The sequence below is a fragment of the Methylocystis sp. sgz306128 genome (assembly GCF_056032725.1).
In genome coordinates this window covers 115,344-345,157 of the sequence record NZ_JBVYWO010000004.1, presented here as the reverse complement: position 1 = coordinate 345,157, position 229,814 = coordinate 115,344, and the positions used below count along the sequence as shown (strand labels likewise).

Below are 229,814 nucleotides of genomic sequence, written 5' to 3'. Positions count from 1 at the left end.
ATTCCTACGTTGACCAGTCCCGCATCACCGGCGAATCCATGCCTGCAGAAAAGATCAGCGGCGAGAAGGTTTATGCCGGTTCCATCAACCAGATGGGGACATTGGAAATCAAGGTGCAGCAGGTTGGCCGGGATACAAGTTATGGCCGGATCATAGAGGCCGTGGAAGCGGCCGAGCAGACGCGGGCTCCGGTGCAGAAACTGGCGGATCAGCTGGCGGGCTATCTGGTTTATGTCGCCTTTGCCGGAGCCGCGATCACCTATCTGCTGACTTATAATATCCGCGATACAATCTCGGTTGTCATCGTTGCCGGAGCCTGCGGCATCGCTGCCGGTACGCCGCTGGCCATTCTGGGCGGCATCGGAAGGGCGGCCAAGCTCGGCGCCATCATCAAGGGCGGCATTCACCTTGAAATGCTTGGCCGGGTCGATACGATCATTCTCGACAAGACCGGCACTTTGACCTTCGGCGAACCTGCGGTGCAGATGGTGCATGCTGCAAACGGGGTTTCGGACGAAGTCTTGCTGGGCTTCGCCGCCGCCGCAGAACTTCACTCTGAGCATCCTCTGGCCCGCGCGGTTGTGACCGAGGCGCGCCGCCGCGGTATCGTGATCTCTGAACCTGGCAGCTTCAACTATAAAATGGGCAGGGGCATAACCGCGCTTGTCGATGGCCGCACTGTGCTCGTGGGCAATCGCAAATTATTGAGTGAAGCCGGCATAGCTGTGCCCCAGCGCCGGGCGGACGCCATCGGGTCCGATATTGTCGTCGCGGCTGACGGCGTGTTTGCCGGAGAAATATTCGTGGCCGACACGATCCGGCCCGAGGCGCATATAGCAATGCAGAAATTGCGTAATCTGGGCGTAAGGACATTGCTCCTGACCGGAGATGTCCGTCAGGTGGCGGAACGCGTTGCCGGAGATCTCGATATTGCCGAGTTTGAAGCCGAAATGCTGCCGGAACAGAAGCTGGCACGGGTACGCCAGCTTGTTGCCGACAAACACATTGTTGCCATGGTGGGCGACGGGGTGAACGATGCGCCCGCACTGACTGCAGCTAACATCGGCGTGGCCATGGGGTCCGGCACCGATATTGCCAAGGAAAGCGCCGACATCGTTCTGATCGGCAACGATCTTTTCAAATTGGTCGAGACCTTGCGGATAGCGCGTCAGACGCGCGGGATCATATGGCAGAATTTTGCCGGAACTCTGGCCGTCGACGCTCTCGGCATGGTGCTGGCGGCCTTTGGATTTCTGAGCCCGTTGCTCGCAGCTTTCATCCATGTCGGATCGGAATTGCTCTTTCTGTCGAATTCCGCCCGGCTGCTCGCCATGAATGGTGATTTTGAATCAACACATCAGGGCGCACGCGGAAGGCTGGAGCGCACGAAGGCGGCTGAGATTGCCGCAGGCAAGGCGCCCGTCAGGCCGGAGTGATCACTCCGGCATCCGAAATTGAAATCTGGCGATCATGCATCGCCACAAAATGTTTGCGGTCCAGGCGATAAGCAGGAGGTGTCTGATAAGACATCTCGCGCGCGACGATCAGGCCGAGCAGCAAAATTGCATCAGGCTCATGCAGAAGCAGAGCGGCAGGTGCCTTGCCGCGATAGACAAGTTCAAGCAGGACGGCAGCGGCGGAAGACGAGCCGATGGTGCCGGGAAGACATAATACGCGACCGTCGATGAAAAGCCCGTGGTCAGGGTGCCGCACATCAGTGATCATGCCTGTCTGCGGATGGACGCCGCCCCAGAAGCTGATCGGCGCGTGCAGGGCAAGCCCCGAACCGCTTGCCTCGCCGCCGGGGATCAATATTTCTGCTTGCATGTGCGTGCTCATGCGGTGCTCAGCTCAAAGTGTGGTGCGCCGGCGACCGCGCTGTTGACGCATTCGCCAAGGGAACCGTAAATCACGCCATAGCCGGTATTGCCGGGCGTATAATGGGCAAATTTTCCCGAATTGGTCATGAGCACCCCGTTTTTGCGGTCCGGCAGAATGGGTGTCACGACGACACATGTATCGACAACGATAACCACGCCCAGCGCCTCCAGCTTGTTACGGCGGTTGCCAGACTCCAGTTCCCTGAGAACGTGCCGACCGGTGCAGGCATAGAGCGGCACGGCAAGTTTACGATTGTCGATCAGCGATTCCAGACGGTCAAATTCCGCGAGCGAAAGATGGGGGCTGCCGATAGCGACGGCATCGATGCTGCGGGCCTGCAGCGCAGTTGAAAGCCGCGCGCGGGCATCGGCGATCATGCTGTCTGAAACATGAATGATTTCATCTGCTTTCTGGCCTTGCAAAGCCATGTCCAAGCTGGAGGCTTCCGGCGTGACGCCCGCAATGTGAAACAGGCCGACGGCCCCCGTCGAGGCTGCGGCGGCGCCAAAAGCCTTGAGAGCATCTTCTCCCGGGTGCTGCCCGACACCGGTCATCACGCCGATGCTGTTGCCGACCATCCTGCCAAAGAGCGAACCCATGATCGGCCAGGCAACCTCGGAACGAACGAAGCCCGGCGAAAGACCGGATACATCGACAACGACCGTGGCTCGGCGGCTTTCCGGTCTGTGAAGGCCGTAATTGGGCGCTCGGCCGGTGATGGCGCAGGCAATATCCAGAAAATCGCCATAACGGTTTGTTCTGGCGCCGAGAACCGAATTGCAGAAAACGACAGCATTGGATTCACCCCAGGCCACATCAGTGCCGGGGGCAGGGCGGTGACCAGCCTGGTAGGGCGCGCAGGTCCAGCTCTGTTCGCAGCCCAATTTCCTGTAGGCGCTCATCATCCGGCGCGCCATTTCGCGTTCATGCGCCGGAAGCCGATTTTGCGAACAACCCATCAGATCTATGGTGCCGACATTCAGCGTCGACCTGACCTTTACAGCGGCATTGGCATCAACCAGACGCTCCGCAAAAAGCGTTCCCGAATCGCCGTGATACAGCGCCCCATCAATGTGAGCAGATTCTATAGGAATGAGATTGGGTGCGCCCATGAGCCGCGCAGTTTCCGCGACAACACGCATGGCAATAGCGGTGCCTTCCCCGGATGCGCCTTGCGCCATGGCGCGTTCTTCTTCAGAGAGCAACAATGTCTGATCCGGGGCTTGTTAAATGAGCCTCTCCCACGACAGTAAGAAGAACCAATCCCGCGCGCAAGCCATACCGGCAGCCCTTCCTGATCGGGACAGGAAGGTTCCGGCAATTGCTGCCTCAAAGGGCAGGCGAAGCCCTGTGCGACATCACGCGCGGGGATAAGGATATTCTGGATGCCATGGTTATGGCAGCGAGTGTGAGAACATAAACAACAACCTGCATGATGGACGGCTGATCCGAGTAACCTATCAGGGCATGGAGAATGCGCCCAAATATGCTCGTGTCAGACAAAATGGCCGAACTGTTCCATGCGGTTTCGGAAAGGAAGGAAATGATCCCAGCCTGCTGAAACATGGATATGCTCTGAGCTGCCAGACCAGCAGCCACGAAGGTGATCAACGCCGTTGTCACACGGAACAGATGCCGCGGCGGTATAACCACCAGACCGTAAAATGTGAGCGTCGAGAGAACACCGCCAGCCAGAAGCCCCAGCAATGCTCCGCCAACCAATGTCCCGGAACCGGAGCCGTCGGTGGCGAACAGCCCATAGAGGAATATCGCAACTTCCGAACCTTCCCGCATCAGGGCTACGGCCACAACAATGGCGAGGGCGGCGATCGACCGCGAGCCACTTTTGACATCTTGCCCGATCTGACGCATCTCGCTGGCCATCTGCTTGCCGTGGCTCGCCATCCAGACGTTATGCCAGGCCAGCATGATGACAGCCAGAGCAAGAATGGAACCGTTGAACAGTTCCTGCCCGTTTCCTTCGAGCGCACTCGAGATCCATTGCGCGAATATGGCGACCAATGAGGCGCCGAAAATTCCGGCGCCAATCCCGGACGATATCCAAAGACGGGATTTCGGCACCCCGCGCGTGACCGCGAGAATGATGCCGACGATCAGCCCGGCTTCAATGACTTCCCGAAAAACAATGATGAAAGAACCAAGCATATTATCAACTTTCAATCGGGCTCGCGCCGTCATTCAATCATTTACTGGACCACAAGCACTTCTTTGGCGACATCCTCGTGATATTCATCCACGCAGCTGTGTGTCCCGGCCTTGAGGGCGCGCAGGTTTACGCTGATTTTACCCGACGGCGGAACGATCTTTTCGATTCGCAAGGTCTTGCATTCGAATTCTGCCGGGGAAGCATCCTTGTTGACGATCTCAAGGATAACATTCTCATTGGCGGGAATTGTTGTCTGAGCCGGGCTGAACTGATGGTCTTTCAGTTCGATGGTTATTGTTTTAGTTTCTGCTGCCAGAGCGGCAGGGGCCACCATAAGCAGGGCAGCGATAACAACCGGTATGGGTGTCAAAATGCTCCTGCCCAAGGTCCTGAAAGAAAGATATTTCATAATTTCTCCGCTAACTGGCGGGTTCAAGGCCCGCAGCCACTTCTGTCAATTACCGCAACAAAAAAGCCGTAGCAAGAAATATTGAACCGATTAAAATAATTCTAAATTAGCCGCAAATCAGAAAACGCAGCATAATCATTCATTTGAACGATTCTAAAGTACAGATATTTTGCGAGCAAAAGGCTTTTAATACCGAGAAAATACGTTAAATACTTTAAAGTTTTTCAATTTATATTCAAATTATACATAAAATTATACAAACAAAGACCGCTGCTTGTGTTTGAATTTCGGCTTTGCACCCCGGATTGATTTCGCCGTCATCACGAGGTAACATCACAGTGTCGTGATTAATCGGCCCTTTACCATTGGAGTGCATTCTACATGACAACAGGCGATGGATCTGCCCAGCATCTGGCGAGCCGGAAAAGTATCAATAAGACAGGCTTAAAAGGGCATTGGTTCATGAGCGATTGTTGTGTAACGGGTTGGCGTGCGTTTCAATGATGGTTCGTATCTCTCAAATCAAGGGCATTGATGCCCGCTTCGGTTCGCTGGCCTGCATTGGCATTTTAGGTTTATTTGCCGCTGGCTGCTCTCAGGATCAACGTCATTTTGCTGCTGCGGGAAACAAGTTCCCGCAAAGCATTTACGGCCCGGCCAGTCCGCGCGTCGTGGCTGATGGCGAGCCTGTGCCCAAAGGAGGCGGGACCTATCTGGTTGGAAAGCCTTATACTGTAGCAGGGCATACTTACTATCCTTCAGAAAAGCCGAGTTATACCGCCGTAGGGCTTGCGTCGTGGTATGGTTCGGACTTCCACGGGCGCAAAACCGCCAACGGGGAAGTGTTTGATTCGGATTCAATATCTGCAGCGCACCCGACAATGCCCTTGCCGAGCTATGCGCGTGTAACGAACTTGCGCAATCATCGCTCGATCATCGTCCGCGTGAATGATCGCGGTCCTTATCACGGCCATCGTCTGATGGACGTATCAGAAAAGGTCGCCGATGCCCTTGGCTTCCAGCGTATTGGCACAGCTACGGTCAAGGTGGAATATGTCGGGCGGGCAAGTCTGGCTGGTTCCGATGATCGCATGCTCCTCGCATCTCTGCGCACCGATGGACTGCCGGCAACCTTAGGTTCACCATCGTCTGAGCCTGTGATGGTTGCGGAAAATCAGCCTGAGAAGTTGCAGAAACTGGCAGCGCTTGAACCTGCCGCTGAGCAGCAGGCCGAGAGTCAGGCCGCTGCCGAGGCAGCGCCGTTGGTCACCACTGTTGCGCAACCTGCCTTAGCGCCACGGCCTCCATCACGGCCGTTTGATCTTGGTGCTGTGCGAAATGTGATTGCACCACCCGCGCCGCCACCGGCTCCAGTGTTCAGAACCGCAGCAATCGCGACTCCGGCCACCCGCGCCGTTGCTGCGCCTCGAAATGTTCCTTTGCCGCCGGTTTTTGACCACGGTCGTCTGACGGCTCTGTATTATACCGACGAGCTGCCGCCTATCGCGAAATTCGAGAAAAACGGTCCCTTCCGCAAGTTCCAGCCCTGAAATGCTATTTTTCTGACGGCGGCTCTGCAGAACAGATGCGTCGCCGATCAGTGAGCAGGGGCACTCAGGCCTTGGCGGGGTGAACTCGAATTGTTAATGTCATTTCTGACATAGATTCTTCGAGGGCGGGGTCAGTTGAAGATTTTTGCCACTTTTCTGAAGACCAATCTTACGGCTTTGTCCGTAATTTTTTTGTTTCTTGTCCCCGCTTTTGGACAGACCTTTCAATCAGTGGCGCCAACAGCAATTCTCGTCGATTACGACTCTGGCGCAGTGCTCTATGAAAAGGCCGCTGATACTCTGGTTCAACCCGGATCGACCGCAAAATTAATGACGGCCGCGCTGGTTTTTCGCGAGTTGGCGGAAGGCCGGCTTAAGCTTGAAGACACACTGCCCATATCAGAAAACGCATGGCGAAAAGGCGGAGGTCCCTCAGGCGGCGCAAGCATGTTCGCGGTTCTTCATAGCCATGTAAGTGTTGACGATCTTCTGCAAGGCCTGCTCGTGCAGGCAGGCAATGATGCGGCGATTGCGCTGGCAGAGGGTATTGCCGGTTCGGAAGACGCTTTTGCGACCTTGATGACAAGGCGCGCACGCCAGATCGGCATGGAAAAATCAACCTTCAGCAATTCATCAGGTAAGGACGAACCGGATCAACGGGTCACGGCGCGCGAGATGGCGCTGCTGGCTATGCATGTCATTCGGGTCTACCCGCAATACTATCATTATTTCAGCGAGAAAGATTTTACCTGGAACAAGATCCGCCAGACTAACCGAAACCCGTTGCTGCAGATGGACATGGGGGCTGATGGGCTTTTGACCGGAGACACCAAAGACGGCGGCTATGTGTTCATTGGCTCGGCAGTGCAGAACGGGCAACGGCTTATCATCTTCATCGGCGGCCTGAGTTCGATGAATGCGCGCGCAGAAGAAGCGCGCCGGTTGCTTAACTGGGGGTTCAGGAGCTTCGAGCCAAAGGTCTTGTTCAAGGCACAAGACATCGTCGGAACAGCCAAGGTTTTTGGCGGGGCAAAAGGCGATGTTGATCTTAAAACAGCCAGTGATGTGCGGATTCTGGTGCCGCGCACCAGTGGCGACAGAATAAGCGGAAAAATTGTTTATAAGGGACCACTGGTTGCGCCAGTTCAGCCAGAGCAGGAAATTGGCTCCCTGCAACTCTATCGGGGCGCCAAGCTTGTTTCCGAGACGCCCTTATTGACAGCGGAACCTGTCGCAGTTGGCACCATGTCGCAACGCGCGCTGGATTCCGGTCTCGAATTAATTCTGGATATATTTCGTCAATTGATCCAGAAAGGCAAAGGATCAGGCAGCGGATAGACCAGTGACAGGGCGTTTTATCACTTTTGAGGGCGGGGAGGGGACGGGCAAGTCAACCCAGATCAAGCTCCTCGGTCAAAATCTGCGGCGTATCGGCATCAGTGTCATGGAAACGCGCGAACCGGGAGGTTCGGCCGGAGCAGAAGCTGTGCGGCAGGTCATTCTTTCCGGTGCAGCCAAGCATCTGGGGCCATTCACCGAAACACTTTTGTTTTGTGCCGCACGCATCGACCATATCGAACAAAGGATAAAACCTGCGTTGGAAAGCGGCCAGTGGGTCTTATGTGATCGCTTTTCCGATTCTACCCGCGCCTATCAGGGCGTCATGGGTCAGGTGGAACCCAGCGTTATTCAGGCATTGGAGCGGGTAACCCTGCACGGCATCTATCCGTCTTTGACGATCGTACTTGACCTCCCTGCGGAGATGGGGCTGGAACGAGCCGGGCTGCGTCGGGGAAATGTTTCCGCCGCGGACCGGTTCGAGGCCGAGGATCTCGATTTTCATCGCGCCCTGCGCAAAGCCTTTCTGGACATTGCCAATGCCGAGCCGCAACGCTGCATCGTTGTGAGTGGCGATGGCGATCCCCAGGTCATAGCGGAGGAAATCTGGTCGGGCGTGCGCGCCCGGTTTGGACTGCCGGAAGATGGAGGCCGCTGATGGCGCGCGTGAGCGATGAAAATGTGCCGGAGAGCGATGCCACGTCCGACGCGCCCCATCCGCGCATGTCCATGCAGTTGTATGGCCATGCTGAGGCCGAACGCGAATTGCTGGATGCCTACAGATCCGACAAATTGCATCATGCCTGGATCATCGGCGGAGAAAAGGGTATCGGCAAGGCAACTCTTGCCTGGCGGTTTGCAAAATTCATTCTGAGCAACCCCGAAAACTCCAGCCGCGCCATTCAGGCCGCCAGAACATTGGCTGTCGCGCCGGATAATCCCGCCGTTCAGCGCATACAGGCATTGGGTCACGGAGATGTCCATGTCTTGCGGCGCGAATGGAACGAAAAGACTAAAAAGCATTACACCGAAATCCGCGCGGAAGACGTACGCGCCGCCGTGCATCTCTTCCAGCAGGCGGCTTCAGAAGGCGGCTATCGCATTGTCATCCTCGACAGCGCTGAAGATCTTAATACCGCCGGGGCCAACAGCCTGCTCAAGATGATCGAGGAGCCGCCGTCCAAATCACTGTTCCTGATCGTGGCGCACAGACCAAATCAAATTCTGCCCACGATACGATCCCGTTGCCGCAAATTGCTGCTGCGCGGTCTGACAGCCGGGGAATGCGTCGCCGCATTGAAAGAATTTTGCGCCACTGTACCGGACGAACAGCTCGAGTCGGCGGCTCGGCTGGCAGGCGGATCGGTGGCGCGCGCGCTAAAACTGCTAAATGCCGACAGCCTCGGTTTTTATCAGCAATTGCATCGGAGTCTTTCGGCGCTTCCCGACGTGAAATGGCGCGATATCCATGCACTGGCCGATGCAATCGCCGGGCGCGCCAATGACGAAACTTTTGAAACCAGTCTGGAAATCATTCAGGACTGGCTCGAGTCACGGCTCGTGCCCGGCGGCAGCAGCGCGCTCTGGCCCTGGGCGGATGTGTGGGCCTCGATCGAAGCGCAAATCCGCGAAACGGAGAGTTACAATCTGGATCGCCGGCCGCTTTTCCTCAACATATTTTCCGAACTGGCAAAAGCTGCACGCATCGCTTGACGAATGGCGTCGGATCGCGGCAAAACCAGCCAGCAATCAACCGGATATTTCATCATGGCGCAGCGCCCAAGCTTTTATCTGACCACGGCCATTCCCTACGCGAATGGTGCTCCGCATATCGGACATGCTTATGAGCGCATTGTCTCGGATGCGATCCAGCGGTTTAAGCGGCTGGACGGATATGAAACCTTGTTTGTCACGGGCATGGACGAACATGGATTAAAAATGCAGCAGACTGCCCAACGCGAGGGGTTGACGCCGCAGGCTTTAGCCGACCGCACTGCCGAGCAATTCGCGAGAATGGGCGAGATGCTCAATGCGCCAACCGACGACATCGTGCGCACAACACAAGCGCGCCATAAAAAGGCGTCTCAGGCGATATGGGAGCGAATGGAAGCCAACGGCGATATTTATCTCGCCAAATATTCTGGCTTTTATTCTGTACGCGACGAAGCCTATTTCGATGAAGGCGAGTTGACCACGCATGCCGACGGCAAAAAATTCGCGCCGACCGGCTCGCCGGTCGAGTGGGTTGAAGAGGAGAGTTACTTTTTTCGTCTCTCAGCCTATGCGGAACGGCTGCTTGCGCATTACGAGGCGCATCCGGAGTTTGTCACGCCGGATCATTATCGCAATGAAATTGTCGCCTTCGTCAAACGCGGGTTAAAAGACCTCTCGATCAGCCGCACAACATTCGACTGGGGCGTGCCGGTTCCAAAGGATCCGAAACACGTGATGTATGTCTGGGTGGATGCCCTGACGAATTACATCACCGCAACCGGATTTGCAGATGGAAATCCGCGCAATCATTTCTGGCCGGCGGATGTTCATGTCATCGGTAAGGACATTACGCGATTCCATGCGATTTATTGGCCTGCATTCCTGATGTCGGCGCAATTGCCTGTGCCCAGGCAGATCGTCGTCCATGGCTTTTTGTTCAACAAGGGCGAGAAAATGTCGAAATCCGTCGGCAATGTCATCGACCCGTTCACGCTGGCGGCGCATTACGGCGTCGATCAGATGCGCTATTTCTTTTTGCGCGAGGTTTCCCTCGGGCAGGACGGCAATTATTCTCACGAGGCCATCGTTGCGCGCATCAACGCCGATCTCGCCAATGATCTCGGCAATCTTGCGCAGAGATCGCTGTCGATGATCGCCAAGAACTGCGGCGGCAAGATGCCCGCCTGCGGCGCGCTGACACCTGCCGATCAGCAAATTCTTGATCTGGCGGATGCTCTGCCCGGCAAGGCCCGGCTGCTGATGCAGGAGTTCGCGCTTCACCTTATCCTTGCGGAAATATGGCAGGTCGTTGCTGAGGCGAACCGCTATTTTGCCGGCGAGGAGCCCTGGCGTCTGAGCAAAACAGATCCGGCGCGCCGGGACACCGTGCTTTATGTCACGGCAGAAGTACTGCGCAATATTGCATTGATGGCCCAGCCTTTCATTCCCGCGTCGGCAGGCAAGCTGCTCGATCTGCTTGGAGTGCCGGAAGCAGAGCGACAGTTTGATCGGGCAGGGGCGGCCGGGCGGTGCGTCAGCGGCCAGGAATTACCCGCGCCGAGCGGCATATTTCCGCGCTATGTTGAAGAAGTCGTGGCTTGAAATGCTGATTGACAGTCATTGCCATCTCGATTTCCCGGATTTTGCCGATACGGCTGCCGTGCTGGAACGGGCGCGGACGGCTGGCGTCGGACGCGTAATCACCATTTCGACCGAGGTTCGACATTACGATATCTATCGCACTCTGGCTGAAGCGCATGAAAACGTCTTCTTCACCATAGGCACCCATCCCAATCATGTGAACGAGGAGCCAGATGCTGCTGTTGAGCAGCTGGTTGCGCTGGCATCTCACCCCAAATGCGTCGGAGTTGGCGAGGCGGGGCTCGATTATCATTATGACAAAGCCCCGCGTGATCTCGCCGCCACCGTGCTGCGCAGGCACATCACGGCAGCGCGCATAACGCGGTTGCCGCTTGTCATTCATTCTCGCGATGCTGACGAAGATATGGCGGCTATACTCGAGGACGAGATGGGGAAGGGGGCTTTCCCTGCCCTTTTGCATTGCTTCACTTCCTCAAGGGCTCTGGCCGAAACCGGCCTTCGTCTGGGGCTGTATGTTTCCTTTTCAGGCGTGCTGACATTCAAAAATTCAACGGATTTGCGGGACATCGCCCGCGATGTGCCTCTCGATCGTCTGCTCGTTGAAACGGATGCGCCCTATCTCGCGCCGACGCCGTATCGCGGCAAGCGCAACGAACCGGCCTATGTCGTGGAAACGGCGAGAGTTCTGGCGCAGGTGAAGGATGTCAGCTTTGACAGGATTGTTGAGGTCACGACGTCTAATGTATTAAGATTATTCAATAAAATCGAATCTTTCGAGGCGCGCAAATCATGACCACGCGCTTCACAATCTTAGGCTGCGGCTCATCTGGCGGTGTGCCGCGCATCGGCAAGGATGGTTGGGGCGCCTGCGATCCAGCCGAGCCGAAAAACCGGCGGCGGCGCTGCTCAATGTTGGTTCAAAAAATTACCGGAGATTCAACAACCTCCGTGCTGGTGGACATGGCGCCGGATCTGCGTGCGCAATTGCTGGATGTAGCGCTTGAAGCGCTCGACGGCATATTGCTGACGCATCCGCATGCGGATCATATCCATGGCATTGATGATGTGCGGCCTCTGGTGCAGCATATGCGCCGCCGCGTCGATGTGCATATGGACGATGCTACATCGCGCATCGTAACCAACGCTTTTTCCTATATTTTTCGAACTCCTGCCGGCAGCCTTTATCCGCCCTTGCTGAATGAAAAGCGCATAAAGCCCGGAGAATATTGCGAAATTGACGGAGATGGCGGAGTTGTTTCGGCCATGCCGTTTACCGTCAATCACGGCGAGATCGACGCTTTGGGTTTTCGTTTCCACAACGTGGCCTATCTGCCGGACGTAAAGACCATTCCGGATGAAAGCGTGCCGTATCTCGAAAATCTCGATCTGTGGATCATCGATGCCTTACGTTATGCGCCGCATCCGTCGCATTTCAATTTTGACGACGCAATGCATTGGATCGAGCGCATGAAGCCGCGGCGGGCCATATTGACCAATTTGCATACGGATCTCGACTATAAGGCCTTGCGCAGAATTCTGCCCGATCATGTTGCGCCAGCCTATGATGGAATGGTGATCGAAGTCGATTGACGCCTAAAGCCAGCTACTGCGAACCACCGACATTGCAGGCCAGCTCTGTAGCCGTTTCGTAAAGACCTTGTTTGCCGCAGCCTGCATGATCCGGTCATTTTAGTTCCATAATATATCTTATGCGAATTTCATACACACATTCCCCGTCTGTTTGGCGAGGAATTGCTGGGGCGGCTTTGAAAATTGTCAAGTTCTGGCCAAGGAATGGGCTAGCCATGAACCCCTGATGCCTGCTATATGTAGGCTGCACATTTGGGTATGTGCCAGCGGCGACGGCGAATGGGTCGAATTTGGTGAGTGGAGATTTGAAGGCATCATGAGCAAGGGAAAAGAATTTCGCGGTCAGCGTAAGCGTGGTTTTGATGATGATGGGCCGATGCCCTTCGATATGCCACCAGCTTTCGGATCGCGCCCGGCGCGTCCCGCGAGTTTTGGACAGGACTCTGTTTCATCCGGCCCGCCCGTCGACGCAACCGTAAAATGGTTCAAAGCTGACAAGGGTTTTGGTTTCGTTGAGCTTGGCAATGGTCAGGGCGACGCGTTCCTTCACATTGGCGCGCTGCAGTCTGCTGGCCATGAAGCCGTGCCCTCGGGCGCCAAGCTGCGTGTTCAGGTTGGCCAGGGCGCCAAGGGCCTGCAGGTGACAAAGGTTCTGGAAGTAGATCTTTCGACCGCAACACCTGAGCGTCCCCGCTCCTTTGGCGACCGGCCGTCGTTTGGCGGCGGTGATCGCGGCGGCTTTGGTGGTGGCGGACGCCCGCAACGGCACGTGCCGGATGCATCGAGCGCCGTTGAAGTCCAAGGAACGGTCAAATGGTTTGACGAAGCCAAGGGTTTTGGTTTTGTTGCCAATAATGCCGGCGGAAAGGACGTTTTCGTCCATATTTCCACATTGGGCGCTGCCGGGCTTCGTTCCCTCGCAGAAGGTCAGGCTGTGACCATGAAGGTTGTCGACACCCCTAAGGGTCGTGAGGCACTTTCCATTTCCGCTGACTGATCAAAAGCACCCATAATGTTTCAGGCCGGGGCCAAGCTCCGGCCTTTTTTATTGGAGCGATTATGAAGCCCTCCTCCGACATTCAGCGCCTTCTCGAAATCATGCGTGCATTGCGCACTCCGGTAACTGGGTGCCCCTGGGATCTTCAGCAAAATTTCGCTTCCATTGCGCCCTATGCGATTGAGGAAGCCTATGAGGTCGTTGATGCCATCGAGCGAAACGACATGCTCGATCTGCGCGATGAACTTGGAGATCTCCTGTTACAGGTGGTTTTTCACGCGCAAATGGCACAGGAAGAAGGTTTGTTCGATTTTGGCGACGTGGTTCATGCAATTTGCGCAAAAATGATCCGCCGTCACCCGCATGTCTTCGAAGCACAAACGGTCGCTTCCACCGAGAGTGTCAAGCAGAACTGGTCTGCGATCAAGGCTGTTGAAAAGCAGCAGCGGGCTGCTGAACGCGCTGCTGCCGGCCTGTCGAACGAGAAAGCACTCTCCGTGCTCGACGGCGTGCCCGTTGCCCTGCCCGGTTTAACGCGCGCCGTGAAATTGCAGGAACTGGCCGGCAAGGTTGGCTTTGACTGGAACGATCCGCGCGCGGTGCTCGCAAAAATTCGCGAGGAATTGGATGAAGTGGAAGATGCGCTGACGCGTGAGGCAAATGACGAACTGGCCGGCGAACTGGGCGACGTGCTGTTTGCTGTGGCCAATCTGGGCCGCCATCTCAAAGTGGACCCAGAAAGCGCGCTTCGATTGACCAATCAAAAGTTCCTCAGCCGGTTTCATTTCATCGAGACCGAACTTAAGGCTCAGGGACGATCCATCGATGGCGCCAGCCTCGATGAGATGGAAGATCTCTGGAACAAAGCCAAACGCCAAAAATAAAACCGGGGCAGTGTCCCTGCCCCGGCATTTATCCTGTCTGATCAGTGCCGCCAGTTATTGCGGCAGCTTATCGTCGATGCCCTGCACATACCAGTTCATGCTGAGGATATCGCTGTCTTTAAGGACTTCACCAGCCTTGGCGGCAACTGTGCCGTCCTGCTTGACGATCGGACCCTGGAACGGATTAAGCTTTCCGGAAGCAATGTCGGCCTGAGTGGCTTCAGCCATCTTCTTCACGTCATCAGGCATATTGGTATAGGGCGCCATGACGACAAAATTTTCCTTCATGCCGCCCCACGTATCTTCCGACTTCCAGGTACCGTTCAGGACGGCCTTGGCCCGGGCGATATAGTATGGGCCCCAATTATCCTCGATAGCAGTCAGTTGGCCTTTTGGCGCGTATTTGATCATGTCAGATGCCTGACCAAAGGCATACTTGCCGGCCTTTTCAGCTTCCTGCAACGGAGCCGGGCTATCGGTGTGCTGCGTGATGATATCTGCGCCCTGCGCCAGCAGCGCTTTTGCGGCATCGGCTTCCTTGCCCGGATCAAACCATGTATTCGCCCAGACAATCTTGATCTTCACATTCGGATTGACCGATTTTGCGCCCAGATAAAAGGCGTTGATGCCTGACACAACTTCCGGAATCGGGAAGGACGCGACATAGCCGATGACGTTCGACTTGGTCATTTTTCCGGCAATCTGCCCAATGACATAGCGGCCTTCATGGAACTTTGCCGAATAGGTGGCCAGATTGGCGGCACGCTTATATCCGGTATTATGTTCGAATTTCACATTTGGATATTTCTTTGCAACTTTCAGCGTCGGCTCCATGAAGCCGAACGAGCAGGTGAAAATCAGCTTGTTGCCGGCGCGTGCCAATTGTTCGATGGCGCGCTCGGAATCAGCTTCCGGAACATTTTCGATATAGGTGGTTTCAACCTGATCGCCGAGGGCTTTTTGCAGCGCCTGCCGACCCAGTTCGTGCTGATACGTAAAGCCATGATCGCCTATCGGGCCGACATAGACAAAGCCGACCTTCAATTTTTCCGCGGCCAGCGCCGCGCTGGACAGGCCCGCTGCAAATGCAACGGCCGTGGCCAATTTCGCAAGTTTAAACATTCGTTCTCCCTCCAGATCTGCGCGACAAAATCAGGCATTCATTCAGCCCTGAAATCTTCAACCATGCGTCGCCCAAGGCTAAAGTATGCGAAGCAATTCTCATTCCGCAAGAGCGTCCCGCCAAAGCCATTCAGCGGTCCGCGATAAAAGATGTCCCCAGAGCTGCGGGGGCCGCCGCGCCGCGCCTGTCCCGGATCGAAAGAATGACCAGAGCGGCAATGGTGGCCAGATAGGGCAGCGAAGAGAGCACCTGCCCCGGCAACCCTACCCCCAAGGCTTGCAAATGCAATTCCAGCATGGTTGCGCCGCCAAACAGCAACGCGCCCCAGACAACCCGCCAAGGCTTCCAGGACGCAAAAACCACCAGAGCCAGCGCAATCCATCCCCGTCCGGCCGTCATCCCCGGCGACCAGAACGGCGTATCCGCCAAAGGCAGAAAGGCACCCGCCAGCCCCGCGCATCCACCGCCAAAAACTATGGCGAGAATACGGATCCGCCGTACAGGCACACCCAGCGCATGGGCCGAACCGTGGCTCTCGCCCACGGCCCGCAGGGTCAGGCCCGCCCGCGTGCGGAAGACGAACCAGTTGACCGCAATAACCAGCAGAATGGCGCTGTAAACAAAGGCATCCTCGCCAAACACCAGCTTGCCTACGAGCGGCAGATCGGAAAGTCCCGGAATATGCAGCGTGGGTGCGCTGTCACGCTTTTGTCCGACATACGCCGCACCGATAAGACTGGACAGCCCTCCCCCCAGAATAGTGAGCGCCAGCCCTGTCGCCACCTGATTAGTGGCCAATCCGATGGCAAGAAATGCAAAGACGAGCGAGAGGATCATGCCTGCCGCAATTCCCGCAAGCGCACCCAGAAGTGTTGAGTCAGTGCTGAAAGCAACCGCGAAACCAACCGCAGCGCCCACAAGCATCATGCCTTCAACGCCAAGGTTCAGGACACCAGCCTTTTCCGTCACCAGTTCACCTATGCCAGCGATGAGAAGCGGCGTCGCCGAACTGACGATTGTGATAAGAACAAGCTCGATCAGATGCATATTCATAACCGCCTCCCAAGCCTGAACCGGAGCGAATAGCGTGTTGAAACATCAGCCGCCAGAACGCACATCAGCAAAATACCCTGAAATACCCGCGTGAGATCCTGCGGAATATGCATCGTGACCTGAGCAAATTCTCCGCCGATATAGGTCAGCGCCAGAACCAGCCCCGCGATCAAAATGCCGAACGGCGAGAGTCGGCCCAGAAAGGCGACAATAATGGCTGTGAAGCCATAGCCGGGGGAAATCGACGGCTGCAACTGACCGATCTGGCCCGAAACCTCAACGATGCCCGCCAGACCTGCCAAGCCGCCGGAGATCGCAAAGACCGCATAGGTCAATTGACGATCGCTGAATCCGGAAAAAAGCGCCGCCTTTGGCGCGCTGCCAACAAGCCGCACGCGATAGCCAAAAATTGTCCGTGCAAAGATGAATGCGGCAATCACCACCGTGAGCAGGGCGAGAATCGCACCAAAGTGCAGCCGGCCGGAACTGAACAGCAACGGCAGAGTGGCTTCAGGATCGAACTGGACAGATTGCGGAAAATTATAGCCCTTCGGGTCGCGCCACGGGCCGCGCACCAGATAATCCAAAATGAGCTGCGCGACATAGACCAGCATCAGGCTTGTCAGAATTTCGGAAACGCCAAGACGCACCCGCAGAAAGGCTGGAATCATGGCATAGATCATGCCGCCAAGCGCCCCCACGATCATCATCGCCGGCAATATCCACCAGGAACCGAAAGTACCCTGCCCGGCGCCGCCATTGGTGAGAATGCCAATCCCGCCACCCAGTGTGCCGCCGATGATGAACTGGCCCTCCGCACCAATGTTCCAGATATTCGCCCGATAGCAGAACGACAGGCCGATCGCGATCAGCACAAGCGGCGTCGCCTTCACGCCCAATTCCTGCAGATCGGTGGAATTGGTCAAAGGCGAGAGAAAATAGACATCGAACGCTTCAAGGGGCGACTTTCCCAGCACAAAGACCGCGATTCCGCCAAGAATGAGAGCAAAAATCAGCGCCACGATGGGAGAAATGATTTCGCGAAGCCGCGAGACGGACTGCCTTGGTTCCAGATCAATGTGCATGTGCAGCCGCTCCCGAATTCTCGCCATGCGCCAAGGGTGAATGTGCGGCCATCAGCAGCCCAATTTCCTCGCGGCTTGTTTCTCTTGCGTCACATGGCTGCGACAGATGCCCATGATTGAGAACAGCCAGCCTGTCGGATATTTCGAACAGTTCATCCAGATCCTGACTGATCACGATGACTGCAGCCCCTTTCCCGGCAAGATCGATCAGAGCTTGACGGATGGCGGCAGCTGCAGCGGCATCGACGCCCCATGTCGGCTGATTGACGACAAGAATATCGGGCTGCAGCCAAATTTCCCTGCCAACCACAAATTTCTGCAAATTGCCGCCCGAGAGCGTCCGCGCCGCCGGATCCGGCCCAGATTTTCGTACGTCAAAGGATTTGATCACTTCCGCCGATATGTTTCTGGCCCGATCAGGCTGCAAAAGGCCGTGCTGGACCACCTGCCCGAGTGCATGATGCGTCAGGATGACATTATCGGAGAGAGAAAAATCCGGCGCGGCAGCATGGCCATTGCGCTCTTCCGGCACGAAGGCCGCATTCATCCTGCGCCGTTCCGTGACGCCAGACTGGCCACAGGCCTGCCCATCAATTTCGATCGCGTCATTTCGACCGGCCAATGTCTCCCCCGAAAGCGCCGCGAACAACTCGGATTGGCCATTGCCAGCGATACCTGCAATACCAAGCACTTCCCCGGCGCGCACCTCCAGACGAATATCCTTCAGATCCGTGCCATGAAGTTCGGGCGAATCCAGTGAAAGACCTGCAAGCTTGATGCGGACCGGGCCGATCCTGCGATCCGTCGGCGGACGTATATCGGCGATATGCGTTCCCACCATCAGATTTGCCATGGACCGGGCACTTTCAGCCCGCGGATTGCATGTGCCGACCACCTTGCCAAGACGCAGGATAGTTGCCCTGTCGCAAAGACGCTTCACCTCATCCAGCTTATGCGAAATGTAAAGCAGCGCCCTGCCCTCGGATTTCAGTTGTTCAAGCGTAACAAAGAGCTGATCTGCTTCCTGAGGCGTGAGAACGGATGTCGGTTCATCAAGAATCAGCAATTTCGGATTCTGCAACAGACAGCGCACGATTTCGATGCGTTGACGTTCGCCCGCCGAAAGGCTCCAAACCGGACGATCAGCTTCAAGCTCAATTCCATATTTTTTGGAAACGCCCGCGATCATGTCCGGCACATCGGTCAGCTTGACCGAACGCGGCAGCACCAGCGCAATATTGTCTGAGACACTCAGGTTGTCGAACAGCGAAAAATGCTGAAACACCATGCCTATGCCGAGACTGCGGGCCTGTTCGGGATTATCGAGAGAGATCGGTTTTCCGTCCCAGTAGATATGCCCACTTGTCGGAGTCAGCAAACCATAAAGTATTTTCACCAATGTGGACTTGCCGGCGCCATTCTCTCCCAGCAGAGCATGGACTTCACCCGAATGAAGTTCGAGGTTGATAGTGTCATTTGCTGTGAAAGAACCAAACTTTTTGGTGATATTCTCAACGCGTATCAATGCGTGCGACGATTTGCCCAAGTGGTTCTGGTCGATGGTAATGTCCGTCATGTCATCGCGCCCCCGCCATACTGCCGGATTTTGATCTTATCCTGCTCTTTTCTAGGCGCTACACTAAATCTTATGCAAGCAGGCCAAACATTCCGCCCGCCGGGCGGAATGTTTTTCAACCAAAAAATGAAAATGACTAGGGCAACAATACGGTGGAAGCGGTCGTCAAGCGGCTCTCAAGCGCCTGATGGGCCGCTGCCGCGTCCTGCAAGGCAAAGCGCGAATGCACATCGATAGCGATCACGCCGCTTTCAATGGCTGAAATGACCGCGCCTGCGCAGCGCTCCAGACTCTCGCGGGTCGCAGTGTAGGTGTTGAGCGTCGGGCGGGTCATGTACAAGGAACCCTTCTGCGACAAGATCAGAGGGCTGAACGCCTCAATGGGCCCGGAGGCATTGCCGTAAGTCACAAACAATCCCAGCGGACGAATGCAATCAAGCGACGCAGGGAAAGTTGCCCGGCCGATGCCGTCATAAACGACATCACATTTCTTGCCATTCGTGATCTCGATAACGCGGCTGACGAAATCTTCCTCATTATACAGGATGACGTCTTTCGCCCCGGCCTCAAGCGCCATCTGCGCCTTCTCACGGGAGCCGACAGTGCCGATCACATGCGCACCCAAGGCCTTGCCCCACCTGCAGAGCAGCTGTCCAACGCCACCGGCTGCCGCATGCACGAGGATGGTGTCGCCCGCTTTGACCTTGTAGGTGTCATGGAGCAGGTAATAGGCCGTCATGCCCTTGAGCATCATGGCAGCGCCCGTCTCGTACGAAATGGACTTTGGAATTTTTATCAGATGCTTTGGGTCTATGTTTCGCACCTCGCTATATGCGCCGAGCGGCGCAACATAGGCGACACGGTCGCCCGTCTGGAAGCCTTTGACCTCGCTGCCGACATCGATGATCTCGCCTGCGCCTTCATTGCCCGGAGTGAACGGAAATTGCGGCGCCGGATAAACACCGTTGCGAAAATAAACGTCGATAAAATTGATCCCTATCGCATGATGCCTGACGCGCACCTCATGCGGCTGCAAGGGCATAAGTTCGGCATCTTCCCAGCGCATAACCTCCGGACCGCCGGTTTCATAGATCTTTATGGCTTTCATGGTGCTTCCCCGATTTAAATCTTCGATCCGATAGTGGCTTTCACCAGCCAGAAGTAGACTGGATATGGCAGCATGCGGAGAAATTTCAAAGTCCAGGACAGGCGTCGCGGAAATGTAATTTCGAATCCGCCTTTTGCAAAACCATCGCAGATGCGGATGGCCGCCTCGTCGAGTTCCACAAGAAACGGCATCGGAAAGTCATTCTTGTCGGTCAGCGGCGTCCGCACGAAACCGGGATTGACCACTTGTAACGTGATACCGTGGCGATCCAGCGAAAACTTCAGGCTTTCACACATGTTGATCAGCGCGGCCTTCGTCGCCCCATAGGCAATGGCGCGCGGCAGGCCGACATAACCGGCGACAGAGGCATTAACCGCGAGTTGTCCCCGTCCGCGGGCCTTCATCATCGGCAAGAGATGTTCAAGGCAATTGACGGTGCCATCAATATTGATGCTGAACGTCTCCCGAAACCCCTGTCCGCCGAAAGCATCCACATTGTCAGGCATGTACGTGCCGACATTGAGAAATGCGAGATTGATCGGACCGTGCTCCGCTTCTATCGAGCGCACCAATTCGCCCATACCGGCCCTGTCGGTAACATCGCCGCAAGCGGGTATAATGCGGCCAGCAAATTTTCCGGCCTCGGCAGACAATTCATCCAGCAGGCTCTGCCGCCGCGCTGTTGCCACCACGCTGAAGCCGCGCCGTGCAAGTTCAAGGGCTACCGCTCTGCCAATTCCGGTGCTGGCGCCAGTCACCCAGGCCAACCCGTCCTGTGGTCTTGCCCGATAAGCGCTCATGGCTTAGCGCTTCCGGTAGCCACCGGCAGATCAGGCCGCGATCCCCATTCGGCCCAGGATCCATCATATATGCCGGCAACATGACGCCCCGTTTCTTCGATGGCCAGAGCCAATATGGCCGCGCTGACGCCAGAACCGCAGGACGTGACGATGGGCTTTGCAAGATCGACACCCGATGCTGCAAATGCCTGCTCGATTTCCGCTCTGGGTTTAAGTTGACCGTTTTCAACAATCTGCCCGAACGGGAGGTTGAAACTTCCCGGAATATGCCCTGAGCGAACGCCCGGCCTCGGCTCCGGCGCCTCTCCGCGAAAACGATCAGCCGGACGCGCGTCCACGATCTGCGCGCTGCCTTCATTAAGTATCCGCCGGATATCGTCCACCCGGGCAATGGCACCGTGGTCAAGACGGGGGGTGAAGCTGCGATGTTTGTGGACCGCGGGTCCCGACTGGGTAGCGCGGCCCTCGGCCAGCCATTTAGGTAATCCGCCCGCCAGAATCTTGACGTCTCTGGCGCCGAATGTTCGCAGCATCCACCACACGCGCGGCGCGGAAAACAGTCCGCTCTGATCATAGACGATGAATTGCATGCCATCACCCAACCCGAGCTTGCCCATGGCTTCGGCAAATTGCACCGGTTGCGGCATCATATGCGGCAATCCCGTCGATAGATCCGCAATTTCATCGATATTGAAAAACACAGCACCCGGAATATGTGCTGCGAGATATTCCGCCTTCGCATCGCGCTTGAGCGGCGGCAAATGCCATGAACCGTCTATGATCGCTATGTCAGGTGCGCCAAGATGGGCTTCCAGCCACTCGGTTGAGACAAAATTTTCCGGAGCCGGACGCTGTGCCATTTGGATGATCTCCCCGATATCTGGACCTGCATATCAATCACATTGCGGCAGTTAACCGGTGATCTCTTGCTTTTACTGTTTCTACCACGACTCGGATTTAAGAAAACATCTCGAAAATTGCAAAAATTCGATCGTTTTCAGACAAAGGTTCGTCACAACATTGAATTAGGATGCAGGAAATATCCACCGAGGTTTTGTAGATGAGCCCGCCGCAGACCGATCATTCGCAAGGAACTGCAGTTGCTGGCCTGTTTCTTCTTACACTCGTTGCCGCTATCGCCGCATTCGTTATCCGCTTTGGGTGAGCCGGATCCGGATACGGCGATTTTGCTTGCCCTTCTTTTCAATGTCGGTGATTTCCGCCCGGCCTATTTCCGCAGTTCCGGCGACATGGGTTCCTCCGCAGGGCTGAAGATCGAGTCCGACGATTTCCACCAGACGCACCTTGCCCGTTCCCATTGGCGGCTTGACCGACATGGTCTTGACCAGTCCCGGATTGGCCAATAATTCTTCGTCCGATATCCAGCGCGTACGCACCTGCGCGTTAGTGGCGATCAGCGCATTGAGTTTGTCGGTTATCTCCTGCTTGTCCAGCCCGGCTTCAGGGATATCGAAATCAAGCCGCCCCTCATCCTCTGAGACAGCGCCGCCAGTCACGGGATAAGGCAATACGGCAGTGAGAAGATGTAACGCCGTGTGTGCGCGCATGCGGGCATAGCGTCTGGCCCAGTCGATCGCGATATGCACCTCGTCGCCGGGGATGAGTTTTGCTTCCGCATGTTCGGTCATGTGCCAGATCGCTTGCCGGTCGGCGGAATATTGCGTGTTCTGAACCGTCAGCACATCTCCGGACATCGTTGTGATTGAGCCGCTGTCGCCGGGCTGCCCCCCGCCCTGCGCGTAGAAAATGGTTCTGTCGAGCACAACAGCACCATTGCCTTCAATTGCGACCACGCGGGCTTTCACCTCTCGCATGTAGGCATCTTCGATGAACAGCTTTGTTGTCACGCGAACACGTCCCGATGATCTGCGGGCTGGCGCTCAAGCCAGCCCGGCACCGGCAATTGCTTGGAACGCAGGAAAGCCGGATTAAACAGCTTGGACGCATAGCGCATGCCGCCATCGCACAGAATTGTTACGATTGTATGGCCCGGCCCCAGCTTTTTGGCGAGGTGAATTGCGCCAGCGACGTTAATGCCGGATGAGCCGCCGAGCAGCAACCCTTCATGTTCCGCCAGATCGAAGACGATGCTCACGGCTTCCTGATCGTTGATCTGAAAGGCGGCATCGGGGCGGAATCCCGACAAATTTTCCGTAATACGCCCCTGACCTATGCCTTCTGTGATCGAAGACCCCTCAGCTTTCAGCACGCCTTGCGTGTAAAAGCTGTAAAGTGCGGCACCCATCGGATCAGCAAGGCCGATCTGAATTTCCGCGTTGAAGGATTTGAGCGACATGCCAACGCCTGCAAGCGTGCCTCCCGAGCCTACGGCGCAGATGAAACCGTCAACCTTGCCCTCGGTTTGCGTCCATATTTCCGGCCCGGTGGTGTCGATATGGGCCTGACGATTCGCCACATTGTCGAATTGATTGGCCCAGACAGCGCCTTTCGGATCGGTCCTAGCCAGTTTCTCAGCCAGACGCCCGGAAAATTTAACGTAATTGTTCGGATTGGCATAAGGAACAGCCGGCACCTCGATGAGTTCAGCGCCCTGCGTGCGGATGAGATCCTTCTTTTCCTGCGCCTGTGTATCAGGAATGACAATGACAGCGCGAAACCCCATGGCTCTGGCCACCATTGCGAGCCCTATGCCGGTGTTCCCAGCTGTGCCCTCGACAATCGTGCCGCCCGGACGCAATTCACCGGTCTTGATGGCATGCTGGATGATGCCCAGAGCAGCCCTGTCCTTGACCGAGCCACCGGGGTTCATGAATTCTGCTTTGCCCAGAATGGTGCAGCCAGTGAGCTCGGAAGCCGCGCGGAGTTTGATCAGCGGCGTATTGCCGATGGCTTCAATGACGGTTTTTGCATAAGTCATCATCAATCCTCTGTCTGAGCCAAGATTAATGACTCAGGCACCTGCCGACAAGCAAGCTTTTTAATTCTATAATTTTGATAGAAAGATTTTGTGCAAAGGTGAGACGATTTTTGTTGCACTGCGATTGCCAAAGCAGTGAAATGCTAGTGTTCCCAGTGAGTCCCGCCCATGCCCAATTCCCGTCCCGCCGCTGAATCCGGCGATCATGATTCATTTGTGCCGCAGAGCTTTTCCGTTCTGCGCAAGGGTTACTCGATAAACGCCTTAAAAGCCGACTTTTCTGCCGGTCTCACCGTCGCTATCGTCGCGCTGCCTTTATCGATGGCCATAGCCATAGCCTCCGGCGCGCAGCCGGTGCAAGGTCTGATCACGGCGGTGGTCGGCGGATTGATTATTTCCCTGTTCGGCGGCAGCCGATATCAGATCGGCGGACCGGCCGGTGCATTTATCGTGCTGGTGGCCAGCACCATTGCCACGGTCGGATTTGGCGGATTTCTGACGGCGACCATGATCGCAGGCCTGACTTTGCTAGTCATCGGCGTTTTGCGATTGGGCAGTCTCATCAAATTCATTCCTCACTCCGTTATCGTCGGATTTTCCGCCGGCATTGCCGTTATCATCGGCGCGAGCCAACTGAAAGACTTTTTCGGGTTGAATATCGCCCATGAACCGGGGCCATTTTTTGAGAAACTTTCTGCCTTGTGGGGCGTCAGAAATACGCTGTCGTTCAGCGCCTCGGCTCTGGCCATTTTCTCGGTGGTGCTGATCGCCATGCTGAGAAAATATCGCCCTCATTGGCCTGCCTTTCTCATCGTCGTGGTGATAACAGGACTGGGCGCACTGGTGCTGCATCTGCCCGTCGATACGATCGGAACACGTTTCGGCGGCATTCCCTCGTCATTACCAGCGCCGCAATGGCCGGATCTGCGCTGGCACACGATCACCACGGTATTTCCGGCCGGGCTGACCATTGCCCTGCTGGGCGGCATCGAATCCCTGCTCTCCGCCGTCGTTGCTGACGCCATGGCCGGAACGCGGCACAGACCCAATGCTGAAATTGTCGCGCAGGGCCTGGCAAATATCGGTGCAGCCATGTTTGGCGGCATTTGCGCCACCGGCACCATTGCCCGCACAGCCACGAATATCCGCGCCCACGCAGTGACACCGCTCGCTGGCGTATATCACAGCATATTCGTGCTTTTGTTCATTCTTATCGCCGCACCGCTCGCAAGCTACATTCCGCTTCCCTCGCTCGCTGCCATTCTTATGATTGTGGTCTGGAACATGGCGGATCGCCATGAATTTGTGAAAATATTGCGTCACGACTGGCAGGATTCGCTGGTGTTGCTCGCGACATTTCTCCTGACAGTCTTCATCGATCTTCCCACCGGTATTGGTGCGGGAACCCTGCTGGGCGCGATCATATTCATGTATCGGTCGGCGCAGAATACACATGTCAACACAAACGAGTTGACCGATACCGCGCCGGCCATTGCCTTGCAGGGAACCCTGTTCACCGGAACCGCCGCAGAAATTCATGAAGCGCTCGCCAGAATCGAGCCGCCCGGACCGCATCTTGTCGTCAGAATGGAGCACGTGTTGTTCGTCGATGCCAGCATCAACCCCGTGCTGACAACATTCATGTTGCGGATGAAGCGCCTCGGCACGTCAATCAGCTTCGCAAATGCGCCGCCCGCCATAGCCCACACATTGCAGCGCAATGGGCTGCCTGCCGAGCTATTTGTGGGATGATGGCGGAATCGAATAAGTGCCGACTGCATGCGCGACGAGAGTTTCGCTGCTTTCGGCATATATGTGCGCGTCGCCGATGGCCAACCGCTTGCCGAGCTTGAGCAAAGTGCAATCGGCCACGATCGGCTCGGGACCCGGCTTGTTCAGAAAATTGATCGTCATATTGGTGGTGACGGCAAGACCGACAGGGCCGATATGCGCCAGAATGGCTATGTAAACGCCGACATCGGCCAAGGTGAACATGGTCGGCCCGGAAATTGTGCCGCCGGGACGCAGGCTGCTGGCGCGGAAAGGCGCCCGCACACGGCATCTGCCCGCTGAAACCGAGAGGATTTCAACGTCCGCGGGATTCTGTAGGTCGCCGCTGCCTTGAGGGCCGGCATAGCGGATCTGAGGAAAGGCCTCATGAAGAAATGCGAGCAATTCTTCAATGTTCATAACAGGTGAAAAAGTCTGCACGTCCTATTCCACGGTCACTGATTTGGCGAGGTTGCGTGGCTGATCCACGTCCTTGCCCATAAATACAGCCGTATAATAAGCCAGCATCTGCACCGGCACAGCATAGACGATAGGCGCAAAATCCGCAGGCATGTCCGGCAGAACGAAACTGGCCTCAAGTGTCAGCCCGGATTCGATAACCCCGCGCTGGTCGCCAATGAAAATAATCCGCCCTCCGCGCGCAGCAACCTCCTGCATGTTGGATACAGTCTTTTCGAAAACGGCATCATGCGGCGCGATGACGATAACCGGCATCGTCTCGTCGATAAGTGCGATGGGGCCGTGCTTGAGTTCACCTGCCGGATAGCCCTCAGCGTGGATATAGGACAATTCCTTGAGCTTGAGCGCGCCCTCCAGCGCCAAAGGATAGGACGTGCCCCGACCCAGATAAAGCACATCATGGGATTTTGCGAGATGATGGGAAATCTGCTGCAGGCTTTGCTCGCGTTTGATCGCCTCAGCCATAAGCCCCGGCACAGCCATCAGGCGCGAGACAAGTTCGCGCTCCTTTGTCTCGTCGATATGGCCGCGCATTTTGCCAAAGGCCAGAGCCAGACAGGCGAGCACCGTAAGCTGGCAGGTGAAAGCCTTGGTCGAGGCGACGCCGATCTCGGGACCGGCCAGTGTCGGCGCGACCAGATCGCTTTCCCGGGCGATAGTTGACGAGGCAACATTGACCACCGAAAGAACGTGCTGGTCCTGTGCCTTGGCGTAACGCAGACCGGCCAGCGTATCCGCCGTCTCGCCGGACTGGGAAATGACGATCATCAGGCCACCCGCCTCCATCGGCGCTTCGCGGTAGCGAAACTCGGAGGCTACATCGATCTCGACATTGATGCGGGCGTAGCGCTCCAGCCAATATTTGGCGACGAGGCCCGCATAGCTTGCAGTGCCGCAGGCACAAATAGTGATCCGCGACACTTTGCGTATGTCGAAGGGAAGGTCAAACGGCAGCCGGATGGAGCCATCGGCCATATCCAGATAATGTGCCAGTGTGCGGCCGACGACTTCCGGCTGCTCGTGGATCTCCTTGGCCATAAAGTGCCGGTAATTGCCTTTGTCGATCATGAAGGCGCCGGCCTGAGACCGCTGCTTGGCGCGATTGACGCGGCGATTGGCGGAATCGCGAAATTCTGCGGAAGTGCGGGTGAGAATCACCCAGTCCCCGTCTTCGAGATAGGTGATCTGATCGGTGAAGGGTGCCAGCGCAAGGGCATCCGACCCGAGATACATCTCGCCGTCGCCATATCCAACGGCCAGAGGCGCGCCCTGCCGGGCTCCGATAAGCAGGTCATCCTCGCCTTCAAACAGAAAACCCAGCGCGAAAGCACCACGCAGGCGGGTCAGAGTTTCCGCCACCGCGTCGACCGGGCCTTTACCCCGCCTGATCGCATCGCTCACAAGATGTGCGACCACTTCCGTATCGGTTTCTGTAGTGAAGACGAAACCCTTGCCTGCGAGTTCTTCCCGCAATTCACGAAAATTCTCGATAATGCCATTATGCACAACCGCGACATGCTCATTGGCATGGGGATGCGCGTTCGCTTCAGTCGGTTTGCCGTGGGTAGCCCAGCGCGTATGGCCTATGCCGGAATGGCCAAGCAGCGGTTCGGCATTCAGGCGACCTTCAAGATTTTTCAGCTTGCCCTGCGCCCGGCAGCGATGAATATGCCCTGCCTCGAGCGTGGCAACACCGGCCGAGTCATATCCTCGATATTCAAGCCGCTTGAGCGCTTCCACAAGTTGGGGAGCAACCGCTTCATGGCCGAGAATGCCAACAATTCCACACATGATATTTCCTGCTGAACGAGCCTTGAGCGAATTTAATGTTTATTTCGATTTTTTTGAGGCCCTGAATTCGGTGGCCCAGCCGGCCTTCTCGACCTGACGACCTCGCCCGAGGGCCAGAGCATTGGGCGGGACATCTGCCGTGATTACGGAACCAGAACCGACATAGGCTCCTTCGCCAATGGAAACTGGCGCCACCAGCGCGGAATTTGATCCGATGAAGGCCTGCGCGCCGATGATTGTCCTGAACTTAGAAAAACCGTCATAATTACACGTGATTGTTCCTGCGCCTATATTGGCCTTCGCACCGATCTCCGCGTCGCCAATATAGCTCAGATGATTAACTTTCGCGCCCTCGGCAATCAGCGCAGCCTTGGTCTCGACGAAATTACCGATTTTGGCGCCAGCACCAATGCGGCTTCCGGGGCGAATTCTTGCAAACGGGCCGATATGCGCGCCCGACGCGATTTCCGCGCCCTCGATATGCGAATTCGCGTGAACCGTGACGCCTTCGCTGATTTTTACGCCTCTGCCAAAAAAGACGTTGGGCTCCAGAAGCACGTCGCGGGCAAGCTCCGTGTCATGGGCAAAATAAACCGTTTCGGGCGCCAGCATCGTCACCCCTTCCAGCATCCATTTTTGCCGCGCGCGATCTTGATATAAACGCTCGGCAATCGCCAATTGGCTGCGATCATTAACCCCCATAACTTCGCGTTCATCGGCGATGACAACCTGAGCGCTCAGGCCCTGTTCCGCTGCGAGAGCCACCGCATCGGTAAGGTAAAATTCCTGCTGTGCATTGGCGTTGGAAATCGTCTGGAGGATGCCCAGAATTTTGTCGCCCGCAAATCCCATCCAGCCGGCATTGCACAGGCGGACGTCACGTTCGGCCAAAGTGGCATCCTTGTGCTCGCGTATGGCAACGAGCCTGTCGTCCTGCATGATCAGCCGGCCATAGCCGGTCGGATCAGCGGCGACAAATCCCAGCACAGTGAGATCAGAACCATTGGTGAGCACGTCGGCCATTCGTCCCAATGTCGCTCCTGTCACGAGCGGCGTATCGCCAAAGGCGATGAAAACCTCGTCATAATTGCCAGAAAGAAGCGGAGCCGCGCATAAAGCTGCATGTGCCGTGCCCAGACGCTGGGTCTGTGTGAAAACAGATACATTGGCTGAATGCGTCCTGACGACCGCCTCAACATCCGGCCTGCCGGGGCCAATGACGACCGCTATATCGCAATCTGCCTCGCGGGCCGTGTCCATGACATGAAGCACCAGTGCGCGCGCGCCGATTTCATGCAGCACTTTCGGCTGCGAGGAACGCATCCGCGTTCCCTCTCCGGCGGCCAGAATAACAGCCAGCCGCCGACGCGGGTTCTGGGGCGATGAGGAATTGGGCATTTCTGTCTGATCTGTCTTTGTGTGGGATGAGAACTATGCTGCAAACTGACATCCACTTAAACCAGTGGCAACCTTTGCACCATGAAAACCCCGCATTCAACCGCAATAATTTGCATGAGCGCCGAAAAAACGTCGCGCAATTTTGGTGCATTGCGCTATAGAAAGGGTGGGAGTGGAATCTGTCATAATTGATAAGAATGACACGATCGACACAATTTTATTCAGATCCCGAGGCAGTTGCACCCTATGTTTCATCGCCGTGATTTTCTCAGACTTGGGTTGATGACAGGAGCAGGCTTCGCCAGTGCTCTGACCAACCTGTCAGCCATGGCTGACGAGGCGCCGGCGGCGCCGGCCGCATTTGACGATAATTACGTGCTCAACATTGCACGCAATCTGGCGAAATCACCTTACAAGGCACCTGATTCATCCCTTCCATCACCGTTTTCGGCGCTCACTTACGATCAGTACGTGGATATTCGCGCAAAGCCCGGCGGCCAGATATGGATTAATGAAAATCTCGGCTTTGCCATAGAACCGCTGCATCGGGGCTTTATCTTCAACACGCCGATGGACCTGAACCTCGTCAACGGGGACATGATCACGCGGGTCGGCTATGACATGGGCCGTTTTGATTTCGGCAAACTCAAGGTTGGCGGCGATATCAAGGATATCGGCTATTCCGGTTTCCGTATTCTGGAGGCGCGCAATGGCACCTTCGATGAACGCGCCATATTTCAGGGTGCGAGCTTTTTCCGGGCTCTGGCGCGCGATCAGAACCAGGGCGTGATGGCGCGCGCACTGGCGATCCGGACAGCCGATCCGCGCGGCGAGGAATTTCCGATTATCCGCGCAGTCTGGATCGAGCGCCCTTCCGCGGCCACACATGCACTTGTGATCCATGCCCTGCTCGATTCCGAAAGTGTCGCCGGCGCTTACCGCTTCACGCTCCGCACAAGCGACGCGACAATCATCGATACTGAATCGGTGCTTATCCCGCGCGTGGCTATCAACCATGTCGGTATCGCCGCCATGCAGGCTACATCCTTTTTTTCGCCGCTCGATAGGCGCAAGGTCGACGATATCCGGCCCGCAGTTTACGAGGTGACAGGGCTGCGCATGCTGACCGGCAAGGATGAATGGCTCTGGCGGCCGGTCTCAAACCGACAAACCCTGCAAGGATCTGCTTTCGTCGATGAAAATCCCAATGGATTCGGTTTGCTGCAGCGGGATCGCGATCCGGCGACATTTGAAGATGATGACCAGCACTGGGAGCGCCGGCCCTCGCTCTGGATCGAGCCAATCGGCGACTGGGGTGCCGGACAATTCGAATTGATCGAAATTCCGAGCGAGTCTGAAATCAATCAGAACATCAACGCCTATTGGCGTCCCAAGGAAGGCCTGAAACAGGCGGTCGAAACGCGTTATTCCTACCGGCAGTTCTGGTGCTGGTCACCGCCGCTCAAACCGCCCCTGGCCATCGCCACACAGGCGCGCAGCGGCAAGGTCACACTTGGCGGCAAAACGCGTTACCGCATTTTGGTCGATTTTACTGGCGATAATCTTGAAAACCTGCCCCGCGAAGCCAATGTCAAAGCATCGGTGACACTCACAGGAGCAGAATTGCTCTCATCCCGGGTTGTTGCGGGGAAAACGCCCAAAACAATGCGGGTGCTGTTCGATTTTCAGCCAAACAGCGATAATCTTGTCGAAATCCGTCTCATTCTCCAATCCGGAAGTCAGGCATTAAGCGAAACATGGTTGTACCGTTGGACAATCTGAAACAAGCTCACCGCGAGGCGGAACCACGCCTGAACGACAGCGCCGCCTTGCGCCACGCGCCGATCACGCAGGTTGACAGTTCAGGCTTTGCCCCTGCCATGCCGGATGAAGCGCATCTCGATATGCCTGTGCAGTCGCTTACGCATTTCGACGCCAGAACCGAGCGCCGCAAATGGGCCGCGCCGGAGCTGGCCTACCGTCCAGTGCTTGAGAGGCTGGTTGTGTTCGGCGGCGGGCTGGCGTTGACGGCCTATGGCGCCTACCAGATGTATATGGTCGTCGATGTGGGCGGCGTCAGCCTGCTCAAATGGCTGCTCCTGATTCTTTTTGTGGCGAACTTTTCCTGGATCGCCCTCGCCTTCACCAGTTCGATCATAGGCTTTCTATGGCTGGCACTGCGCCAGCCAAAAATGCGTGATCTACCCAAGACACTGAGCCGGCGTACGGCAATAGTGATGCCGATCTATAATGAAGCCCCGAGCCGGGTGTTTGGCGCGGTTCAGGCTATTGCGGAGGACGTGGCCCGGACTGGTCTCGGCGCGCATTTCGATTATTTTTTTCTGTCCGACACGACAAATCCGGATGTCTGGATCGCGGAGGAGCAGGCTTTTCTGGCAATACGGGCGCGGCTGGGCAATGACTATCGGATCTACTACCGCCACCGGCCCAAAAACACGGCGCGCAAGGCCGGCAACATTGCCGATTTCGTGACGCGTTGGGGCGGGCATTACGACCACATGGTCGTGCTGGATGCCGACAGCCTGATGACCGGCCATTCCGTTGTATCGCTGGCGGCGGCCATGGAGGCCGACCCCGACGCCGGAATCATACAGACATTGCCGCTGATCATTAACCGCAACACATTGTTTGCCCGGCAGCAGCAGTTCGCGGCGCGCATTTATGGGCCGGTGATTGCCGCCGGTCTCTCGGCATGGATGGGGCGCGACGGAAACTACTGGGGCCATAATGCAATCATCCGCACCAAGGCTTTTGCCGCGCATTGCGGATTGCCTGATCTCAACGGCAAGCCCCCGTTCGGCGGCCACATCCTGAGCCATGATTTTGTCGAAGCAGCCTTGATCCGCCGTGCGGGCTATGCGGTCTATATGTTGCCGGTGCTCGGCGGCTCATACGAGGAAAGTCCGCCCTCGCTCATCGATCTGTCGGCGCGCGACCGGCGCTGGTGTCAGGGCAACCTGCAACATATCCGCGTCCTCCCCGCCAAAGGCCTGCATCTGGCGACACGGCAGCATTTTGCCACCGGGATCATGTCTTATCTGGCCTCTCCGCTCTGGATGGCGCAACTCCTGATCGGTCTGGTGCTGGTTTTGCAGACCCGGTACATCCGTCCCGAATATTTCACCGATCAGTTCACATTGTTTCCCGCTTGGCCGCGCTTTGACGCGCAACGGTCGCTGAGCCTGTTTGAACTCACGCTGGCTATCCTGCTGGCTCCCAAATTTCTCGGACTGCTGATCAGCCTGTTTCAGAGAGATACGCGCCGCGCCGCTGGCGGCGCCCTGCTGCTGCTGATCTCGACATTATTTGAGATTATTCTCTCGGCTTTGCTTGCGCCGATCATGATGCTGGTTCAGTCTGGCTCGGTGATGCAGATTCTGTTCGGGCGCGATACGGGCTGGAACCCGCAGCGACGCGATGACGGTTCGATTCCGATGAAAGATATCGTCCGGCGCCATCGCAGCCATGTGGTGCTCGGGATAATCAGCCTCATGGGCGGATTGTTGATATCGCCGTCGCTGGTCGCATGGATGTCTCCAACCATAGCCGGACTGATTCTGGCCATCTTCCTGTCATGGGCGAGCGGGCAGCTCTCCATAGGTCTGTGGCTGAAAAAGCTGAACCTGCTCAAAACACCCGAGGAAGCCGATGTGCCGCCCATCGCAATCCGGGCAAACGAACTGGCCCATGAAATGGCGGCAATGAATTTTGACGAAGCCGATGGATTGCGCGCTTTGCATGATTCTCCCAAATTGCAGGCTGCGCATCAGGCTTTTCTTCCTGTTGCCAAGCGACGTCAGCGCGGCCAGATTGAACCGGATCGCGCCATGGCCGAAGCCAAGCTCACGGATGCCAATTCGCTTGAAGAGGCCATTGCCTGGCTCAAGCCGAAGGAGCGCATGGTGTTGCTGCATGATCGTGCACTCATCGCGCTGCTCGTCAGCCTGCCCAGCGTCGCGAAATGACCTTGGTCAGGAAATTTGCAGAAAAATGACACTTATCACTTGGCAAAAAACGGAGAGCTTGCTATAGGCGGCACACATTGATGAGCGAGGCGATTTGCCCAAGCGGTTTTTAGTTTGCTCCATCATTCCTCGATAGCTCAGTTGGTAGAGCGTTCGACTGTTAATCGAATGGTCGCAGGTTCGAGTCCTGCTCGAGGAGCCAGTTTCAAAAGCCTGATATCTCACGATATCAGGCTTTTTTCATCCGACCGCCTCTCCGCTGCGTAAGCAATGTATGATATCGACCTCTCAAACATCTATCGCCTTGGTGTGGTTCCGCAATGATATGCGGCTGGCCGATAATCCAGCGCTTCATGCCGCTGTTCAGTCCGGTCTTCCGGTCTGTTGCATCTACATCGACGAGACTGAGAGCAATCTCCGGCCTCTTGGCGGCGCTGCGCGCTGGTGGCTTCATCATTCGCTGAATGCACTGGATGCGAATCTGCGCAAGGCTGGCGGCAGGCTGCAGGTTTTCCGCGGAAGTGCCCGCGATGTCATGCAGAATATCGCCGAAAACTGCCCGGTCAGGGAAGTGCATTGGTGCCGCCGCTACGATCAAACGGGCCGGGAATTGGATGCCGCCCTCAAGGCTGAACTGAAGCACGCAGGCATAGTTGCGCAAAGCCATAACGGCCACCTCTTGTTCGAGCCTTGGGACATAAAGGCAAAGGGCGGCGGGTTCTTTAAAGTGTTCACGCCCTTCTGGCGGGCTGCATTGGCTGGGCCGGAGCCCGCGCCGCCCCTCCCCGCGCCCTCCAGCATCCAACCCGGCCCTGAGCTCCCCGGCGTCACAAGGATCAAGGATCTGGCCTTGCTGCCAACGCAGCCGGACTGGGCCAGCGCATTTGCCACAAGCTGGGAACCGGGCGAAGCGGGCGCGCGCAGCCGGCTCGATGATTTTCTGGCGCGCGGCATTCATGGCTATGGCGAAAATCGCAATCGTCCGGATATGGCCGGAACGTCGCGACTTTCCCCACATCTGCGCTTCGGCGAAATATCGCCGCGGCAGATATTCCACGCCGCGCAGATGACACGAGATTCGGGTCAGGCGCAGTCGGGAGACGTGAACAAATTCCTCAGCGAACTCGGCTGGCGCGAATTTTCCTATAATCTGCTCTTTCACTTCCCTGACTTGCCCTCGCGCAATTTTCAGCCGCGTTTCGATGATTTTCCCTGGGGCGAGCCGGAGCTGGAACTGATCAGGGCCTGGCAAAAAGGCAAGACCGGCTATCCCGTTGTCGATGCGGGCATGCGTGAACTGTGGCAGACTGGATATATGCATAACCGCGTTCGCATGATCGCCGCATCCTTTTTGATCAAACATCTGATGGTTCACTGGCGCGTGGGCGAAGCCTGGTTCTGGGATACGCTCCTGGATGCCGACATCGCCAATAATGCAGCGAGCTGGCAATGGGTTGCCGGTTCCGGCGCCGATGCGGCACCGTATTTCCGCATATTCAACCCGATCCTGCAGGGCGCAAAATTCGATCCCAATGGCGACTATATCCGCAGCTTCGTGCCGGAACTCCGGCATCTCGACACAAAATTCATCCATTCGCCCTGGACGGCGCCCGCTTCCACCCTCGCCCGAGCCGGCGTGACGCTTGGAAAAACCTATCCGCATCCCGTGGTGGATCATGACAAAGCAAGGGACCGTGCACTGGCCGCATTTCAAAATCTGAAAAACACAGCGATATCGGGTGAAACTATTTGACGGCGGGCAACGTATCTTGATCGTCAGGAGGACGACTTCATGAGAATAGCAGTGATTGGCACCGGAATAAGCGGCAATATAGCCGCATATGAATTGACAAAAGCCGGTGTCGATATTGTCGTCTATGAGAAGGCGGGGCGCATCGGCGGCCATTCGGCTACGCAGACAATTCAGTATGATGGCGTCGAAATGCACGTCGATACTGGCTTTATCGTCTACAACGAGCTCAACTACCCGCATTTCACCCGCCTGATGCGGGAACTGGATGTTCCGACTCATGAATCGGACATGAGCTTCGCCCTTTCAGCCAGACAGGGCCGGTTTGAATGGTGCGGACAAGAAGCCGGATGGCTCACGGTGCTGAATGGCTTATTCGCCCAGCGCAGCAACCTGTTTTCCCTGTCTTATCTCAGGATGTTGCTCGAAATCCTGAAATTTCAGCGGCAGGCCCGGGCAGATCTCGCGGCAGATCAGATCGGAACAGCGACGTTGGGAGAATATCTTGCTGCCCGCGGCTTCTCAGCCCGCCTGCGCGATGATTATATCATCCCCATGGGGGCTGCTATCTGGTCGATGTCCCCGCGCGCGATGATGAATTTTCCGGCGCAGTCCTTCTTCGCCTTTTTTGAGAATCACCGGCTATTGCAATGGAACCGGCCGACATGGCGAACCGTGACCGGCGGCAGCATCCGCTATGTCCTTGCCCTGACCCGATCCTTCCGTGACAAAATCAGGCGCAACAGCGGCGTGGCGTCGATCGAGAGCCTCTCGGGCGAAATACGCGTTACAGATACTCTGGGCAGAGCCGAATCATTCGATGGCGTGGTGATTGCCACGCATGCACCTGAAGCACTGGCCATGCTGAAAGACGCAACGCCTCTGGAGCGCGAACTGCTGGGCGCCGTGACCACAGCACCCAATGACGTCTATCTCCACCGTGACAGTTCGTTCATGCCGAAACGCAAAGCCGCATGGGCCTCCTGGAATTTTTTGCGGCAGGACGATGAAAACGCGCCAATCACGCTCACTTACTGGATGAACAGACTGCAGAAGCTTGATCCGGAGCGGCCGGTGTTCGTGACGCTTAATCCGCCTGTGCCGCCCCGCCCGGAACTGACGTTCTCGCATGAGGTTTTCTTTCATCCTCAGATGACCAGAACAGCAATAGCCGCACAGCAGCGGCTGCCGGAAATTCAAGGTAACCGCAAAATATGGTTCTGCGGCGCATGGACGGCTTACGGGTTTCATGAAGATGGCGTAAAGTCAGGCTTGGATGCGGCCCGGCAGATTATCGCCCTGCGGGATGGTGAAAACAGGACGCTGGAATATGAAGCAGCGCAATGACAATGGATAAGAGTTCGCCGAGCAACCCGGCTCCCGCCGGCGCTGCTCTCTATGTCGGAAAAGTGATGCACGCGCGGCTTAAGCCTGTGCAGCACAGGTTTCAATATCGCGTTTTCTCGCTGCTTATTGACCTCGACAAGTTGGACCGGGTGAAAAAGCTGAGCACGATCTTCTCTATCGGCGCATTCAACCTGTTCAGCTTTTATCCCTCGGATCACGGCAACAAAAAATCGGATAATCTGCGCGCCTATGTGGACGGGCTTTTTTCTGCGCATAAACTCTCGCCGCCTCAACACGTCTTTCTGCTATGCTATCCGCGCATTCTTGGCTTTGTGTTCAATCCGCTTTCGGTTTATTTTTGCTATGACAGCGACTTCAGAATTTCGGCATTGATTTACGAAGTGCGCAACACTTTCGGACAGCGGCACACCTATTTTGCGCCCGTCAAAGCCAGCGAATTTTGCGTCTCCGATGTCAGGCAGGAGCGCGACAAGCTGTTTTATGTCTCGCCTTTCATGGATATGGATTTGCGGTATAAGTTTCATATCCGCCCGCCGCAGGACGAAGTGCTTCTGCGCATCATGGAACATGATGCAACCGGCCCCATGCTTGCCGCCATTTTTCACGGAGAACGCCGGCCATTTTCGACCGGAACGTTCATGGATCTGTTTTTCCGGCTGCCGCTGCATAATTTTAAAATCATAGGCGGCATTCATTGGGAGGCGCTCAGGCTCTGGCTTAAAGGCATGAGGATCAGGCCCCGCCCCGCCGCGCCGCTTCCGGTGAGCACGGATGGATTGCAGAAAATAATTCCGGATATAATCTCAAAGCATTGAGGGGCATTCCGATGAATACGAATAACGAAACCATTATTGTTACCCAAGAGAATTTAAGCGTCGTTACGCAAGGCATGCCGTTTGGGCTGAAGCAGGCCTTCGGCTTTGCCGTCAGACTTCGCGCAGGAACGCTCTGGCTTGAATTGCCGGATGGCGGCAAATATGCCTTTCGCGGCGCCGAAGAGGGCCCGGAAGCATCCATGATCATTCATGATGTGGCCTTCGCCAGCCGCATGGCGCGCGAGGGGGAAATCGGCATTGCAGAAGCCTTTCTCCAGAATGAATGGGACACGCCCGATCTCACGCAGTTTTTGTTGTTGTTCTGCGCCAATGTCGATGCTGTACAGACGATGCTCGATGGCAAACCCTTCGCGCGGCTGGCTCAGCGGCTCTATCATTGGTTCCACCGGAATTCGAAAGCCGGATCACGCCGCAACATCATGGCCCATTACGATCTTGGCAATCAGTTCTACCGCCAGTGGCTCGATGAAACGATGACCTATTCTTCGGCCCTGTTCAAAAACCAGCATCAAAGCCTGGCCGAGGCGCAGATACATAAATATGCCGCACTGGCGGAGGAATTACGCCTTGCGCCTGATCATCATGTGCTTGAAATTGGTTGCGGCTGGGGCGGCTTTGCAGAATTTGCGGCCAAGGAGCGCGGTTGCCGGATCACCGGCATCACCATTTCTCCAGCCCAGCACGAATTTGCCCGCGAGCGCATTTTCAAGGCAGGACTGAATGAAAAAGTTGACATCAAGCTGCAGGATTATCGTGACGAAAAAGGCCTTTACGACCGAATAGCCTCGATAGAAATGTTTGAGGCGGTTGGCGCGGAATATTGGCCAGTTTATTTCCGTCAGTTGCGTGAGCGCATGAAGGCTGGTGGTCGCGCAGGTCTGCAGATCATTACGATTCAGGACCGGCTGTGGACGGGCTATAAGCGCGAACTGGATTTCATCCGTAAATATATATTTCCGGGCGGAATGCTGCCTACTCCGAAAATTTTGTCCGAACTGGCACAGAAACACGGCCTTTCTCAGACCGGAGAGCGCGTTTTCGGCGTGGATTACGCGCGCACATTGCAGGAATGGCGGAAGAAATTCAGGGCTGTCTGGCCGGGTTTGATGCCTCTTGGCTTCGACGAGCGGTTCCGGCGGATGTGGGAATATTATTTTGCCTATTGCGAAGCTGGATTTCTTGCCGGAAACATCGACGTAAGGCAGATAGTGTATCAGAAATAGCGCCCTTTATCAGAGGGAGTGCTTGTTGGCAGAGTATCCGGGTTCGGAAGAATCTCTAAAAAGCAGCATTCTGCCAGTTCAGATTGGGTTTGTTCTGCAACCGCTCTATTCTTGATGCGGCAAAATTGCTAATCTCCCGCCCGCACAGACCGGAGCAGGCGCGTAAGGCGCATTCCGACAAAGATATTTTCAGGGAGATTGCATGCTTACTTCGGATTTTGAAGTCCTGGATCAACGATTCGAGGCACTCATATTTGGCAATGTTCACGTTGAGAAATTGTGGACCGGCGCACGCTGGGCCGAAGGTCCCGCCTATTTTCCGGCTGGCAAATACCTAATCTTCTCCGACATTCCGAACAACAGAACCATCCGCTTTGACGAGACGGATAGCTCCGTTTCGATATTCCAGAGTCCTGCAAACAATCAGAACGGCCATACGGTTGATCAGCAGGGGCGCCTGATCGCCTGCGAACATCAGGGGCGCTGCGTTTCCCGAATCGAGCATGACGGCCAGCGTACGGTGCTGGTGAGCCATTATCAGGGCAAACGCCTCAATTCTCCCAACGATGTCGTGGTCAAATCCGACGGAACAATCTGGTTCACCGATCCCACATACGGAATCGACTCCCATTATGAAGGAGATGCCGCGCCTTCCGAACTGGAAGGCTCATATGTCTATCGCTTCGATCCGGCATCGCAGGAACTCACCGCTGTCGCCACTGATTTCGTCAAGCCGAATGGCCTTGCCTTTTCTCCGGACGAAAAGCTGCTTTATGTCGCCGATACGGGTTTCAGCCATGTCAAGAATGGACCCCGGCATATCCGGGTTCTGGATGTCGGGGCGGATGGTCGGAGCGTTTCAGGAACAAAGATATTTGCCCAATGCGGTGTCGGATGCTTTGACGGATTTCGCCTTGATACGAAGGGAAATCTCTGGACCTCCGCCGGCGACGGCGTGCATTGTTATGCACCTGACGGCATACTGATCGGCAAGATCAAGATCCCCGAGGTGGTTGCCAATCTGACCTTTGGCGGCATAAAAAGAAACCGCATCTACATTTGCGGCACGACTTCACTCTACAGCGTTTACGTCAATGCGCATGGCGCAACCTGGCCCAAATGAGCCGAAACCGCCTCAATTTTGTCATGTGTCCCTGATGGCTTGCGCGTATCAAGGTCCTGAAGCGGCGAGATACGGATGACGAGACTCCGGCCAATTCATATAGGGTCAGCAATGCTGGCCCTGATTGTCCTGTTCGCAGGCTTAATGTTCTGGCAGATTTCGGATCTGCGGGGCCTGCGCGGGCAATTCCGGCAACAGTTATTTGAAAATTCTGGCTTCATTCCAGCAAACCAGAGCGATGACCTTGTAATCAATACACGCCTGTTTCCCTGGCCGGATGTCGCCGTCACGCATTTATCCGGCAGTATTCCTGCTCTCAAATTAACGATTGAAAACATCGACATATCGGCGTCGCTTCGATTTTTGCCTTTGCTTGCCGGGCGTATCGAATTTTCGAATTTCACCGTCCAGAACGGCGAGTTGCGCTCGGGCGGAATTAAGGCGGATCTGCTCGAAAATTTACACGATATCCTCATGCGATCTGTTGCCGGCGTGAAATTGAATAATGTCGTCTGGCATATTGACCGCGCGGGCAAGCCGCCACTCCTGCTGGAGCACCTCAACGCGGAAATTGCCGCGAGGGCTTCTACGCGTCTGATCATGTCGGGCCTGTTTACGACATCCGGACAAAACGGCTCGATTGCTCTGAATCTGGACTATAGCCAGCCAGCTGTCAGCGGCGTAAACCTGACATTGGCGCTGGCTGACAACAAATTTGAATTCGACGGCAGTTTTTCTGCCGGTGCATCTTCTGCGTCGGGGGTTATGTCGCTCAGGTTGAACCATCCTGATGCTGTATTTGAATACCTGCCACAGCAATATCGCATCAGCAATGAAATAACGTCCATAGCACTGCACGGACAACTGGATCTGCAAAAGGATCGGGCCTCGCTGGAAAATCTTTCCGGGTCAATCAATGGCAAGACAGTGGATGGAACCATCGCCTATCAGGCGGAACCACGTCCGCTCGTTTCCGCGACGCTTGCAGTGGAAGCCATTGACCTGTCATCGGCGTGGTTGGCGCAATTCAAGCGCCGTCTGGCGGATCAGGTCAAGGCGACGGCAGAAGGAACCTATCTTACACGCATCCAGAGCAATATAGACCTACGCGCCTCATTCGGACGATTTAATTTCGACGGCGTAAAGACAGATAATGTGGCATTTTCCTTTCGCACCAAGCCCGACATGATGGAATTTTCGGTAGACGATGCGAAGCTCGGCAATGGAGCCGTCCGCGGTCAGACAACATACACGCGCCAGGGCAACGATATAAACGTGTCGCATCAATATTGGATGGATCACATAGATTTACGGGAACTCGATCCGATTCTGCCTGTCGGCATTAGCCACCCCAGCGGAATACTAACCGGCACCTGGTCGCTGTCAGCCTTGCTTGATCAGCAGAACGCCCCTTCGCAATGGTCTGGAGATGCCCAGTTGAACATTCTGGCGGGAAGTTTCAATCCGGCAGATATGGCGCAACTCTTCCATAAGCCCGCCACAGGAAGAGCCGCTCTCCTGCTCAATCGTCGTTTCTCGCTCGATGAAATGACTTCGTCACTTCAGCTGACGAATGGCACATTAACATTCAAGGCGCTTTCTTTTACAGCCCCGCAATGCAATGGCAGAGCAACAGGCTCGATCCAACTCACCGACGGCCGCATCGACCTGCACGGCAATTGTTCAAATCCCGCTCAAGCCAGCACACAAACTGCAGCACCGGGTGACGATCGCCCCGGCGATTTCACTATTCAAGGCACCTGGCCGAAAATCACAATCAACTGAAAGTTCGGGCCGCAATCGAAAGACGGCGAATTTCAATTTTCGGGCATTTATCCATGACGACCGAAAGACCTCTTGCCCGCGCGCGCGCCGCCGCCGGCTCATTGATCACGCCAATCTGCATCCAGATCGTCTTCGGCGGAAGGGGCAGCGCCAATGCAGCGTCAACAACATCCGCCGCCGCCTGCGAATTTCTGAATATATCAACCATATCAATGTTTTCAGGAATATCTTGCAACGAACGATATAACGGAATTCCGTCAATGCTGGTTCCTGGCAAGCCCGGATTCACGGCGAACACCCGATATCCATGCCGGGACAAAAAATGCATGACCTCGTTTGATGGCCGCTGCGGATTATCCGAGGCGCCCACCAGTGCGATCGTGCGGGTGTTAACCAGAATTTTGCGAAGAAATTCGTCTGTGTCCTGCGCTTGATCCATGTTGCTACTTCACCTTGGTTAATCCGTTACGCCCCAGCCGGTACCGTACATCCGTCATGCGGATCACTTCGGCACTATCATGACTGACATAAATCATGGGCAGTTGCTTAATACGCTGCGCCTGCTCAATATAGCTCAGGGTCTCTTCCTTTTGTTCCGGATCGACATTGGCAAGCGGCTCATCGAGCAACAGCAGGATCGGATCGGACAGGATAGCTCGCGCCAGCGCGACCCGCTGCCGTTCCCCGCCCGATAACGCCCGCACGTCACGCTGGAGAATCCGACCAAGCCCCAGCGCCTTCACGACAGCGTCGTATTGCTCGGGGCGTCTCTTCCATCTGAGCCATGCGGCAAACTGCAAATTGCCCGCCACGTCGAGATGCGGAAAAAGCCGCGCATCCTGAAAGGCATAACCGATTCGACGCGCGTGCGGCGGCTTGACCAGACCGTTAGCAGAATTCTGTAGCAGAATACCGCCCACCTCAAGATAGCCACGCGACGGCACCAGACCGGCAATCATGTTCAGCAGCGTGGTCTTACCCTCACCCGACGCCCCGACAAGACCGACAGCCCAGGCTTCGGTCGACAGAGTACAATTCATAGGGACGGGTTCGCTGGCCGAGAGCTCGAATTTTATCGTCATGGCGCGCGCCCTCTCCGGCCCAGAATCTCTGAAAAGGCCACAGCCGCAACGGCCAGAACGAGCGAAATGACGAGCAGGCGATATGCGGCAGGCTCGCCTCCGGGAATTTGCAGCTGCGTGTAGATTGCCAGCGACAATGTTTGCGTTTCACCGGGTATATTCGCGACAAAGGCGATCGTCGCCCCAAATTCACCAAGTGACTTAGCCAGTCCGAGCACGATCGCCGCCAGAATGCCGGGCATGGCCAACGGCAGCGTTATGAACAGAAACACCTGCAACCTTGTGGCCCCGAGCGTCGCAGCGGCCTGTTCCAATCTGGTGTCAATCGTCTCGAAAGACAGGCGGATGGAGCGCACCATCAGCGGAAAACTCATCACGGCCGCGGCAAGGGCGGCACCAGTCCAGCGGAAGGCGAGATGAATGCCGAGATAATCGCCCAGAAATTTTCCTATGACCCCGTGCGCACCAAATCCAAGCAAGAGCAAGTAGCCGGTTACCACGGGCGGAAGGACGAGCGGCAATACGATAATGATATTGAGCAGCGACCGGCCCAGAAATTTCTTGCGCGCCAAGGCATAGGCAACCAATCCTGCAACCGGCAAAGCTCCCGCAGTGGCCAGCGAAGCGACCTGAAGACTGAGCCATAGCGCTTCCCGCTCTGCTTGCGAAAGCTGAAATATTTGCCAGTTCATGCGGGCATCCACAAGCGCTCGGCGGAATTTCTATAGTCCGGCACCACAACACTCACCGATAACCGCTTCCATCCCGGCCATGCTCCGTCAATTGCAGTGATTTTCTCATGCATCGCAAGCCAGATCCGGCATAAACACTACAGTCCGCGCAGGACGCCATACGGCACATCTCATCAGAACGCCGCGCAGTTACCTTGCCCAACCGCAACCATGACAGCAAGAGCAAAGTTGGGCAGCGTGGCAATTTATGATTTCCAGCTCAAAGGCAGACATTGCCAACAGCGACACTCGCACATAAGCCAGAATACGTCTAATATGGCCGAATGCGCTGGTATTTCGCTGCACTTTGTCTGGCATTTCTGGTCAGCGGCTGTCAGAAAGCCATGGACCCGGATCACGCGCGCATGTGCCGCATTATACTGCCGGCAATAGAGCCTCCCGGAGCGGATATCCGCATTTACAAACAGATTTCGGGTTCATCCAATTCTGCCTCGCGCGACGAAATCATGCTTTTTTACGCGGCGGGCGCTGCCCCCTCGCCTTCCCTGCATGTTGCGCGCTGCACATTTGACGCAAACCGTTCAGGCAGCAGCATCGACCAATTGATAGCCTTTTCAAAGGACGCGCGACCATATTCCGACCTAAAGCTCTTTCTGCTCAAGCGCTTCTGGCTGGCCACACTTGACGCCTCTGTTGCCGACCCACAGCCCATTGCCAATGCCGACGCAGTGCCGCACACCAGTCTGGCGATCGCCTATTTTGCGCAACACAGCTTCAACGGCCTGCCGCTCATGGCCATTTATGGACTGCTGGCGGCGGCATATTCCCTGATTTTTGGTCTAGTGGGTCGCATCAATCTCGCTTTTGGCGAGATCGCCGCCATTGGTGGTTATGCGGCATTTTACGGGGCGTTCCTGCTGCTGGCTTCCGGCCCGGGTTGGCTCATGTTTTCGGCTGTGATCCTTGCCATTTATGCTGCGGCCTTCCACGGACACGTGATTGGTCGCATTGTTTTTCTGCCAACCAGCCGCTCAACCGGCCAGCAGGCGCTTGTTGCAACATTGGGTCTCGCCGTTTTCCTGCAGGAATACCTGCGGCTGACGCAGGGCGATTCGCTTCATTGGATCAAGCCAATTTTCGGCGAACCAATTGCCTTGTTGCGCGCGGGCGCATTTGTCACCACCACGACGCCCATGGCTTTGCTTGTCACCCTGGCAGCAGCGACAACGGCCGTGGCGCTGCTCGCATTCATGCGGCACAGCCATTTTGGCCGCAATTGGCGGGCCTATTCTGATGATCCGCTGGCTGCGCAGATGTTTGGCATCAGCCCCGTGCTGATTTTTGGCCAGACATTCATTCTCGCCTGCAGCATTGCAGGAATGGCTGGTGCAATCATGAGTTTGTTTTACGGCGGGTTCGGCTATGCATCCGCCACTTCGCTCGGGTTGAAAGCACTTATCGCCGCGATATTTGGCGGGATTGGGTCGCTGCCCGGAGCATTTCTGGGTGGTATTTTCATTGGCGAGATTGACGTATTGTGGTCAGCATATTTTTCAAACATTTACCGCGATCTTGTCTCCTATATAATCCTGACAATAATTCTTATCTTCCGACCGGGTGGACTACTGGGTTTTCCGATGATCGATCCCCGCCGCGTATAAAGGACAATCATAATGGAGTCGTCGCAGTTAAGCCGCCAGAATGCCGCGGGTGCCGGATGGTCCATGCCGACCAACCGGCTGGAAGGCGTACGCATGCGCCGCATATTTGCTTATGCCATTGACGGATTATGCATTTCGATATTGTCGATGGCAGTTTTCCTGTTGGTGTTCATGGCTGGAATTCTGACTCAAGGCGCCACTTGGCGCCTGATCCCGATCATTGTTCCGGCAACGGCCTTCGCCTATAATGGCCTGACGATCTCGGGGCCAAGCTGCGCAACCTGGGGAATGCGATTCATGGATCTGCGTATGGTACGCCAAGCGGAGTTTGGACAACCAACATTTCTTGTTGCGGCAAGCCACGCGCTGTTATTCTATGTTTTTTCTTATACGCTTTCACCGCTGATTTTGTTGGTTTCGCTGTTTTCATCGCAGAAGAGATGTCTTCACGACATGATTCTGGGTGTGCGAATTGAACGAAGATAACGAAAATCCGCGGCAAGTTTCTGCGGGTTGATATTTGCCAGAGGGTAAATCTTGAGCAAGGAAATGCGGGACGGGCCACAGTTTTATATGACATCCCCGACGCCATGCCCCTACCTGCCGGGACGGGAAGAGCGCAAGGTCTTCACGCACCTTGTGGGGTTTCGGGCAAGAGCGCTCAATGATGCCCTCACCCAGTCAGGATTTCGTCGCTCGCAAACAATCGCCTATCGTCCGGCTTGCGAGGGATGCCGCGCCTGTGTTTCGGTGCGCGTTCTGGTAGATGAATTTGTTCCCAGCCGCAGCTTTCGCCGCATTTTGACACAGAATGCCGAAATGCGGGTAGAAGCCCGTCCAGCTCAGGCTACGAGCGAACAATATGATCTGTTTTCCCGCTATGTGCAGTCCAGGCACAAAGATGGCGGCATGGCGGACATGGGTCTTGTCGAATATGCCACCATGCTTGAGGATACTCATATCGACACAAGAGCGATTGAGTACCGCAATTCGGCCGGTGTGCTCTCCGGCATGGTGATCACTGATGTGCTCAGCGATGGCCTTTCAATGGTCTATTCTTTTTATGATATTGAACAGGAGCACAGGTCGCTGGGCTCGTTCATGATTCTCGATCATATTCTGCGCACCAGACGGCTTGGCCTGCCCTATCTCTATCTCGGCTATTGGGTCGAGGGTTCAGACAAGATGGATTACAAGGCCCGCTTTCGCCCGCAGGAACGCTTGTATGGCGGCGAGTGGCAAAGGTTCTCCACTCCAGTTGCTGCAACGACATAAGCATGCCCTAAAATAAAAAACCCCGGCGAACCGGGGTTTTTCGTATCGTCTGTCGCAGATCAGAAAGCACGACGGATGGTGAAGCGAGCGCGCCAATCCGAATAGGTCTTGTCGGTGCCATCAAGCTTCATCTGGGTGTAAACCACTTCCGGGCCCATCTTGAAGCCAGCAACCGGTGTCCACACCGTGTTGGCGCCGACCAGCCAGAGCTTGGCATTGTCAGCATTGCCTGCTTCCGGGCCATCATAGTTCATGTAGGACGCGAACACCAGAGAGTTGAATTCAGCCGACCAATTGTGCTGCAGAGCACCAACCAGCGACCAGGTCTTGGCAAGGTCTATCTTGCCGCTGCCAACATTGTAAACAGCTTCCGCAGTCGGAACCTTCTGTACTCCGCCAGTCGCATCCTTATCATAGATGTCGGCAATGCCTGCACCGTAGTTGACAGGGTTGGTATAGCCGGTTGCGCCCTTGGCAACAGTGCCCTGGAACCAGAATGCGTCCTTTGCAGCCAGCATCGGCAGGTTCAGCTTCACGCCGGCCATGAAGGCATAGCCATCGGCGTTGACGTCATGGGTGCCATCATAAACATGATGATAAGCGCCAGCCAACTGCGCCTGACCCCAGCTCTGGTCAACCTTGAAAGCGCCGACAACATCCGGAACCTTCTGGCCGCCATAAGCGATATTTGATTCGCCATTCAGGCCGTAGCTCGAACCGGCAGAACCATTGGCCAGACCGCCGACATTGCGGTCAGAACCGTCTTCAGCCGAAATTGTAGCGGTGAAGCCGCTGCCGAACGAAGCGGTGTAGGCCAGCTTATTGACGGGCTGATAGGAAGCGAAGGACGAGCCGATGATTTCCGGTGCGAGACCATAGAAATCAAACGTCGAAAAATCGCGACCAGCAGTGATGCCGGCAAACTTGATGTATGCCTGCTGGATCACGGCTACTGTGCTGCTGCCCGTGTCCTGAGTGAACCGATAGTTGATGAATGTCTGCAGGTCACCATAGGAGGTCTTGGTGCGTGCATCGAGAGAAGTGTACGCGCGGGCTCGGAAACTGAGCTCATTCTTGGTGCGGGCGGTGGAACCCGAGTTCGTGGGACGTATTGTCTCTTCAGCACGCAGTTCGCCACCGATCTTGAGGCAGGTGTCGGTGCCCGGGATGTAGAAGAAGCCGGCGCCGAACGCGTCACACACTTTCACATATTGAGCCGGAGCCGCCTTCTTGGAAGGCAGATCGGCAGCATTGGCTCCACCGACAACCATGAGACCGGCTGCGCTGGCGGAAAGAAGAATAGCTAGATTTTTCATTTGTGCCCCTTCGGCAATATGACTGCATGTCTACTGCCTATGAAATCAACAAGAATGTGCTGAAAGTTTCATCATTGATGGAAACCCGTTCAGCACACGAGGACTATGCAGCGAGGCACTCCGTCAGGTCAACAGCTTGAAACTAATTTACGAATGAAAATGACATTCTTTACCGTATTGTTGCTTTTTAATCACACTTACGCGCCTGACACTTAAGTATGAAGCTTTTATGACATAGAATAATAAGATTGTTTAACTTACATATTTCCTAAAAATACTTAAAAATAATCATATACATGATGATCAAAAATGAAAATTAGAAAAATCTAATAATATAAATCTCAAATGTATGATTTATCTATATTTATAGACATAAAAATCGAATTTAAGGATTAAATCCGCCGCGAAAATCGGCGAGTTTATATTCGAAATACGACCAAAGTCGAATTCGTTATTTTTTTCAGTTATTTGAATTGACGAGAACAGTCATGCCCCGGTCGCGACGGCGCCGGACAACAGGCGAAAATTTCGCCGCTAGCCTTCGAATTTATTATTTTTCGGGAAGCCCTTGGGTGGCAAGCGACCCGTCTCACCGCGATTACCGATCCAATCCTTCAGATCGTTCTGCGAGACTGTCCAGGTGCGGCCCGAACTGTCGAGCCAGGTCAGGCCGTCGCTCAGCCCGAATGTTTTCACATCGGAAAGAGAGCCATCCCGGTATTTTTGCAGGCGCACGCCCTTGCCCCGCGCCATTTCAGGAAGCTGCTGCAAGGGAAATACGAGAAGCTTGCGATTCTCCCCGATAACCGCGACATGATCTCCAGTCACTGGTTGCATCTGGACCGCGACGGCCGGAGCTTCAACGGAAAGCAAGGCCTTGCCCTTGCGCGTATTGGCGATCATCTCATCCTGATTGACCACAAAACCGCGCGCGTCGCTGCTGGCCACGAGCATTTTTCCGCCGGGCATGAACGGCCGGACAACGGAAATTTCCGAATTTTCGTCAAGGTCCGCCATCAGACGGATCGGCTCGCCCTGACTGCGCCCGCCCGGCAATTTCGCGGCTTCGAGGGTGAATATCTTGCCGTTGGTGGCGAGAACCAGAATTTTGGCGGTCGTTTCAGTAAAGAAGGATGATTTAAGAGAATCATCGCCTTTGAACTGCAGGCTGGAAAGATCGGCGACATGCCCTTTGAGCGCGCGAATCCATCCCTTCTGCGACACAACCACGGTCAGCGGCTCGCGCTCGATCAGCATTTCGGCGGTATCGGATATCTGCACATCCGGCGCCGAGGCAAAGGACGTCCGGCGCTTGCCGATTTTGGTTTCGCCGCTGTATTTCTTGCGCACATCGCGAATCTGCCAGGCAATGGCTTTCCACTGAGCCGGTTCACTGCCGAGCAATTGTTCGATCTCGGTCTTCTCCTTGGTCAGTTCATCAAACTCGCGCTTGATTTCCATTTCCTCAAGGCGGCGCAGCGAGCGCAGTCTGGTGTCGAGAACATAATTGGCCTGATTGTCGGAGAGGGTAAATGTCGATTTCAACATTTCCTTCGGCTCATCTTCCTCCCGGATGATGCGGATAACTTCATCGAGATTCAAAAAGACAATGAGCATGCCCGCCAGTAGTTCGAGGCGGCGCTCGATCTCCGCCAGACGATAGCGCGAACGGCGCAACAACACCGCGCGCCGGTGATCGAGCCATTGCTGCAAGGCCTCATGCAGGCTGAGCACGCGCGGAACCACGCCATCAACCAGCACGTTCATGTTCATCGAAATGCGGCTTTCCAGCTCCGTGAGGCGGAAAAGCGATTCCATCAGCACCACGGGATCGACAGTGCGGGCACGCGGCTCAAGGACGATGCGGATGTCATCGGTCGATTCATCCCGCACATCGGCCAGAAGCGGCACTTTCTTGTCGTTCAGCAGATCGGCAATTTTTTCGATCAACCGCGACTTTTGCACGAGATACGGAATTTCGGTGACGACAATCACCCAGTTTCCGCGCGAAGTTTCTTCCTTATTCCAGCGGGCGCGCGTACGAAAGCCGCCCCGGCCGGTGCGGTAGGTTTCGGCGATGACCTCGCGGCTCTCGATGACTATCCCGCCGGTAGGAAAATCCGGGCCTTGAACAAAAGTCAGCAGCGCGTCGGTTTCTGCCTGCGGATTATTGATGAGATAAAGCGCCGCGTCGCATAATTCCGCAACATTATGCGGCGGTATGGATGTCGCCATGCCGACGGCGATTCCCTGAGAGCCGTTGGCAAGAAGATTTGGAAAGGCCGCGGGCAACACAACGGGTTCTGTCGTATCGGCGGCATAATTGTCGCGAAAATCAACAGCGTCCTCGTCAAGCCCTTCCAGCAGCAACCGAGCGACATCGGTCATGCGCGCTTCGGTGTAGCGGTAGGCGGCTGCGCTGTCGCCGTCGATATTGCCGAAGTTCCCCTGCCCGTCCACAAGCGGATAACGCGACGAAAAATCCTGTGCCAGACGCACCAAGGCATCATAAATTGCCTGATCCCCATGCGGATGGAACGCACCCATCACGTCGCCGACAATTTTTGCGGATTTCTTGAACGGAGCGGCAGGATCGAGCCGCAAGAGATTCATTCCATATAAAATACGGCGATGCACCGGCTTCAGGCCGTCGCGGGCATCCGGCAGGGCGCGATGCATGATGGTCGAGAGTGCATAGGCAAGATAGCGCTCTTCCAGCGCATCACGCAGAGGGATGATTTCAGTTTCGCCCTTGGGCGCCGGCGGATCGATAGTCTTGACCATATCAACGATCTAGCCGAGGCCGCGAGCCAGTGCAAGCTGATCCAAGGGTTAACCGCGTAATGTCAATGTCTGAGCCTTGGCCAAATTATCAAATGCCATCAACTGCCGGATCAGCGCCGGCATGTCCTTCAGATTGACCTGATTGGGGCCGTCAGAAAACGCATTTGCCGGATCGTCGTGCGTTTCAATGAATACACCTGCAACGCCGACGGCGACAGCCGCGCGCGCCAGAACGGCGACAAACTCCCGCTGCCCACCGGAGGACGTGCCCTGCCCGCCCGGTTGCTGGACTGAATGTGTCGCGTCGAAGATCACCGGCGCGCCGGTTTTCTGCGCCATGATCGGCAGGGCGCGCATATCGGAAACGAGCGTGTTATATCCGAAGGAGACTCCGCGCTCGGTGACGAGCACATTCGCATTGCCGGCCCCTGTCACTTTATCGACGACATTGACCATGTCCCACGGCGCCAGAAACTGCCCTTTCTTGATGTTTACGGTGCGTCCCGTCTGGGCAGCAGCAACGAGCAGGTCTGTTTGCCGGCACAAAAAAGCTGGAATTTGCAGCATATCGACAACCTCAGCCACCAGCGCGCATTGTTCACGCTCGTGAATATCGGTGACGACAGGAAGGCCGAACTTCTCCTTGATTTCAGCAAAAACCGGCAAGGCCTCCTTCAGGCCCACGCCGCGCCTGCCGCTCGCCGAAGTCCGGTTGGCCTTGTCGAACGAAGATTTATAAACCAGACCGATGCCAAGCTGTGCGGTGATTTCGGACAGCGCCGCCGCCATTTCCAGTGCGTGCGCCCTGCTCTCCATGGCACAGGGACCAGCAATGAGCGAGAGCGGCAGAGCATTGCCAAATCTGACCATGCGCGCGCCCTGTCCAACCGTTACAATCTCGTTCGCATTCATTGCTCAGCCTCACAAAACTTTTGCTCAGAGCAATATCCGCTTACCTTGCGCGCTGGCAAGCGGAAAGGCGGAGATCAGACCGAGAGATGTTTGCGCACCTCATGTTCAGACATATCGGCTTTCAGTCCAGAGAGCACGACGCGCCCCCGGTCCATGACGGCATAGGCATCGCAAAGATCGCGGGCAAATTCGAAATATTGCTCGACGAGCACAATCGCCATATCGCCGCGCTGCCGGAGATAGTCGATCGCACGCGCGATGTCCTTGATAATGGATGGCTGTATACCTTCCGTGGGCTCATCCAGAATGAGAAGCTGTGGCCGGGTCACGAGGGCGCGGGCGATCGCCAATTGCTGTTGCTGGCCGCCCGAGAGATCTCCGGCACGACGATGCAGCATCTCGGCCAGAACGGGAAACAGGCTGAAAATGTCGTCCTCAACAACCCGCTGGCTCTTTCTAAGCGGCGCAAAGCCGGTTTCAAGATTTTCCCGCACATTGAGCAGCGGAAAGACTTCCCGGCCCTGCGGCACATAGGCCAGACCGCGGCGGGCCCTTTGGTGCGGTTCCAGATGCGCGATGTTTTCACCTTTCCATGTGATCGCGCCCGAAGCAATCCGCTGATGGCCGATAAGTGCCCGCATCAGCGACGTTTTGCCCACACCGTTCCGGCCAAGCACAGCTGTAACCTTGCCGATTTCCGCACGGAGGCTGACCTCGCGCAACGCCTGTGACGCGCCATAGAAGAGATTGATATGTTCGACCTGCAGCATTTTATCGTCCAAGGTAAACTTCAATAACGCGGGGGTCGCTGCTCACCATAGCCAAAGGGCCCTCAGCCAGAACCGCGCCTTCATGCAGAACCGTGACGCGCACATCGAGCGCGCGGACAAAATTCATGTCATGCTCGACAACAACGACCGAATGATCCCGGGCGATATCACGCAGCAGATCGGCGGTGGCTTCAGTCTCCGCATCCGTCATCCCGGCGACGGGCTCGTCCACCAGCAGCAGCTTGGGATCCTGCGCCAACAGCATGCCAATCTCGAGCCATTGCTTCTGGCCATGCGATAAATCTCCTGCAAGACGCTGGCGCTGACCTGTCATCCGGATGGTTTCGAGAATGGAATCCCCCCGCGCAACAGAGTTTTTCGCTGATTTGCCCAGCAACGTGGCAAACGGGCCGCGCCTGTCACGCAAGCTCAGCAGAATATTATCCTGCACCGAAAGACTCTCGAAGACCGTGGGCTTCTGAAACTTTCTGCCTATGCCCAACTCGGCTATATCGGCCTCATCCAGCTTGGTCAGGTCATGTTGCCCATCGAAAAAGACTTCGCCGGCGTCGGGGCGCGTCTTGCCGGTGATGACATCCATCATCGTTGTTTTGCCTGCGCCGTTGGGGCCGATAATCGCGCGCATTTCGCCGGGCGCGAGATCAAGCGACAATCCGCGCAAAGCCTTGTACCCATCAAAGGAGACGCTCACGCCGTCGAGATAGAGCATTGAGCGCGCCAGTCTGGTATTGGTCATGGCTTCACTCCCGCTGTCTTTAATATTTTCAACCTGTTGGACCGCAACTGACCCCAGAGTCCGATCACGCCTTTGGGCAGGAACAGGGTAACTCCGACAAACAGCAGGCCAAGCGCGAACAGCCAGTATTCAGGCAGGCTGCCCGTAAAAAATGTCTTGGCGAAATTGACCAGAACAGCGCCCAGCGCCGCGCCCACAAGCGTGCCTCGCCCGCCTGTTGCGACCCAGATAACCGCTTCGATGGAATTTGCGGGTGCAAATTCGCTCGGATTGATTATGCCGACCTGCGGCACATAAAGCGCGCCCGCAAGACCAGCCATCATCGCCGAAATCACGAAAATGCACAGCTTGTAATGCTCGACTTTGAAGCCCGTGAAGCGCACTCGCGATTCCGCATCGCGGATGGCGACAAGCACCTTGCCAAACTTTGACGTAACGATGGCCCTTGCCAGAAGAAAGCTTCCTGCAAGCGCCAGCGCAGACAGTGAAAACAGCGCCGCCCGCGTCGGGTCGGCCTGGATGTTGAAGCCAAGAATATCCTTGAAATCCGTCAGGCCATTATTGCCGCCAAAGCCCATGTCGTTGCGGAAAAAAGCCAGCAACAGCGCATAGGTCATAGCCTGCGTGATAATGGACAGATAGACTCCGTTGACCCGGGAGCGGAACGCAAACCAGCCGAAGATAAAGGCCAGCAAACCCGGTATCAGCAAGACCATCAGCATGGCGTAGGAAAAGGACGAAAAGCCCCACCAGGTGAAAGGCAGCGTTTTCCAGTTGAGAAACACCATGAAATCGGGCAGGTCCGGATTGGCATAAACGCCGCGCGTGCCGATCTGGCGCATCAGATACATGCCCATGGCATAGCCGCCAAGCGCAAAAAAGGCGCCGTGTCCCAGAGAAAGGATGCCGCAATAGCCCCAGACCAGATCAAGTGCCAGAGCCAGCAACGCATAGCAAAGATACTTACCCAGCAGGGCGACAAGATAGGTGGGCACATGCAAGGCCGAACCATCTGCAAGCACGAGATTGAGCAAAGGCACAATAACTGCCGCGGCAAGCAGCACCAGCACGAAAGCGACGCTGCGCCGGTCAAGAAATGTGAATTGATTTTTCATTCAGGCCTCCACCGCCCGGCCCTTCAGCGCAAACAGGCCGCGCGGACGCTTTTGAATGAACAGGATGATGAAGACGAGCATGACAATCTTGCCAAGCACAGCCCCCGCGACCGGCTCAAGCAGCTTGTTGGCGATGCCGAGGCCAAATGCTGCGACCAGCGTACCCCAGAGATTGCCGACGCCGCCAAATACCACGACAAGAAATGAATCGATTATGTAGCTTTGTCCCAGATTGGGCGAAACATTGTCGAGCTGCGACAGGGCTACCCCGGCCATGCCGGCAATGCCTGAACCCAGCCCGAAGGCGAGCGCATCGACCCGGGAAGTGGCGATGCCCATGGCGGCGGCCATGCGACGGTTTTGCGTTACGGCCCTCACATGCAGGCCAAAGGGCGTGAACCGCAACACCGCAAGCAGGGCCGCAAAAACCGCAATCGCAAAGACGATGATCCACATTCTTCCTGCGGTAATGGTCAGGCTTCCTAGATCAAGTGAACCGGCCATCCAATGCGGCGCGGCAACCTCGCGGTTATTTGCACCAAAAATTGAACGGACAGCCTGTTGCAGAACGAGCGAAAGCCCCCATGTGGCGAGAAGTGTCTCCAGCGGCCGCCCATAAAGAAAGCGGATGATCGACCGCTCGATCATAATACCAACTGCACCGGTGAACAGAAAGGCCAGAGGCAGCGCAATCGCCAGCGACCATTCAAACAGACCCGGCGCATGGCCACGAAGCCATTCCTGCACCGCAAAGGTCGTATAGGCCCCAAGCATGACCATCTCGCCATGCGCCATATTGATAATACCCATGACGCCAAAAGTTATTGCAAGGCCGATTGCGGCCAGCAGCAGCACGGACCCGAGCGACATCCCGTAAATAATATTTTGAACATTGCTCCACAATAACAGAGTGTTATTGATGGAATTCAATGCACTTTGTGCGGCGGCTCTGACCTTACCTTCCGAAGAATTGACCACCTGCGTCAACAGATTGACCGCATCCTGATCTCCACGTGCCGACACCACATCAATGGCCTTCAGGCGTTCGAGAGTGTCCTTCTCACCAACGAGAACAAGAGCGGCCCGCGCCTCGTTCATCGAGCGGCGGATGCGCGGGTCTGTCTCTTTGGCAAGCGCTGCGTCGAGGCTAGCGAGCGCCGCATAGTCTCGTGTTTTGAAAATCGCCTCGGATGCCTGCAGGCGGCGCGCCGGATCATCGGCTTGTAATGTCAGGGCCCCGTGCGCCGCGTCTATCGCGCTGCGTACCATATTGTTCAGGCGAACCTTCTTGAGCCCCGGCGGGACATCAGCGACATACTCACCCGTTCTGGCAATATGAAATTTGCCGCCCTTGTCTTTGAAAAAGATCGTCCGATCCGGCGCATACAGCAGTCTGCCGTCGCCAAGCGCCTCCAGAATCTGATCCGCGTCCGGCAAGCCAGACCCCGGCAAAGCTGAGACCCCGGCAACAGTCTCCGGGAATTTATCGGCCGCAAACCGTTCGAGCAAACCGTCGGCCGGATCAGCGCGGACAGGTCCGATCAGACATAAAAACAGGACAGCCGAAAGGCTGACAAAGAAAGAGCTAATGCGCGAGTTCATGATCATCCGCCGGTAGTTGGGGAGGCAGTTCACTGCCTCCCCTTTCAAATGCGTTGCGTTCAGACCTTGCCGCCGCACTTTCCGGTCACGACGTTGAAATTGCCGCAATTGAGCGGCTTACGCCAATCGGAGATGAGATCCTTTGAACCCGGCAAATAGTCGGACCATTCGTCGCCAGCCACTTCGCCCGGCGATTGCCAGACCACATTGAACTGGCCATTGCCTTGAATTTCGCCCACGAACACCGGCTTCGTGATGTGGTGGTTCGGCATCATGGTGGCGTAACCGCCGGTCAGATTGGGAACGGTGACACCGATTGCGGCATCGAGCACGGCATCTGTATCGGTTGTTCCGGCCTTTTCTACCGCCTTGACCCAGATGTTGAAGCCAATGTAATGGGCCTCCATCGGATCATTCGTGGTGCGCTTGTCGTTCTTGATGAACTTGTGCCACTTGGCGATAAAATCTTTGTTGGCAGGCGTATCGATCGATTCAAAATAATTCCAGGCGGCGAGATGGCCGACGAGCGGCTTGGTATCGAGGCCGGCGAGTTCTTCCTCGCCAACGGAGAATGCGACAACCGGAATGTCCGTCGCCTTGATGCCCTGATTGCCAAGTTCCTTATAGAAAGGCACATTGGCATCGCCATTGATCGTCGAAACCACGGCCGTCTTTTTGCCCGACGAGCCAAACTTCTTGATGTCCGACACAATTGTCTGCCAGTCGGACTGGCCAAACGGCGTATAGTTGATCATGATATCTTCTTCCTTGACGCCCTTGGCTTTCAGATAGGCTTCAAGAATCTTGTTGGTGGTGCGCGGATAGACATAGTCTGTGCCGGCAAGCACCCACCGCTTCACGGCGCCGCCATCCTCGCTCATCAGATAGTCGACAGCGGGAATGGCCTGCTGGTTTGGCGCGGCGCCCGTATAGAAGACATTACGCTGCGACTCCTCGCCTTCATATTGAACCGGATAAAACAGAATGGAGTTGAGCTCCTCATACACCGGAAGCACAGACTTGCGCGAAACCGAGGTCCAGCAGCCGAACGTGACAACAGTCTTGTCCTTAGAAATCAACTCGCGCGCCTTTTCGGCAAACAGCGGCCAGTTCGATGCCGGATCAACAACCACGGGCTCAAGCTTCTTGCCCAATAAGCCGCCCTTCTTGTTCTGCTCCTCGATCAGCATGAGCATTACGTCTTTGAGGGTTGTTTCGGAAATGGCCATGGTGCCCGAAAGCGAGTGCAGAATGCCAACCTTGATTGTGTCGTTGGCGGCAAAAACCTTTGATGAAATGCCGCTTGCTGCCGTGCCTATCAAGGCGCCGGAAGCTGCCAGAAAATTGCGACGCGAGAGAACCATGTGACGACCCACCATTATTGGATGCGCGACTTGGCGCATCAGTTGAAGCTGTGTCCAGGAGGACAAACCCAACAAAGCAAGTCACGTGCCATTAAGGGGAAATCGTCTTAAGTTATTGATTTATTATCATTTAAATTTTTGAATTATATATTTCGAAATGTTGGTGCAATTTGTGCCTAAAAATAGCGCAGTTGATTTGCCGAATTGATCAATACTTCGCCATATCCTGATAAAAACTATGTTTTTCTGATCGTCCGCTTCAGTGTCTCATACCTGGATTCTGTGCAATTAAAGGGCGCAGCGCGAAAGTTGCATTAAATTTCGTTAATTTTGCACTGCGACATAAATTGACCAAAAACATATCCGAGAATTTGCGGGTCTCTATATTGGAATCCTTTTTATGGCTCAGAACCTCCACTCGTCACCAACCGCCTATAGCGGCCTCACGCGGGCGCTTCACTGGCTAACAGCCCTTGCGGTGCTGCTGGCGTTTATTTCGGGTGAAGGCGGCAGCGTGCAACGAGTTTTTGCCGACCAGAATCGCAGCGCTCTGATTCTCCATGAAACTCTCGGCATGGCGGTTTTTACGCTTACGCTGCTTCGTCTCTTGTGGCGGACGTTTGATCGGCAGCCACAGGCTGTGCCTATGCCGCGGTGGATGACGCTCGCAGCCCAGTTAACGCATTATGGACTATATGCGCTTTTGCTCGGCGTCCCAGTTTCGGCGATAATTGGCAGCGGTCTGACCGGCCATGGCGTCTTCATTTTTCTGGCGGGCGAATTTGCCTTGTCGCTGCCCGAAATGATGAACCTTGGTCGATGGACGCTTGAAATACATACCCTGCTTGGCGATGCCATAATGTGGCTGGCAGGGATTCATGCCGCAGCGGCCTTGTTCCACCATTACGTACTTGCGGACGATGTCCTGCGTTCCATGCTTCCGGAACAGGCGATGGCGCTCCTGAACCGGCTGGATAACCGGTTTCGCAGGCTCATCACGAACCAATAGACTGCAGCCTGCCTCCGAAAAATTGGCGCGTCCTGCTCCGGACTCAATGACTTTAAAGCGGAATTTTTGCCTTGCCTTCGAGGACGTACGCCGATGACGTGTGTCTCAATTTATGAAAACGCGCCCAATTTTTTTACCCTGCCGGATATCAGGCGAATGGCATTCCAAAATTTATGGCTCAGTTGTGAAATATATTAATTACACTGAAGTATTTAAATCGGCGTGTAATTAATAGTTAATTAACCTGATTAAGCAGAAATTTTAAATAATTTGAATATTGCGCATTCCCAATTCATGCGGATTGAAATTTTTCGAATTTTGCGCTACAGTTTGACCAATATTTGATCAGACATTTCTTTCCGTAATTGGGGGCTTTCATGAAAATGAATTTTTCAGCGCACAAAGTGTCGGTTTCTGCCGTGATAGCTGCATCGCTTTCGCTTGCTGGTGTTGCGGGTGCGTCGGCTATGGAATCGAGAGGACATCAGAATGAATTGGTGCCCCCGAATTTTAATCTGGTTCCGAACGGAAAAGGACGCGGCGTTATTGACCCCACCGGCAAGTCGGCACGGGATGCCAAGACTTTCTCGCAAACATCGACTAATGGCATCAATTATCACGGCGGCCCGGTGATGCTGGATACAGCCGCAGGTGCACCCAACGTTTATTATATCTGGTATGGAGACACCACCAGCGGAACCAACGGAAACAACAATCCCGTCACATGGAACTCCAATACCGCGACGACAATTCTCCCAACTTTCGCCAGTGAGATGGGTAACAATACGCCCTACTTTAAGATAAACGCCACCTATTATTACGCCAATTCATCAGGGACAAAAACCTACCTCAGCGGCAGCGCAAATCTGAAAGGCCAGGCGCAGAGCGCCGATTACTCCAAATTCGGCAATTCACTCACCGATGCCAATGTTCAGCAGATCGTGGCTGACGCTATCAATGCCAAACAAGTTCCGAATGACACCAATGGCGTGTACTTCGTGCTGACCGCCAAGGGCGTCAACGAAACATCCGGCTTCTGCACCTCTTATTGTGGCTGGCACACGCATGGCCTGCTTAACGGCTATGACATCAAATATTCCTTTGTCGGTAATCCGGACATGTGTCCCTCGGCCTGCGAAGCACAGACCAACAGTCCCAACGGCAATTCAGGCGCGGACGGAATGGCCAGCATCATCGCGCATGAATTGAGCGAGGCTGTTACCGATCCGGATCTGAATGCCTGGTACGACAAGCGCGGCTATGAAAACGCTGATAAATGTGCCTGGAATTTCGGCACGACATCGAAAACCTCGGGTGGCGCGCTTTATAATGTCACGTGGTCGAACAACATCTATCTCATTCAGCAGAACTGGAAGAATGCAAACGGCGGTTCTTGTGCTCTGCAATAAGGTGTGAGCGTTATTTCCGCAGCCATATTTAAGTCCGATTGCGGGTGCTGAATTTGACAATGAAGATAAGCATGTCTGTGCGATTGATGGCTTCCCTGGCATTGGCAATAGCAATTCCAGCTTTTGCCAATGCACAATCGGTGCGCAGCAACGTTCCCGTCATTACCCGCCTCGTTCAGGAATATTCCGATTATGAGGTGCGGTTGTCGCAAGCAATCGGACAAAAGGACAAGGCGGAAATCGACAAACTGGTTGCCGATAATTTTGAAATGCGCACACCCGGACATACCGGCGACCCTGTGCCGCGAGCGGCCTGGCTTGCACAATCGATCAGGAACCCCGCCCCATTTGTCTCAATCAGCGACATGGCGGTGCATGATCTTGATACGGTTCGCATTGTCAGTTTCACGCTCACCACGTCCAGCGATAAACGCCGCGGGCAAAATTACATGATCGTGGATGTCTGGAGCCAGAAGGATGGGCACCCGATACTCGTCGTGCGCTATGCCGCCGCCAGCAGTACGGCAACCGCGCCTATTCCGGGAGAAGCAGAGCAACCTGTTATCAATAAAAAATATTGATATTACAGAGCATTGTCTCGGAAACGAAACGGCTGATTGCTTCAACCGGGTTTCATTGCCTTTGAATGCGCAGGTTGGATGGCAAGCACGATCAGCGCGACAACGCAGACAACAATTCCGGCATAAAATGTAAATCTGTGTCCTAGTTGATCCCAAAGCAACCCGGCCAGCAGGCTGGCAAAAAGCATAGAAACGCCGCTGACAAGATTGAATACGCCAAAGGCCGTACCCCGCAGGTCGGCCGGCGCGACATCGGCCACCATGGTCGCCAACAGGCCCTGCGTCATGCCCATGTGCACGCCCCATATGGCCACACCGATCAAAATGACGCTCCAATGCCGCTCTGAGGCCAGAACCGCATCTGCCAGAATAAGAACGCCAAGACCCAGCGCCAGCAGCCTGCGATGACTGAACTGATCCGCAAGCTTGCCAAACGGATAGGCCGTCAGCGCATAGATCACGTTCATTGCGACCATAACCAACGGAACCCAGGCGATTGGAATACCGCTCTGCTGCGCGCGCAGGACCAGAAACGCCTCGCTGAAACGCGCCAGTGTAAATATTGCCCCGATGGCAACGACCCACCAGTAGGATGCGTTCAGCCGCGCCAGATTTTCCCGGCGGATCGGGTTTTGCCGCTTTTCATTATGAAGACGCTGCGGTTCTTTGGCGCCAAAAGCCAGCAGCGCCACGGATATCAACCCGGGGATAACGGCAAACCAGAAAACGGCCCGAAAATTGTCGGCAAATATCAACATCAGGATCACCGCGAGAATTGGGCCAAGGAAGGACCCCACCGTGTCGAGCGATTGCCTTAGTCCGAAGGCCGCACCGCGCAATTTTGGCGGCACCATGTCAGCGATCCATGCATCGCGCGGTGCGCCGCGGATGCCTTTGCCTATCCTGTCGACGATTCGCGCGGTGAAAATGAGTGATATTCCCGGCGCCAGAGCAAAAAGCGGCTTGGACAAAGCACCCAGCGCATAGCCAAAAACAGCAAGAGACTTTCGTTGCCCGAGGTAATCACTCAGAGCGCCAGAAAAAATCTTGACGATCAGCGCGGTAGATTCGGCCACTCCCTCGATCAGTCCGACCTCAAGACCGCTGGCACCCAGAACGCCGATCATGAACATCGGCAGCAGGCTATGGATCGTTTCTGAAGAAATATCCATGAACAGGCTTACCAGTCCCAGCACCCACACGCCGGATGGAATCTGCTTGAGCGTTGAATAGCGCGGCTTGGACTGCATGAGAACATCTGACTACGGAATGTACCGACATTCAAGTGAGCAGGCTTGACCGCTGCGGGTTCCGTCATCAGTTTAAAGCCGCTCTCCACCGGCTTTCCACGTTCGGCCCCGAAACTGGCACCTGCCTGCAATTCCAGCGGCATACCGGCAGCGCTGGACAAGCAACAAGAGCTAAATCATTGAAAACCGTACATTTTTGAACGATTTGGAACAGCTGCGAAAGGGAGAGTGGTGGCCAGAGCTGGAATCGAACCAGCGACACTGCGATTTTCAGTCGCATGCTCTACCAACTGAGCTATCTGGCCAACGCCGCGAAGCGAAGTTGCCGCTTTATAGAAAGCGAATTCGGTCTTGTCTACCCCATTTGTGCAAGATCGATGACACGAAATTGCACTTCTTCACGCCCGCCCCAATGATTCAGAGAAAGGCTGCCGGCAAGCGCCAGAGGCATGGAGGTTTTAGCCGTCGAAAGCGCTTCTCCCAGGGCCGTATCGACGGCGCGGAAGGCAATGGCCTTGACGATGGCACCATCTGCGGCGCGGGCGCGCAGGCGAAGATGTCCTGTTCCAACCCGCGCGACATCGATGATTCGCATATCGGGCAATACGAAGACAGGTTCAGGACTGGCCGAGCCAAAAGGCCCGGCCCGCTCGATCTGCCGGAGCAAATCCACATGAACCGCACGTGCGTGCAGCACGCCATCGATCGAAAGATGGTTTTGGGCCCGCGACTGCGCAACGGCATGAGCCAGATTTTCAGACATGAACGCACGGAACTCGTCGAGCTTGCTGCGCTGCAGGGTAATGCCGGCAGCCATGGCATGCCCCCCGCCCTTAAGCGCCAGTCCTTTTTCAACGGCGAGCCGTACCGCAACGCCGAGATCAACCCCGGCAATCGAGCGTCCTGAACCCGTGCCGGTTTCCCCGGTCCAGCTTATAGAGAACGCGGGCAGGCCGAATTTTTCCTTGAGCCGCGCTGCGACAAGACCCATGACGCCGGGATGCCAGCCCTCATCACTGACAACGACAACGGCGCTGGAGGGCGCCAGCCGCTCCAGATGCAGCATCGCCTGCACTTCTGCTTCTTCGAGCGCAGCCGCCTCGATGGCCTGGCGTTCCCGGTTGAGGTGATCCAGCTGGCTGGCGAGCGCGAGAGCCTCTTCATCCCGCTGGCTCGTGAGCAGCCGGACGCCCATTGCCGCATCGCCGATCCGCCCGCCGGCATTTATGCGCGGCCCCAACAAAAAGCCAAGGTGATAGGGCGTGGGCGGACCATCAAGCCGCGCAACATCCATAAGGGCGCGCAGCCCATGCCGCGCCCTGCCCCGCATGACGGCCAGACCCTTGGCGACAAAGGCCCGGTTAAGACCAACGAGCGGCACCACATCGGCGACCGTGGCAAGCGCCACAAGATCAAGCGCCGCAAGCAGATCCGGCTCCTCATGCGACGCCCAGAAATCCCGTTGGCGCAAAGCGCGCGTCACGGCGACAAGGGCCATATATGTGACGCCCGCCGCGCACAGATAGCCCAGACCGGAAATATCATCCTGCCGGTTTGGGTTTACGAGAGCCGCAATGGACGGAAGATGTTCGGGAGCCTGATGATGATCGATAACCAGCACATCCAGCCCCAGACCCGCCGCTACCGCGAAAGGCTCAAAACTTGTCGTGCCGCAATCGACGCAAACGAGAAGGCTCGCACCGGCCTTGGCCAAGGCCTTCACTGCTTCAACATTCGGCCCGTAGCCCTCGAATATGCGATCCGGAATGTGAATGATTGTGGTGCAGCCCAGCGCGTCAAGATATTGCGCCATCAGCGCCGCGGAACATGCGCCATCGACATCATAATCGCCGAAGATAGCCACGGTCTCGCGCCGGATAACCGCTGCTGCAATGCGATCAGCCAGTTTGCCCATGTCGACCAGACCATCGGGATCCGGCATGAGGCGCCGCAGGGTCGGATCGAGGAAACTTGCTGCATCCGCCGCCTGAATGCCGCGCGACGCGATTATCCGCGCAACGATTTCAGGAATATCGGTCGATTGAGCAATCGCCAGCGCTTGTGCATCCTGCATTGGCGAGAGCCGGCTGCGCCAGATCTTTCCCCGGGCGGATGATCCGAATCGTACAGACAGATCAGAATGGTCAGCCAACACGCGCTCCGTTACCCGGGCTGGTTAATGTGAACCAGCCCGTTTGCTGTTCCGACAACATATGGATCAGACAGCGCCATGAAGCCGCCATCAATCGAGCCGGAATTTGCCCATTTCACGATGCTCAGCCCGGATGCGGCGCACAGTGCCTGTCAAAGAGCGATAAATCACTGTTTCGGTTTCAATCACGTCACGATGGAAGCGAACGCCATCGATAAGCGCACCGTCCGTAACGCCGGTGGCGGCTACAACAACATCACCGCTCGCAAGTTCCTTCATATCGTATTTTTTTCTGGGGTCTTGTATCCCCATCGATGCTGCCCGCTCGATTTTGGCCTGCGTATCGAGGATCAGGCGTCCCTGCATCTGGCCGCCAACACAGCGCAGCGCCCCGGCTGCCAGCACACCCTCCGGCGCGCCGCCGCTGCCCAGATAAAGGTCTATTCCCGTCTTTTCCGCCTGCGTCGTGAAAATAATTCCAGCCACATCGCCGTCCGTAATCAGACGAATAGAGGCCCCGGCCTTGCGGCAAGCCTCGATAAGGTCGTGATGGCGCGGACGATCCAGCACCAGCACCGTAATTTCACTTGGTTTTACGCCCTTGGCCTTGGCCAGGGAACGAATGTTTTCCTCGGGCGTCCAATCGAGATCCACTGTGCCAGCAGGATAGCCTGGGCCGATGGCGATTTTATCCATATACACGTCCGGCGCATTCAGCAGCGAGCCCGCTTGCGCCATAGCCATGACAGCGATCGAACCCGGCATGTCCTTGGCGCACAGTGTCGTGCCCTCCAGCGGATCGACAGCGATATCAACCCGTGGACCAGTTTTCGTGCCAACCTTCTCGCCAATGAACAGCATTGGCGCTTCGTCGCGCTCGCCCTCGCCGATCACGATCGTGCCGTCAATCGGCAGGCGGTTAAGCTCGCGGCGCATGGCATCCACTGCGGCCTGATCGGCAGCTTTCTCATTGCCGCGTCCGCGCAGCCGTGCGGCCGAGACCGCCGCGCGCTCCGTCACGCGTACAAGTTCGAGAGTGAGGATACGTTCGATTATATCCTGCTGTTTGATGACAAGATCGGTCATGGGCCTTGATTTCCTCCTAAGTGCGCCAATCACTCGCGCTCGATACGGATGACTTGCGGTAGTTGAGCGATTGTATTGTCTTTGACAACTTGTTCCAGTGCCTCACGCACCGTTGTTTCAGTTGTAGCATAAGTTATCAACACCACCGGCACGGCCGCGCCCGGCTTGCTGGCCTGAGCCAGCGAAGTTGAGCGCTTCTGCATGATGCTTTCCAAGGATATCCCACGCTCAGCCATGCGCGTCGCGATGGAAGCGACGGCGCCCGGCCTGTCATGCACCATCAGCCGTATATAATAGCCGCCCTCGTGGCGCTGCATCGGTATGCGCTCAACCACGGACAATTCGCCTGTCGGCAACCCGAAGGGCGCCGAACGGATGCCACGGGCAATATCGGCGATATCCGCCACAACGGCAGAGGCCGTCGCCAGACCACCGGCCCCCGGGCCGACCAGCGTCAGCTCTTTCACAGCGTCAGCATCGATGGTCACGGCATTGAGCACGCCCATCACCTGTGCGATCGGCGAAGATTTCGGCACCATCGTCGGATGAACGCGCTGTTCGATGCCGTTTTCAGTGCGCTGGGCAACGCCGAGCAATTTGATGCGGAAACCGAGCTCATCGGCGGAACGCAAGTCTTCCAGCGTGATCGATTGGATGCCCTCGATATGAACCGCTTCGGCATCTATCGCCGTGCCGAAGGCCAGCGAGGTCAGGATCGCAAGCTTATGCGCCGTGTCGAAGCCACCGATATCAAAGGTGGGGTCGGCCTCTGCATAGCCAAGGCGCTGCGCCTCGGCCAGGCAATCGTCAAACGAGAGTCCCTCCTGCTCCATCTTGGACAGGATATAATTGCAGGTCCCGTTGAGAATGCCGTAAACGCGCTGGATCGAATTGCCCGCAAGCCCTTCGCGTAATGTCTTCACAACGGGAATGCCGCCTGCGACGGAAGCCTCGAATGAAAGCGCCACTTTGTGCGCTTCAGCCAGATGCGCGAGGGCCATGCCGTGCTTGGCCAACAGTGCCTTGTTGGCTGTGACCACGCTTTTGCTGCATGTGAGAGCCGCTTCCACTGCCGCGCGCGCCGGCCCCTCATCGCCGCCGATCAACTCAACGAAGAGATCAATATCATTGGCGCAGGCAAGCTGCACCGGATCGTCAAACCAACGCATATTGTCCAGTGCGACACCGCGGTCACGCTGCCTGTTGCGCGCGCTTACGGCGGTGACAACAATTTCGCGTCCTGTGAGCTTGGTCAGGGCCGTCGACTGATTGCGAAGCAACTGAATGACGGACGCGCCTACGGTGCCGAGGCCTGCAATGCCAACGCGAAGCGGTGAGGACATGAGAAAAACCTGAGTTGATGAAGTAAATCGCCGGGGAACCGACGCGTTGCTTGTGCCTGATTTCGATGATCCAATCAAGAAATGCGATAGATGAATTTCATCAAAAAGCGCTAGATTTGCGAATTAACGAGGATTCGCATGACCCGGACTTTTCTTATTGACACGGATACGGCGTCTGATGACGCAGTGGCTCTAATCATGGCGCTTCAGGCGCGGGATGTGCGGGTTGCGGCTATTACAGCCGTGGCCGGCAACGTTTCGGTGAAACAGGCCGCCCGCAACGCGCTATACACCGCGCAAATCTGCGGCTCGGATGTGCCTGTGTTCATTGGCGCCGAAAAGCCGCTGTTGCGCAGCCATAGCGACGCGTCTTGGTTTCACGGACAGGACGGCATGGGAAATATGAACTATCCTGTTCCGGCCAGACATGCCGAATCGATGCATGCGGTAGATGCCATTATCGAACATGCCGAAAACTGCTCCGAGCTGGAAATCGTGACCTTGGGCCCGCTGACCAATATCGCGCTGGCCTTGGCGCGCTCGCCCGCGATGGCGCACAAGGTCAAGCGCTGCATAGTCATGGGCGGCAACCCCTGTTGTGTCGGCAATGTCACGCCTGCCGCCGAATATAATATCTGGGTCGATCCCGAGGCAGCGCGCATGGTGTTTCGTTCGGGCATGCCCGTTGAAATGATCGGCTGGCACGTGAGCCGGGATGACGCCGTATTCGACGAAACCTATATTCAGGCTGCGCTGGAGCTTGGCACGGAGCGCGCCCGCTTCGCCGTTGAATGCAACCGCATTGCCCGCAGTGCATTCAGAACTCAGACAGGACAAGACGGCATATCCCTGCCCGATCCGACGGCCATGGCTGTTGCTCTCGATAAATCCATCGGCACGCGATGGAGCCTGCACGCCGTCGACGTGGAGACGCAGAGCGAACTTACTCGCGGCATGACCGTTGTGGATCAGCTCGGCGTGAGCGCGGACGACAACAATCGCGACATCTGGCGCGACCAGCCGCATCGCGCCGACATTTGCTGGGAGATCGACACGCGGGCCTTTAAAAAAATGGTCATGAATTCCTTGGGTTAGAGACTTTCCTAAACCCATTTGCGCAACACTATACAAAGTTGCGCAGTGTTGGGACAATTGTCCCATGCCTTAGAGTCCGGCAAACGTCCTTCTCCCCATTGCAGCAGGGAGAAGGACGTTCAAATAAATTGCAAGTGTTCGGACGGCTTATCCGATCATATTATGCAATTTTTCATCGGCGCTGTCGAAGAAGCGTCGGATGCCGCGCGCGGCCTGGCGAATCCGCTGTTCATTTTCCACCAGCGCCAGACGCACGTAATTATCGCCATGTTCGCCAAAACCGATGCCCGGGGCGACCGCCACATCGGCCTTTTCGATCAGCAACTTGGAAAATTCAAGACTGCCGAGATGCTGGAACTTGGGCGGAACCGGAACCCAGGCAAACATCGAGGCAACCGGCGAAGGGATTTCCCAACCCGCCTGAGCGAAGCTTTCAACCATGACATCGCGGCGCTTCTTGTAGGTCTGGCGCATTTCCTCGATGCAGGCGTCAGGGCCATTCAGCGCGGCCGTGGCCGCAACCTGAATGGGCGTATAGGCACCATAATCAAGATAGGATTTGACCCGGGCCAGCGCCGCCAGCAGGCGCTCGTTGCCAACTGCAAAACCCATACGCCAGCCAGCCATGGAGAAGGTCTTCGACATGGACGTGAATTCCACGCAGACGTCCATCGCCCCCGGCACCTGCAGGACAGACGGCGGCGGATTATTGTCGAAATACACTTCCGAATAAGCAAGGTCCGACAAGATGAACACTTCATGCTTGCGGGCAAACGCCACCAGATCGCGATAGAAATCCAGCGAAGCCACCATGGCGGTGGGATTTGAAGGATAGCACACCACAACGGCGATCGGCTTCGGAATCGAATGCATCAGAGCGCGTTCGAGCGCCGGGAAATAATCCGGTGTCGGTTCTGCCGGAACAGAACGGATGACTCCGCCGGCCATGAGAAAGCCGAAGGCGTGAATCGGGTATGAGGGATTGGGGACCAGTACGACATCGCCCGGCGCCGTTATGGCCTGCGCCATATTGGCGAAGCCTTCCTTCGAACCCAGAGTGGCGATCACCTGCGTATCGGGATTGAGCTTGACGCCAAATCGCCGGTCATAATATGCCGCCTGCGCGCGCCTCAGGCCCGGAATGCCCTTGGATGACGAATAGCGGTCGGTACGCGGCTTGTTGACGGTCTCAATCAGCTTGTCCTTGACGTGCTTCGGCGCGTCAAGATCAGGATTGCCCATGCCGAGGTCGACAATATCCGCGCCCGCCGCGCGCGCCTTGGCCTTGAGGCGATTGACCTGCTCAAAGACATAGGGGGGAAGGCGGCGAACATTGTGAAAGTCGGTCATGAGATTACTCTGCACACTCAAAGTTAGAGTTTAAGGGTTTGGCCTTGTCATGTGACAAGCCAGGCAGGTTCTATCACCTGCGCAAGAACCGAAGCAAAGATTAATTTTGATCGGGAGTAGTTTCAGGCACGGCCAAGGGCTTTTTCTTCGGCAGCTTTTTCTTCGGCGGCTGTTTCGCGCCTGCAACTGGCTGCGCTTTGCCCGGGCCGGCCTGTGCTGCAGCCTTTTGCAGGGCCTGATCATCCGCCGCAGCCTCTGCGGGCGTGCGCACCGGCGTCTTACGCTCGACAGGCTCAAAGCCGACCGGGATATAATCGAGCTTGGCAGGATCGGGGCGCGAGGCTTTGACAAAGTCCTTGGCTTCAGGCGCCGGCGGTACGAGGCCCGCACTGGTCACAAAGGATTGAACCGGGTCGGAACCAGAAGCGCATCCCGAAAGCGCGACGGCGACAGCCAGAAATCCACGGCGAAAGTGTCCGGCGAATTGGCTCATGGCAGAGAACTCATACCTTTCAGAGAAACGTGATATTATCAGTCAGTCTTACAGTCTTATTTTCGATTGTCCAACCTCGTCATTATTATCAATCGAAGCTGATTTTCAAAAAATTGCTGCTACAATCGGCAACAGACGATAATGCTGAGGTTTGCGGAGGGAATGCATGGCGCGCGAGAAGTCCAGAACGACCGGACCCGGGCCAAAATCCGAAAAAGCCGCGCCCGGCACCGTCCGCGCGCGTGAAAAATCCCCGAAGGCCGCCAAGGCCAGGAAGCCCGCGGCCTCCAAGGTCTCTGCATTGCCCGATGAACCGAAGGTGGCTCCCCAGCACGCCGCATCGCAGGCCCGGCCAGACAATACCGCTCAGGGCGGCCCGACACCCATGCCGAATTTTGAACAGATGGCGCAGAACATGGCGCGCCTCGTCGACGAAACAGGCAAGGTCTTCGCCGCATACAGCAAGGGCGGACAGACGACCGGCAGCCCTGTCTCCACCGAATTGACGGATGCCGTAAAAACGCTGGGTACCGTCGCCGAACGCTGGATGAGCGATCCGCAAAAGGCCGCCATGGCGCAAACCGCGCTATCCACCCAGTTCATCGATCTTTGGCAACAGACGATGAAACGGCTCGTCGGCGAGCAGGCCAAGCCGGTTGTCGAGATCGACCCGTCCGACAAGCGCTACAGCGACCCCGAGTGGCGGGCCAATCCCTTCTTTGACTTCCTGCGTCAGGCGCATTCAGTGGCAACCAACTGGGCCAATTATCTGGTTCAGGATGCCGAGGGGCTTGATCCGCACACCCGTGCCAAGGCCAATTTCTATGTCCGGCAATTGGGCGCGGCGCTGGCGCCTTCGAATTTTCTCTTCACCAACCCGGAATTGTTGCGCACGACGCTGTCGCAGGATGGCGAGAATCTCGTGCGCGGCATGCAGATGCTCGCCGAAGATATTGAAGCCGGCAAGGGACAGCTCAAAATCCGGCAGAGCGATCCGTCCAAGTTTCAGGTTGGGATCAATCTCGCAAATACCCCGGGCAAGGTGGTTTTTCGCAACGACCTGATTGAACTGCTGCAATATAGCCCCTCAACGGAAACAGTCATCAAACGGCCGCTGCTGATCGTGCCGCCATGGATCAACAAATTCTACGTACTCGACCTCAATCCCGAAAAATCCTTCATTCGCTGGGCAGTGGCCCAAGGGCTGAGCGTCTTCGTGATTTCGTGGGTCAACCCGGATGAGCGTCAGGCGCAAAAATCCTTCGAAGCCTATATGCGCGAAGGTATATTTGCCGCGTTGGATGCGATCCACACGCAGACAGGTGAACGGCAGGTCACGGCCATCGGCTATTGCGTTGGCGGAACGCTTCTGTCTGCGACATTAGCCTATATGGCCGCAACCGGGGACGACCGTATCAACAGCGCCACGCTCCTGACGACGCAGGTTGATTTCACCGACCCCGGCGATCTGAAAGTCTTTGTCGACGAGGAACAGGTGCGCGCCACCGAGGAGCGCATGTCGAAGACAGGCTACCTCGAAGGCTCAAGCATGGCCAATGCGTTCAATATGCTGCGCCCCAACGACCTGATCTGGTCTTATGTCGTGAAAAATTACATGAAGGGTGAACCACCCGCGCCATTTGACCTGCTTTACTGGAATTCGGACTCTACCCGCATGCCGGCCGCGAACCATTCGTTCTATCTGCGGCATTGCTATCTCAACAATGACCTTGTCAACAAGCGGATGCCGCTGGGCGGAATCATGCTGGACCTCTCCAAAGTCAAGATCCCGGTCTATAATCTCGCCGCGCGCGAGGACCATATCGCGCCTGCGCCGTCCGTATTCAGAGGGGCGCAGTTTTTTGGCGGAGAAATGCGCTATGTGCTGGCCGGATCCGGGCATATCGCCGGGGTTGTGAACCCGCCCTACAAAACCAAATATCAATATTGGCTTGGCCCGAGGCCCACGGGCGAATATGAGGCCTGGCTCAAACAGGCCGAGGAGCATCCCGGTTCATGGTGGGTCGATTGGATAAAATGGATCGAAGCACAGGCGCCTGAGCGGGTACCAGCGCGCGATCCGGCATCCGGGCCGCTCGAGCCTCTGGAAGATGCCCCCGGCTCTTATGTGAAAGCCCGCGTTTAGACAGCCAAGCCGGTTCAGATCGAAGTTTTCAACATTCATGGCGTCAAAAAAGCTGGCATGGGCTTGCCAAGCCCGGCTCTTCTGGCGCAATTTCAGCACTTCAGATTTCTGGAATGCTAGCATTTAATAATTGGGAGAAGATTCATGAAGCTGGTGCGTTACGGTAAACCGGGTAAGGAAAAGCCGGGCCTGATCGACAAGGAAGGTCGCCTGCGCGACCTGAGCGAGATCATCAAGGATGTGAGCGCAGAGGCTCTCTCACCCAAAAGTCTGGCAAAGCTGGCAAAACTGAAAGAGAAAAACCTGCCATTGGTGTCCGGCAAGCCGCGTCTTGGCGCCTGCGTCGGCAAGGTCGGGAATTTTATTGCTGTTGGCCTCAATTATGCAGATCACGCCGCCGAAACGGGAGCGCCCATTCCCAGCGAACCTATTCTTTTCAATAAGGCGCCAAGCTGCATCGCAGGCCCCAATGATGCTCTGGTCATACCTAAAAACTCAAAGAAGACCGATTGGGAGGTCGAGCTTGCCGTGGTTATCGGTTCGCGCTGCTCCTATGTTTCGGAAGATGAAGCGCTTGATTATGTCGCCGGATTAGCCCTGTGCCACGATGTATCGGAACGTGAGTTCCAGACGGAGCGCGGCGGCCAGTGGATGAAGGGCAAAGGCTGCCCAACGTTTGGACCGCTGGGGCCATGGCTGGTGACTCTGGACGAAATCCCCGACATTCAGAACCTCGACATGTTCCTTGACGTGAATGGCGAGCGGATGCAGAGCGGCAATACGAAAACAATGATCTTCAGCGTGAAGACCCTTGTTTCCTATATCTCGCAGTTCATGATTCTGGAGCCGGGTGACGTCATCACCACAGGTACGCCGCCGGGCGTGGGCCTTGGCATGAAGCCGCCGCGCTTCCTTAAGCCGGGCGACACCGTTTCACTGGGCATCGAAGGTTTGGGCCGTCAGGCACAGCACGTCGTAGCCTATAGCGAAAATTGATCGCTGCGGCTGGAAGAAGGCATTAAGCCGGACGGCATAATCCTTTGACGCAGTCAGGAAGATCTGGATAAGGGCTTGTCCGCTGAGACAAATCCTTATCCGGAGCTGCCCGCGTATTGACGCGCGCGGATAGTCATCTGACGGACAGGGGTATGCGACAGCTTGCCGATACTAATCCGAGACGAAACGAGAGCGCTCAATTTTTCTTGCCATCTGCGGGCAGGACGAAAACCTGCCCTGGATAGATCAATTGCGGATCGCGTATCTGTTTGGTATTGGCCTCATAGATTTCAGTGTAGCGGATGCCGCGGCCATAGACCTTACGGCTGATGCGCCAGAGGCTGTCTCCGCGTGAGACAGAAGCCGTCTCAAGCTGCTTGACCACGGCATCGGCCGAGGAACTACCCGCCGCCTGCCCGGCTTGTGGAGCAGCGGCTGTACCGGATGCAGCAGCCTGATTCGCCCCAGACGATTCGCCCGCAAGCGTCGCGGCAGCGCCGGGCGCTTCAGGATAATCAAACGCAACTTCAGCGCGCGAAACCACATCGCCTTTTTCGTTCAATGCATCCGCCCGGACAAGGTATTTGCCCGGCTTCATGCCCTTGGCAACGTGAAGCGACCAATGGCCATCTGCTGCTGTCACGGCTTTTGCCACCAATGTGCCGCTCAGATAGACTTGCACGGTTTGTCCGGTTCCCGCCAGCCCGGACGCAAAAAGAGCGCCCCCTTCGCCCGCCTCCACGGTGCGGATCGTTACCGGCGCAAGCCCGGGCACCGCGCTCGTGGATGGCAGCGGCTTTGAGGCAGGCGCCGCGTCAGACAGCAATTTTGTGGGCTCACCCGGCGCTGTCAGCGCTACAATCACTTCGTCCTTTTTATTTTGCGGAATGACGACTGTCACATTCTGTGTGGAGAGAACGAAACTTCCATCCGCCGCGCGGGACTGCAGTGACAGCAAATGCGATCCCGGGGCCAGATCCTTGGGCAGAATAACAAATTGTCCGGTAGCATCCGCCGTAATATGGCTGATCGCGTTTCCGGAATCGAGAAGGTCGATTTCAGCGTTGGGCCCTGCCCGGCCGGCAACCAGCGTTGAACCATCCGGCTCAACGCGCGCGACATCAAAAGAGGGAACGATAGCCGCTGCGGCCGGCGCCTCGGCTTTTGCGCTTGGCGCGGAGACGGGAGCAGGGGGTTCCTGCGCGGGCGTGACCGGGGCCGGTGAAACGCTCTTGGACTGCTGCTCGCCTACGGGGGCTTTGGCAGCCTCTTTTTGCCATGCATACCAGCCGCCACCGATGGCCAAAACGGCAGCAACAGCCGCCAGCATACGGCCGCTATTTGATGGCGGCTTCTGGTTGTTATTTGTTTCGTTGGTCATGACACGTCCCCTCACCTGTCACAGCACCTATAACTTATGACAGTGTCTATAAGGCATAAAATTATTTTTGATTCTTGACCACAGCTCTGCAGATAGGCAAAACGAAACAATGCATGAAATTGTCCGCCCCTCTCCCATTCGTTCCATCTGTGTCTATTGCGGCTCAAGCACGGGCAATGACCCGGCTTACGTGGCCTGCGCCGCTGAACTGGGCCGCAGCATGGCCAGATCCGGCATAAGCCTCGTCTATGGCGGCGGAACAAACGGCCTGATGGGTACCGTCGCGCGCGCCGTGCTTGATCACGGCGGCTTTGTCACGGGCATCATTCCGGAATTCTTGATTCGCAAGGAATCCATGATGGACGACGCGCAGGAGCTGCTGGTCGTCGAGGACATGCATACACGCAAGAGGCTGATGTTCGAAAAGGCCGACGCCTTCGTCGCTCTTCCGGGCGGCATTGGTACGCTGGAGGAACTGGTCGAGCAGATGACATGGGTTCAACTGGACAGGCATGTGAAGCCGGTTTTGCTCGCCAACATCAACCAGTTCTGGACACCATTGCTTGATCTGCTGGCCCACATGCGCAGTGCCAATTTCATTCGCGCCAATGCAGAAGTAAAATATCTTGTTGCCCAGACAACCGATGAGATACTTCCGATGCTGCATGAGACGGCCCGGCGGGAAACTGAAAAAGCCAGGCTGCACGCTTCGCTCAATCCGGCGCTTTAAGTACCCGGAAGCAACAATCATCATTCTGCCGACCGACAATAGGGCTTCGCAACATGCGAAATCTTGGTTAGACTCCGTCTGGTCAAGCTCTCGTTGGCCAGTCGGAGGAGAAATGGGAATGAATAAACAAGCAAGACTGCTAGGTGCATGCGTGGTCGGCATGTTTGCAATCTCGGCATTTGCGGCGCCTTTGGCGTACGCCGCGGGCGAAAGCACCCCAGCCAAACCAAAGGCAATGGCCAAACCCGCCAAAAAAATGAAGCAGCCGGCCAGCGTCCTTGTTAAAATAACAAATTCCCGGTCCGTTGCGCTCGATGAGCTGGAAATCAGCATTGCCGGGACAATGGACAGCGCCGGCCAACTGACCGCGCCGCTCGAACCGGGCAAGAGCGTGAGCCTGAAAATCGATACAAAGAAGAGCTGCTCCTTCGATGTGCATGGCACCTTTGCCGACGATTCCGAGACCGATGCGTCCGCCATGGATCTGTGCAAGGATCCGAAAATCACTCTGAAGGACTGATCAGTCTTCAACAGGCAATTGGCCGGACGCCTTTCGGCCAATTGCGCCTGCCCGGCTTTTCGGCTCTATTGCAATGCAGCAATCCATAGAGGGCCGGATATGAAACTTCCTCGTCGTTTTTTTGAGCCGCTTGCCATAGGCGCGCCGCAGCCCTTGCGCGCTCTGCCCATCAAACTGGAGCGGATGATTCATTTTGTGCCGCCACACAATGAAAAGGTGCGCGCCAAATTGCCTGATCTTCTCGGTCAGGTCGATGTCATACTCGGCAATCTGGAGGATGCGATCCCGGTTGAATCGAAGGTCGCGGCGCGCCGGGGCTTCATTGAAATGGGCAGATCGCTTGATTTTGGCAAGACAGGTTTGTGGGTACGGATCAACGCGCTCAATTCACCCTGGATGCTGGACGATGTTCTGGAAATTGTGCGCGAGATCGGTAACAAGGTTGATGTGATCATGGTGCCCAAGGTTGAAGGCCCCTGGGACATCCATTACCTCGATCAACTCCTGGCACAATTGGAGGCCAGACATCACGTGTCCCGGCCAATTCTAATTCATGCCATTCTGGAGACGGCCGAAGGCGTCAAGAACGTCGATGATATCGCAGCGGCATCTCCGCGCATGCATGGCATGAGCCTTGGCCCCGCCGATCTTGCCGCCTCGCGCGCCATGAAGACCACCCGCGTCGGCGGCGGCCATCCCGAATACAAGGTTCTGGCCGATGCAACCGGCGCGGATAAAGACCGCGCGACGTTTCAGCAGGATTTATGGCACTATACCGTCGCGAGAATGGTAGACTCCTGTGCATCCAATGGAATCAAGGCTTTTTACGGCCCGTTTGGAGATTTCTCCGATCCGGCTGCTTGTGAAGTGCAGTTTCGCAACGCGTTTTTGCTGGGCTGCTCCGGCGCGTGGACCCTGCACCCCACCCAGATTGAAATCGCGAAGAGAGTGTTCTCTCCCGATGTAGACGAAGTGCTTTTCGCCAAGCGCATTCTGGAGGCCATGCCGGATGGCTCGGGAGCCGTGATGATCGATGGCAAGATGCAGGATGACGCCACCTGGAAGCAGGCCAAGGTGATCGTTGATCTCGCCCGCCAGATAGCCTCTCAGGATGCAATCCTGTCAAAAGCCTATCAATTCGGCTGAAAGCGGGCATCGGCCCGCGTCGTCATTGCACTTTCGCAACAAAAAAGCCGCAAACTCAGAGTTTGCGGCTTTTTTCGATGAATATAGCGGATCAGGGCTTGGGCGCAGCCGGCGGCGCAGCGCTGTTCTGGTTTTCAAGTTCCTGACGCTGCTTCTTGGCGCGTTCCTCAAGCTGGCGCTGCAATTCTTCCTGCTGCTGCTGGAGCTTCTTGGGATCGATAGCCGGGCCGTCGAAGGCCTTGGCGAAACCGGCAACCGGCACCACGAAGGTCACGTCGTTACCAACCTGATTGCGGACGGTAACGTTCAGATTGGTGGCCTTCTTCAAGGCGGCAAGAACATCACCGGTCATTTCAGATTCAGCAAAGCAACCGTTCGGGAAGCAGATCGCGAAGGACCCTTCGCGCGGCTGGCCTTGATCAATCGTGTAGCGGAAGCCCGGCTTGAGCATGAGCGCCACAGGCAGCAGCATACGCAGGATGCGCTTGTCATCACCCTTCACGTCATAAACCGCAAGCGCCAGCACCGGCGCCTGATTGTTGCCCTGACCGAAGTCGCGTGTGGTGTAGCAGATTTCCTTGCCGCTTGTGTTGTCCTTGCCGCAGACCTTGGTCCAGTCAGCCTGCGAGGCCTGCAACTGCACCTTGGAATCAGCCGGCGCAGCGGCAGGCTTGGCTTCAGCTGCGGGTTTCGGCTCAGCCGCTGGCTTTTGCTTTGTCTGTGCCAGAGCGGCGCCACCGCTGACGAAAGCACCAGCGAGGATTACGGCTATGCCGAAGCGTTTGAAGTCGAACAACATTTGAATTCCTTTCGACAGGCGGTCGCGTCGGACCGAACCAGATGCAACTGTCTATCCCGCGACATTAAGGCAATAACTTGACTGCCACGCTCATACCCTGTCTGCAGGCGGCTTTCCAGCGCGTTCTACAGCTTTTCTCGCTTTTTTACGCGGTGCAGGCGAATCTGTCACAGAATTGCCGACAACCGGACGTGACGATGAAAGAGGAGATGCCTAAACTCGGCCAATGAATATTCATTCGATTCGCTTCCTGACACTTGCCGCAGCCATGATCCTGCCTCTGATGGCCTTCGGCACCGGCCATGCCCAGCAGACCGCATTGGCCATGCATGGCGAGGCTGCCTATTCCGGTGTGCAACCCCTTTCCTATGCCAATCCCGACGCCCCGAAGGGCGGAAAGCTTGAACTGGGCATGATCGGCACGTTCGACAGTCTTAACCCGTTTAATCTGAAGGCTGGCTCGACCGCACAGGGCTTGCTCGGCGATGTGTTCCAGACGCTGATGATGCGCTCGCTGGATGAGCCGTTCACATTATATGGGCTGGTCGCAGAAACCTACGCCACGGACGACGCGCGCAGCTTCATCTCGTTTCATCTGAACCCGAAGGCCCGTTTTTCCGACGGCGTGCCTCTCACCACTGCCGATGTGCTGTTCAGCTTCGACCTTCTCAAAAAGCAGGGACGACCGCCGCAGCGCACGGCCTACGCGCAGGTCAAGGCTGTTCAGGTTCTCTCGCCCTATAATATCCGTTTCGACCTGAGCGGCGTCAACGACAGGGAGATGCCGCTGACCTTGGCGCTGATGCCAATCCTGCCCAAGCATGCAACAGATGTCGCGCATTTTTCCGATGCCAGCCTGAAAATTCCGATCGGCTCCGGCCCCTACAAGATCACAGCCCTTACGCCCGGCAGCGAACTGACCTTGCAGCGTAACCCGGACTATTGGGCCAAGGACCTACCCATTTCGCAAGGTCTCTATAATTTCGATACGATCCACATCACGTACATGCGCGATGCAAATGCAGTGTTTGAATCGTTCAAAGCCGGTCTTGTGGATTTTCGGGTGGAAACGGATGCCGCGCGCTGGCAGGAGGCCTATGATTTTCCGGCTGTCCGAAACGGCTCGATCCTGCGCAAATCCCTGCCCATCGGCTTGCCAAAGGGCATGGACGGCTTTGCCTTCAACACGCGCCGCGCTTTCTTCGCCGATAAAAGGGTCCGCGAGGCCCTCGGCTTGATGTTTGACTTTGAATGGATCAATTCGAAGCTCTACGGCGGCGCTTACCGCAGATCAGCCTCTTTCTTTGACGATTCCCCGCTCTCAGCGCATGGGCACCCGGCCAGCCCCGGCGAAATCGCCTTGCTCAAGCCCTATCTAAAAGATATTCCCGCCGATATATTGGCGGGAAAATGGACACCGCCCGCCTCCGACGGCACAGGCCATGACCGGGCGGAGGCTAAATCCGCGCTCGCACTGCTGGCGCAGGCCGGCTACCGGCTGGACGGAGACAAGCTTCTGGATGCATCGGGCCAACCCTTCTCTTTTGAAATTATGGTGGAAAGCCGTGAAAAAGAGCGCCTTGCCCTGCTCTACGCGGAGAGTCTGCGCCGCATCGGCATCGAGGTCCGGGTGCGCTATGTCGATGAGGTGCAATATCAGCGCCGACGCCAGCACTTTGACTTTGACATGATGATCGGCTCATGGCCGGCAACACCCTCTCCGGGCAATGAGCAGCGCGGACGCTGGAGTTCCGCGGCTGCAAAGGCAGAAGGTTCGTTTAACCTGACTGGCGCTCATTCCCCGGCACTCGATGCCATGATCGAGGCCATTGTCGATGCACATTCGCAATCCGAATTCACCGATGCGGTCAGGGCATTTGACCGGTTGCTGCTTTCGGGTTTTTATATCGTACCCCTGTTTTACAAGCCGGATCAGTGGATAGCCTACTCATCGCATCTCGGAATGCCAGCACACGTTCCCTTGTTTGGCATAACGCCTGATCCCACAACCTCACTTGCGACCTGGTGGAGCAACAATCCATGATGACCATCGATATTATTTCCGACGTTGTATGCCCTTGGTGTTTTGTCGGGCAAAAACAGATGGGCGCCGCCCTGCGCCAAAGACCCGATCTCGCAGTCGAGGTGCGTTTCCGGCCCTTTCAGCTCGATCCGAGCATTCCGCCCGGCGGCATGGATCGCACGGACTATATGATCAGCAAGTTCGGCTCACTGGAGCGCATACAGGACGCGCATAAACGTCTTGAGGAACTTGGCGCAACACTCGGAATAAATTTCGCTTTTTCAGATATTAAGCGCGCAGTCAATACCTTGGACGCACACCGGCTGATCCGCTGGTCATGGGTAGCGGGAACGCAGGCTGCGGTCAATGAACGGCTCATGTCACTCTATTTCGAGCACGGCGCCGATATCAGCGACCGCGATATTCTGCTGGACGTAGCCGAACAAAACGGACTCGAACGCGACATTGTTGCCAAGCTGCTCGACGATGGCGAAGATATCGAGGCTGTGCAGGCGGAAATACGGCAGGCCCAGGAAATTGGCATCAATGGCGTACCGTTTTTTATCCTTGCTGGCAAATACGGACTCTCCGGAGCGCAACCTGTTGAAATCATGCTGCAAGCACTCGACAAGGCGGCAGAGGGTTAGAGCCTGTTCCTTTTCAGAGCGAACATCAACGTTCCCCGGGAGCGCGGCGAATTTGCTATCCGTCCGCCGCGCACTCCAGTCCCTGCCCTCTGCACCAACTTATGAAAGCAGGGGCAGGAGGAATCAGGGGCGATGTCAGGCGGCCTTCTTCTCTGCAAGCCCCACAAGGGCGCGCAAAATAAGCTGCGTCCCCTCCAGCCGCTGATCCGCTTCGTCAAAGTCGCGGATGAAGACAATGCGCATGTCTGGCCGCACCTTGGCCGATGAGCCCTGCTGGGCGATATAGCGAACCAGACCGTTCGGATTTGCGAAGGCATTGTCGCGGAAGGAAACGATAACGCCCTTGGGGCCTGCGTCCACCTTGTCCACATTGGCGCGGCGGGCCAGAGCCTTGATCGACACCAGCTTGAGCAACTGCTGCACCTCAGGCGGCATCGGCCCGAAGCGATCGATGAACTCAGCTGCCATCGTGGCAAGATCCTCGTCCGTATCAATGGTCGAGAGACGGCGGTAAAGGCTCAGGCGCAGTGAAAGGTCCTGGATGTAATGTTCGGGGATCGTCACCGGCGTGCCGATTGTGATCGACGGCGACCATGCCTCCTCGACCGGTTCCTGTATGCCGGCCTTCAGTGCGGCCACCGCATCTTCCAGCATTTGCTGGTAAAGCTCGAACCCGACTTCCTTGATATGTCCGGACTGTTCGTCGCCCAGCAGATTGCCCGCGCCGCGGATATCAAGATCATGCGTCGCCAGCTGGAAGCCCGCGCCCAGCGTATCGAGCGACTGAAGCACCTTGAGACGCTTTTCGGCCTGAACCGTAAGGCGCTTCTCAGGAAGCGTGAACAAGGCATAGGCGCGCGTCTTGGATCTGCCGACACGCCCGCGCAGCTGATAGAGCTGACCAAGACCGAACATGTCGGCGCGATGCACGATCAGCGTATTGGCTCTGGGAATGTCCAGCCCCGATTCAATGATCGTGGTGGAAAGGAGAATGTCATATTGTCCCTCATAAAAGGCCGACATCTTGTCTTCCAGTTCGGTCGCCGACATCTGGCCATGCGCCACGACAAACTTTGCCTCCGGCACATTCTTGCGCAGGAATGCCGCCGCCTCGTCGAGGTCTTCGATTCGCGGGCAGACGTAAAAGCTCTGGCCACCGCGATACCGCTCACGCAGCAAGGCCTCGCGCACGATAAGCGCATCGAAGGGGGTCACGAACGAGCGCACCGCAAGCCTGTCGACCGGCGGCGTGGCAATGATCGACAATTCACGCACACCGGAAAGGGCCAGTTGCAGCGTGCGCGGAATCGGAGTCGCGGACAAGGTCAGCACATGCACCTCGGCGCGCAGGTCTTTGAGCCGCTCCTTGTGCGATACGCCGAAATGCTGCTCCTCGTCGATAATGACGAGCCCGAGATCCTTGAAGCTGATATTTTTGCCCAGCAGCGCGTGGGTGCCAACAACGATATCCACCTGACCGTCGGCCAACCCCTGCCGCGTGGCCTTGAGTTCGCCCGCGCTCACCATGCGGGAGGCCTGTGCCACCCGGACGGGCAGTCCGGAAAAGCGCTCCGTGAAGTTCCTGTAGTGCTGACGCGCGAGCAGTGTCGTCGGCACGATCACCGCGACCTGTTTGCCGTTGATGGCAGCGGTAAAGGCTGCCCGCAGCGCCACTTCGGTCTTGCCAAAGCCGACATCGCCGCAAACCAGCCGATCCATGGGCCGTCCGGACGCCATATCATCCAGTACGGCGTCAATGGCGTTCTGCTGATCTTCGGTTTCATCATAGGCAAAACGGGCGCAGAATTCATCATAGGCGCCTTCCGGCGGGATAAGGCGCGGCGCCTGCCGCAGCATGCGCTCGGCGGCAATCTTGATCAGGCCATGCGCAATCTCGCGGATGCGCTTTTTCATCCGCGCCTTGCGCACCTGCCAGCCCGTGCTGCCGAGGCGGTCAAGCTGCACATCCATGTCCTCGCCGCCATAGCGCGAGAGCAATTCAAGATTTTCAACCGGCAGGAAAAGCTTGGTGTCGCCGGCATAATGAATTTCAAGGCAATCGTGCGGTACGCCGCCTGCCTCAATATTCTTGAGACCGATAAAACGGCCGATGCCGTGATCGACATGTACGACGAGATCGCCCTCGCTCAGCGCAGCGACTTCCTTGAGGAAATTGGCAGGCTTCTTCTGCTTCTTGCGCTGGCGCACCAGTCGGTCACCAAGAATATCCTGCTCGCCGATAACAATGAGATCGTCGGTCTCGAACCCGCTTTCCACCCCCAGCACCGCAAGCGAAACTTCATTTCGAGGGTAAGTCAGCGCATGAGCATATGTCGATATCGGATTGATTTTCTTGAGACCATGGTCAGCCAGAACAGTGGCAAGCCGGTCGCGGGAACCATCGGACCACCCGGCGATGATCACGCGCTTGCCCGCTTTCTGGCTGGCCTGCACGTGGCTGATCACCGCTTCAAAGACATTGACATCCGGTGTTGTCCGCTCGGGCGCAAAGGAGCGGCCAATCCTGCCGCCACAATCGACAAATGTCCCCTGTTCCTCCATGGCCTTGATGTTTTCGGAAAGCGACAACCGCGCGATCATGTCCTTATCAGGCTGGGCAAATGGCAAAACATGCGCCGTGGCCCGCAATTGCAGCCGGTCATGCCATTCTGCTGGCGCAAAATAGAGTCTGTTGGCGGGCAAGGGCTTATAGCCAGCCTGCGCCGGATCAGCGTCGAATGCCTGCTGCCGATTGTCGTAATGATCGCTGATCGTTGCGAAGCGGGTTTGGATGACTTCGTCCACGCGGTCATCCAGCACCAGCGGCGCATCGCCGATATAATCGAGCAGGCTGTCCAGCCCTTCATGGAACAGGGGCAGCCAGTGCTCCATGCCCGGATAGCGCCGGCCCTCGCTTACGGCTTCATAAAGCTGATCCGCGCGCGTGACGCCGCCGAAAGTGGCAAGGTAATTCTGCCTGAACCGACGGATCGAATCCGATGTGAGCTGGACTTCGCTCATCGGCACCAGATCGAGGCTTGTCAGCTGGCCGCTGGAGCGCTGGGTTTCAATATCGAAGGTGCGGATCGTGTCGAGCATATCGCCGAAGAAGTCGAGACGCACCGGCAGGGGCATGCCAGCCGGGAAAAGATCGAGAATGCCGCCGCGCAGCGCATATTCACCCGGTTCATTGACACTGGATGCGCGCAGGAAGCCGTTGGTTTCCAGCCATTTGATCAAGGCATCGACATCGACTGAATTGCCGACCGCCGCTGAAAAGCTCTCCCGGGCCACCCACTTGAACGGCGGCAGGCGCTGCAATATGGCATTCACCGTCGTGGACAATACGCGCGGACGTTCAAGTGCCGAGCGCGTTCGGGCAAGGCGCGAGAGCACCGTCATGCGTTTCGCGGCAATGGCGGCATTGGGCGAAACGCGATCGTAGGGCTGGCAGTCCCAGGCTGGAAAATCGAGCACCTCGATCTGCGGATCGGCAAAATTCAGCGCCTCGGCAAAGCTGCGTGCCCGCTGTCCGTCCCGCGCGACATGAACCAGCACGACGGAACGCGTTTCTGCCTTCCGGGCGAGGCGTTTGACCACATCGGCCAGAACGAGGGCGTCCATTCCCTCAGGCAGGCTGGAGAGGTGAACCGAGCCGCCATTTTCAAGTATCTGTGCCGCGCGCATGGAAGCAGACATAAACCGCCTTTTAAATATTCAGGGGACCGAGATGCGTGTGAAAGGCCTTGATGGCGCGGTAAACCGGCGTATCGAAATGTTGCGGCACCTGCGCCTCGCCGGTCAGCCACATGAATATGTCCCTGTCGGGTTCCTCCATCAGGCTTTCGAGATCGTCGAGTTCACTCTCGCTGAGCCGGGATATCTGCTCATCGGCAAATTGACCAAAAATCAGATCCATCTCGCGCATGCCCCTGTGCCAGGCGCGGTAGAGCACCCTGCGACGACGCGCATCAAGCATGGAAGAAACGGGCTGCGACATGGTGGAACCTCGGGAGTGAAGACGTGCTGTTCTATAACTTGCTTCGTCGTGCATGTCAGGAACACTTGCCAAACTTCTCGCTGAAAGCCAATAAGAAACGATGCGCCCTTCGTTGCTCAATCCGCTTTTTGCCGATGTGACTTTGCTGCCCGGCGTCGGGCCGAAGATGGCCCCGCTATTTCAGCGCCTGCTTGTGGGCGACGATCGCCCGGCGCGCCTGCTCGATCTGCTTTTTCACCTGCCCTATTCGGCCATTGACCGCCGGGCCCGGCCAAAAATCCGCGAGGCCGTCCCCGATCAGGTTGTTACGCTTGCCGTGACGGTGACAGAACACCGCCCGCCGCAATCCAGATATGGCAAAGGCCCTTACCGTGTCATCGCTGAGGACGAAACCGGCGACGTCATGCTGGTCTTTTTCATGAACAATCCGGCCTGGATCGAACGCGCTCTTCCCATCGGCCAGAAGCGATGGATCTCCGGCAAACTGGAAATGTGGGACGGTCATTTGCAGATGGTGCACCCCGACCGCATCCTCGATGAACAGGGACTGGCCAGACTGCCGCCGGTTGAACCGGTTTACGGCCTGACCGAAGGCCTGTTTCCGCGCGTTCTCGCCAAGGCAGTCGAAGGCGCGCTGACCCGATTGCCGGAACTGCCCGAATGGCACGATACAGCGCTTATGCAGCAGCGCGGCTGGCCAGGCTTCGGCGCAGCTCTGCGTCAGATCCATACGCCGCAAAGCCCGCAGGATATCGAACCAGGCTCTGCCGCGCGCCAGCGGCTGGCCTATGACGAGCTTCTGGCCACCCAGCTTGCCCTGCGGCTCGTGCGCGGACGCATGAAGGCGGCCAAGGGGCGCGCGAGCATTTCCGAAGGGCAGATCGCGGCACGCATCCTTGCAAGGCTGCCCTACGACCTTACGCAGGCACAGCAGCAGGCGCTGGCTGAAATCTACAAGGATCTGACAGCCGAACAGAGAATGCTGCGCCTGCTGCAGGGAGATGTCGGCTCCGGCAAGACCATTGTCGGGCTGCTGGCTATGGCGCATGTTGTGGAGGCCGGTCATCAGGCTGCGCTCATGGCGCCCACAGAAATTCTCGCACGCCAGCATTATGCCAGACTGGCACCTCTGGCCGAAGCGGCGGGATTACGCATTTGCCTGCTCACCGGCCGCGACAAAGGCGCCGAACGCAACGCCAAGATCGACGCCATCGCCAGCGGCGCCGCACAGATTGTCATCGGCACGCATGCCTTGTTTCAGGAATCGGTTGTTTTTGCCGATCTGGCGCTCGCAGTGGTAGATGAGCAGCACAGGTTCGGCGTCCATCAGCGCCTTGCCCTGAGTGAGAAGGGGAATGCCGTGGATATCCTCGTCATGACGGCAACGCCAATTCCGCGGACGCTGGTTCTGACTTATTTCGGCGACATGGATGTCTCCAACTTACGAGAAAAGCCGCCAGACCGACAGCCGATCTTGACCCGCGCCCTGCCGCTGGACCGGCTCAACGAAGTGGTGCAGGCACTGGATCGAGCGCTTCACACAGGTTCGCGCGCTTATTGGGTTTGTCCGCTGGTGGAAGAGAGCGAGACGCTGGACGTCGCTGCAGCGGAGGATCGATTCGCGTCACTTAAGCAATGGTTTGGCGGCAACGTCGGTCTTGTGCATGGCAAAATGCCGGCACGCGCCAAGGATGAGGCCATGAACGCGTTCCAGCGCGGCGACACCAGAATTCTGGTTGCCACAACGGTGATCGAGGTGGGAGTCGATGTGCCAGAAGCCAATATCATGGTCATAGAACACGCTGAACGCTTTGGCCTCGCGCAATTGCACCAATTACGCGGGCGTGTCGGGCGCGGCAGCGGACAATCGTCCTGCCTGCTGCTCTATAAGGCGCCGCTCAGCGAAACAGCGACCGCACGGCTGGATATCCTGCGCCAGAGCGAAGACGGCTTTCGCATTGCAGAAGAAGATCTGCGCCTTCGCGGCGAAGGCGAAATTCTCGGCACACGTCAGTCCGGAACGCCGGGCTTCAAGCTCGCGCAACTCGATGTTCATGGCAATCTGCTGCAAATGGCGCGCGACGATGCCGCGCTTATCCTGCAAAAGGACCCGGAACTGCACAGCCCCCGCGGACAGGCGCTGCGCCACCTGCTCTACTTGTTTGAACGGGATGAGGCCATCAAGCTACTACGCGCGGGATGAGCCGAGCGCCCGCGCCGCCCGCCACAGCGCCCATTGCTTGCGCCATTGCGGCGGCACATTGATCTGCCGCGCGGGATCGCGATTGGCTCTGACGGCTTTCAGATTGACCTCTATCAGGCTCAGCGGCAGAAAGGCTGCAGCAACTTTCGCCGGAAGGGCAGCAATGGCCGCCTGCGCTTTATGCAGATGCCCTATCGCCAACGCACCCAATTCATCAAGCACAGGCCGGAGCATGGATTCTGCGGGCGCTTCTATCAGTCTGTCACGGTCCAGATTATGGCGAGCCAACACATCCAGCGGGATAAAACATTGCCCTCTTGCGATATGAAGAGGCAACGCCAGCATCAATCCACTGAGACCATAGGCCACCCCGGCATGGCCGCTGGCCTCGCTGACCCGCCCTGCATCCGCGCCAAGAACCAGAGCGGCCATCTGAAACAGGACAGAACTCGTTTCACCGAAATAGCCTTCAAGATCGTTCAGGCTCGGCATCGGATCGTCGTAAAGATCAAAAACCCGCGCATCGATCAGATTTAACAATCCCTGCAGCGGGAGATTAAATTTGTTGACCGTGTCCAGCACTGCGGCAGCCACCGGATTGGCCTGCATCTCTCCATGGCCGCCGCTTGTCAGGATGTCCCGCCAATATTGCAGGCGTATCTCTCCTGTCAGAGCCTCGTGGACGGATTCGCGAATTCGCGCCACTTCCAGACTGAATGCATAAATTGCGATGATATGACGACGCATGTCCGGCACGACAAACAGGCAGGCCAGCCACCTGTCTTTGTCCAGCGCGCGAAGCTGGCTCTCACAATATTGATAGGCTTCGTCAATGTTCATCAGGAGACGGCAATCAGTGCTGCGGCAACCTTCCGGTTCTCGGCCAGCAGGATGTTATAGGTGCGCGCCGCAGCGCCGGTCTGCATGGCCTCGATCCGGATGCCGATCTCGCGCAGACGCATCTTCAGCAGTTCAGGCGCAAAGCGCATGTCCGCCCCGACACCAAGAAGAAGCAACTCCACCTCACCCTTCGGTTCAGCGAAAAGAAGTCCGAGACTTGCCGGTGTGATCTCTGCAAAAGACGATACGGGCCAGGACGAAATTCCCGATGGCAGCGCCAGAATCGATCCTCTATGCGACATATCGGCGAAGCGGAACCCGCCCCCGCCATAGGCATCGATAAGATGGCGTCCGGGTACGAAGCCATCGTATTTTCGGGTGGTGCTCAAGCCCCCGCCTTTGCCTCGCGCGCTTCGCCGGCAACATGTTCCGTGCGCACGCCCAGATAGATCAGGATCGGCGTACAGATGAAGATCGACGAATATGTTCCGACAAAGATACCCCACATCATCGCCAGCGAGAACGAGCGGATCACCTCGCCGCCAAACAACACCAGTGCGAGCAGCGCAAGAAAGACCGTCGTCGCCGTCATGATGGTACGCGGCAGAACGGCGTTGATCGAAAGATCGATCATCTCGGCAATGCCCAGCTTTTTGTATTTGCGCATCATTTCCCGGATACGGTCAAGCACGACGACAGCCTCGTTGAGCGAATATCCGACGATGGTCAGAATAGCGGCAATCGAGGTGGTGTTGAATTCAAGGTGCGTCACCGAAAAAAAGCCGACCGTCAGCAACAGGTCATGCATGGTCGCAATCACCGCGCCAACCGCAAACTGCCATTCAAACCGGAACCAGAGATACATGAGCACCGCGATGATCGAAATCACCACGCCGAGCGTACCGGATTGAACCAATTCTCCGGAGACACGGGGACCGACGGTCTCGACACGGCGGAAGTCATAGCCATCACCAATGGCGGATTTCAGCCGCCCAACCGCCGATTGCAAAGCCTCGGACCCGCCCGGCTGGACACCAAGACGCATCGAGACATCACCGGAATTGCCAAAGCCCTGAACTTCAATTGCGCCGATTTTCAGCTTTTCGCCCAGACCACGCAAGAGCGCCAGATCTGCATTGCCGGTTTTGGCCCGCATTTCAATCAGAATGCCGCCGGAAAAGTCGATGCCGAAATTCATGCCCACCGAAAGAAACATGACGATCGACACAATCGAAAGCACCGCCGAAAACGGATAGGAAAAGCGCCGAAAGCGCATGAACCCAAATTTGGTGTTTTCCGGTGCGAGGCGAAGGAGCTTCATGGACAACCTTAAATCGGCAATTTGGTGGGACGGCGATAGCGATACCACAAGGCAATCATCATTCGCGTCATGGTTACGGCTGTCACGATAGACGTGAGAATGCCAAGTCCGAGCGATACGGCAAAGCCGCGAACCGGGCCAGAGCCAAAAAGATAGAGAATCAATGCGGCCACGAACATCGTCACGTTCGAGTCGACAATCGTACCAAACGCACGCGTGAAACCTGCATCGAGCGACGCGATGATCGAACGGCCCATGTGATTCTCTTCGCGGATGCGCTCGTAAATAAGCACGTTGGCATCCACGGCCATGCCGATTGTGAGCACAATGCCGGCGATACCCGGCAAGGTCAGAGTCGCGCCAAGCATCACCATCGAGGCAAAGATCAGCAGGATATGCACGCCAAGAGCAATATTGGCAAAGATGCCAAACGTGCCATAAGTGATCAACATGTAGCTCAGAACCAGAGCCGCGCCGACATAAGCAGCTTTCTTGCCAGCATCAATCGAATCCTGACCAAGGCCGGGCCCGACGGTGCGTTCTTCGACAATCGTCAATTTGGCCGGCAGTGCACCGGCGCGCAGCAGAACAGCGAGGTTGTTCGCCGATTCCAGCGTGTAATTGCCCGTAATCTGGCCTTTACCGCCGGGGATAGGACTATTGATAACCGGCGCTGAAATAACCTTGTTGTCGAGCACGATAGCAAATACACGGCCGACATTTTCGGCGGTAGCCTGCGCAAATCGCTGGCCGCCGCGAATGTTGAAGGTGAAATTGATGTCTGGGCGGCCACTCTGCGGATCGATACCGGCCTGAGCATCGGTCAGATCTTCACCCTGCACGATCACACGCTTTTCGACAGGCAACAGACCCGGTTGATCGGTTTGCGGAAGATTCTCAACTTCAGATGGATCGGCGCCCGGAGCTGCGGCAAACCGGAATTCGAGCTTGGCGGTCGTACCCAGAATTTCCTTAAGCTTGGTCGTATCCTGCAAGCCCGGCACTTCGACGAGGATACGATCCGACCCCTGCTGCTGGATATTCGGTTCAGTGGTGCCGAGCTGGTCGACGCGCCGGCGCAAAACTTCTATCGATTGGGTGATGGCGCGATGAATCTTGTCCGCCACGCCGGCATCCGTCACCGTGAGAACAACCTGCCCATCATCCTTTGCCGATACATCAAGCGAACGTCCGGCAATATTTCCGGTCAGCGTGTTGCCCAGCACCTGACTCAACGCCTGAAGCTTCGGCAGAACCTTTTCGCGCTCCGCCGCATTGGGAATGCGCACTGTAACGCCCTTGGTTTGCAGACCTATGCCGCCGGAAATGGCAATCTTCTCTTCACGCAGAATGCGCCGTACATCGTCTCGCAGGATTTCCACTTGCGTGCGAAGAACCGATGCGCTGTCCACTTCGAGCAGCACATGCGCGCCGCCCTGCAGGTCAAGCCCTAGCACGATGGACCGATACGGCACCCATGATGGCATGTAGGTGGCGACATGATCCCGTGTTTCCTTGGGAAGCAGGCTCGGCACGATGATCAGAAACGCCAGAAGCGTGCCAAGCAGGATGGAAACAACTTTCCAGGGGGCAAAACGAAGCATGGTTGGTCAGTCTTTGGCGCTGGCGGATTTGCTGCGGACTTCGGATATCATCTGACGGAGCACGCGGACCTTCACATTCGCAGCAATTTCCACTTCGAGTTCAGCCGCGTCATTATCCTTCGTCACTTTTCCGATCAGGCCGCCCGTGGTGACGATTGTGTCGCCGCGGCTCACCTTGGCCAGCATTTCAGCCTGCTCGCGGGCCCGCTTCTGCTGAGGCCGCAACAAGAGGAAATAGAATATGACCAGAACCACACCAAAGGGAGCGATCTGCACAAGAATATCATTCATGTTGCTGGCCGCTCCGGCAGCCTGTGCGTAAGCAGGAGTAATAAACATCTGACCTCCACAGGGAACAGGCCTCCTGCTCCCTTTTCAAATTTGCCGGACTATAACCGGCAATGCGTCGAAAGCAATGGTTTGAAGCCGATCGCCGCTATATTTTCGCAGCGAGCAGATCTTTGACAAAACCGGCAACGCCCGCTTCCTGACGGGCGCGTTTTAGCCGCTCGGCACGCAAGATGGCAAGCACGTCTGCATAGGCGCTTTGCAGATCGTGGTTCACAATCACGTAATCATAGCTCGTCCAGCGCTGTATTTCGTTCCGTGCATTGGCCAGCCGTTTGGCGATGACCTCAGGCGAATCCTCGTTGCGGCGCTCCAGACGCAGTTTCAGTTCAGCCATCGAGGGCGGCAGGATGAACACCGTAACCACATCGGCTCCGGCTTTGGCGCGAACCTGCTGCGTGCCCTGATAGTCGATATCAAAGAGCATATCCCTTCCCTGCCCCAGCACGGCCTCCACGGGCGGACGCGGCGTGCCATAGAAATTGCCATGCACTTCGGCAGATTCGAGCAGGTCTCCATCCTTGCGCATCCGCTCAAAATCCCGCGGACTGATGAAGTGATAATGAATGCCGTCAACCTCGCTGGAACGGCGCGGCCGGGTTGTCACGGAAACCGAAAGGGTAAGATCTGTCGATTTATCCTGCAGCAACATCCGGGTGAGAGTGGTTTTGCCCGCGCCCGATGGAGAAGACAGAATGAGCATCAGGCCACGTCTGCCGATGAATGAGGGTTTTCCGGGATCGGTCATCACCTACTCTATATTTTGCACTTGTTCACGAAATTGTTCGACTTCTGTCTTGAGATCAAGCCCGATCGCCGTCAAGGATGCATCGTTCGATTTCGCACATAATGTGTTCACTTCGCGCGATATTTCCTGTGCAAGAAAGTCAAGGCGCCGGCCGATTGCGCCGCCTGCGCGCAACAAGGTGCGCGCGGCGTCAAAATGCGCATTGAGACGATCCAGTTCCTCGCGGATGTCCGCCTTAGCCGCAATCAACACCGCTTCCTGGTGAAGCCGGGCCGGATCAAGACCCGTCTGGCCCATGAGGGCTGCGACATTTGCCTCGATTTGTCGTCTGATGGCTTCGGGCTTGCGGCCCGGAACTTTGTCCGCAGCAATCGCCAGCGCCGACATAGCCTCTATGCGCCGCTCGAGAATACGCGAAAGCGCCTCTCCTTCTGCGGCCCGCATTTCCCTGAGCGAGGTCAAGGCCGTTTCGAGCAGCGACAAAACTGCAGGCTGCTCGGATTCGATCGATGGATCGAACGGCTCAACGGTCTCGATTATGCCCTTTATGGCCAGAATGCCGTCGAGAGACGCCGGACGAAGGTTCGCATTCAGCGGAATTTTCCCCACCAGCCGAAGAACTTCATCCAGCAAAGCCTCGTTGATGCGCACACCCGAAGCCAGGCCGGAACGTTGCGCCGCAAGATTGGCATAGATGGTTCCCCGCGTCAGATGGCGCGCGATAACATTCCGCACAGCTTGTTCCAGAGCATCAAACCCGGGCGGAAGCCGGATGCGAATGTCGAGCCCCTTGGCGTTTACGGATTTGATTTCCCAGGCGATTTGAAAAGTCGTTCCGGCTCCGCTGGCGCGCGCGAAGCCCGTCATACTATGCGTTGACATGAGCGATCCGGATTCTAGTTCAGTTTTGGGACGGATTTTGGCGAGTTGAGATCATAATCCTTGAGGCGCAAGGGATCGAGCGCAGTGCCCTCGGAAGCATCCAGAACACGATATTTGATGATGCCGTTCGCGGATTGATCGTCCTTGGCCGTATTGATCGCTCCGCCAGATTCGGTACCTGTCACAGGCGTCCGGGCAGAGCGAGCTTCCATTCCGTCTTCGACGACCGGACGGCCCAGACCGCCAAAAGCATTACTGTTCTGACCTTTCTCCCGCAGACTGGCGGCAAGCCGCGCTCTGGCCTGACGCACCAGTTCGTCATCTTGCGCGTCTGCAACCAGAATTACCTTGGCACCCATGTCATTCAAGCCCTGTGGGCTTGGTTTGCCCTGCGGCAGGACCAGATCGGGCGCGACCTTGTCCTTCATATCGTTTTCAATCTGCCGCCAGCGCGCCACATTTTTCAGGTGCTGTTCGAGCGTTTCCGAGAACACGTGCCCGCCGCTGCCATCTGCGACAAAATAAAGTTCCTTGGTGCGCGAAGGATTGGCAACAGCCTCAAGCGAGGCCCGTCCCGGATTACCTATCGGCCCCGGCGGCAAGCCGTCGACGAGATAGGTGTTATAGGGAGTCGGCTTTTCCAGTTCGGATTTGAGAATGGGATGCCCAAGCGTCCCCTTGCCCCCGACAAGACCGTAGACAATCGTCGGGTCCGATTGAAGACGCATATGTTTTTGCAAACGGTTGATGTAGACACCGGCGATGCGCGCCCGTTCGTCAGCCTTGGCGGTCTCCTTCTCGACAATGGACGCCAGCGTGACCATTTCGTACGGCGTTTTCAGCGGAAGATCGCTTGCGCGCTTGGCCCAGACTTCCGCGACAACCTTCTTTTCCGCCTCCTCCATGTGACGCAGGATCATCGCGCGCGACGATCCTTTCGAAAAGCGGTACGTATCGGGAAAAATCGCGCCTTCGGGCGGGACGTCCTTGATGTCGCCCGACAAGAGGTCGTTCTCACGCAGCCTTTCAACAGCCTGTTCGCTCGTCCAGCCCTCGGGGACCGTGAGATTATGCAGGATGACCCGGCCATTGGCCAGAGTGTCGATCACATCCTGCAGGCTGGCATATTGCTTGAACAGATATTCACCGGCCTTCAGCGTCTTTGTGTTTTGATTTTCCAACCGCATCCCGATCGTGAACATCAGCCCGTTGCTTACGACACCTTCATTGACCAGCTGATCAACGATCTGCGCACCATCGCTTCCAGGCGCAACAACAACCGCCTTATCTTCGGCGAGCGGCCCCGGCGAGCGCAGAGCGCGAATAAATTCGCCGTAGCCGAACATGGCGAAGGCCATCAGCACCAGACAAAACGATAAAAATCCGCTGGTTGTGCTCAGAATCCCGCCGCGACGTTTTTTCTTGCGAGGCGGCGGCGGGGGCGGAGCAGCTTCAGGCTGCAGCGCCTCGGACGGGCTTTTGGCGCCGTCGGAACGGCCAAAAAACGACCGGCGCACGGGCTCAGCCGGTTTAGGCTCCTCGGGAGCAGGCGTAACTTCTGGTGACTCGATTTCCGCCATTAACCCATCGCTTTGAATGACTGCAGCGAGTCGTATCTACCAAAAAACCTGAGCCTTTACCATAACAACCGTCACGGCCAATCCGCTTTGACCGCAACACATACTTTAAGTCGAATGTCAGGAAGTCGATTTTAACCGTATGATTTCAATACCGACACTGCCGGGACGCAGGTCAAGCTTTTCCACTGCGACGCGAACGCGCCGCGCGCGCCCGTGACGGAGCACGAAGGCCGCAACCCTTTCAGCCATCTGCTCGACAAAATGCACATGCCCCTCCGCTGCAATGGCCTGAATACCATCGGTGATATAATCATAGGAGAAAACATCGCGGATATCGTTGGGGACATGATCAATGCGCGAAATATCCACATCGACATTGAACTGCACGCGCTGCGGCTTCAGATACTCGTGCTCATAGATTCCGATCATCATGCTGATGACAAAATCCCGCACGATGATCTTGTCTGTTGTTGGCTCTGCCCAGTCTCTTTCCACGCATTATCTCCTGCATATTCGCCACAGCCATATGATCTCGGCTACGAAACATCCAGCCAAAACCGACATTTGCTGACGATCAATGCAATATCTGGCTTAAAAACAATTGAGTACGTTCATGCTGAGGATGGGCAAAAAATTGTTCTGGCCGGTTCATTTCGACAATCTCGCCGCGATCCATGAAGACAACGCGATCCGCCACCTGACGGGCAAAACCCATTTCATGCGTGACGCAGAGCATGGTCATGCCCTCCTCGGCCAGAGACACCATCGTATCCAGCACCTCCTTGACCATTTCCGGATCAAGTGCCGATGTCGGCTCGTCAAAAAGCATGATCTTGGGGTTCATGCATAAGGCGCGCGCGATCGCCACACGCTGCTGCTGGCCTCCTGACAATTGGCCGGGATATTTGAGCGCCTGCTCCGGAATTTTGACCCGGTTGAGATAGTGCATGGCAATCTCTTCCGCATCCTTGCGCGGCATTTTACGGACCCAGATGGGAGCCAGAGTACAGTTCTCCAAGATGCTCAGATGAGGAAAGAGGTTGAAATGCTGGAAAACCATGCCAACTTCACGCCGGATTTCATCCACCCGTCTGACATCATTGGTCAGTTCGATGCCATCGACCACGATCCGGCCCTGCTGATGTTCCTCAAGCCGGTTGACGCAGCGGATCATGGTTGATTTGCCGGAACCGGAGGGACCGCAGATTACGATCTTCTCGCCGCGCGCCACCTGAAGATTAATGTCCCGCAGAACATGAAATTTGCCGTACCATTTGTGCATATTGACGATCTCGATCGCAAGACCGCCCTGTGCCTGTGTTGGATTGCCGTCTGGTTTCATGTTGCCAAAGCCCGGTCAGTGTGATTTTCCGGCTGCCAGCTTACGCTCCATATAAAGCGAATAGCGCGACATGCCGAAACAAAAGACGAAATAGAAGAAAGCCGCGAACAGGTAGCCCGTTGTCGAGATAAACGGTCCCGTCCACACAGGATCCTTGATCTGAGAATCAACAGTTGCCAGAAAATCAAAAATGCCGACAACAGCGACGAGCGTGGTATCCTTGAACAAGCCGATGAAATTATTGACGATGCCGGGAATCACCAGCGTCAGGGACTGAGGCAGGATAACCAGCCGCATCATCTGCCAATAGCCAAGGCCAAGCGCCTGCGCGCCTTCATATTGCCCGCGAGGAATAGCCTGAAGGCCGCCCCGCACCTCCTCCGCCATATAGGCTGCCGAAAACAGGGCTGTACCGATCAGAACCCGCAACAGATGGTCAAACGCATTGGCATAATTCGGATCCGGCATGAACAAAGGCAGCAAAAACTGCGCCATGAACAAAATAGTGATGAATGGCACGCCGCGCACGAATTCGATAAAGATCACGCTCATCAGTCTTACGGCAGGCATTGCGGATCGCCGTCCCAGCGCAAGGATCACGCCAAGCGGCAGCGAAAAAACGATACCGACGAGTGAGACGATCAGACTGACAAATATGCCGCCCCAGGAATTCGTGCCGATCACGGGAAGGCCAGTACCCAAGCCACCGTGCAGCAAGATAAATGCCGCAACCGGGAAAATGAGGAAAAAGATCAGGGCTGCAAGCGTCTTGCGCGGCAGGCCGGGCCAGAGCATCCAGCCAATGAGGACAGCGCCCAGCAGAACCGAGACATTCACCCGCCAGCGCTCGGCTTCAGGATAAAATCCGTAGGTAAAGAAGGGCATTTTCTGCGCGACGAAAGCCCAGCAAGCTCCCGCCTCACTGGCGCGGCACGGCGCTCCATCGGTTGCATTCCAGACAGAATCATAGGTCAGAAAGGCGAAAAGGGGCGGCAGAAACCTGAAAAGCACCCAAGCCACAAGCAATGTCAGCAGCGTGGAGATGACATCGGAGAAAAGATTGGCGCGTAGCCACGCCACCGCACCTTGCGAATAACTGGGGGGCTCCAGTTCGGGACTATGGTGCGTGCGCAAGAAAACGTGCTGCATTTCACTCATTCAACGCTCCACCAAGGCCTTGCGGCGATTGTAGACGTTCATCATAACCGACGTTGTCAGCGATATGATCAGATACACCGCCATGGTGATCACCACGCATTGCACCGCGGCGCCGGTCTGATTGAGAACCGTACCCATGAACACCTGCGCCAGTTCGGGATAGCCGATGAAAATGGCCAGAGTCGAATTTTTGACCAGATTCAGATATTGGCTGGTCAATGGCGGAATAATCACACGCATCGCCTGCGGAATAATGATCATTTTCAGGGTTTGCGAACGATTGAGCCCCAGTGCGAAAGCCGCCTCGCTCTGCCCCCGAACCACTGAAAGTATACCGGCGCGGACAATTTCGGCGATGAAAGCCGCTGTATAAACGACCAGTCCGCCCAGAAGGGCGACGAATTCCGGATAAAGCTGCAATCCACCGGCAAAATTGAACCCCTTGAGCACCGGCATCTGCAGCGATATTGGTCGTCCGGCGGCAAAATAAGCGATGAGCGGCAGAGCAAGAACAAGAACGAGATTCAATCTGAATACAGGAAAATCCAGCCCCGTCCGCGCCTTGCGGCGCCGCGCCCATATATAGACCCCAGTGGCCAGAAGCAGCGCCAGAAGCACCGACAACGCCACAAAAACCGCACCATCATGGAGAACGGGATTTGGGACGATCAAGCCGCGGTTGCTCAGAAACATACCGTCAAGGACATTGATCGATTGCCGGGGACCCGGCAGAGACTTCAGAACGGCATTATACCAGAATAAAAGTTGCAGCAGCAGCGGCGTATTGCGGAATATCTCGATATAGCCCGCCGCGAGTCTGGCTACAATCCAGTTATGGGACAGACGCGCCACGCCGATGATAAATCCAAGAATAGTCGTCAGAACTATGCCGAGACCACCGACAATCAACGTATTCAGCAGACCAACCAGAAACGCCCTGCCGTAGGAATTAACGGCGGAATAAGCAATGACGGATTGCGTGATATCAAAACCCGCCGAATTGTTCCAGAAGCCGAGAGTCGTCGGAATGCCATGCGCGCGCATGTTCGAAATGGTGTTGAGCACGGCGCTGTAGGCCAGAAACCCTGCTGCAACAACCAGAACGGCCTGAACGAACAAGCCCCGGTAAACGGGATTGTTCCAGACAGCAACGCGCGCACCTTCGCCAGACCTCACTGTTGTCCCTTTCGGTTCAAATCAACAATTCGGAAGAAGGGCCGCGCGCAAGAGCGCGCGGCAAACGCGATCAGCGCACGGGCGGAGCGTATTGAATGCCGCCCTTGTTCCACAAGGCATTCAGGCCACGCTTGATCTTGAGCGGCGAGCCGGCGCCGACATTGCGATCAAACACTTCGCCATAATTGCCGACAAGCTTGATGATGCGGTAAGCCCAGTCCGTTGTGGCGCCGATATCCTCGCCAAATTTACCCTCGACGCCCAGCAGGCGGCGCACTTCGGGGTTATCCGATTTCATCTTCTCGTCGACATTCTTTGAATCGACACCCAGTTCCTCCGCGTCCAGCATGGCAAAATTCGTCCATTTTACCAACGAGGCCCACTGATCGTCGCCGCGGCGCACAGCCGGGCCAAGCGGCTCTTTCGAGATGATTTCCGGCAGAATGATGTGTTCATCAGGAGCCGACAATTTCAGACGATCGGCAGAAAGACCGGAGGCGTCAGTTGTGTAGACATCGCAGCGGCCGGAGTCGTAAGCCTTGACGGTTTCATCGTCAGTGGCAAAGACCACGCCCTCATATTTCATCTTGTTGGTGCGGAAATAATCCGCAAGGTTCAGTTCGGTGGTGGTGCCCTGCTGAACGCAGATGGACGCGCCATTCAATTCAAGCGCCGAAGCGACGTTGAGCTTCTTGCGAACCATGAAGCCCTGACCATCATAATAATTGACGCCGACAAAGGTGATGCCCAGCGATGTGTCGCGCTGCATCGTCCACGTGGAGTTACGGAACAGCACGTCAATTTCGCCCGATTGCAGCGCGGTAAAACGATCCTTGGAACTCAGCGGAACAAATTTTACTTTCGTAGGGTCATTGAATATTACGGCCGCGACAGCGCGGCATCCATCAACGTCCAGACCCGTCCAGTTGCCCTTGTCGTCCGGCTGGCTGAAACCCGGCAATCCCTGGCTGACGCCGCAGATCAGCATTCCGCGCTGTTTCACCTGATCCAGAGTTCCTGCTTGCGCCGTTGCCGCAACAAGAGCGAAACCTGTTGCTGCAGCAAGATAAGTGAAGGCCCTTTTCATTTCGTTCTCCCGTTTACAGCCGATATCCGACAAAAGCGAAGCGAAATCGCTTATTCCGGCGTCCATAACAAAGTGTTTCTCTGGCAGCGTCAAGTTGCCAATTGCCAAAATGGCAGGCATTCGCCGAAAATGTAAAAGCGCTTGCTTTCCAATCGCAGCGCGGATTACCTGCTTTGCGGGCAAATGCATTGGGATGGTTAGCAATAATGACGAAGATCAACGAAAAGACAGGCAAAAATCTTAAGGGCAGAACCAAACTTGTCTATGCCGGACGTAATCCGGCGGAACAATTCGGCTTTGTGAATACGCCGATCTATCGCGGCTCCACCGTGCTTGCCGATTCCATGGACCAACTTGAGACCTATTCGGCGCGCTTTACCTATGGAACCAAGGGTACGCCGACAACCGAAGCGCTTGAGCGAAGCTGGACAGAGCTTTGCGGGGCATCGGGAACCGTGCTTGCCCCCTCAGGCCTGGCTGCCGTCGCGCTGGCTCTGCTGGCCGTTGTAAAATCCGGAGACCATATTCTGGTCACCGACAGCGTCTATCGTCCGACCCGCCACTTTTGCGCGACTGTGCTCAAGCGCATGGGCGTCGAGACAAGCTATTACGATCCGCTGATCGGCGCGGGCATCAAAGACCTGATCCGCCCGAACACCAGCGTCATCTTCACTGAGGCCCCCGGCTCCCAGAGTTTCGAAATGCAGGATATACCGGCCATTGCGGAAATCGGACATGCGCATGGTGCCTGCATCATCATGGACAACACATGGGCGACGCCGATCTTCTTTCCCCCGCACGAGCGCGGCGTGGACCTCGCCATCGAAGCCGGTACGAAATATCTCGGCGGCCATTCCGATCTGCTGCTTGGCCTCGTCTCCGCCAATGAAAAATACTGGCCGTCGCTGCGCCAGACATTCGATGCCTTTGCCATGTGCGCCGGGCCGGAGGATGTGTTTCTGGCTCTTCGTGGCCTGCGCACAATGGACCTTCGCCTGCGCGAGGCCGAACGTCAGGGTCTGGCCATGGCTAAATGGTTTCAGACACGGCCGGAAGTGCTGAAGGTGCTTCACCCTGCCCTGCCCGATTGCCCCGGTCACGACATCTGGAAGCGCGATTTTCTCGGCTCGTCGGGCCTTTTTTCAATCATACTCAAGCCATGCTCCAAAAAAGCCGTCGCCGCCATGCTGGACGGGCTCGAGCTGTTCGGCATGGGCTATTCGTGGGGCGGGTTCGAAAGTCTCGTCATTCCATTTGATTGCAGCACCTATCGCACAGCAACCCGTTGGAACCCCGGCGGCCCGGCTCTCCGCTTCCAGATCGGGCTGGAAGATGTCGAGGATTTGCAGGCCGATCTTGACGAAGGGTTCAGGCGCCTGCGCGAAGCGGAATAAGAGCGGCCTAAACCAGCCGGCTCTGTACCATTGCCGCGCCGATGAAGGATGCAAACAATGGATGCGGCTCGAAAGGACGAGATTTCAGTTCCGGGTGATATTGCACACCAATGAACCAGGGATGATCCACAATCTCAACCGTTTCTGGCAGCAGTCCGTCGGGCGAAAGCCCGGCGAATTTCATGCCCTTGGCTTCAAGTCCGGCCCTGTAGGCCATATTGACCTCATAGCGGTGACGGTGACGTTCATAAATCTCTGTTTCGCCATAGATCGACGCAATTTTCGAACCTTCCTCCAGCGCGGCGCGAAACGCACCCAGACGCATCGTGCCGCCCAGATTACCGCCAGCAGCGCGCTGCTCCAGCTGATTCCCGTTCAGCCATTCCGTCATCAGCCCGACCACAGGCTCCTCACAGGGGCCGAATTCGGTTGAATTGGCCTTCTCGATGCCGGAGAGCGAGCGAACCGCCTCGATCACGGCCATCTGCATGCCGAAACAAATGCCAAAATAAGGCACCTTGCGTTCACGCGCGAATCTGGCCGCCTGTATCTTGCCCTCTGCGCCGCGATGGCCGAAGCCGCCCGGCACGAGAATGCCATGCACATGTTCGAGGTAGGGGGCGGGGTCCTGACCTTCGAACAGGTCGCTTTCTATCCAGTCGAGATTGACCTTCACTCTGTTGGCGATGCCGCCGTGAGCCAGCGCTTCAATCAGGGATTTATAGGCATCCTTCAGGCCGGTATATTTACCAACCACGGCGATCGTGACCTCGCCCTCAGGATTATGAATGGCCTGCGAAACGCTTTGCCAGCGTGTCATGATCGGCTTGGGCGCCGGCTCAATGCCGAAAGCGGCCAGAACCTCGCGGTCCAAGCCGGCAGCATGATAGGCCTGAGGCACATCATAAATGGTGCCAACGTCGCGGGCCTCGATGACGGCGCTCTCACGCACGTTGCAAAACAGGGCCAGCTTGCGGCGCTCCTCGCGCGGAATTTCACGGTCGGAACGGCACAGCAGAATATCCGGCTGAATGCCGATGGAACGCAATTCCTTGACGGAATGCTGCGTCGGTTTGGTCTTGAGTTCCCCGGCGCTGGGAATATACGGCAGCAATGTCAGGTGGACATAGACAGCATGGCCGCGCGGCAAATCATTGCCAAGTTGGCGGATCGCCTCGAAGAAAGGCAATGCCTCGATATCGCCGACCGTGCCGCCAATCTCGGTGAGAACAAAATCAACATTATCATTGCCCGCCAGCACGAAATCCTTGATCTCGTTGGTGACATGCGGAATGACCTGCACGGTCGCGCCGAGATAATCGCCGCGCCGCTCCTTGGTGATGATGTCCTGATAGATCCGCCCGGTGGTGATGTTGTCCTGCTTTGTCGCCGGACAGCCTGTGAACCGCTCATAATGGCCGAGATCGAGATCGGTTTCGGCGCCATCGTCCGTAACAAACACTTCGCCGTGCTGATAGGGGCTCATCGTGCCGGGGTCGACATTAAGATAGGGGTCAAGCTTACGCAGGCGGACCGTATATCCCCTTGCCTGCAACAATGCGCCAAGAGCCGCAGACGCAAGCCCCTTGCCAAGTGAAGACACCACGCCGCCAGTTATGAAAATGTATCGCGCCATGGGATTATACTTTTATCCTGATTTGATTGATTCGTGCAACAAATCGCAAAATTATGCACAGCCGGGTGAGACCCGGCCGTGTGCTCAAATGTGATGTGCAGGTTCAGTTCGACTTAGGCGCTTCAGGCGCAACGGGAGTTGCGGGCGCGGCAGGCGCCTTCTGTTCCTGCTCCTTGAGCGTCTTGCCCAGATCGAAGCCGCCGTTCTGCGGCACGGTCTTGTCGGCATTGGCCGGCGCGCCCGTCGTTGTCTGCACCCGGTCAAGAATGGATTTTCCTGCGTGGCCCATGCTGGCCAGCACAGTCAGGCTGATCGAGGTGATGAAGAACAATGTCGCCAGAATGGCCGTGGCTTTTGTCAGGGCGTTGGCCTGCGCGCGCCCGGTCATGAAGCCGCCGCCGCCGCTCGAGCCCAGTGCGCCGCCTTCCGAGCGTTGCAGAAGGACCACGCCCACGAGTGCGACGACAATCAGAAGGTGCACGACAATTAGAACAGATAACATTTTGGATCCTGATCAAGGCCTGTCCGCCACGGGTATTTTCCGCGGCGCATATTTGCTGCGCGTCATACAAGATAAGTTTCTGCTTGACTAGAGCCTTACCGATAAGCAGCCACAATTCCGAGGAAATCGGAGGCCACGAGGCTCGCTCCGCCCACAAGCGCCCCGTTCACATCGGCCACGCCAAGCAGATCCTTTGCATTGGATGGCTTGACCGAACCGCCATAGAGAATGCGGATCGCCGCGCCCGCTTCGCCAAACTGCGTACGTAATTTCTGGCGGATGAAATGGTGAACTTCGGCAACATCGGCCAATGTCGGCGTCAGCCCGGTTCCGATAGCCCATACAGGCTCATAGGCAATCACAATCCGCGCGGCGGAGCCCGGCGGGATCGAGCCGTCAAGCTGCGCCCCGACAACAGCGAGTGTTTTTCCAGCTTCGCGCTCGGCGCGCGTTTCGCCAACGCAGATGATCGCTGTGAGCCCCGCCAGCATGGCGGCGCTGGCCTTGGCCTGCACCAGTTCGTTGCTTTCATGATGGTCGGCGCGGCGTTCGGAATGACCGACAATGACAGCCGTTGCGCCGCTGTCAGCCAGCATTTCAGCAGAGATATCGCCGGTATGGGCCCCTGCGGCCTTAGTGTGGCAGTCCTGCGCGCCGATGGCCACCGGCGTATCTTTTGCGGTCTGGCTGGCCGATTGAATGAGCGTGGCCGGCGGGCAGATCATGACATCGACCTTGCCCTGCAGTGCGGCGTCCATGCCCTGCGCAATCAGACGAAGCTGCTCAAGGCTGGATGTGAGCCCGTTCATTTTCCAATTGCCAGCCACCAGCGGACGGATCATCGCTCTTCTCCCGAAAGATTTTATGCCTGCCCGATAGCAGACTTTTGTCCGCAAGCAAAGAAATTGCGCGCCCTGCCTCTGCTTTGATGATGAGTGCGTTGCGCCAAGCCCATTGCATCCCTATAGTGCGCCGCGCTCGCAACCTTGAAACATGGATGAAGTGAATGCTCGACTCAATGCGAACCCTGACCAACAATGTCGTTGGCCGGATCCTGCTTTCCATTGTGATGGGCTTCATCATCCTCAGTTTCGGCATATGGGGCATAGCCGATATTTTCCGCGGATTCGGTCAGGGCAACCTGGCCTCGGTCGGCGGAACCGAAATTTCCATCAACGCTTATCGCTCCGCCTATGAGCGGGAATTGCAGCAGGCCCAGCAGCAGGCGCGCCGCGTGATCTCGCCCGACGAGGCCCGCCGCGCCGGTCTTGACCGCATCGCCCTCAGCCAGCTCGTTTCGGATGAAGCCTTGCGCCAGAAGGCCAAAGCTCTCGGCCTTGGCATGTCCGATGACGCTGTCGCCAGCATGATCGCCAATGCGCCGGAATTCAAATCGCCGTCGGGCCAGTTCGACAAGCAGAAGTTTCTCGCCGCTCTGCGCAATGCCGGATATTCCGAAGCGACTTTCGTGACCGAACAGAAGGCCCTGTCCCTGCGCCGGGAAATTCTTGATTCGCTTGTCGGCAGCGTCAAGGCGCCGGATATTCTGCTGGAAATGTATAATCAATACGCAGCAGAGAAGCGCGACGTGGATTATATCACCCTCACGGCTGCGAACGCAGGCACCATAGCCCCGCCGGATCAGGCCACCTTGCAGAGCTATTTCGACAGCCGCAAGGAAGAATTCCGCGCGCCGGAATACCGCAATATCGCCATGCTGCGCGTGACCCCCGCCACAGCGGCAAAGCCGCAGGATGTCAGCGACGCGGATGTCGCCGCCATGTATGAAAAGGTCAAGGCGACCCGCTTTACCACGCCCGAAACCCGCGATCTGCAGCAGATGACCTTCCCTGACGAAAAGCAGGCCTCGGACGCGCTGGCCCGGATCAAGGCTGGAATGAGCTTTGAGGCGCTCGCCAGCGAACGCAAGCTATCCGTCGCGGATATCGATCTCGGCACAAAGACCAAAGCGCAGTTGTTCGACAAGGACGTCGCCGCCGCAGGCTTTGCCCTGCCCGCCAATGGCGTCAGCGAGCCGGTGAAAACGCCCTTCGGCTTCGCCCTCATCCACGCGGCGGCCATTCATCCGGAAGCTGTCAAACCCCTGTCGGAAGTCAGCGACGAATTGCGCGGCGAAATCGCCCGTGAGCGCGCCAAATCTGCCGTGCAGGATCTGCATGACAAGATCGAGGATCAGCGTGCCTCCGGCAAGGCGCTGGGCGATGCCGCCAAGAGCGTCGGGCTCTCTGTCGAGAAAATTGACGGCATTGATGCCACCGGCCTTGATCGCAGCGGCAAGCCCGTTCTCGATATTCCGGAAGCCTTGCAGCTGATGAAGGCTGTCTTTGCCTCGGACGTTGGCGTCGATAACGACACGGTGCCAACGCGCGACGGCGGATATATCTGGTTCGAGATCCAGAAAATCGACCCCGCGCATGACCGCACGCTCGACGAGGTCAAGGACAAGGTGGTCAAGGCCTGGACGGACGAAGAAATCACCAAAAAGCTGTCGGAAATGGCCGCCGCCGATGTCAAGCGGCTGAAGGACGGCACGAGCCTCGCCGCAATCGCCGCCGATCTGGGCAATCTGCCGGTTAAATCCGCGAAGAATGTCCAGCGCACCGGCAAATCCGAACTGCCGGAAAACTTTGTCGTGCAGGTTTTCGATCAGCCGGCCAATGGCGAAGGCTCCGTCGGGCTGGCATCGGGCGAGCGCGCCATTTTCAAGATCACCGCCAGCGTGGTGCCCGCGCTCGACAAGACCAGCCCCGAGATGAAAGCCGTGGCCAGCCGCATTTCGGCCAGCCTCAGGGACGACATCATCAGCGAATATCTGACCAAGCTGCAGTCGGACCTCGGCGTTCAAATCAATCAGCAGGCCTTCAAACAGGTCACGGGCCAGAACTGAACCTGAACATGTCCAATATTTCTCCCGACTTCCCCGCCCTAGAAGCCGTTTACAATCAGGGAAAGCCGCAGGTTCTCACCGTGCGGCTGGTGGCTGATCTGGAAACGCCGGTATCGGCCTTTCTCAAGCTGGCGCGTGGCCGCAAAGGCAATATCTTCCTGCTGGAATCGGTGGAGGGCGGCGCGATACGTGGCCGCTATTCGATGATCGGGCTCGACCCCGACATCATCTGGCGCTGTTCGGGTCAGAGGTCGGAGATCAACCGCGCCGCCGAAACGGACCCGGCGCATTTTGAACCCTGCAGCGGCACGCCGCTCGACGCGCTGCGCGCCCTGCTGGCCGAATCCGCCATTGACCTGCCCGAGCACCTGCCGCCCATGGCGGCGGGCGTGTTCGGCTATCTGGGCTATGACATGGTGCGCCACATGGAGCGCCTGTCGCCAGCCAAGCCGGACCCGATCGGCGTGCCGGACGCCATCATGATACGTCCCACAATGATGGTCATTTTCGATGCCGTGAAGGACGAGATGACGCTGGTGACGCCCGTTCGCCCCAGCGCAGGCGTTACGGCCCGGATGGCCTTCGAGGCCGCCGCGGAGCGCCTGAACCGGATCATCGACCGGCTTGAGGGGCCGCTGGAACATGATGCCGCCCTGCCCGATCCGTTGCTGACGGCCAAGGCGCCGGTGTCGAACACATCCGAAGCCGAGTTTCACGCCATGGTCGACAGGGCCAAGGCCTATATCCGCGCCGGAGATATTTTTCAGGTTGTGCTTTCGCAGCGTTTCAGCGCGCCTTTCGAACTTCCGGCCTTCTCGCTTTACCGGGCGCTGCGCCGCGTCAACCCCTCGCCCTTCCTGTGTTATCTCGACTTCGCCGGGTTTCAGATTGTCACCTCCTCGCCGGAAATTCTGGTGCGCGTGCGCGACGGCAAGGTGACGATCCGCCCGATCGCAGGCACCCGCCCGCGCGGCGCAACCGCGCAGGACGATGCCGCCCTTGCCGCCGATCTGCTGGCTGATCCGAAGGAATGCGCCGAACATCTGATGCTGCTCGATCTTGGCCGCAACGATGTGGGCCGCGTCTCGAAAATCGGCACGGTCAAGGTCACCGACCGCTTCTTCATCGAGAATTACAGCCATGTGATGCATATCGTCTCCAATGTCGAAGGCGATCTCGACCCGCGCCACGATAATGTCGCTGCCCTGAGCGCCGGGTTCCCGGCTGGCACGGTGTCCGGCGCGCCCAAGGTGCGCGCCATGCAGATCATCGATGAGCTGGAAAAGGACAAACGCGGCATTTACGCGGGCTGCATCGGCTATTTCGGCGCCGATGGCGACATGGACACCTGCATCGTGCTGCGCACATCCGTCGTCAAGGATGGGGTGATGCATGTGCAGGCCGGGGCCGGCATTGTCTATGACAGCGTTCCGGCCAGCGAGGCGGCGGAATGCGTCAACAAGGCCAAGGCTCTGTTCCGGGCGGCGGAGGAAGCGGTGCGCTTTGCCAGCCGCAGCCGCAGAGGGCAGTAAACCGCCGCGGAACAAGAAAAGCACTTGCGAAAATGCGCAGGTGCTGATAGCCAACGCCTCAGGAATGCCGGCGTAGCACAGCGGTAGTGCAGCGGTTTTGTAAACCGAAGGTCGGGAGTTCAATCCTCTCCGCCGGCACCATTCTTTTCAATAGTTTAAAGCCTGTTTCGCTGAGGCTGCGCCGCTTTTGCCCGCGCCTCATGCGCAAGTGTGCGCATTCTTGCCGCCCCGGCTATTCCGGCGGATCAGCCCGCCTGCCCTTTGGCCGCGACTTTTTCGGTCTGGCGCTGGCAAGTGCTGTCAGGGGCGCGACAAGCTTTTCATAAAGACCGAAGAGATGCTCCACCCTCTCGCGGTCTGAACTGAAGGGCGCAGCGCGATAAAGCCTGTCCACGGCGGCATCCAGCGCCCGGTGGGCTTTGCGCAGGTCCGGCGGCATCACATCGGGGTCATAGAGGTCGGCCAATGTTGCGCCCGGATGCGCGGAGCGCGCCTCCAGCACAGACTGCGCCAGAGCGCGGATTTTGCCCTTCGCCTTTTCATCGGCCTCCGGCCATGGAAAGGGATTGTAGCAAATGCCGACGGAATACATGTAATCGCTTTTCATGCGGCCGGTGACAGTCCGCACCCATGCCATATGCATCTGGCTTGTCAGAATACCGAAATGCCAGAGATCGGCGTTTGGCAAAATTCGTAATTTTTGATTTGCAATAATTTCCGGCGGCAGCCAACCGAGAGGGATATAATTTCTGCGCTCAGAACTCGTGTTTGGTATCACAAGGAATGGCGTTGTTGGTCTTTCATCAACGCCTAATTGGGTTGGAAAATCGGCCATTCGCTTTGTGCTCGGGCGGTCACTGTTTTTTCTGTAGTTTCGCACTGCCCTGATACGTTCTGTGACATTAGGAAGCGTTCGCAACTCTTCCGGGGTCACATCTCTCAAATATAAAATCCAACGATAAAATCCGTTGATATATTCGTCACCACCAATATATTTTCGAAAAAGCGCTTCTGAATTAGCCTCCTTTCTTGAGAAGGCAATTTTTTCATCAGTCGTGAATGTCAAAATTCCATTGTCGATCATCTGAACACCTGTCTTGAGAGTAGGTGCGTTCGATAATGGATTGTTGCATTCTTCAACCACCAAATGCCGGTTGCCCAGTCCGCCCGCGTCAAACAAATAGGGCGAAAGCGCCGCATGGCGGCTTTCCACCGGCTCGCCATTGATGTCGTCATAAGAAAACAGCCGTTTTTCCTTCGGCTCATCGTCGCTGCGGCATAGGCCGATGATCACCACATGCACATGGGCCTTGCCGCGCGCATCCGAGCCCCATGCGAAGGTGCGGTGCGCAAAGGCAATTTCCAGCTTGAAGCGGTCAAACAGCAGCGGCCAGAGCTGCGCCACCTGCTCGCCCTGCGTGATGGAATTGGTGGACACAAAGCCGATACGGGTTCTAACGCCATCATGCGCGGGCCTGACCACATCTGCCCCGAGGGCCGGATCATCCCCGTGCGTGACACGGGGAACCGCCATGACGGAAGGGGTCGTGACGGCAGAAGCGGCATTGACATAGGCCCCCGCTTTCAGAAACCACGCGGTGACATAATCGAGCGATCCGCCGCGCAAATTGCCGACAATGCGCGCCATTTGCTTGCGCTGGCCGGGCGTTTGAAAGCTCTGGCCGATAAACGGCGGATTGCCAAGAATATAGCTGCATTGTTCCGGTGGCAGAACCGAGGTCCAGTCCAGTTCCAGCGCATCGGCATGGTGAATATGCGGCGATTTTTTCAGCGGAATTCGGGCAAAGGCTTCGCCAAACTCAAGGCTCAGGCGGTTGTTCATGATGTGATCCATCATCCACAAAGCCACCTCGGCGATACGCGCCGGAAATTCGCCAATCTCAATGCCGTAGAACTGGTTCACATCGATTTTCGAAAGGCTGGCAACATCCAGAACGCGCTGGCCGGAGGGATAAAGCTCTTTCAGAAGCTCGATTTCGAGCGTCCGCAATTCGCGGTAGGTGATGATGAGAAAATTGCCGCAGCCGCAGGCGGGGTCAAAAAAGGTGAGGCTTGCCATTTTCTCATGAAGGGCGCGCAGGGCCTGCGCTTTTGCGGTGCCGCGTCTGGCTGTGGCCGCGTTCAGTTCTGCCCTCAGATCATCCAGAAACAAAGGCTGAATGACCTTCATGACATTCTTCTCGGTGGTATAATGCGCGCCTGCCGCGCGGCGCTCCTTGGCGTTCATCACGCTCTGAAAGAGCGAGCCGAAAATGGCGGGCGAAATGGCGTCCCATGAAAAATTGCAGGCCTCAAGCAACAAGCCGCGCATGGCGCTGTCAAAATCGGGAATCGGCAGCCGCTCTTTGAACAGGTCGCCATTAATATAGGGAAATTTGGCGAGGTCTTCATCCAGCGTTTTCTGGCGCTGGTTGTAGGGCGTGTTCAGCACGTCAGACAATTTGGACAGCCAGAGGCCGGTGTCCGCGCCGTCCAAAGAGGTGCGGTTTGTGATAAGATCAAGAAAAGCATCGCGCTCAAAAATGCCGGTGTCATCGGCAAACAGGCAAAACACCAGACGCACCAGCAGGCGCTCCAGATCATCGCCGCCATATCCGGAAGCCTTCAGCGCATCATGCAGCCGCCCCATGAGGACAGAAGCTTCGATATTGACGGGGTCCTGATCCCGGAATGTGCGCTTCTGCACACCAAGAATGAAGCCGTAATGCTCGATATTGCGATGCAATTCCGGAAGAGTGAAGCGAATCTCGGTTCCTTCATCCAGGTCCAGCAATTCAAAATTCTGGAAATCCGAAACCTGAACATAGCGGGGAAGCTCCCAATCCTTCAGGCCGGGGAAATATTCCAGCGCCTGACTTTTGGCCTTGATGAGGGAGCGCCCCGCGCTCTTGTGCTCAACCAGCAACATGCCTTTCCAGAACAGGTCAATGAAACCCTGTTTATTGCCCAGCTTTTTGACCGGCTCCTCAAAGCTGGCAACCTTCCGGCGCTGGACGCCAAACACATCGAAAAAGTCATTGTAGAAACTCTGCGTTTCGCCTTTCTCATAAGTGGCACCTGCCCAATCATCCGAAAATCTGGAGGCGCGGGCGCGGATCTCATTCCAGCTTAAATGCATACAGGGTCACCATATCAAGGCATATATCAGGATTTATACTGATTCTGTATCAATTATGACCCAAATATTATTGCGTAAAAACTGGCAGAGAGCACTTTTATATTATTTTATACTTCATTATTATTGAAAATCCGGCAAGCATTGGTCGGGCAGCGGACGGGCTGGCAGGACCGGCCCCGCGTAATGCGCACCTTGGCGCAGCCATGCCGTCAGGCCCCGCCGACCAGCGCAGCAAAAAGGCGGATTGCTGGCCCGGACATGCGTCTGGCAAAAATGAACTTGCAGGCGGCCCATGTACTGGAATCGGCTCTCCAACGCAGCCAATGCGCGTTTCGCAACGAATATTGCGCAAATTTTGCGCTTGGACGGCACTTTACGCGCGCAAATTATATTCAGATCCGCTTAATTTGCGAAATCTGGTGATTGACAGGTCCGGCATAATCTGGAATATATGAAGAAATGACAGCGCTAACATGATCCACAACAGTGTGGATTAAAGCCGGATTTTCCACTCGGGACGATCACTCGCCACGAGCGGAAATTCAATAATAACGCGCGCCCCGGTTGAAGTCTCAGGTCTAGGGTGAACAGTACATGTCTTTATCAGAAAGCCGCGCCAAACCATCGTCCGCAGCCCCGGAGAGCAACGTCTCTTCCCGTCTGAGGCAGGTGCTCAAAATCCGGGAGCTGAATGTATTTCTGGCGCTTATCGCCGTCAGCGTGCTCATCAGCCTTTCGACGCCCTACTTCCTCACAACCAACAATCTGATGGGCGTGTTCCGCTCCTTCTCGATGACGGCCATCATGAGCATCGGCATGGTGATGGTGATCATCACCGGCGGCATTGACCTTTCGGTAGGCTCGGCCCTCGGCCTGTCCTCGCTCATTACCGCGCTTGGCTTCAGCTATGGCCTGCCGACATCGGTGTGCATCGCCAGCGGCCTTGGCGTCGGGCTGGTTTTCGGTCTTTTCAACGGCCTGCTGATCACGGGCATCGGACTGCCGCCTTTCATCGCAACGCTGGGAACGCTTAGCATCGGGCGCGGCCTAATGTATATGATCACCCACGGCGTGCCGCAGACGCCCGATACGCCGGACAGCTTCGCCTATCTCGGGCAGGGCTATGTCGGCATTGTGCCTGTCCCAGTTGTCATCATGATGATCATGGCGGTGATCTTCTCCGTCATCATGACCAAGACCCGCTTCGGCCGGCATATCTATGCCACCGGCGGCAACGAAACCGCCGCGCGCTTGAGCGGCGTCAATACAAAGCGGGTCAAACTCATCGTATATATCACCTCCAGCCTCATTGCCTCGCTGGCGGGTGTCATCAGCTTCTCCCGGTATCTCTCTGCTGAACCGGCCTCCGGCTTCGGCGCGGAACTGGATGTTATCGCCGCGGCTGCTATCGGCGGCGCGAGCTTGTCGGGAGGGATCGGTAGTGTCGGCGGCGCCGTCATTGGTGCGGCTTTGGCCGGCATTATCGCAAATGGTGTGGTTCTCATGAACATCGACACCTACGCACAGCAAGCCATCACCGGCGCAGTGATTTTGATCGCTGTCGGGCTGGACGTGCTGCGCAACAGTAGCAGAGGAGGCCGGTCGTAGTCGTCGCTCATATGGTTCGAAATTAGAAATCTGGAAACGATTAAGCAAGGAAGGTTATAAAATGTCGTCATTTCATCGTTCACTCCGCATTGCAATGTTAGCGCTGCCCATGCTGGCCGCCGGCCACGCCATGGCTAAGGACGCCAAGGACATTGTGGTTGCCGTTATCCCCAAGGTTGCAGTCCCCTTCTTCGACGATTGCAACACCGGCGCAGCCGGAGCAGCCAAGGCCCTCGGCGTTCAGTATCAGTGGGTTGTGCCGCAGAACACCCAGGGCTCCACCCAGGTCAAGATCATCGAAGACCTCATCGCCAAGAAGGTGGACGGCATCGCGATTTCGGTCAACGAGCCCAAGTCGGTTGAAGGCGTGATCAAGCAGGCCACCAAGGCCGGCATCAAGGTTCTGACCTTCGACAGCGACAGCGCCAAGAGCGGCCGCAGCATGTATATCGGCACCATCAACAAGGCCGCCGGCGAGACCATGGGCGAGTCCATGGCCAAGGCTATCGGCGGCAAGGGTGAAGTTGCCGTTGTCACCGGCCAGCTCGGTGCATCCAACCTGAACGAGCGTATCGCTGGTATCAAGGAAGCCCTGAAGAAGTATCCGGACATCAAGATCGTCGCCACCGAAGGCACCGAGGACGACCTTGCCAAGGCCGTCTCCGTGGACGAGGCTCTGTTCCGCGCACATCCGAACCTCGCCGGCATCTTCGGCGTCAGCCAGGTTGGCGGCCCGTCGGTTGCCAAGGTGATGGACACCAAGGAATTCGCCGACCGCAAGGGCAAGGTCAAGGTTTTCGCCTTTGACGATCTGCCGGACACCATCAAGGGCGTGAAGGAAGGCTTCATCCAGGGCATCATGGTGCAGCGTCCCGTCACCATGGGCAAGCTGGCTGTTGAGCATCTGGTCGCCCAGATCAACGGCACCGAGAAGGACCCGAAGGATATCGACACCGGCGTGACCGTGGTTGATGCCTCGAACCTCGGCAGCTACACCAAGTAAGCCTGAAGCATCATCAGCCGGGCGGATCTCCGGAGCCGCCCGGCCTCGCACGACAGCCAGCAATATTGGAACCGGCCATGCCTTTTCTTGAAATGCAGAATATCTCGAAGACTTACCCCGGCGTGAAGGCGCTGGACAAGGTGAGCCTCGTTTTGCGGCAGGGAGAAGTGCACGCTATCGCCGGAGAAAATGGCGCCGGCAAGAGCACGCTCATGAAGATCATGACCGGCGTCACCAAAGCTGACCCCGGCGGCGTGATCAAGGTGGAGGGCGTCCCCACAATCATCCGCGATCCGTCGCATGCCCGCGAGCTTGGCATCAACATCATCCATCAGGAACTTTCGTTGGTGGATAATCTGACGGTTGCTGAAAACATTTTTCTGGCCCGCGAGCCTGTTGGCATTGGCGGCTTCATCGCTTCAAAGAAGATGAATGACGACGCCCGCAAGGCGCTTGACGAACTTGAAATCGACATCGATCCGCGCACGCTCGTTGAAAAACTGAGCATCGGTCAGAAACAGATGATCGAGATTGCGCGCGCCATTTCCTATGCATCCAAGATTATCATCATGGACGAGCCGACTGCGTCGCTCAGCCACCATGAATCGACAACCCTGATGCGCGTGATCAAAAAACTGCGCAGCCAGAATATCGGGATTGTCTACATCACGCATCGTCTCGAAGAGATTTTCCAGCTCGCCGATCACATCACGGTGCTGCGCGACGGCAAGACCGTTGACACACGGCCGATCGGCGAAATGACCCGGGATCTGCTCGTTCAGAAAATGGTCGACCGCGAACTGATCCAGCTTTTCGGCGAGCATAAATCGCATGCAACCGATGAAGTGCTGATGTCGGTCCGCAACCTGACGATGACGCATCCCGGCCCGCATCAAACACCCGTCAGGGACGTGAATTTCGATTTGCGCAAGGGCGAGGTGCTGGGATTTTTTGGCCTGGTAGGCGCCGGACGAACCGAAATCATGGAAATGATTTTTGGTGTCCGCGAATATTCCGGGGAAATCCGCATAGACGGCAAGCCGGTTCAGATCAGCAGCCCCGCCGTGGCCATCCGCAACGGAATCGGATTTGTCACCGAGGACCGCAAGGGTCAGGGCCTTGTGCTGGGCATGAACATCCGGGAAAATTTCAGTCTGACCCATCTGTCGGATTATTGCTCGTTCGACTTTGTCAATCGCGGCAAGGAATCAAGCCAGTGCAGCATCTATGCCCGCGAACTTGACGTGCGTACGCCGTCGATCGAGCAGAAGGTCGTCAATCTGAGCGGCGGCAATCAGCAGAAGGTCGTCATCGCAAAATGGGTCGCCCGCAAGCCGCGTATTCTCATTGTCGATGAACCAACCCGCGGCATCGACATCGGCGCCAAAGCGGAAGTCCATGCATTGCTTTCGCGTCTTGCCGAACAGGGCATATCGATTATCGTCATTTCGTCCGATCTACCGGAAGTGCTTGCCGTGAGCGACCGCGTTCTTGTGGTCAAGGGCGGGCAGATCAGCGGCGAACTGAGCCGCGCCGAGGCCACACAGGAACGGGTCATGCTGGCCGCCACAGGCTGACACATAATCCGTCCGGAATTTAACAAAAGACCAACAAGGAGAATTATCTTGAGCAAACGCATCATCTTTACTGGCGGAACCGGTAAAGCAGGCCGTCATGCCGTGCCCCACCTTCTGGCAAAGGGCTATTCTATCCTCAATGTCGACCTGAAGCCGCTCAACGTGCCGGGCGTGAACACGCTCATAGCTGACCTGACCGACAGCGGCCAGACCTTCAACGCCCTGACCACGCATTTCGGCTTTGAAGGCTACGAAGAAGGCAAAGCCCCGAGCGCTCCCGACGCCGTCGTTCATTTCGCCGCCATCCCGCGTGTGCTGATCGAGCCGGACAACAAGACCTTTCAGGCCAATGTGATGAGCACCTATAATGTCATCGAGGCCGCCATGAAGCTTGGCGTCAAGAAGGTGATCATCGCATCGAGCGAAACCACCTATGGCGTCTGCTTCGCCGAAGGCGACAAGGATTTCCACTCGTTCCCGCTCGAGGAAGATTACGACATCGATCCGATGGATTCCTATGGTCTTTCGAAAGTCGTCAATGAAAAGACAGCCAAGGCCTTCGCGATGCGCTATGGCGCTGACATTTACGCCCTGCGCATCGGTAACGTGATCGAGCCGCATGAATACGGCCCGTTTGCGGACTATGTTAAAAATCCGATGATGCGCAAGCGCAATGCCTGGGCCTATATCGACGCCCGCGATCTGGGTGAGATTGTTCATCTGTGCCTGCAGAAGGACGGACTGGGCTTTGAAGTATTCAATGCCGTGAACGACACGATTACGGCCGACATGCCGACCGAACAGTTCCTGGCCAAATATGCGCCCAATACGCCGATCACGCGCAAGATGGGCGAATTCGAGGCCCCGCTGTCAAACCGCAAGATCCGTGAGGTTCTCGGCTTCAAGGAACAGCATTACTGGCGTAATTACCTGCCCAAATAACCCCCAACGGGGCAGGCTAGGCAGAAAAGCGGCTGGACTCTCTCCCCAGCCGCTTTTTTGTGGCTAAAATTGAACAAAAAGAAACTCCGGAATCCGCATCGGATCCGGAGTCAGTGATGTGAGTTCTGTCCCGGCAAGGCGGGAACCTATCCCTGCTTCATCCAGCCCAGACCATCGATGGTCTTTCCGGCGGGACGATATTCGCATCCGACAAACCCCTCGTAGCCAAGTGCATCAATGCGCTCGAAAATGCGGCTGTCATTCAGTTCGCCGGTGTTTGGCTCATTACGGGCAGGAACGGAGGCAATCTGAATATGGCCGATCATCGGCATCAGCTGCTCAAGACTCTTTATCACGTCGCCATGAATGATCTGGCGATGGTAGATGTCATATTGCAGGCGCAGATTGGGGAGATTCATCTCGCGTATAAGGCCAGCAGCGAAATTGAAGTCGTTCAGAAAGTAGCCCGGCATGTCGCGGGCGTTGATCGGCTCTATGACGATGGTCAAGCCATGCGGCGCAGCAGCTGCGCAGGCAAATTCCAGCGCGGCGCGGTAGGCCGATACTGCAGCCGCATCTGCCCTGTCGGCAAGACCGCTCATCACATGGAGCGTCGGAACGCCGGTCGCCAGCGCATATTCGAGCGCCGTGGCGACAGAACGGCGAAAATCCTCCGCCCGCTCCGGCAGGGCTGCGAGGCCGCGCGCTCCCGCCGCCCAGTCTCCGGGCGGAAGATTGAACAAAGCCTGCTTAAGGCCATTGTCTTTGAGCGCACCGGCTATGGTCTGCGCCGGGAAATCATAGGGAAACAAAAATTCCACCGCGTCGAAGCCGGCGTCGGCGGCAGCCTTGAACCTGTCGAGAAAAGACCATTCATTGAACATCATGGTCAGATTGGCGGCAAAATGCGGCATGGGATCAACCTTGCTTGGCGGCGTTGGAAAGATCGAGACCCGTGATCTGAGCGATCATCCGGGCAACGGATGCATCATCGTCGCCATCCATGCCGGCCGCCGCCGTCATCAGAAACATCTGCAAAGCCGTGGATGTGATGGGAAGAGGAAACTTCTGGCTTCGGCCAATATCGCTGACGATTCCAAGGTCCTTGGTGAAAATCGAAATAGCGCTGCGCGGCGTATAGTCGTTCTCGAGAATATGCGGCACGCGGTTTTCAAACATCCACGAATTGCCTGCCGAAGCCGTGATAACCTCATAGACCTTGGCAAGGTCGAGACCCAGCCGCGCCGCGAAGGTCATCGCCTCGCAGGCCGCCGCAATATGAACACCGGCCAGCAATTGATTCACGATCTTGAACGACGAGCCGATGCCCGCCTCATCGCCCAGCCGGTATACCTTGCCCGCAATGGCATCGAGCACGGGCCCTGCCCGCTCAAAGGCTTCTGCAGAGCCAGACGACATGAAGGTCAGTTGGCCCTCTGCTGCGCGCACGGCGCCGCCGCTCATGGGCGCGTCGAGGTAGAGCAGGCCCATATCGGCCGCCTTTTTACCAAGCTTGCGCGCCTCATCGGGAGACATTGTCGCGCAGGAAATGATGACCCCGCCGCGTTTCATCGCCGCGGCAGCGCCGCCTTCGCCGAACAAGACCGCATCGGTCTGCGCGGCATTGACTACCACTACCACCACGACATCGGCATCCAGCGCGGCCTCGGCGCTGCTGGTCGCAGCCTTACCGCCCTTTTGTTCCAGCCCGGCGCGCGCGAGGGCGCTTATATCGAATCCGGAGGTTGGAATGCCCTTGTTTATCATCGACTGGGCCATGCCCAAACCCATGGAGCCCAAACCTATTACGGCAGCTTGCAAAGTTGTGCCACGTGTCATTGGCCGATTCCGCCCTTCAATTTCGCAAATATTACTTGGCTGCAATAGTTCGCAGCATGAAGACCTCGCCAACTTCCGCTGACTGTCAAAAATAGACCGTGCAAAAGTTCAGCCATTGAGATATTGTTAGCGCTGTCATTGGCATATTCATCAACATTGCCACTTATGTCAATCGGTTTATGATCCATAGTGAAAACGGGATTGCTATCGACTCCCGTTGGCGGCACAAGATCAGGGAATTTGGGGCGTTCGCACCCGAGGGGAAATTCAGTACAAGGAAAAGAAGCGATGAAAGAGCGCTCCAGACTGCCAGATAAAAAATCTAAAGTTACCTTGGCCGAAGTCGCCAAACTTGCAAATGTCAGTGAAATCACGGTTTCAAGAATCATCCGCAACAAGGGTTCATTTTCGAACGAAACCCGCAAGAAGGTGATGGAAGTCGTTGATTCAATTGGCTACGTCCCCAATCGCATAGCGGGTTCGCTGGCCTCCGCATCCTCGAATATTATCGGCGTCGCAATTCCCTCACTCTCCAACATCGTGTTTCCGGAAGTGTTGCGCGGCATCCACGCCGCTCTGAAAGGCACCGATTATCAGCCAGTCGTCGGCGTGACGGAATATAATTCCAAGATCGAAGAGGCTTTGGTGCGCTCACTCATGGCTTGGAAGCCTGCGGCAATGATCATCGCCAGTTCCGATCACACGCCGCCCACACGGCAAATGCTGCTGCAAAGCGACATTCGTATCGCCGAACTGATGGATATAGATCCCGAGCCCATGGACATTGCCGTCGGCATGTCGCACCGGCAAGCCGGATATGATTCCGGCCGCCACCTGATCAGCCGGGGCTATCGCCGTTTTGGCTATATCGGCCACAATTGGTCGGACGACCGACGCGCGCGCATTCGCTACGAGGGCCTTTGTCAGGCTCTGGCCGAGGCTGGGCTCGGCATCATTGCCCATGCGATCTGCGACGGCCCAAGCTCAACCCTGGCGGGACGCGCCATGACGGCGCAATTGCTTGCGGACAAGGAGCCGATAGAAGTTGCCGTTTATTCCAACGACGACATGGCAATCGGCGGAGTGTTTCACTGCCTTGGCTCTGGCGTCGCCATCCGGCAGCAACTGGCCATTTTCGGATTCAACGGGCTAGAAATAGGCGATGCCTTACCGATGGCCCTCTCCACCATCCGCTCAAACCGATATCTGATCGGCAAAATGGCCGTCGAAAAAATACTTGAGAATGTCCACCGCCGGTCAGGCCCGGTCGTGGTCGACACCGGCTACGAAATCATCTTCGGAGAAACAGCCTGACGGGAAAAAACAGGGCGCAGACCGGATTGACAGCGCTAACATTATTCGTCAAAACTCGTTTCTGACCTTGCAGAGCCCAATTCCGTCGCCTGAAATGCCGATCGCTAAGCCGGGCCGCCAAAAAGAGGAAACTGTCATGACGAATGCTGCGCAAAAGCCAAAAATTGGCTTCATCGGTTTGGGATATATGGGCCATGGCATGGCCAGGAATATCGTTGAGAAGGGCTATGCGCTCACCGTTATGGGGCGCACGAAACGTGAAGCCATTGAGGATCTGATCGGCCGTGGCGCGGTCGAGGTCAAGACAGCCCGCGAAATCGGCGCCAATTCCGATATTGTGTTTCTCTGCGTCACGGGCTCGCGCGAGGTTGAATCCATCCTGCGCGGCGAAAACGGTCTCCGGCAGGGGTTGCGCCGCGGCGCCATTGTCGTCGATTGCTCGACATCCGATCCCAATTCCACGCTTGCACTCGCCGCCGAGCTCGAGAAAGATGGCATTGAATATGCCGATGCGCCGCTGGGCCGTACGCCAAAAGAAGCCTGGGCAGGCACGCTCGACACCATGGTTGGCGCCAAGGACGAAGTTTTCGCACGGTTGCTGCCGGTTCTGGAAACATGGGCAGGCAAAATTGTCCATATTGGTCAGGTCGGCGACGGCCATAAGATGAAATTGCTCAATAATTTCCTCTCTCTGGGCTATGGCGCACTCTATTCGGAGGCGCTGGCTCTGGCCCGCAAGGTTGGCATTTCACCGCAACGCTTCGATAGCGTCATCAGGGGCGGACGCATGGACTGCGGCTTCTACCAGACGTTCATGCAATGGACGCTGGATGCCAACCGCGACGCGCACAAATTCAGCATTGCCAATGCCTTCAAGGATCTTCGCTATCTCGAAGCCATGGCCGACGCGGCCGGAATCGTCAACATGATGGGCAATGCCGCCAAAAATACCTTTGCGGCCGCCAATGCGCAAAATCCGGAAGATTACGTGCCGATGCTGGCTGATCACATCGCACGGCTCAATGGCATCGATCTGGAAACGAAATAAGGAAACGTAACGTGTCGAAGCACCCTGCCCTCTCATCCGGCGGAATCGCTGTTGTCACCGGCGCAGCATCCGGAATTGGTCTAGCGGCGGCCCATCGCTTTGCGGCGCTTGGCTTGGCTGTGGCGCTGGTCGATCTTCCGGGCGAAAAGCTGCAGCGGGCCTGCGCTGAGGTTGCCAGATCCGGCAATGCCAAGGTCCGCGCCTATGGCTGCGACGTCAGCCAGATTGCGGAAGTCGTCGCACTGCAGGCCACCATTCAGGCTGAAATGGGCGACGATGTAACGGTTCTCATGAATAATGCCGGGATTCAGCCCGGCAGCGCCATACTTGACCGCGCCAACTGGCAAAAGGTAATCGCCGTCAATTTATGGGGCGTTATTAACGGCTGTCAGATATTTGTGCCGACAATGCAGGCGCATGGAAAGCCCGGTCTCGTGATCAATACCGGCTCCAAGCAAGGCATAACCACCCCACCCGGCGACCCGGCCTACAATGTGTCGAAGGCTGGTGTAAAAGTATTTACTGAGGCGCTGGAACATGAACTGCGCAATACGCAGGCGAACCATCTTTCAGCGCATCTTCTCATACCCGGATTCGTCTTTACCGCGCTCACGGCCAACGGACGAACGGAAAAGCCGGCCGCGGCATGGACACCGGAACAGACTGTCGATTTCATGATGCAGTCGCTGGACGCTGGCGATTTCTACATTCTATGCCCTGACAATGACGTTCCCCGGTCACTCGATGAAAAGCGCATAGCCTGGGCTGCCGGAGACATTGTTGAAAACCGGCCGCCGCTTTCACGCTGGCACAAGGACTACAGTGCGGCTTTCGCGCAATATATCAAAGATTAAACGCTATTCTCCGACAAAGGACATTAAAATGCTGCTCGGTTGCATTGCAGATGATCTCACCGGAGCGACAGATTTGTCGCTGATGCTTTCTCGTGAGGGCCTGCGCACCATCCAGACAACAGGGCTGCCAGACAAAGAGCTCAATCTCGACGAGGTGGACGCTGTTGTCGTGGCGCTGAAGTCGCGGACAATTCCGGCTCAGGATGCCGTCGCTATGTCGCTTGCAGCGGCAGACTGGCTTTTGCAGCACGGCGCCAGACAGCTTTTCTTCAAATATTGCTCCACGTTCGACTCGACCGATCAGGGCAACATCGGACCGGTGGCGGAGGCCCTGCTCGCCCGGCTGGAGGCAGATTTCACCATCGCCTGCCCGGCCTTCCCCAAAGCCGGACGCTCCATTTATATGGGAAATCTGTTCGTCAACGGCATTCCGCTGGCGGAAAGCCCGATGAAGGATCATCCGCTCACGCCGATGCGCGACTCCGACCTGCGCCGCGTGCTGCAGCGGCAGACGACCTGCCGGATTGGCCATGTCTCCTATGACGACGTTGACGCCGGGCCTGCGCGCACTGCCGAAGCCTTCAGCCGGGAACAGGCCGCTGGGCGGCAGATCGCTATTGTCGATGCCCTGAACGACACGCATCTTCGCACCATAGGCAAGGCCGCCGCCGTGCTCAAGCTTGTGACCGGCGGATCGGGCATCGCCATAGGCCTTCCTGCCGCCTATGTCGAAGCCGGGTTGCTGAAGCAACTCACACCGCCACCCAGCACGATTTCAGCGCCACAGGGGCGATCCATCATATTGGCCGGTTCATGTTCGGTCGCAACGCGCGGACAGGTCAAAGCGGCAATCGACGCCGGATTACCGAATTTCCGGATTGATCCTCTGGCGCTTGCCGAGGGACGCGTAAATCTGCAGACGGTTCTGGACTGGCTTGCGACGCTCAGCGGCAGCGTGATTCCCATGATTTATTCGAGCGATGATCCGGCCAAGGTTGGTCTCGTGCAGGAAAAGCTGGGGCGCGAACAGGCGGGCCACATGATCGAATCGCTTCTCGCCGATGTGGCGCGGCAATTGCCGGGACTTGGCTTCAGCCGCATTCTGGTGGCTGGCGGCGAAACGTCGGGGGCTGTGGTCAACGCCCTGAATGTCGGAGTTCTCGCCATCGGGCCGGAGATTGATCCCGGCGTGCCATGGACGCTCAGCAAGGCGGGGCCAAAGGTCGCGCTTGCTCTCAAATCCGGCAATTTCGGGACACCTGATTTCTTCCTCAAGGCCTGGAACATGCTGCAATGAGCACAGAGGCCAAACTGCGCGAACAAATTTGCCGGTGTGGTGCGTCGCTGTTCAACCGCGGACTGACATTCGGCTCTGCTGGCAACATTTCCCTGCGTCTTCCGGACGGCGGCTGGCTGATGACGCCGACAAATGCCTCTCTCGGCGATCTTGATCCGGCCCGCCTGTCGAAAATTGCCGCCGATGGCAGTCTCGTCAGCGGCGACAAGCCAACGAAGGAAGCTTTTCTGCATCGCGTCATGTATTCGCAGCGGGCGAAATGCGAGGCGGTTGTCCATCTGCATTCGACCCATTCGGTTGCCGTATCCTGCATGCACGGCATCGACGCACACGACTGCCTGCCGCCTCTCACCGCCTATTATGTTATGCGCGTGGGCAAACTGCCGCTGGTACCCTACCACCCGCCCGGCGACGAGAGCCTCGCTCTGGCCGTTGAAAAGCTGGCCACAGACCATCATGCGGTTCTGCTCGCCAACCACGGCCCCGTGGTTTCCGGCTCCAGCCTTGACGCCGCAATGAATGCGACAGAAGAACTGGAAGAAACAGCCAAGCTTTTCCTGCTCCTGCGCGGGTCCGCGGTGAACCCGCTTACCGGGGAGCAGGTGGACGAACTGCGGCGGCGCTTTCCCGGCTAGTGCGGCGCCTGTAGCGGAATTGCATTAAAAGTCTCGCCTGTCTCATTTCTGCATTAATGCTTTGGTAAACATAAAAGGCGATAAGCGTTATTGACTTGATGCGTTAATCAATTAATCAGGAACGCGCAAGGAAGGGTGGCCGAGTGGTTTAAGGCAACGGTCTTGAAAACCGTCGTAGGTGCAAGCCTACCGTGAGTTCGAATCTCACCCCTTCCGCCAAATTACTCTAAAGCCCGTAGGAATCGTCGTTAATGGCTGATGGCATTTTGCCGTCCACCTGTACTTGGTGATTACGAGCTGACGTCATCAAATAGTCTCGCACCTCTCGGCTCGCTGGTAGAACCATATATCCGGCGTCTAAGTTACCAAGGAGCAAAGACTCCTCACGAGGACGCAGCCTCCAATGGAGCGCAATCAACGTGCATAGCGCTGCATCAAGCATGTCTTGATCCGCCTTTCGTGGCTGAACCGTTTGGCCGGCGATGCTGCACCACTTGGCAAGCTCGTTACAGCCCAGAATTCGGGCGTTTTTCGCCGCCGCTTGAGCCACAAGACGCCAGTCAGCGATACGAAAGGTTTTTTTACGACCCGGATTGTAGCGAGGACCTTTCAGACGTCCAAAGAACCCGGTGTCCAGTGACGCCATCGCAAGAGCGGGAAACACCTCCATCACGTATGTCCCACAGTTGGCATTCCGCGCCCCCTCCGGATTTTCGTTGGCCGCTAACTCCTTTAAAAAGCGCCAAATCGGAGCATTGCTGCAGAACAGTCCACGCCGTCCTTGATTCGAGGGCTGAACCCCGCCGCCGAGCCAGCTCATGAGAGAAGCAGCTGTACGCTCTACGGGCCGCATGCCAGTCGGATTTGGAACGCGAGTCGGCTGGTCGAGTGCAATAAGCGTGACGCCGTTCTTGGAACGGTGTTTCCCGATGAAGGACAATGCGCCGTTGAAGGACACTAGCTCAGGAGCGTGAAACAACGTCTGATGGTCGCCTTCGATGCCGACGGCGCAAATGGCTCCGAGGGCTTTTGGGTTATCCGCCCAGGCAGAATCAAACCCTATGTAAAGATCCATGCGTGCTTCCCTTCGACGAGCGTACTACGGCTGTGGCCTCGATCGTAACGGAATAGCCAAAACATCGCGATCAACACTACAAGTCGTGGCTAGCCACCATCGCGGTGACTTCAAACAATCTTATTCATCATCAAGAGCTTTCAGCCACAAACGCTCGGCCTTGGCTGTGCAGGGCACAGTGGTCGATTTGGCGATCTGGGGCAGGCTATCCGACGGTTCTTGAAAACTTTGGCCATTTTAACCAAGCCGCTTACGCAAAAACTTCGGGGTCCGGCCCGATACGATCATTGACATTGAGCGAGGCAATCCCCGCCATGTCATCTGCCGTCAGCGCGAAGTCGAATATATCGATATTCTCCGCAAGCCTTTGCGGATGAGTCGATCTTGGAATGGCGGAAAGACCAAGTTGCAGATGCCAGCGCAGGATAATTTGAGCTGGCGTTTTGCCGAGGCGCTGCGCGGCCGAACGTATTGGATCTGCATCAAACGATCTTGACTGCCCGAGCGGCGTCCAGCTTTGCGTGCGTATGTTCAGCCGTTGGTTGACGCCGCGAAGCCCGACCTGCTGCAATCTGGGGTGAACTTCAATCTGATTGACGACAGGCACCTCGCCTGTTTCGCTGATCAAACGCGTCAGATGGCGTTCATTGAAATTCGAAACACCGATCGAACGCACCCGCCCCTCTTCGCGAAGACGGATCAGCGCCCTCCATGTCTCGACATAGAGGTTGCGCTGCGCCGCTGGCCAGTGGATCAGATAAAGATCAAGATAATCCAGACCCAAACGATCGAGGCTCGCCTCAAAGGCCCGCAGCGTGCTGTCGTAGCCCTGTTCTGAATTCCACAATTTGCTGGTTACAAAAATATCCTCTCGCCGGATCTGCGTGCGGCGGATGCCTTCCCCCAGTCCCTCTTCATTGCCGTAAATTGCAGCGCCGTCGATCAGGCGATATCCCAGCCGAATGGCCTCACTGACAACCTGCGCCGTATCTGTGGCAGGAATTTGCCAGACGCCAAGCCCGATAGATGGCATCAAGCGTCCGTCGTGAAAGGTGAGAGTATCTGTCGTCATAATGTGATGTCCCGGCAATTCTGCACTGGTTTTATAGTCTTTGGGTGTCAATAAGTACGATCAGCGGCCAGACGGCCAATTTATCTGCGCATGCATTCGTGATTGCAACGTGCCAGCATTTTTTATGTTTGTCATGACCTGTGCGTTCAAAACTGCACGGCAGCCCGGTCTTTAGCTGCTGTCCCGGCAAGCACCCTGAGCAACGCTCATTGACATGCAGGTATTTACCTGCATATTATGAAATCAGTTACGGATGAGACGGATGCACGCTGACAAGGTTTTCAAGGCGCTGGGCGACCCGACACGAAGGAAGCTGCTTGATCTTCTTTTCGAGGAGAACGGGCAGACCCTCGGCCAGCTTTGCGAAAGCCTCGACATGACACGACAATCCGCAACTCAGCACCTTGGGATTTTGGAGGACGCCAATCTGATCAGCACAGTGAGGCGTGGCCGGGAAAAGCTGCATTTTATCAACCCCGTGCCGCTCCATGAAGTCTATGAGCGGTGGGTACGTAAATTCGAGCGCCAGCGTCTCGGCCTGCTGCATGATCTGAAACGGGAAATTGAAGGAGAGGACCAATGACCAGAGAGACGACCAGCTTTGTTTATGTCACCTACATCCGCGCGACACCTGAAAAGGTGTTCGAGGCCATTACCAAACCGGAACTTGCACGGCGCTACTGGGGCCATGAGAACGTCTCCGACTGGAAGCCCGGATCGCAATGGCAGCATGTGCGCGCCAATGAGGAGCGGAGCGTGCAACTCATCGGCAATGTTATTGAAACCTCGCCCCCGAATCGGCTTGTAATTTCTTGGGCAAATGCTTCGCAGGCCACCGACCCGGCCAGCCACAGCCGGGTGACATTTGAGATAGAGGAATATGAAAACATGTCCCGGCTCACCGTCACCCATAATGAACTTGAAGCCGGCAGCGGCATGGAGAACGGCATCAGGCGCGGTTGGCCGATTGTCTTGTCCAGCCTGAAATCCTTTCTGGAAACGGGACAGGGCATGGACGTTTTTGCCAAGCCGAAACAAGCCTGATCCGGCGCGGCGCAAAATGAATGCCGCGCGTTTCTGGCGAAAGTCACAGATCTGCAACATGCCGATCCGGCAGATAAGCCTGTCTCTAGACCAGCCGGATCCTGCTATTTCAAATGAACCGGCTTTTCGCCGGTTTGTTCCAGGATCTGGTGGATTTCAGATGTCAAATGATTATTGGTTTCCAGCAGCTTGTGCACATTGTTGCTGATGTCGAGCAACGCCTCGGCATCTTTAAATGTCTGATACGCCTGCTTATCGGAAGCAGAGGCTGCAACCTTCTGCCCCACCATGATGATTGAAAGCAGAACCAGTTGGAGAAACGTCTGCGCAATCCAGGCTATGAGCTGCGCCGTGCCGCCTTTTATGGCATCCGGCAAACTGATCAACGCCAGAATGGTGAAGCCATAGGCGCACCACATCGTGGCAACACCATCGGTGATCTTCACGGCAAGCCAACCGTTAAAGCCGGCATGCTCCCTTGCAATTGTCGGAACACCCTGCTTTTTGCGGGCTTCAATGTGGGGATGGGGCTTGTAGCTCATTTCAATCTTCCAATCTGGTTTGATTTCGTCGCAGTCCAAGCGGGACAATGCACGAATTCTTTCCTGTGCGTAACTTGGTAAATATACGCCCTGTACAGCGGAACGGCCTGCGGCTTCGCCTGTTGCCGCCGACATTTGGCCTTTGCGGCACATGAAAAAGCTATCGATAAAATTGGTCTGACAACATTGACTCCTAAATTTAGCCGCGATATTCGTAAGATGTCAGACCAATTATGATAAAAATGGCTTTTATAAATGGATGCGATGACCGAAGCGAGCGAAACGCCACTGGCTCATTTACAGCCCCTGCCCACTGCGGATCGCAGCGAAGAGGTCATGCGCGTCATCAGCCGATATATTGCCGAGGCCAACCTTAAGCCGGGCGACAAATTACCGACGGAACGCCAGCTCATGGAAAATCTGGCCGTCGGGCGTTCCACCATCCGCGAAGTGATCCGCAAATTGCAGTCGCTCGGCATTGTCGAGACACGCAAGGGCAGCGGTACCTACCTGCTGCGTACGATTTCAGCCAATTCCGTCCATATGCCGCTGACCATCGACGCGGCATCTCTGCGCGACCGTCTTTTGCTCACATTGGAAGTGCGCCGCGGGCTGGAGCTTGAGGCCAGCGCACTCGCAGCCCTGCGCAGCACGCCGGACGATATTGCCAATATGGAAGAGAAACTCGACGAAATGGAGCGGGTCCACCATATCAAAGGCACGGCCGGCCGCGAGGATCTCGCTTTCCATCTGGCAATTTACGATGCCACGCACAATCCGCTGTTCGGTCAGTTGCTGGAGCAGATGCGCGACGCCTTTGAACGTTTCTGGCATACGCCGTTCGACAGGCCGGATTTTGCCGCCCGCTCCTTTCCGTTTCATCGCCTGCTCTTCAACGCCATTCGCGACAAAGACCCTGAAGAAGCCCGCAAACATACGCTGGCCATTCTCGACGTGGTTGAAGACGACATCAAGGATATGTCCAAATGAGTGAACCGAACGACACGTTCCATCGCGCACAGCTTATTCTGGCGCATGACGAGGGCCACGCTTACAATGCCGTGGTGCCGCCAATCGTGCAGACGTCGCTCTTCACGTTCGACACTTATGAAGAAATGGCCGCGACCTATCGCGGCGAACGCAAGCGTTTCGTCTATTCACGCACCACCAACCCCAATCTGCGCCTGTTCGAGGAAAAAATTGCGGCGCTGGAATGCGGCGAGGACGCAATCGGCTTTGCCAGCGGCATGGGCGCAATTTCCGGCACGGTGCTGGCCTTTGTCAAACCGGGCGACAAAATTGTCTGCGTAAGGCACGTCTATCCGGACGCTTACCGATTTTTTGAAACCTTCCTGAAAAAGATGAACATCACCACGGTCTATGTCGATGGCATGGATCATGAGGCCGTATCCGCAGCACTGCCCGGCGCCGCCCTCTTCTACATGGAGAGCCCGACAAGCTGGACCATGGAAAGCCATAATGTGCGCGCACTGGCCGCAATGGCGCGTCAGCACGGCGCTCTGTCGATGATAGACAACAGTTGGGCAACGCCCTTGTTTCAGCGCCCGCTTGAACTTGGCGTCGATATTGTCATTCATTCCGCCTCGAAATATATCGGCGGTCATTCGGATGTCGTCGCCGGCGTATCGATTGGCAGTGCGGATCATATCCGCCAGATCCGCGGCACCATAGCGCCCTATCTTGGCGCCAAGCTTGCCCCCTTCGATGCCTGGCTGTTGCTGCGCGGGTTGCGCACACTGCCGGTACGCATGCGTGCGCATGAATCTGCCGGCCTGACGATTGCGCGGCGTCTGGCCGAACATCCCAAAGTAACCAAAGTCTACCACCCCGGCCTTGGCAATAAATTACCCGATGGCCTCGAAGGCACGTCTGGCCTGTTCTCGTTTGAATTTGACGGCAGCGTCGATATTCCGCGCTTTTGCAACAATATGCGCCTGTTCAAACTGGGCGTGAGCTGGGGCGGCCACGAAAGTCTGGTGGTTCCGGCGCTGGTTACGCGCGGACAGGTCGGCGGGCCGAATTCCGCACTCGATTTTGGCGTGCCGGACACAATGGTCCGGCTTCATGTCGGGCTGGAGGGCACAGACGCACTCTGGGCCGACATCACTCACGCAATCTCCGACAGCTCTTGTCGGTAGCAACAAGCGGGCGGCCTGAGCCGCCTGTCTATGACAAGATTTGATCAACAAATCGGCAAACCAACGCAACGGAAAGAGGAAACACCCATGATGAAAAAATTGCTTATGACCGTCGGAGCCACGCTTCTGCTTGGTGCGCAGGCCCACGCCGACACCACGCTCAAATTGGTGGAAGTCATCACCAGCCCGGAGCGCACGGACACCCTCAAGGAGATCGTCAAGACCTTTGAGGCAGCCAACCCCGGCGTCAAGGTCGAGATCACCTCGCTGCCCTGGGGACAGGCCTTTGAAAAATTCGCGACCATGGTGTCTGCGGGCGACACGCCTGACGTCGTCGAAATGCCGGATCGCTGGCTTTCGCTCTACGCGAACAAGGGCATGCTGGAAAGCCTTGAGCCCTATCTGGCCAAATGGGAACATACCAAGGATCTGAACGACCGCGCGCTGGAAATGGGCCGCTACGTCAACAAGACAGCCTATGCCTTGCCTTACGGCTTCTATCTGCGCGCCATGTTCTACAACAAGAAGCTGTTCGCACAGGCTGGCATTGCCGAGCCGCCGAAGACGCTCACGGAATTCTGGGACGACGCCAAGAAAGTATCGGCGCTGCCCGGAAAATATGGCTATTGCCTGCGCGGCGGGCCCGGCGGACTCAATGGCTGGATGATGTTCGGCGCCACGATGAACGGCGACAATACATTCTTCAAGCCGGATGGCACATCCACCATGGCGGACCCCGGCTGGGTCAAGGGCGTCACATTCCTCGCGGATCTCTACAAGGCCGGCTATGCGCCGAAGGACAGCGTGAACTGGGGCTTCAATGAAATTGTCTCGGGCTTCTATTCCGGCACCTGCGCCATGCTGGATCAGGATCCCGATGCGCTCATTGCCGTTGCCGAGCGTATGAACAAGGATGATTACGACGTCGTTCCGATGCCCAAGGGCGAAGCCGGCAAGGCCTTCCCGACCATCGGCTATGCCTCCTGGTCGATGTTCTCCAATTCCAAGCAGAAGGATCTCGCCTGGAAGCTGATCGCCACTCTGGACGGACCAGAAGGCAATATCGCCTGGAACAAAAAAATCGGCGCATTGCCGATCTACAAATCGGCTGAACACGACCCATTCTATGCCGATCCGAAGTTCAAGGGCTGGTTCGCCGAACTGGCCGACAAGAACGTGATTCCGACCGTCATGCCGACCTATCTGCAGGAATTTGCCTTCTTTGCCGATTCTATTTCCGTGAAGACCACGCAGCAGGTGCTGCTCGGTCAGCTCAAGCCGGAAGACATGGCCAAGCAATGGGCCGATTATCTAACCAAAGCCCAGCAGAAATTCATGGCCAAGAAATAATTCCGGCGCAGCCAAACCAACACATCTCGTGCGCCGGGAGAAACTTCGGCGCACGACCTTCCTCCCGCATGGAGATTTTGCAATGTCAGTCCTGAGCCGACAGGAACGGCGCCCCTTTTCCACCCGAAGCGCCCTTCTTGCCGCTGAGCCGTGGTTTTACGTATCGCCTGCCGTACTTCTTATCGGCGTGGTGATGCTTGTTCCGCTGGCTATTGGCCTCTCCTACGCCTTCCGCGATCTCCAGTTGCTGGACCCTTTCAGTGGCGGCTTTGTCGGCTTCGATCATTTTCGCGAATTGTGGAACGACGCAAATTTCTGGAACGCCCTGAAAAATACCCTGCTCTGGACCATTGTCTCTGTTGTACTGCAATTCGTGCTGGGGCTCATTCTTGCGCTGATGCTCAACAGGCCGTTTCCGGGACGCGGACTCGTGCAGGCGCTGGTCTTCCTCCCCTGGGCAGTGCCGACCTTTCTTTCCGGCCTCAACTGGGCCTGGCTGCTCAACCCCGTCGTCGGCCCGGTGCCTTACTGGCTGACGGCTGTTGGCTTGATGGCCACGCCGGAGAATATCCTGTCCGATCCCGATCATGCCATCTGGGGGCCCATCATGGCCATTGTCTGGTGGGGTATTCCCTTCTTTGCGATTACGCTGCTGGCGGCACTGCAATCGATCCCCAAGGACATTTACGAGGCGGCGGAGATTGACGGCGCCAGCGCCTTCCAGCGCTTCTGGTCGATCACGATTCCCTTCCTTGCGCCAACCATAGCCATTACCGTACTGCTGCGCGCCGTATGGATCGCCAATGCCGCCGATCTCATTGTGGTCATGACCAAGGGCGGCCCGGCCGACTCGACACAGATCGTCGCCAGTTACATTTTCACGCAGGCCTTCCAGCGCCTTGATTTTGGCTACGCCTCGGCGATCGCCACAGTGCTGCTTGTCCTGCTGCTGGTCTATTCGCTGGGTCTGATCATGCTGCGGCAGAAATTGTTGAAGGCGGGATAATCAAATGTCGGTCAGGGGTTCCAAAATCCGCAAGATCAGCTTCTGGATCTTTCACTATCTGGTCATCGGGCTCTATGTTGCCGTGGCCCTGTTCCCGCTGTTCTGGCTGCTGAAGGTTTCGGTTACTCCGAACAAGCTGCTCTACACCGAGGGCGTGCGCCTCTGGCCATCGCAGACAAGCTGGGAACATTATTATTCCGTCATTCATCACACGGATTTTCCGCTGTTCTTCCGTAACAGCGTGATCGTGTCGTCGGCCACAGCACTGTTTACGACGATCTTTGCCGCCGGTGCGGGATATGGCTTCTCGCGGTTCATTTTCCGCGGCAAATTTTGGCTGATCGGTCTGATGCTGGTGACGCAGATGTTTCCGCTGGTGATGGTGATCGCGCCGATCTTCAGGCTGTTCGCGCCCCTTGGCCTGACCAACAGCCTGACGGGCCTCATCATCATCTATACCGCCTATAATGTGCCCTTCGCCGCCTTCCTCATGCAGTCCTTCTTCGACGCCATCCCCAAGGAACTGGAAGAGGCCGCGATGATCGACGGAGCGACGCGATTTGGCGCCTTGCGCGACATTATCCTGCCGCTGACATTGCCAGGGGTTGCCGCGACGCTGGGTTTCGTCTTCACGGCAGCCTGGAGCGAACTGCTGTTCGCGCTCATGCTCAATTCGCGGCAGGAGGCCACGACATTTCCGGTCGGCCTGCTGACCTTCGTATCGAAATTTTCGGTGGACTTCGGGCAGATGATGGCGGCAGGCGTGCTCGCGCTCATTCCCGTCTGCATCTTCTTTCTTCTCATCCAGCGGCACCTTGTGCAGGGCCTTACGGCCGGCGCTGTGAAAGGCTAAATCCATGACGTCGATTGATATCAAGAATGTGGTCAAGAGTTTCGGCGCGGTGCCGGTGCTCAAAGGCGTCGACCTGCACATCGAACCGGGCGAATTTGTCGTGCTGGTCGGACCGTCCGGCTGCGGCAAGTCAACGTTGCTGCGCCTTATCGCCGGACTGGAGGAAATGTCATCCGGCCAGATCAGCATTGATGGACGCGTCGTCAATGACCTGCCGCCGCGCGAGCGCGACATTGCCATGGTGTTTCAATCCTATGCGCTTTATCCGCACATGACCGTGCGCGACAATATGAGCTACAGCCTCAAACTGAAACGCACGCCGACGCAGGCCATTGCCGATGCCGTCGCGCTTGCCGGAAAATTGCTCGGGCTCGAACAATTGCTGGAGCGCAAGCCACGCCAGTTGTCGGGCGGCCAGCGCCAGCGCGTCGCCATGGGCCGCGCCATCGTGCGCAGGCCCAAGGCTTTTTTGTTTGACGAACCGCTGTCAAATCTCGATGCCCGGCTTCGCGAACAGATGCGCTTTGAAATCCGCAAGCTGCATCACGATCTGGGCGCAACCTCCGTTTATGTCACCCACGATCAGATCGAAGCCATGACCATGGCGGACCGCATCGTTGCCATGAACGGCGGCGTTATCCAGCAAGTCGGTACGCCGCTCGATCTCTACGATGACCCCGCCAATATTTTCGTTGCCGGGTTTATCGGATCGCCCGCAATGAATTTTCTGAACGGCACTTTGCGCGCCAATAACGGCTTCGCCGACGTCTGCATCGGCGCGTTGAAGCTGGGCACTGTGCCCATGCCTGCCAATGGCCTCCCCGATGGACGCGTGACCATTGGCCTGCGCCCCGAGCGCGTATCTCTGACCACACAGGCCGACGGCGTACCCGCAAAGGTCGTCCTAATCGAACCTACCGGGCTTGGCACCGTTGCCCATCTGGAAATTGCCGGGCAATTGCTCAAGCTGTTCACAACCGACCGGCCACCGATTCAGGCAGGCGACGAGACCTATATCCGCGTCGAACCTGCAGATATCAGACTATTCCACCCTGAGAGCGGTGTGCGCCTGAGACCAGCCGGCTGAAGCGGAGCTTGCGCTACAGGTCGCTTGCGGCAGGGAGCAACCCCGCCAGCAGCTTGTTCGGGAAGCGCCGTTTCTGCACGATCGCGTAAAAGGTCTCGGTGACCTCGGGAATACGGCAGTGCTCCACCAGCACGCCGGACTGCAGTTCATCGCGCACCACGATAGGCGGCACCAGCGTGACCCCCTCGCGTTCACGGGCCAGAAGGCGCAGCATGGCCATGTCGTCAACCTCGGCGAGAATGGTGGGCCGAATGCCCGCCAGTTCAAGAACTCTGTCAAACGCAACACGGATATCGCTGTCGAGACTTGGAAGAAGCACAGGCTCTGAGCGCAGATCCTCCGGAAAACGAAATTTCCGCTTGTCCTTCCGTGGACGGCCCACCAGACTAACCGGCTGTTCGTTGAGCAGATAATTGCGCAGCAACGACCGGGCATCCCGCGGCGCGGCGCTGTTGGCCAGAACAACATCGAAGGCGTGAGCCTCCAATTGAGCGAGAAGATCGCGGATATTGCCGGACCGGACGATCAATTCCACGTCCGCACGGCCAACCAGAGGCCGGAGGAATTCCAGCTGGAAGTTTCGGGACAAAGTCGTGAGCGCACCGACCCTGAGCACCTGACGGCTGGCGACCGGACGCCCCCGGAGCGTACTCATCAGTTCGTCCCCTGTCTTGAACACCGTATCGGCATAGTTGAGCGCAATCTGGCCGGCTTCAGTCAGGACAAGTTTCTTGCCCGCGCGCTCAAAGAGCGGATGCCCCATCTGATGCTCGAGTTTCTGGATCTGAACCGAGAGCGCCGACTGCGACAGGTTCATATGTTCGGCCGCCCGCGTGAGGCTGCCCTCGTGCGCGACCGCCCAGAAATAGCGAAGATGATTGTAATTCAGGTCTCTCATATCGTTCTATTAAAACGAATGATAATGACAAAACAATGAATTTTTTAAACATCGATTGCTCCATTACAAAGACCCCCGAACTGAAGCATTCTTCGAAGGGGAAATTCCGTGCCAATCCATCTCTTGCCATTGCTGGCGCCCATTCCTCTGCTGCTCAGCGCGGCAGCCGGCTTTCTGAACACGGGACACAGGCCAAGATATCTTCCCAGACTGGCAGAAGGGGCTGCACTTCTGGCGCTTGCCGCCGGATTCGTCTCGGCCGCAGCGCTGATTCATACCGGGCCCGGCGTCAGTGCCGTCATCGGAGTTTATGGTATGGGCTTGTCGGCCCGGCTGGACACCGTCAGCGCTGCGATGCTGCTTCTGGTTAGCTTCATCGGCTGGATCGTCGTTCGCTATGCGGCAACCTATCTTGACGGCGAGCCGCGGCAGGGTCCTTTCACAGGGTGGCTCTGCCTGACGCTGGCCGCCGTGCTGCTGCTCGCCACTGCAGGCAATCTCTTCCAGCTGGTGCTCGCCTGGATCGCCACGAGCCTTTTTCTTCACAAGCTTCTGCTGTTCTATCCTGACCGCGAAACCGCGCAGCGCGCCGCGCGCAAAAAATTCATCACCGCCCGCCTCGGCGATGTCGCCTTGCTCGGCGCAGCCATACTGCTCGCGCTGGCTTATGGAACGGGCGATATCGGCTCGATCCTGCAATCTGCGCGCGCCGGCAATGGCGGAGGCCTTGCAGTGGCAGCGGCAAGCCTGCTGGCTGTCGCCGCCATGCTCAAATCCGCCCAGTTTCCGACCCACGGCTGGCTGACTGAGGTCATGGAGACGCCTACGCCCGTATCCGCCCTGCTTCATGCGGGCGTGGTCAATGCCGGGGGCTTTCTTCTGGTCCGCTTCGCCGACGTCATGCTCCTGGCACCGGGCGTTCTCGCCGTCCTTGTGATGATCGGCGGTTTCACGGCGCTGTTCGGCAGTCTGGTCATGCTGACACAACCGGCGGTGAAAACGTCGCTGGCCTGGTCGACCGTTGCGCAGATGGGTTTTATGATTTTCGAATGTGGTCTGGCGCTGTTTCCGCTGGCGCTGCTGCACATTGTGGCCCACTCGCTCTATAAGGCGCACTCGTTCCTCGCCTCCGGTGGCGCTGTGGAGCGGGTCGCCGCCATCCGCAGGCCGGGCGCGGTCGCCATCCCCGATGCGGGCGCCGTCGGCCGGGCCTTCCTGTCGGCCTTCCTGATCTACATTCTCGTGGGGCTGGGCTTTGGCCTTGCACATGAGTCGCCGCAGGCCATCGCGCTGGGGCTGATCATGATATCCGGCGTAGCCTATATGCTGGCGCAGGGATTTGCCGATGCGGCGCCCCAGGCCCTCACCCTTCGCACCGCTGTTTATGCCGTGGCGACTTCCGTCAGCTATTTCGCGCTTCAGACGGCCACGATCTCTATAACATCAGGTGTCCTGCCAGCCACGCCGTCGCCGGGGCCGCTGGAATGGACACTTATCGTGCTCGCTGTCCTGAGTTTCGGTCTGGTTGCCATAGTTCAGGCCATGTTTCCGCTCTGGGCCTACCACCCTGCAGCCACCGGCCTGCGCGTTCACCTCTCGAACGGCTTTTACGCCAACGCGGTCTTTGACCGGCTCGTCGGCGGCTGGTCCAGCCGCAGCGCGTCCTGATCATTCTGGAGATTTAGACATGCAAAACACATCTCAACCGGCAATGGACGATGATCAGTTCCTCTTGTTGGCGGCGGATCGCGCGGCGCGCGCCATTCCCCCTGTCTGGCCGCTGACATCGAGCGTTGCGGTTAACCCCTTTCTGGGCCAGACGAGCGACAGTCTCCCGAAAGCGGGCGCACGCCTTGCGCGGGTCGCGGGCATCTGCGTCACCATGCCGAGGCACTGGTACAGCGAGAAAATTGCTGCAGGGGTCATCAGCGACGCAGATCTGCTCGACGCATGGACGCGTGCGCCTGCCCATTTACGGCCCGCCGATCTGACCGCCCTCAAAAAAGCCGCCGCCACGGACACGCCAAAGCCGGACGCGCTGCCAACCATCGCCGATCTCGCAGCGGCAATTTCCGGAATAAATTGGCCCGGTCTGATTGCAGAGAGGTTCGGCGCCTGGGCGGCAGGCTATTTCGACGAAGGTCAGGCCCTCTGGGCCGCGCCGCGCGGTAAGAGCGCCTATGCGGCCTGGCGGGCTACAGCCATGCATGATCTGACACCGGAGATTGCGGGTCTGTCCGGATTTGCTCTGCATGTTGCGGAGGCTCCCGAATCGGCAAGCGCCGTTATCGCGCGCGTCACCGATCGGCTTGGCCTTCGGCCGGAGACGCTGGAAACCTACTTCCACCAGATGCTCATGACGCTGGGCGGCTGGGCGCAATATGCGCGCTACAAACTCTGGAAATCGGAACTCGCAGGTGAAACGGATCAAACGATTACGGATTTCCTTGCAATCCGTCTGATCTGGGAAGAGTGCCTGTTCCTGCGCTTTGGCAGCCAATTTGCCGACCGGTGGGCAAATGTGCGCGCGGCGCATGGCGTGCCGGTCGAGCCGACACCCGACCTCGTAACCGATGCAATCCTTCAGGACGCGGCGGAACGCGCCGCTCAGCGGACGCTGGCAAATACAATGGCAAAGGCCAGCCCCCAAGCCGTGCCGCAGCGCCCGCTTCTGCAGGCCGCCTTTTGCATTGACGTGCGCTCGGAGGTTTTCCGCCGCGCGCTCGAGAGCATGAGCCCGCAAATCCAGACGCTCGGCTTTGCCGGCTTCTTCGGTCTGGGTACTGCGCATCGTCGCTTTGCCTCCGATACAGAGGAGTTGCGGCTACCGGTGCTGCTCAATCCTGTCCTGAGGTCCTGCTCTGGCGGCCCCGATGTCGCAGCGGCTGATCAATCCACGAGGATCAGGGCGCGGGCAAAGCGCGCCTGGGGCCGGTTCAAGCTCGCCGCCATATCGTCCTTCGCCTTTGTTGAGGCCACGGGGCCGGTTTATGTTGGCAAGCTAATCAGCGATGCACTGGTTTTAAAGGGCACGAAGGCGCCAAACGATCCGGCGCCCCGCCTCAACCCCGGGCTTGACCTGACCAGCAAGACAAAGGCAGCAGAAACGGTGCTGCGGGCCATGTCGTTGACGACGGATTTCGCGAGGCTGGTGATTCTGGCCGGCCACGGTGCGAATGTGGTCAATAATCCCCACGCCAGCGGGCTCCATTGCGGCGCCTGCGGCGGCTATTCGGGAGAGGTCAACGCGCGCCTGCTGGCCGCTCTGCTGAATGATCCGGAAGTGAGGTCGGCGCTGGCGCATAGCGGCATCGACATCCCCGCAGATACCCTCTTTCTTGCGGCTCTGCACGACACAACAACGGATGAGGTGACTCTCTATGCCGGCGATCACCCCTCCGACGCCCACAAAGCGGATATCGCCACTGCCAGAACCTGGCTCGCCGCTGCGGGAAAACTTGCCCGCGGCGAGCGCGCCCTCCGGTTGCCGCGGGCCAAGGGTGAATCCGCTGTCGCCAGAAGAAGCCGCGACTGGGCGGAGACGCGTCCTGAATGGGCCCTTGCAGGATGTAAGGCATTCATTGCCGCGCCCCGCTTGCGCACAACGGGCAAGAGCCTTGAGGGCCGCGCCTTCCTGCACGATTATGATTGGAAGAAGGATAAAAACTTCGGTGTTCTGGAGCTTATCCTGACAGCACCTGTCGTCGTGGCAAGCTGGATCAGTCTGCAATATTACGGCTCGACCGTGGCGCCCGACGTGTTCGGAGGTGGAAACAAGCTCCTGCATAATGTCACAGGCGGCATAGGCGTTGTCGAAGGCAATGGCGGACTGCTGCGGGCCGGCCTTCCCTGGCAATCCGTGCATGACGGCGAGGGTTATGCGCACGAACCCCTGCGTCTTTCGGTCTGTATCGAGGCACCCCGCGAGGCGATGTCGGATGTCCTGAGCCGCCACGACAATGTGCGCGCGCTTTTTGACAATGGCTGGCTGCATCTGTTCGCCCTTGATGACGAAGGACGCATGGCCTGGCGCTACGCCGGCGATCTGCAATGGACCGCGATGAACGATACCGGAACTGCGGAGCCATCGCCCCTTTTGAAGGTCGCAGTCTGAAGTTTCTCAAGGTCAGAAAAGCAAATCGCTTACGAATGAGGAAACCATGTCATGAAACATATCCGGTCTGTGTACGTCTGGGCAGCATCAGAAGTGGCTCACGCCAGCAAAACGGACAGAAAGGTTGTTCTTGATGCCGCGCTCTGAAAGACGGCTCTATCAGGACACGATCGCGGTACTGACGTCGATGCACGCCAAGGAGCGTGCCATCGGCCCGGTACTGCGGGCCGAACTGGGACTTCAGGTCGGGCTGGCCGAAGGTGTCAATACCGACCAATTCGGCAGTTTCAGCCGCGAGGTCAAGCGTATCGGGTCTCAGATTACAGCCGCCAGAGCGAAAATCGCAGCCGGATTCGAGCAAACGCCTCACGCACAGGTGGGTTTAGCGAGCGAGGGAAGCTTCGGGCCGCATCCTTTCATGCCATTCGTGGCCATCGGACGCGAACTCGTGCTGATGGCAGATCGCGTCAGCGGCCTCGAACTCACCGGCTATGACATAAGCGTTGAAACCAACTACGCGCACATTGTCGCGCGGGACCTCGCGGCGGCCTTTGCTTTCGCGCAGCGCGCCAAATTCCCCGGACACGGATTGATCGTAATGGGCAGCAGGGACGAGCGTCCGGCTCCGCATCTATTGCTTAAAAAGGACATCACCGACGCTGCTGGGCTGGAAGCGGCAGTCGAAGAGGCTTTAAGAACCTGCGGCAGTGCTTTTATCGAAACCGATATGCGCGCCCACCGCAACCCTACCCGCATGGCCGCGATTGAACGCGCAACCCGCGATCTTGCCCGTCGGTTTCATAGCCGCTGCCCAAGCTGCGATTATCCGGGATTCGATGTTACGGAGCGGATCCCCGGATTACCATGTGCTGATTGCGGCAGTCCGACGCGCGTGATCATGACCGAAGTGCTGGCATGTCGTTCATGCGGACATCGGATGGAGCGGCCAGCTACAACGGAGAAGACGTCAGACCCCGGAAAATGCGACGTGTGTAACCCCTGAACGCCTTCGCGCTTCAAGGGCGCGCGAGACTGGGAAATGCCTGCCGCCCTGAAACAGGACGCTGGCGCGCCGTCATATCGGCCGCGTGATGCCGCCCCTGAAATGCGTCAGCCAATCGGCCAGATCTGCCCCGGCAGATCGCAAAAAGCCATGACGTTCTGCCGGTTGTGACGTATGGAGGAGAGAACAGCCTTAAACCCATCCGCCCTCCGGAGTTTAAATGACGAACCGACACAGCACCTTCAGCAAGTTCATGATCGAGCGACAGCGCCAGTCCGCTGTTGTCGATGCCAATCTTGCGGCCCTGCTCAATGATGTGCAGACCGCCTGCAAGCAGATTGCGCTCGCCGTGTCGCGCGGCGCGCTGAACGATCACGGCGCCATCAAAACCGATATCAATATTCAGGGCGAGGAACAGAAACCGCTCGATGTCCTCACCAACCAGATCATGCTTGAGACCTGCGAATTCGGCGGTCAGGTCTGCGGCATGGCTTCGGAAGAGCTTGAGAATCCCTATCCGATCCGCGATGGCTATCCGCGCGGACGATATCTGCTGGTTTTCGATCCGCTTGACGGCTCTTCCAATATCGACGTGAATGTGACTGTCGGCACCATCTTCTCGATTCTGCGCGCGCCGGACGGCGTCACCAATCCTGCGACCGCCGATTTCCTGCAAGAGGGAACGGCTCAGGTCGCGGCGGGCTTTGCACTCTACGGGCCAAGTTCGATGCTCATTCTCACGCTGGGCGATGGGGTGCAGGGCTTCACGCTTGACCGTGAAATCGGCTCTTATGTGCTGACCCATCCAGACATGCGCATTCCTGAGACCACTCAGGAATTTGCCATAAACGCCTCCAACGCCCGCTTCTGGGAGCCGCCTGTACGCCGCTATGTCGGCGAGTGCATCGCCGGCAAGAGCGGGCCGCGCGGCAAGGATTTCAACATGCGCTGGATCGCCTCGCTGGTGGTGGAAATCTTTCGTATCCTGATGCGCGGCGGCGTATTCATGTATCCCTACGACACCAAGAATCCGGACAAGCCGGGCCGGCTGCGGCTGATGTACGAGGCCAATCCGATCAGCATGATCGTCGAACAGGCGGGCGGCCTCGCCTCCACGGGACGCCAGCGCCTGCTGGAACTGCAGCCCCATGATCTGCATCAGCGCGTGCCGATGATCGTCGGGTCAAAATCCGAAGTCGAGCGGCTTGTCGCCTATCACGCAGCTTTCGATGCCGGCGACAATGAGGAAGCGGATGCGCCCCTGATCAATGCCTTGTTTCATGCCGACTGAACACGTTAAGTGCGGTCAATCAGCGCCCTCTTGCCTCTTGTCCTGAACCGGTGGAAGGCTGGGGGCGCAAGCCGCCGATGTTATTTTGATTCAAACAGAAACTGTTTCAATCAGGCGCCCGGCGGACAATCATGAACAGCCGCGGAAATGGCAAAAGCAATGTTCCGTCCGCCTGAACGGGATAGGCCGCGCCAACGGCAGCTTTGTATCGTGCCAGAAAGCTGGAGCGTTCGTCCTCGTTCAGACGATCGAGGAAGGGCCGCAGCCCGCTCCCCTTGAACCATTCCACCACAGCATCAGCCCCGCCGGCCAACGGGTGATAATAGGTTGTGCGCCAGATATCGACTTTTGCACCATCCCTGCTCAACACACGATAATATTGATCAGCAGACAATATCTGCGCGCGTGCGGCCGTTGCGCTTGCCAGCCTGCCCGCCCACGGCCCATCCAGAGCAATTTCCCGCATGAGCCGGTGTGCCGGTTCCTCAAGATTGTCGGGCATCTGCAGCGCAAGACACCCGCCAGGCGACAGGCTTTTTATCAGCCGGGGCATCAGCCGCTCATGATCCGGCAGCCATTGCAGAACGGCATTGGCGAGAATCACGTCAAACGCCGAATCGGCCTGCCAACTGGCGATATCGCCAAGCTGAAACCGGATTTGCGGCAACCGCCGGGTGGCGGCGGCAATCATGTCTGCTGAACTGTCGAGCCCGAAAACAAGCGCCGCCGGAAATCTTTGTTGCAGCAATTGCGTCGAATTGCCCGGGCCGCAGCCTATGTCCACCGCGCGATTTACCCCGATATCCGGAATATGCGCCAGAAGATCGAGAACGGGACGGTTTCGCTCGTTCTCGTATTTTCGATATTGCGCTGCAGACCAACTCATCGGGCCCTCCGGATGTCTACCCCGCTCGCTGCCGCCGTCTTGCGCGCATTGCCGCCATTTTGCAATGGCGGTTAAACCCGCTGCTGCAACTCACTGAGCCTTCAGCAAACCTGCAAACGGAAGATCCGGCCCCAGAGGCACGATCTGCATCGGATTAAGCGCCTTGATGGAATAATAGCCGCGCTTGATGTGATCGATATTCACGGTGGCCGCGACACCCTCGATGGAGAGCACGCGGTCGACGAAGGCACTGAGGCGCGGATAATCGGCAATACGGCGCAGATTGCATTTGAACAGGCCGTGATAGGCGGCATCAAACCGCACCAGCGTCACGAAGAGCCGTATATCCGTCTCGGTAAAGGCGTCGCCAAACAGGAATTTCTTCTGGTCGAGACGCGCCTCCAGTTGATCCAGCGTTGCGAAGACCTGATGAAAGGCCTCCTCATAGGCGGCCTGCGTAGTGGCAAACCCAGCGCGATAGACACCGTTGTTCAACGTGGGGTAGATCGACTCGCTCAGCGCATCAATCTGTCCGCGCAAATGCTCGGGATACAGATCCACCGATTGATCCGCCAGATGCCCGAAACCCGAATTGAACATGCGCAGGATATCCGCCGATTCATTATTCACGATGGTCTTGCGCTTCTTGTCCCACAGCACGGGCACCGTCGCCCGCCCGGAAATATGCGGATCGGCCTGTGTATATATTTCATGGAGATAGGTCGCGCCGTTGATATGGTCGCGCGTCGCCCCCGCATAGTCGCCAAATCGCCAACCTTCATCCGTCAAAGCCGGTTCCACAACCGATACGGAGATAATTCCGGTCAATTTCTTGAGCGCCCGCGCCATCAGCGTTCGCGAGGCCCAGGGACAGATATAGGCGACATAAAGATGATAGCGGTCAGCTTCGGCGGCAAAGCCTCCCTCTCCTGTCGGCCCCGGCGCGCCATCCGGCGTGATCCAGTTCCGGAAGCTCGAGGTCTGGCGAACGAATCCGCCCTTCTCGTCGCTGGCCTGCACCGGGTGCCAGTCCGACGTCCATTTTCCATCGATAAGCATGATCAGCTATTCCTGTTCAGGCCAGAAGGCCCTTGATAAATTTGAGCCCCAGAGCAACTCCGTCAGGCGAAATCTCGTGTCCGAGGCCGGGATAGACCCGGCTCTCGACGTCAAAGCCGATATTCTGCAGGATGTGCGACGCTTCGACACCGTCCTGCACCGGCACAACATTATCGGCATCGCCATGGACAAGCAGAAGCTTTGTCGGCGAGGCCAGCAGTGGCCCGGGCGAAGCCAATCTGCCGGAATAGGCCAGCCCGCCCGCCACCGGCCAGCGGCCGGAAGCCACAGCATCGAGCAGCATCATCGCGCCCTGCGAAAAGCCCGCAAATACGATGCGATCGAGCTTGTTCTCAAAGCCATACTGGCGAAGAACCTGCCCGATCACATGATCAAAGCCTGTACGCGCAGCAGATATGCGAGCGGGCCTGTTGTCCCGCGTCACGCCTGCGACGCTGAACCACTGGAACCCCCAGCCGAATTCCGAGGCCTGCGGCGCATCTGGCGCCGCAAATTCCAATCCGGGCAGTTCAGCGCGCCAATGATTGGCGAGAGCCTGCATGCCCGCGCCATTGCTGCCGACGCCATGCAGAAGAATTACCAGTCCATTGGATGCAACAGTCATGTTAAACCCCCGATATCAGTCGCCCGCCCTGAAATATTCAGGCTGCAAGACGGAGCTGAACATTCAGACCCCACGGGTCGGCAACGTCAATGCCACCGTCCGCGATCTGAAATGGTGTTCCGGCCGCGCTGAGACGATCCCTTATTGCCTGTTCAGTTGCGGTATTCGCAACAATCAGCTCGAAGGCCGCAAGACCGGCACTCAAGTCTGTTCTTGCACCGGCGCCGCGGCTGTTCCAGATATTGGTTGCAAGCTGATGGTGATATCCGCCCGCGCCAAAAAAGCTGCCGCCGGGATACCGGCAGGTGATGTCAAAGCCAAGAATCCGCCCATAAAAGGCCTCTGCCTCGGCTATGGCGCCCACCTGCAGATGCATATGACCAACCACACCGCCTTTCGGAAACCCGGCCCATTTGCGCAATGCGCCGGCCCGCACGAGACTCTCGATATCAAGCTCCTCGCTTGGCATATTGATCGCGCCATCCACGCGCGGCCAGCTGGCGCTGGGCCTGTCGGAATAGATTTCAATTCCGTTGCCTTCGGGATCTGCGAGATAAATCGCTTCGCTCACCAGATGATCCGATGCGCCCTGTACCGGCAAGCGCTTCTCGATGGCAAATTGCACCCACGCGCCCAGATCAGCGCGGCTTGGCAGCAAGAAGGCCGTATGAAACAAACCGGCCTCCCGGCGCGAGCGCTCCCGTGCCTCCGGCACATGACGCAGTTCGAGCAGTTCCCGCCCCGCCGCACCGAGCCAATGATGATCCTTGTTGGAGCGGATGAGGTGCAGCCCAAGAGCTTCTCGATAAAAAGTACTGACCCTGACAAGATCACGCACAACGAGAGTGACCCTGCCGATCCGGAGCGGCGTGTCGGCGAGGATAACCTCGCCGTCCGCCTGAGATTTTATTTCTGACATGAAACTCTCCTCTCAGAGGCTGGAACTCCGCTTTGCAGCAAAAGCGCCATCGCCGATCAGCGCCACCGCAAGCAGTCCCGCAATCCAGAAAGCCGGAAATTCCCAGCCGCCATTCGGATTGGTGAAGAAAAACCCTGCGTGACCGTGGACGGTGGCAATCGCCCCGACCAGCACAGGAATGAGAATGATCGCTGCGATACGGCTGTAGAAGCCGGCGAGCAAAGCCAGACCGCCAAGCACCTCAACACAAATCGTGATATAGGCCAGAAACGGCGGCAAACCGAGACTTCCGAAGAACTGCGCGGTGCCCGCAGGCGTGAAGACAAAAATCTTCAGTCCGGCATGGGCGAGAAACAAAATGCCAAGGCTAAGGCGCAGAAGCAGGGCGGCATAGGGAGCGGTACGTGTATCAATCATGGTCAAATTCCTTTCCTGATGTTTGACCGGACAATGATCTGTTTTCATTGGATTGATAATATGCTTATTTTGGATATCAGTTCACACTATAAGAGTGAAATAATCCATGCCCGATCGTTTCACCAGCCTTCAGGTTTTTGTCAAAGTGGCGGCGCTTGGCGGACTTTCGCCCGCAGCGCGGGCTCTGCGCATGTCGCAGACCATGGCCACAAAACATCTTGACGCTCTCGAAGAGCGGCTGGGTACCAAACTCGTACACCGCACCACGCGACGTCTGACCCTGACCGACGCGGGCCGCATCTATCTGGAGCGCGCCGAACGCATTATTGCTGAATGGGAGGAAGCCGACGCGCTGGCCATGAGCGAGCGCATTGATGTGAAAGGCATGCTGCGCGTGAATGCGCCGCTGTCCTTCGGATTTCGCGAGATTGCCCCGCTTCTGGCCGAATTTGCGCAGCTTCACCCGCATCTCACCATCGATCTTGGCTTGAACGACCGCCTCGTCGATCTGATCGAGGAAGGCTGGGATCTGGCCATTCGTATCGGCCAAATGCGCAGTTCCACCATGATTGCCAGAAAACTGGCCCCGTGCCGTCTGGTGGTGGCCACTTCACCGGATTATCTTGCTGCAAACGGCACGCCGCGCACAATCGCCGACCTCACGCAGCACAATTGCCTCGGCTATACGCTCTCTAATGCGCTCGGGCCGGAGCAATGGACATTCGGCACCGACGAGCAGATTGACGTTGCGATTCATGGAAACCTGCGCGCCAGCAATGGCGACGCGCTGGTACAAGCCGCGGTGCGCGGTCAAGGGATAATTTACGAACCAAGCTTTCTGGTCGGCGACGCTTTGCGCACAGGCGCGCTTGTCGCACTTGTGCTCGATCATCCGCCGATAGAGTTTCCCGGCATTTACGCGGTCTATCCGGCAACGCGCCACCCGCCGGCCAAGGTTCGTGCTTTCGTTGATTTTCTGTTTCACAAGTTCGGGCCCAATCCGCCTTGGGATCGCGGGCTGGATTTTCCCGGTCCGGCACCGCGCAAAGGCAGACAATCTCCTGACGGCATTGCTCAGGTCTGACTATAAATTAGCTTCCTAACCAATTGTTTCAGAAGGAAGAAGCGCCGCCTTTCGCGCATGATCGCGCGCCTTGATCCGCTCCCGGTTGATAATATACAGGCCGGAGCTGATAATGATGGCGATGCCGATCCATGTCAGCGGATGGGGAAAATCGCCAAAAAAGAAATAGCCATAAATCGTCCCGGCAATGATCTCCAGATATCCCAGCGGCGCAAGCACCATGGCGGGTGCCTTCTGAAAAGCGACAATGATCATGCCATGCGAGGTCAGCGAGGCCAGCCCGACACCAAAGATCAGCAGCAAATCCGACACGTGCGGCCAGAGGGCGCTCTGTTCAGGTATGCCGGCCAGCGTCGACAGAACCAGCGACACGCCCAGAAACGCCGCGCCCGCCAAACCGGTGATGAATTGCGAGGCCAGAATGGTTCCGTGCCCGGCCAGCTGGCGCGTGAGCAGATGATAAAATGCAAAAGCCGTCGCCGATCCGAGCGGCAGCAAGGCATGAAAGCCGAAAATCTCGTAATTGGGCCGGGCGACAACCAGACAACCGACAAAGCCCACGCAGCAGGCCGCCCAGCGGCGCGCGCCAACCTTCTCCTTCAGAATGAGGGCGGACAGCGCCGTCAGCAACATCGGCTCGACAAAGGCGATGGCGAACGCATCCACGAGCGGCATCACCTTCAGCGAGGATATGAACAGGAGCGAGGTCAGGGCCAGCATCAGCCCGCGCAGAATCTGCCTGCCCAGAAGGGGCGGAATCAAATTTCGGCCCTGCCCGGTTGCCCAGGCGAACATCAGACACAAAAGCGCCTGAATAACAAAACGGCCGCAGGCAACCTCCAGCGATGGCACATTCCTGATGGCAAGCTTTGCCAGCGCATCGATCATGGGTGCTATCTGCATGGCGACAATCATCACCCAGACGCCGCCAATGACATCGCCGCCCGCCAGCGGGCCCTGTCTCACGCGATTCGAAATAACAGCCTCCCCGGCGACTCTGAAACGATTTAACTCAATCCGTTCCAAAGCCGATTATCGACTTGTATTCAAGATAATCATGCAGGCCATAGGCGCCATATTCACGCCCGTTGCCGGAACGCTTATAGCCGCCGAACGGGGCGAGATAATCGGCGGGAGGATAATTGATCTGTACCGTACCCACGCGCAGCCTGCGCGCCACGGCCCGCGCGCGACGAATATCTCCCGATTGCACATATCCAGCGAGGCCATATTCGGTATCATTGGCGATGCGGACAGCCTCATCCTCGTCGGCATAGCCGATCATCATCAGCACTGGCCCAAAAATCTCGTTGCGGGCAATGGTCATCTGCGGTGTTACGCGGGCGAAAACCGTAGGCCTGACATAATAGCCCCGGTTCATGCCATCGGGCCGTCCCAGACCGCCCGTCACCAGTTCCGCGCCCTCACGGATGCCAAGATCAATAAAATTCTGGATTTTCTGAAAATGCGCCTCGCTGACAACCGGCCCGAGATGAATGGCCGGATCCTTGGGATTGCCAACGCTATAGCTCTGCGCCGCGCTTCTTGCGATGGCAATGGCGCGGTCCATCCAGCGGTGCGGCACCAGCATGCGTTGCGGCGAGTCGCAGGACTGGCCCGAATTGAGATAACATCCGGCAATGCCATTCGTGACTGCCGTATCGAGATCCGCATCGTCGAGGATGATATTGGGAGAATTTCCACCCAGTTCCTGCAGAACGCGCTTGACCGTATCGGCGGAGTCCTTCGCCACCTGCGTTCCTGCCCGGGTCGATCCGGTGAAGGACATCACGTCGATATCCGGGTGCACGGACATGGCATGGCCAACCACCGGCCCCGTGCCGTGAACGAGATTGAACACGCCCTTCGGCACACCGGCCTCATGCAGAATTTCAGCGAAGACAATAGCGCTCAGCGGCGCGATTTCGCTGGGCTTGAGCACCATGGTGCATCCGGCGGCCAGCGCTGGCGCCACCTTGCAGGCGATCTGATTCAGCGGCCAGTTCCACGGCGTAATCAGCCCGCAGACACCCGCAGCCTCAAGCGCAACGCAGGTTGTACCTGCATGTTTCTCAAAGGAAAACGTCTCCAGCACCTCGATCATGCGGTCGATATGTTCAATGCCAGAGGCCACCTGCCCTTCGCGGGCAAATGTATAAGGCGAGCCCATTTCCGCCGTCATCGCATCGGCCAGTGCGTCAAATCGCGCCCGCATATGTCCGGCGACTTTCTTCAGAAGGGCCAGACGCTCGTCGCGGCTCGTCGTTGAATAGCCAGCGAATGCCCGTTTCGCGGCAGCAACAGCCAGATCGACATCCTGCGCGGTGCCCAGCGCCAGATGCGCGACAACCTCCTCCGTCGCGGGGTTGATCACATCCAGAAGATCGGCATGCGCAGGCCTGACCCAGGCGCCGTCAATGTAGAATTGACCTGAATTCCAGTTCATGATTTCCGCCCTCACCCAGTTTGATCTTTCGGGTTCAATGTAGCGGCAATAATTGCCGGACTCTAACGGAATTCGACAAACAAGGTCGCTATTCACATTATCGCGGCTTGCGCCACGCCGTTATGTTGCAATAAATTCCGCTCAATATGCGGTTTTTATTGCCCTTTGCCGCAAGTCATGGCAATCGAACGTCATGACGACATCCAGCGCACCCCGTATCTCCTTCGTCTCCCTCGGCTGCCCTAAGGCCTTGGTTGACTCCGAACGCATCATCACAAATCTGCGCGCCGAAGGCTATGAACTCACCAAGTCTCATGCTGGCGCCGACGCGGTGATCGTGAACACCTGCGGCTTTCTCGATTCGGCCAAGGCAGAATCTTTGGCGGCGATCGGCGCGGCGCTCAAGGAAAACGGCAGGGTCATCGTCACCGGCTGCATGGGCGCCGAACCGGAACAGATCCGCGATGTCTATCCCAATATTGCCGCCGTCACCGGGCCGCAGGCCTATGAGTCAGTGATGCAGGCCGTGCATGCCGCTGTCCCGCCTCAGCATGATCCGTTCATCGACCTCGTGCCCGAACAAGGCATAAAACTGACGCCGCGTCATTATGCCTATCTCAAAATATCGGAAGGCTGCAACAACCGCTGCTCGTTCTGCATCATTCCCAAACTGCGCGGCGATCTCGTATCGCGGCCGCTGGGGGATGTGTTGCGCGAGGCTGAAAAGCTGGTGAAAGCCGGCGTCAAGGAATTGCTGGTCATTTCGCAGGATACATCCGCGTACGGGCTCGACATCCGTTATGCCGAAAGCGCGTTTCAGGACCGCATGATCAAAACCCGGTTCTTTGAACTTGCAAGCGAACTCGGCAATCTCGGCGCATGGACCAGATTGCATTATGTCTATCCCTATCCTCACGTCGACGAAGTCATTCCTCTGATGGCGGAGGGGAAAATCGTACCCTACCTCGACATCCCCTTCCAGCATGCCGCGCCAAATGTACTCAAGGCGATGAAACGTCCCGGCAATCAGGAAAAGACTCTGGATCGTATCCGGAAATGGCGTGAAATATGCCCGGATCTGGCCATCCGCTCGACCTTCATCGTCGGATTTCCGGGGGAGACAGAGGAAGATTTCCAATTCCTGCTGGATTGGCTCGACGAGGCTAAACTGGATCGTGTCGGCGCTTTCAAATATGAGCCGGTCCGGGGCGCGCCCGCAAATGATCTTGGTCTGAACATTGTGCCAGATGAGCTGAAACAGGCACGCTACGAGCGCTTTATGAAAAAGCAGCAAGCCATTTCAGCGCAAATCCTCAGGCAGAAGGTCGGCAAGCGCTTGCAGGTCATCATTGATGAACCCGGCCCGACCGTATCCAAAGGCCGGAGCAAGGCGGATGCTCCTGAGATTGACGGATCGGTCTATGTCGGTTCGCGCCGCCCGTTGCGCGCCGGCGATATCGTCACTGTGAAGATCGAACGCGCCGACGCCTACGACTTGCACGGAACCGCTGTCTGATTACTGCCCCTGATCGTTGGACTGCATCTGCGTCATGTAGATTGTCGCCACCTGTTTGTCCTCATCGGAGGCGGAGGCGGCGGCATTGTTGTAAAGGTCGATGATCCACTTGTCCTTGGGGCCTGCAACAGCATTGCGCGCAAGGGAGAGCCACATCAGGCCGCGGCCTTTCTGCTGCTGCACGCCCTGTCCGAAAAACAGCATATGACCCAGAAGGGCCTGTGCCGCGTGATGATGCTTGAGCGCCGCGAGATAGAGCCATCGCGCAGCCTGACGCGGATCTTTCTCGCAGCCCTTGCCGTCGAGAAACATGCGCGCAAGATTGTATTGCGCATTCGGATCGCCAAAATTCATTGCGGCAAACTGGAACATCGCGAAGGCGCGGGCCGGATTGGGCGGCACCTTGGATTTGGCTATTCCATTCAGCGCGTAAACACCAACGGCAACAAAGGCATTGGACACAACAGCGCGTTCGCGCTGATCCATCGCCTCCTCGTCGTCCTCGTGATAATTGTTCACAATGCTCAGAAAATAATCATAGGCCTGCTGGTCGTCATGCTGCACGCCGTCGCCATCCGCATACATGCGGCCCAATTTCCATTGCGCCAGCGGATAGCCTTGCGAAGCGGCATATTTCAGGGCAGCAACTGAATTTTCGTAGGCGCCCGATTGATAATCCTCCAACCCCTCGCGAAAGGCGTCCTGAGGATTCGAAAACAGCGGTATTTCAGGTTTCTGCTCGGCAGGCAGCCGCGACCCGTCAAGCGCCAGAGCTGGTCCGGCACCCAGAATCGAAATCAGGAGCGAGCAAATTACGGAGCGACTAGCCATCTGTCTGCACTCCGCCGGCAATAGCGAAAACTGCAGGCCAACCGCGCCATTCCGAACAAGGACACTCATTACCCGACTTCGCCATAAACCAGCACCAAACTTGACTTTCAACAGAAAATAACAAGCGCAAAAAACTCTGTCATATTCTGTTCATGTTACCTGTGATCAAGCGCGCAGTTTATGGCTGAAACGCGGCAATCCAAGCCTGAAACGCAGCGATCTGCGATTCATTTTCAAGTGTAGCACTTTTGCAACAATATTGACGCGTGGCTCAGCCGACTGCCTTAAGGGCGAGTTGAAGCTTGGCAACGCGGGCCAGCGCCTCCGTCTGACGGTCGCGGTTTTCCTCGATCACTTCTTCCTTGGCCCGGGCCATGAAATCAGCATTGGCAAAGCGCGCGGCAATTTTGTCAGCCTCCGCCTGCCACTTCTCGATTTCTTTAGCGAGACGCGCCTGCTCGGCAGCAAAATCCACGAGGCCGGCGAGAGGCAGAGCAACCGTTTGATTGCGCACTACCAGTTGCACCGAGCCGGACGGCACCTGATCGGCGAATGAAATATCGGAGATTCGCGCAAGACGCTTGATCGTATCGCCGCGCGCGGCAATCAGCTGTTTCATTTCAGCCTGTGCGGAAACAAGCACCAGCGGAATCTGCGCCCCGGCATTGATGTTCATTTCTGACCTGATTGATCTGATCTCGGAGACCAGATCCACCACAAAGCCGATCACAGCTTCAGCGTCGTTCGCCGGCAGATCCACAGCCTTCGGCCATTCGGCCAGAGCCAGCACACTCGTGCGCGGCGAACCGGCGAGCCCCTTGATCGCCCATAATTCCTCAGTGATGAACGGCATGAACGGATGCAACAGCTTCAGGATTTCATCGAGAACAAAAGCGATGGTTGCGCGCGTCTCCGCCTTGAGCTGCTCGTCCTCGCCCATGAGGACTGGCTTGACCAGTTCGAGATGCCAGTCGCAAAATATGTTCCAGACGAATTTATAGGCGTGCGAGGCCGCCTCGTTGAAGCGATAGGCCTCAAGCGAGGCCGTGACGGCGGCAACAGCCCCGGCTGTCTCGCCGATAATCCACTGATTGAGCTGCTCCCTGACGGACGCCGGATCAAATCCGGCGACACGCTCGCAATTTTGCATCTCGGCGAAGCGCGCGGCATTCCAGAGCTTGGTGGCAAAATTGCGATAGCCCTCGACCTGCGCCTTGGCGAGCTTGATATTGCGGCCCTGCGTGGCGGAACTGGCCATGAAGAAGCGCAGCGCGTCAGCGCCGAACTTGTCGATGAGTTCGAGCGGGTCAACAACATTGCCCTTGGTCTTCGACATTTTCTGGCCTTTTTCGTCCAGAACAAGGCCATGGATATAAATGTCATGGAACGGAATTTCTTTTCGGAACTGCAGCCCCATCATCATCATCCGGGCTACCCAGAAAAAGATGATGTCGAAGCCCGTCACAAGAACCGATGTTGGGTAATAGCGCTTGAGTTCTGCAGTCTCGTCCGGCCAGCCCAGCGTTGAAAACGGCCAGAGCGCCGAAGAAAACCATGTATCCAGCACGTCCTCATCGCGCTTGAGAGCGCAGACATGCCCATAATGCTTGAGCGCGGCAGCCTCCGCAGCGGCCTGATCCTCGGCGACGAACACCTGCCCGTCTGGTCCATACCAGGCCGGAATCTGATGGCCCCACCATAATTGCCGCGAAATGCACCAGGGCTCGATATTCTCCAGCCAATGGAAATAGACCTTCTCATTGTTTTTAGGGACGAATCGCGTCCGACCGCTGCGCACCGCCTCCAGCGCCGGCCCGGCCAGCGTCTTGGCATCGACATACCATTGGTCGGTCAGCCACGGCTCAATAACGACGCCGGAGCGGTCGCCATGCGGCACCTTATGCAGATGCGGCTCTATTTTGTCGAGCAGGCTTCGCTCCTCCATCATGGAGACAACCAGCTTGCGGGCGGCAAAGCGATCCTTGCCATGCAGCGCTAACACGGCCTCAAGATCATCGGATGGCGGCACATTGTGCAGGAAATCGAGATTGCCCCACAGCGAGAGCCGCGCCTCCGCATCCAGAATATTGATCAGCGGCAGATTATGCCGCTTGCCCAGTTCGAAATCGTTGAAATCATGCGCCGGCGTAATTTTGACGGCGCCGGTGCCTTTTTCGGGATCGGCATATTCGTCGGCAACGACAGGTATCCTGCGCCCAACCAGCGGCAGGATCGCAAACTTGCCGATAAATTGCTTCAGCGCCGGATTTTCAGGATGAACGGCCACGGCCGTATCGCCCAGCATGGTTTCGGGCCGCGTGGTGGCAACAACGATATATTCGTCCGAATTTTCAATTGGATATTTAAAATGCCAGAGATGTCCCTTGATGTCTGTGAGTTCCACCTCAAGATCTGAAATGGCGGTGAGGAACTTGGGGTCCCAATTAACGAGCCGCTTGGCTTTATAGATCAGCCCGTTGTTGTAAAGCTCAACAAAGACCTTGATCACGGCCCGCGACAAACCCTCGTCCATGGTAAAGCGTTCGCGCGACCAATCGCAGGAGGCACCAAGACGCTTCAACTGATTGATGATGGCCCCTCCGGACTCGGCCTTCCATTCCCAGACGCGCTTTAAAAAGGCCTCGCGGCCCATCTCGCGCCGGCCGGGGAGCTTGCGCTCAGCCAGTTGACGTTCGACAATCATCTGCGTCGCAATGCCAGCATGATCCGTACCGGGTTGCCAGAGAACGTCGCGCCCGCGCATACGCTCAAAGCGGCACAGAATATCCTGCAACGTATTGTTGAGCGCGTGCCCCATATGCAGATTGCCCGTGACATTGGGCGGCGGGATCACAATGGAATAAGGCTCGGCACCTGCCCTGTCGGCGCGCCCTGCACGAAATGCCCCTTCAGATTCCCAAAGGGCAGCGATACGCGCTTCAACGGACGCGGACTCAAAACGGTTATCCATCATGGAACAATCTCTTTACAGTCTCTTGGATTTTGCACGCACAAAAGACCACGCGAACAAGCATGTCAATGCGTGATGACAGTGCAGACCTATCAGATTGTTCAGCCGCCGCGGGCAACGCGCTCAATTTCGGCGCGCACCAGCTTTTCCACCAGTGTAGGCAAATTCTGATCCAGCCAGACTTTCAGCATAGGACGGAGCAAATCCTTGACGAATTCGTCCATATCGAGGTTATCGTGAATGGTTCTGGCCAGATTCAGGGCCGAAAACGCCCCAGATACCGCCTGATTGGATGTGGTGGACAGCAGTTGCGGCTGGCTTGGCGCCGCCGGCTGGCCTTTTTCGGTCACGCGCGGCTGCGGCGAAAATTCCGGCTTCATTGAAGCCCCCGCTGTCGGCTCCGGCAGCGGCGCGGTCGTCTCGCGCACGTAGGCAGGAGAATCGGTTACAGGCAACGAACTGCGCAGCGGTGTCATCGAGACGACCGTGTCTTCCTTCTTGGGCGAATCCGCACGCTGCAGTTCGGCAGGTCTTGTGGTGATTGACGGTGTTTCAGCCCGGCGCTCAGCCGCAGCATGCGCGGGCATCCGCGGCTCGCCATCGGAAATAATCCGCCGGATCGAAGCCAGAATTTCCTCCATCGAGGGCTCATTCGCCCTTTGATCGGCAGCAAGGCGATCTTTGGAATTCTGGGTCAGGTTCGCATTCATAACGAGTTCACCAATCAATACCGCGCGTGGAACTATATGCTGCGATTAGACGCTTTTTTTGATTCAGCAACAAGACCGGCTACCGATTTGATTGTGGATAGTCAGTGTTCTTCCGGCGTGCGCAGGCCATACCACTTGTCCTTGACCTGATCAAAATGCGTCTTTGGATTGTAAATTGCCACTTTCAGGCCAAGCGCGCGCGGCGTGAGGCGGCCAATGGCCGCCAACAGTGCATAAGATGCAACAACCCTGTCCCGCTGCGCCGTAACGAGGCTCACCCGCGCGTTGAGCAATGTCTGTTGCGCGTTCAGCACGTCGAGCGTCGTGCGCTGACCGACCTTGGCCTCCTCGCGCACGCCGTTGAGAGCCAGCTCTGCAGCAGAAACCTGCGCCTTGGAAGCCTCGACGACGGCTTTTGAATTCGACAGAATACCCCAGGATGAAACCACGGCGGCCCGCACCAGATCGCGCTCCGCGTCGGTCTGCAATTGCTGCTGGCTGGCTGTTTCCTTGGCCTGTCTTATTGTCGATGTGGATACGCCGCCGTCATAGATCGGCACGGATATCTGGCCGACAATTGAAGCAACCCACGAGCGCGAATTGGGCAGATTGCTTACGGAATCATAGGATTTTTGCATTGAACCCACGACATTAACCGTCGGATACAGCGAGCCCTCGGCAATTTTCACACTAAGACGGGCCGAATCGACACCATAAGCAGCGGCAAGTATCGCCGGGTGTTCCTTTTGCGAAATGCTGATCGCATCGTCCAGCGCCTTTGGCAGGCCGGAAGTTGCCGGATTTACGGGCTCCAGCCGTGAGGGATCGCGCCCGACGACAAGACGATAATTTGCCATGCTGGTCTTGAGATTAGATTCCGCAACCAGTTGGTCTGACTGGCCCTTCGCCAGCCCGGCCTCGGCCTGCGCCACGTCGGTGCGCGTAACTTCGCCAACCTTGAAACGATCCTGCGTTTGTCGCAGCTGCTCCTTCAGCACGTCGACATTGTTCTTCTGCAAGTCATAAATCGCCGAATCCCGCAGGACGTTCATGTAATAGGTGACGCCATCCTGAAAGAGGCTCTGTTCGGTATTGCGCAACACCTCGCGCTGGGCCAGCACATCGGCTTCGGCCTGGCTCACGCCGTTCACGGTCCGGTTACCGTTCCAGATGTTTTCCTGAACACTCATGCCCACGGATCTCGGCAAGGTGTTCGTATCTGTATGAACGGTGGTTCCTGAACTCGGAAAGGTCGATGCGGCGTTCTGGGCTCCCGCCTGCGCCGACAACGACACAATGGGCCTGTAACCGGCCGTCGCCTTTGGCACATTTTCGTCCACGGCACGGGTAGCGGCACGCTGGGCGTTAAGTTTCGGATTGTGGAGATAGGCTTCGGAGAGAGCGGATTGCAATGACTCGGCTCTTACCGGGCAAAAGCTCAGAACCACTGACCCGAGACAAGCCAAGGCAGCCAACTTATTCAATGGATAACGAACAAGCCCCGATGCCATGCCAACCTCTGCCCACGCCGAATCAAAGTCACATCTTTCAACACAGAAAGGAACCTTGAGCAATTATGGCAAGCCTGAGCGCCAAACCGCCAGACAAATTATCAGTTTTCAACCGAAAGACATATCGACAAAGTCAGCCTGCGGATATTCTCACGGGCTCAGAAAACGAAATCAGGCTTCTTCTGGAATGCGCTGAGGCGGGGAGCAGCCACGTCAAACAGATTTCGCGCGCTGAAAACGGCGCCGCTGCGCTCGAACTGCACAGCCTTTGCGGCCCTGCCCTGCCCCATGACGGCGATGAGACGGCCATCGTCCTTAAGCAGGTTCAAAAGCGGCGCGGGCACTTCATCCACCGCACCATTGATCAGGATTGCATCAAATTTCTGGGTGAGCCCGGCCCCATCAATCAGGGATCCACTGCGGCATTCAACATCGCCCAGCGCAAGCTTCAGAAGATTTGCGCGGGCCTGATCGCACAGCGGCGCGCTTTCCTCAAGCAATGTCACCTTCGCGCCCATCTTAGCCAGCAGAGCGGCGCTGTATCCCGCAGCATCGGCAATATCAAGCACCGTCTCGCCGGGCGAAAGGTTGATTGCCTGAATGAGCTTGGCGGTGACCATCGGCATCGGCAGTATACGGCCATTTCCGACAGGAATTTCACGATCCGAATAGGCAACGGCGGCAAATTCGGCTGGCACGAATGTTTCGCGCGGCAAGACATAGAGCGCCTCAAGCAGGCTGGGCTGCGACACTTCATTGGTGCGGATCTGCCCGTCAACCATCATCTGCCGTTGAATTTCAGCGTTCATGATTTTCACCTGTCCCTGCCGCATCGGGGAAACGCATTGTTACAAACCCGGACATCTGGAGGCCTCGGAGGGAATCGAACCCCCGTACAAGGATTTGCAGTCCTCTGCGTAACCACTCCGCCACGAGGCCTCTACATATATCCGCAGCACTCAGCTGACACCATGCCTATAGCGAGACAAAGTTCGGCCTGCAAGCCATAAGAAGCAGAAAAACACCAAACAATGCTCTTGCGTTCTGCGCCAACCTCGATTATTCCACTGCCTCGCAGCGCACTGCGTTGGGAAATAGTTCAACGGTAGAACAGCGGACTCTGACTCCGTTAATCTTGGTTCGAATCCAGGTTTCCCAGCCATCTGTTTTTATTGAGTTTTCTTCTCTGCGCCGACCAGACCGGTATGACCGGTTTCCACCTTGGTTTCCAAAATTGTTCTCGTTTCGAGCTTTCTAATCGCTGATTTAGCAAGTTCAATGTCGCGGCTGAAATAGTGCGAATCCAGAATCGAATTGACATCTTGGAGCGAATGACCGGTCAAAGTGGCGATTTCGCCTTCCGAACAACCGGCAATAAAAAGCCGCGTCACGGCCGTTCCGCGCAGGTCATGGAACGTAACGCCGCTGATCCCAGCCTTGATGCAGGCCTTGCGCCACGACACGCGAAAGCCGTCCGGCGTCCAGGGAATGCCAGACTGATTAACGAGGATTTGCGGCGCACGGCATTTGGTGGCATCGAGTTGCGCTTTAAGCGGCGCTCCAACAGGAATGGTGACACGCACGCCAGTCTTGCTTTGCCTGAGCCGAATCGAATGACCATCATAGGCCGACCATGGCAGAGACAGAAGATCGCCCTGCCTCTGGCCCGTCCACAAAGCCAGGATCAAAGCCAGTTTCAATTCAGATGAGGCAACTCGGTTGAATGCGGCTTCGTGTTCGGCCGACCAGATGTTGTCATTGCGATCGCTCTTATAAAGGCGGCCGCCCTTCTCGCACGGATTGCCGGGCGTCAGGCCGCGATCATAGGCCCATGACAAAACGCGCGCCAGCACCGACCAGCTGTAATCCGCCTGTCGCCGCGACGCCTTGGCCAGCTTATCGCGCCAAGCCATAAATTCACCGCGAGACGCGCGATCTGCAAGGGCCTCGAGCGGGAAATCGCCAAATTCCTTTTCGATCAATTTAATTTTGCCGATGTAATCTTGCCGCGTGCGCAGGGCGAGGCCGGTAAATTCACCGCTTTCCTGATAGGCATGGAGAATAGAAAGAATTTGTCCGGACGGCTTGGCTTTTCGCTCTTTCACCGCTTCATTGTATTCGGCAATAAATTCTGGCGTTCCGAGCTTTGCATAAAGGCGGGGACCACCGCGCCAAGCATACCAATATTCGGCGACGGATCCGTCAGCCAGACGTTTGACGACTTTTTTAAGCCCTTTGAGCCGTAGCCGCACGTTTTGCCTTCCATGCTTCAAGAGCGCTCGAAGGCGAATCCTTCGGCTCGCCGGAGACCAATACGATTTTCCCATCAGAATTGATCTCAATGCGCGTCACGTCAAGCCCAGCAGCCTTGGCGCCTTTTATGGCCCGAGCGATATCCGCTTGACGAAATCTGACTGAGCCCCTGGTCATATGACTTCCTTTGCCACCACGAAGGCAGCCTTTAATGCCGACCTACAACCGGCTTACAGAACTTCCGGCTTGCCATCGGCGCCGCAATAGCCGTGACTGATGTCGATCGACTGGCCAAATCCCGCCCGTCTGGATGGATTATTTATCGAAAGCTTGGGCAGCCAACGCCAGGACATGCATTCAGATCCAATGCACATGGTCGTCGGCATATTGTCCTCGTTGCGATTGTAGCAGGCGGCAGATGTGCCGTTCGCCTCCAGCTTGCGCCCGTGTCTGCACCATTTTGTTTTTGCTTCATCTTCGGTCATTGGTTTGATCCTCAAAACGGGATATCGTCATCGATACGCTGTGATGTGTTTTCAGCGGGGTAAGACATGCGGTCGTCGGGGCGGCTGCGCGTCGTTCCGTAAGAATCCTCGGAAGGCGGCGCGCGCTCTGACTTTTCAAGCAGCGTCAGCTCCCCGCGAAACTTCTGCAAAATCACTTCGGTTGTGTAACGCTCTGCACCCTGCTGGTCAGTCCATTTGCGGGTGGCCAAAGCGCCTTCGAGGTAAACAGCACTGCCCTTTTTCAGATATTGTTCGGCAATCTTCGCCAGGCCTTCATTGAAAATTACAATATTGTGCCATTCAGTGCGCTCCCTGCGCTCGCCGGTGGCCTTGTCGCGCCAAGTGTCCGACGTCGCGAGGCCAAAGCTGACGATCTTGTCGCCAGACTGACTTGTTCGAACAACAGGATCCTTGCCTAGCCTGCCGATTAAAATGACCTTGTTGACGGATCCAGACATCACGCGACCTCTGCCGTTTTGGCAGGCTGCTCGATGAGCTCCAGGCCAAGATAATGAACGCCAGTTTTCAATCGCGTCTTGGAAAATCCTTGATTTTCAAGCTCGGCAGCAAGTTCAAAAACATTCAACGTCGGCGCATTATGGGCGACAGCGCGATCGTTATAGGCGACGAGAAGATCACTGGCCTTAGCCTTGGCTCCTTCAATCTTGCGCGCAGCCTGAGCCAAAATCGCTTCAAACGACATCGGAATTTGAGCGGCTGAATCGGCATCTTCGATGCAAGTTGTTTCCGAATCTGCGTCCTGGCTTATTGAATGGTCCGGCAACAAATCGGAAATCGCCTCGGGCAGCCACTGAGCAGCGCGAGCGGCCGTCGTCACCATCTCGCGCGCCGCAAGCTTTTTCGAACTGGCGACAAGCTGAGCAGCACTTTCCCCCTGAATGGCAAGCGCTATCGCGACGATTTCGTCGTGACTGATCGCTTTGAAAAAGGATTCATAGTCAAAATGACGCACGATCGCTGCCTCGAGCGCGCTGTCCTGCGCCAATTCACAAATGATGCTAAGCCAATCGTCTGTAAGAAAACGAACGTCTAGCCGGCAGGCAACGACGCTGGTCAAGGCCGAAAGAACGTCGACATGCGGCGCGGAGCGCGCAAGATCAAATTTATTTGCAAAAGGTTCAAGAGTCATGCTCTCGAGCAACGGTATCCCGTCGCGCTCTTCGGCGTTAATAAAATACGCAGATTTCATAATGTCTGAGCCAGGGCTCAAAAGCCATGCGAGCAACAAGGCCAGAGCGTGATCCGGACGTCCCTTTACAATGTCGCGAATTCCGCGGTTCAACGCCTCGAAAATAATCGGCTGAATCTTGCTTGGAATAGGAGCGCGCGGCGCCGGCATTGGTTCTTCCGAACCTGGGCGCCGTACAATCTGCTCGCTCGAAGGTTCGGGGATTGCCTTCTTTCGAAGTGCCCAGTTGAATTCAACATCACCGTCAAAACCAATATCGACCGAAAATCCGAGCCTGGAACGCTCTTCGCGCGATATGGCGCGCAACAAAGCCCGATAATTGATATCGGCTATTTTCTTCTCGTCGTCTGGGTTGCTTTCATCGAGATCCGCAAGCTCATCCTCTTCCGAATCCAAATAATCGAACCGTGGCACTTCGTCATAATCATAAAGACTTATGTCCTCGGCGTTTACACCCCAACCCCAACCATCAAGAGCTATTTTGGAATCGATGATCGACTGAAGCTTTTGAGCGGCAAGAAGACGGACAAGCGGTCCGTTCTTCCACAAGGATTCATCGGTAAAGAGATCGTCCTCGATCTGACCGCCTGCAGCAACGTAGGCCTCGGCACCGATAAATTTGCATAGCCGAAAATTACTGCTGATTGTGTCGCCGACCAGGTTCTTGCGAATGAACGATGCACTCGGCATCTGAAACCCCCAATGTTCCCTGGCGAGCTCGAGGACGCGGCATTGTTGTTCGTGGCTGTCATTGATCGTAAATGCCTGCGCCGCTTCCGCCGTCAATTCACCAGCGCGCCAAGCTGCGCGGATATCAGGTGCAAGTCTGCCAAGACGCATGCGTTTACGAACATGAGTTTCATCGACGCCGAAATCGCGGGCAATGCGGGCAACATCAAAGCCTTCCAGATGCAATGCGCAAAACGCTTCAAATTCATCCACCGCGTGCATGGGCTGATGACCGACATTTTCCGCAAGACTGGCCTCACGCATTTCGGCTGGCGAACCAAAATATTCGCGGCACGGGATATAGCCCGTCTGATAATCCTGCTTATCCAGCAGTTTCAAAGCCGCATAGCGGCGACCGCCGGCCAAAACGTCGTAAGTTATCGCATCGGCCCGACGATGCACCAAGAGTGGCTGCAATAAGCCGCTCGACTTGATGCTCGCCGCAAGACTGATGACATCTGCTTCGTCAGGCATCGAGCGGCAGTTGTATGCCGAAATTCCCGAAATTTGCGACAAATGAAGATCGATATCCGAAAAGTGGTTCATGGAAATCTCTGTTTGGTGGGGCTCGGAAAATATTTAAACGTCGCTTTGAACACTTATTTTGAAGATGACAGGTGCCTCTTCGCCGGTGCGCGCCGCGCTGTATCGCTTAAGCGCCAGCCGATCGACGTAATCGGCAAAGGCAGGAAAGAGATGTTCCTCGACCTGGGACTGCGTCCAACCAAGGGCGAGCATGTTATGTTGCGATACGGGTAACCCGCGTTCACGCAAATAAAAAATATCAGAAGCCATATCCATGCGGATCGCATGCTGATTGGTTAGCAAGCGACGTGTTCCGGGATAAGGAACGCGCCTGGCGCTTTCGGCCTGATTTTCGCTCATCTCTGCACCTGAGCGTAATGGAGATGCAGAGGCTGCGGAGGACATACCAAGCAATAGCCAGTCATCCCACCAACGATGATGCAGAACGCCGCCAGGGCTTCAAAGAAGCGCATCATTGTGTAACCTCCGATTTGGAAATTGCGGTCTCGATTGCGATCAGCTGAAGTTCAGCGCGCAAAAATTGGACGGTGCCGCTCATACCCATGGAGCGAAACAGTTCGAGCAGATCCGCTACAAAAAGCCGTGCGTTCAACAGGGCCTCAAGCGCTTCAGGAACGGCTGCAAATTTATGCGCCTGGACATGGGTCAACACGGACGCCGGTTGAGCCATGCGCGCGATCGTATGGCCTTCGTCAGATCGAATTTCGTAACAATTGAGGCCGGCGTTAAAGGAAACATTCATGAACGTTCCTCACCTGCCCTGGCAATTTCTGTGGAACTCTGTGCAGTTATCGCTGTCTCGGTCTCAAGCTTGCTGAGGACCAACGGAAAGTGGAACGTTATCTGCTGGCGTTTCCACCCTGCCGACAAAAGGTCGTCCACCAGGACGCAACCGAACTCGCCCATAATCAACTTAACGTCGGCTGCCATCCTGGAAACGATATGCTCGCGCGTCGTCATTTGGTCCCGCGGAAGCGGCCAGATGGTGCCGTCATGGGTTGCGCGTGGTGCGTCGCTCGAAGCCGGTAAAATCATAACGGCTTAGCTCCCTGCGATAAAGCATCGAGCTGCTTACGGCAAACTTCGCAGGCTTTTAAAAAGGATAAAACAGAAGTGTTTAAAGGCCGGATTGCAGCTTCGATTTCCTTCCGCTCTCGTAATCGATAAAGAGAAGGAGCTATTACACAGCCAAAATTTTCCATGTCCTGGCATTCTTTTTCGAACGCCATAAACGTCGGTTCGTGAGTTTTTAAAAAATCATACGCGAGGTTGATATATCCAAATGCTTTGAGCAATTTTTCCTTCGCGAGCTCCGTCGCAGTATTGCCTTTTTGAGCATTGGTTTGGTTGTCGGCGTTGCCCTGCTCTCCACCGTCCGTTGTCGATGACGAGCTTCTCGTAAATGCGGACATGGAATTCTCCCACGCATAAAAGCATGAGATTTCCTATTAGGAACTAATAATTTTGTCAATTAGTTTCTAATAAATTTTTTGGATAGCCTACATCGTCTCGCAAAATATTAGGCCGACGGCAAATTGATAACGGAATATCCAATGTTTAAATGGATAAAAAATCTTTTTCGAACCGAGCAAAGACCGCCGCTCGATACCAATAAAAATTTTTCCCTTATCCATTCGAAAATATCTGATGCCCCCGTCCAGATAAATATGACTTTTCCGTCGGCGCTTAAATCAGAAGACGAACAGTTGGTTTGCTCGACGATTTTGACGAAACGTGAAAGCAAAACCGGTAAATATTATTATTCAAATTCGTCGTCAAAATGGCTTTTGAATATACCACGTATTGAGGGACGCGGAGTTGGTAACTTCGGCCAGGAGGTTGCAGGGAGCTCTCACTATCAACAAAACCTGGAAAAAATAGTTCAAAGCACTCACGACTGTTCGGTATATTATCGAACAATTGCAGTTCTTATCCCCGAACCGACAAATCGATATGACAAAAATGCCATACAAGTACAAATAGATGAAAAAATTGTTGGATATGTTAAAAAAGAAATAAATATTCTACTATCTAAAGAAATATGTAATTTAATTAACTTTTCAAAAATTCAATGTAGAGCTCTAATAATAAAGTTTCCCTATAACGGAAATTTATCCAAAAAAATTAAAGTAACACTAGATATAGAATTTCCAATTTCTATTTGGGACCCAATTTTAAAGAAAAATTTACCCGAAAGAAATCCCCATTTAATAGATCATTTTGCGTCTGATATAGGACGATTGGATAACCTTTGCCCGTCATGTGAATTCGTGTTTGAAAAAAGGCCATTTAAAAAAACAAAATGCCCTAATTGCGGTAATTTTATATTCGTAAGAACAAGATTATTTGATCGAAAACGAGTTCTTTTATCGCGGGAACAAGCAGATATAATAGAAAGAGAGTGGATTAACTATCGCGGTTAACCAAAATTATAAATATTAAACAACTATTTTGCCATGACACCTAAATAGCGCCAAGCTTGCAATAGTTCTATATCATCAATCGGCGGCGCGTTGTGACTTTCCAAACGCCAAGTGGTAGATGTCGTACCACGTCTGAGAATTTTAATCATTCGATTTTCATCAAGCGTTTCTACCACAGCATATTTCCCAATAAGAGATGCTGGACTTACGGGTCGCGGATCATAAAGAACAATTTCGCCGTCCATAAATCGGGGCCACTGCGATTCGCCCTTTACGACAAGCGCAGCAATTTCACCATCACCCGGCATTTCATATTCGTCGGCAGCTTGGATTTCCACTGTATCACCGAGGAGCACTACGCCTGCTCCGGCGCCAACGGTTCCCAGAATAGGAATAATTTTCCTATGAGATTTGCTTGAGCGCATTTCTCCTTTTCCGTGCATCAGCCATTCATAGCTAACACGAAAAAATTTGGCATATCTTTCCCCGGCCCGGGACAGACCGCTTACACCGCGTTCATGACCGTAATAAGTTTGTTCCGAGACGCCCATCGCATGAGCAGCTTCTCTCGGAGTTTTATAACCTGCTTTTTCACGTGCAATTTTCAGGCGGTCGAATTGTTCACTCATGTTCGACGCCTAACAAAAAAAATTATTAGAAACTCATTGACTGTTTCTATTAGTTTCTAATAATAGGAGTATGAATCGTATACACCTGCTTCGAAAACACATGAAATGGTCTCAACAGCAAATGGCTGACTATTTGCAATGCTCTCAAGCAAATATTTCTCGTCTCGAGGCGGGCGCACCTGAAAAGGGAGCAATAAAAAAGCTTCTCGATCTTTTGGAGCTGGAAGCCGCGTCAAAAGATCGGGGTTCGGGCTCTGAGTTTTCTTCCAAAGACGCCGCCTGACAGCAACGCCTTTGAAAAAATTTGACGACGATTCCTTTCATCGTCGTCATCCCCTGCCCTCCTTGGGCGTTCCTCCCTGAACTGCCTGGCTGGACCGAAATCCAGCCAGGTCTTTTAGGGCAAACATGACCTGGCTCGTAAGGGCGGCTCACGGTTTGGACCATTTACCCCGTTCGGGTGGCCGATATGACAACTGCATATTTTGCGTCTAAAGCTCGGAAATCTAAAATCCCACCTCCTTCTTCCTCTCTCTCTCCGACGATCTCACTATCGGAGAGAAAAATGAGGAAGTCCTGTGGTTTGAGTACGAGAGTCCTGCGGTCCGAACCGCAGGGTTTCCCGAGCTGGGCGCGGTCAGTTTATCCGCGCGATACGGCCAAGCTTATTGCGACGGATCTCGCCGCGCCCGTTAGAACGGTTGAAAGCTGGCTTGCCGGATCCAATCCTAGCCTGGCGTGGTTTTGCCGGCTGATATCCTTTTACGGACCTTCGTTGCTTTGTGCGGTTCTTGGCCAGCACATCGGTTGGCTTGACATGGCGCGCATGGCGCAGGAGCAGGCCGATCTTGAGCACCAGCTCGCGCTGCTCGCGCAGCGCCAAGCCAATCTCAATCAGAAAATAGTCATGACGGGGAGAAAGCCATGAAGGGCTGGACATGCGCGCTGTTGACTCTTTGGCACGGATGGCGAGCCGGACAATGCCTTCGTAACGCTCAGTACTGGGCGCGAAGGGCCGAGGCGGCGCAAATAAAGAGCGCGCGGTGGATTGAACACAAGATCGAGCACGATATCGCGGTCCACGTTTTGGAGATGCGATAATGATCTGGACTGAGGAAAAACTTGATTATCTTAAACTCTGCGTCGAAAGCGGCATGACGGCCTCCGCGGTGACGGAGAGTTTCAATCGACATTTCGGTCCCGAAGCCACGCGAAACGCAATCTTGGGTAAGGCTTTTCGAACAGGGCTTTCCTGGCAGAGCCAGCATCATGCGTGCGCCAAGCCAGTCCCTGCGCTGCCGACACAAAAATCAAAAGCGATGGTCCAGCCAAAGCCGCAGGATCGGTTGCAGCCACCGATTCAGCCGAAGGCAACTGAGAAGAAGGCAGATGCAAAGTCTGACGCGAATTTGATCCAGTTGGAACCGAAAGCACATCAGCAGCCTGGAAAGCCGATCGGTTTAATGAAACTGACATCAACGACTTGCCGCTGGCCCGTCGGAGATCCCGGCGAAGAAAATTTCGGTTTTTGTGGCCAAGACGTTCAAGGGTCTGGAACAAAGCATTCCAAGGTTTATTGCCCGCACCATTTTCGGATTGCTTATGTGCCGAGCAAGCTCAGCGACAAGCGGAGGGCGGCATGAGAGAGATTCTTTCCGAACGCCGCGCTTGTGCGTCGTTTGATTTCATCTTTCGCGAACAAAAGCACACCGTCACCCTCGGGCTTTATCCCGACGGCCGTCTTGCTGAGGTTTTTCTTAATCGGCACAAACGCGGGACAGATGCGGACAACGATGCACGCGATGTGGCAATCCTGATTTCATTTGCCCTTCAACACGGCGCAGACGTCCAGAGCCTCGCCAAGGCTTTATCTCGGGATGGAAGTGGCCAGGCACTTGGTCTGGCTGGCCATGTTCTCGATCTCATCATCGAGAGGGCTGCGCCATGAACGATCTGTTTTCCGCAGCGCCGGCGCCGGGATCTCCATCGCGACATTCGCCTGATGCAAAAGCTCCAGTTCTTCACAAGATCTGCGTGATTTGCAGCGCTCCGGGAAATTTTGGTTTTGGGGTCAATTTGCGAGCAGGTCAGATTGGTCGCTGGTCCTGCGTTCGTCATCGCGATGATGTGAGGGGCGTCAAATGAGATCTATCTCCATTGAAGGTTTTCCCACGCCAGATTGTCTCTCCGATGATCCGGGACCTGCGCCGATGCTGCAATGGCTCGATATTGCCGATCTGGTGGTTGATCCTTCCTACCAGCGCGAAATCATCTTGCCCGATGGTGAGCAATTTAAAAAAACGCCTGGATATTCCAACGTGCTGCGCATTGCGCGCCATTTCGATTGGCGAAAATTTTCCACGGTTATTGTGAGCCCGGTTGAAGGCGGTAAATACGCCATCATCGATGGGCAACATAGAACAACGGCTGCGTGTCTGCGTGGTTTGAGCAAGGTGCCGTGCCAAGTCGTTCAAGGTACGCGCGTCGCGCAAGCGGAAAGCTTTGCGGCAATCAATCGTACCGTTACGGCAATTTCGCCGCTGCATCTTTTCCACGCGCAGCTGGCGTTCGGAGATGCGGTTGCTAAAGAACTTGTCGACGTGTGTTCGGGCGCCAGGGTTAAAATCCTAAGATCCAACAAGACGCGCAATGTCATGCGTCCGGGAGAAACTGTTGCCTTGGCGGCATTGCGGGGATGCTTGCGCCAGTATGGCGGCGTCGTTTTGTCTGCAGCTTTGTCAGGCATCACCCAGACGAGAGATGGCAATCCGGGCATGATTATTCGCCTGGTTATTGAAGGATTATGCAGTGTTCTGAGGCTGCGTGCCGATTTGGTGCGAGATAGGACCAGATGGCTTGCACTTATGCAGCAATGTAACATTTCCGATTACTATGTCTCGGCAGGCGGCTGGAAGGGATCAAGCAGCGATTTTGCCCTGTTAGTGCGTGCGCGTCTTAAATCTTTAGAAGAAAAACACGATCTTCCCGTCATTGTGAAAAAGCCGGACGTTACGCCGCTACAGGCCAAAAAGTCGGCTGCGCCCAATGTTCCCGTTCGAAAATTTGTTCCTTCCCCGTTGGCCAAGGGTCAGGGAAGAATTACGGACCATCGTCAAAATGGTGTTGTTGATCTTGGCGATCCCGCGCCTGGCAGGTCCGCACTTGATCAAAGGCTATCGAAATGAGAAGCCAGTTTGATCCTGCATTTGACGCCTGGGTTGATGAGGCACGCCAGATGCGCGTCGTCAATGAACTTTCACGCCGCGGCATCTCGGTCATCAATGAAAAGGGTTATCCTTGCCCTGGGTGCGGCGGCAACGACCGCTTTGCCGTCAATATAGCCAAGAATGTCTGGGGATGCCGCGCATCCGGCACCGGTGGTGATGCCATCGCATTGGTTCAACACATCGAAGGCTGCGATTTCAAAACCGCGGTCGAAATCCTGACGGGGCGCCCTGCTCCGCATGAAATGGCGGAATCTGAGGCCGAAAGGCAAGAGAGAATGGCGCGCCAAGCGCGTGAGAACGAACGGCGTCGGATCGAAGAAGAAAACAAAGCGCGCGCTCAAAATGAATTTCGTGAGGCCGAGCGTGCGCGAATGTATCGCATCTGGCAAAAAGCTGTTCCAGCCAAAGGAACGATGGTCGAAGATTATCTTGCGCTTCGCGGGCTGTTTTTGCCGGGTTCATCATGGCTTAAATTTATGGCCGATTATGCGCTTTGGGATCGCCCGGGCGGTAGGGTGATTCATCGTGGTCCGGTGATGCTGGCTCAGATTATGGGCCCGGACGGACGCTTTGCCGGCGTTCATACGACCTGGCTTGACCTGCGCGAGCCAAAGGGCAAAGCCATGATTGCCGATGACAGCGGTGAAATGATTGCGGCTAAAAAAGTGCGCGGCAGCCAAAAGGGTGGCTCAATCTTGTTGGCTCGTCATTGGAGCGCGCCGTCCCTTGGACCACGCGTGATGTTTTTGGGCGAAGGTATTGAAACGGTTCTCGCCGTCTGGTGCGAGCTGACCGAACTGAGATCACATTGGCTTGTCGGCGCCGAATTTAGATCTTCCGTCAATCTGGGCAATATCGGCCGGCGCGCCGCGGCAACAATGCCGCACCCGTCCGAGGTTTTTGAGGACAAGACGGGAAAGCAGCGTCGGCGCATGATCCCAAATGATGAGCCGTTGGCAAATGACGAATGGCCAATGATTCCCATTCCTCCTAGCGTTGAGATTCTGTTTCTATTGGGTGACGGCGACAGCGAACCTGTTCGCACGCGAAATGCCATGGTTCGCGGCGCAAAAAGCTTTGCCAGTGTTCGGCCCGATCTCGACATAAGACTGGCTACAGCAGGCGCCGGCGTCGACTTCAACGATTTGCGGAGGCGCGCATGAGCTGGCCTTTTGCCCCCCTGAAGCCGGCGAGCTTCGATCTGGTCGTTGCAGATCCGCCATGGCCCTTTGCTGTTTATTCTGAAAAGGGACAAGCAAAGTCTCCTGAAGCTCAATATTCGACTATGAGCATGGCCGATATTGCCGCATTGCCAGTGCGTCAGCTGTTTCCAAAAAGTGGCGTGCTCTTGTTATGGTGCACATTTCCGTTGCTCGTCGATCAAGGTTTGATCGCCCGGCAGTGGGGCTTTGACATCAAGACCGGAGGTGTTTGGGCCAAACGCACCATGTCAGGCAAAATCCGCTGGGGAACGGGTTATGTGCAACGATCGGGCTGCGAGCCCTATCTGATCTGCACGTTGCCAGGTGCGGACACGCGCGGCGGCCGCAGTTGTTTGAATTTCATTGAAACATTGGATCATGCATCGATCGATGGCTTAGCGCGGGAGCACAGTCGCAAGCCCGATGAATTCTATTCGATGTGTGAAACATTATCGCCAGATGCACGTCGCTGCGAACTTTTCGCGCGAACACGACGCAAGGGTTGGACGGCGTTCGGCGATCAAATTGGCTTGTTTGGGAGAGCGGCATGATCCAGACAGCAGCGGTTTACGACCATAAATCACGCGGCCGCGATTTCAGTGGTCTCAAAAGTGATCATCGCCTGCCAATCAATCAAAATGCGTCCCTTGCCAGGAGTGACACCGCGTGCTTCCAGTACGTCAGGCACAAATTCAACCAGCTTTCGTTTCAGGTCATCCTTGCTGGCAGCTTCGGTCGTCATCGCACTGTCGTCGCTGATCGCGACCCACACCCTGGCGTCATCATCGTAAAAGGCACGAAAATGAATGGTGACATCGGTATTCATGATTACGATCTCCGTCCGAAGCCCATCCTAGCAATCCTTCTTCCTCAAGTCGATTCAAGGAGGGCCGCATGATCAGAACCGGTCTGTGTCGCAATGTGCCTTATCGGCAAATTGAATATTATCATGCCCGAGGCTGGATGGTCATCGCGCCTTGGAACCCGATTTGGTCAGTGCTGATGTGGCATTGCGAATGCGGCGAGGTACAGCCGTGAGCGACGATATTGCCTCGAAAATCGACTCGGCCGAGATCTTGCATTTTCCTGGAAAAGCAAGATCCGCGGTCGGAGCTGAAGACGGCTCTGCATCGGCAAAAATATCAGCGGAAACTCCCTCTCTCGCTGAACAAGCAAGCGGCCTGCCAAATGATGTTTCCGGCTCTTCTGGAAGCGGTATGCCGCCTGGTGATGGTGGAAAGGGAAACCAGCCCCGCGACGATGGCGACGGCCCCAGTCACATCGTTGAAACATTAAATCGAGAATACGCACTTGTTTTGATGGGTTCGCGCGCGATCATTATGCGTGAAACACCATACGCGCCAATCGAGGATCGAACGCGCATCCTTTCGCTCGATGCGTTCAAATCGTATTTTCTCAACAAAGGTTCATCGATCAAAAAGCGCGTCAAAGACGAATCTGGTGAGTGGGTCGAGAAAACAACCTATGTCAAATGGGCTCCGCATTGGTTGAGCTCAAAGGAACGGCGCACCTACGACGGTGTCGAGTTTTTTCCAGATCGCAACAACGCGCCGGGAACCAAAGGGTATTTCAATTTATGGCGGGGATTCTCTGTCTCGCCGGATACGGGACCGCTGCCGGTTTCCGCGGCCGGCATTGAGGATGGATTGCGCCCAAGTCGCCGGCTGAAATATCGCACGTTCTGGGACCACTTGGAAAACAACGTCTGCAGCGGCGATCTTGAGCGGGCAAGATGGGTTTTCGGCTGGTTTGCACATATTGTGCAGCGGCCGCGCGAACGCATCGGCACTGCGATTATTCTTCGGGGCAAGCAAGGTGTTGGTAAAACCAAGATCGGTGAACATTTTGGCGCACTCTTCGCCTCACATTATTTTCTTGTCGATGATCCGCGCTACCTCACGGGGCAATTTAATGCCCACATGGCCAGTTGCTTGCTGCTGCAGGTGGATGAGGGCTTCTGGGCTGGCGACAAGGCTGCTGAAGGGCGTCTCAAGGGCTTGATCACTGCGCCCAAGCAAATGATCGAAAACAAAGGCGTTGATCCCATTCGTCTCGATAATTACGTGCGGCTGATGTTCTCGTCCAACGAGGACTGGGTCGTGCCTGCCGCCATGGACGAGCGGCGCATGGCCGTGCTCGATGTGATGCCCAACCAAGCTCAAAACAGCCCTTACTTTTCCATTATGGACGAGGAAATGACGAATGGCGGTCAGGCGGCGCTTTTGGCGGATTTACTCGATTTTGATCTTGAAGGCGCTAACGCGCCGGATCTGCGAAAAATACCAAAGACTGAGGCTTTGCTCGAACAGAAGTTGCGGTCGCTCGATCCGGTTACCGGCTGGTGGTACGAGCGATTGTGCGACGGTACAACGACCAGGCGCGGTTCGGAATGGCAGTCTGACTGCGCGGTGGACACACTGTACGACGATTTCGTGCACCAGGCGGAAAAGATCGGGGTACGTCGAAAGGCGGACAAAACAGCCTTCGGCATGCGCATGAGCAAGCTAGTTCCGGGTCTTAAAAACAAGAAGAAGAATGCACGTTTCCAGCTGCCGACGGGCGATTGGGAGACACGACGAGCGCGATGTTATGAGTTGCCCAAGCTCGAGGTCTGCCGTGCTCTATTCTCGGAGCAGGCAGGCCAGCCGATAGATTGGCCGAATGACGCTGGCACGACGGGCGAGCGGGGAGTTTCGGCTGAAAAATCGGACAGTGAGGAAGATGAACACGAATTTTAGTGCCCAACCTGCCCAACCTTTTTTTGGCTTTAAAAAAAGGTTGGGCGCAAAAAACGATATTAAATCAATGACTTGCCCAACCTGCCCAACCTGCCCAACCTTTTTCCTCACGTGACGCACGCGTGCGCGTGCGCGAGGCGACGGAAATGTTTGGAACGACAACAGGCAAAAATAGGTTGGGCAGGTTGGGCAGGTTGGGCAACGCGTTGAAATATATAGATAATAATGCGCCCAACCTTTTATTTATTTATAAAAAAGGTTGGGCAGGTTGGGCAGCTAAGCCAGCGAAGATTGAATTTTTGAACTTTTACGCCACAACGGAGAGCGGACGATGCGGCAACAACTAAATGAACGGGTTGATAGTTTGGGTGCAAAGGGCATTGAAGCCCAGCGGGTTGCTGCCTATGAGGCGGCTGTTGCTGCCGGCTATGCGCGTCTTTCAAAATTTGAGCCGGGCGAAGGACGGTTGAATGCTGCGCAAAAGGCCGCATCTGATTTATCACTTGCAAATTCGGACGCTGTTATTCGGGCTCTTAAAATTATGCGGCATCCTGATGCTGGTGAACGACAGCGCAAAGCTCGCGGCGCAAAAGATTTAGCGCGTTGGAAAAATATCAATCGTACGTCTAGTTCCGAGATCGCTGCAAAGCGCATACGTAAGGCCCGTGAGGCAGCGCGCTTGCGTGAGGCGAAGAATTTGAAGCTGCGTCAGTCAGCTCGTTTGCGCGGGCGCGTGCTGCCATGTTCCGCCCCCTACTGGTATGTGATCGTTACCGGGCCGCAGTCGGAAGTTCGGGCGGCTGTCAACCTCGAGGATCGCGGCTTTCAGGTCTATCTGCCGATGCGCGCCAATGAACGAATTGTCAGCCGTCCTGGACGTGAGCCTGAGCGCAAGCAATTTTTGCAGCCTCTCTTCGCCGGCTATTTGTTTTTAGCCGATAACGGCCGGATGGATTTTTCGCAGGTCGAGGGTGCCAAAGGCGTTGCCGGCGTATTGCGCATTGATGGTTCGCCCTACCCTCTAATGGGTTCGGTTATCGATCGTATCGCGGCGCTGGAAAAGCAGGGAAATTACGACAATTCGCTTGGCGCAAATCTTGTTCCTGGCAAAACTGCGCGCGTGAACGATGGGCCATTTTCCGGTCATTCGTTAAAAATCATCAAAATCGAACCAGGAAAATTCGTCGAAGGACTAGTCAAACTATTTGGGCGTGAAAGCGTGGTGCGCATAAACGACTTGCGCGTTTTAGAGGCCTCGTGATATTTAATGATTCGGACGACCCCGATGACGTTACGCCCAATGAGCAGAGCTTTCGGAGCCACTCGCGTAACAGCGGCCCAGCCTACCGGTGAAACGGTCAGGCGCAAATGGAGGTTTATGGGGTTTTTCCGACATTTCAGTTTCGCAGAGTAGAGCATCGGTAGCTCGTCAGCCTCATAAGCTGAAGGCAGCGGGTTCAATTCCCGCCTCTGCAACCAGTTTGATCGGGTTTGTTGAATTGTTGACTCCGTTAAGATTTGCCTATGCTATGCCGTTATAGGGAGGCAAGTATGGGTACAAAAGATTTAGTATCGGATAAATCTCAATGGCAAAAATCGAACAAGCCGACTCCAGCGCCAACGCCGACGCCTCCGCAACCGGATCCCCCAAAGCCGAAGCCGGGAAATACGAGGGACAGTCCGTTAGGTCCGCGTCCGCGCTAAGCAAAGCCGACGAACTTTCAATGCGAATTCTGCGCGCAGCGGTCTATTCAGAAGATCGCCAAGCGTTTTGCATTTTTATGGATCGGCTAAGTGCTTTAATGGGTATCGTGTCGGGAACGGCTTTGGTCGCGGTGGCGCAATTGGATGCCCCGACATTTGGGTTGTGGTTTGGCTTCGTCATAGCCGTTCTTGGTGGTCTTAATCTTGTATTTGATTTTTCGGGACTTGCGAGATCGTATGCCGAATCGCGCCGTGAACTTATGGACCTGTATGCTCAGGCAAATGAAAAAGCCGATCTTGATAAGATTGAATGTATTTTCATGTCTGGCTACGGTTCGTCGGCCATAAGCTTTTATGCTGCCAATGCGCTCGCATACAACGCTGTTCAAATTCAATATGACCGCCCCAAAGAGACGCTGATTAAAATTACGGCTTGGCAGCGCTGGACGCGGCATTTGTGGCGTCATTCGATGGCTGACTTTCTGCCCGCGGATTTCCCTTCTATTTAGCGCCTTCGGGCCAGCTATTATGAAATTTGACTGATTTGTGCAATTAAGCGCCGGTATCGCCTGATCAGCGATCGAGAGCAAGGAAACACGGTCCTGGTCCCTTGCCGCTTTGTGGCTCATGGAAGTCGATTTTTGATCGTCAACCGGATTTGCGATTAACCGGCGAGACTCAAACATGCTGTCGTTCGCTGACGAACTGAAACAGGTTCATATCAAGGTCGATCTGATTATTTCGTACATTGTGAAGGTAAACGCCATGAAAGAATTTGACTCTCTGATTTCCGACGTTGCCGCGCTCGAGACCGCGATCATTAATCTTCATGCAGATGCCGTGAAGCCTGCCGATATTGCTGGGCTTGGCGCACGCATTCAGGCTGCGACAACTGCATTGACAGCTTTGACCGCGTCCAGTGAGCCGGCGGCTGTTGCTGCGACGGATCCTTCGTCGGCCTCCTGATTGTTCAATTCCCTTCAACTGCCGCGGATCTGATCGACCGATGGTTTTCAAGTCACGCCTGACAGCTGTCAAATCTCGATTGGTTTCAATTTCCGGGCGCTCGATCGCCGCGTTGCCGAAACAAGCTGATCCCTATTACTTTTCGGCAGAGCATCGGGAATGGCGAAAGATGGTGCTCGAGCGAGCTGGTCATGTTTGCGAGTACGCTGGATGCGGCCGGCGCGAACCACGCATGTTCGCGGATCATATCGTCGAGATAAAGGATGGCGGATCTCGAACCGATCTCGCAAATGGTCAATGTCTTTGCGGTCATCATCACACTTTGAAAACCAATGCCGAACGAGCTGCCAGGCTCGGACTTAAACGTTGAAGGTTGAACCGGATCAGGTTGGTCTGATCTCGATCTAGTCGAACAAGTCATCGGGTTGGCGGTTTGACCAAAGCCACACAAATGCAATTGGCTGCAAACCATTTTGCCGTTCGCCGCCCTCGCGAGGATTGCATCGAACGGTCGGCCGCGCGTTGGGCTTGGTCATAGGGGGGGTAAAAGTTCGGCGCCTTGACCCCTCGCAACCGCGCACACTACCATTCAGAGAATTTTTTTCATGTCCGTGAATTTCGACCTGTGGGGTGATCCAATCCCTGAGCCGACAGAGACGCGCGGGCGCCCAAAGCACGTGGTAACAGAGGAAAGACGGCTTCGGGTAGCCGTTTTATGCGCTTTGAAGCGCTCTTCTGCCGAAATTGCCGCGGCTATGAACATCACCGAGCCCACACTTCGGAAGTATTATTTTCGGGAGCTCAAAAGCGGGTTTGTCCAGAAGCGAGCGGAGGCGCTCGTGCTTTTGTGGGAGCTGGCCAAGAAGGGCAATGTCGCCGCGCTCAAGGCTTTTCTAAAGGAAACCGAAAAGAGCGACATGCTCGAGGCTGCCAAAAACTTTGAAGGTCCGGTTCGCCATGCAAACAAACCGGCGAAGCTGGGCAAGAAAGAAGAAAGCGCCCTGGCGGCGGAAACAGCCGGCGATAATACAGATTGGGGAACTGATCTGAAGCTGCCGTTGCAATGACCTGGGACACATCTTGCCCCGACTGGAAAGAGCGGATGCTCGCCGGCCGTTCATTGGTTCCGGATCTTCCGCTGTTCAAGGACGAAGCTGAGCGCGCTCTTCGCATATTCAAACGGCTGCGTGTGCCAGATCTGATCGGGCAGCCGCGAATGGCAGAAGTTGCCGGCGAGTGGCTATTTCCCATTATCCAGGCGATTTTCGGTTCGTATGATCCGGACGCGCATAAGCGGATGATTCAGGAATATTTTTGGCTCATTCCGAAAAAGAACAGCAAGACCTCGAGCGCCGCGGCCATCATGGTTGAGGCTTTGATCCTGAATCGTCGCCCTGAAGCCGAATTTGTCCTGGTGGCGCCGACGATCGATGTTGCAAACAGGTCTTTCAAACAGGCCAGCGCCACGATCCGGGCGGATGCGGAACTGGAAAAGCTGTTCCATCACCAACAGCATATCCGCTGCATCACGCACCGGCGCACCGGCGCTGTTCTGCAGATCAAGGCAGCGGACACGGAAGTTGTAACGGGCGGCAAACAGGTCGGCACGTTGATCGACGAGCTGCATGTTCTGGCCGAAAAATCAAACGCACATGAAATCATGATGGAATTGCGCGGCGCTCTCGCTGCCCGGCCTGACGGATTTCTGATTACGATCACGACCCAGTCAAAAAAACCGCCATTCGGCCTGTTCAAAGAGGAGCTCAACAAGGCCCGGGCAGTTCGTGACGGGGTATTGAAACTGCCGCCTGGGCGCCAGCTGTTGCCGATCCTTTATGAGTTGCCAACTGAAATTGCAGTCAACGGCGGCTGGAAAGACAAAAAATACTGGTCAATCGTCAATCCCAATCTTGGATTGTCGATTGAAGAAAACTTTTTGGAAAGCGAACTGGCGTCTGCAGAACAAAGCGGTCCGGCAAAGCTGGCTCTGTTTGCATCTCAGCATTTCAATGTCGAAATCGGCCTTGGCCTGCAAACGGATCGATGGGCTGGCGCCGACGAATGGATCGCTGCAACAGATCCCGATTTGACTCTTGATGATCTTATCGCACGCTCGGAAGTGATTACGGTTGGTATTGATGGCGGCGGCCTGGACGATCTTTTTTCGATCGCTGTTGTTGGTCGGGAACGGGAAACCAAGCGGTGGCTTTCATGGGGCAAATCGTGGGTTTATCGAAAAGCTCTCGACCTGCGTAAATCCATCGTCGCCAATCTGACGGATTTTGAAAAGGATGGCGATCTCAGGATCGTGGACATGCTCGGCGAGGATATTTCCGAGGCCGTCGCTTTGATCGAATATATCGATCAGTCCGGACTGCTTGCCACCGTCGGTCTCGATCCGTTTGGTGTCGGCGCGATCGTGGATGCCCTGGCGGAAGCCAATATTGCCGGTCAGGATCGGGTCGTCGCAGTTCCACAAGGCTTTCGCCTGATGGGAGCAATCAGAACGGCTGAACGCAAACTTGCAGACGGAACTCTCAAGCACGCGGACCAGGCGATCATGCGCTGGGCTGTTGGCAACGCAAAGGTCGAAGTCAAAGGTAATGCTGTGCTGATTACCAAGCAAGCCGCAGGCACGGCCAAGATAGATCCCTTGATGGCACTGCTCGATGCCGTCGCCCTAATGTCGATGAATCCAGAACCGCGTGGACTGTCAATCTGGGATCGCCCGGATTTGTCGGTATCGCTCGCGAGATAATGCGGGATAGGAGCCGTCGATACCATGAAGTTCATGAACGGCCTCAAAGCTCTTGCCGGGATATTCAGCGGCAACAGCAGCGGATCCAAGATAACCAATGCATCGCCAGAAAACCCTCAGACATCACTTGCCGATCCGGCATCGTGGTTGTCGGATTGGGCGTCGGGCGGACAGGGCGGCGTATTTGGGCCGCATATCAACGAGCGCACCTCGATGGCCGTCTCCGCGGTTTACAGGTGCGTCTCCCTGATTGCCGGTATTGCTGCCGGACTGCCGCTAAAAATCTATCAACGAAACGAAGATGGACGTATTGAGGCTCCGCGCCATCCGTTGCAGATGATGATGTCGGTCGCCCCCTTTCCCGGTAGATCCATGACAGCTTTTGCCTGGAGAGAGGCATGGATCGTCAATGTGCTGCTGTGGGGCAATCATTATTCGATCATCCGCTATAACAAGGGCGGCAAGATTATTGGCTTTGAAAACGTCCTTCCGTGGGATGTGGAAGTTTACCGGGTCGATAACCGCAACAAATACCGATGCATGATCTGGGATACGGCCTTTCTGCCAAATGTCGACGGGCCGACGCAGCGGGTTGAGTGGGTTGACCAAGATGACATGATCCATATTCCAGGCCTGGGCTTCAATGGGATCGCTGGCGTCTCAAGAATACGGTCCTTTGCGCGCGATGCCGTGTCTCTCAGCAAATTGCTTGAACAACAGACCGGCCGCGTCCACGAAAACGCAGCAAAGCCGTCAGCCATCATTTCTGTATCTTCAAGTATTTCAAAAGATGGTTTTGAACGGTTCAAAGCGCAATTTACCGATGACAATACTGGTCGCTACAATGCCGGCAAACCAATTTTTGCGGACAAGGATACGACTTTTACGCAGTTGCAAATGTCGCCTGAAGATTTGAACACGATTGCCTCCCGCCGCTATCAGGTGGCGGATATATCGCGGTTCTTCGGGGTACCACTGCATCTGCTGAATGAGACAGATAAAGCGACGAGTTGGGGCTCTGGCCTTTCCGAACAAACGCTGGCCTTTCTGATCTACACGATCGATCCGGATCTGCATCGCATCGAGTCCGAGCTTAATTACAAACTGTTTTTCGGAACGGATTATTATGTCGAGTTCGACCGCGATGCGCTGATGGCCATGGATCCGCTGAAAGCGGCTCAGGTTGCACAGACGGAGATCGCCAGCGGCGTAATGCTGATCAATGAGCGGCGCCGTCACAAAAATCGGCCTGCTGTCGAAAACGGCGATCAGCCGCTGATCAATTCGACCAACGTGCCGCTTGCCAAGATCTTCGCGCCCGATGCGCAGCCTCAAGCTGATCCGATTGCCGGCGGCGCGCCTGTACCGGTCGCGGATCCAAAAGAAACTGATACTCCGTCGGCCGACGAGGACACTGAAGGAAACTGAAATGCACCGTTACGGACTCGTGGCCGGAGCTTTTCCGGCAAATGTGTTGACGGCTTACGACAAGGCCAACCGACAATTGACGACGCCGCGCGCCCGGTTTTCGCAGCGCGTGCTTGTGAATTTTGCCGGAACCGGTTCGGCACGTGCACCACTGACAGTTCGCAACAGCGATGATGAAAGTAAACCGAGCGAAATCCTGCTTTACGATGAAATCGGCTACTGGGGCGTCACAGCCAAGGATTTTGTCAAGGCGTTGGCTCAGGTTGGCGACGGACCAATCACGCTGCGGATCAATTCGCCGGGCGGCGACGTATTTGACGGATATGCGATATATAACGCTCTCAAAGCACGATCCGCTCCTGTCAATGTCATGATTGATGGCATTGCGGCTTCTGCAGCGTCATTCATCGCCATGGCTGGATCGACTGTTACGATGGGCGATGCATCCATGATGATGATCCACAATGCCAATGGTATTTGCATGGGCGACCGGCGCACGATGACGGACATGGCCACCACACTGGCCAAGATTGATGGTCAAATTGCCGGAATTTATGAAGCCAAATGCGGCGCAGATCCCGGTGCATTCGCGGCGGCCATGGATGCCGAAACATGGTATACTGCGGGAGAGGCCAAGGACGCCGGCCTATGCGACGTGATCGCCAACTCCTCCAGCGCGGCGCCCATCGATCCGATGGCCAATGTTGTCATTTTCGAAAATCCCATTGCCGCCAAAGAACGCAAGCGGCCTGGCATAGGTAACGCGATCAAGAATGGCGTGCAGCCTTACGATCCTGACGGCGACGGCGATAATGACGCGCAAGAGGCTCTTGATGCCATCGACGACGCCATTGCTGCCTTGAGTGATGCAAGGGCTGCGTTGACCGGCGACGATGACGATATGCCAGATGTGGATGTTAAAAAGCAAAATCGGGCGCGAGACAAATTGCGAGCAGCAAAAACGGAATCGGAATGGCAATGCGGCGCGGCACGGGACTTGCCGATTAATCAGACACAATCCTGGGACGGCCCTTCCGCCGCTGAGCGGATGCTTGACGAAGCCGGCTTCAACGGCTCCAGCCCTGATCCTGGCAAAGCCAAACGCGGCTTTCTGGCCTGGGATCATCATAATCCGAATTTGAAAGGCTCCTACAAATTGCCGTTTGCCGACATGATCGACGGCAAGCTGACCGCGCTCAAAAGCGGAATCGATGCGGCGGCCAGCCGCTTGCCCGATACGGACATTCCAGAATCGGTGAAGGACGATGGTCGCGCCGTCCTGGACGAATACGAAAAGCAAATGAAGCCGTCTGAAAAAACATCTGACATGGCGCGTCGTTTGCGGCTTGCCGAAGCGATGGCTGCCATATGACCGGCGCGATTGATATTAAAGCCAAGCCATCGGCGCGCCGCCACGTGCGTCTTCTTACACTTGGCAGCATTGTGCTGTTTCGCACACGAGATCCAACGTTCGGCGGCAATGATTATGCCGCGATCGTAACAAAAGTCCATTTTAACGGACAGGTTAATTTGATGGTAATGCCGGACAGCGGTTTGCCATATCCCGTTCAAGAAATTGGCCATGTGAGCAAGTCCCTTAACGTTGGCTGGGACTGGCCGGCCAAAATCTGAATTTCCGGCAGGTTGCCGGATTGCCCTTTCGGAGCCTTGGGCAAGCTGACCGTGACGCCGTGGTGGCGCACATCCCCCGATGGAGCCTAGATATGACCTCGAAGGAACTGCGCCAGAAGCGCGCCAAACTTGTTGAAGATGCACGTGCCTTTTACAATTCAATCGTTGAAAAAGGGACGCCGACGGCTGAGGACGACGCGCGGTTCGACGCGATGATGGCCGAAGCTGACAGTCTTAAGAGCCAGATCGACAAGCTCGAACGCGCTGACACTGCTTATGCGGCGCAGATGGAAGAGCTGCGCGGCCGCGCCAACCGTAACGGCACTGATGTTGAGCAGGAAAAGGAACTTAAGGATCTGGAAGCCCGGGTCTTTAACAAATACGTCCGCGGCGGTGTTGCGGCGCTGAAGGGCGAAGAGCATGAAGTCTACGCGCGCAACTTTCAGAACGCGCTTGGTACGACCCCGGACACGTCCGGCGGTTATGTTGTTCCGCAGGGCTTTTACCAGCAGCTGATTGATGCTCAATTGGCTTATGGTGGCATGATCGAAGCCGCATTTGTCTTTGACACGACGACGGGCAATGCGCTGCCGATCCCGACGGACAATGACACGACGAACAAGGGCGCTATTCTTGGTGAAAACACCCAGGTTGCCAGCCAGGATCTGTCGTTTGGCGCCGTTACCATGAATGCCTACACCTATACCTCGAAGCTCGTTCTGGTTTCAAACCAGCTGCTTCAGGACTCGGCATTCAATCTGGACGGCTTCCTTGCCAACAAGCTCGGCACGCGTCTCGGTCGTATTACAAACGATCATTTCACGACCGGCACTGGCGCCAGCCAGCCGACGGGCGTGGTTACGGCATCAACGCTTGGCCAGACCGGCGCCGCCGGCGAGACCAATTCTATCATCTTCGACGATCTGATCGAGCTCGAGCATTCGGTCGATCCGTCCTATCGGCTGGGTGCCAAGTTCATGATGGCCGATTCGACCTTGAAGGTGATCAAGAAGTTGAAAGACGGCATCGGCCGGCCGCTTTGGCAGGCGGGTTTGGCTGTGAAGGAACCCGACACCATCAATGGTTATTCCTATGTGATTAACCAGAGCATGCCGGCTATGGCCGCAAATGCAAAATCGGTCTTGTTCGGAGATTTCCGCAATTATTACATCCGCCGCGTTGCTGGTGTGCAGCTCCTCCGGCTCACGGAGCGTTATGCCGATTACAACCAGGTTGGCTTTCTTGCCTTCCAACGTTGGGACGGCCAGCTGATCGATGCGGGAACGCATCCGATCAAGTATTTCGCCAACTCCGCTACCTAATGTTGAGCGCCGGTCTTAACTGACCGGCGCATCACGATGGCCCTTGGCCTTATCAACGCGACCCCGCTCCTTCGGAGAACTCCCATGCAACAATATGACCTTCATAACAACATGAAAGTTGTGCGCTCGATCTCGCCCATCGCGGTCGGCACCACAGGCACCGGCCAGACCGGCAAGATCGTCGATCGTTCCGGCTATGCCGGCGTCGAATTCCTGATGTCGTTTGGCTCTGTCACTGCAACCAATGCCGCCTTTACGGTTTCTGTACTGGAAGGCGATGCCACAGGCGCCATGACCGCTGTAGCGGCCAGCAGCCTGCTTGGTTCAACGGCAAACGCGACCGTTGGGCAAGCCGCCGCCAGAACCTCTGGCGTCTCGAAAAACGTGACGAAGCGGCTGGGCTATATCGGCCTCAAGCGCTATGTCCAAGTCAATATCAAGTCGACGGTTACGGCAGGCACGCCCGTCGGCGCAGATGTGCTGCTGATGAATCCGTCCAATGCGCCGGTCGCCACGTAGTGGTTGACCTTGCAAACCCGGCATCTGATCGGATGCCGGTCATCCCTTCCCTTCCCGTTCCGGACCATGTCGCAATTATTGGTCTTGGGCCGTCGGCCGAGGCCTATCTCGACATGGTCAAGCGTATGGGCGGCCGGCGAAAGTTTGCCGACGAAATTTGGGCCATCAACGCCCTTGGCGACATTCTGCAATGCGACCGCATTTTTCATATGGACGATGTGCGCATTCAACAGATCCGTGCGGCCGCTGCGCCAGAGAGCAACATTGCGGCTATGCTGGACTGGATGAGGATCCACCCTGGTCCAATTTACACCAGTCGCGCACACCCAGATTATCCCGGGCTGGTTGAATTTCCGCTGGAAGATGTAATCAATTCTTGCGGGATTGCCTATTTCAACAATACGGCCGCTTATGCAGTTGCCTACGCCGTACATATCGGCGTCAAGCAAATCACCATGTTTGGCTGCGATTACACGTATCCGAACGCGCATCACGCCGAAATGGGGCGAGCCTGTACCGAATTTCACCTCGGAATTGCTAAAGCACGAGGAATTCGCATTGGTCTACCCGATCAAACGTCACTCATGGACGCCATGTGCGCTGCTCAAGACCGGCTGTATGGCTACGATACGGTTGAGTTGACGCTTGAGGGCGGCGGTGACGAACCCGTTCGTGTCAGCGCGGTGCCGCGTGAACAACTTCCGACAGCTGCAGAAATCGAATGGAGATACGATCATTCGCGGCCGGCCAATCCGATGCTGAGGGAGACGGGTGCAACCTCTCCGAACCAGACCTCTTCTTCCTGAAAGGATAAATCATGTCGATAAAAGCTTCAGACGCGACAATTGCGAACAAAGTGCAGTTCGATAGTCAAGGAGACGGTTTGATCGTCAAATCCGGAGGGCAGATTAATCTCGAAACGGGTGCGGAGCTTTACATGCTCGGGAATGGCGTGGTGATTGCCCGCGGTCAGTTCGTGACCGTCTCAGCCGCCGACACGGTCGTTACCGGACTGAATAGTGTCGTGACTGTCGTTGCCTCGATGGATTCAGATCCGACGACGGACCCAGAAATTGCTACTGCATCCATTGGCGACCAGGTCAGCGCGCCTGCCGCCGGCTCGATCCTGATCAAGACTTGGAAAACCCTTGGCGGGACGCCTGCCCCGGCGACCACTTTTGGCAAAAAAGTCAACTGGATCGCCATCGGAACCTAATTCCCGATCTTAACAGTGATTTCGGCTTCGGGAGTTATTCATGACAGCAGCAACAGACCCGCATAAAAATCTTGCATCGACACCGGTTGGGCCGGGCAATGATGCTGTTGCGGTTGTGCCGTCGGACACGGTTGACCTAGTAACCGTTGCCCGATCGATTTATGTTGGAGGCGCAGGCAACGTCACGCTGGTTACGTCGGCAGGCAATACGGTGCTGTTCACGGCAGTTCCTGCAGGCACCTTGATTCCGGTTCGTACCGCACGTGTCAAGGCGAGCGGAACAACCGCGACCAATCTGGTGGCAATCATCTGATGCGTCGGCCATCCGTCATCACCAACGTTGTTACGCCTGCGACGAGCTATGATCTGGTCGATTTGGCAACGTTGAAGACGATGCTCAATGTCACCGATACGCGCAATGACTCATATTTCAAATTGCTGATCACTCAAGTTTCGACCGCAGTTTCAAATTATTGCAACCGCGTTTTCGCTGCGGAAACGGTAACTGACAGTTTTTTTCCGCAGTGGGACGGCTATCGGCTTGTATTGCGCAATTCGACACCGCCGCAACCGCTGCAATTGACACGCTGGCCGATCGTTTCTGTGACTTCGGTTATCGAAATGATCAACAATGCGGAGACGCAGCTTGCGGTCGACGTTGATTACAAGCTCGATGCTTTTCGTGGCCAGCTGCAGCGCCTGGACAACACCGGCAACCTGATCGAATGGCAGCCCAACCGCGTTATCGTGACGTATGTTGGCGGCTTCACGACAATTCCGGCAGACATTGTCAATGCCGTGGTCTCGTGGATTCGCGGCATGTATTTTGCGCGGAACCGTGATCCCATGATACGCTCGCAAAACGCAGCCGGCATCATGGAAACCACCTATTGGTTCGGCAGCGGGCCCGGCAACACTGACGGATTGCCTCCTGAGATTGCCAGGCTGATTGATGCCTATAGTGTGCCGTTAATCGGATGATCGATGCCGCCGCACAATCCTTTACAAAATCGTCGATCGACCTGATCGGCGTGAGTGTGACGTTCTCGCGGGCAAGCGGCTTCGCTCCCAACGTCGTAACTGTTACGGCGGATGTCAATGCAATCATCCGCGAAGTGACTCCGGATACTATGGAGGCTGCGCTTACCGGTTTTGGCGCGCGCAAGCCCGGAGCGATCCAGCAAAACCAGCGAATGGTTGTCGTCATGGCGTGCGACCTGGCTGATGCAGGCTTTCCCATGCCAATTCGTCGAAACGACCAGATCATTGTCCAGATGACCGGCGCTGTTCTCAATGTCGAGCGCGTCGATCATTACAAGCGTGCCTATGCCGGTGCGATTGAACTTTTTACCTCGGACGTTTCCTGATGAGTCTTGAATTCAAGGTCGATGATTCGAGGTTGACAGCGAGACTGACCGCGCTCGGACCCAATGTACGAGAAGCGCTCGATCAGGCAGTGCGGCCGCTGGTCAACGATATTCTAAATGATGCGCGGACGCGGGCCGAGGCCCATATCAGGTATCTTGGCCTGAATCCCGGGGATTATCTGCGTTCCATTAAAGGCGGTGTTTCCAACAAGGAGACTCGTATATCGGGTTACGTACGTTCCGGTCATCCTCTGGCGCACCTTCTCGAATATGGCTTTACATTCAAGGAGCAGGACATCTACGCCAAGACTGTCGCCTCCGTAATGGCCTTTGATGGAGACGCTGGCCATATTTTAACCAGGCATGTCCACCATCCCGAAGTACCTGTTCCAGCCTATCCGGCAATTCATCCCGCCTTCGATGATTACAAAGGTCAGATCAAAACAAAGCTGACCGCAGCGGTACAAAACGCGGCAGAATCGACATGAGTACAACCCGCGAACAGGTCATGTCGGCACTTTTGGCAGTTTTGTCGGGAACGGGTGATTTTGTTACAATTTCGCGCCGAAATCGCGCGCCCGACGATATTGGACCAGCTGACTCCCCTGCTCTGTTTTTGGTGGAAAATTCAGAACATTATACACGTCCAAGTCCGGCGCAGCCTCCAGTGCGGGCGCTTATGGTCAAAGCCATTTTTTACAACGACATCGGTTCTGATCTGAATATCATTCCGGCCACGGCGATCAATAACGCGCTGGATCAGCTTGACCTCGCCATTCAGCCTGACAGTCCGGCCACAGGCCGTTTCACATTGGGTGGTTTGGTCTATTCTGTGATGATTGACGGCGAAATCGAAAAGGCTCCGGGCGACGTTACCGGCAAGAGCCTCGCTGTCGTGCCAATTCGCGTTGTGATTCCGTAAAATTCGCTTTGCGCGCTGCACGCGCCGCCAAAATTCTTCGTCGGATCGGGCATACGGCGAGGTTTTAAAACACGCTGCAAGGCGTCAAGTCTTCAATCCAGTCCCGACTTCACGTCCTGAAGCCAGCGTCAAAACGACGTCGGTCATCCTTCAAATGGAGCATTGCACATGTCTACCCCTCTCGCCGCCTTTGGCCCTGGAATTGTAATCATCACGCGCACCGATACCCCGACGCCGCTGGCGGTCAATGTCGGATTTGCGCAGGAATTCACGCTCGATGTCTCCGCAACAACCAAGGATTTATACGGACAGAACCAGTTTCCGTTGGTATCTGCCCGCGGAACCGCCAAGGTAACTGGCAAGATCAAAGCTGCAACCCTGTCCGGTATCGCCTGGAATTCGGCCTTCTTCGGCGCCTCGTTCAGCGAAGGTGGCGATAAGTGGTACATTCAGGAAGCCCACACGGTCGCGACCACAACGCAGATCGTGACGAATGCCACAGGCGGCATTGTCGACCTGGGGGTTAATTACGCCGCGAGCGGCCTGCCGCTTCAGCGTGTTGCAGCAGGATCGGAGGCGACCGGCAAATATTCCGTCAATCAGTCGACCGGCACATATACGTTCGCAGTAGGTGATGAAGTCGCGCTGCTCTTTACTTACACGAACGCGCAGAGCGTATCGGGACAGCAGCTGAATGTTTCCAACCAGTTGCTGGGTACGACGCCAACGTTTCAGCTCGACTATTATACCAATCTCAATCAGCCGACGTCGAAACCGTTTTCGGTTCGCGCATTTTCGTGCATCGGCAACAAGATCGCGCTCGCGTCGAAGCTCGAGGATTTTATCATGCCGGAACTGGACTTTGCCGTCTTTGCCAATAATGCGGGTCAGGTCTTCAATTTCAACTTCCCTGAAGTGTCGTAATTGAACACGCCTGAAAGCGTTTAATGGGTCGATTTAAAAAGGTGCTGAATGACCAAAATAATTCTCAGAGGTGAAAGTTACGAGCTGACAAAGCCGACAATTGGCCAATTGAAGCGGATCGCTGAAATTGCCGAACAGCCGGCTTCGCCATTGACCAGCGCAATCATCGATCGCGCGGTCAAGATCGTCTCGATTGGATTGTCCAAGGATTATCCCGATGACAAATTTGACGAAAATTCGATTTTGGAAATCGAAGAGCTGACTGTCGCAATGAGCCAAATTTTGAGGCATTGCGGTTTTGTTATGGGGGAAGCGAAGGCGGGAGCGGCGCCCGCCTGAACTTCGCCAGGGTTTACGGCGAGCTGGCAACGTATGCGGGATACACGTTCCCGCAAATCGATGCGATGACCCTCGATGATTATGAGGATCTTTGCACCTATTGGTCCGATCATCCGCCGATCCAGATGATGGTTCAAGCCTATCTTGGCATTAAGCCACAGGAAAAGCCGGTCTACATGACCCCGGAAGCTGCAATGGAAATGATGCAGCGCACGGGAGGAAAGATAGAAGGCGTATCGCGAATGTAAAAAATTATTGCTTACGGCGGATCAAATTACCGCCGTTGCCAAAATCATCGCACGGTTCGTATTCAAAATCAGGATAATTCGCCCTATTATGAAAATATCGCGCCAGACAATTCATCATTCGCTCGTGTGAGATTTGACGGCGCAAATGTTCTTGTTCGCGTTCTTTCTGCCATTGAATTATAAAACATATGATTGTTGCTAAAATCGCGATCGCACCAAAATCTAGCAGAATCTTCCAAGTTGTTTCGTTCATATGGTTGATCCCTTAGGCGGCTTTCGGTGGTGGAATTTTCGCCAACTCTTCGGCAAGTTTTCGCTCGGCGTGCCAAAGATCAAAAGCCATCTGCATGTTTAGCCATAGATTCGGACCATTGCCGCAGAACTTGCCAAGACGGAGAGCCATTTCCGGGGTAATCGCACTCGATCCTTCAAGAATGTTGTTCAAAGCCTGGCGAGATATTCCAAGGGTCCTTGCAGCAGGGGCAACTTTCATTGCCATTGCAGGAAGTACGGTATTTTTCAAGATAATGCCAGGATGTGTGGGCGCGCGATCTCTCGAGCGGATAACAGGAGTGTCGTTCATTTGGATTTCCATTTGGATCTTGAATTTGAGTTTCAGTGGTATTGTTCAAAATCAACGTGATATGCGTCGCCATTTTCAAATTCGAATGTGATGCACCATGGTCCATTCACATGAATTGAATACCTTTTAGGTATGTAACCATTTAGCCCGTGATAATCATATCCGGGAATCTGCATATCCTCCGCCTTCGTCGCGGCATTGAGCGCATCAAGACGCTCATTAATACGCGCGTGAAGCCGTGAATCTATTTTGGAAGATTTATTCGTCTCCCAAAATTTACGCAGATCCTTGCTTATGAACGATTTAATCATGATGAAGTGTAAACCATCGCGTTACACTGTCAAGCAACGCTTTACATTTTATGACACATTGACACCAACTCATTGGAGTTCCTATGACCGGTGCAGCAGACGTTTATGTAGCCTTTGGCGGTGATACAGCAGCACTGGAAGCCGCCCTGGCGCGCGCACAAGCTGCTGTCCGCGGCATCACGGCGGACATGCGCAAGATGTCAAATGAGATGCAAAAGACCGGAGCGTCGGCTGATTCCGAACTTGGCCAAAAATTATTAACGCTGGGAGCTAAGCTTAACGAAGCCAAGGCCTCGGTCGGCGCCCTTAAGCAAGAGATTTCAGGAAGCGCGGGTTCGATAAATGTTCTGGGAGAATCGGTTGCTGCGACAGGTGAGCAGTTTAACCGCCATGGCACTGGAATTGCGTTCTATGCGCGTGAATTGCGTGCTCTTGGTGATGAATTAAGCTCGGGCCGCTATCGTCAGGCGAGTGGCACGTTTCTAAATCTGTTTACGACATTTGCCATGGGCAACCCGCAGATCGCCGCCGCTTCGGCTGGCTTTTTGGCGCTGGCAGGTGCCGCCGCCTATTTTATTGTTCAGGCTGAGCACGCCAGGCAGGTGATCGATCAGTTTACGGCGTCGATGAATTTTTCTTCCGGAGCAAAACTGTCGCAAGGAGACATTGAAGCCCTGGGAAGCAAGATCCACAATCTGTCGGATATTTCGTCGGCCGAAGCCGTTAAGATAGCCGCAGCCTGGGGTGGCATGCGCTATGCCTCAAAAGCCGTTCTTGACGCAATGGCTGCGGATCTCGCGGATTTTGCCAAAGGCACCGGCGACAGCGCTGCCGATGCTGCTGCAAAATTGCAGCAGATCCTCGGTGATCCGATTATGGATACCGACAAGCTGGCAACTGCCTTGCACGGTTTGACTGATGCGCAAAGGGCGTATTACGAAGAGCAATCTAAAAGTCTTGATCCGTCCAAGGCACAGGCGGCAATTCTCGAAATTATTGCCGAAAAGACCAAAATTACGCGTGAAGAGACCGTCAAAAAAACCGAGGCTCTGCTTGATGAAGCCAAGGCGCAGTTGGAGGCCAATCGCGCTCTTGCTGCCTCCGGAGTCGGAATTGATCGCAGCGTCGAATTGACGGGCGTCGTTGAGCTTTATGAAAAGCAGCTCGAAACGCTGAAAAGCATTAATGCCGAGATTGAAAAGCAACCCGGCCTGGTAAGTGTGACGTCATCGACCGTGGACGATCTCCATCAGCGATGGGACGGAGTCTTCAAAACTTTGGCACCTGGCGATGGTCAAATAAAAAAATTAAACGACCAAATTATTACGTTGCAGGAAGGTCTTCAGAAGTCTACTGGCGATGCAGCCGCTCTAATCCGGCAGTTTGAAGGATTTAGAAGCCATGCTTTTCCCGACAGCGATGGCAAATGGCGCACTGGTTATGGATCTGATACGACGACCAGCGCTGACGGCTCGGTGCATGCGGTAACTGAAGACACTGTCACCACGCGCGAAGATGCTGAACGTGACCTGGCGCGTCGCATTGTTGAATTTCAAACGATCGCCGCAAGCGCCATCGGAGCTGAATGGGCAAAACTGCCGGATAAGGTTAAGGCTTCAATCACCTCAGTTACATACAATTACGGACATGTGCCGCACAGCGTAAAAGACGCTGCTCAAACGGGAGATGACAAGCAGATCGCCGATGCCATTCGTGCATTGAGCGCCAATCCTGTGCGGCGCGCCGCTGAAGCGAGTAACATTACTACAACCGGCCCGGCAATTACAGATCCCGAAAAAGTCCAGGAAGGCACCGCGGCGATTGATGAGCAAAAGGACAAGATTCTCGCTCTTAATCAAGCCAAAGCGGGCGGAACGGAAATTGACAAGGCCGGCATGGCCAACCTCGAGGCGGATCTTGCTGGCAAGAACGACGAAATCGCCAAGCAGGAACGGCTGATCGAGGGCACGCAAAAGCAACTTGATTTGACTTCGTCAGAAGCTGAACGTGGAAAACTCGAAAAGCAATTGATGGAAGAACAGATTGCTCTGCAGCAAAAGAAAAATGCGGCAAAGGAAGCTGAATTGCAACTTGGGGTTGGGCGCTCACAGGGAAAAGGGGACGCCGCGGCTGAACATGAAGCGGCCGTTGCCTTGGCAAATTTTAAAATGTCTTTGTATGCCGAAGACACTGCTGAATATAAACGCGCGCTAGGGGAAAAAGAAGCAGCCGATCGAACCTACGCGGAAACGGTCAAACAAACCACCATGCGGGCTTCCGAGGACCAGCTTCGCATGATTCAATCGGAAACCCAGCAGAAGATCGCTGGATACAACAGCGATTACCGCCAGAAGAAAATTTCGGAAGAGCAAAAGCTGCAACTGACGCAAACTGCCTTGTATCAGGAATTGGCTGCCGAAGAGGCGGTGCTGCAAAAAGAATTGCAGATCGACAATCTGCGGCCGCAGGAGCGCCAGAGAATCCTTGATCAGCTGAAACAAATGGAACAGCAATATGCTGCCCAGATCGAAAAATATCAGGAAGAAGCTGCTCAAAAAACCCAGCAGGCCTGGCAAAATGCTGCCGACACAATTGCGGGTGCGATCAATGGCCAAGTCGATGGCCTGATTTCCGGAACCATTACCATGAAGCAGGCCTTCGGCAATATGGCCAAGCAGATCATTGAAGATGCAATCAGGTATTGCGTCAAATGGGCCGCCGAACATGCCGCAACAATTGCCATGAACATGGCTCATACGGCGGCGCTGACGTCGGCCCAGATCGCGGGTAATTCAGCAGTTGCCGCATCCGCCGCTACAGCCGATGCAGCTGGTGTGGCCAGCCACGCGGCCGTCGGCGCTGCCGACATGACAATCGATGCGGCAAAGACTTTTGGCGGTATCTTTGGCTTTCTGGCGCCCGTCATTGGTCCTGCTGCAGCGGGTCCAGCTGCAGCTGGCCAAGCTACAGTTCTTGCCGCGGCATCCGCATTTGACACGGGCGCCTGGTCTATTCCGCATGACATGATGGCTGGCATCCACCAGGGCGAAATGATCATTCCTGCGAGGGGCGGGATTGCCAACGAATTTCGATCGTTCATGTCCGCAGGCGGATTTGCGGGACAAGCCAGCCGTCCTGGCAATAGCAATACCAACAGCCTTTCTGTGCATCCCACGACAAATGTTCATATTCAGGCGCTTGATGCCGCCGGAGTTTATTCGGCGCTGCGCGGCAATTCGCGTGAACTGATGAAAGCCATCAGCGAGGGCGTCAGGCAAGGATCTCATCTCGGTCTGCGTGGATTGGGATAGCCTGAATCATGACCGATTTGATATTCCCGGCTTTGGCTGGCCAAGGTTGGTCCGTTCATAAAAAGCCGAGGTTTTCGACTTTAACAGCCGCAAAGGTATCTGGGCGGTCTATTCGCGCTGCTCGATATCGATATCCGTTATGGGATTTTGAACTGACATTTGATGGATTGACGTCAGATTCGACAAAATTTGCCGGCCTGGGCGCAAAAAGCATGCAGGCAATTGCCGGCTTTTTCATGCAATGCCAGGGACAAAGCAACACGTTTCTCTATTCGGATCCAACTGATAATTCGGTGACTGGGCAATTCATTGGCACCGGCGACGGCGTTGCAACGACGTTCAATATGGTGCGAACCTTGGGCGGCTTTTCGGAGCCGGTCGGATCCGTAACAGCGGTTTCGAACATATATCTGAACGGCGTTGCCCAACCGTCTGGTTGGAGCGTAACAAACGCAAACCCATGCACAATCGCGTTCACCTCGGCGCCAGCGTCGGGCGCGATGATTACAGCCGACTTTTCCTATGCGTTTTTGTGCCGGTTTTCGGACGATATCGAAGATTTCGAAGAATTCATGTCGATGCTCTGGAATTTCAAGACGTGTCGATTTCAGAGCGTGAGGTTGCCAATGTCAAACGACGCTTTTCCGCCTGATATTACTCCGCCGGCCTGGCATCCGTCCGGAGCCGAGATTGTTGATATATCATCGGTCTATTCGGGATATGATTCGAACACGCATCAAAGCGTCGTTGTTGGCGGCCATTGGTATTTTGCCGGATTGAATGCAAGTTCGGGTATAGGCTTTAATCGAATTTCAACAACGAATTTCGACGCGGCCCACCTTGAAAATATCGATATCACCTCGATAACTTCGGCCATTCCACGTACCATAACGACTGACGGGACATACGTCTATTCGATCGGATCGCGCGAAGGATCGATCTTGTCGCCGGCATGGCATGCCATGAAATTCGACCCAGCCAATTTTGATCTCGCGCACACTGTTGCAACCGCATTATCTCTAACCGCGGCCGACAGCATCGAGTTGTTCAACAATAAATATGGCGCGCAGAATGGATCGGCTATCTATGTCGGCCAAGATTATCCCTATGATGGCGTTCATGCCACCAACAACGATATTTATCAGTTCGATACATCGACCTTTGCCCATAGCCTTCGCAGCCTGACTTCTGCGACGGCTCTTGGAAATCAATTGGCGCCCGGCGATGCTTTATACGATCCTGTCAACAACCAGGTCATATTCGTTCACGACGGATTGGCCGGTCCGTCCCGTGTATACGGTTTTCTGCTGGTTTTTTCGGGCGGCATCTCCGGCGCTCTGACGCTGGTTGATCTCAATACCCTCATACCGAATTTCTACGATGCGGCCGTCGGCCATGCGTGGATTGACGCAACTTACTTGTATCTGCCTCACTATACGGTTCTGGCTTCGCCCGACGACGGTCCGCAGGTGGCCAGAATTCGTTTGTCGGATTTCAGCTTGCAAGGCGTTTTTGATGCCAGCCCCTGTTATGCTGGAGGATTTGACGCTTCGCCGGATAGTCTTTCGGACGGCTGGTCGGTTGGAGGGTACACCTATCTGATTTCGTCGGGCATCGGATCCTCGCGGATAATTCGCATTCATCCAGATTTTACAACTTTCGACGTCAATATCATAACGAGCACGATCGACAGCCGTCTCGACAGAATTGACGGTTGGACGTTTGATGCCGTCACCAATAAATTCTATGCCGTTGCAAATGGCGGTAGCGTTGCTGTGAGATTTTCCGTTTGACCGTCTCATTTCCTGTTTTGCCCGGGCAAGGCTGGTCTGTCCATAAGCGGCCGAAGTTCAACACAATCGTCCAGGACAACCCGAATGGCGCGGATGTGCGCGTTGCGCTCTGGTCCTCTCCACTTTGGGAATTCGAATTGACGTTTGATGGTTTGAATTCGGAATCCTCCGGCTATCCCGGTCTTGGTGCAAATTCCTTGCAAACCTTGATGGGATTCTATTTGCAAATGGGCGGACAGCTCAACACGTTTCTCTATACCGATCCTGGCGATAGTGTTGCGAGCGGACAAGGTCTTGGCGCCGGCGACGGCTTCAAAACCGATTTTGTTTTTGTGCGGCCGTTTGGCAATTTCGTTGAGCCTGTCAGTCAAGTCGTTTCTGTTGCCAATGTTTACCTCGGTGGCGTAAATCAACCGACGGGCTGGTCGTTGATCGCGCCAAACATTTTGCGTTTTGCCAGCGCACCCGCCAGCGGATCGATCGTAACCGCAACGTTTTCCTATGCTTTTTTGTGCCGGTTTGTGGACGATACCGAGGATTTCGAGCAGTTCATGTCGAATCTCTGGGCTTTGAAATCGTTAAAATTCCAGAGTGTAAAACAATGAAAGCAGCCTCAACTCAATTGCAGGCCTTTCTTGTCGCAGCGCGTGCCGGAGACGTCGTCTTTTCGATTGCCGATTGCTACACGTTTACGACCGCCACGGGCATTGTACTGCATTTCACAAATTATGATGTCAATATCAGCTGGAATGGAAATCTGTTTTTAGCGACCGGACCTCTGGTTCAAGGTCTCAAATATAAATGCGCGGCCGGCCTCGAAGTCGACAAGCAGCAAATTACCATTGCAGCCCGCAGCAGTGACCAGATTAACGGCGCGGCGATGCTCAACGCAATTCGTGACGGCGCATTTGATGGCGCGACAGTGCAGCGGGACCGTGTTTTTATGAGCGCCTCGCTTACGGGCGGCATTGATGGCGTCACGCTGTTTAAAGGACGTGTTTCGACGGTTGATCAAGTCGGCCGCTCGATGGCTAAAATCACCATCGCGTCGGATCTTGTGATGCTCGACATGGATATGCCGAGAAATCTCTACTCGCCAACTTGCCTGCATACGCTTTACGATTCCGGCTGCGCGCTGAACAGGGATGAATTCGCAACGACCAGCTCCGTTGGCGCAGGTTCAACTGCATTGACGATTCTGTGGTCCGGCGCCCTTGCTGATCATGCGCAGGGAGCAATTCTGTTTAACAATGGGGCCAATGCAGGCGTTCGGGCAACGGTGGCGTCTGTTTCGGTTGGCGTATCGCTTCAGTTGACTTACGCGCTGCCAAATCTCCCGGCAACCGGAGAAAGCTTTACCGTTTTCAAGGGCTGCGATCACACTTTGGCAACCTGCACAAACCGCTTTGCCAACCAGGCCAATTTCCGGGCATTTCCCTACGTGCCGCCGCCGCAAACTGCGTTTTAAAATCGCTTTTCATTTTAATCTAAGACGGAGATCGCATGACGCAGAGCGAGGCCGACACACGTGCCGCCATTGTGGCGGAAGCGCGGTCGTGGTGCGGTACGCCCTATCATAATTGCGCCGATGTCAAAGGGGTCGGCGCGGATTGCGGCATGTTGCTCATCCGCGTGTTTTGCGATCTCGGCCTATGCCAGCCATTCGACCCTCGCCCATATCCTCCGGACTGGATGCTGCATCGTAGCGAAGAGATTTATCTGAATTTGCTATTGGCGCGCGCGCGCCGCATCGATCGCCCGCGCCCTGGAGATCTTGTGCTGTTCCGTTATGGCCGTTGTTATTCGCATGGGGGTATCGTCACCTGCGAAAACCCGCTGACGATCGTCCACGCTTTCCAGCCCTGCGGCATCGTGCTGGAAGACCGGATTGAAACCAATTCGGAACTTTTGCCGCGGCTCGAAAAAGCAATATTTGCCAGCTATTTTGCCGAAAGCGTTGCCTAATGGGATTTCTGCGGGCCAAAAATAAAGGCGTGGTGCAACCTGATTATACCGGTCTGCAGCTGCAGACCTCGGTCAATACGCTGCCGGTGCCGATTGTTTACGGACGCACCAAAATTTCAGCCAACGTAATCTGGTATTCGAATTTTCGCAAGCATTCCCATGGCACCAAAGGCGGCAAGGGAACAGGAGGCAAAGGAAACGGCGCAAATACAACCTACAGTGCCGATATCATCTTGGGGTTGTGCGAAGGGCCGATTGCCGGGATTGGCAAGGTCTGGCGCGATCAATCGACCTATACAAACCTCAGCGGCGTGGGACTGTCGCTTTTTACCGGCTCAACGCCGCAGGCGGTTTGGGGATATCTGGCATCGAGCGATCCATCTCAGGCGCTGGCCTACCAGGGTACGGCCTATGTCGCTGCCGCATCGTATGACCTTGGCGCAGGTGCGTCGATCGGCAATCATAATTTTGAAGTCAAGGGCATCCTCGATGGAACTGGCGCCAATGGCATCGATGCTGCGCCCGAGCAGGTCATTTATGACTTTCTGACAAATCCGCAATATGGCATTGGATTTGACCCGTCTGCGATCGATTATATTCCTGGCGGCGGATCCAAAAGCCTGAACCAATGCGCAACAATCTGGCACAATCTTGGTATTTGCTTTAGCCCGGCTCTGACCAATCAGGAATCGGCTTTGAGCGTGCTGGCGCGGTGGTTGCAACTGCTCAATTGCGCGGCCGTATGGACTGGCGGCCTGCTGAAATTTGTAATTTATCCCGACACGGCTGCTGCTTATACGCCGACGGTGCTGCCAACGACCTATGCCCCCAGCGGTGGTTTGACGGATGAAGATTTTATCGATGCGGGGAACAATTCCGATCCGGTCCTCGTTTCGCGCGCCGATCCATTTTCGCTGCCAACGATCCAGCGGCTTGAAATTCAGGCGCGTGTCAATCAATACAATTCCACGCCCGTCGAGGCTCGCGATCAATCCCAGATAGAAATTTACGGACCGCGCGTCGGAACTTCGATTCAAAGCCTGGAAGTTTGTGATCCGGCCGTTGCGGCTACAATTGCGCAACAGCTTCTCAACCGGACTCTGTATATTCGTGCGACCTTTACCTTTAAGCTGTCTTGGGAATGGTGCCTGCTTGATCCGATGGATTCGATCACCATCACTGATGCGGCCCTCGGCCTGAATCAGTTTCCCATTCTCATTGAATCAATCGAAGAAGATGACAGCGGCATGTTGACTGTAACGGCGCAGGAAATGCCGTTTACAGCGTCGTTGGCTCCCTACAATCCGACAGCAATTTCTTCGGGCTCAAACATAGACCACAACGTAGCCGTTGATCCGGTTAATTCGCCTCCGCTGATTTATGAACCGCCTTCCGCTTATGCCGGATCTACGCCGCAGATCATGGTCGCCGCTTCGGGCGGATCCGCGGGAGTTAATGATCCGAACTGGGGCGGCGCTATTGTCTGGGCCTCCCTCGATAATGCATCGTATGGTCAAATCGGTCAGCTCAGCGCGCCCGTCCGTCAGGGTTTCCTGACGGCCAGCCTTCCGGCTGCAAATGGGTGGGATGGCATCAATACGTTGAGCGTCGACCTGACAGAAAGCGCCGGCGTCCTCGATGGAACAACCCTTGCCGGTACGCAGTCAGGCGTGACCTTGTGCTTGGTCGGCGAGGAACTTCTTGCTTTTCAAAATGCAACATTAACCGGCCCCTACCGCTACAACCTGACGGGCCTGCAGCGCGCCATGTACACAACCGAAGGTATGCTGCACTCGACGGGCGCTAATTTTACGAGGATCGACTCATCTGTCGTTACGCAAAATCTCCCGGCAAATTTTGTCGGTCAGGTCATTTACATCAAGTTTCAGAGCTTTAACATTTTTGGCGCAGCGCTGCAGGATCTGTCCACTTGCGCCGTCTATACCTATACACCACATGGGCTCCCTGCCCTCAATCCAATTGCCGTTCAGCTTTTGAGCGGAGCTCCGCTCGATCTTGGTTACGTCAACGACGCCGCAAGCATCGCAGATAATTTTGGCCTTGTGACCGAAGCAGTCGTTGACGTCATTGATCTCGGATCTACGGCAGTCGCGGTTCAAAATCCGATTGCCGTGCAACTGCTGAGCGCAACGCCGCTCGATCTGGGCCTTCTTACCTCTGCGCCAACAGTTTTTGACAATTTTGGATCAGTCAACGACGCCGTCGTTGATGTCATCAATTTAGGGACCGTACCATGAGTGAACAGCTACAGCTTCGTCGCGGGACAGCAAGTCAAGTCGCATCTTTTACGGGTGCGGCCGGCGAACTCGTAGTCGATACCACAAATAACCGGTTGGTTGTCCAAGATGGAACGACCGTTGGCGGTATTGCTGCAGCCAAACTTGGCGAAGTTATCACCAATACGCGCGTGGCCGTTGCCGACGCCGCTTATTCGGTACTTTCCACAGACCGCACGATTGCTTTCACCTCGCTCACGGTTGCGCGCGCTGTAACCCTGCTTGCCGCAAGCGCTTATCCGCCCGGCACGCGGTTGACTGTTGTTGACGAGTCGGGCGCTTGCTCGGCAACGAACACAATCACTCTCAACGCGGCGGGATCCGATCATATCAATGGCGCTACATCGGCTGTTGTTGCCGCGGCCTATGGATTTGTGGCGATCGAAAGCGATGGTGTTTCAAAATGGACAATTATCGACACCCCAGCAGGAGGTTTGACCGGTGTGTTGCCAATTGCCAATGGTGGCACGGGCTCGAACACAAACAAGTTCGCCGCTTTTGAAGTTGCTGCAACGGGTATCAACGCCAATAGCGTTGCCGATACAGCTTTGGCGATACCCCTGCCCTCCGGTTATTCAAAATATCGGATTCGCTCCATTACAGCTCTCAATCCGTCGATCTCGCTGACGGCTGCCCAGGCAGCAGTTTATACGGGGGCAACAGGAGGCGGCGTTGCGGTCTGTTCGCCGCAAGCTCTAAGCGGACTCACAACGAACGCCGCCAGTACTGCTGGTAATGCAGTCGACCTAACTTTGGCTCTTGCGGCTGCGACGTTCTTTACGGCAACGACGTTGTATTTCCGAATTACCACGGCGCAGGGCGCGGCCGCAACGGTCGACGTGGTCCTGGAAATTCAACCTTACGAATAAGGAGAATTTTGATGGCAATGAATGGTGGCGTTTTGGCCAATGCACGGGCCCGCGAGGCAACCGTTTCGGCTGTTGTGACCCGTGCGGATGGCTCAGTCGAGCACATCGGCGTCGTTACCTATTGGCATAAAAACCCGCTTCGCCGGATCGCCTGGCACATCGCGAAAATTTTAAAGAGGGCATTCTCATGACCGCACGAATTCAAGACAGTGGCCTGGCCAGCCTGACGGCAGCGTGGCTGGCATTTGCAACCTTGCCAAAATATCTGCAATGGGGCACCGGCTCAGGCGCGGCTGCCAGCGCAAATGCAGTCACAACCACGTCGACGACAGAGTCTCGTACGGCCGGAACGGCTTCCCAGGCCACGACGACAGTCATCAACGACACTTATGAAGTGACGGGGACCATCGTGGCTGCGGGCGCTCGGGCCATTACCGAAGTTGGTGTTTTTGATGCAGCCGGAACTGGTTCGCCGCCAACTGGAGGCAATATGGATATCTACGGCGATTTTGCGACGATCAATCTTTCTGCGGGCGACAGCATCAGCTTCACCGTCAAAGTTACCTTCTCGTAATCCGCGGCTTATTCAGCAATTGATCAGGGGAAAAGCATGAGCAGGCAGGGTTGGCAAGAAACACTTATCACGGCTCAGACAGACGGTGCTGCGTTGGCGAACTCGTCAGCTGCAACATCATTGCTGCCGGCGGCTGCAAAATACACATTGCCATCGAACTATTTTTCGGAGGCAGGAAAAAGCATCCGCCTGACGGCGCGCGGCCGCGCATCGACACTTGCAACGTCGCCAGGCACGCTCACCCTTGATGTGCGATTTGGCACTTTGGCGACGCCTATCGTTGTGTTCAACGGCGGCGCCATGAACCTCAACACCACGGCTCAGGTAAACGCGACCTGGGAGTTTGAAGCGGTGCTGACATGCCGTGCCATTGGCAACGGCACGAATGCGAACATGATTGGCGTTGGATCATTCAGTTCCCGTATTTTGATAGGATCGCCGGCCGTCGCCGCCGGTTATGCCCCATCAGCGCTTTTGCCAGATACTGCCCCAGCTGCAGGAACGGGCTTTGACTCAACCATCACCAATATTGTCGATCTATTTGCGACGTGGTCAGTAGCCAACGCTGCCAATTCCATCACGCTGCACGAGTTCATTCTTGAATCGCTGAATTGACAGGAGCCCAACATGGCCCTGCTGTTCCTAGATGGATTTGATGCATATGGTTCCAGTGCCGACTTCCCCAAAAAGTGGCAGACGGTCTCTAATACCTCATTAATTACCTGGCAGGGCACAGGCGGACGCTTTGGAGGCGGTTGTGCGCAGTTTGCAGCAGGCTCCGCCTACATGTTCAGCAACATATTGTCTCCTGCAACCTTCTCAGGAACAATAAACTGTGGCATTGGCGGATGGTTTAAGTTTTCAGCTAAACCGACATCCAACCAATGCTTTATGTACTGGGGTTCTTCGGGTAGGTTAAACGGCTATCAACTCTTCGTAACTCCTACGGGACAGATGGGTTTTGCCACTAGCCAAACAGGTTTTGGATTACAGACAACCCCAAACATCTGTGATGGGAATTGGCACTGGATAGAGTTTATGGTTACGGAGAGTACCTCGGCCAGCATCTCCGTAGATTTGAACGTTTGGATAGATGGCGTCAAAGTTATAAACAACAACTTCTTCGGAATTGTTTACGCTGCTCCCCTGCAAACTATGACGTTGTTTAGTATTTCCGGCGTAAATTGGCAGTTAGATGATTTCTTTGTGTGGGATGACACAACAGGACTACAGGCAGGTGAAATTACCTCAGCCATGATACCCTTGGGCCCGAAGCGCGTGGAAACCTCCTGGCCAAATGCAGCTGGATCAAACACAAACTGGGGACCGAGTGCGGGAGCTAATTACGCTTGCGTCAATGAGACAAATCCTGACGGCGATACGTCATATGTCCAGGCAACTGCTTCAGGGACGCGAGATTCCTATCAGCACACCGGCATCGTGGGGGTCAATCCAGTAGCTTCAGTCATCAATGTCTATGCCAAGAATGCTGACTCCGGGTCGATGAACATTCAAGGATTGTTCTACAACGGTGGATCATTTGGGCTTGGGGACAGCAAGACAATAGGTTCGAACTATATGACCTTGCAATTCCCGATATATCATGATCCAGCAACTGGCTTGCCATGGACTCAATCGACGCTCAACTCCGCTGAAATCGGTATAGGGGTTGTGTGATGATCGATGCCCCAAGGCAATAACAATCCATCCAGTCTTTCACTTCTTGTCGGGCAATCGCATAGGCGTGCCGCTTTTCCGGTTTTGCTAGCCCGCGTTTCAACGGTCTATTTTGAAACGGCATCGATCGATGCTCTGATCCGTTCTCGCGTTTCAACGGTCTATTTTGAGACAGCTTCGAACGATGCTCTGATCCGTTCTCGCGTTTCAACGGTCTATATCGAAACTCTTACATATTATCCCAATGACCCGGCGTCGTTAAGACAGTCCATGGGTCGGGTGACGCCGCAGATATTTCGTCCGGCAGACGTCATCAAGGTTCGCGGAACGGCCGCATATCCTGCGGCTATATCGACAAATACGAATTACACCCTTCAGGTTGCGGTTTCATCGTCCGGTTTAGTATCGGTTGCATCGCTGAAATCCGCTCTTCAAACCATATCGCTGAGCTCAAACTCCGGCGTTATGTTGTCGAGAGCAGCTGGAAAATTTTTATCGATGGGCAGTTCTGGCGCGTCGGGATTTGGATTAGGTGTTGCGCATTCAACGTCCCTTTCTTCCGTGTCTACGGTTGCCAGGACGTCAGGTATCGCAAAATCAACTGGCAGCCTGCCGTCGATCATGGTTGCCGCAGGGCTTCAAACTGCAAAAGCGACTTTTGCTGCCTTGTCGTCTGGTGTGAGTTTTGCTCGACAGGCAACCAAGATATTTTCAACCGCATCCGCGTCCGCACTTGAAATTGTCAAACAGGTTGCCAGCAGCGCGGCAGCGGCCTCAATCGGCCAAGTCACGATTGCTTTCGGCCGGGTTTTGACGCAGTTGATATCAATCACTTCGGCGTCGGCCATTGCTGCGGCAAAATCGGCAGGCAAGCAGATTGCGGTTTTTGAAAGTGGTCTGGTCCAGCTGCTCAAGTCTGCCGTTAAGACCCTAGTTCTGGCGCCGGCCTCAACAATTACGTTTTTGAAAAATGCATCCGGAACGATCGTGACCGCGGCCATAGGCACGATTGCCATTGTTCGGATCGTCGGCAAATTGGCGATTATTCAGTTTTCGAGCACGTTGGCTGTAATAAAAGATGCAGAACGAACCTTTGCGACCTTTGCAACGACAACTGTCACTATTTCTGCATTCAGAACATTATTGTTGTTGATTCTCGTCAATTCGACCAAATCGATCGGGATTATCCGCGGGGTCGGAATTTCCGTTCTGACATTTTCGGGAGGCATTGCACAAATTATCAAAAACGCAGGCCATTTGCTTTTTGCAAATGGTTCTGGGTCAGTCGCACTTACGGTTGCAAAAGACGTTCTGATCTTCGTTACGGCTGCGGCAGTCAATGCGGTAGCGTTTACACGTCAGGCGGTTACGTCGATTGCGGTCTCGACGGTTTCACACGTTGCAGCCATCAAAAATATAGCTCAAACCACTGTTGCGGCGCTCACCAGCTCGGTTCTGGTATTTTTTGGAAATATCTATTCCGTCATAATCACGGTTGCTTCAACAAGCGCTGTCGCCTTTGCAAATAGTGCGTCCAAAATTCTAACGCCTGCATCATCGGGCCGTTTGAATGTGATGCGTTCGATTGCCAAGGCCACCTCGATAAATGCGTCGGCGGCCGTTCTCCTTGGCAAAGAGACCATAAAAATATTGAGTGCTGCTTTTACCAGCACGGTCACGGTCGCTGCAGCTCGCGTGCTGTTGCTCCTTATTCAAGTTGCTGGGGCTTCGGTTACAGCTTTTCGGCGCTCTGTCGCAGCCGGAATAAGCATTTCCGGATCCGGCTTGATCAAGATTGGCAAGGCTGCTGCGCTTATTGTGGGTGCTTCCGTCAATCCGCTGGTTCAGATCGCCGCAGTGCTGTTCGGGTTCGGCGGGTTTGAAATAGACCTGCTTTTACAAGTGCCGTCACAGGTCAGGGCACTTACGGTTCCAGCGCATGTTTTTGCGCTGAAGGCAGCAAGTCGGATCGGTTCACTGGCTGTTCCTTCCCTTGTCGGATCTATCCAGGTTGTGGCCCGAAACGCCATTCTTAAAGTGACAAGTCTTAATAGCGCATTGAAGGTCTTAGCCGATGTGCGCACAGTCAGAATAACGTCTAAATCGCCCATTCTGATCATAAGAACAACAATTCGCGCGATTGCTGCGCCGGCCACGCAAGCGGCGCAAAAAATCGTTTCAATCATAAAAAACCTGAAGGTGCCATAAATGCCATTTGTCGGCGACTTTTCGCGTCCCCATGCGCCCGGAGAGATCATTAATTATCCTCTCGATTTCGGGCCGCTCGGATCAGGCGACAGCATTTCAAACGCAACTGCGGCACTGACGGTATTCGAGGGTACCGATTTAACGCCATCCGACTGGCTGATTGGATCTCCTTCAATTAGCGGAACAATTGTTACGCAAAAGATTGGCGGCGCGATGCCAAACGGACTGCAACCCGGCGTGACCTACTTGCTCGAAATAACGGTCGTCACAGCCTTGGGCCAAACGATTATTGGCGGCGCGCATATCAATTGCGTGGCTGTCGTCTGATCTATCCGGACAAGCCGGATAAGCTGCCAGCGCCATTCGGCGCCGGCTTTCACCAGCAGAAAAAGGATACATGATGCTTATCTCCCGCTGCATCGCGGCGATGGCGCTCGCTTGCGCTTTTGTTGCTACCCCGGCTGACGCCGGCAGTTCATCCGACGCGGCTTACCGCGCTGCGGAAAATATTGGTCAATATCGCGATAATCGCGGTGCGGATCTTGTCGAGGTCGCCAGGCGATATATCGGCATGGGTAATTTTACAGGACGTCACGTGGCCTGGTGCAAATTCGCGGTCAATGCCTGGCTGCGCGAAGCTGGCTACCGAATTAATTCTTCCGGCCGTGCCATCGATGCCCTTGAGCTGGGCCCGCGCGTGCGCCAGCCGCGCCCGGGCGATCTTTGGGTAACGCGCCATCACGTCGCCATCGTCGCTGCTGTTGCCAAAGACAAGGTCCTGACCATCAACGGCAACGGAAAACGTCACCGCGTCACGATTTCCTGGCGCCGCTTCGCAACGTTTGTTCGCCCTCAACGCATGGACCTTGCTTACAGATAGGATTAATCCATGAAGCCTTTTGAAACCCGGCTTGCTTTCACCTTGAAATGGGAGGGTGGCGACAAATTTACCAATGATCCCCGGGATCCTGGTGGCGCCACCAAATATGGAGTTACCCTGTCAGAACTACGTCGCTTTCGCGCTGCGCCGGCGTCGGTGGCAGATGTGTTTCATTTGACCCTTGCCGAAGCCACCGCGATCTATCGCAAAGATTATTGGGACCAGATCAGAGGCGATTATCTGCCGCCTGGTGTCGATCTGATGGCGTTCGATATTTCCGTAAACATGGGTGTCGGGCGCGAGCGCGAGTTCATACAAGGTCTCGGTACGTTGTCGCCGGTGGATATGATCAAGGCACTTGACAAGAAGCGCTGCGGCTTTTGGCGCCATCTTCGAAAGTTCAATGTGTTTGGACGCGGATGGATGGCGCGCGAAAAAGCCTGTTATGCGCTGGCCATAAAAATGGCATCGGCCGCTTCATTGCCGCAAACAGCAACCGCGTCTGGCCGATGCGTTTGGGCATCCGCATGAAATCCGCTCCTGTTCCTTGCCGGCATTGTGGATCGCCTGCACGAACAAATCCGTGCTTGTATTCGAAAAGTCATTTCGAGCTTATGCCAGGCGGCGATCCGCCTTGCTACGTCGAGGAATATCAGGACCGTCAAGCCGCACGTGACCGTTTCGACGAGCGGCTTCTTATTATCCTTTCCTTTGCCGTCCCGCTGATCATAGCGCTTCTGCTTGCATCTTTTATGTAGCCGACGCCGACAGGCAAACAAAAACTATTATCCGGCCGTCATCCCCATGTCGACAAAGCCGCAGTTCCCGACGCGTTGACGCGTCACTTCCAAAAGGAAATCCATCAATGTTCGACCGTCACAACCGGCTCGTCGCCGCAATTGTTTTGCTGTGCGCTTTTGTCTCCAACGGAAGCGCATATGCTGCCACATCTGTCGATCTTGGTCCGCTTGCAAACGGGTTGCTCGATAATCTGACGCCGGTTGTTACGGCGCTGGTCGGACTGCTTCTGACAAAAATTGCCGCGCCAGTGATTCCTGTGCTTGTGCATTATTTCGGCCAGGCTGCCGCCGAATCCATGATGAACCGATTTGACCAGCTGGCCGAGAAGGCGATCGGTGCCGGAATCTCAGCGCTGCATGACCGAATTTCGCATGGCGAACTCGTCGTCAATGTAAAAAGCGAACTGATCGCGGCGGCAATTGCTTATGCCAATGATCATGGCACTTCGATCCTGAATGATTTGGGCATCGATCCGCAAGCGCTGGAGCAAAAGCTGCTCGCCAGGCTGCCCATGCATCCAGCAGTGCCTTTCAATCTCATCAACGACGCTGCAAAGGCAGCTTCATCCTCTCAGCCCATGCCGATTGTTCCGGCAGCATAAGGAGACGTCCATGAATACGCTTAAATTTTTTGCCGCATTAGCAATCGCAACGGCGCTGGCCGGCTGCAATGTTACCACCTCGATCAACCAGATCGACGCGCAGATTGCTGCAGATCTGCCGACAATTTGCAGCCTGGCCTCGACGGCCGACGCCACCTTTCAGACCATCGTTCTCGCGGCAAACAGCGGCACGAAGGTCGTAATCAAACAGAAGATCGTTAATGACGAGCAGGCCGGCATGGCCGCCGTCAATTCGGTCTGTGCAGATCCGTCCAAGGTCAGCACGTCCACAGCCCTGCAGACCGTTGCGCGGGCTTATGCGGCAGTTGTCGCCCAGGTCAACGCGGCGAAAGCTGCGCAGGCCGCCACCACGTCAGGAGGATGATATGGCTTATTTCCTCAGTCTGCCTGGTGTGGATTACACCCTCGGCTTCCTTGGCGGGGCAGTGCTCGCTTTCGCCGTTCTTATTCTTCTGCTGAAGAGAGGCATTTGACATGCACTACCTCATAGGCGGCTTCTGGGGCTTCATCGTCGTGTTCGCGGCGATCGTTCTTTTCATATTGAATACATTTAACACAGATCTTTGAAAGGTTCGAAAATGCCTATTATTGCAGTTCTGATTATCGCCCTTTCCGGCGGTCTTGCCGTCGCGTCAAAAGTTCCCGCAGCTAAAGCACAGGTCGACGCGACCGTGATCTCGGCCGAGGCGGCAATTAACGCGCAGGCAGCCAAAGTCCTGCCGAAGTAAGGAAACATCCATGTGCTTGGCGTTTTTCGGCCTCTGGCTCTCCATGTTGGAAAACGCCATGACATATCCGGCCCGCTTTATGAGGATCGATCGATGACAATGATTCTAACCATTTTCAAGCTTCTTTCCTCCGCCTTTGGTTTTGGTTCAAGCCTTGCGGGTCTCTTTCGCGATTCAAAAGAGCGCCAGGCCGGACGCGATGAAACAACGTCGGCCACTGAAACTGTCATTTCGGGGATTGCCGATGAGCAAGCACAAAATAACGCCGTTCCTCGTAGCAGCAGCTCTGTTTCTCAGCGGCTGCGCGACACCAACGTCTCCGGGGATAAGCGCCCCACCGTCTGAAATATCGGTTCGTTTGCGGCCGATTTGCCCGACGCCGACCCAATGGACGCAAGAGCAAAAAATTACTGTCGCAGATTCGATTGATCGCCATGCGGATGATGCCGGTATCGGTTTGCTTGCGGCGGACTGGGACCGGCTTAATGAAGGTGCCAAGATCTGCCGGGGTATCAAATGACTGCACAGATGAAATCGCCAACTATGCCGGAGAGAATGGCCGTGGTGGAGACAGAAATCAAACATATCACCGCGCAGCTCTCCGACACCAATCAAAAAATAGAACGGACCAATGAGGCGTTAGGGATTCATTCGACCGATACCAAACACCAGTTTGAAAAAGTCAATGCGTCCCTGCAACGGCAAGGCGAAAGCCTTGACAAAATCGTAACCTGGTTTGAGCGAGCGCCGACGCTGCTTAAATGGGGCATGTTGATATTCATTTGCGCCACGCTCATTTCAACTGGTGGATGGCGCATCCTGCTCGAGGTGGTGACAGCCGTCATAAAATAAGCCGCTTCAAATTTACGCTCTGCCGCAAACGGCGGGGCGTTCGGGTGCGTCAACGCCCGAACACTGCGGTGCAATCGAAATCCCGCAAAGCCTGAATTCAAGCGAAAAGGCTACCCGCCGCACGCGCCCGGTGCGCGGCGGAAAGCCTAACATGTTCGCGGATTGTTCTCAATGGCTTTGGAAAATTTAAAACGTGTCAGGCCGGTTTCTCCGGCTGCTCCTTATATTGGCGGCAAGAAGCAACTGTCCGCGCAACTGGTTGCTCGAATCGAAAGCGTGCCGCACGAAACTTATGCCGAACCCTTTGTCGGCATGGGTGGCGTTTTTTTAAAGCGTCGTTACGTTCCCAAAGCGGAGGTCATTAATGATCTTTCGGGTGACGTGGTGACGCTTTTTCGCGTTTTACAAAGGCATTATGTGCCTTTGATGGATATGCTGCGCTTTCAGTTCACCAGCCGGCGCGAGTTCGAGCGGCTTCTGGCGACAGATCCTTTAACTCTTACGGATCTCGAACGTGCGGTTCGCTTTTTGTACCTTCAACGGTTGGCATTCGGCGGCAAGGTCAGCGGACGCAATTTCGGTGTATCCGCCGGTTCGCCAGGTCGATTTGATGTAATCAAACTTGGATCAATCCTTTCAGACCTGAATGAGCGCCTTGCCGGCGTGGTGATCGAAAATCTTGCCTACGCCGATCTTATTGCACGCTATGATTCGCCTGGAACGCTGTTTTACCTCGATCCGCCCTATTTCGGCTGTGAGACAGATTACGGAAAAGGAATGTTTGGGCGAAGCGATTTTGCGCGCCTGGCCGAACTGCTTCAGCGCATCACCGGAAAATTTATTCTTTCCATCAATGCCGTTCCTGAAATTTCCAGAATTTTTTCTGGCTTTGAAATTGAAACGGTCGATCTAACTTATACGATCAATGGAGATGCACAAAAGGCGGTGCAGGAATATATAATCACCACGCCTGGCTTGCCTCGTGCTTCCGATCGCGCGCCACAGTTATTCGATGAGGGGTAGCGCGATGCGATGAAACCAGTGCTAACTCTGATCGAGCGAGATGGTCGCGCGGTTTCGTTTCATGTGGCAAACGTGATCGCCAAGACTTTGCGCCCAATCATTGCAAAAAACGTTAACGTTGCCAGCGCAATTATGACAGATGAAAGTACTGTATATTCAAAGATCGTCAAGGGCTTCGCGAGCCATCACACCACGAACCACAGCTCGATTGAATACGTCTGGCTTGGCGCATATGTTCACAGCAACAAGGCGAAAAACCTTTTTTCGATCTTCAAGCGCGGTGTGACTGGTGTTTATCATTCGGCTTCTAAAGCCCATTTGCATCGCGATCAGGCGGATTTCGATTTTCGTTATAACAACCGTTTGAAATTGGGCGTTGAAGATACGCAGCGCAATGTAAATGCCTTGATCGGAATCAGTGGCAAGCGCCTAAAATATGTCGACTAAATTAAACGTGCAATTGCCATCAAGAAATCAGTAAACCGAATTGATTAGGAATTCTGAGATTTTTTTTGCATAATTAGACCGGAAGTGATGAAAACGCCCCGCTGAGGCTTCATAATTTCCAATGATATGGCGCGCACGACTGGACTCGAACCAGCACTTGAGGGATACGAAACCACACGCTCTTTCCTGTTAAGCTACGTGCGCGCATATCTTAAAACCCTAGGCTCATCGCCTAGGGTTTTTTAATTCAGGTCCCCGAAATCACTCTAGGTTCAAAAGGGCGGTTATCTGCTTTCGGGGAGAACTTTGATTCATAGTATTTATCCCCGTCAAACGTTAGAGCACCATCTGCCTTAAGCCGAGAAAGAACTGAACCCACCGTTTCTTTAGCGACGGTTGGAACGGTTTCCTTGACAATGTTCGAAACATGAATTGATGTTGCTCCTGAAGGACCGGCGCTTCGCATGATGTCAAGAATTAGTGATTTGATATTAGGCGATCGCCTTCTTATCTCCGTAACAGGGGAAACTAAATTTTCACCACTGATAAGAGCCTTGGCTCGAAGCAATCCATCTCTAATTCCTTGAAGGCGAGAGATTTCCGCTTCAATTCGCGTAATTTCATCGTCTAGGGGTTTCATTTTCTTTCCAATCGCGCTCATTTAAAGTATCCTTTGGTTGCGATGGTGCTCACGACAGGACTTGAACCTGCACGCCCCGCTGAGGACTTCGGTTTTAAAGACCGTTGCGTCTGCCAATTTCGCCACGTGAGCCATAAATTATCAATACGGCGAAAATCATGGCTGTCAAGAAAATCAATCAAGACAATCAAGTTAATGAAAATTATTCACAGGTTGAAAAGTTTAAGAAGTTTGCCTTGAAAAGCGGCTGTAACGAGTCCGAAGGGCACTTTAACCAAGTGCTAGGCAAGATTGCTCGCTCCAATCCAATGTCGGATATTTTGCCTAAAAAACTGAAAAGCCGGGGAAAATCAAGCCCGCTAAATAGGCTGGCCGCTATTCGGGAAAAGAAAATGTCGTCTGATCATTGATCTTCGTGCGCTCTGCATTCAAGCCCTGCCTATTGGCCCATGCCGTGCAATTGCGGCGGCTTCAAAGACGGCAAAGAATCCGAACCATCTTCGGGTCATTTCGATTGTAGCCATGCCGGGCGCCTGCAAAGGTTTGTTCAATTATGGCAAGCCCGGATATCTTGGAAATGAGAAACTCGCGCCAATCTATGGCGCTTCCTCCTGATAGTTGCCACCCGATCGCCACCAGATGACCTTTAGTGTTGTATCCAACCATATAAGGTTCAACCGTTCTGGTTTTCATTTTATAAGAGAACTGAACAACTTTTCGCTTTTGAATTGCATCGCAAAAAGTGTCTTGGACCGCCATACGCGCCTCCTCCTGATAATCAGGAGTGGTAAGAATACACCGATTCGCTCACCGTCAATTCCGTAATCCCCAACGAAATAGCTAGGATTCCGATCCTAGGCCGCGCCGCTATGCATCAGTATTTGTTGCGTGAAGTGTATAATCACCTGAAATTCTTCCAGATTAAACTGGTGAAAGCCCTTCATTATTTGCGTTAGAGCGCGAAGTATACAATTGCCCAACTATGAAATTTATTCGGGTGCAAATAGTTATAATATTCGCTACTTTGCTTGGCGTGCCTATTAAGATCAGTGAAATATTTTATTCGAATTATCATAGCAAGGCAGGTTATAGATGATCTTTTAACCATTTACTTCCGCTATCATTAAATCCTGTCCATGCTCCTTCACCATCTGATCTTATAACTAGCAATTGGTCATCTTTATATAGATGTGGACTTAAGGCATCTCGAATTTGAACAGCTGTCTTATTAGTGACAACAATCCATGTCGAATCCAAATGGTGCCACCAAGTCCCTAGTGCCTTAATGGCCTCTTCAAGTTTTTCATAGGTTTCGCCTTTGCTGGGATGTAAATCATAGCCAATGATGAAAGTTGCCATATTTAATCTCCGCCTGAAAATCAGGAAGTGATTATCTTACACCGATTCTTTGTGGTTCGTGAAGTATATAGTTGCCATAAATTGTGTTAAGTAGTCAAAGGATTAGGATTAGGTGCCAATGATAAATTTATAGATATCAATTTATTCCATTTGCTATTGTCAAAACTCCATTCGCAGTTATATCGGCCTGGGCCAGAAACTTGAAGAGGGATCGGCCCAATAACCATGGAACTTTCTCCGGCTCTGGGAAAAGTAATGGTGAGCGTACCTCCAGCGAGGACAATCTTATCTTCACCAGATGTTCTAAAATGGACAATATAGTTTCCCGCTTTTGGTACTTCGACTACTAAAAATATTGCCAAAGGCATTAAATTTGGAAATTCTCTCATGTTGAGGCTCGGTGCAGCCGCGCCAATCAATACGTGTTTGCCCGAAATTTCTTGCCGGGCGTCCTCACAATAAATTGCATTTAAAAGTTTTAATCGTTTCACTGGGCATCTTCCAGTTCATGCTTTGTGGTAACTGAGCTAATAACTTTTCCGACGGATTGAGGCGCCGTAGTTCCTTTCGCTGTCGGGATTACTGACTGCTTTGCAAGGCCAGAACCAAATTCCACGCGACTAATAGGCGATCCGGTTGTTGAATATACGAGATAGGCATCAAAATTCGAATGGTCGTTGGGTGCATCCTCAAATCCGAATGGCTCGATTTCCGCCTCGCCTTCCATTGCGTTCAGCAATTCGCCAGCTGTCCTCATTGTCCAGTTACCAGGTGCCTTAAGCTTCCTCGAAACCCAAGCAGGGTCTTTGCCGAGTCGTTTGGCGAGTTCGATCTGGCTCCAACCCTCTTTTTGTCGCCTCTGCCACATTTTACGAACGGCGTTAAATGACATATCTCGAAAACGGGCAAAGCCATAATCGTTATTTGCCACAATTTCTGGATCCATATTATACTTTGAAGACATCGCACTTCTCTGAAACATAGTTAACGCTCAAATTACCGTTCTCCAAAAAGGGCAACTGGCCAAAATGATTTTGCCACATGGCGGCGCATTTTTTCATCGCATGTTGCCACTCGTTAGAGCCTTTTTTACCCAGCAGTTGTCGCGAATGGGATCCAGATACAATGATCGTATCCATTTCAGAAAAACAAAATAAAATTCGCCATTGCGGCCTTGGCTGCGTAATCCGAATTTCCCAAATTCCGGGTGGAGGTGGACTCAAGCGTTTAATGAGTTGATCATGAACCAACTCGCCCAACACCCATGATGTCAACGCAGCACGCACATAACCTTGTCCACCAAGAAGTTGAATCTTAGACGATGGATCCATAATTTCTTTCATAGCCTCTGGCGTGAGAAATGCTCTGCGCTTGGATGAGCCACGTTTAGGTTTAAACGGCAACAGTTTCCCCGCATTTTGCAACTCCTGTATTCGCTCATTAATTGACATATAAGTCAATTCTCCTAATTTTCAATAAATATCGATTATTAGATCGGCGGCAACCGCGCGCCCAAATTTGACCTTCAACATATAAAATCCAAATGCTGGATTGAATCGAGATTGCGATCAAGTGAGAGTTTCGCGGCATTCCGGAGTGGTGGTTAGAAACGAAAGCGCAAGCACAAAACTCTCCTATCGATGTAATAAATAAAATTAATTTTACGCTATTGTGGCGATTACACCATAATACCGAAAAAATGTCACACCAGCACAAGTCAATCGTAGATTCCGCAGTTAAGATTACGCGTAGTCACGGTCACAGAGCCATCCTTTTCAAGATGGCCAAAGTCATATTTTTTTGAAGCGGCCGCCTCAATCTTGTTGCGCAACTGCAAAAAGGTTTCGACATAGTTCAACGCTGGGCCTTCATATCCGTGTTGAACCGCATCTTCCAACGCTGCTCGTTCGACCCGACACTTCACCAATTTAGTCCCGTCCCTCATAAAGAATCCTACACGATCTGAATCCATGTGAGGCTTTTCACTTTCTGATGTTAAAAGCATTTCACTTTCCTTAGTCGTTGTAAAAGCAATAGTGGATATTGGCATAAGCCTCGGCATCAATGTCGTTGCCGAAAGTGTCGAGACTGAAGAGCAAGCTGCCTTCTTACGCAATGTCGGTTGCACCATAGCTCAAGGCTACCTGTTTCATGTTCCGTCATCAGCCAGCGACCTCAAGACAGAGATTTGCGCAAATCCGATCATGTCAAAACTGCGCGTCGCGCCGTTCAGCCTGGCTCGCTAACTTGATACATTGAATGTCGCGATAGCTACATCGCAAATCGAACATAAATTGCCAAACGAAAGCCCGATAATCCACACGTAAGGATTATCGGGCCGGCCAAAGTAGCAATGACCGTTCTCCCCGAAATGAAACTTTGAATACGTTCAATCGCAGTCAGCTTGCGCGTACGAAAAATTTCACACGAAATGTCTGCAGTCTTGCGAGATCATTGTTGATCTAAAGCCCAGCGCTCGCGACACAATTGACATTTCAGACTTTTGTGAACTTCTCGGCGAATTCGTCACAGAATTTTCTTACATTCTCGCCAACACTATAGACAAGACGCTGATCGTGCCAGAATTCATTAAAAATCCCCGCATCCTTCAACCAGCCGATCCTGCGATAGACCGAAGCGCGAGATAATTTCGACAATGGGATAAGATCCTCCGCTGTTGTCAAAACGCCAGCCTCCTCCCGCCTAATCAATTCATCCAGCAGTTCTCTGGAGCCATGATCCAAATGAAACAGGCCATGGCGACGTTGCATGGAATTCAATATACCGAAAAAATTTGACACGCCCGACACTGTAATCCTCGTTTATTTAACCGGTTTAAAGATCAAATAATCCCTATCGAGATCAACCTCTCACATCAGCCTGACCGGCTCTGCCTCGCACCGGCACCATCCAATCGGACAATGATGATCGCCAGGAAAGCCAATTTTAGGAGGAGCTGAATATCGAAAACGCCGGCCGTTGAACTTCGCGCATTCATCACAAACATCTCCGTCATCGGCGGTCCGCCAGATGAAATACTTGCAGCCAATCGCAACGGCGTGCTCGCGATTAATTCTTGAGATAGATCGAAACCGCTCCGCCATTTCATTTTCGAACCGGATACGGTCGGCGGTAACTTCGTCGGCCGAATATTGGCCGCTCTTTGTTATCGGTCTCTGAACAAATGGCCACGGATCCGGGGTCGTCCTTGACGACGCCGCAGACATCAGCGAATGCGCGGTGCCGCTTCGCCAACCGTATAAATAGGCAATGAACTGCCAAATGCGCATGGCCGACCCAACATTGATATCGTATGACGATTAAATTTCAATTGTTTTCACAAGTCTAGACAGCGATTTGCATTTTTTTGACTCGGAAGGAAAATTTGTTCTTTTTCAGTAAAAAAGCCAAAAAACAAAAGCCGAAATTATCAACAATTTTTGCAAAATAAACACGATTTTTCAGTTTGCAAAACGCTTGTAAGTACTTGATTTCATTAGATTGAAAATTTCAAGTTTTTCCAATAATATTTAATGATTTCAATATTTAAAGTCGGACTCTGACTCCGTTAATCTTGGTTCGAATCCAGGTTTCCCAGCCAATTTTCTTGAAAATGCGCTGCCCACGTTTTTCTGTAATCGTTTGCTCTTCAAAGTGCCGCCGGTGCCTTGCCGAATTTGCGCATGCGCCGCGCACAAATTTAAGCTATTGATGATATAGTTCAACAGCATGATTAGGGCTCAGCCACGCTGACAAATTTCAACCGTCCATTTGAATAAGGGAGATTGAGATGACCCTGAACGTCAAGCAGATGATGGATTCAGCCAATGCCGCAGTGCCGCGCATCACGCCGGAAGATGCCCGGAAGATGATGGCCGGGGGACAGGTTCTGGTGGTCGACGTGCGGGATGCGCCCGAAATCGAAAAAAGTGGAAAGATCAGCGACAGCCTGCATGTTTCACGCGGCATGCTCGAATTTCGCGCCGATCCTGAATCGCCCTACTACGATAAAAGTTTCAGCAAAGATAAGCCAATCATCCTGTATTGCGCATCCGGCGGGCGGGCGGCACTGTCCGGCAAAACCCTGAAAGACATGGGTTACACCAAGGTTTTCAACCTCGGCGGCTTCAAGGACTGGGTGGACAGCGGCGGCGCTGTAGAAAAACCGATAGAATCAGGCATGTAAGGCTGAGGCCGGATCAGCTGATTCTGTCACGATCGGCAGGCTGGCTGGATTGCGGCGCAAGCGCCGCTTCCAGCGCGGCAATTTCCTCGGCGGCGCAGGAGGCTGCCTTGCGCTCGGCCCTGCGGTAAAGAGTGACGAGATTTATTCCAAACGGCGTCAGCACGGTCCCGCCACCGTTGCGGCCGCCACCCTGGGCCGAAACGGACACAGATGCAAACATCCTGTTGATGTCGTCCGCGAGCAGCCAGGCGCGGCGATAGGCCATGCCCAGTTCCCGCCCTGCCGCGGCTATGGAACCCGTTCTGCCGATGGCTTCGAGCAGGGCGATCTTGCCCGGCCCCAGACGGTTGTGCCCGTCAAAATCAAGCCTCAATGTAATGCGGGTCATGAATGCCTCTCCTCAGGCGCAGGTTCAGTGCTGAACCATTTCAAAACCCTGTGTCTCGAAAATGCGGCGCCCCTCCTGCGATTGCAGGAAATGCAGGAACATATTGACCTTGTCATTCGTGGATCTGCTCGTGATGGCGGCGGGATAGAGTATCGGCGCATGCGAGGTTTCAGGAAATGCGGCGACAACCCTGACCTTCGGCTCGGCAATAGCATCCGTGGCATAGACGATGCCGAGCGGCGCCTCGGCCTGAGCGACAAATGCCAGCGCGGCGCGAACGTTGTCCGTCATCGCCAGACGCGGTTCAATTCCGGCCCAGAGCCCGAGATGCTCGAGCGCCTCCTTCGCATAACGCCCCACGGGAACCGAATGCACCTCACCTGTAGCCAGCCGGCCAGCAGGGCCGAGAATCAGCGAGAATGCGGCTGGTGTCAGATCAACCCGGGTCACCGCGCCTGATTGCGGCGCAATGACGACAAGACGGTTGCGCAGAAAATCAAAACGGCTTTCCGGTTTGATCGCAGTTGCCTTTGCCGCCTCATCCATGGATTGTTCATCAGCCGAAATGAATATATCGGCCGGCGCGCCCTGCACGATCTGCCGGGACAATGTTGATGAACCGCCATAACTGACCTTTATATCAATCTGATTTGTCTTTTGAAATTCGAGAACAGATTGATCGAGCGCGGTCTTGAGGCTCGCTGCGGCAAATATGATCACGGGCTGGTCGGCCCTGACAATCGTTGTCGGAACAGCCATGAGCAGGATCGCTCCGATCATTGTGGATATAAGTCTGATCATGCTGAATTCCTGGTATAGGCGCCTAGCGTTATATTTCTCAGAATATAACGCCTGATCGTTTGCACAACCTTGATTTTGAATGATGGAGTGTTTGCGCAGAATGTTCTATGCTCGCGCGCGGAAGCCCGGCCAGACTGGCCGGGATGTGCCAAACATGAGGAGATATCCATGAACAAAAGCGAATTGATCGATGCACTGGCTGCCAAACTGGACGTATCCAAAAAGGATGCCGGGGCAAGCCTTGGAGCCCTCATCGATATTTTTGCCAGTGAATTGAAATCAGGTCAGGATATCGTGATCGCTGGTCTTGGCACATTTGCTGTTCAGGCCAAGCCTGCAAGAACCGGACGTAATCCGCGCACGGGCGAGCCTATGGCTATTGCCGCTTCCAAGCAGGTCAAATTCCGCGCTGCAAAGGCGCTCAAGGATGCTATTGGTCATTAATCAGCGATCAATCTGATCCTGATCTTTACCCGAAGCACGAAAGCCTGCGACGCTTTTCGTGCTTCTGTCATATGTGATGCCCGGGCGCGGGCGTCACATATGCCCTGAGGGCCGCAGCAGCACGCACTTCAATCCACAAAAAGAGAACAGGGCTTGACCCATTCAAAAAATACCCGATAATAGAACAAATAGTGAACATTTTTAAACTAAGCACATAACAGACAGCCCCGGCTCTTTCACGGCCGGGCCTGTCACTGACGAATATGATGAACAGCCGCCGAAATCATGAATCGATCGCTCTTGGTCTTGCAGAACTGGATCAGGATCTGCATGGCGGACTTGCGCATTCGTGCCTGCATGAAATTTATGCAGGCCAATGGCAGGATTTGCCTGCGGCAACGGGGTTCACAATAGCCCTTGCCCGCCGGATGGCGGGCAACAAGCCGCTTCTATGGATCAGGCAGAGTTTTCTGGATACGGAAACCGGCAAGATCCATCCCTCAGGACTGGCTGAATTCGGCATTGATCCCGGCCAGATCATCATGGTGCGCGTCAAGGATTTTCACAGCCTGCTGAAAGCTGGCGCGGATGCCGCACGCTGCGGCGCATTGGGCTGCATCATCATCGAGCCTTGGGGTGAACAAAATGGCGTGGACCTCACCTCAAGCCGCCGCCTTGCGCTTGCGGCGGAGCAAAGCGGGACAACCATTCTGGTTCTGCGGCTTGCCAGAACACCCAATGCCAATGCCGCGCGCACGCGCTGGCGCATCAGCGCCCTGCCCTCGTCGCCCTTGCCGGCCAATGCGCCGGGAAATCCTGCCCTGTGCCTGCAGCTGCTGCGCCATCGTCAGGGCATAACGCTGCAAGACTATCATGTGGAGTGGAACCGCAATGCTCGATCTTTCCAAAACAGGGGATTTGGCAAATCAGCGCCGCTATCTCGCCCTGTGGTTTCCGTTTCTGCCAACAGACCGCCACCAGCGCCTGACGCGCAAGACGCACTTGCCCGCGCAGGATGAGGCGCCCCTTGCCCTCGTGCAGAAACAGCAGGGTGCCATGCGCCTGTTTGCCTGCAACAGGCAGGCCGTGCAACTCGGGCTTTCCGCCGGTCTCTCCCTTGCCGATGCAAGAGCCCGCTGCCCGGAACTGACAGTTGTCGAAGCCGATGAACATGCCGATCAATCCCTCTTGCGCAAGCTGGCGGATTTTTGCGAGCGCTTCACCCCCCTTGTGGCCTTTGACCAGCCCTATGGACTGATGCTGGATATAACCGGCTGCGCGCATCTCTTCGGCGGGGAAAACGCCATGCGCCAGTTGATCTGCAACAAATTCCGTCATCTGGGCTTTCATATACGGGCAAGTATCGCCAGTTCGCCCGGTGCAGCCCGGATTTTTGCACGGTTCAGCCAGGTTGAAATCGCAGATGTGGATGAAACAAGCCTCTTATCCGGTCTGCCGGTGGACGCGCTTGAGGCCGGGGCGCAGACACATCTTGCGCTGCGGCGCGCTGGCCTGAGCAGCATAGGCGAGCTCATCGCCCGTCCCTTTCCGGCGCTGGCCTCCCGTTTCGGCGAGAATTTCACCGCGCGCCTGCGCCGTATCTTTGGTCAGGAGGAAGCACGCATCACACCCCTGCGTCCCCTGCCTGAATGCATGGTCGAGCAGCATTTCCCGGAGCCCCTGCTGGATAATCTGGCTCTGTCCGCCAGCCTGAAGCGCCTGCTTGACGAGATGGCGCGGGCGCTGGAGCGGCGCGGGCAAGGCGGACGCCGGTTCGAACTGCAGTTCTTCCGCTCGGATGGCGCGGTACGCCACCTTGTGCTTGAGACAGGCCGCCCCTCGCGCGACCCGGACAGCCTTTTGCGGCTTTATCGGGAAAAGCTCGAAATTCTCGCCGATCCGATCGACCCCGGCTTTGGCTTCGATGCCGTGAGACTGAGTGTGCCGGTTTGCGAGCCTTTCAATCAGACACAAGTCACATTTGATAAAAAGGAAAATGAATACGATAATTTAAACGATCTTATTGATAGGCTTGTTCAACGTTTTGGCCGGGATAATGTCACCCGCTTTGTCGCGCAGGACAGTCATCATCCAGACCGGCAATATCGCAAGGTCAGCGTTGCCGAAACTGCGCCCGGCCCGTCCGGTGCATCATCCTGGACCTTGATCGAGCCGGATGGCCCGCCCCGCCGCCCCCTGCATGTTTTCGATCCGCCCCAGCCGATCGAGGCTATTGCCGAAGTGCCGGATGGACCGCCCATACGTATGCGCTGGCGGCGCATGGTTCATGAAATCACCAGATCGGAGGGGCCGGAGCGTATAGCGCCCGAATGGTGGCATGAAGGAGCGGACATGCCCACGCGCGATTATTACCGCATCGAAGATGCAAAAGGCGCGCGTTTCTGGGTTTTCCGCAATGGACTTTTCGGCGAACAGCAGGAACCGCGCTGGTTCCTGCACGGGCTCTTTGCATGACCGCCTATTGCGAACTCGCGGCGCTGAGCAATTATTCGTTTCTGAGAGGTGCCTCCCATCCGCAGGATCTGGTCGAGACGGCGCTGGCGCTGGGGCATGAGGGGCTTGGCCTTGCCGACATCAATTCGCTGGCGGGTGTGGTGCGCGCCCATAGCGCGCTCAAAGCCTTACAGGAAAACGCCGACCACTCGGAAAAGGCCCGCAACTTCCGGCTGGCCGTCGGCACACGTCTCGTGTTTGCCGAAGACATGCCGGATATCGTCGCCTATCCGCAGAACCGGCCTGGCTGGGCGCGGCTGTGCCGTCTTTTGAGCATTGGAAAGGGTCGTGCCGGCAAAGGCGAGTGTCTGCTGTACCTCGACGATCTTTTATCCGATGTCAGCAACCTCCTGCTTATCGTCATTCCTCCGGCCAGTCCCGAAAAGGCGGCTGCTTGTCTGGAGCGCCTGCACGAGCCCGCGCGCGGCGCGCTCTGGCTGGCCGCCGCCATGCACCGGCGCGGCCATGACCGCCGCCGCCTTGCCGCGCTCAAGGCCTTGGCGGATCGTTTCCGCCTGCCGCTTCTGGCCGTCAACGACGTGCTTTACGCCACGCCGGAACAGCGCGACGTACAGGATGTGCTCACCTGCATCCGCGAGGGCGTGACCATCGCCGGCGCTGGCCGCCGTCTTGAGGCCAATGGCGAGCGCCATCTCAAGCCCGCCGCTGAAATGCTCCGCCTTTTCCGCGATGTGCCGGACGCCGTGGCCGAGAGCGCTCATGTGCTGGCGCGGATTGATTTCCGGCTGGATGACCTGCGGTATGAATATCCCGACGAGATTGTCCCGCCGGGCTGGGAACCGCAGTCCTGGCTTGCCGAACTCACCCGCCGCTGCGCGCCCATGCGCTATCCCTCAGGCGTACCGGAAAAAGTGCAGAGACTGATTGACAATGAACTCGCCCTCATCGCCCAGCTTGATTATGCGCGCTATTTCCTCACCATCTACGAGATCGTGCGTTTTGCCGAAAGCCGCGGCATCCTGTGTCAGGGACGCGGCTCGGCCGCCAATTCGGCCATCTGCTATATACTGGGCATTACCGCCGTCGATCCGGCTGAGCACGACGTGCTCTTTGCCCGCTTCATCTCGACTGAACGGCGGGAGCCGCCGGATATCGATGTCGATTTCGAGCATGAGCGCCGCGAGGAAGTCATCCAGCATATCTATGAAAAATATGGCCGTCACCGGGCAGGCATCGCCGCTGCCGTCATCTGCTATCGCCCGCGCAGCGCCATGCGCGATGTCGGCAAGGCCATGGGCCTGAGCGAGGACGTGGTTGCACGCCTTGCCGGCACACAATGGGGCAGCTGGGGCCGGAAAATTCAGAACCGGCATATTGCCCAGACCGGCCTTGACCCCGACAACCCGCTCATCGGGCAGGTCGTGAATCTGGCGCGCCGTATTCTTGGCTTTCCGAGGCACCTGTCCCAGCATGTCGGCGGCTTTGTTCTGGCGCGCGAACGCCTCGACGAACTGGTGCCTGTCGGCAATGCCGCCATGGCGGGACGCACTTTCATCGAGTGGGACAAGGACGACATCGACACGCTCGGCCTGATGAAGGTGGATGTGCTGGCGCTCGGCATGCTCACCTGCATCCGCAAGAGCCTTGACCTCCTGCACCGGCATGACGGGCTCGATTATGGCCTTGCAGACATCCCCACGGAAGACCCCGCCGTCTACGACATGCTGTGCAAGGGCGATTCCATCGGTGTCTTTCAGGTGGAAAGCCGCGCGCAGATCAACATGCTGCCGCGGCTGAAACCGCGCGAATTCTATGACCTTGTCATTCAGGTGGCCATTGTGCGCCCCGGCCCCATTCAGGGTGACATGGTGCATCCCTATCTCAAGCGGCGCAGCGGCCTTGAGGATGTGACCTATCCGGCACCGCACCCTTGGGAGGGCGATGCGGACGAGCTTTTCCATGTGCTCAACAAGACGAAAGGCGTTCCGCTCTTTCAGGAACAAGCCATGCGCCTTGCCATGGTCGCGGCAAAATTCACCGATGCCGAGGCCAATGGCCTGCGCCGGGCCATGGCGACCTTCCGCCATGTCGGCACCATCAGCACATTCGAGACAAAAATGGTCGGGCGCATGGTGGAACGCGGCTATGCGCCAGACTTTGCCCGGCGTTGCTTCGAGCAGATCAAGGGGTTTGGCTCCTATGGCTTTCCCGAAAGCCATGCCGCTTCCTTTGCCAAGCTCGTCTACATTTCCTCATGGATCAAATGCCACCATCCGGCAGTTTTCGCCTGTGCACTGCTGAATTCGCAGCCGATGGGCTTTTATGCCCCGGCCCAGATCATTCGCGACGCGCAGGCTCATGGCGTTATTGTGCGGCCGGCCGATGTCAATCACAGCGGCTGGGACAACAGCCTCGAACATGGGCAAAACGGTGCGCACGCCCTGCGTCTCGGCCTGCGGCAGGTGGATGGCTTCCGGCAGAGCTGGGCCGAGGCCATCGCTCTGCAGCGGCGCAATGGCTACAGCACGATCGAGGAACTCATGCGCCGGGCCGATCTGCCGGTCAGCGCCATGAAACTTCTGGCCGATGCCGATGCGCTGCGCTCGCTGGGGCTGGAGCGGCGCGCGGCACTCTGGGCGGCCCGGCGCCTGCCGGATGATCGCGCCCTGCCCCTTTTTGCTGCCGCCGAGGCACCGGAACTGGGCGAGGACCCCGCCGCCGATCTGCCGCCCATGCCCCTCAACGAGCATGTCGTGGCGGATTATCAGACCCTCCGGCTGTCTCTCAAAGGACATCCCATGGGTCTGTTGCGGCCCATTTTCAGCAAGGAAAATATTTTCACCTGCCAGCAGACCGCGGACGCTCAGGACGGCCTGTGGGTCAGGACAGCCGGAATCGTGCTGGTGCGCCAGCGCCCCGGCAAGGGCAATGCCATTTTCATCACTCTGGAAGACGAAACCGGCATCACCAACATTATACTCTGGGCGCGGCTCTTCGAAAAATACCGGCGTGAGGTGATGAGCGCCCGTCTGTTGCTTGTACAGGGCCATGTGCAGAAAAGCCCTGAAAACGTGGTTCACCTCATGGCGGCAAAGGTCTTTGACCGCAGCGCCGAAATGGCCCGCCTGTCGCAAACCCATCAGCCCACCATGGCGCTGGCGCGCGCCGACGAAATTCTTCGCCCACAAATTCCGCGCGCCTATCACCCCCGCGACGTCCGCGTTCTGCCTAAATCACGCGATTTTCATTAAAGTGAAGCCGTTTCACGCTGAAAAAGGCGCGATGCGACACGGACATCTCGATAATCTTTGATAGAATTTTTATTCCATTTCTTATAAATATGAATGAAATCTATCATAAATTGTCCGGCCATGCTATCAACGAAACCTGAGGCCGACATAAGAGCGCATGATCGAGGAAGAACCCATGAAAAGCCAACGCAGAACAATTGCCGATTTGCGCGCCCTGAAGGGCAAGCGCCAGCTGACCATGCTCTTCGTCGATACGCCGGACGAAGCCGCTGCTGCGGCGGCAGCCGGTATCGACATTCTCTCGATCGTTGATCCGGTCTGGACGCCGGACATGCGCGCGGCGGCGGGCAACTGCTTCGTGCAGGTAGGCCTGCTTTATGGCGAACTCTGCACTTACGAGGACTACCTGCGCGCCGCCCACCGCGCCATCAGGATCGGTGGCGATGCCGTCTATTGCGCCGCAAGCCTCGACACGATCCGCAAGCTTGCCGCAGAGGGCATACCCGTCATCAGCCATGTGGGGCTCATTCCGTCCAAGGCCACCTGGACGGGCGGTTTCAAGGCCGTGGGCAAAACCGCCGATCAGGCGCTCGCCGTCTATCGGCACGTCAAGCAACTCGAGGAAGCCGGGGCGATCGGCGCCGAACTTGAAGTGGTTCCCGACCGCGTCGCGGCGGAAATCTCGAAGCGTACCTCGCTGATCATGCTCTCCATGGGTGCGGGCGCGGGCGGCGACGCACAATATCTTTTTGCAGAAGATGTGCTGGGCTATACGCGCGGACACAAGCCGCGCCATGCCAAAACCTATCGCAATTTTCGCGCCGAATATGACCGCCTGCAACAGGAACGCATTGCCGCGTTCAGGGAATTCCGCGCCGATGTCGAAACAGGCGCCTATCCCGCACCCGAACATGTCGTGCCTGTCGATGACGATGAATTTGCCAAATTCCTGAAGGAATTGACCGGCTAAACCACAAATATCGAAAACGAGACAGGTTCGGTCTGCGATGGTGTTGGCAAGACCGGCCCTGATTACATATATGTGGAGGCCTGGGTTCAAACTGGATCACCATAATGGCAAAGCCGCCTGCAACTGAGACTTCACGCCTTGACGACGCTGCCCGAGCCGGGTGGCTCTATTATGTCGCAAACAACAATCAGGACGAGATTGCCCGAAAGCTTGGCGTCTCGCGGCAGGTGGCACAGCGCCTTGTGTCTCTCGCTGTCAGCGAGAAACTGATCAAGGTCTGGCTGGATCATCCGATCGCCGCCTGCATGGATCGCGCGGAACGCCTCAAATCCAAGTTTGGACTGCAATATTGCGATGTCGTGCCTTCCGATCCCGGCTCAACCAGCACCGTGCTCGGCACGGCCGAAGCCGCCGCCAACTATCTGGAGCGGGTTCTGCGCTCTTCCGAGCCGGTTATTCTTGGCGTCGGCACCGGACGCTCGATCCGCGCCGCGGTCAATCAGCTTCCGTCAATGGACTGCCCGCAGCACAAGATAGTTTCCTTGATCGGCAATGTGGCGCCGGATGGTACGGCCAGCTTTTATGATGTCATCACGAAAATTGCCGACAAGACCAATGCGCCGCACTATCCCATGTCGATCCCGGTATTCGCCCTGTCGCGGGAGGAGCGCGAAACGATCCTGAACCTGCGCCCTGTCCGGCAGATCTATGCCCTTGCCGAAAAAGCGGATGTGGCCATGGTCGGCGTCGGCCAGATCGGCGAGAGCGCGCCCCTGCTTGTCGACGGCTTCATTGACCGCAACGAATTGCGTGCGCTGGTCCGGGCAGGCGCGGTCGGCGAAATCACCGGCCGCGCGTTCGACAAGGACGGAATATTCATCGAGGGATTGACCAACGACCGGGTTGTGAGCGCCCCCACCCGCAATACAAGCGAGGCACAGGTGATCGCAGTGGCCATGGGCGTCGCCAAAGCGGCGGCGATTCTCGGCGCCATGCGCGGAAAAATTATCAGCGGCCTGATCACCGACGAAACCACCGCCGATGCCCTGCTGACCTGACGCCGGAAAATAGAATTGGCCTCTGCTCAGGCGCGCCCGACTGAAAAAGTCCGGCGCGCCAATTTTATTTGGGCGGCGGATTGACAACGATCAAGGGCGGTGCGAGTATTTGCCATCAACAAGGGCAAATGCCCATATTAAGGGAGAGAACGATGAATAAGGCACTGGCGCTTCTTGCCGGTACGACAGCACTCACGCTGATCACCACCGCTGCATTTGCCGAAACAACACTCACCATCGCCACCGTGAACAACGGCGACATGATCCGCATGCAAAAGCTGACGGATGATTTCACCAAGGCCAATCCCGACATCAAGCTTGAATGGGTCACGCTCGAAGAGAACGTCCTTCGCCAGAAGGTGACCACGGACATTGCGACAAAGGGTGGCCAGTTCGACGTGCTCACCATCGGCACCTATGAAGTACCGATCTGGGGCAAAAAAGGCTGGCTCGTTCCGCTCGACAAGCTCGGCGCGGATTACGACGTCAACGACCTCCTGCCGCCTATCCGCTCCGGCCTTACAGTCGATGGTAAGCTTTATGCAGCGCCATTCTATGGCGAAAGCTCGATGGTCATGTATCGCAAGGATCTGATGGATAAGGCCGGGCTGAAAATGCCGGAATCGCCGACCTGGGACTTCGTTGCCGAAGCGGCAAAGAAGATGAATGATCCGGCTTCGGGCACCTATGGCATCTGTCTGCGCGGCAAGGCCGGATGGGGCGAAAATATGGCCTTCCTCACCGCCATGTCCAATTCATTTGGCGCGCGCTGGTTTGATGAAAAGTGGCATCCTCAGTTCAACACCCCAGAATGGAAGAACACACTTCAGTTCTATGTCGACCTGATGAAGGTTGCCGGACCTCCGGGCGCATCCTCGAACGGCTTCAACGAAAATCTGGCTCTGTTCAATTCTGGCAAGTGCGGCATGTGGATCGACGCAACCGTCGCTGCCTCATTCGTCACCAATCCCAAGGATTCGAAGGTCGCCGACAAGGTTGGCTTTGCTCTGGCGCCCAATACCGGCCTCGGGAAAAATGCAAACTGGCTCTGGGCATGGTCACTGGCCGTTCCTGCGGGCTCAAAGAAGATTGACGCTGCCGAAAAGTTCGTTTCCTGGGCAACCAGCAAGCATTACACCGAACTGGTGGCCGCCAAGGAAGGTTGGGCCAACGTACCTCCGGGCACGCGCACCTCGCTCTACAAGAATCCGGAATATCTGAAGGCTGCGCCCTTCGCGCAGATGACGCTGGACTCGATCAACTCGGCTGATCCGGCCCATCCGACGGTCAAGCCGGTTCCCTATGTCGGCGTGCAGTTCGTCGCCATTCCGGAATTTCAGGGCATAGCTACAAGCGTTGGCCAGCAGTTCTCCGCGGCGCTTGCCGGGAAGACCTCGGTTGACGACGCCCTGAAGAACGCTCAGTCCCTGACCGAGCGCGAGATGCAGAAGGCCGGTTACAACAAGTAATCCGCTCAGGGGAACTGGTCCAGCGTCAGTTCCCCAAAATAAGCGGGAGCATTGAATCTCCCCGCCCTCCCCCGGTTGTGTCCTCCCAGACAACCGGGGGAAGGAATTCACGCACATGGCGCGTCTTCTTGAGTTAAGTGCGCGCTGTGCCGGTCTTATCCTCTCATGAGCAGGCATCAGATCATGGCCACTAAAGAAACGCGCCTCGCCGGCCGCTTGCTGGCCGCCCCCTCCATCATCATGCTGCTGGCCTGGATGATTGTTCCACTGGCGATGACGCTCTATTTCTCGGTGCTGAACTATAATCTGCTGGACCCGGGTACCCGCACCTTTGCCGGCCTGTCGAATTTCTACTATTTCCTCACCGACCCGGCCTTTCTGACATCCTTGTGGAATACATTGGTGCTCGTCGGCTCAGTTCTGCTGATCACCATCCTCGGCGGCATCGGCATGGGCCTGCTGCTGGATCAGGACATATGGGGCGTGGGCATCGTCCGCATCATGGTCATTGCGCCCTTCTTCGTCATGGCGACCGTCAGCGCACTGATCTGGAAAAACCTGCTCCTGCACCCCGTCTCCGGCATGTTTGCCTGGATTGCGCATATTTTTGGCGCACAGCCCGTCGATTGGTTCGGTGACTATCCGATGGTCGCGATCATCATGATCGTGGCATGGCAATGGCTGCCTTTCGCAACGCTCATCATCATGACCGCCCTGCAATCCCTGGACGGCGAACAAAAGGACGCTGCGCAGATGGATGGCGCGCCGCCCGTCTCCTATTTCATCTATATCGTGCTTCCGCATCTCGCGCGCCCGATCACGGTCGTCATTCTGATCGAAACTATATTCCTGCTCAGCATTTTCGCGGAAATATTCGTGACGACCGGCGGCGGCCCGGGCCTTGCCACCACCAACATTCCCTTCCTCGTCTATGCGCAGGCGCTTCTGCAATATGATGCGGGCGGCGCGGCGGCGGGTGGCCTCATCGCCGTCATTCTTGCAAATATAGTCGCGGCCTTCCTGACCCGTATGGTCGGCAAAAATCTGGAGGCATGACCATGGCCCGCCGTCAGTCTGCGCAGCGCCGCATCATCACCACGCTCATCACCTGGTTTTTGGCCTTCCTGATCTTCTTTCCGATCCTGTGGATGGTGCAGACCAGCTTCAAGAGCGAAGCCGACGCCTTCGCCATGCCGCCGAAATTCCTGTTCTTTCACTGGACTCTGGAAAATTACGCCATTGTTCAGGAACGCAGTAATTACTTCGGCTTTGCCATGAATTCGATCATCCTCTCCGGCGGCTCGACGCTGCTCGGCCTGCTGATCGGCATTCCGGCGGCCTGGTCGATGGCCTTCGCGCCGACAAAGCGCACGAAACAGGTGCTGCTCTGGATGCTCTCGACCAAGATGATGCCCGCCGTGGGCGTGCTCGTGCCGATATATCTGCTGTTCCGGGATTGGGGCCTGCTCGATACCTACACCGGCCTCATCGGCATTCTGTTTCTGGGCAATCTGCCGATCATGATCTGGATGCTCTACACTTATTTCAAGGAAATTCCGGGCGAAATACTGGAAGCCGCCCGGATGGATGGCGCGACGCGCTGGAAGGAAATTGTCTATGTGCTCGCGCCCATGGCCGTTCCCGGCATAGCCTCGACGGTTCTGCTCAATGTCATTCTGGCCTGGAACGAGGCGTTCTGGACCCTTAACCTCACCACCACGCACGCGGCGCCTCTCACCGCCTTCATCGCTTCCTACTCAAGCCCCGAGGGTCTGTTCTGGGCCAAGCTTTCGGCAGCGTCCACCCTTGCCGTTGCGCCGATCCTGATCCTCGGCTGGTTCAGCCAGAAGCAGCTTGTGCGTGGCCTCACCTTCGGCGCCGTGAAATAGGATATTCCCATGGGCAAGATTGTTCTTAAAAACCTGCGCAAGACCTTCGGGGATGTCGTGATCATTCCCGGCGTCGACCTGACCATAGACGACGGTTCTTTTGTTGTTTTCGTCGGCCCTTCCGGTTGCGGCAAATCGACTTTGCTTCGCCTGATTGCCGGTCTGGAAGATGGCTCGGGAGGCGACATCTTCATCGACGATGTCAATGTTTCGGATTTCGCTCCGGCCAAGCGCGGCCTCTCGATGGTCTTTCAATCTTATGCGCTCTATCCGCACATGTCGGTGCGCAGCAATATTGCTTTCGGACTGAAAATGGCCGGCGTTCCCAAGGCGGAGATCGAGACCAAGGTCAGCCATGCCGCGAAGATGCTCAACCTGACGGACTATCTCGACCGGCGACCCGGCCAGCTCTCCGGCGGGCAGAGGCAGCGCGTCGCCATCGGCCGTGCGATCGTGCGTGAACCCAAGGCATTCCTGTTCGACGAACCTCTCTCCAACCTCGACGCGGCGCTGCGCGTGCAGATGCGCCTTGAAATCACCAAGCTGCATCAATCTCTCAAAACCACGATGATCTATGTGACACATGATCAGGTCGAGGCCATGACCATGGCCGACAAGATCGTGGTTCTCAACCGGGGCAACATCGAACAGGCGGGATCGCCGCTGGAGCTTTACGAGCGCCCGCGCAATCTGTTCGTGGCCAAATTCATCGGCTCGCCAACCATGAACATCATCACCGGCGCACCAGCAGGCAAACACGGCGCGCAGAGCATCGGCGTCCGTCCGGAACATATCGCCATTTCCACTTCGGAAGGCGAGTGGAAGGCAACTGTCGGCATCGCCGAACATCTGGGAAGCGATACGTTTCTCTATCTCGACGTGGACGACATCGGCCAGCTGACAGTTCGCGCCGACGGCGATTTTCCGGTCAGGGCGGGCGATCGCATTTTCCTGACCCCGAATCCGCAACGCATTCATCGGTTCAACCAACAGGGCGATGCCATCTGATGAACAACTGGCCAAGCAGGTTGCAGAGATAAAGGGCGGCGCGGCAGCCGGGCAAATGAAATTACACTGATCTGAGCTGAAGGAGAAAGCTATGTATCTGGAAAAATTCAATCTCAAAGGTCGCAATGCAGTGGTCACCGGCGGCGGCAGGGCCATTGGTCTGGCCTGCGTCGAAGCACTGCTGGAAGCCGGCGCTCATGTCATCATCGCGGACATGGACGAAAAAGTGGCCAATGAAGGGCGCGACGCCATGCGGGCGAAGGGATATTCCCCCGAGGTCGTCATCATGAACGTAACGGATACCGCCCGTGTCAATGCAGTGGCCGATGAGCTGATCAAGAAACACGGGCATATCGACATTCTCGTGAACAATGCCGGCATTGCCCGCAGCGAAACCCCCGCAGAAACGGTTACTGACGAACATTGGCTCAATGTCATCGACGTCAATCTGAACGGCACCTTCTGGTGCTGCCGCGCGTTCGGCAAACATATGTTGAAAGCCGGAAAAGGCTCCATCGTCAATATCGGCTCCATGTCGGGCTTCATCGTCAACAAGCCGCAGGAACAGAGCTATTATAATGCGTCCAAGGCCGCCGTGCACCATCTCACCAAGTCGCTGGCAGCGGAATGGGCTTCGCGCGGCGTGCGCGTCAATGCCGTCGCCCCGACCTACATCAACACGCCGCTGACGGCCTTTGCCAAGCAGAACCAGAAGATGTTCCAGGCCTGGATTGACGGCACGCCGATGGCGCGTCTGGGCGAACCGGATGAGATTGCATCTGCCGTCATGTTCCTGGCGACGGATGCCGCAAGCCTGATGACAGGCTCGATTATGCAGGTCGACGGCGGCTATACTTGCTGGTAACCTACGCTTCATCCACGATTTGGATGAGGACGGGGACCATATATGCCTGACTATTATCTGGGTGTTGATGTCGGCACGGGCAGTGTGCGTGCCGGCATTTTTGACGAGAACGGCCATTTGACCGGCGTCGGCAAGAAAGACATCCAGATATGGCGCGAATCGGGCGATATTGTCGAGCAATCCTCCGAAAATATCTGGCAGGCAACTTGTATCGCCGTAAAAGCGGCGCTTGCCGCTTCGAAACTTGATGCCGTGCAGATCAAAGGCATCGGCTTCGATGCCACCTGCTCGCTTGTGCTTGTCGATCATGATGACAAACCGGTAGCCGTCAACCGGCACGGAGACTCCAACCGCAATGTCATCGTCTGGATGGATCACCGGGCCATGGCGCAGACAGACAGAATCAACGCCACCGGCCATGAGGTGCTCAGATATGTTGGCGGCACCATTTCGCCGGAAATGCAAACCCCCAAGCTGCTGTGGCTGAAAGAAAACCTGCCGCAATCCTATGCGAAAGCCGCACACTTCTTCGATCTTTCGGATTATCTGACCTATCGCGCGACAGGTTCCCTTGCGCGCTCAATATGCACGCTTGTCTGCAAATGGACATATCTGGCGCATGAGAACAGCTGGCGTCCGGATTATTTCCAAGAGATCGGACTTGGCGATCTCGCGCAGGAACAGTTCAAGCGCATCGGCACCCAGATTGTTGCACCGGGTACGAAGATCGGCGACGGACTGACCGAATCCGCCGCCCGCGATCTGGGACTTAAGCCCGGCACACATGTCGCCGCTGCCTTGATCGATGCCCATGCCGGCGCGCTGGCAACCATCGGCGGACGCGACACCCTTGGCAGGGATCTCGATCCGCGCCGCCTGATGGCGCTGATCATGGGCACCTCCGCCTGCTGCATGTCGATTGCCAATGATCCGATTTTTGTGCCCGGCCTGTGGGGACCGTATTATTCCGCCCTGACCCGCTCAAGCTGGCTGACCGAGGGCGGCCAGTCCGCCGCAGGGGCTGCGGTCGATCATTTCATGTCGATGCATCCCAGCCTTGCGGCGTCGGGTCAAAGGCCTTCAACCGAACTTTTTGAAACGATTGAAGCCGAATTGCTCCGGCAATACGGCAATTTATCGGATATTGCACTGGCGGCGCGCGATCTGCATGTTCTGCCGGATGTGAACGGCAACCGCTCGCCTGTCGCCGATCCGCATATGCGCGGCGCCATCATGGGCCTTGATCTGGCTACGGACCACGCCAGCCTGCAGCGGTTATACGTGGCAGTGCTTTGCGGGCTTGCCTATGGCATTGCCGATATCGTCGCTGCGCAGAGCAACAGCGGCTATCAACTGGACACAATCGCCATAAGCGGCGGCGCGGGACGCAGCGCGCTCGTGCGCCAGATCATCGCCGATGCCACGGGATTGCGCGTCTGCCTGCCGGAAACAGACGAGCCCGTGCTGCTGGGCGCCGCCATGCTGGGTTCTGTAGCCGACGGACGTTTCAGTTCGCTGGAAGAGGCTATGGCGAGCATGTCGCGCGTCCGGGCGCAGACACTGCCGGATGATGGCTCTATCGGGACGTTCCACCAGCGCAAGCGGGAAATTTATAAAAAGATGCAGGATCTCGATATTGAAACGCGCCGGATCATGCAACACGCCTGATGGGTCGCCGCTGATATTAGCACTTGGCATCGGCCATGTTTCGCCCATAAATTACCTGACGCTTTGGTCAGGTTTAACGAGGATTTGATGGCCGCACAAATTTTCAACGCAAGTGGCGCAGCGCCGCTGCTGTTGGTGTGCGAACATGCGTCAAACCACATTCCGGAGGCCTATCACAATCTCGGCTTGCCGGATCTGGAAATCACCCGCCACATCGCCTGGGACCCGGGCGCGCTACCGGTGGCGCAGGCCTTGAGCGAATTCATCGACGCACCGCTGATCCACGCCGACATTTCCCGGCTCGTCATCGACCTCAACCGCGACCCCGGCGATTTTGACGCCATGCCCTCGATCAGCGAAACCACGCCAATTCCGGGCAATCAAAATCTCAGCGACGCGGAAAAGCTGAGGCGCGCGCAAGAGTACTACACCCCGTTTCATGACGCATTGACTAAGCTTATTGGCGCGCGTCCGCATCTGAAGGCTCTGGCTTCCATCCACAGCTTCACACCAATATTCAAAGGCGTCGCCCGGCCATGGCACATCGGCCTGATCACCGGGCCGCAAGACAGCCTTGCGCACACTCTGCTGCGCGCATTGCAGGCAGATCCTGAAATCAACGCCGATCTCAACGTGCCCTATACGCCTTCCGACCGCGTCTATCACACGCTGGAGCGGCATTCGCGCGGAACCAATCTGCAGACGGCCATGATCGAAATCCGCAACGACCTTATCGCCAGGCCGGAGCAGCAAAAGCACTGGGCGCAGAAGCTGGCGCAGGCCTTCGACGCGGCGCTGATATTATGAACATTCTGAACGGGGGACGACAATGACACCGGCAAAGCCAACGACACCCCAGCAGGCCATTGAACTGGTCCGGGCCAGCGGCGCTCACCATGTCAAGGTTGGCGTTTTTGATATAGACGGCGTGTTTCGCGGCAAATATCTGGAGCGCGGCAAGTTTGAGAGCGCCATGGAAAAGGGCTTCGGCTTTTGCGACGTGGTGATCGGGTGGGACTCGAACGACCAGCTTTACGACAACACCACGCTCACCGGCTGGCACACGGCTTATCCCGATGCCGGCGCGCGGCTTGTGCCCGAAACCATGCGGCATATCGCCTTTGAAGATAATGTTCCGCTGTTCATCGGCGAATTCACCGGCCATGCCGCACATGCCTGCCCGCGCGGCTTGCTGGGACGTGTGCTGGCGCGGGCCGATGCCATGGGCTATTCGGTCAGATCCGCTGCGGAATTCGAGTTTTTCGTCTTCGAGGAAACACCCAATTCCGTGCGCGAAAAGAACTATCAGAACCTCCGGCCCCTCACGCCCGGTTATTTTGGCTATTCGCTTCTGCGGGCCGGCGTACATGCAGATATCTATCATGAAATCATGAACTTCTTTCGGGAATTTGATGTTGAGGTTGAAGGTCTTCACACCGAAACCGGACCCGGCGTGCTGGAAGCGGCCATTAAAGTCGATGACGCCATGCGCTCGGCCGACAAAGCCGCCCTGTTCAAGACATTCACCAAAATTCTGATGCAGCGGCGCGGCCTGATGGCCACATTCATGGCCAAATGGTCGCAGGACTGGCCGGGCCAATCCGGACATCTGCACATTTCCCTCAACGACAAAGCCACCGGCAGGAGCATCTTCCACGATGCGACCCAGCCTCACGCCATGTCGCAGGAAATGCGCTGGTTCCTTGGCGGGCAGCAGGCTTTAATGCCGGATCTGCTGGCGATGATCGCCTGCACGGTCAATTCCTACACGCGGCTCATTCCCGGCTTCTGGGCGCCGACATCGGCAACATGGGGCGTGGAAAACCGCACCTGCGCGCTGCGAGTCATTCCCGGCGGCGAAAAGAGCCAGCGCGTCGAAGTGCGTGTAGCTGCGGCAGATATTAACCCCTACATCGCCTTTGCCGCCGCGATTGGCGCCGGGCTCTGGGGAATCGAACATAAAATCGAGCCGGATGCGCCGATTGTCGGCAATGCCTATGCGGCAAAAATTCCAGCAAAGCGGAACTTCCCGCGCACGCTGACAGAGGCCGCAGAGCGTTTGCAGCGCTCAAAAGCCGCACGCGAATTATTTTCCGATCTCTTCGTCGACCATTATGCTGCGACGCGTTTGTGGGAGGAGCGCGAAGCCCGCAAAGCCATCACCGACTGGCAACTCGCCCGCTATTTTGAAATCATCTGAGGGAATATTGCAATGAACGATCTTGTCTGCATCTCCCCGATCGACGGGCGCGAAGTGGCACGCCGTCCGCTGGCAACTCAGGCCCATATAGATCATGTGCTGAAAGCCGCCCATGCCGCGCAAAAACACTGGGCGCATGAGCCGCTGGCTGTGCGCCGGGAGGCCGTGCTGCGCTTTCTGGAGGCCTTGCTGGCCATGAATCAGGAAGTGGTGCCGGAACTGGCGCTGCAAATGGGGCGTCCGGTGCGCTATGGCGGCGAATTTCGCGGCGTAGAGGAGCGCATCCGCCACATGGCGGCCATCGCCGAGGAAGCGCTGGCCCCGCATGTGCCAAAGCCTGGCCGTCCCGGCTTTACGCGTTTCATCGAGCGCGAACCGGTGGGCGTGGTTCTGGTGATCGCGCCATGGAACTATCCCTACCTGACAGCCATCAATACCGTCGCTCCAGCCCTTATCGCAGGCAATGCCGTCGTGCTCAAACATGCAACGCAGACCTTGCTTGCCGGAGAGCGCATGGCGCGCGCCATGGAAATTGCCGGCCTGCCGGAGGGGCTATTTGCCAATCTGCACCTCAGCCATGAACAAACGGCAGCAATTCTTACCAAGCATCAGGTCA

At 55.8% G+C, this 229,814-nt stretch carries 224 protein-coding genes and 8 tRNA genes (2 of these 232 cut by a window edge); 134 read left to right on the top strand and 98 right to left on the bottom strand.

Translation table 11 applies throughout. From position 1 onward, the window contains the following. On the top strand, positions 1–1,436 hold the 3' portion of the coding sequence (locus AC0N03_RS09440; RefSeq protein ID WP_474288440.1) for a heavy metal translocating P-type ATPase. Its footprint begins 577 nt before the window's first position; the window shows 1,436 of its 2,013 coding nt (coding positions 578–2,013); its start codon lies off the left edge, out of view; the stop codon is at positions 1,434–1,436. On the opposite strand, the gene AC0N03_RS09435 is transcribed toward AC0N03_RS09440, so the two are convergent. The 4 genes from AC0N03_RS09435 to AC0N03_RS09420 form a co-directional block, all read right to left on the bottom strand. Beyond that, positions 1,423–1,839 carry an aconitase X swivel domain-containing protein gene (locus AC0N03_RS09435; RefSeq protein WP_474288439.1) on the bottom strand — a complete coding sequence of 139 codons (417 nt, stop codon included), beginning with the start codon at positions 1,837–1,839 and terminating at the stop codon, positions 1,423–1,425. The two genes, AC0N03_RS09440 and AC0N03_RS09435, sit on opposite strands and share 14 nt — an antisense overlap. Then, positions 1,836–3,089: an aconitase X gene (locus tag AC0N03_RS09430; protein WP_474288438.1), complete on the bottom strand. Its 1,254-nt coding sequence runs from the start codon at positions 3,087–3,089 to the stop codon at positions 1,836–1,838. The genes AC0N03_RS09435 and AC0N03_RS09430 overlap by 4 nt, the downstream gene beginning before the upstream one ends. 121 nt (positions 3,090–3,210) lie before the next feature. Further along, complete coding sequence (locus AC0N03_RS09425; protein ID WP_474288437.1) at positions 3,211–4,047, bottom strand: FTR1 family iron permease; 837 nt, start codon at positions 4,045–4,047, stop codon at positions 3,211–3,213. A 41-nt stretch (positions 4,048–4,088) separates the two neighbouring features. Then, entirely contained in the window at positions 4,089–4,457 is a 369-nt protein-coding gene (locus AC0N03_RS09420) for a cupredoxin domain-containing protein (RefSeq protein ID WP_474288436.1), read from the bottom strand. Positions 4,458–4,957: 500 nt separating this feature from the next. Here AC0N03_RS09420 and AC0N03_RS09415 point away from each other — a divergent pair, with 500 nt between their 5' ends. From AC0N03_RS09415 to mazG, 9 genes are all read left to right on the top strand, one after another. Next, entirely contained in the window at positions 4,958–6,007 is a 1,050-nt protein-coding gene (locus AC0N03_RS09415) for a septal ring lytic transglycosylase RlpA family protein (RefSeq protein WP_474288435.1), read from the top strand. Positions 6,008–6,148: 141 nt separating this feature from the next. Beyond that, complete coding sequence (locus tag AC0N03_RS09410; RefSeq protein WP_474288482.1) at positions 6,149–7,345, top strand: D-alanyl-D-alanine carboxypeptidase family protein; 1,197 nt, start codon at positions 6,149–6,151, stop codon at positions 7,343–7,345. 4 nt (positions 7,346–7,349) lie between these two features. Continuing rightward, the gene (tmk, locus tag AC0N03_RS09405; protein WP_474288433.1) at positions 7,350–8,003 is read left to right on the top strand and encodes a dTMP kinase; all 654 of its coding nucleotides are present in this window, start codon (positions 7,350–7,352) and stop codon (positions 8,001–8,003) included. Continuing rightward, positions 8,003–9,058, top strand: coding sequence for a DNA polymerase III subunit delta' (locus AC0N03_RS09400; protein ID WP_474288432.1), 1,056 nt, complete (start codon positions 8,003–8,005; stop codon positions 9,056–9,058). The genes tmk and AC0N03_RS09400 overlap by 1 nt, the downstream gene beginning before the upstream one ends. 54 nt (positions 9,059–9,112) lie before the next feature. After that, entirely contained in the window at positions 9,113–10,660 is a 1,548-nt protein-coding gene (metG, locus tag AC0N03_RS09395; protein WP_474288481.1) for a methionine--tRNA ligase, read from the top strand. A gap of 1 nt (position 10,661) precedes the next feature. Beyond that, the gene (locus AC0N03_RS09390) at positions 10,662–11,453 is read left to right on the top strand and encodes a TatD family hydrolase (RefSeq protein ID WP_474288430.1); all 792 of its coding nucleotides are present in this window, start codon (positions 10,662–10,664) and stop codon (positions 11,451–11,453) included. Then, positions 11,450–12,250 carry an MBL fold metallo-hydrolase gene (locus tag AC0N03_RS09385; RefSeq protein ID WP_474288429.1) on the top strand — a complete coding sequence of 267 codons (801 nt, stop codon included), beginning with the start codon at positions 11,450–11,452 and terminating at the stop codon, positions 12,248–12,250. Before AC0N03_RS09390 ends, AC0N03_RS09385 begins: the two co-directional genes overlap by 4 nt. A 316-nt stretch (positions 12,251–12,566) precedes the next feature. Beyond that, positions 12,567–13,247 carry a cold-shock protein gene (locus tag AC0N03_RS09380; RefSeq protein ID WP_474288427.1) on the top strand — a complete coding sequence of 227 codons (681 nt, stop codon included), beginning with the start codon at positions 12,567–12,569 and terminating at the stop codon, positions 13,245–13,247. 62 nt (positions 13,248–13,309) lie between these two features. Then, a complete protein-coding gene (mazG, locus tag AC0N03_RS09375) occupies positions 13,310–14,131 on the top strand; it encodes a nucleoside triphosphate pyrophosphohydrolase (RefSeq protein ID WP_474288426.1) in 822 nt (273 codons plus the stop codon). Between the two features lie 54 nt (positions 14,132–14,185). On the opposite strand, the gene AC0N03_RS09370 is transcribed toward mazG, so the two are convergent. From AC0N03_RS09370 to AC0N03_RS09330, 9 genes are all read right to left on the bottom strand, one after another. Continuing rightward, positions 14,186–15,253 carry a BMP family ABC transporter substrate-binding protein gene (locus AC0N03_RS09370; protein WP_474288425.1) on the bottom strand — a complete coding sequence of 356 codons (1,068 nt, stop codon included), beginning with the start codon at positions 15,251–15,253 and terminating at the stop codon, positions 14,186–14,188. A gap of 130 nt (positions 15,254–15,383) precedes the next feature. After that, positions 15,384–16,307, bottom strand: coding sequence for an ABC transporter permease (locus AC0N03_RS09365; protein WP_474288424.1), 924 nt, complete (start codon positions 16,305–16,307; stop codon positions 15,384–15,386). Beyond that, positions 16,304–17,392, bottom strand: a complete 1,089-nt coding sequence (locus AC0N03_RS09360) for an ABC transporter permease (RefSeq protein ID WP_474288423.1) — start codon at positions 17,390–17,392, stop codon at positions 16,304–16,306. The genes AC0N03_RS09365 and AC0N03_RS09360 overlap by 4 nt, the downstream gene beginning before the upstream one ends. After that, on the bottom strand, positions 17,382–18,968 hold the full coding sequence (locus tag AC0N03_RS09355) for an ABC transporter ATP-binding protein (RefSeq protein WP_474288422.1): 1,587 nt from the start codon (positions 18,966–18,968) through the stop codon (positions 17,382–17,384). The genes AC0N03_RS09360 and AC0N03_RS09355 overlap by 11 nt, the downstream gene beginning before the upstream one ends. A 136-nt stretch (positions 18,969–19,104) precedes the next feature. Continuing rightward, a complete protein-coding gene (locus tag AC0N03_RS09350) occupies positions 19,105–20,076 on the bottom strand; it encodes a quinone oxidoreductase family protein (RefSeq protein ID WP_474288421.1) in 972 nt (323 codons plus the stop codon). Between the two features lie 14 nt (positions 20,077–20,090). Next, positions 20,091–20,876, bottom strand: a complete 786-nt coding sequence (locus AC0N03_RS09345) for an SDR family NAD(P)-dependent oxidoreductase (RefSeq protein ID WP_474288419.1) — start codon at positions 20,874–20,876, stop codon at positions 20,091–20,093. Beyond that, positions 20,873–21,736, bottom strand: coding sequence for a 3-mercaptopyruvate sulfurtransferase (gene sseA, locus AC0N03_RS09340; protein ID WP_474288418.1), 864 nt, complete (start codon positions 21,734–21,736; stop codon positions 20,873–20,875). Before sseA ends, AC0N03_RS09345 begins: the two co-directional genes overlap by 4 nt. A 288-nt stretch (positions 21,737–22,024) precedes the next feature. Then, positions 22,025–22,744, bottom strand: a complete 720-nt coding sequence (locus AC0N03_RS09335) for an alanyl-tRNA editing protein (protein WP_474288417.1) — start codon at positions 22,742–22,744, stop codon at positions 22,025–22,027. Beyond that, complete coding sequence (locus AC0N03_RS09330; protein ID WP_474288416.1) at positions 22,741–23,775, bottom strand: cysteine synthase A; 1,035 nt, start codon at positions 23,773–23,775, stop codon at positions 22,741–22,743. Before AC0N03_RS09330 ends, AC0N03_RS09335 begins: the two co-directional genes overlap by 4 nt. 168 nt (positions 23,776–23,943) lie before the next feature. On the opposite strand from AC0N03_RS09330, the gene AC0N03_RS09325 reads away from it, so the two are divergent. Further along, positions 23,944–25,527: a SulP family inorganic anion transporter gene (locus tag AC0N03_RS09325; RefSeq protein WP_474288415.1), complete on the top strand. Its 1,584-nt coding sequence runs from the start codon at positions 23,944–23,946 to the stop codon at positions 25,525–25,527. On the opposite strand, the gene AC0N03_RS09320 is transcribed toward AC0N03_RS09325, so the two are convergent. The 3 genes from AC0N03_RS09320 to glmU are packed head-to-tail and all read right to left on the bottom strand — an operon-like array spanning position 25,513 to position 29,214. Beyond that, positions 25,513–25,965 carry a PaaI family thioesterase gene (locus AC0N03_RS09320; protein ID WP_474288480.1) on the bottom strand — a complete coding sequence of 151 codons (453 nt, stop codon included), beginning with the start codon at positions 25,963–25,965 and terminating at the stop codon, positions 25,513–25,515. The genes AC0N03_RS09325 and AC0N03_RS09320 overlap by 15 nt on opposite strands. A gap of 24 nt (positions 25,966–25,989) precedes the next feature. After that, positions 25,990–27,816: a glutamine--fructose-6-phosphate transaminase (isomerizing) gene (gene glmS / locus AC0N03_RS09315; protein ID WP_474288413.1), complete on the bottom strand. Its 1,827-nt coding sequence runs from the start codon at positions 27,814–27,816 to the stop codon at positions 25,990–25,992. A gap of 39 nt (positions 27,817–27,855) precedes the next feature. Further along, on the bottom strand, positions 27,856–29,214 hold the full coding sequence (glmU, locus tag AC0N03_RS09310) for a bifunctional UDP-N-acetylglucosamine diphosphorylase/glucosamine-1-phosphate N-acetyltransferase GlmU (RefSeq protein WP_474288412.1): 1,359 nt from the start codon (positions 29,212–29,214) through the stop codon (positions 27,856–27,858). Between the two features lie 246 nt (positions 29,215–29,460). On the opposite strand from glmU, the gene AC0N03_RS09305 reads away from it, so the two are divergent. The 9 genes from AC0N03_RS09305 to AC0N03_RS09265 all read left to right on the top strand — a co-directional run bounded on the left by AC0N03_RS09305 (position 29,461) and on the right by AC0N03_RS09265 (position 41,285). Further along, on the top strand, positions 29,461–30,996 hold the full coding sequence (locus AC0N03_RS09305) for an OpgD/OpgG family glucan biosynthesis protein (protein ID WP_474288411.1): 1,536 nt from the start codon (positions 29,461–29,463) through the stop codon (positions 30,994–30,996). Next, positions 30,972–33,200 carry a glucans biosynthesis glucosyltransferase MdoH gene (gene mdoH, locus AC0N03_RS09300; protein ID WP_474288410.1) on the top strand — a complete coding sequence of 743 codons (2,229 nt, stop codon included), beginning with the start codon at positions 30,972–30,974 and terminating at the stop codon, positions 33,198–33,200. The genes AC0N03_RS09305 and mdoH overlap by 25 nt, the downstream gene beginning before the upstream one ends. A gap of 126 nt (positions 33,201–33,326) precedes the next feature. Next, positions 33,327–33,402, top strand: a tRNA-Asn gene (locus tag AC0N03_RS09295). A 72-nt stretch (positions 33,403–33,474) separates the two neighbouring features. Continuing rightward, entirely contained in the window at positions 33,475–34,953 is a 1,479-nt protein-coding gene (locus tag AC0N03_RS09290; protein WP_474288409.1) for a cryptochrome/photolyase family protein, read from the top strand. A gap of 39 nt (positions 34,954–34,992) precedes the next feature. After that, the gene (locus AC0N03_RS09285; RefSeq protein ID WP_474288408.1) at positions 34,993–36,297 is read left to right on the top strand and encodes an NAD(P)/FAD-dependent oxidoreductase; all 1,305 of its coding nucleotides are present in this window, start codon (positions 34,993–34,995) and stop codon (positions 36,295–36,297) included. Then, the gene (locus AC0N03_RS09280) at positions 36,294–37,133 is read left to right on the top strand and encodes a DUF1365 domain-containing protein (RefSeq protein ID WP_474288407.1); all 840 of its coding nucleotides are present in this window, start codon (positions 36,294–36,296) and stop codon (positions 37,131–37,133) included. Before AC0N03_RS09285 ends, AC0N03_RS09280 begins: the two co-directional genes overlap by 4 nt. A gap of 11 nt (positions 37,134–37,144) precedes the next feature. Further along, positions 37,145–38,377 (top strand): class I SAM-dependent methyltransferase, encoded by a 1,233-nt coding sequence (locus AC0N03_RS09275; RefSeq protein WP_474288406.1) that lies wholly within the window; start codon positions 37,145–37,147, stop codon positions 38,375–38,377. Between the two features lie 202 nt (positions 38,378–38,579). Continuing rightward, complete coding sequence (locus AC0N03_RS09270; protein WP_474288405.1) at positions 38,580–39,500, top strand: SMP-30/gluconolactonase/LRE family protein; 921 nt, start codon at positions 38,580–38,582, stop codon at positions 39,498–39,500. A 111-nt stretch (positions 39,501–39,611) separates the two neighbouring features. Continuing rightward, positions 39,612–41,285, top strand: a complete 1,674-nt coding sequence (locus tag AC0N03_RS09265) for an AsmA family protein (RefSeq protein WP_474288404.1) — start codon at positions 39,612–39,614, stop codon at positions 41,283–41,285. Here the strand turns inward: AC0N03_RS09265 and AC0N03_RS09260 are convergent. The 3 genes from AC0N03_RS09260 to modB are packed head-to-tail and all read right to left on the bottom strand — an operon-like array spanning position 41,278 to position 43,047. Next, positions 41,278–41,724 (bottom strand): CoA-binding protein, encoded by a 447-nt coding sequence (locus AC0N03_RS09260; RefSeq protein WP_474288403.1) that lies wholly within the window; start codon positions 41,722–41,724, stop codon positions 41,278–41,280. The two genes, AC0N03_RS09265 and AC0N03_RS09260, sit on opposite strands and share 8 nt — an antisense overlap. A 4-nt stretch (positions 41,725–41,728) precedes the next feature. Then, positions 41,729–42,367, bottom strand: coding sequence for an ATP-binding cassette domain-containing protein (locus AC0N03_RS09255; RefSeq protein ID WP_474288402.1), 639 nt, complete (start codon positions 42,365–42,367; stop codon positions 41,729–41,731). Further along, positions 42,364–43,047 (bottom strand): molybdate ABC transporter permease subunit, encoded by a 684-nt coding sequence (gene modB / locus AC0N03_RS09250; RefSeq protein WP_474288479.1) that lies wholly within the window; start codon positions 43,045–43,047, stop codon positions 42,364–42,366. The genes AC0N03_RS09255 and modB overlap by 4 nt, the downstream gene beginning before the upstream one ends. 416 nt (positions 43,048–43,463) lie before the next feature. Here modB and AC0N03_RS09245 point away from each other — a divergent pair, with 416 nt between their 5' ends. Genes AC0N03_RS09245 through AC0N03_RS09235 form a run of 3 tightly spaced genes read left to right on the top strand, consistent with a single transcriptional unit; the run spans position 43,464 to position 45,995 of the window. Continuing rightward, on the top strand, positions 43,464–44,720 hold the full coding sequence (locus AC0N03_RS09245) for a branched-chain amino acid ABC transporter permease (protein ID WP_474288401.1): 1,257 nt from the start codon (positions 43,464–43,466) through the stop codon (positions 44,718–44,720). Positions 44,721–44,732: 12 nt separating this feature from the next. Further along, positions 44,733–45,206 carry an RDD family protein gene (locus tag AC0N03_RS09240; protein ID WP_474288400.1) on the top strand — a complete coding sequence of 158 codons (474 nt, stop codon included), beginning with the start codon at positions 44,733–44,735 and terminating at the stop codon, positions 45,204–45,206. A gap of 51 nt (positions 45,207–45,257) precedes the next feature. Next, positions 45,258–45,995 carry an arginyltransferase gene (locus tag AC0N03_RS09235; protein ID WP_474288398.1) on the top strand — a complete coding sequence of 246 codons (738 nt, stop codon included), beginning with the start codon at positions 45,258–45,260 and terminating at the stop codon, positions 45,993–45,995. Between the two features lie 59 nt (positions 45,996–46,054). Here AC0N03_RS09235 and AC0N03_RS09230 read toward each other — a convergent pair whose 3' ends face one another. From AC0N03_RS09230 to urtA, 8 genes are all read right to left on the bottom strand, one after another. After that, positions 46,055–47,311, bottom strand: coding sequence for a porin (locus AC0N03_RS09230; RefSeq protein WP_474288397.1), 1,257 nt, complete (start codon positions 47,309–47,311; stop codon positions 46,055–46,057). A 534-nt stretch (positions 47,312–47,845) separates the two neighbouring features. Continuing rightward, positions 47,846–50,095, bottom strand: coding sequence for a DNA topoisomerase IV subunit A (gene parC, locus AC0N03_RS09225; RefSeq protein WP_474288396.1), 2,250 nt, complete (start codon positions 50,093–50,095; stop codon positions 47,846–47,848). 48 nt (positions 50,096–50,143) lie between these two features. After that, complete coding sequence (gene kdsA, locus AC0N03_RS09220) at positions 50,144–51,007, bottom strand: 3-deoxy-8-phosphooctulonate synthase (protein ID WP_474288395.1); 864 nt, start codon at positions 51,005–51,007, stop codon at positions 50,144–50,146. A 74-nt stretch (positions 51,008–51,081) separates the two neighbouring features. Beyond that, positions 51,082–51,777, bottom strand: coding sequence for an urea ABC transporter ATP-binding subunit UrtE (urtE, locus tag AC0N03_RS09215; protein WP_474288394.1), 696 nt, complete (start codon positions 51,775–51,777; stop codon positions 51,082–51,084). Position 51,778: 1 nt separating this feature from the next. Next, positions 51,779–52,534: an urea ABC transporter ATP-binding protein UrtD gene (gene urtD / locus AC0N03_RS09210; protein ID WP_474288393.1), complete on the bottom strand. Its 756-nt coding sequence runs from the start codon at positions 52,532–52,534 to the stop codon at positions 51,779–51,781. Beyond that, complete coding sequence (urtC, locus tag AC0N03_RS09205) at positions 52,531–53,649, bottom strand: urea ABC transporter permease subunit UrtC (protein ID WP_474288392.1); 1,119 nt, start codon at positions 53,647–53,649, stop codon at positions 52,531–52,533. The genes urtD and urtC overlap by 4 nt, the downstream gene beginning before the upstream one ends. Then, positions 53,650–55,251, bottom strand: a complete 1,602-nt coding sequence (gene urtB, locus AC0N03_RS09200; protein ID WP_474288391.1) for an urea ABC transporter permease subunit UrtB — start codon at positions 55,249–55,251, stop codon at positions 53,650–53,652. A gap of 59 nt (positions 55,252–55,310) precedes the next feature. After that, entirely contained in the window at positions 55,311–56,615 is a 1,305-nt protein-coding gene (gene urtA, locus AC0N03_RS09195; RefSeq protein WP_474288390.1) for an urea ABC transporter substrate-binding protein, read from the bottom strand. Between the two features lie 400 nt (positions 56,616–57,015). On the opposite strand from urtA, the gene AC0N03_RS09190 reads away from it, so the two are divergent. From AC0N03_RS09190 to AC0N03_RS09180, 3 genes are all read left to right on the top strand, one after another. Then, positions 57,016–57,624 carry a cytochrome b gene (locus tag AC0N03_RS09190; RefSeq protein ID WP_474288389.1) on the top strand — a complete coding sequence of 203 codons (609 nt, stop codon included), beginning with the start codon at positions 57,016–57,018 and terminating at the stop codon, positions 57,622–57,624. Between the two features lie 377 nt (positions 57,625–58,001). Then, a complete protein-coding gene (locus AC0N03_RS09185; RefSeq protein WP_474288388.1) occupies positions 58,002–59,033 on the top strand; it encodes a hypothetical protein in 1,032 nt (343 codons plus the stop codon). A 71-nt stretch (positions 59,034–59,104) separates the two neighbouring features. After that, complete coding sequence (locus AC0N03_RS09180; RefSeq protein WP_474288387.1) at positions 59,105–59,614, top strand: nuclear transport factor 2 family protein; 510 nt, start codon at positions 59,105–59,107, stop codon at positions 59,612–59,614. A gap of 41 nt (positions 59,615–59,655) precedes the next feature. Here the strand turns inward: AC0N03_RS09180 and AC0N03_RS09175 are convergent, their stop codons facing one another. From AC0N03_RS09175 to AC0N03_RS09155, 5 genes are all read right to left on the bottom strand, one after another. Then, positions 59,656–60,864 carry an MFS transporter gene (locus AC0N03_RS09175; protein WP_474288385.1) on the bottom strand — a complete coding sequence of 403 codons (1,209 nt, stop codon included), beginning with the start codon at positions 60,862–60,864 and terminating at the stop codon, positions 59,656–59,658. A 229-nt stretch (positions 60,865–61,093) separates the two neighbouring features. Next, a tRNA-Phe gene (locus AC0N03_RS09170) sits at positions 61,094–61,169 on the bottom strand. 50 nt (positions 61,170–61,219) lie between these two features. Beyond that, complete coding sequence (recJ, locus tag AC0N03_RS09165; protein WP_474288384.1) at positions 61,220–63,019, bottom strand: single-stranded-DNA-specific exonuclease RecJ; 1,800 nt, start codon at positions 63,017–63,019, stop codon at positions 61,220–61,222. 87 nt (positions 63,020–63,106) lie between these two features. Beyond that, entirely contained in the window at positions 63,107–64,102 is a 996-nt protein-coding gene (gene glpX / locus AC0N03_RS09160) for a class II fructose-bisphosphatase (protein WP_474288383.1), read from the bottom strand. 29 nt (positions 64,103–64,131) lie between these two features. Beyond that, on the bottom strand, positions 64,132–65,445 hold the full coding sequence (locus tag AC0N03_RS09155; RefSeq protein WP_474288382.1) for a homoserine dehydrogenase: 1,314 nt from the start codon (positions 65,443–65,445) through the stop codon (positions 64,132–64,134). Between the two features lie 138 nt (positions 65,446–65,583). Between AC0N03_RS09155 and AC0N03_RS09150 the strand changes: the two genes are divergently transcribed. Further along, positions 65,584–66,540, top strand: coding sequence for a nucleoside hydrolase (locus AC0N03_RS09150; RefSeq protein WP_474288381.1), 957 nt, complete (start codon positions 65,584–65,586; stop codon positions 66,538–66,540). A 147-nt stretch (positions 66,541–66,687) separates the two neighbouring features. On the opposite strand, the gene AC0N03_RS09145 is transcribed toward AC0N03_RS09150, so the two are convergent. Both AC0N03_RS09145 and AC0N03_RS09140 read right to left on the bottom strand, forming a co-directional pair. Further along, complete coding sequence (locus AC0N03_RS09145; RefSeq protein WP_474288380.1) at positions 66,688–67,890, bottom strand: LL-diaminopimelate aminotransferase; 1,203 nt, start codon at positions 67,888–67,890, stop codon at positions 66,688–66,690. A gap of 100 nt (positions 67,891–67,990) precedes the next feature. Beyond that, positions 67,991–68,383 carry a hypothetical protein gene (locus AC0N03_RS09140; RefSeq protein WP_474288379.1) on the bottom strand — a complete coding sequence of 131 codons (393 nt, stop codon included), beginning with the start codon at positions 68,381–68,383 and terminating at the stop codon, positions 67,991–67,993. A gap of 166 nt (positions 68,384–68,549) precedes the next feature. Between AC0N03_RS09140 and phaC the strand changes: the two genes are divergently transcribed. Continuing rightward, the gene (gene phaC / locus AC0N03_RS09135; RefSeq protein ID WP_474288378.1) at positions 68,550–70,529 is read left to right on the top strand and encodes a class I poly(R)-hydroxyalkanoic acid synthase; all 1,980 of its coding nucleotides are present in this window, start codon (positions 68,550–68,552) and stop codon (positions 70,527–70,529) included. Positions 70,530–70,673: 144 nt separating this feature from the next. Continuing rightward, positions 70,674–71,525, top strand: coding sequence for a fumarylacetoacetate hydrolase family protein (locus AC0N03_RS09130; RefSeq protein WP_474288377.1), 852 nt, complete (start codon positions 70,674–70,676; stop codon positions 71,523–71,525). A gap of 196 nt (positions 71,526–71,721) precedes the next feature. Here AC0N03_RS09130 and AC0N03_RS09125 read toward each other — a convergent pair whose 3' ends face one another. Then, on the bottom strand, positions 71,722–72,906 hold the full coding sequence (locus tag AC0N03_RS09125) for a LysM peptidoglycan-binding domain-containing protein (RefSeq protein WP_474288376.1): 1,185 nt from the start codon (positions 72,904–72,906) through the stop codon (positions 71,722–71,724). A 109-nt stretch (positions 72,907–73,015) separates the two neighbouring features. Here AC0N03_RS09125 and AC0N03_RS09120 point away from each other — a divergent pair, with 109 nt between their 5' ends. The 3 genes from AC0N03_RS09120 to AC0N03_RS09110 all read left to right on the top strand — a co-directional run bounded on the left by AC0N03_RS09120 (position 73,016) and on the right by AC0N03_RS09110 (position 75,302). Then, positions 73,016–73,636 carry an LOG family protein gene (locus AC0N03_RS09120; protein WP_474288375.1) on the top strand — a complete coding sequence of 207 codons (621 nt, stop codon included), beginning with the start codon at positions 73,016–73,018 and terminating at the stop codon, positions 73,634–73,636. Between the two features lie 112 nt (positions 73,637–73,748). Then, positions 73,749–74,156, top strand: coding sequence for a hypothetical protein (locus AC0N03_RS09115; protein ID WP_474288374.1), 408 nt, complete (start codon positions 73,749–73,751; stop codon positions 74,154–74,156). 99 nt (positions 74,157–74,255) lie between these two features. Then, entirely contained in the window at positions 74,256–75,302 is a 1,047-nt protein-coding gene (locus tag AC0N03_RS09110) for an HpcH/HpaI aldolase/citrate lyase family protein (RefSeq protein ID WP_474288373.1), read from the top strand. A gap of 91 nt (positions 75,303–75,393) precedes the next feature. On the opposite strand, the gene AC0N03_RS09105 is transcribed toward AC0N03_RS09110, so the two are convergent. Continuing rightward, a complete protein-coding gene (locus AC0N03_RS09105; protein ID WP_474288372.1) occupies positions 75,394–76,101 on the bottom strand; it encodes an invasion associated locus B family protein in 708 nt (235 codons plus the stop codon). A gap of 226 nt (positions 76,102–76,327) precedes the next feature. On the opposite strand from AC0N03_RS09105, the gene AC0N03_RS09100 reads away from it, so the two are divergent. Beyond that, positions 76,328–78,145: an extracellular solute-binding protein gene (locus AC0N03_RS09100; RefSeq protein WP_474288371.1), complete on the top strand. Its 1,818-nt coding sequence runs from the start codon at positions 76,328–76,330 to the stop codon at positions 78,143–78,145. After that, a complete protein-coding gene (locus tag AC0N03_RS09095) occupies positions 78,142–78,771 on the top strand; it encodes a DsbA family oxidoreductase (RefSeq protein WP_474288370.1) in 630 nt (209 codons plus the stop codon). Before AC0N03_RS09100 ends, AC0N03_RS09095 begins: the two co-directional genes overlap by 4 nt. Positions 78,772–78,906: 135 nt before the next feature. On the opposite strand, the gene mfd is transcribed toward AC0N03_RS09095, so the two are convergent. Then, the gene (gene mfd / locus AC0N03_RS09090) at positions 78,907–82,470 is read right to left on the bottom strand and encodes a transcription-repair coupling factor (protein WP_474288369.1); all 3,564 of its coding nucleotides are present in this window, start codon (positions 82,468–82,470) and stop codon (positions 78,907–78,909) included. Positions 82,471–82,480: 10 nt separating this feature from the next. Continuing rightward, positions 82,481–82,771, bottom strand: a complete 291-nt coding sequence (locus AC0N03_RS09085) for a succinate dehydrogenase assembly factor 2 (RefSeq protein WP_474288368.1) — start codon at positions 82,769–82,771, stop codon at positions 82,481–82,483. Between the two features lie 100 nt (positions 82,772–82,871). Between AC0N03_RS09085 and recG the strand changes: the two genes are divergently transcribed. Beyond that, positions 82,872–84,974 carry an ATP-dependent DNA helicase RecG gene (gene recG / locus AC0N03_RS09080; protein ID WP_474288367.1) on the top strand — a complete coding sequence of 701 codons (2,103 nt, stop codon included), beginning with the start codon at positions 82,872–82,874 and terminating at the stop codon, positions 84,972–84,974. On the opposite strand, the gene AC0N03_RS09075 is transcribed toward recG, so the two are convergent. From AC0N03_RS09075 to AC0N03_RS09015, 13 genes are all read right to left on the bottom strand, one after another. Next, positions 84,960–85,814 carry a phytoene/squalene synthase family protein gene (locus AC0N03_RS09075; protein WP_474288366.1) on the bottom strand — a complete coding sequence of 285 codons (855 nt, stop codon included), beginning with the start codon at positions 85,812–85,814 and terminating at the stop codon, positions 84,960–84,962. The two genes, recG and AC0N03_RS09075, sit on opposite strands and share 15 nt — an antisense overlap. Beyond that, positions 85,814–86,203 carry an Mth938-like domain-containing protein gene (locus tag AC0N03_RS09070; protein WP_474288365.1) on the bottom strand — a complete coding sequence of 130 codons (390 nt, stop codon included), beginning with the start codon at positions 86,201–86,203 and terminating at the stop codon, positions 85,814–85,816. The genes AC0N03_RS09075 and AC0N03_RS09070 overlap by 1 nt, the downstream gene beginning before the upstream one ends. Next, positions 86,200–87,135, bottom strand: coding sequence for a protein translocase subunit SecF (gene secF / locus AC0N03_RS09065; protein WP_474288364.1), 936 nt, complete (start codon positions 87,133–87,135; stop codon positions 86,200–86,202). The genes AC0N03_RS09070 and secF overlap by 4 nt, the downstream gene beginning before the upstream one ends. Before the next feature lie 8 nt (positions 87,136–87,143). Next, complete coding sequence (gene secD, locus AC0N03_RS09060) at positions 87,144–88,739, bottom strand: protein translocase subunit SecD (RefSeq protein ID WP_474288363.1); 1,596 nt, start codon at positions 88,737–88,739, stop codon at positions 87,144–87,146. Positions 88,740–88,745: 6 nt separating this feature from the next. Further along, positions 88,746–89,078, bottom strand: coding sequence for a preprotein translocase subunit YajC (yajC, locus tag AC0N03_RS09055; RefSeq protein ID WP_474288362.1), 333 nt, complete (start codon positions 89,076–89,078; stop codon positions 88,746–88,748). Between the two features lie 97 nt (positions 89,079–89,175). Next, entirely contained in the window at positions 89,176–89,835 is a 660-nt protein-coding gene (gene gmk, locus AC0N03_RS09050; protein ID WP_474288361.1) for a guanylate kinase, read from the bottom strand. A 3-nt stretch (positions 89,836–89,838) separates the two neighbouring features. Further along, complete coding sequence (locus AC0N03_RS09045) at positions 89,839–90,717, bottom strand: YicC/YloC family endoribonuclease (protein WP_474288360.1); 879 nt, start codon at positions 90,715–90,717, stop codon at positions 89,839–89,841. A gap of 14 nt (positions 90,718–90,731) precedes the next feature. After that, a complete protein-coding gene (gene mltG / locus AC0N03_RS09040; RefSeq protein WP_474288359.1) occupies positions 90,732–92,297 on the bottom strand; it encodes an endolytic transglycosylase MltG in 1,566 nt (521 codons plus the stop codon). Positions 92,298–92,414: 117 nt separating this feature from the next. Beyond that, positions 92,415–92,792 (bottom strand): dihydroneopterin aldolase, encoded by a 378-nt coding sequence (locus AC0N03_RS09035; RefSeq protein ID WP_474288358.1) that lies wholly within the window; start codon positions 92,790–92,792, stop codon positions 92,415–92,417. A 79-nt stretch (positions 92,793–92,871) separates the two neighbouring features. Then, the gene (locus AC0N03_RS09030) at positions 92,872–93,639 is read right to left on the bottom strand and encodes an amino acid ABC transporter ATP-binding protein (protein WP_474288357.1); all 768 of its coding nucleotides are present in this window, start codon (positions 93,637–93,639) and stop codon (positions 92,872–92,874) included. Positions 93,640–93,654: 15 nt separating this feature from the next. Continuing rightward, positions 93,655–94,797 (bottom strand): amino acid ABC transporter permease, encoded by a 1,143-nt coding sequence (locus AC0N03_RS09025; RefSeq protein WP_474288356.1) that lies wholly within the window; start codon positions 94,795–94,797, stop codon positions 93,655–93,657. Continuing rightward, on the bottom strand, positions 94,798–95,973 hold the full coding sequence (locus tag AC0N03_RS09020) for an amino acid ABC transporter permease (protein ID WP_474288355.1): 1,176 nt from the start codon (positions 95,971–95,973) through the stop codon (positions 94,798–94,800). It abuts the gene before it with no gap. A gap of 70 nt (positions 95,974–96,043) precedes the next feature. Beyond that, positions 96,044–97,060, bottom strand: a complete 1,017-nt coding sequence (locus tag AC0N03_RS09015) for an amino acid ABC transporter substrate-binding protein (protein ID WP_474288354.1) — start codon at positions 97,058–97,060, stop codon at positions 96,044–96,046. Between the two features lie 206 nt (positions 97,061–97,266). On the opposite strand from AC0N03_RS09015, the gene metC reads away from it, so the two are divergent. After that, positions 97,267–98,454 carry a cystathionine beta-lyase gene (gene metC, locus AC0N03_RS09010; protein WP_474288353.1) on the top strand — a complete coding sequence of 396 codons (1,188 nt, stop codon included), beginning with the start codon at positions 97,267–97,269 and terminating at the stop codon, positions 98,452–98,454. 7 nt (positions 98,455–98,461) lie between these two features. On the opposite strand, the gene AC0N03_RS09005 is transcribed toward metC, so the two are convergent. The 3 genes from AC0N03_RS09005 to tpiA all read right to left on the bottom strand — a co-directional run bounded on the left by AC0N03_RS09005 (position 98,462) and on the right by tpiA (position 101,434). Further along, positions 98,462–100,090: a CTP synthase gene (locus AC0N03_RS09005; RefSeq protein ID WP_474288352.1), complete on the bottom strand. Its 1,629-nt coding sequence runs from the start codon at positions 100,088–100,090 to the stop codon at positions 98,462–98,464. 103 nt (positions 100,091–100,193) lie between these two features. Further along, positions 100,194–100,592, bottom strand: coding sequence for a preprotein translocase subunit SecG (secG, locus tag AC0N03_RS09000; RefSeq protein WP_474288351.1), 399 nt, complete (start codon positions 100,590–100,592; stop codon positions 100,194–100,196). Between the two features lie 95 nt (positions 100,593–100,687). Further along, positions 100,688–101,434, bottom strand: a complete 747-nt coding sequence (tpiA, locus tag AC0N03_RS08995) for a triose-phosphate isomerase (RefSeq protein WP_474288349.1) — start codon at positions 101,432–101,434, stop codon at positions 100,688–100,690. A 164-nt stretch (positions 101,435–101,598) separates the two neighbouring features. Here tpiA and AC0N03_RS08990 point away from each other — a divergent pair, with 164 nt between their 5' ends. From AC0N03_RS08990 to AC0N03_RS08980, 3 genes are all read left to right on the top strand, one after another. After that, a complete protein-coding gene (locus AC0N03_RS08990; RefSeq protein ID WP_474288348.1) occupies positions 101,599–103,500 on the top strand; it encodes a SurA N-terminal domain-containing protein in 1,902 nt (633 codons plus the stop codon). 8 nt (positions 103,501–103,508) lie between these two features. Further along, positions 103,509–105,032: an anthranilate synthase component I gene (trpE, locus tag AC0N03_RS08985; protein ID WP_474288347.1), complete on the top strand. Its 1,524-nt coding sequence runs from the start codon at positions 103,509–103,511 to the stop codon at positions 105,030–105,032. A gap of 66 nt (positions 105,033–105,098) precedes the next feature. Beyond that, a tRNA-Thr gene (locus AC0N03_RS08980) sits at positions 105,099–105,173 on the top strand. A 91-nt stretch (positions 105,174–105,264) separates the two neighbouring features. On the opposite strand, the gene AC0N03_RS08975 is transcribed toward AC0N03_RS08980, so the two are convergent. Continuing rightward, positions 105,265–108,171 (bottom strand): class I SAM-dependent DNA methyltransferase, encoded by a 2,907-nt coding sequence (locus tag AC0N03_RS08975; RefSeq protein WP_474288346.1) that lies wholly within the window; start codon positions 108,169–108,171, stop codon positions 105,265–105,267. 594 nt (positions 108,172–108,765) lie between these two features. Between AC0N03_RS08975 and AC0N03_RS08970 the strand changes: the two genes are divergently transcribed. The 4 genes from AC0N03_RS08970 to AC0N03_RS08955 all read left to right on the top strand — a co-directional run bounded on the left by AC0N03_RS08970 (position 108,766) and on the right by AC0N03_RS08955 (position 113,301). Then, positions 108,766–109,779, top strand: coding sequence for an ABC transporter permease (locus AC0N03_RS08970; RefSeq protein WP_474288345.1), 1,014 nt, complete (start codon positions 108,766–108,768; stop codon positions 109,777–109,779). Between the two features lie 61 nt (positions 109,780–109,840). Beyond that, positions 109,841–110,782, top strand: a complete 942-nt coding sequence (locus tag AC0N03_RS08965) for a sugar-binding protein (RefSeq protein WP_474288344.1) — start codon at positions 109,841–109,843, stop codon at positions 110,780–110,782. A gap of 77 nt (positions 110,783–110,859) precedes the next feature. Then, positions 110,860–112,359 (top strand): sugar ABC transporter ATP-binding protein, encoded by a 1,500-nt coding sequence (locus AC0N03_RS08960; RefSeq protein ID WP_474288343.1) that lies wholly within the window; start codon positions 110,860–110,862, stop codon positions 112,357–112,359. A gap of 48 nt (positions 112,360–112,407) precedes the next feature. Beyond that, positions 112,408–113,301 carry an NAD-dependent epimerase/dehydratase family protein gene (locus AC0N03_RS08955; protein WP_474288342.1) on the top strand — a complete coding sequence of 298 codons (894 nt, stop codon included), beginning with the start codon at positions 112,408–112,410 and terminating at the stop codon, positions 113,299–113,301. Positions 113,302–113,447: 146 nt separating this feature from the next. Here the strand turns inward: AC0N03_RS08955 and otnI are convergent, their stop codons facing one another. Both otnI and ltnD read right to left on the bottom strand, forming a co-directional pair. Continuing rightward, the gene (gene otnI / locus AC0N03_RS08950; protein ID WP_474288341.1) at positions 113,448–114,215 is read right to left on the bottom strand and encodes a 2-oxo-tetronate isomerase; all 768 of its coding nucleotides are present in this window, start codon (positions 114,213–114,215) and stop codon (positions 113,448–113,450) included. 4 nt (positions 114,216–114,219) lie between these two features. Further along, positions 114,220–115,140: an L-threonate dehydrogenase gene (gene ltnD, locus AC0N03_RS08945; protein ID WP_474288340.1), complete on the bottom strand. Its 921-nt coding sequence runs from the start codon at positions 115,138–115,140 to the stop codon at positions 114,220–114,222. Between the two features lie 288 nt (positions 115,141–115,428). Here ltnD and AC0N03_RS08940 point away from each other — a divergent pair, with 288 nt between their 5' ends. The 6 genes from AC0N03_RS08940 (at position 115,429) to AC0N03_RS08915 (ending at position 120,507) form a co-directional block, all read left to right on the top strand. After that, positions 115,429–116,454 (top strand): LacI family DNA-binding transcriptional regulator, encoded by a 1,026-nt coding sequence (locus tag AC0N03_RS08940; RefSeq protein ID WP_474288338.1) that lies wholly within the window; start codon positions 115,429–115,431, stop codon positions 116,452–116,454. 94 nt (positions 116,455–116,548) lie between these two features. Next, complete coding sequence (locus tag AC0N03_RS08935) at positions 116,549–117,502, top strand: NAD(P)-dependent oxidoreductase (RefSeq protein WP_474288337.1); 954 nt, start codon at positions 116,549–116,551, stop codon at positions 117,500–117,502. An 11-nt stretch (positions 117,503–117,513) separates the two neighbouring features. Next, positions 117,514–118,356 carry an SDR family NAD(P)-dependent oxidoreductase gene (locus tag AC0N03_RS08930; protein WP_474288336.1) on the top strand — a complete coding sequence of 281 codons (843 nt, stop codon included), beginning with the start codon at positions 117,514–117,516 and terminating at the stop codon, positions 118,354–118,356. A gap of 28 nt (positions 118,357–118,384) precedes the next feature. Continuing rightward, entirely contained in the window at positions 118,385–119,653 is a 1,269-nt protein-coding gene (gene otnK / locus AC0N03_RS08925; RefSeq protein ID WP_474288335.1) for a 3-oxo-tetronate kinase, read from the top strand. Beyond that, positions 119,650–120,288 (top strand): 3-oxo-tetronate 4-phosphate decarboxylase, encoded by a 639-nt coding sequence (otnC, locus tag AC0N03_RS08920; RefSeq protein WP_474288334.1) that lies wholly within the window; start codon positions 119,650–119,652, stop codon positions 120,286–120,288. The genes otnK and otnC overlap by 4 nt, the downstream gene beginning before the upstream one ends. A 129-nt stretch (positions 120,289–120,417) precedes the next feature. Next, positions 120,418–120,507: transfer RNA gene (locus tag AC0N03_RS08915), tRNA-Ser, on the top strand. A 7-nt stretch (positions 120,508–120,514) separates the two neighbouring features. On the opposite strand, the gene AC0N03_RS08910 is transcribed toward AC0N03_RS08915, so the two are convergent. Then, positions 120,515–121,363 carry a DUF429 domain-containing protein gene (locus AC0N03_RS08910; protein ID WP_474288333.1) on the bottom strand — a complete coding sequence of 283 codons (849 nt, stop codon included), beginning with the start codon at positions 121,361–121,363 and terminating at the stop codon, positions 120,515–120,517. 250 nt (positions 121,364–121,613) lie between these two features. Then, positions 121,614–122,435, bottom strand: a complete 822-nt coding sequence (locus AC0N03_RS08905) for an aldo/keto reductase (protein WP_474288332.1) — start codon at positions 122,433–122,435, stop codon at positions 121,614–121,616. A 262-nt stretch (positions 122,436–122,697) separates the two neighbouring features. Here AC0N03_RS08905 and AC0N03_RS08900 point away from each other — a divergent pair, with 262 nt between their 5' ends. Then, positions 122,698–123,018 (top strand): ArsR/SmtB family transcription factor, encoded by a 321-nt coding sequence (locus AC0N03_RS08900; protein WP_474288331.1) that lies wholly within the window; start codon positions 122,698–122,700, stop codon positions 123,016–123,018. Further along, on the top strand, positions 123,015–123,479 hold the full coding sequence (locus AC0N03_RS08895; RefSeq protein WP_474288330.1) for an SRPBCC family protein: 465 nt from the start codon (positions 123,015–123,017) through the stop codon (positions 123,477–123,479). The genes AC0N03_RS08900 and AC0N03_RS08895 overlap by 4 nt, the downstream gene beginning before the upstream one ends. 104 nt (positions 123,480–123,583) lie before the next feature. Here the strand turns inward: AC0N03_RS08895 and AC0N03_RS08890 are convergent, their stop codons facing one another. Beyond that, on the bottom strand, positions 123,584–124,156 hold the full coding sequence (locus AC0N03_RS08890) for a hypothetical protein (RefSeq protein WP_474288329.1): 573 nt from the start codon (positions 124,154–124,156) through the stop codon (positions 123,584–123,586). Between the two features lie 129 nt (positions 124,157–124,285). Here AC0N03_RS08890 and AC0N03_RS08885 point away from each other — a divergent pair, with 129 nt between their 5' ends. The 6 genes from AC0N03_RS08885 to AC0N03_RS08860 all read left to right on the top strand — a co-directional run bounded on the left by AC0N03_RS08885 (position 124,286) and on the right by AC0N03_RS08860 (position 130,476). Next, positions 124,286–125,011 carry a FadR/GntR family transcriptional regulator gene (locus AC0N03_RS08885; protein WP_474288478.1) on the top strand — a complete coding sequence of 242 codons (726 nt, stop codon included), beginning with the start codon at positions 124,286–124,288 and terminating at the stop codon, positions 125,009–125,011. Next, positions 125,008–126,180: a PLP-dependent transferase gene (locus tag AC0N03_RS08880; protein ID WP_474288328.1), complete on the top strand. Its 1,173-nt coding sequence runs from the start codon at positions 125,008–125,010 to the stop codon at positions 126,178–126,180. Before AC0N03_RS08885 ends, AC0N03_RS08880 begins: the two co-directional genes overlap by 4 nt. A gap of 90 nt (positions 126,181–126,270) precedes the next feature. Then, entirely contained in the window at positions 126,271–127,530 is a 1,260-nt protein-coding gene (locus AC0N03_RS08875) for an ABC transporter substrate-binding protein (RefSeq protein ID WP_474288477.1), read from the top strand. A gap of 82 nt (positions 127,531–127,612) precedes the next feature. Then, positions 127,613–128,536, top strand: coding sequence for a carbohydrate ABC transporter permease (locus tag AC0N03_RS08870; protein ID WP_474288327.1), 924 nt, complete (start codon positions 127,613–127,615; stop codon positions 128,534–128,536). 4 nt (positions 128,537–128,540) lie between these two features. Continuing rightward, positions 128,541–129,389, top strand: a complete 849-nt coding sequence (locus AC0N03_RS08865; RefSeq protein WP_474288326.1) for a carbohydrate ABC transporter permease — start codon at positions 128,541–128,543, stop codon at positions 129,387–129,389. 4 nt (positions 129,390–129,393) lie between these two features. Further along, positions 129,394–130,476 (top strand): ABC transporter ATP-binding protein, encoded by a 1,083-nt coding sequence (locus AC0N03_RS08860; RefSeq protein WP_474288325.1) that lies wholly within the window; start codon positions 129,394–129,396, stop codon positions 130,474–130,476. Positions 130,477–130,489: 13 nt separating this feature from the next. On the opposite strand, the gene AC0N03_RS08855 is transcribed toward AC0N03_RS08860, so the two are convergent. Continuing rightward, a complete protein-coding gene (locus tag AC0N03_RS08855) occupies positions 130,490–131,374 on the bottom strand; it encodes a LysR family transcriptional regulator (protein WP_474288324.1) in 885 nt (294 codons plus the stop codon). Positions 131,375–131,482: 108 nt separating this feature from the next. Between AC0N03_RS08855 and AC0N03_RS08850 the strand changes: the two genes are divergently transcribed. From AC0N03_RS08850 to AC0N03_RS08835, 4 genes are all read left to right on the top strand, one after another. Next, positions 131,483–133,042 carry a proton-conducting transporter transmembrane domain-containing protein gene (locus AC0N03_RS08850; protein WP_474288323.1) on the top strand — a complete coding sequence of 520 codons (1,560 nt, stop codon included), beginning with the start codon at positions 131,483–131,485 and terminating at the stop codon, positions 133,040–133,042. 19 nt (positions 133,043–133,061) lie between these two features. Continuing rightward, the gene (locus tag AC0N03_RS08845) at positions 133,062–135,488 is read left to right on the top strand and encodes a YbcC family protein (RefSeq protein ID WP_474288322.1); all 2,427 of its coding nucleotides are present in this window, start codon (positions 133,062–133,064) and stop codon (positions 135,486–135,488) included. Positions 135,489–135,621: 133 nt separating this feature from the next. After that, the gene (locus AC0N03_RS08840; protein WP_474288321.1) at positions 135,622–136,491 is read left to right on the top strand and encodes a DUF6671 family protein; all 870 of its coding nucleotides are present in this window, start codon (positions 135,622–135,624) and stop codon (positions 136,489–136,491) included. A 220-nt stretch (positions 136,492–136,711) separates the two neighbouring features. Further along, positions 136,712–137,782 (top strand): class 1 fructose-bisphosphatase, encoded by a 1,071-nt coding sequence (locus AC0N03_RS08835; protein WP_474288320.1) that lies wholly within the window; start codon positions 136,712–136,714, stop codon positions 137,780–137,782. Positions 137,783–137,888: 106 nt separating this feature from the next. Here the strand turns inward: AC0N03_RS08835 and tam are convergent, their stop codons facing one another. The 5 genes from tam to AC0N03_RS08810 all read right to left on the bottom strand — a co-directional run bounded on the left by tam (position 137,889) and on the right by AC0N03_RS08810 (position 141,688). Then, on the bottom strand, positions 137,889–138,668 hold the full coding sequence (gene tam / locus AC0N03_RS08830) for a trans-aconitate 2-methyltransferase (protein WP_474288319.1): 780 nt from the start codon (positions 138,666–138,668) through the stop codon (positions 137,889–137,891). A gap of 90 nt (positions 138,669–138,758) precedes the next feature. Continuing rightward, positions 138,759–139,727 carry a glutathione S-transferase family protein gene (locus tag AC0N03_RS08825; protein WP_474288318.1) on the bottom strand — a complete coding sequence of 323 codons (969 nt, stop codon included), beginning with the start codon at positions 139,725–139,727 and terminating at the stop codon, positions 138,759–138,761. Positions 139,728–139,743: 16 nt separating this feature from the next. Next, entirely contained in the window at positions 139,744–140,352 is a 609-nt protein-coding gene (locus AC0N03_RS08820) for an alpha/beta hydrolase (protein WP_474288317.1), read from the bottom strand. 37 nt (positions 140,353–140,389) lie between these two features. Beyond that, positions 140,390–141,271: a VOC family protein gene (locus tag AC0N03_RS08815; protein WP_474288316.1), complete on the bottom strand. Its 882-nt coding sequence runs from the start codon at positions 141,269–141,271 to the stop codon at positions 140,390–140,392. A gap of 12 nt (positions 141,272–141,283) precedes the next feature. Next, entirely contained in the window at positions 141,284–141,688 is a 405-nt protein-coding gene (locus tag AC0N03_RS08810; RefSeq protein WP_474288315.1) for a DoxX family protein, read from the bottom strand. 106 nt (positions 141,689–141,794) lie between these two features. On the opposite strand from AC0N03_RS08810, the gene AC0N03_RS08805 reads away from it, so the two are divergent. Further along, positions 141,795–142,772 carry a LysR family transcriptional regulator gene (locus AC0N03_RS08805; protein ID WP_474288314.1) on the top strand — a complete coding sequence of 326 codons (978 nt, stop codon included), beginning with the start codon at positions 141,795–141,797 and terminating at the stop codon, positions 142,770–142,772. Between the two features lie 15 nt (positions 142,773–142,787). Here AC0N03_RS08805 and AC0N03_RS08800 read toward each other — a convergent pair whose 3' ends face one another. Both AC0N03_RS08800 and AC0N03_RS08795 read right to left on the bottom strand, forming a co-directional pair. After that, a complete protein-coding gene (locus AC0N03_RS08800; protein WP_474288313.1) occupies positions 142,788–143,738 on the bottom strand; it encodes a DMT family transporter in 951 nt (316 codons plus the stop codon). Between the two features lie 46 nt (positions 143,739–143,784). Continuing rightward, entirely contained in the window at positions 143,785–145,218 is a 1,434-nt protein-coding gene (locus AC0N03_RS08795) for an aldehyde dehydrogenase family protein (RefSeq protein WP_474288312.1), read from the bottom strand. Positions 145,219–145,411: 193 nt separating this feature from the next. On the opposite strand from AC0N03_RS08795, the gene rimO reads away from it, so the two are divergent. Further along, positions 145,412–146,734, top strand: coding sequence for a 30S ribosomal protein S12 methylthiotransferase RimO (rimO, locus tag AC0N03_RS08790; RefSeq protein ID WP_474288311.1), 1,323 nt, complete (start codon positions 145,412–145,414; stop codon positions 146,732–146,734). Here the strand turns inward: rimO and AC0N03_RS08785 are convergent, their stop codons facing one another. The 6 genes from AC0N03_RS08785 to AC0N03_RS08760 form a co-directional block, all read right to left on the bottom strand. Further along, on the bottom strand, positions 146,735–147,565 hold the full coding sequence (locus tag AC0N03_RS08785; protein WP_474288310.1) for a tetratricopeptide repeat protein: 831 nt from the start codon (positions 147,563–147,565) through the stop codon (positions 146,735–146,737). It abuts the gene before it with no gap. Positions 147,566–147,836: 271 nt separating this feature from the next. Further along, on the bottom strand, positions 147,837–150,539 hold the full coding sequence (locus tag AC0N03_RS08780) for a valine--tRNA ligase (protein WP_474288309.1): 2,703 nt from the start codon (positions 150,537–150,539) through the stop codon (positions 147,837–147,839). A 98-nt stretch (positions 150,540–150,637) separates the two neighbouring features. Further along, positions 150,638–151,246, bottom strand: coding sequence for a PopZ family protein (locus tag AC0N03_RS08775; protein ID WP_474288308.1), 609 nt, complete (start codon positions 151,244–151,246; stop codon positions 150,638–150,640). Positions 151,247–151,347: 101 nt separating this feature from the next. Beyond that, complete coding sequence (locus tag AC0N03_RS08770) at positions 151,348–152,658, bottom strand: TolC family outer membrane protein (RefSeq protein ID WP_474288307.1); 1,311 nt, start codon at positions 152,656–152,658, stop codon at positions 151,348–151,350. A gap of 257 nt (positions 152,659–152,915) precedes the next feature. Beyond that, on the bottom strand, positions 152,916–153,566 hold the full coding sequence (locus tag AC0N03_RS08765; RefSeq protein WP_474288306.1) for a protein-L-isoaspartate O-methyltransferase family protein: 651 nt from the start codon (positions 153,564–153,566) through the stop codon (positions 152,916–152,918). A 56-nt stretch (positions 153,567–153,622) separates the two neighbouring features. Then, a tRNA-Cys gene (locus tag AC0N03_RS08760) sits at positions 153,623–153,696 on the bottom strand. 149 nt (positions 153,697–153,845) lie between these two features. On the opposite strand from AC0N03_RS08760, the gene AC0N03_RS08755 reads away from it, so the two are divergent. Then, positions 153,846–153,919, top strand: a tRNA-Gln gene (locus tag AC0N03_RS08755). A 7-nt stretch (positions 153,920–153,926) separates the two neighbouring features. Here AC0N03_RS08755 and AC0N03_RS08750 read toward each other — a convergent pair. The 7 genes from AC0N03_RS08750 to AC0N03_RS08720 form a co-directional block, all read right to left on the bottom strand. Then, the gene (locus AC0N03_RS08750; protein WP_474288305.1) at positions 153,927–155,084 is read right to left on the bottom strand and encodes a tyrosine-type recombinase/integrase; all 1,158 of its coding nucleotides are present in this window, start codon (positions 155,082–155,084) and stop codon (positions 153,927–153,929) included. A 156-nt stretch (positions 155,085–155,240) separates the two neighbouring features. Further along, positions 155,241–155,495, bottom strand: coding sequence for a hypothetical protein (locus tag AC0N03_RS08745; protein WP_474288304.1), 255 nt, complete (start codon positions 155,493–155,495; stop codon positions 155,241–155,243). A gap of 11 nt (positions 155,496–155,506) precedes the next feature. Next, on the bottom strand, positions 155,507–155,974 hold the full coding sequence (gene ssb, locus AC0N03_RS08740; protein ID WP_474288303.1) for a single-stranded DNA-binding protein: 468 nt from the start codon (positions 155,972–155,974) through the stop codon (positions 155,507–155,509). Next, the gene (locus AC0N03_RS08735; RefSeq protein ID WP_474288302.1) at positions 155,974–158,001 is read right to left on the bottom strand and encodes a ParB/RepB/Spo0J family partition protein; all 2,028 of its coding nucleotides are present in this window, start codon (positions 157,999–158,001) and stop codon (positions 155,974–155,976) included. The genes ssb and AC0N03_RS08735 overlap by 1 nt, the downstream gene beginning before the upstream one ends. Before the next feature lie 33 nt (positions 158,002–158,034). Beyond that, complete coding sequence (locus AC0N03_RS08730) at positions 158,035–158,340, bottom strand: hypothetical protein (protein WP_474288301.1); 306 nt, start codon at positions 158,338–158,340, stop codon at positions 158,035–158,037. Positions 158,341–158,452: 112 nt separating this feature from the next. Further along, on the bottom strand, positions 158,453–158,743 hold the full coding sequence (locus tag AC0N03_RS08725; protein WP_474288300.1) for a hypothetical protein: 291 nt from the start codon (positions 158,741–158,743) through the stop codon (positions 158,453–158,455). 289 nt (positions 158,744–159,032) lie between these two features. Next, positions 159,033–159,413, bottom strand: a complete 381-nt coding sequence (locus tag AC0N03_RS08720; RefSeq protein WP_474288299.1) for a hypothetical protein — start codon at positions 159,411–159,413, stop codon at positions 159,033–159,035. Positions 159,414–159,554: 141 nt separating this feature from the next. On the opposite strand from AC0N03_RS08720, the gene AC0N03_RS08715 reads away from it, so the two are divergent. Continuing rightward, a complete protein-coding gene (locus AC0N03_RS08715; protein ID WP_474288298.1) occupies positions 159,555–160,424 on the top strand; it encodes an HIRAN domain-containing protein in 870 nt (289 codons plus the stop codon). Between the two features lie 23 nt (positions 160,425–160,447). On the opposite strand, the gene AC0N03_RS08710 is transcribed toward AC0N03_RS08715, so the two are convergent. Continuing rightward, positions 160,448–161,053, bottom strand: a complete 606-nt coding sequence (locus AC0N03_RS08710; protein ID WP_474288297.1) for a LexA family transcriptional regulator — start codon at positions 161,051–161,053, stop codon at positions 160,448–160,450. Positions 161,054–161,123: 70 nt separating this feature from the next. On the opposite strand from AC0N03_RS08710, the gene AC0N03_RS08705 reads away from it, so the two are divergent. Next, a complete protein-coding gene (locus tag AC0N03_RS08705; RefSeq protein WP_474288296.1) occupies positions 161,124–161,336 on the top strand; it encodes a helix-turn-helix domain-containing protein in 213 nt (70 codons plus the stop codon). 354 nt (positions 161,337–161,690) lie between these two features. On the opposite strand, the gene AC0N03_RS08700 is transcribed toward AC0N03_RS08705, so the two are convergent. Next, complete coding sequence (locus AC0N03_RS08700; protein ID WP_474288295.1) at positions 161,691–161,936, bottom strand: hypothetical protein; 246 nt, start codon at positions 161,934–161,936, stop codon at positions 161,691–161,693. Positions 161,937–162,153: 217 nt separating this feature from the next. Between AC0N03_RS08700 and AC0N03_RS08695 the strand changes: the two genes are divergently transcribed. The 5 genes from AC0N03_RS08695 (at position 162,154) to AC0N03_RS08675 (ending at position 166,033) form a co-directional block, all read left to right on the top strand. Next, positions 162,154–162,696 (top strand): GcrA family cell cycle regulator, encoded by a 543-nt coding sequence (locus AC0N03_RS08695; RefSeq protein ID WP_474288294.1) that lies wholly within the window; start codon positions 162,154–162,156, stop codon positions 162,694–162,696. After that, positions 162,693–163,001, top strand: a complete 309-nt coding sequence (locus AC0N03_RS08690; protein WP_474288293.1) for a TSCPD domain-containing protein — start codon at positions 162,693–162,695, stop codon at positions 162,999–163,001. The genes AC0N03_RS08695 and AC0N03_RS08690 overlap by 4 nt, the downstream gene beginning before the upstream one ends. Positions 163,002–163,194: 193 nt before the next feature. After that, positions 163,195–164,238, top strand: a complete 1,044-nt coding sequence (locus AC0N03_RS08685; RefSeq protein WP_474288292.1) for a hypothetical protein — start codon at positions 163,195–163,197, stop codon at positions 164,236–164,238. Beyond that, positions 164,235–165,443, top strand: coding sequence for a DUF7146 domain-containing protein (locus tag AC0N03_RS08680; protein ID WP_474288291.1), 1,209 nt, complete (start codon positions 164,235–164,237; stop codon positions 165,441–165,443). Before AC0N03_RS08685 ends, AC0N03_RS08680 begins: the two co-directional genes overlap by 4 nt. Further along, positions 165,440–166,033 carry an MT-A70 family methyltransferase gene (locus AC0N03_RS08675; RefSeq protein WP_474288290.1) on the top strand — a complete coding sequence of 198 codons (594 nt, stop codon included), beginning with the start codon at positions 165,440–165,442 and terminating at the stop codon, positions 166,031–166,033. The genes AC0N03_RS08680 and AC0N03_RS08675 overlap by 4 nt, the downstream gene beginning before the upstream one ends. Before the next feature lie 29 nt (positions 166,034–166,062). Here the strand turns inward: AC0N03_RS08675 and AC0N03_RS08670 are convergent, their stop codons facing one another. Next, positions 166,063–166,308: a DUF1902 domain-containing protein gene (locus AC0N03_RS08670; RefSeq protein ID WP_474288289.1), complete on the bottom strand. Its 246-nt coding sequence runs from the start codon at positions 166,306–166,308 to the stop codon at positions 166,063–166,065. 208 nt (positions 166,309–166,516) lie between these two features. Between AC0N03_RS08670 and AC0N03_RS08665 the strand changes: the two genes are divergently transcribed. The 23 genes from AC0N03_RS08665 (at position 166,517) to AC0N03_RS08555 (ending at position 183,586) form a co-directional block, all read left to right on the top strand. Then, the gene (locus AC0N03_RS08665; protein ID WP_474288288.1) at positions 166,517–168,241 is read left to right on the top strand and encodes a DUF5906 domain-containing protein; all 1,725 of its coding nucleotides are present in this window, start codon (positions 166,517–166,519) and stop codon (positions 168,239–168,241) included. 331 nt (positions 168,242–168,572) lie between these two features. Then, positions 168,573–169,502, top strand: a complete 930-nt coding sequence (gene nusG, locus AC0N03_RS08660; protein ID WP_474288287.1) for a transcription termination/antitermination protein NusG — start codon at positions 168,573–168,575, stop codon at positions 169,500–169,502. 143 nt (positions 169,503–169,645) lie between these two features. Then, positions 169,646–169,720 (top strand) — tRNA-Met (locus AC0N03_RS08655). A 107-nt stretch (positions 169,721–169,827) separates the two neighbouring features. Continuing rightward, positions 169,828–170,454 carry a hypothetical protein gene (locus tag AC0N03_RS08650; RefSeq protein WP_474288285.1) on the top strand — a complete coding sequence of 209 codons (627 nt, stop codon included), beginning with the start codon at positions 169,828–169,830 and terminating at the stop codon, positions 170,452–170,454. A gap of 175 nt (positions 170,455–170,629) precedes the next feature. Next, positions 170,630–170,911: a hypothetical protein gene (locus AC0N03_RS08645; RefSeq protein ID WP_474288284.1), complete on the top strand. Its 282-nt coding sequence runs from the start codon at positions 170,630–170,632 to the stop codon at positions 170,909–170,911. Positions 170,912–170,951: 40 nt separating this feature from the next. Next, positions 170,952–171,281, top strand: coding sequence for an HNH endonuclease (locus AC0N03_RS08640; protein WP_474288283.1), 330 nt, complete (start codon positions 170,952–170,954; stop codon positions 171,279–171,281). A 235-nt stretch (positions 171,282–171,516) separates the two neighbouring features. Continuing rightward, a complete protein-coding gene (locus tag AC0N03_RS08635) occupies positions 171,517–171,978 on the top strand; it encodes a hypothetical protein (RefSeq protein ID WP_474288282.1) in 462 nt (153 codons plus the stop codon). Beyond that, positions 171,975–173,669: a terminase large subunit gene (locus AC0N03_RS08630; protein WP_474288281.1), complete on the top strand. Its 1,695-nt coding sequence runs from the start codon at positions 171,975–171,977 to the stop codon at positions 173,667–173,669. Before AC0N03_RS08635 ends, AC0N03_RS08630 begins: the two co-directional genes overlap by 4 nt. Before the next feature lie 24 nt (positions 173,670–173,693). Next, positions 173,694–175,097, top strand: coding sequence for a phage portal protein (locus AC0N03_RS08625; RefSeq protein WP_474288280.1), 1,404 nt, complete (start codon positions 173,694–173,696; stop codon positions 175,095–175,097). A gap of 1 nt (position 175,098) precedes the next feature. Continuing rightward, positions 175,099–176,469 (top strand): head maturation protease, ClpP-related, encoded by a 1,371-nt coding sequence (locus AC0N03_RS08620; protein WP_474288279.1) that lies wholly within the window; start codon positions 175,099–175,101, stop codon positions 176,467–176,469. Beyond that, on the top strand, positions 176,466–176,729 hold the full coding sequence (locus AC0N03_RS08615; RefSeq protein WP_474288278.1) for a hypothetical protein: 264 nt from the start codon (positions 176,466–176,468) through the stop codon (positions 176,727–176,729). The genes AC0N03_RS08620 and AC0N03_RS08615 overlap by 4 nt, the downstream gene beginning before the upstream one ends. Before the next feature lie 92 nt (positions 176,730–176,821). After that, complete coding sequence (locus AC0N03_RS08610; protein WP_474288277.1) at positions 176,822–178,051, top strand: phage major capsid protein; 1,230 nt, start codon at positions 176,822–176,824, stop codon at positions 178,049–178,051. 84 nt (positions 178,052–178,135) lie between these two features. Further along, positions 178,136–178,570, top strand: a complete 435-nt coding sequence (locus AC0N03_RS08605; RefSeq protein WP_474288276.1) for a hypothetical protein — start codon at positions 178,136–178,138, stop codon at positions 178,568–178,570. Next, entirely contained in the window at positions 178,570–179,376 is an 807-nt protein-coding gene (locus AC0N03_RS08600; protein WP_474288275.1) for a hypothetical protein, read from the top strand. The genes AC0N03_RS08605 and AC0N03_RS08600 overlap by 1 nt, the downstream gene beginning before the upstream one ends. An 11-nt stretch (positions 179,377–179,387) precedes the next feature. Then, positions 179,388–179,786, top strand: coding sequence for a hypothetical protein (locus tag AC0N03_RS08595; RefSeq protein WP_474288274.1), 399 nt, complete (start codon positions 179,388–179,390; stop codon positions 179,784–179,786). Between the two features lie 40 nt (positions 179,787–179,826). Beyond that, the gene (locus AC0N03_RS08590; RefSeq protein WP_474288273.1) at positions 179,827–180,099 is read left to right on the top strand and encodes a spike base protein, RCAP_Rcc01079 family; all 273 of its coding nucleotides are present in this window, start codon (positions 179,827–179,829) and stop codon (positions 180,097–180,099) included. Beyond that, positions 180,099–180,767: a phage head-tail connector protein gene (locus tag AC0N03_RS08585; protein WP_474288272.1), complete on the top strand. Its 669-nt coding sequence runs from the start codon at positions 180,099–180,101 to the stop codon at positions 180,765–180,767. The genes AC0N03_RS08590 and AC0N03_RS08585 overlap by 1 nt, the downstream gene beginning before the upstream one ends. Then, positions 180,764–181,153 carry a hypothetical protein gene (locus AC0N03_RS08580; protein ID WP_474288271.1) on the top strand — a complete coding sequence of 130 codons (390 nt, stop codon included), beginning with the start codon at positions 180,764–180,766 and terminating at the stop codon, positions 181,151–181,153. The genes AC0N03_RS08585 and AC0N03_RS08580 overlap by 4 nt, the downstream gene beginning before the upstream one ends. Next, positions 181,153–181,641, top strand: coding sequence for an HK97 gp10 family phage protein (locus AC0N03_RS08575; RefSeq protein WP_474288270.1), 489 nt, complete (start codon positions 181,153–181,155; stop codon positions 181,639–181,641). Before AC0N03_RS08580 ends, AC0N03_RS08575 begins: the two co-directional genes overlap by 1 nt. A gap of 191 nt (positions 181,642–181,832) precedes the next feature. After that, positions 181,833–182,075: a hypothetical protein gene (locus AC0N03_RS08570; protein ID WP_474288269.1), complete on the top strand. Its 243-nt coding sequence runs from the start codon at positions 181,833–181,835 to the stop codon at positions 182,073–182,075. A gap of 168 nt (positions 182,076–182,243) precedes the next feature. Next, positions 182,244–182,999: a hypothetical protein gene (locus tag AC0N03_RS08565; protein ID WP_474288268.1), complete on the top strand. Its 756-nt coding sequence runs from the start codon at positions 182,244–182,246 to the stop codon at positions 182,997–182,999. A gap of 48 nt (positions 183,000–183,047) precedes the next feature. Continuing rightward, entirely contained in the window at positions 183,048–183,338 is a 291-nt protein-coding gene (locus AC0N03_RS08560; protein WP_474288267.1) for a hypothetical protein, read from the top strand. A gap of 65 nt (positions 183,339–183,403) precedes the next feature. After that, complete coding sequence (locus tag AC0N03_RS08555) at positions 183,404–183,586, top strand: hypothetical protein (RefSeq protein ID WP_474288266.1); 183 nt, start codon at positions 183,404–183,406, stop codon at positions 183,584–183,586. A 4-nt stretch (positions 183,587–183,590) separates the two neighbouring features. On the opposite strand, the gene AC0N03_RS08550 is transcribed toward AC0N03_RS08555, so the two are convergent. The 3 genes from AC0N03_RS08550 to AC0N03_RS08540 are packed head-to-tail and all read right to left on the bottom strand — an operon-like array spanning position 183,591 to position 184,480. Next, positions 183,591–183,839: a hypothetical protein gene (locus tag AC0N03_RS08550; RefSeq protein ID WP_474288265.1), complete on the bottom strand. Its 249-nt coding sequence runs from the start codon at positions 183,837–183,839 to the stop codon at positions 183,591–183,593. Between the two features lie 12 nt (positions 183,840–183,851). Next, positions 183,852–184,169 (bottom strand): HigA family addiction module antitoxin, encoded by a 318-nt coding sequence (locus tag AC0N03_RS08545; RefSeq protein ID WP_474288264.1) that lies wholly within the window; start codon positions 184,167–184,169, stop codon positions 183,852–183,854. 32 nt (positions 184,170–184,201) lie between these two features. Further along, positions 184,202–184,480, bottom strand: a complete 279-nt coding sequence (locus tag AC0N03_RS08540) for a type II toxin-antitoxin system RelE/ParE family toxin (protein ID WP_474288263.1) — start codon at positions 184,478–184,480, stop codon at positions 184,202–184,204. Between the two features lie 83 nt (positions 184,481–184,563). On the opposite strand from AC0N03_RS08540, the gene AC0N03_RS08535 reads away from it, so the two are divergent. From AC0N03_RS08535 to AC0N03_RS08430, 22 genes are all read left to right on the top strand, one after another. Then, the gene (locus tag AC0N03_RS08535; protein WP_474288262.1) at positions 184,564–187,791 is read left to right on the top strand and encodes a lysozyme; all 3,228 of its coding nucleotides are present in this window, start codon (positions 184,564–184,566) and stop codon (positions 187,789–187,791) included. 8 nt (positions 187,792–187,799) lie between these two features. Then, complete coding sequence (locus tag AC0N03_RS08530; protein WP_474288261.1) at positions 187,800–189,584, top strand: DUF2460 domain-containing protein; 1,785 nt, start codon at positions 187,800–187,802, stop codon at positions 189,582–189,584. Next, positions 189,581–190,189 carry a DUF2460 domain-containing protein gene (locus tag AC0N03_RS08525; protein WP_474288260.1) on the top strand — a complete coding sequence of 203 codons (609 nt, stop codon included), beginning with the start codon at positions 189,581–189,583 and terminating at the stop codon, positions 190,187–190,189. The genes AC0N03_RS08530 and AC0N03_RS08525 overlap by 4 nt, the downstream gene beginning before the upstream one ends. Further along, entirely contained in the window at positions 190,186–191,052 is an 867-nt protein-coding gene (locus AC0N03_RS08520; RefSeq protein ID WP_474288259.1) for a DUF2163 domain-containing protein, read from the top strand. The genes AC0N03_RS08525 and AC0N03_RS08520 overlap by 4 nt, the downstream gene beginning before the upstream one ends. A 35-nt stretch (positions 191,053–191,087) precedes the next feature. Next, positions 191,088–191,549 carry a C40 family peptidase gene (locus AC0N03_RS08515; RefSeq protein WP_474288258.1) on the top strand — a complete coding sequence of 154 codons (462 nt, stop codon included), beginning with the start codon at positions 191,088–191,090 and terminating at the stop codon, positions 191,547–191,549. Continuing rightward, entirely contained in the window at positions 191,549–193,807 is a 2,259-nt protein-coding gene (locus tag AC0N03_RS08510) for a phage tail protein (RefSeq protein ID WP_474288257.1), read from the top strand. The genes AC0N03_RS08515 and AC0N03_RS08510 overlap by 1 nt, the downstream gene beginning before the upstream one ends. Further along, on the top strand, positions 193,804–194,715 hold the full coding sequence (locus tag AC0N03_RS08505; RefSeq protein ID WP_474288255.1) for a hyaluronate lyase N-terminal domain-containing protein: 912 nt from the start codon (positions 193,804–193,806) through the stop codon (positions 194,713–194,715). The genes AC0N03_RS08510 and AC0N03_RS08505 overlap by 4 nt, the downstream gene beginning before the upstream one ends. Positions 194,716–194,726: 11 nt before the next feature. Then, positions 194,727–194,906 (top strand): hypothetical protein, encoded by a 180-nt coding sequence (locus AC0N03_RS08500; protein ID WP_474288253.1) that lies wholly within the window; start codon positions 194,727–194,729, stop codon positions 194,904–194,906. Next, positions 194,903–195,289: a hypothetical protein gene (locus AC0N03_RS08495; RefSeq protein ID WP_474288252.1), complete on the top strand. Its 387-nt coding sequence runs from the start codon at positions 194,903–194,905 to the stop codon at positions 195,287–195,289. The genes AC0N03_RS08500 and AC0N03_RS08495 overlap by 4 nt, the downstream gene beginning before the upstream one ends. A 36-nt stretch (positions 195,290–195,325) precedes the next feature. Then, positions 195,326–195,904, top strand: a complete 579-nt coding sequence (locus AC0N03_RS08490) for a hypothetical protein (protein ID WP_474288250.1) — start codon at positions 195,326–195,328, stop codon at positions 195,902–195,904. Between the two features lie 12 nt (positions 195,905–195,916). Beyond that, on the top strand, positions 195,917–196,966 hold the full coding sequence (locus tag AC0N03_RS08485) for a hypothetical protein (RefSeq protein WP_474288249.1): 1,050 nt from the start codon (positions 195,917–195,919) through the stop codon (positions 196,964–196,966). A 6-nt stretch (positions 196,967–196,972) separates the two neighbouring features. Further along, positions 196,973–199,174 carry a hypothetical protein gene (locus tag AC0N03_RS08480; protein ID WP_474288248.1) on the top strand — a complete coding sequence of 734 codons (2,202 nt, stop codon included), beginning with the start codon at positions 196,973–196,975 and terminating at the stop codon, positions 199,172–199,174. Then, positions 199,175–199,501: a hypothetical protein gene (locus tag AC0N03_RS08475; RefSeq protein WP_474288247.1), complete on the top strand. Its 327-nt coding sequence runs from the start codon at positions 199,175–199,177 to the stop codon at positions 199,499–199,501. It begins immediately after the preceding gene. Positions 199,502–199,571: 70 nt separating this feature from the next. Beyond that, entirely contained in the window at positions 199,572–200,054 is a 483-nt protein-coding gene (locus AC0N03_RS08470) for a C40 family peptidase (RefSeq protein WP_474288246.1), read from the top strand. 9 nt (positions 200,055–200,063) lie between these two features. After that, on the top strand, positions 200,064–200,585 hold the full coding sequence (locus tag AC0N03_RS08465; RefSeq protein ID WP_474288245.1) for a glycoside hydrolase family 108 protein: 522 nt from the start codon (positions 200,064–200,066) through the stop codon (positions 200,583–200,585). A 334-nt stretch (positions 200,586–200,919) separates the two neighbouring features. Continuing rightward, complete coding sequence (locus AC0N03_RS08460) at positions 200,920–201,456, top strand: hypothetical protein (protein WP_474288244.1); 537 nt, start codon at positions 200,920–200,922, stop codon at positions 201,454–201,456. Between the two features lie 10 nt (positions 201,457–201,466). Beyond that, positions 201,467–201,841: a cell wall anchor protein gene (locus AC0N03_RS08455; RefSeq protein ID WP_474288243.1), complete on the top strand. Its 375-nt coding sequence runs from the start codon at positions 201,467–201,469 to the stop codon at positions 201,839–201,841. A gap of 214 nt (positions 201,842–202,055) precedes the next feature. Further along, the gene (locus AC0N03_RS08450) at positions 202,056–202,205 is read left to right on the top strand and encodes a hypothetical protein (RefSeq protein WP_474288242.1); all 150 of its coding nucleotides are present in this window, start codon (positions 202,056–202,058) and stop codon (positions 202,203–202,205) included. Positions 202,206–202,298: 93 nt separating this feature from the next. Next, a complete protein-coding gene (locus tag AC0N03_RS08445) occupies positions 202,299–202,550 on the top strand; it encodes a hypothetical protein (RefSeq protein WP_474288241.1) in 252 nt (83 codons plus the stop codon). Positions 202,551–202,721: 171 nt separating this feature from the next. Then, positions 202,722–203,057: a hypothetical protein gene (locus tag AC0N03_RS08440; RefSeq protein WP_474288240.1), complete on the top strand. Its 336-nt coding sequence runs from the start codon at positions 202,722–202,724 to the stop codon at positions 203,055–203,057. Between the two features lie 171 nt (positions 203,058–203,228). After that, entirely contained in the window at positions 203,229–204,080 is an 852-nt protein-coding gene (locus AC0N03_RS08435; RefSeq protein WP_474288239.1) for a DNA adenine methylase, read from the top strand. Positions 204,081–204,089: 9 nt separating this feature from the next. After that, positions 204,090–204,527, top strand: coding sequence for a transposase (locus tag AC0N03_RS08430; protein ID WP_474288237.1), 438 nt, complete (start codon positions 204,090–204,092; stop codon positions 204,525–204,527). Positions 204,528–204,654: 127 nt separating this feature from the next. Here AC0N03_RS08430 and AC0N03_RS08425 read toward each other — a convergent pair. Further along, positions 204,655–204,731 (bottom strand) — tRNA-OTHER (locus tag AC0N03_RS08425). 43 nt (positions 204,732–204,774) lie between these two features. Further along, the gene (locus AC0N03_RS08420) at positions 204,775–205,188 is read right to left on the bottom strand and encodes a restriction endonuclease subunit S (RefSeq protein ID WP_474288235.1); all 414 of its coding nucleotides are present in this window, start codon (positions 205,186–205,188) and stop codon (positions 204,775–204,777) included. A gap of 137 nt (positions 205,189–205,325) precedes the next feature. Between AC0N03_RS08420 and AC0N03_RS08415 the strand changes: the two genes are divergently transcribed. Then, on the top strand, positions 205,326–205,577 hold the full coding sequence (locus tag AC0N03_RS08415; protein ID WP_474288234.1) for a hypothetical protein: 252 nt from the start codon (positions 205,326–205,328) through the stop codon (positions 205,575–205,577). Positions 205,578–205,638: 61 nt separating this feature from the next. On the opposite strand, the gene AC0N03_RS08410 is transcribed toward AC0N03_RS08415, so the two are convergent. The 6 genes from AC0N03_RS08410 to AC0N03_RS08385 form a co-directional block, all read right to left on the bottom strand. Continuing rightward, positions 205,639–205,926, bottom strand: a complete 288-nt coding sequence (locus AC0N03_RS08410; protein ID WP_474288233.1) for a WYL domain-containing protein — start codon at positions 205,924–205,926, stop codon at positions 205,639–205,641. Between the two features lie 327 nt (positions 205,927–206,253). Beyond that, the gene (locus AC0N03_RS08405; RefSeq protein WP_474288231.1) at positions 206,254–206,526 is read right to left on the bottom strand and encodes a hypothetical protein; all 273 of its coding nucleotides are present in this window, start codon (positions 206,524–206,526) and stop codon (positions 206,254–206,256) included. Between the two features lie 86 nt (positions 206,527–206,612). After that, complete coding sequence (locus AC0N03_RS08400) at positions 206,613–207,017, bottom strand: hypothetical protein (RefSeq protein ID WP_474288229.1); 405 nt, start codon at positions 207,015–207,017, stop codon at positions 206,613–206,615. Further along, entirely contained in the window at positions 207,014–207,472 is a 459-nt protein-coding gene (locus AC0N03_RS08395) for a helix-turn-helix domain-containing protein (RefSeq protein WP_474288227.1), read from the bottom strand. Before AC0N03_RS08395 ends, AC0N03_RS08400 begins: the two co-directional genes overlap by 4 nt. Position 207,473: 1 nt before the next feature. Continuing rightward, on the bottom strand, positions 207,474–207,977 hold the full coding sequence (locus AC0N03_RS08390) for a hypothetical protein (RefSeq protein ID WP_474288226.1): 504 nt from the start codon (positions 207,975–207,977) through the stop codon (positions 207,474–207,476). Between the two features lie 266 nt (positions 207,978–208,243). Further along, the gene (locus AC0N03_RS08385; protein ID WP_474288225.1) at positions 208,244–208,531 is read right to left on the bottom strand and encodes a DUF1488 family protein; all 288 of its coding nucleotides are present in this window, start codon (positions 208,529–208,531) and stop codon (positions 208,244–208,246) included. On the opposite strand from AC0N03_RS08385, the gene AC0N03_RS08380 reads away from it, so the two are divergent. Further along, positions 208,530–208,772 carry an EAL domain-containing protein gene (locus AC0N03_RS08380; RefSeq protein WP_474288475.1) on the top strand — a complete coding sequence of 81 codons (243 nt, stop codon included), beginning with the start codon at positions 208,530–208,532 and terminating at the stop codon, positions 208,770–208,772. The genes AC0N03_RS08385 and AC0N03_RS08380 overlap by 2 nt on opposite strands. A gap of 249 nt (positions 208,773–209,021) precedes the next feature. Here the strand turns inward: AC0N03_RS08380 and AC0N03_RS08375 are convergent, their stop codons facing one another. After that, the gene (locus tag AC0N03_RS08375) at positions 209,022–209,297 is read right to left on the bottom strand and encodes a hypothetical protein (RefSeq protein ID WP_474288224.1); all 276 of its coding nucleotides are present in this window, start codon (positions 209,295–209,297) and stop codon (positions 209,022–209,024) included. A gap of 1,019 nt (positions 209,298–210,316) precedes the next feature. Between AC0N03_RS08375 and AC0N03_RS08370 the strand changes: the two genes are divergently transcribed. Continuing rightward, a complete protein-coding gene (locus AC0N03_RS08370; RefSeq protein WP_474288223.1) occupies positions 210,317–210,712 on the top strand; it encodes a rhodanese-like domain-containing protein in 396 nt (131 codons plus the stop codon). A 13-nt stretch (positions 210,713–210,725) separates the two neighbouring features. Here AC0N03_RS08370 and AC0N03_RS08365 read toward each other — a convergent pair whose 3' ends face one another. Further along, on the bottom strand, positions 210,726–211,100 hold the full coding sequence (locus AC0N03_RS08365; protein ID WP_474288222.1) for a winged helix-turn-helix domain-containing protein: 375 nt from the start codon (positions 211,098–211,100) through the stop codon (positions 210,726–210,728). 24 nt (positions 211,101–211,124) lie between these two features. Then, on the bottom strand, positions 211,125–211,901 hold the full coding sequence (modA, locus tag AC0N03_RS08360) for a molybdate ABC transporter substrate-binding protein (RefSeq protein WP_474288220.1): 777 nt from the start codon (positions 211,899–211,901) through the stop codon (positions 211,125–211,127). A gap of 168 nt (positions 211,902–212,069) precedes the next feature. Here modA and AC0N03_RS08355 point away from each other — a divergent pair, with 168 nt between their 5' ends. The 15 genes from AC0N03_RS08355 to AC0N03_RS08285 form a co-directional block, all read left to right on the top strand. Continuing rightward, on the top strand, positions 212,070–212,345 hold the full coding sequence (locus AC0N03_RS08355) for an HU family DNA-binding protein (RefSeq protein ID WP_474288218.1): 276 nt from the start codon (positions 212,070–212,072) through the stop codon (positions 212,343–212,345). 266 nt (positions 212,346–212,611) lie between these two features. Continuing rightward, positions 212,612–213,364, top strand: coding sequence for an ImuA family protein (locus AC0N03_RS08350; RefSeq protein WP_474288216.1), 753 nt, complete (start codon positions 212,612–212,614; stop codon positions 213,362–213,364). Beyond that, positions 213,264–214,820, top strand: coding sequence for a Y-family DNA polymerase (locus AC0N03_RS08345; RefSeq protein WP_474288215.1), 1,557 nt, complete (start codon positions 213,264–213,266; stop codon positions 214,818–214,820). The genes AC0N03_RS08350 and AC0N03_RS08345 overlap by 101 nt, the downstream gene beginning before the upstream one ends. Next, positions 214,817–218,071, top strand: a complete 3,255-nt coding sequence (locus tag AC0N03_RS08340) for an error-prone DNA polymerase (RefSeq protein ID WP_474288213.1) — start codon at positions 214,817–214,819, stop codon at positions 218,069–218,071. The genes AC0N03_RS08345 and AC0N03_RS08340 overlap by 4 nt, the downstream gene beginning before the upstream one ends. A gap of 175 nt (positions 218,072–218,246) precedes the next feature. Next, positions 218,247–219,041 carry a 3-methyl-2-oxobutanoate hydroxymethyltransferase gene (locus tag AC0N03_RS08335; RefSeq protein ID WP_474288212.1) on the top strand — a complete coding sequence of 265 codons (795 nt, stop codon included), beginning with the start codon at positions 218,247–218,249 and terminating at the stop codon, positions 219,039–219,041. Positions 219,042–219,145: 104 nt separating this feature from the next. Next, positions 219,146–220,099: a sugar-binding transcriptional regulator gene (locus AC0N03_RS08330; protein ID WP_474288211.1), complete on the top strand. Its 954-nt coding sequence runs from the start codon at positions 219,146–219,148 to the stop codon at positions 220,097–220,099. A gap of 260 nt (positions 220,100–220,359) precedes the next feature. Then, a complete protein-coding gene (locus AC0N03_RS08325) occupies positions 220,360–221,568 on the top strand; it encodes an ABC transporter substrate-binding protein (protein WP_474288474.1) in 1,209 nt (402 codons plus the stop codon). 183 nt (positions 221,569–221,751) lie between these two features. Further along, a complete protein-coding gene (locus AC0N03_RS08320) occupies positions 221,752–222,624 on the top strand; it encodes a carbohydrate ABC transporter permease (protein ID WP_474288210.1) in 873 nt (290 codons plus the stop codon). Between the two features lie 2 nt (positions 222,625–222,626). Then, positions 222,627–223,457: a carbohydrate ABC transporter permease gene (locus tag AC0N03_RS08315; protein ID WP_474288209.1), complete on the top strand. Its 831-nt coding sequence runs from the start codon at positions 222,627–222,629 to the stop codon at positions 223,455–223,457. A gap of 9 nt (positions 223,458–223,466) precedes the next feature. Beyond that, positions 223,467–224,465, top strand: a complete 999-nt coding sequence (locus AC0N03_RS08310; protein ID WP_474288208.1) for an ABC transporter ATP-binding protein — start codon at positions 223,467–223,469, stop codon at positions 224,463–224,465. 91 nt (positions 224,466–224,556) lie between these two features. Next, positions 224,557–225,330 (top strand): SDR family NAD(P)-dependent oxidoreductase, encoded by a 774-nt coding sequence (locus tag AC0N03_RS08305; RefSeq protein WP_474288207.1) that lies wholly within the window; start codon positions 224,557–224,559, stop codon positions 225,328–225,330. A gap of 42 nt (positions 225,331–225,372) precedes the next feature. Beyond that, positions 225,373–226,998: an FGGY-family carbohydrate kinase gene (locus AC0N03_RS08300; protein ID WP_474288206.1), complete on the top strand. Its 1,626-nt coding sequence runs from the start codon at positions 225,373–225,375 to the stop codon at positions 226,996–226,998. Positions 226,999–227,085: 87 nt separating this feature from the next. Next, on the top strand, positions 227,086–227,805 hold the full coding sequence (locus AC0N03_RS08295) for an N-formylglutamate amidohydrolase (protein WP_474288203.1): 720 nt from the start codon (positions 227,086–227,088) through the stop codon (positions 227,803–227,805). Between the two features lie 22 nt (positions 227,806–227,827). Next, positions 227,828–229,198 (top strand): glutamine synthetase family protein, encoded by a 1,371-nt coding sequence (locus tag AC0N03_RS08290; protein WP_474288202.1) that lies wholly within the window; start codon positions 227,828–227,830, stop codon positions 229,196–229,198. Between the two features lie 12 nt (positions 229,199–229,210). After that, a protein-coding gene (locus AC0N03_RS08285; protein WP_474288201.1) for an aldehyde dehydrogenase family protein crosses the window boundary here: on the top strand, positions 229,211–229,814 show its 5' end (the start). 785 nt of this gene lie beyond the right edge of the window; the window shows 604 of its 1,389 coding nt (coding positions 1–604); it begins with the start codon at positions 229,211–229,213; its stop codon lies off the right edge, out of view.

Coding starts and splice junctions, on each gene's coding strand:
- AC0N03_RS08895 (WP_474288330.1), top strand. CDS start 123,015: ATGACCAGAGAGACGACCAGCTTTGTTTATGTCACCTACATCCGCGCG.
- AC0N03_RS08485 (WP_474288249.1), top strand. CDS start 195,917: ATGGCCCTGCTGTTCCTAGATGGATTTGATGCATATGGTTCCAGTGCC.
- AC0N03_RS08480 (WP_474288248.1), top strand. CDS start 196,973: ATGCCCCAAGGCAATAACAATCCATCCAGTCTTTCACTTCTTGTCGGG.
- AC0N03_RS08590 (WP_474288273.1), top strand. CDS start 179,827: ATGACAGCAGCAACAGACCCGCATAAAAATCTTGCATCGACACCGGTT.
- AC0N03_RS08495 (WP_474288252.1), top strand. CDS start 194,903: ATGACCGCACGAATTCAAGACAGTGGCCTGGCCAGCCTGACGGCAGCG.
- otnC (WP_474288334.1), top strand. CDS start 119,650: ATGAGCACAGAGGCCAAACTGCGCGAACAAATTTGCCGGTGTGGTGCG.
- AC0N03_RS09190 (WP_474288389.1), top strand. CDS start 57,016: ATGGCTCAGAACCTCCACTCGTCACCAACCGCCTATAGCGGCCTCACG.
- AC0N03_RS08545 (WP_474288264.1), bottom strand. CDS start 184,169: ATGAACGACACTCCTGTTATCCGCTCGAGAGATCGCGCGCCCACACAT.
- AC0N03_RS08445 (WP_474288241.1), top strand. CDS start 202,299: ATGACAATGATTCTAACCATTTTCAAGCTTCTTTCCTCCGCCTTTGGT.
- AC0N03_RS08585 (WP_474288272.1), top strand. CDS start 180,099: ATGCGTCGGCCATCCGTCATCACCAACGTTGTTACGCCTGCGACGAGC.
- AC0N03_RS09180 (WP_474288387.1), top strand. CDS start 59,105: ATGTCTGTGCGATTGATGGCTTCCCTGGCATTGGCAATAGCAATTCCA.
- AC0N03_RS08515 (WP_474288258.1), top strand. CDS start 191,088: ATGACGCAGAGCGAGGCCGACACACGTGCCGCCATTGTGGCGGAAGCG.
- AC0N03_RS08840 (WP_474288321.1), top strand. CDS start 135,622: ATGCCGCGCTCTGAAAGACGGCTCTATCAGGACACGATCGCGGTACTG.
- AC0N03_RS08335 (WP_474288212.1), top strand. CDS start 218,247: ATGAAAAGCCAACGCAGAACAATTGCCGATTTGCGCGCCCTGAAGGGC.
- AC0N03_RS09145 (WP_474288380.1), bottom strand. CDS start 67,890: ATGACCGACTTTCACAATGTTCGCCGCCTTCCCCCCTATGTCTTTGAG.
- AC0N03_RS08300 (WP_474288206.1), top strand. CDS start 225,373: ATGCCTGACTATTATCTGGGTGTTGATGTCGGCACGGGCAGTGTGCGT.
- AC0N03_RS08965 (WP_474288344.1), top strand. CDS start 109,841: ATGTCGTCATTTCATCGTTCACTCCGCATTGCAATGTTAGCGCTGCCC.
- AC0N03_RS08355 (WP_474288218.1), top strand. CDS start 212,070: ATGAACAAAAGCGAATTGATCGATGCACTGGCTGCCAAACTGGACGTA.
- otnI (WP_474288341.1), bottom strand. CDS start 114,215: ATGCCGCATTTTGCCGCCAATCTGACCATGATGTTCAATGAATGGTCT.
- secG (WP_474288351.1), bottom strand. CDS start 100,592: ATGTTATCTGTTCTAATTGTCGTGCACCTTCTGATTGTCGTCGCACTC.
- AC0N03_RS08690 (WP_474288293.1), top strand. CDS start 162,693: ATGAGAGAGATTCTTTCCGAACGCCGCGCTTGTGCGTCGTTTGATTTC.
- AC0N03_RS09400 (WP_474288432.1), top strand. CDS start 8,003: ATGGCGCGCGTGAGCGATGAAAATGTGCCGGAGAGCGATGCCACGTCC.
- AC0N03_RS09185 (WP_474288388.1), top strand. CDS start 58,002: ATGAAAATGAATTTTTCAGCGCACAAAGTGTCGGTTTCTGCCGTGATA.
- AC0N03_RS09290 (WP_474288409.1), top strand. CDS start 33,475: ATGATATCGACCTCTCAAACATCTATCGCCTTGGTGTGGTTCCGCAAT.
- AC0N03_RS08620 (WP_474288279.1), top strand. CDS start 175,099: ATGCACCGTTACGGACTCGTGGCCGGAGCTTTTCCGGCAAATGTGTTG.
- tpiA (WP_474288349.1), bottom strand. CDS start 101,434: ATGATCCGTCCGCTGGTGGCTGGCAATTGGAAAATGAACGGGCTCACA.
- secF (WP_474288364.1), bottom strand. CDS start 87,135: ATGAAGCTCCTTCGCCTCGCACCGGAAAACACCAAATTTGGGTTCATG.
- metG (WP_474288481.1), top strand. CDS start 9,113: ATGGCGCAGCGCCCAAGCTTTTATCTGACCACGGCCATTCCCTACGCG.
- AC0N03_RS09240 (WP_474288400.1), top strand. CDS start 44,733: ATGGAGTCGTCGCAGTTAAGCCGCCAGAATGCCGCGGGTGCCGGATGG.
- AC0N03_RS08415 (WP_474288234.1), top strand. CDS start 205,326: ATGGCTGTCAAGAAAATCAATCAAGACAATCAAGTTAATGAAAATTAT.
- AC0N03_RS08475 (WP_474288247.1), top strand. CDS start 199,175: ATGCCATTTGTCGGCGACTTTTCGCGTCCCCATGCGCCCGGAGAGATC.
- tam (WP_474288319.1), bottom strand. CDS start 138,668: ATGAGTTGGTCTGCAGCGCAATATCGAAAATACGAGAACGAGCGAAAC.
- AC0N03_RS09150 (WP_474288381.1), top strand. CDS start 65,584: ATGACCCGGACTTTTCTTATTGACACGGATACGGCGTCTGATGACGCA.
- AC0N03_RS09275 (WP_474288406.1), top strand. CDS start 37,145: ATGAATACGAATAACGAAACCATTATTGTTACCCAAGAGAATTTAAGC.
- AC0N03_RS08935 (WP_474288337.1), top strand. CDS start 116,549: ATGCCGATCGCTAAGCCGGGCCGCCAAAAAGAGGAAACTGTCATGACG.
- AC0N03_RS08710 (WP_474288297.1), bottom strand. CDS start 161,053: ATGAGTGAACAATTCGACCGCCTGAAAATTGCACGTGAAAAAGCAGGT.
- AC0N03_RS08795 (WP_474288312.1), bottom strand. CDS start 145,218: ATGAACTGGAATTCAGGTCAATTCTACATTGACGGCGCCTGGGTCAGG.
- recG (WP_474288367.1), top strand. CDS start 82,872: ATGCGCCCTTCGTTGCTCAATCCGCTTTTTGCCGATGTGACTTTGCTG.
- AC0N03_RS08705 (WP_474288296.1), top strand. CDS start 161,124: ATGAATCGTATACACCTGCTTCGAAAACACATGAAATGGTCTCAACAG.
- AC0N03_RS09100 (WP_474288371.1), top strand. CDS start 76,328: ATGAATATTCATTCGATTCGCTTCCTGACACTTGCCGCAGCCATGATC.
- AC0N03_RS08990 (WP_474288348.1), top strand. CDS start 101,599: ATGCTCGACTCAATGCGAACCCTGACCAACAATGTCGTTGGCCGGATC.
- AC0N03_RS08635 (WP_474288282.1), top strand. CDS start 171,517: ATGTCCGTGAATTTCGACCTGTGGGGTGATCCAATCCCTGAGCCGACA.
- AC0N03_RS08450 (WP_474288242.1), top strand. CDS start 202,056: ATGCCTATTATTGCAGTTCTGATTATCGCCCTTTCCGGCGGTCTTGCC.
- AC0N03_RS08810 (WP_474288315.1), bottom strand. CDS start 141,688: ATGATTGATACACGTACCGCTCCCTATGCCGCCCTGCTTCTGCGCCTT.
- AC0N03_RS08310 (WP_474288208.1), top strand. CDS start 223,467: ATGGGCAAGATTGTTCTTAAAAACCTGCGCAAGACCTTCGGGGATGTC.
- AC0N03_RS08745 (WP_474288304.1), bottom strand. CDS start 155,495: ATGACCGAAGATGAAGCAAAAACAAAATGGTGCAGACACGGGCGCAAG.
- secD (WP_474288363.1), bottom strand. CDS start 88,739: ATGCTTCGTTTTGCCCCCTGGAAAGTTGTTTCCATCCTGCTTGGCACG.
- AC0N03_RS09230 (WP_474288397.1), bottom strand. CDS start 47,311: ATGAAAAATCTAGCTATTCTTCTTTCCGCCAGCGCAGCCGGTCTCATG.
- AC0N03_RS08375 (WP_474288224.1), bottom strand. CDS start 209,297: ATGCAACGTCGCCATGGCCTGTTTCATTTGGATCATGGCTCCAGAGAA.
- AC0N03_RS08505 (WP_474288255.1), top strand. CDS start 193,804: ATGAGTGAACAGCTACAGCTTCGTCGCGGGACAGCAAGTCAAGTCGCA.
- AC0N03_RS08410 (WP_474288233.1), bottom strand. CDS start 205,926: ATGGCGGTCCAAGACACTTTTTGCGATGCAATTCAAAAGCGAAAAGTT.
- AC0N03_RS08890 (WP_474288329.1), bottom strand. CDS start 124,156: ATGTCGGCGGCAACAGGCGAAGCCGCAGGCCGTTCCGCTGTACAGGGC.
- AC0N03_RS09045 (WP_474288360.1), bottom strand. CDS start 90,717: ATGTCAACGCATAGTATGACGGGCTTCGCGCGCGCCAGCGGAGCCGGA.
- AC0N03_RS08385 (WP_474288225.1), bottom strand. CDS start 208,531: ATGCTTTTAACATCAGAAAGTGAAAAGCCTCACATGGATTCAGATCGT.
- AC0N03_RS08960 (WP_474288343.1), top strand. CDS start 110,860: ATGCCTTTTCTTGAAATGCAGAATATCTCGAAGACTTACCCCGGCGTG.
- urtC (WP_474288392.1), bottom strand. CDS start 53,649: ATGAAAAATCAATTCACATTTCTTGACCGGCGCAGCGTCGCTTTCGTG.
- AC0N03_RS08685 (WP_474288292.1), top strand. CDS start 163,195: ATGAGATCTATCTCCATTGAAGGTTTTCCCACGCCAGATTGTCTCTCC.
- AC0N03_RS08540 (WP_474288263.1), bottom strand. CDS start 184,480: ATGATTAAATCGTTCATAAGCAAGGATCTGCGTAAATTTTGGGAGACG.
- AC0N03_RS08765 (WP_474288306.1), bottom strand. CDS start 153,566: ATGAACGCTGAAATTCAACGGCAGATGATGGTTGACGGGCAGATCCGC.
- AC0N03_RS09005 (WP_474288352.1), bottom strand. CDS start 100,090: ATGGCGCGATACATTTTCATAACTGGCGGCGTGGTGTCTTCACTTGGC.
- mltG (WP_474288359.1), bottom strand. CDS start 92,297: ATGGCGGAAATCGAGTCACCAGAAGTTACGCCTGCTCCCGAGGAGCCT.
- AC0N03_RS08610 (WP_474288277.1), top strand. CDS start 176,822: ATGACCTCGAAGGAACTGCGCCAGAAGCGCGCCAAACTTGTTGAAGAT.
- AC0N03_RS08440 (WP_474288240.1), top strand. CDS start 202,722: ATGACTGCACAGATGAAATCGCCAACTATGCCGGAGAGAATGGCCGTG.
- ltnD (WP_474288340.1), bottom strand. CDS start 115,140: ATGACACGTGGCACAACTTTGCAAGCTGCCGTAATAGGTTTGGGCTCC.
- AC0N03_RS08870 (WP_474288327.1), top strand. CDS start 127,613: ATGTCAGTCCTGAGCCGACAGGAACGGCGCCCCTTTTCCACCCGAAGC.
- AC0N03_RS09280 (WP_474288407.1), top strand. CDS start 36,294: ATGACAATGGATAAGAGTTCGCCGAGCAACCCGGCTCCCGCCGGCGCT.
- AC0N03_RS08910 (WP_474288333.1), bottom strand. CDS start 121,363: ATGGATCTTTACATAGGGTTTGATTCTGCCTGGGCGGATAACCCAAAA.
- kdsA (WP_474288395.1), bottom strand. CDS start 51,007: ATGAATGCGAACGAGATTGTAACGGTTGGACAGGGCGCGCGCATGGTC.
- metC (WP_474288353.1), top strand. CDS start 97,267: ATGACGAAGATCAACGAAAAGACAGGCAAAAATCTTAAGGGCAGAACC.
- AC0N03_RS08975 (WP_474288346.1), bottom strand. CDS start 108,171: ATGCATTTAAGCTGGAATGAGATCCGCGCCCGCGCCTCCAGATTTTCG.
- AC0N03_RS09175 (WP_474288385.1), bottom strand. CDS start 60,864: ATGCAGTCCAAGCCGCGCTATTCAACGCTCAAGCAGATTCCATCCGGC.
- urtA (WP_474288390.1), bottom strand. CDS start 56,615: ATGGTTCTCTCGCGTCGCAATTTTCTGGCAGCTTCCGGCGCCTTGATA.
- AC0N03_RS08370 (WP_474288223.1), top strand. CDS start 210,317: ATGACCCTGAACGTCAAGCAGATGATGGATTCAGCCAATGCCGCAGTG.
- AC0N03_RS08395 (WP_474288227.1), bottom strand. CDS start 207,472: ATGGATCCAGAAATTGTGGCAAATAACGATTATGGCTTTGCCCGTTTT.
- AC0N03_RS08855 (WP_474288324.1), bottom strand. CDS start 131,374: ATGAGAGACCTGAATTACAATCATCTTCGCTATTTCTGGGCGGTCGCG.
- AC0N03_RS08340 (WP_474288213.1), top strand. CDS start 214,817: ATGACCGCCTATTGCGAACTCGCGGCGCTGAGCAATTATTCGTTTCTG.
- urtB (WP_474288391.1), bottom strand. CDS start 55,251: ATGAACTCGCGCATTAGCTCTTTCTTTGTCAGCCTTTCGGCTGTCCTG.
- AC0N03_RS09115 (WP_474288374.1), top strand. CDS start 73,749: ATGGGAATGAATAAACAAGCAAGACTGCTAGGTGCATGCGTGGTCGGC.
- AC0N03_RS08510 (WP_474288257.1), top strand. CDS start 191,549: ATGGGATTTCTGCGGGCCAAAAATAAAGGCGTGGTGCAACCTGATTAT.
- yajC (WP_474288362.1), bottom strand. CDS start 89,078: ATGTTTATTACTCCTGCTTACGCACAGGCTGCCGGAGCGGCCAGCAAC.
- AC0N03_RS08715 (WP_474288298.1), top strand. CDS start 159,555: ATGTTTAAATGGATAAAAAATCTTTTTCGAACCGAGCAAAGACCGCCG.
- AC0N03_RS08320 (WP_474288210.1), top strand. CDS start 221,752: ATGGCCACTAAAGAAACGCGCCTCGCCGGCCGCTTGCTGGCCGCCCCC.
- mdoH (WP_474288410.1), top strand. CDS start 30,972: ATGGTTGTACCGTTGGACAATCTGAAACAAGCTCACCGCGAGGCGGAA.
- AC0N03_RS08735 (WP_474288302.1), bottom strand. CDS start 158,001: ATGAACCACTTTTCGGATATCGATCTTCATTTGTCGCAAATTTCGGGA.
- AC0N03_RS08825 (WP_474288318.1), bottom strand. CDS start 139,727: ATGCTTATCGATGGAAAATGGACGTCGGACTGGCACCCGGTGCAGGCC.
- AC0N03_RS09305 (WP_474288411.1), top strand. CDS start 29,461: ATGTTTCATCGCCGTGATTTTCTCAGACTTGGGTTGATGACAGGAGCA.
- trpE (WP_474288347.1), top strand. CDS start 103,509: ATGTCCAATATTTCTCCCGACTTCCCCGCCCTAGAAGCCGTTTACAAT.
- AC0N03_RS08315 (WP_474288209.1), top strand. CDS start 222,627: ATGGCCCGCCGTCAGTCTGCGCAGCGCCGCATCATCACCACGCTCATC.
- modA (WP_474288220.1), bottom strand. CDS start 211,901: ATGATCAGACTTATATCCACAATGATCGGAGCGATCCTGCTCATGGCT.
- AC0N03_RS09140 (WP_474288379.1), bottom strand. CDS start 68,383: ATGAGCCAATTCGCCGGACACTTTCGCCGTGGATTTCTGGCTGTCGCC.
- AC0N03_RS08880 (WP_474288328.1), top strand. CDS start 125,008: ATGAGTGAACCGAACGACACGTTCCATCGCGCACAGCTTATTCTGGCG.
- AC0N03_RS08780 (WP_474288309.1), bottom strand. CDS start 150,539: ATGATGGATAACCGTTTTGAGTCCGCGTCCGTTGAAGCGCGTATCGCT.
- AC0N03_RS08900 (WP_474288331.1), top strand. CDS start 122,698: ATGCACGCTGACAAGGTTTTCAAGGCGCTGGGCGACCCGACACGAAGG.
- AC0N03_RS08645 (WP_474288284.1), top strand. CDS start 170,630: ATGCTGTCGTTCGCTGACGAACTGAAACAGGTTCATATCAAGGTCGAT.
- AC0N03_RS09345 (WP_474288419.1), bottom strand. CDS start 20,876: ATGAGCGCTTATCGGGCAAGACCACAGGACGGGTTGGCCTGGGTGACT.
- AC0N03_RS08670 (WP_474288289.1), bottom strand. CDS start 166,308: ATGAATACCGATGTCACCATTCATTTTCGTGCCTTTTACGATGATGAC.
- AC0N03_RS08750 (WP_474288305.1), bottom strand. CDS start 155,084: ATGGGAAAATCGTATTGGTCTCCGGCGAGCCGAAGGATTCGCCTTCGA.
- AC0N03_RS08805 (WP_474288314.1), top strand. CDS start 141,795: ATGCCCGATCGTTTCACCAGCCTTCAGGTTTTTGTCAAAGTGGCGGCG.
- AC0N03_RS08530 (WP_474288261.1), top strand. CDS start 187,800: ATGACCGATTTGATATTCCCGGCTTTGGCTGGCCAAGGTTGGTCCGTT.
- AC0N03_RS09030 (WP_474288357.1), bottom strand. CDS start 93,639: ATGAAACCAGACGGCAATCCAACACAGGCACAGGGCGGTCTTGCGATC.
- AC0N03_RS08500 (WP_474288253.1), top strand. CDS start 194,727: ATGGCAATGAATGGTGGCGTTTTGGCCAATGCACGGGCCCGCGAGGCA.
- AC0N03_RS08860 (WP_474288325.1), top strand. CDS start 129,394: ATGACGTCGATTGATATCAAGAATGTGGTCAAGAGTTTCGGCGCGGTG.
- AC0N03_RS08595 (WP_474288274.1), top strand. CDS start 179,388: ATGTCGATAAAAGCTTCAGACGCGACAATTGCGAACAAAGTGCAGTTC.
- AC0N03_RS08605 (WP_474288276.1), top strand. CDS start 178,136: ATGCAACAATATGACCTTCATAACAACATGAAAGTTGTGCGCTCGATC.
- AC0N03_RS08550 (WP_474288265.1), bottom strand. CDS start 183,839: ATGAACGAAACAACTTGGAAGATTCTGCTAGATTTTGGTGCGATCGCG.
- AC0N03_RS09425 (WP_474288437.1), bottom strand. CDS start 4,047: ATGCTTGGTTCTTTCATCATTGTTTTTCGGGAAGTCATTGAAGCCGGG.
- AC0N03_RS09390 (WP_474288430.1), top strand. CDS start 10,662: ATGCTGATTGACAGTCATTGCCATCTCGATTTCCCGGATTTTGCCGAT.
- otnK (WP_474288335.1), top strand. CDS start 118,385: ATGCTGCTCGGTTGCATTGCAGATGATCTCACCGGAGCGACAGATTTG.
- AC0N03_RS08460 (WP_474288244.1), top strand. CDS start 200,920: ATGTTCGACCGTCACAACCGGCTCGTCGCCGCAATTGTTTTGCTGTGC.
- gmk (WP_474288361.1), bottom strand. CDS start 89,835: ATGACCGATCCCGGAAAACCCTCATTCATCGGCAGACGTGGCCTGATG.
- sseA (WP_474288418.1), bottom strand. CDS start 21,736: ATGGCACAGCGTCCGGCTCCGGAAAATTTTGTCTCAACCGAGTGGCTG.
- AC0N03_RS08350 (WP_474288216.1), top strand. CDS start 212,612: ATGAACAGCCGCCGAAATCATGAATCGATCGCTCTTGGTCTTGCAGAA.
- AC0N03_RS09355 (WP_474288422.1), bottom strand. CDS start 18,968: ATGACGGACATTACCATCGACCAGAACCACTTGGGCAAATCGTCGCAC.
- AC0N03_RS08625 (WP_474288280.1), top strand. CDS start 173,694: ATGAAGTTCATGAACGGCCTCAAAGCTCTTGCCGGGATATTCAGCGGC.
- mazG (WP_474288426.1), top strand. CDS start 13,310: ATGAAGCCCTCCTCCGACATTCAGCGCCTTCTCGAAATCATGCGTGCA.
- AC0N03_RS08520 (WP_474288259.1), top strand. CDS start 190,186: ATGAAAGCAGCCTCAACTCAATTGCAGGCCTTTCTTGTCGCAGCGCGT.
- phaC (WP_474288378.1), top strand. CDS start 68,550: ATGGCGCGCGAGAAGTCCAGAACGACCGGACCCGGGCCAAAATCCGAA.
- AC0N03_RS09095 (WP_474288370.1), top strand. CDS start 78,142: ATGATGACCATCGATATTATTTCCGACGTTGTATGCCCTTGGTGTTTT.
- AC0N03_RS08560 (WP_474288267.1), top strand. CDS start 183,048: ATGACCAAAATAATTCTCAGAGGTGAAAGTTACGAGCTGACAAAGCCG.
- AC0N03_RS09270 (WP_474288405.1), top strand. CDS start 38,580: ATGCTTACTTCGGATTTTGAAGTCCTGGATCAACGATTCGAGGCACTC.
- AC0N03_RS08775 (WP_474288308.1), bottom strand. CDS start 151,246: ATGAATGCGAACCTGACCCAGAATTCCAAAGATCGCCTTGCTGCCGAT.
- AC0N03_RS08675 (WP_474288290.1), top strand. CDS start 165,440: ATGAGCTGGCCTTTTGCCCCCCTGAAGCCGGCGAGCTTCGATCTGGTC.
- AC0N03_RS08875 (WP_474288477.1), top strand. CDS start 126,271: ATGAAAAAATTGCTTATGACCGTCGGAGCCACGCTTCTGCTTGGTGCG.
- AC0N03_RS08640 (WP_474288283.1), top strand. CDS start 170,952: ATGGTTTTCAAGTCACGCCTGACAGCTGTCAAATCTCGATTGGTTTCA.
- AC0N03_RS09420 (WP_474288436.1), bottom strand. CDS start 4,457: ATGAAATATCTTTCTTTCAGGACCTTGGGCAGGAGCATTTTGACACCC.
- AC0N03_RS08720 (WP_474288299.1), bottom strand. CDS start 159,413: ATGTCCGCATTTACGAGAAGCTCGTCATCGACAACGGACGGTGGAGAG.
- AC0N03_RS08305 (WP_474288207.1), top strand. CDS start 224,557: ATGTATCTGGAAAAATTCAATCTCAAAGGTCGCAATGCAGTGGTCACC.
- AC0N03_RS08420 (WP_474288235.1), bottom strand. CDS start 205,188: ATGAGCGCGATTGGAAAGAAAATGAAACCCCTAGACGATGAAATTACG.
- AC0N03_RS08970 (WP_474288345.1), top strand. CDS start 108,766: ATGTCTTTATCAGAAAGCCGCGCCAAACCATCGTCCGCAGCCCCGGAG.
- AC0N03_RS08435 (WP_474288239.1), top strand. CDS start 203,229: ATGGCTTTGGAAAATTTAAAACGTGTCAGGCCGGTTTCTCCGGCTGCT.
- AC0N03_RS08630 (WP_474288281.1), top strand. CDS start 171,975: ATGACCTGGGACACATCTTGCCCCGACTGGAAAGAGCGGATGCTCGCC.
- AC0N03_RS08725 (WP_474288300.1), bottom strand. CDS start 158,743: ATGAATGTTTCCTTTAACGCCGGCCTCAATTGTTACGAAATTCGATCT.
- AC0N03_RS09015 (WP_474288354.1), bottom strand. CDS start 97,060: ATGAAAAGGGCCTTCACTTATCTTGCTGCAGCAACAGGTTTCGCTCTT.
- AC0N03_RS08820 (WP_474288317.1), bottom strand. CDS start 140,352: ATGACTGTTGCATCCAATGGACTGGTAATTCTTCTGCATGGCGTCGGC.
- AC0N03_RS09255 (WP_474288402.1), bottom strand. CDS start 42,367: ATGACGATAAAATTCGAGCTCTCGGCCAGCGAACCCGTCCCTATGAAT.
- AC0N03_RS08295 (WP_474288203.1), top strand. CDS start 227,086: ATGGCCGCACAAATTTTCAACGCAAGTGGCGCAGCGCCGCTGCTGTTG.
- glmS (WP_474288413.1), bottom strand. CDS start 27,816: ATGTGTGGAATTGTTGGCATTCTCGGCCATGAAGCGGTTGCTCCCCAA.
- AC0N03_RS09415 (WP_474288435.1), top strand. CDS start 4,958: ATGATGGTTCGTATCTCTCAAATCAAGGGCATTGATGCCCGCTTCGGT.
- mfd (WP_474288369.1), bottom strand. CDS start 82,470: ATGTCTGCTTCCATGCGCGCGGCACAGATACTTGAAAATGGCGGCTCG.
- AC0N03_RS08905 (WP_474288332.1), bottom strand. CDS start 122,435: ATGACGACAGATACTCTCACCTTTCACGACGGACGCTTGATGCCATCT.
- AC0N03_RS08470 (WP_474288246.1), top strand. CDS start 199,572: ATGATGCTTATCTCCCGCTGCATCGCGGCGATGGCGCTCGCTTGCGCT.
- AC0N03_RS08650 (WP_474288285.1), top strand. CDS start 169,828: ATGGCAAAAATCGAACAAGCCGACTCCAGCGCCAACGCCGACGCCTCC.
- AC0N03_RS08330 (WP_474288211.1), top strand. CDS start 219,146: ATGGCAAAGCCGCCTGCAACTGAGACTTCACGCCTTGACGACGCTGCC.
- AC0N03_RS09325 (WP_474288415.1), top strand. CDS start 23,944: ATGCCCAATTCCCGTCCCGCCGCTGAATCCGGCGATCATGATTCATTT.
- AC0N03_RS08680 (WP_474288291.1), top strand. CDS start 164,235: ATGAGAAGCCAGTTTGATCCTGCATTTGACGCCTGGGTTGATGAGGCA.
- AC0N03_RS08570 (WP_474288269.1), top strand. CDS start 181,833: ATGGTCAAAGCCATTTTTTACAACGACATCGGTTCTGATCTGAATATC.
- AC0N03_RS08390 (WP_474288226.1), bottom strand. CDS start 207,977: ATGTCAATTAATGAGCGAATACAGGAGTTGCAAAATGCGGGGAAACTG.
- urtD (WP_474288393.1), bottom strand. CDS start 52,534: ATGACCAATACCAGACTGGCGCGCTCAATGCTCTATCTCGACGGCGTG.
- AC0N03_RS09370 (WP_474288425.1), bottom strand. CDS start 15,253: ATGTTTAAACTTGCGAAATTGGCCACGGCCGTTGCATTTGCAGCGGGC.
- glpX (WP_474288383.1), bottom strand. CDS start 64,102: ATGACCGATCTTGTCATCAAACAGCAGGATATAATCGAACGTATCCTC.
- AC0N03_RS09105 (WP_474288372.1), bottom strand. CDS start 76,101: ATGTTGTTCGACTTCAAACGCTTCGGCATAGCCGTAATCCTCGCTGGT.
- AC0N03_RS08580 (WP_474288271.1), top strand. CDS start 180,764: ATGATCGATGCCGCCGCACAATCCTTTACAAAATCGTCGATCGACCTG.
- AC0N03_RS09085 (WP_474288368.1), bottom strand. CDS start 82,771: ATGTCGCAGCCCGTTTCTTCCATGCTTGATGCGCGTCGTCGCAGGGTG.
- AC0N03_RS08885 (WP_474288478.1), top strand. CDS start 124,286: ATGACCGAAGCGAGCGAAACGCCACTGGCTCATTTACAGCCCCTGCCC.
- AC0N03_RS09380 (WP_474288427.1), top strand. CDS start 12,567: ATGAGCAAGGGAAAAGAATTTCGCGGTCAGCGTAAGCGTGGTTTTGAT.
- AC0N03_RS09330 (WP_474288416.1), bottom strand. CDS start 23,775: ATGACTTATGCAAAAACCGTCATTGAAGCCATCGGCAATACGCCGCTG.
- AC0N03_RS08845 (WP_474288322.1), top strand. CDS start 133,062: ATGCAAAACACATCTCAACCGGCAATGGACGATGATCAGTTCCTCTTG.
- AC0N03_RS09350 (WP_474288421.1), bottom strand. CDS start 20,076: ATGAAAGCCATAAAGATCTATGAAACCGGCGGTCCGGAGGTTATGCGC.
- AC0N03_RS08535 (WP_474288262.1), top strand. CDS start 184,564: ATGACCGGTGCAGCAGACGTTTATGTAGCCTTTGGCGGTGATACAGCA.
- ssb (WP_474288303.1), bottom strand. CDS start 155,974: ATGTCTGGATCCGTCAACAAGGTCATTTTAATCGGCAGGCTAGGCAAG.
- AC0N03_RS09075 (WP_474288366.1), bottom strand. CDS start 85,814: ATGAACATTGACGAAGCCTATCAATATTGTGAGAGCCAGCTTCGCGCG.
- AC0N03_RS09320 (WP_474288480.1), bottom strand. CDS start 25,965: ATGAACATTGAAGAATTGCTCGCATTTCTTCATGAGGCCTTTCCTCAG.
- AC0N03_RS08455 (WP_474288243.1), top strand. CDS start 201,467: ATGAATACGCTTAAATTTTTTGCCGCATTAGCAATCGCAACGGCGCTG.
- AC0N03_RS08405 (WP_474288231.1), bottom strand. CDS start 206,526: ATGGCAACTTTCATCATTGGCTATGATTTACATCCCAGCAAAGGCGAA.
- AC0N03_RS08490 (WP_474288250.1), top strand. CDS start 195,326: ATGAGCAGGCAGGGTTGGCAAGAAACACTTATCACGGCTCAGACAGAC.
- AC0N03_RS09365 (WP_474288424.1), bottom strand. CDS start 16,307: ATGAATATGCATCTGATCGAGCTTGTTCTTATCACAATCGTCAGTTCG.
- AC0N03_RS09260 (WP_474288403.1), bottom strand. CDS start 41,724: ATGGATCAAGCGCAGGACACAGACGAATTTCTTCGCAAAATTCTGGTT.
- AC0N03_RS08865 (WP_474288326.1), top strand. CDS start 128,541: ATGTCGGTCAGGGGTTCCAAAATCCGCAAGATCAGCTTCTGGATCTTT.
- AC0N03_RS09110 (WP_474288373.1), top strand. CDS start 74,256: ATGAAACTTCCTCGTCGTTTTTTTGAGCCGCTTGCCATAGGCGCGCCG.
- AC0N03_RS08785 (WP_474288310.1), bottom strand. CDS start 147,565: ATGGCTAGTCGCTCCGTAATTTGCTCGCTCCTGATTTCGATTCTGGGT.
- AC0N03_RS09285 (WP_474288408.1), top strand. CDS start 34,993: ATGAGAATAGCAGTGATTGGCACCGGAATAAGCGGCAATATAGCCGCA.
- AC0N03_RS08940 (WP_474288338.1), top strand. CDS start 115,429: ATGAAAGAGCGCTCCAGACTGCCAGATAAAAAATCTAAAGTTACCTTG.
- AC0N03_RS08730 (WP_474288301.1), bottom strand. CDS start 158,340: ATGAGCGAAAATCAGGCCGAAAGCGCCAGGCGCGTTCCTTATCCCGGA.
- AC0N03_RS08465 (WP_474288245.1), top strand. CDS start 200,064: ATGAAGCCTTTTGAAACCCGGCTTGCTTTCACCTTGAAATGGGAGGGT.
- AC0N03_RS08325 (WP_474288474.1), top strand. CDS start 220,360: ATGATCCGCATGCAAAAGCTGACGGATGATTTCACCAAGGCCAATCCC.
- AC0N03_RS08695 (WP_474288294.1), top strand. CDS start 162,154: ATGATCTGGACTGAGGAAAAACTTGATTATCTTAAACTCTGCGTCGAA.
- AC0N03_RS08575 (WP_474288270.1), top strand. CDS start 181,153: ATGAGTCTTGAATTCAAGGTCGATGATTCGAGGTTGACAGCGAGACTG.
- AC0N03_RS08835 (WP_474288320.1), top strand. CDS start 136,712: ATGACGAACCGACACAGCACCTTCAGCAAGTTCATGATCGAGCGACAG.
- AC0N03_RS08565 (WP_474288268.1), top strand. CDS start 182,244: ATGTCTACCCCTCTCGCCGCCTTTGGCCCTGGAATTGTAATCATCACG.
- AC0N03_RS09265 (WP_474288404.1), top strand. CDS start 39,612: ATGCTGGCCCTGATTGTCCTGTTCGCAGGCTTAATGTTCTGGCAGATT.
- urtE (WP_474288394.1), bottom strand. CDS start 51,777: ATGCTGCAGGTCGAACATATCAATCTCTTCTATGGCGCGTCACAGGCG.
- AC0N03_RS08815 (WP_474288316.1), bottom strand. CDS start 141,271: ATGTCAGAAATAAAATCTCAGGCGGACGGCGAGGTTATCCTCGCCGAC.
- AC0N03_RS09125 (WP_474288376.1), bottom strand. CDS start 72,906: ATGACCAACGAAACAAATAACAACCAGAAGCCGCCATCAAATAGCGGC.
- nusG (WP_474288287.1), top strand. CDS start 168,573: ATGCGGCAACAACTAAATGAACGGGTTGATAGTTTGGGTGCAAAGGGC.
- AC0N03_RS09120 (WP_474288375.1), top strand. CDS start 73,016: ATGCATGAAATTGTCCGCCCCTCTCCCATTCGTTCCATCTGTGTCTAT.
- AC0N03_RS08615 (WP_474288278.1), top strand. CDS start 176,466: ATGACCGGCGCGATTGATATTAAAGCCAAGCCATCGGCGCGCCGCCAC.
- rimO (WP_474288311.1), top strand. CDS start 145,412: ATGACGACATCCAGCGCACCCCGTATCTCCTTCGTCTCCCTCGGCTGC.
- AC0N03_RS09385 (WP_474288429.1), top strand. CDS start 11,450: ATGACCACGCGCTTCACAATCTTAGGCTGCGGCTCATCTGGCGGTGTG.
- AC0N03_RS09360 (WP_474288423.1), bottom strand. CDS start 17,392: ATGCACATTGATCTGGAACCAAGGCAGTCCGTCTCGCGGCTTCGCGAA.
- AC0N03_RS08430 (WP_474288237.1), top strand. CDS start 204,090: ATGAAACCAGTGCTAACTCTGATCGAGCGAGATGGTCGCGCGGTTTCG.
- AC0N03_RS08290 (WP_474288202.1), top strand. CDS start 227,828: ATGACACCGGCAAAGCCAACGACACCCCAGCAGGCCATTGAACTGGTC.
- AC0N03_RS08555 (WP_474288266.1), top strand. CDS start 183,404: ATGACCCTCGATGATTATGAGGATCTTTGCACCTATTGGTCCGATCAT.
- glmU (WP_474288412.1), bottom strand. CDS start 29,214: ATGCCCAATTCCTCATCGCCCCAGAACCCGCGTCGGCGGCTGGCTGTT.
- AC0N03_RS09130 (WP_474288377.1), top strand. CDS start 70,674: ATGAAGCTGGTGCGTTACGGTAAACCGGGTAAGGAAAAGCCGGGCCTG.
- parC (WP_474288396.1), bottom strand. CDS start 50,095: ATGGTCAAGACTATCGATCCGCCGGCGCCCAAGGGCGAAACTGAAATC.
- AC0N03_RS09245 (WP_474288401.1), top strand. CDS start 43,464: ATGTGCCGCATTATACTGCCGGCAATAGAGCCTCCCGGAGCGGATATC.
- AC0N03_RS08365 (WP_474288222.1), bottom strand. CDS start 211,100: ATGACCCGCATTACATTGAGGCTTGATTTTGACGGGCACAACCGTCTG.
- AC0N03_RS09435 (WP_474288439.1), bottom strand. CDS start 1,839: ATGAGCACGCACATGCAAGCAGAAATATTGATCCCCGGCGGCGAGGCA.
- AC0N03_RS09025 (WP_474288356.1), bottom strand. CDS start 94,797: ATGAGTGAAATGCAGCACGTTTTCTTGCGCACGCACCATAGTCCCGAA.
- AC0N03_RS09155 (WP_474288382.1), bottom strand. CDS start 65,445: ATGTCCTCACCGCTTCGCGTTGGCATTGCAGGCCTCGGCACCGTAGGC.